This is a genomic window from Heliomarina sp., assembly GCF_052826185.1.
Window position 1 is genome coordinate 391,723 of record NZ_JBRBUI010000054.1, and the last position, 222,482, is coordinate 614,204.

The window sequence follows — 222,482 nt, forward strand, 5'->3', positions numbered from 1 at the left end:
GCTGGTGCGCAACCCGTCGGTCTACCTGATGGATGAACCGCTGAGCTCGCTGGATGCCAAGTTGCGCGCGGATCTGCGCGTCGAGTTGAAGAACATTCAGGCGCATTCCGGTGCGACGCTGCTTTACGTGACGCATGACCAGATCGAGGCGATGACGATGGCGACCCATGTGGGCGTGCTGGATCACGGGCGGCTGGTGCAGTTCGGCACGCCCCGGCAGGTCTACGAAGACCCGGTCAGCATCTACGCCGCAAGCCGTCTGGGGTTGCCGCGCATCAATGTGCTGCCTGCGGATCTCTTTGACCATGCGCCGGACCGGGCTGCCTATATCGGGTTGCGTCCGGAACACATCGCGCAGGGCGAGGGGCAGGAAAGCCATGTGACGCGGGTGGAGCATCTGGGCGATCAGACCCGGCTGCACCTGAAATTCCAGAACCACGATCTGATTACCGTGACGGATGCGCATACGCCGCTGGTTTCCGGCGATGTGGTGCGTATCCAACCGAAGAAACCGCTGTTTTTCGACGCCGATGGCGCAAGGCTCGGGTAAGGGAGCACGACATGACCCATTTCATGAACAAGAAGGAAGATATCGTCACCGAGGCGATTGACGGTGCCATTGCCGCTTCGGGCGGGGCACTGTCCCGGCTGGATGGTTATCCGCATATCCGTGTCGTGGTGCGCAGCGACTGGGACAAGTCCAAGGTGGCACTGGTGTCGGGGGGCGGCTCGGGTCATGAACCGGCCCATGCCGGGTTCGTCGGACAGGGCATGCTGACGGCGGCGGTTTGTGGCGACGTGTTTGCCTCGCCCTCGGTTGATGCGGTGCTGGCGGGAATACTGGCGGTGACGGGGACAGCGGGCTGTCTGCTGATCGTCAAGAATTACACCGGCGACAGGCTGAACTTCGGGCTCGCGGCAGAGCGGGCGCGGGCGTTCGGGTTGAACGTGCGGATGGTCGTGGTGGATGATGACATCGCGCTGCCCGACCTGCCGCAGGCGCGCGGCGTGGCGGGAACGCTTTTCGTGCACAAGGTCGCGGGTGCGGCTGCAGAGCAGGGTGCGTCGCTGGACGAGGTGGCCGAGGCGGCGGAACGGGTGATCGGGGGGATTTATTCCATCGGCATGTCGCTTGATACCTGCACCGTGCCCGGCTCGCCCAAGGAGGGACGTATCCCCGAGGGGATGGCCGAACTTGGGCTGGGTATTCACGGCGAAGCGGGGGTTGAGCATCTGGAATACGAGGGCGCGCGGCAGGCGATGGGGTCGATGGTGGACAAGCTGTCCGCCGTCATGTCCGGCAAGCCCTGTGTTGCGCTGCTGAACAATCTGGGCGCGGTATCGGTGCTCGAGATGTCGGTGCTGGCGGCGGAGTTGCGGCGGTCGGCCATCGGCGAGCGGATCAAATGGCTGGTGGGACCGGCGGCGCTGATGACCTCGCTTGATATGCGCGGGTTTTCCCTGACGGTTTTCGAGGCGGGCGAGAAGGATCTGGCGCTGCTGCGGGCGCCTTGCGGCGTGCGGGCATGGCCGGGCACGGTGGAGCTTGTGCCGGATAATGTGCTGCCTCTGCCAGATGGCCTCGCGCCGATCAAGGCGATGCCCTCGGCCCATGAGCCGACCAAGGCTTTCCTCATCAAATGCTGCCAGGTGCTGATCGAGGCCGAGGACGATCTGAACGCGCTGGATGCGAAATCGGGTGACGGGGATACCGGCTCGACTCTGGCGGGGGCGGCGCGGGCGTTGATCGACGCGCTGGATTCCCTGCCGCTGGCCGATCACACGCAGCTATATCGCGCGATCGAACAGGAATTGAGCCAGACCATGGGCGGTTCATCGGGCGTTTTGCTGGCGATCTTCTTTGCGGCGGTGGGCGATGCGTCGTCATCTGGGATGCCGATGCGCGATGCGCTGATGGCGGGGCTTGAGCGGATGCAGCAGATCGGCGGTGCCCGTCTGGGTGACCGGACGATGATCGACGCGCTGAAGCCGGCGCTGGACGAGTTGGGCAGCGGTATCGGCTGCGCGGCACGGGCAGCGCGGGAAGGAGCGAACCACACCGCCACGATGACCCGGGCCAACGCCGGGCGGGCGTCTTATATCAGCGCCGAGCAGCTTGAGGGCCATGTGGATCCGGGCGCCGAAGCCGTTGCGCGCCTGTTCGAGCGGCTGGCGTCTTAACTCCGGTTAACGCCAGCGGGTGCGGTAAACGGCAAGGGCAATGAGAGCGCCGTAAATCGCCATGCCCGCGCCGATGGCGGCAAAGACACCGCGTACGCCCATGTCGGTCGTGTTCACCAGCAGTACTGCGCCACCGAATGCCACTGTGATCCGGGCGAGGCTGCCGATGACCGGCCAGGCCATGCGGCCTGCGCCCTGGCTTGCGAAATAAAGGGCGAGGCCCAATCCGAAAAAGCTGTAAAACGGTGCGACATAGCCAAAATAGGCACGTCCGGCCGCGAGTGCTTCGGTTTCGGACGGTGACAGGAAGATCCCCAGCCAGAGATCCGGGAACAGTGCGACGACCAGCCCGATCACGCCGACGATAGCTGCGGCAGCAAGGGAGCCGGTCCACGCGACGGCCAGCGCGCGGGGTTTGTTGCCTGCGCCGATGTTTGCGCCGACCATCGCGGTCAGCGCTGCTCCGATGCCAAAGACCACCGGGATCATCAGGAATTCCAACCGCGCGCCAAGGCCATACCCGGCGAGGGCGGCTTCTCCGAAGCGGCCGACCATGCCGACCATGAGAATGATCGTGAGAACGGTCAGGAAGGAGTTGACCGAGGCGATGATGCCGACGCGCAGGATGTCGGAGAAATAGTCTGCTCTCACCCGCGCTGTGCGCAGCGGCAAGCCGGCGTGGCCAGTGAAGATGTAAAGGAGAGCGACAACCGCGCCGATTGCGTAGGAAAGGGTCATGCCGAGGGCGAGGCCGGACATGCCGAGCGCGGGCAGGGGCCCCCAGCCAAGCGCCAGACCGCCGGAAAGGGGAATGGTCGCAAGAGAGACAAGAAGCAGGAGAAGGGAGGGTGTTCCCATGTTGCCGGTACCGCGAATGACGCTGAGCGTCGAATGGCAGAGCCAGAGGGCGATGCAGCCGGGAAAGAAAACGCGGGCATAGTCGAGAGCGGCGGCGATGGCGTCTTTTCCGCCACCGAGAAGGCCAAAGATCGCTGCTCCGAAGAGCCACATGATCAGCGCCGTCATGAGCGCGATGAGGGCTGCGATGATCCACGCGGTGACGGTCAGACCGGCGGCGCGGCTGACCTCACCTGCACCAAGGGCGCGGGCAATCGAGGAAGAGATTGCGCCGCCCATCGAACCGGCCGAGAGCATCTGCGTCAGCATGACGAGCGGGAAGACCAGCGCAAGCCCGGCAAGGGCGGAAACGCCGAGCTGGCTGGCGAAGATGCCTTCGGCAATGCTCATCGCCGCCTGTACGACCATCGCAAGCACGTTGGGCGCAGCAAGCCGCGCGAGCGTCGGGCCGATAGGGTCTTCGAGCAGGCGCCGGGTGCGCAGGGCGCGGGCGGTTTCGGCCAGTTGGGCGCGGCCCGGCGCTGTGCCTTCGGCGGCGTGCTGCATGGTCACGGGATCAGCCCTGCGGTCGGAGCGGGAAGATGAAGCAGGTGGCTGAGCCATGCGCATAGAGCTTGCCATCTTCGATGCCGGTAAGGCGTGCCTCGGCGGTGGCCATCTGCCTGCCGCGATGGATCAGGCGACCTTCGGCTTGCAGTTTGCCCCCGTTCGGTTTGATGGCGCGGGTGTAATTGACCTTGAGCTCGGCGGTGGTGAACCCCAGACCGGCATCCAGCGAGGTGTGCACGGCAACACCGAGCGCAGAATCGAGCAGCGTGGCCGCAAAGCCGCCGTGGACCGAGCCCATTGGGTTCAATAGGAAATCCCCGGGTTCGGCTTCGAATGTGACATAGCCGTAGTCGAGTTCTTTCGGGATAGACATGCCCATGGTGTCGCCGATGGAGGGAGGCGCGCCGATTTCACCGGCCACCATCGCGCGCATGTATTCGAGGCCGGAGAGCCGCATTGCCGAAAGCGAATCGAAGCCGACCTCTGAGTATTCGTAGGTACGTGTTTTGCGTAAGGCCATGGGTTTTCCCTCTGCTTTTCAGGCTCTTCTGGCAGGGCAGGTGTGCCACATATGCCAATTAAGTTCCTTTTTGGAACTGACTCAGGTGTAAGTTCCCTTTTGGAACCTGTCAATATGCGTTAGAAGGACGTATGAAATGGGATGATCTAAGAAGCGAATCTTGCCCCGTGGCGCGCGGGCTGTCGGTGATTGGCGACCGCTGGACGATGCTTGTCCTGCGGGATTGCTTTCTGGGAGTGCGGCGGTTCGAGCAGATGCAGGAGCGTCTGGGCATCACGCGCCATGTGCTGGCGGACCGTTTGCGAAAGCTGGAAGAAGACGGGGTGCTGAGGCGCGAAGCCTATCAGGACCGCCCGTTGCGGCACGAATACCGGCTGACCGAAAAGGGAAAGGCGCTTTACCCTGTGCTGGTGACGCTCATGGCCTGGGCCGAGGAGCATGTGCCGCCCGAGGAAAAGAGTTCAATGACGCTCTTGTCGCGGGATACGGGCGAGGTTCTTGAGCCGGTGCTGACTGATGCGAACACGGGCCAGCGGATCACGCATCGCAACGTGACCGCACGACGAAACACCGAATGATTTGAATGACTTATTTAGTCACACTCGGCTTGCCGTCTATCTCTGCCTTTTGCCATACTTGAAGGCTGTCTTGTGTTTTTGTGGCGTAAAGGACCGCCATCAGGCGACAGCCAGAACTTCGACCTCGACCTTGAATTCGGGACGGGTGAAGCCCGAGACAATCACCAGTGTCGAGCTTGGCAAACGCGCCGCGCCCCCGACGAATTCGTCCCGGGCCCGCATGTAATCCGCCATGAATTGCCTGTCGGTCACATAGGCAGAAATATGGGCGACGTCCGAGTTTGTCATTCCCGCCTCGGCCAGAATGGCACGGATCGATTGAAAGCAGAGAGTTGCCTGATCATAGGCGCTTTGGGGAATGAATCCGTCGGCTTTTATGGCCAATTGGCCGGAGGTGCGGACGATACGTTTTCCGGCAGGGATTTCGGTGCCATGGGAATAGGCGCCGAACGGGGCCGCCAAGGTGGCTGGATTGAGGGCTTTCATGGCGATGATGCTCTCCTGTCGGTATTTGGGGGTTGAATGCTTGGCCGGGTTCTGGAATTTATGGCCTACTCTCTGGCACAGATTTTTCACTAGGGCCACGCAACCTACTTCCTGAGGAGGATGATATGGGCCAGCGTGTGCTGTCTGTACGCCATGGTAATGAACCCAAAGACGATCGTGCGACCGCGTGGCTGACGCGGTCTGGATATTTCGTAGATACCCGGCATCCCTATGCCGGCGACAAGCTTGGCGAGCCGGGAGACGATCTGGCCGCCACGATTATCTACGGCGGACCTTTCAATGTTTACGAAACCGACAGGCATCCGTTCCTGCGCGAAGAATACCGCTGGATCGATGCCTGTATGGCCAAGGGCATCAAGGTGCTTGGCATCTGTCAGGGGGCCCAGATGATTGCGCATCATCTTGGGGCGTGGGCCGGTGCGCCTGCAAACGATGTTTTCGAGTTCGGTTATTACGAGATCAGCCCAACCGAGGCTGGAGCTGGCTTCTTGGACGCGCCGATGACGGTGTGCCAGTCGCATTTCCATACGTTTGACCTGCCATCCGGCGCGGTCCATCTGGCGCGGGGCGAGAATTATGAAAACCAGGCCTATCGATATGGAAAGACCACCTATGGATTTCAGTTTCATCCGGAGGTCACGAAAACAGGTTTCCGGCGCTGGCAGGATCAGAATTCGGACGTTTACGAAAAGCGCGGCGTCCAAAGCAGGGAAGAACAGAACCGCCTGATCGCGCTGCATGATGCGCGGCAGGGCGAATGGTTTGGCAAGTTCCTTCAGGATTTCATCGGTAGAGCGGCATGAGTGTTCAGGGCTATTGGAGCGATTTGCCGTCATCGGCGTTTCGCGCCTTGCCCTCCGACACGATTGCCGTGTTGCCGCTGGGCGCGACGGAACAGCATGGGCCGCATCTGCCGTTATCGGTAGATAGCGATATCATCGGTGCTGTCGCGGCGCGGATGCTGGATTGCCTTGCGCCGGAGCAGTCGGTTCTGGTGCTGCCCTCGTTCACGGTCAGCAAGAGCGACGAACACGATGTCTTTCCCGGTACACTGACCTATTCGGCGGAAACCATGCTGGCGATGCTGCGCGAGATCGGTCGTTCGGTGTCGCGGGCCGGGGTTGAAAGGCTATTGTTCCTGAACGGGCACGGGGGAAACGCCGCCCTGTTGCAGATCGCTCCGCGGGAGCTGCGGCGCACGGAAGAGTTGATCGTGGCGAGCTGTTCATGGGGTGGCTTCGCCGAGTGGGAGACGCATTTCGATCCCGCGGAGTATAGCCTCGATATCCATGCCGGAAATTGCGAGACCTCGATGATGCTGGCCATTCGCCCGGACCGTGTCGACATGACCAAAGCCGGGGATTTTCGCAGCGCTCTGCGGGACTGGGAAAGTGAATTTCCCCGCATCGGTCTGGGCGGCAAACCGGTCAACCCGGGGTGGCTGGCGCAGGATCTGCACACCGAAGGCGCTTGCGGTAATGCCGCGGCGGCAACGGCGGAGAAAGGCGAGGCGCTGCTTGAGAGTGCAGGCCGGAACCTTGCTGATTTCCTTGCGGAATTTGCCCGGTTCGATCATCGGAAGTCGGCGCAATGACGGGTGGGAAAGACGGTCTAGACCGGATCACCGGGGTTCTTGTGCCTGGGTCGCTGGTATCCGATCCGGTGGCGTTTGGCGGTGAGCGCCGGGATGATTGTCTAGCTGGCGATCTTGTCTTGCAGGAGGGACGAGCGGTCAGGCTTCAACCTGCGACGGAACAGGCGGAGCGGATTGTCCTGCCGCGTCTGACCGAGCCGCATGTCCATTTGGACAAATGTCACAGCGTGCATCGGCTTGAGAATGTCGGCGGTAATCTCAAGGCGGCGATCAAGGCGCAGAAAGCCGATATGGCGGGCTGGACGGAAGAGGATCTTCGGGCGCGCGCCGGGCGCGGGATAAGCGAACTGCTGGCATCCGGCTGCGGTGCCGTGCGCACGCATGTGGACTGGACTGACGACGACGACCCTGGTGTCGAACCGCTTGCATGGGCCGTGTTGCATGAGCTGGGCGAGGATGCCGATCTGCTACTTGAATGCGCGGCCCTGACCGACATTGGCGCGCTTGCCGATAGCGGCCCTGCACGGGATTATGCGCGCGCGATTGCACATCGCGGCGGCGTGTTGGGGGCATTCGTCTTCGATCAGCCTGAGCGCGACGAGGGATTGCGCAACGTGTTTCGCGAGGCGGAACGACTTGGGCTGAAGCTCGACTTTCATGTGGACGAAGGGCTGGAGCCGGGACTCGACGGGTTGGAGCGGATTGCGGATGCGGCGCTTGCCGTTGGTTTCGAGGGATCGATCCTGTGCGGACATGCCTGTTCTCTTGCGAATTGTGCCGAAAATGACGTTTCCCGGATCGCCGACAAGCTGGCTGAGGCGGGTATAGCGGTTACAGTTCTGCCGCAGACGAACCTTTACCTGCAGGACAGGGGTCAGGGAACGCCGGATCGGCGCGGGCTAACGCGGCTGCACGAATTGCGGGCGCGGGGGGTTACCGTTGCCCTTGGCGCGGATAACGTGCGCGATGCTTTTTGTCCGGTGGGGCGGCACGATCCGCGCCCCGTGTTGTCGCTGGCCGTGGTAGCGGCGCATCTCGACCCGCCTCTGGGCTCTCACCTGCCGCTGATTACGACGGCTGCCCGGCGGGGGATGGGGTTGCCGGACCTGACAGTCGATGGCGCCGCTGTCGAAGACCTGCTGATCTGCGACGCGAACAACACCAGTGATCTGATATCCGGGGCTGCGTTGCGTCCCTTGTCCGAAACAAGGAGTTCGATGCGATGACAGGTACGTCCGACCAAATCGACTGGGGAAAGATAGCGCAGGCGCTGGCTCCGGTGGAAATTATCGACGAACCGGTTCTGGTCAAAAAGCGGTCTCGGGATTTCTTCTGGTATTCTCCGCTGCTGAACGCCCAGCTTAAGAAATGTTTCGGCGATCTGGTGGCGCGTCCAAAAAACCGCGACGAACTCGCCCATTGCCTTGCTGTGGCCTACGCCAATGACCTGCCCGTGGTCCTGCGCGGCGGCGGGACCGGGAATTATGGTCAGGCGGTGCCCTTGCAGGGCGGGCTGATCGTCGAGACAACGGGTATGAACCGGATTCTGGAGATAGGTGAGGGGTTCGTCCGGGTCGAGGCCGGGGCGCTGATGGCGGAGATCAACCGGGCGTTAAATCCCGAAGGATGGGAAATGGCCATGTTCCCCTCGACTCAGGATATTGCCACGGTCGGCGGTTTCGTCGCGGGAGGCTCAGCTGGGATCGGGTCGATCGCCAACGGAGCGCTGCGGGAAAAGGGTAATATCATCAGTCTCAGCGCGCTGTCCGTCGAGGAAATGCCGCAGGAGCGCGTCTTTGATGCAGAGGACGCTTTGCAGATCCACCATGCCTGGGGGCTGAATGGCGCAATCACCGAGGTCACGCTTCGCACGGTGCCGACACGGAACTGGATCGGCTGCATGGCGACATTTGACAGTTACCGCGATACCTATGCAGCCGGGTACGATCTGGCTGTCACGGCAGAGTTAGGATGCAAGCTGTGTTCGACGGTCGATGCCCGGATTGTTGAGTATTTTCCGCGACTTAAAGGTCATATCCGGGAGGGGAAGCATTTGCTGGTCGCGATGGTCCCAGATGAAGAAGTTGAAGGATTTCGCAGTCTGACCGAAAAGCGAGGGGGACATGTCGATCTTGCGCTCAGTGAAACGGAGCGGGAGGCGAGGTATATCCCGCATGTCTTTGAGTTTTCTTACAATCATACCACGCTGCAGGTGCTGAAAGCCGACCGGTCGGCGACCTATCAGCAGATCGGTGTCAGCGATCCGGCGAATGCGGACGCGATTGCCGCTATCGGAAAGGCGCTGGGCAATGATGTCTGGCAGCATCACGAGTTTGCCAAGGTAGACGGGAGCGTGACCGCTTTTGACCTGCCGATCATCTGGTTTACCGATGAGGAAAGGCTTCGTGAAATCGATGCCACCTATGAAGCGGCCGGGTTTTCGGTTGCGGATGCACATTCTTATCACGTTGAAGGCGGTGGGTTGAAGAACGCGGATTACCGGCACCTTGCATGGAAGAAACGTATGGATCCCAAGGGGTTGCTGAACCCTGGCAAGTCGCGGGTCTGGGAAAGCGTCAAGCATCTGGCACCGGATGAGATCGAGGCGATGGCGGATCGGTCCTGAACGGGAAGGTGTCGTGCTTTGGGACGGGATTAGCCTGAACGATTGCGGCCTGTCGAAGGCCTGATGTCTGCGGCAAAGGAAGATGGATTGCACCGGAATGGGCGCATGAGACGGAGGCGAAATGCTTGAGACAATACTGATTTGCGCCCTGTGTCTTCAGATGATCTGCATGGCGGCCTGGCTGACCATCGGCGTCGTGGAAAACATTATGCACCCGTTTCTGAATGAGACTTTTACCGCGCTGGTTCTGGACATGGAACGGATGCGGGCCGGTTATCCCGAAGCCTATGAGCATGTTGCTTACCGCCGGTTGGCCAGTCGCAGGATGCAGCGCGCGTTTTTTTACGTGGCGATCGTCCTTGAGGCAGTAACGGTCATCTGCCTGTGGGCCGCGGTTGTTGCGCTGGGAGCGTCTGTTGGCGGTTGGCTTTCGGTGGAGCTTGCGCTCGGGCTGGCGTTGATCGGGGCCACGATGTTCAGTTCCCTCTGGGCGGGGTTTCTAATCCTGGGAAACTATTTCTGCTACTGGTTCGGTCATGAGGGCGGACAGAACACGCATTTTCACATGCTGCACTGGGGCATGGCTGCCACCCTCTTGGTGGTCGTATGCATCGCCGTTGTCTCTTGAAGCCGTGAGCAATTCAGAGAGAAAGCGTTTGCGCTAACCGACTTACGGGATGCGCTGAGCAGAGCCAGGGCAGCCTGTGTCATTGTTTGCATCTGCAGAAAGAGAATCGGTACGCGACGTTTTTCCGTTTTCGGTAGGCAGAGGCACCGTGCGGCGGCCCGAGTGCCGATGCTGTTTTGGCGATTTGCAGCCGGAGGTTGTTGTCTGGCTTGGAATTTCTATTCGCCGACAATGGTTTATCGCCCGACGTTATTGTTCATTATTTGTTAACAAAAAACCGCCTGATCGCGAAGCTTTCCTTTACTCAAGGGAAAGATCAACGTATATTGCAACTCATACGGGTGGTGCTCCAACTAGTGGTAAATTGTCCCGGTAAAGTAGGCCCCGGCCGAATATCAAGCTCGGTTCCGAGGTTTCATGTGAGATTTCAAAGTTGCTGGAGAATTGATATGAAGTTTGGTTTATACAGCGGACTGATTGCGGGCACGATGGCATTGGCCGCCGCCCCCGGATATGCCGCAACAGTCATGCTAACGATCGACGAGTTCGACTCAGTGCAGACTGTCAAGGACGTGCCATCGACTAGTTTCGTGAATAATTCCGAGGTTGCTGACGCTGGCGTACTTGGCGGGTATCGTGATTTCGAAGTTATGAATACCGGCGCCACGGGCAACCCCGAGGACGCAACCGAGTTGCGTTCGGAAGCAGGGCTTCTGTCTTTCTCGAACATCGCCGGGGCGTCCGGTTCCGGCTATATCACCTACGACGGCCAGGATGATCCGACAACAGTCAATACGACCGGGCTTGGTGGTATCAACCTCGAGATCGGGACCAATCCGTACTTCGCATTCGATGTCGCCTACTTCGATCGTAACGTGTTCATCGAGATCACCGCTTGGGACATGCTGGGTAACGTCGTTTCGTATTCGGAAACACTGGCTGCCGGTTTCAACCCCAACCTGCCTTTCTCTGATCTGATCGGCGATCCCAATTTCGACTGGACACAGGTCGGTGCGTTGCAGTTCTTCGTGGACTCGAGCAACACCGAGATCAGCGTCGACGGGCAGCTTAACTCGATCAAGGTTGTCGCAGATATGAACGTAATTCCGCTACCGGCATCAGGACTTCTGCTGCTGGGCGGGATCTCCTCCGCCGGGTTTCTCCTGAGGCGGAAACGGAGGAAGAGCAGCTGAGCCCGGAACACTCAGCAGCTTGAAAACCCAAGACGGGGCGCCCAGCGATAGGCGCTCCGTTCTTTTTTTGTGCGGGTCGTTTTGAGATCAGCGGTATCAGGACAGGGCACGCTGGGAGGCCTTTTCGGCGATCTGCTCGGCGCGGCGCGACCATCTTATGTCGACTTCTTTAGCGAATTTGCCGATGTGCCGCGTTTTCAGATGCTGGCCGTACCATTGCGCCGGAGCGGGTTCGAACCCGTGTTCTTCGGCCAAGCGGGCGATGTGGTCAGCGTCTTCCAGCGACAGCTTTGAGCCGATGCTGAAATCCCGGGTTTCCCCTGCCAGCGTCAGCAGCACCGTTTCGCCGAGACAACCCCAGCAGAGATTCTCGGGCAAGGTCTGGAAAGGACCCAGATGAATGTCGAACGGGGGCGCGACCAGTCCCCCGTCGAACACGAGAACATTGTCGCGGCCCGCTTCTGAATTGGCGACATTCGGTGGCCGGGCCACGTCGCAGACCAGCGTTCCAGGTGTCATGTTGGCTGGATCCATGAGCGCCATTTCGGCACTTGTCGCGACAAGCACGATATCAGCTGTTTCAAGCGCAACATCCAGCGGGGTGGTCCAGTCGAGCAACGGTTCCATGCCACGACCGCGCCAGTAGGTCTGCAAGCGTTCGGGCAGGGAGTTACGCTCTTTCAGGCTTTCGCTCTTTTGCTGCGCAGCAAAGGCCCGCAGATCCCGCGCGAGATCACCGGCCATGGGCGAGTGGTCCTTGCAGATCGTTTCGCATAATTCGTCAGCGACCCGTGCCAGCAGGGCAGGCGAGAAGGGGTTGGCGGCATTCCCGACGAGGGTCATGCTGCCCGCCTTGCGCGCCAGCATCAGCGAAGCCAGCCGTCCGATGGCGCCGGAGGCGCCAACGATCACGACATGGGCTTCGTCCAGGGGGATGCCGGTGCAGGCGGCCATACGTTCGATGGCCCTGACCGCAGAGACCGTCGTCAGGGTGTTGCCGCTTGTGATGGGCGTTCCAAGACCAGTAACCAATTCACCGCCTCGGCTGGCAATGGAGGTGAAGGCACCAAGGCCGACGCGGGAGGTGCCTTCGGCTGCGGCTGTCTCGACGGCGGTCTTGATCATCTGGCCTGCCATCTTGCGGCCTTGGCCCCGCATTTCGTTTGGCAGCAAAGGAACAGAGATGATTGTCCCGCGCGCGGTGGCGCCAGTTTTTGAGCGAACCTCAGCCACATGACGGACAAAGCCGGGGCCGAGTTTCTTGACCCAGTCGCACCAGTTTTCGAGTTCCTCCGGGGTGAACCTGCGAAACGTTGGATCCGAGCGAAAGATATCTTCGATCTCGGTATAGTGGATCAGGAACGAGAATGTCCCTGCCTGCTGGGTCACGGGGTTTCCCGCGACCGGTGGCAGATCGGCCTCGGATGTGGATGTAGCGATCTGTTCGACCGGTTTCTGCACGAGGTGCCGGACCAAGCGATAGGCATCTGCCGAAGCGAGAACCTCGCAGAGATCTTCGAGGGCGACCAGTGCGCGGTCGATTTCGGCACGTCCGACGATAAGCGAGGGCTGCAGCCGGATAACCGACGTTTCGTTGAAAAGCGGTGCGGTCAGCAGCTGATGTTGGTTCAGAAGGTAGGAAGAGACTAGCGCCGTGATACCGCCGTTCAGACTGGCAAAGCCCAGAACTGCGGAATGCGAGCTGGTGTCGAATTTTTGAAATTCCAGCCCCATCATGTAGCCCCGCCCGCGTACCTCGCGGATCACGGAGGGAAAACGTCGCTGCAGATCTTCCAGACCTTTGCGGAAGTGGGCGCCGTTATCTGCAACATTGCCGATCAGGTCAATCTCCGGATTCAGGAGATGATCAAGCGTTGCAAGGGCTGCGCGGCAGGCCAGACCGTTTCCGGCAAAGGTCGAGCTGTGCCGCCGTCCGAACCGGTCGTCCCAAGCGGACGGTCGGGCAATACAGGCACCGATGGGCATCATGCCGCCACCCAGCGCCTTGGCGAGCAGCAACATGTCGGGAACTTCCTCGCCGACCGAGCAAGCGAAAAGCGCACCCGTACGTCCCAGCCCGGTCTGGATTTCGTCAAGCACGCTCAGCACACCGTATTCACGGCAAAGCGCGATGGCGGCGTCAATGTAGCCTTTGGGCGGGCAGACGACACCGCCTTCCCCCTGAATGGGTTCGACAATGAAAGCGGCGATCCTGTCATGCGCGGCTTCTAGCAGGCTGCGCAGCGCTTCGATGTCGCCATAAGGAACATAGCAATAGTCGTCGGTCGCGACCGCAAACCCGTCCTGATACAGAGACTTTCCTGTCGCCGAAAGCGCGCCCATCGTCTTGCCGTGAAACCCGTTCTGCGTCGAGAGGATGATCCGGCGTCCGGTCCGGATGCGGGCCAGTTTAATGGCGGCCTCTGCCGTTTCTGCCCCACTATTGGCCAGCGTGACAATCGACAGGTCGCCAGGGGTGATTTCTGCCAGACGATCGGCCAGCTTTTCGGCATGGGGGCTGCGCATCGGCTGGATCATCAGTGGCGTTTCCTCGATCTGCGCCCTGTTGATTTCGGCCCAGATCTCAGGAGGATTGTGACCGAAAGGCAGCGCGCCGTATTGAGAAAGAAAGTCGAGGATCTCGCGGCCTTCAGCATCTCGCAACATCGTGCCCGAACCGCTGGTGATTTCGACATCGAGTGCGAAAAGAGAAAGCAGTTCTCGACGAGACGGGTTCAGGGTAGGAATATTTGCTTGCATGTTTCTTTGCCGGCAGGGTTCGAAATTCCGGTCGGGCCGGAGTCGAAACGGTTACTGGTTTAGCACGAGCGCTGGCGGATTAAGCCAGGCTTGCAAGGATTGCAGGATGAGTGATGAGACGTGAGCGGAATCTCAACCTTTTGTTGAGCAAAAATCGTCGTGTAGCAAGAGCGGTCCCTACGTAAACTTGGGCCTAAGCAGTATCCTGCTAACTTTGTGGACACACTGACGCGGAAGACCGCCAATCAACCTGAACGCGTACGCTGAATAGCTATTATTCTGCCCATATTCAGACAAGTGTTAGCGAAAACGAAAGGAATATCTGGTTGTCGCCATGACGATTGGCGCGACGCGGTTGTTGACGCTCTTCGGCAAGTGGCACTGCTCACACGCAGTCCTTCACGTGTTGCCGTTGTGGCGACAGCGCTACGGACTGACGTGCCATTAAATGGAGGCGGCCGTTGTCTGCTGTTATGGGTGTCAGTGCGTCCCGGTGATCTGAGCGCAGTTCAACGGCAACAATCTTAAAGGCATACTAGGAGTCGCCGGAATGGGCAGATTATGTTTTGAGAATGGTGCCCGGGGGCGGCATCACAGTGAAACGAAATAACAAAGGCTTACGAGACGGTGGGACACTTTTTCATCCCACCATTTGTTGGGGTTTTCTGGCTTCCTGTCCCACCGCGTTACGCCGGTTCCGAAGCACAAGAGATCGGAAAATGTTGATTGCGGCAAGGCACCTTGGAACTTGTTTGCCGACCCTAACACAACGAACGATTTCTACGGATGACCCACTTGTAAAGCATCAAGGTCAGGCTGCCCTTGGAGTACCTACCGATCCGCGTCGTCTGCAGCACGATATGACTGGATCGCACCGACGACTGCTCGGTCCCCTTTGACGACACCGTCTACAAGTTCCTTGAGATAGGCTGACGTCCCTGCTGTTGCGCCAATGTAACCCGCGCGGATCAGATCAAGAAATGGTCCTTGCCGCAAATAGCGCCCCGACAGGCTCTCATAGCTCACACGGATGGCTCCGCGTGGCCCCTTACATGAGGGGTCCTCAAGTACTTTCTCGAAGTGGTCCAATGGCAAGACGATACCCGCATTGCCAAGTGCACCCCCTCGTTTAACAAATTTCAAATAGAAGGCTTCTGGGTTAAGCCGATATTCATAAGAAGAAGCCGGATGTTTTAAGTTAAACTTTCGCATCCGCGCCATCTCGGATTTTAGATTGACATCTGGTCTATAAACCCAATCTGGATTTTTATTCTTCCGCTCATTACGTTCAAGCATCTTGTACTGAACCATCACGATGTTCTGGCGGGTACTGTTGACATAAATCAAATCGACGCCGAAAACCTTTTCAAGGGGCCGACGGTTAGCCGTAAAGATTTCCAGCCTCTCGTTTCCCTTTTGAAAGATTGCCCGGCCGGTGATGTCACTGCCAGCAAGTACATATTCCGGAAATAGGCGGGCGTCATGCTCGACAACTGAATCTTCCATGATATTGACACGCGCGAGCGCTGTGTCTTTCCCGGCTTCAAGCTCAAGACTTACCGCCTGATCGCCTGGCGATAGGCCGAAGGCGCGTAGCGCTGTATGCACGGCGTCTTCCTGTAGTGCATCCATGCCCCGGAAATATTTTGGTGAAGAAAGCGACGCCACAGCGGCACGCATAGCTCCCCGGTTTACTTTGTTTTCGGCGAGCTTATCGACGAGATGAACGCTGAGTTTCGGGGACAGCGCAATGACCGAGTCTTGTGATTTGAGGCGGTCCAAAAGATTCCGCTGGTGTGCTTTGTTCGTTATGAGGGCGAGTATTTCAGACTTTGTTGAGGGGCTGATCTGTGATGCGCGCTTGACCTTGATGCGGGACTCCAGCGTTGTTACCGCGCTGCGCGTGCTGGCAAGTCCAAAATACGCAGCACTACCGTAATTGCCGTTGCCAAGGACAATACAAGCGGTTGGAACGTGAACCTTCGCAAAGAGATCATGTGGGCGTGCGATCGTAAACTCATTGGCGCCTGCCCGAGATTCACCAAGCCGGGACCATTCGTCACTATTGAATTGGAACACGACCAATGGCTTCTTCTGCACCAGACGCCGCAGGTCATCTAGCCACTTATCCTTCTTACGTGTTCCAGTTTTTTTCATTCAGTCTTCCGGGTTCAATACCGCATTGCGCGAAATAATCGTCAGTGATCGTGCGCCTCTCGTTAGCGCAACGTACAGCTCTTTTCTGGATAGGGATGTGGCATCAAGAACGATCGCGTGATCGAATTCCAGTCCCTTGACCAACAAAGTTGTGCCAATGAGTTTGCGCCGCCCGACCGGACGGCCTTTATAGCGAAACTCGCCCTGATAAAGATCAGCGGCTTCGGACAGAGAGAGCTCCGGGTGCAAGGCGTTCTTACCCAGGACACCCAATGCCCGATGAAACAAATCGCTGCGGACGATCGTTACGGCATCGGTTTTCTTGAGTGCTAAGAGGAAACTACGCGCAGCATCGGCATTTGGAGCGGCAAGATAGGCATTCGCCATTCGAGCCGCTTGCGGGTTGCGGGTATTAGCCTGGATATTGACACGCTCGCCACGGCGTGTACCTGCAGGGAGGTTCGCGTCCACGGCGGTCATACATCTCTTGGCAAATGCGATGATTTCCTTGAGGCGGTCTGCTTCTGTCCCTGCGTTCTCAACCTTACGAATGAAGGAGAAAAGGTCTTTCCCCTCGACTTCCTCTATCGATGAGAATCGGCCTCCAAGATTGCGCGACAGCGTATGGCACTTGGCCTTGTACTCTTGGCTACCCTTGTGAATCGCAATGACCTTGTGTGCGCCAGCACAATTAAAATACCGGCATGTGTTGCCCTGCGTTTGAATAAGTCCTTGTGCGTCAGCAGCACCATGGATGTATCTTACGCTGGGCGGACGATCTGCGTTCAGGTCGATCGGCCGCCCGCCCTCAAGGCGGGTCCGGGCATCCCGGAGCCAAGAGCCAAGATCGTTGGCACCCGCTTGTTCCCAACGGTGAGGCACTTCTAGAGCACCAAGCCTTTCAAAATGATCTTCAATGTCGCGCGTCCACTCTATAGAGGCTTGTCCATCGAAGTCGAAAATGCCCTGAAGAGGATCGCCGAGTATGCGGCATGGCAGGTCGCGGGCCAATTTGAGAACGATACCATGTTGGGCAATCGAACAATCCTGGTACTCATCGACATAGAGGCCGCCATAGGATGCGCTAACAATCCTGCGGATGAACCCCTGATCTAGCAGCCGTGCAACGGCCTCGTAGAGTGCGCTCCAACGCGCGTTATCGGCAGGACGTTCTTCCGTCCAGACGGACGTTGCCCGGTAGGACAGTGCCAGCCGCAACGACCAGCTTGCGATCGTATCGATACGATATAGCCGATCACTGACGCCAAGAGCGCGCATCTTGGCGCGTAGCGCATTTACGCCCGCGTAGGTGTGCGTGAGGATCAGTTGCCGTCGGTCACTCCGGGCCGTGGACGCAGCGATCAAATATGTCTTGCCGTATCCTGCTGGCGCAACAACATAGCCGGCGCCTTCATGTGCAGCGAGAACGGCGGACAACTCACACATTTTCGATCCAGCCCCGCAAGCTGGTCAGTTGCCGAACCAAATCGGTTTCACGAATTGCGTCATCGCCCAGATGGCCGGAAATCGCGTCCGCCCATTCTCGAGCGCGACTCTGCCGTTTAAACCATTCACTGGCCTTGGCGGCTTCGCCCAATGCCGTGCGAAGCGCGGGTGAGTCTTGCCAGGCCTCAAAATTACGGTCAAACCCCTGTCCGAACTTGGACTGAACCTGGTTAAGCAAACGCTGGTCGTCGTTCCATAGGCGTCGCACTACTTGGAAGGATGCCATGACAGCGGCCCATGGAAGGTCCGCAAACACGCGTTCTTCAATAGCCCGCGCGTCGTTCCACTTGGTCACTGTGATGCCGACGGCACGAAGCGCTTCCGCATCGGCATCTGAAAATTGCGCGGGCTCATCGGAGTCCGCGAGAACGGCGACATCATAACCGAGCATTATCAAATTCTCGGCAATTTCCTTGATCTTGCTCGCACCATTTGCGTCGAATAAAGCAACGCCCTGATAAGCAAACGAATTCCAGTTTTCGGCCGCGACCCAGTAATCATCCAGTCCGCGCAAGAAGCCGACTTCGGTTGCGCCCTCGCAAACAACGATTTTGGGGGCTAGGAATGCTTCGGCGCCAGAGCGGATTTTGCCCTGAACGGAATCGGCAATTCCCGGCTTGTTGGCAGCCACCACGCTGGTCCGTCCATGATCACAATGGACAATATGAAGGTCATCGACAGTTAACTCGCGCAGCACTACAGGCGAATGCGTGGTCAGGAAGTATTGTCCAGTCGCATCCCCGCGTAGATGCTGCAGCAACCTCGCGATCCGATGAGGTTCCAGCCCAACCTCGACCTCATCGAAGAGGGTGACATGTGGCGATTGGAGCGCCTGTTTTTGAAGCCCCGTCGTGAGCATCCGTTTGGAGCCAAGGCCGAGCCGGCGCAAGGGCATATCACCATCATGAAGGGCAAGGCCTGCCATGCGGACGTTGATTGCATCAGTATCAAGATGCGCCTTGTAAGACACAGCGACATTGACCCCCAATGCCCGGGCGGTCGTCTCTGCAACGCCAGCGACCGCGTCGAAGTCGGTCAAGTCATCCACACGCCGGTCCTCCAGGGCCGCTTTGGCAGCGCGCGCAGCTCCCGCCAGTGAAGACGTAATATTCTCAGTATCGGCGAGTTGGCCAAGGATTGAACCACGTGACCATGTAAGGTGCCTATCCGATGCTGTACCGATCAGGCTGACGGCGACCTTGCCCCTGTCTGTCGCCTTAAACGGCACACCTTCATCGTCGTCGTTCTTGATTACAGACCATGTCGGCTCAAGATCACCGGCTACAGTCAGACGAACCCTCAGTGCATCTTCGAGTCCGTCTCCGGGGTCATCGGTGCGCACAAGTTCTTGAGGATTCCAGCCACAAAGCGAATGACCGTATTTTTCGAGGTCGCGGAATGCGTCGGACAGATCACCCAAGACAGCCTCGATCTTTATCGTATTGTCCGGCGTGCAGAGATGAAAATCGGAATCGTCAAAGGAGAGATTCCATTGTGGATAAAACAGGCGGCGTATCGCTTCCAGAATTGTGGACTTGGTCGAGTCACCTCGGCCGATCAAACACACCATATTGCGATCCGGCGCTGACCAATCCAGTTCGCGTATGCCCCGAAAATTTCTAACTGAAATGTGCCGAATACGCATAAGCTTATCTAAGCCCTCCTTGTGAGAGCCGCAGCCTGCGGATCATAAGAATAGTCTGCGATTGTACCGTTCTTTATTTTCTCCACAGCCTCGTCGATGACGAACAGCGGCACAAGGAACCACTCGCGAGGTACGACTGGCCGTCCAAAGCGATCCATGATCTCGATTTCCAGCCTCGCTGGCTCAAAAATCCGGTGGATCAGGTTCTCCAACTTGGTACGGTTGATGTTATAGAGATCATAGGTTGCGACGATCTCCACATTGGCCATCAGGAATGTCGGCTGAAGCTGCGCCCCAGCGATCCTCTTTTCCACGCTCATGTTGGTAACGCCGATCTTGTGAACCAAGTCGCGGTTCTCTGCGACCATCGGATGGTCTGATTTGCTGCGCAGAACGTAGATCGTACCGCTTGCTTCGTCGCCATCGATCGTTTGATCCGAAAACAGAGGACCTGCAGTCGGCTCGGTGATCCGGCGCCCTGCCTCATCCTTGTTCAGCGCGCGCTGAAGCGAGCGCATCAGCATGTTGCTCTCGGTCCCGTTGTCAAAAATCACGCGCAAACGCGCATCCGTGCGGCCTTGATCCGTGGTGGTAAGTTCGCCCATCTCGGCAACGTAGGCTTTCTGCCCGCCAACGATGAAGAAGCGGCCTTTCTGTATCTCGGCCTTCATCTCGAACGGGCGGGTCTCGCGCAAGCCGGTGTTGAGTTCCTTCTGGACCTGCTCAAAGATCGGCTTGAAGGTCTCGAAATCTTCGCAGCGCTCACGGCTAGCAATCTCTTCAGCGGCCTTCTTCTCCGCACTGGATCGGACATGCTTCAGCTCGGTAAGGGCTGAAGCCTCCGCCTCGATACCCAGTTCGGCCAAGAGTGCATCGTCATCCAGCTCGTCAACGTCCGACGAAGTTGACTGGAACGTCCCTTCTAGCAAGCCTTGATGGTCCATGGGTTTTACGAGGTCACGACACTCAGCCAACTCCCGAATGCGGTCCAAGCGGACTGCATAGAGACGCTCAAAGATGTCACGATCCTCACCATAATGCGGCGGATGGTCATGTTCATCTGTGAAACGCTGGATTTCTTCAAATCCGGCGATGATCCGTTCCTCGCGAGGCGTTCGCGAAGCCTGTTTCTTTGCTTCGACTTCAACCCCTAGCTCTGAAAGGAGCGCATCATCTTCATCGGTGAATTCCTTAACCATTGGCAGCGGCCTCCTGCTTCATGCGGGCAAGGTATGCCACGCCCTCGGCCATCTTCTTTTCCCAGGCATCGGGTGACGTGATCGAAGGCAGTCGGCCTCGTTCTTGTTTGAACTTGACGGCGCGCCGCGCGAGATCACGGGCTTCATCCGGCGTAAGCTGTACCTTTTTGGCGGAGATGACAGCGGCCACTTGCTTCAGGCTATCTTCACTCATGGTCTTGGCGAGGATTGAGTAGGCTTCGCCAAACGGGTTGATGCGGTCGATCAAGTCAATATCGAGTTCGGTCACGCTCAGCGCAAATTTGCGTACGCCATCGATCAGCGCAGTGTTGCCGGTTGTCGTCTCATCGCTGTCATTACCCAAGGCGACTTGCTTTGCCTTCTGGGTGAGGTTCAATGCCGCGATTGCGTGCTGACGAACCGCTTCCTGATCCTCTTCATCCAGCTTGGGGTATTTTTCCTTGATGATCTTACCCATGCGGACCTGTGTCAGCTCTTCAGGCACGAGTTCTTCGTCGAACAAACCGCGTTCGACAGCGGTCTTATCCTGGGCGAAAGTAGCGATCACCTCGTTCAAATCTTCCTGACAGATGCGTTCGGCCTCTTTGCTCTTCGGTTCTGCCAGACCTTTGATCTCAATCTGGAATTGGCCGCTATCCTCGTTGAACCCAACATTGCATTTGTCCGGGTCATATCCGCCTTCCCCATAGTCAAAACCTTCCTGTGGTCCGGTGGCTTTGGATTTCGGCGTGAAATTGAATCGCGGCGCCAGGACCTGCTCCATGAGCAAGCTCGCCGCAATGGCTTTCAGGGTGTCATTGATCGCCTCAGTGACAGCCTCTTCGGATGCGTCCGGTTCGGCAATCAGGTTGGTGAAACGCGCGCGGGTCTTGCCCTTGGCATCACGGGTGGCCCGACCGATGATCTGCACGATCTCGGTCAAACTGGCTCGGTAGCCCACCGTCAGCGCGTGTTCGCACCAAACCCAGTCAAAGCCTTCCTTTGCCATCCCAAGCGCGATGATGATGTCAACGTGATCGCGGTTGTCCTTTTGCGCCGGGTCTTTGAGCGCGGCAGAAACCTTGTCGCGCTTGCTGGCATCGTCATCGACCAGGTCAGCAATCCGTAGCACTCGACCTTCCGGCGTCTTCACCAGTTGGAAGCCAGTGGCCGGATCAGTCCCCTGCCATTCGCCAAGCTCTTCGATGATATGCTCGACTTCCCTGATCTTGTCCTTGGTGCTTTCCCGCGAGTTCACGGACGGGATATGGATAATGGTTTTTTCGTTCGGATCGAGGACGTTCAAGATGTCATCGGAGTAGGCGCCGGTGTAGAAAAAGTACCCAATATCAAGCGTCTTCAGATACTTATAGCCGTTCAGCTGCTCGTAGTAAGTATAGGTGACGGTGTCGAATTTCGCTTCGTCATGCGGCATCAGAACGGCCTCGGCGTCGCCCCGGAAGTACGAACCCGTCATGGCAACGACATGCACCTTCTCGCGTGCCATCAGTTCTGCGAGCTGCGCGCCAAGCTTGTTCTCTGGGTTGGCCGAAACATGGTGGAACTCGTCCACGGCAACCAGGCAATCATCGAAGACCTCGACACCGAACTTTTCCACGGCGTTGCGGAAGGTCGCGTGCGGGCAGACCAACACTTGGTCGTCGCCCTTCAGGAAGGCCCCAACAGACTCCGCCTTGCTGCCCTCTGATCCCGGCGCGTTGCAGAGATTCCATTTCGGCTCGACCCGCCAATCAGCCCAAAAGCCGAACTTGGATAGCGGTTCGTCCGTGAAGCTGGAGCCGATCGACTTCTCCGGCACTGTGATGATCGCCTTGCGAAGCCCTTGATTGTGCAGCTTGTCCAGCGCGATGAACATGAGCGCGCGGCTCTTACCTGAAGCGGGTGGCGACTTGATTAGTAGGTACTGCTCGCCCCGCTTCTCAAACGCGCGCTCCTGCATCGGACGCATGCCGAGTTCGTTCGACTTGGTCGAACTGCCATTCTGAGCGTAGGTGACGGAAACGGAAGGGACGGACTTTTCGCTGCTCATTGTCTTATGCTTTCATTCTTGAATTGGTTTGCGTCAAATCCTTGGATGTCGTCATCTTCGTGTATAGCTCGAAGAGCTTTTCCAGCCGCTCGGTATCATTTCGGAACCGGCGCCCAATGTAGATTCGTTCCAGAACTTCGTCATTTCGGTCATGAGCGGCGCGCAGATCGCCCGGCATCTTTTCGGGATCGTAGAGATCGGCAATAGTTGCAGGGAAATGCGCTTCTCGTGCGAGAAGGATGTCTTCGGCGCAGTGTGTGAGGTCTTCTTTGTTCTTCTCGGTCAGCTTCGGAACGGGAAAGGTATTCCATCCTAGAGTGTTAGAATAGCGGAAATCAGTTTTCATTTTCCCACAGACGGTTGCGATCCAAACCAAATGCAGGCTCGAAGCAATCAGCGCCAAGTTCCAAAGAGGCGCATTGAAGAGAACGAAAGCGAGGTTTGTCACAATGGTTCCCGGCCGCAAATATCCGACCGGCAAGTATTGCCGCGCCTCTGAAGAAACACTTGGGACGATGATTACTGTTTCATGTCCATTTTGGCGAATTTCGCCGAAGCGATGGGGATGGCTGGCGCTCGCAACGGTTGCTGATTTCGAACTCGCAAGGCGCATGGCTTTGACGCGCTCTAAGCGCTCGGAGACCGTTGGTATTCTATGTGCTTCTTCACGGACTCCCTCCTCAATCCAGAGGCAATAGCGGGATATCCCACGAATATACTCTGCCGACCCCAATATCGGGCGAATGAACTTGCTCTGCTGGCTTTCAGACATCCCAAGCGCAGCCACTTCGTCATTCGTGAGAAGTAGGTTTCCTCCATCGGTTGGCTGGTTTCCCTTTGTCATCTCTCCGATCAAGCTTATCGGTTGCGAGCGCTTGGTCACCTCAATATTCGGCGCAGCCACGAGATATCCGTTGATGTTCTCCGCTTCTTTCAGGAGGACTTCATTGTTTTGGTCGAGAGAATATAGCTTCTTCCTTGGATTTGAGGTATTCGAAATCGCTACGATCGCCACAGTTACACCAGCGTTGTGGCTGGCAAGATTCGCCCATTTGAAGCTTGTGTGAGCGAACGAGATTTCATGCCCCGAATCGAAGATCATCGGCCACAAGATCGGAACTTGTTGCCCTTGGCAAATGGAGTTCGTAGAAACAAAGGCAGCGCTACTTTGTGTGTGCATTCCAAAATCTGCCGCCTTCATGAACCAGCCCGCGACATAGTCGAGTGACTTCCAACTGTTGGTGCGATGCGCGAATATTGCTTCGAGATCAGACTTCTGCTCAGCGGACTGCATCACGGAGCCGAGATACGGTGGGTTCCCACAAATATAGGTCTCTCCACCCTCATTCTCGAAGTCGATCTCGGCTTGGTCGAGCGGCGTGCTGAACAGATCATCCCCATGCATCTTCACCCCTGTCCCAGTGGGGGGGCAGATGCTCAGCCAGTCGAGCCTGAGTGCGTTGCCGCAAGTGATCCAGTTGTCCTGATTAAGCGGCAGAACGTCTTTCAATGCCTCTTTCTGACCGCGATAGCTCACGTCGCACTGGTATTCAGCAATAATGAGCGCAAGGCGCGCGATCTCCGCCGGGAAGTCGCGCAGTTCGATGCCCCTGAAGTTGGTAAGGGGGATGCCTGAACGGCGATCGGCTTCCCCGCGCCGCTCGTTGATCTCCGCCTCGATCGCTCGCATTTCCTTATAGGCGATGACAAGGAAGTTGCCCGATCCGCAGGCAGGGTCAAACACCCTGATCTTTGAGATACGATTGCGCAGATTCAGTAGCTTGCGAGCGTTATCTTCGGCCTCTTCAAGCTTCTCGCGCAGATCGTCGAGAAAGAGCGGATTCAGAACCTTCAAGATGTTAGGCACGCTAGTGTAGTGCATGCCGAGTGCGCCCCGCTCCTCATCATCGGCGACGGCCTGGATCATTGAGCCGAAGATGTCGGGATTGATCTTCTTCCAGTCCAGATTGCCGATGTGCAGCAGATAGGAGCGCGCGATCTTGCTGAAATTCGGCACGTCGGTACTGCCCGAGAACAGGCCGCCATTCACGTAGGGGAACGCGTTTGCCCAACGGGCGATACCTGCCGCCTCACGCTCTTCGGGCTTGGTGTTCATCGCGTGGAACAACTCGCCGATGATCTCATGCGTGTTGGAGCTGTCCTTCTCGCTCATCAGTTCGATGGTCGACGTGAACTGATCCGTCTTCGGAAAGATGTCCGTGTCTTCGGCGAAGAAGCAGAAGATCAGGCGCGCCATGAAGTGGTTCATGTCGTGACGACGTTCTGCCGTTCCCCACTCCGGGTTATCCTTGAGTAGCTCAACGTAGAGGCGGTTCAGGCGGCCGGTGGCTTTGATGTCAAAGGCGCTTTCCCGGATTTGCTTGACGGTCGAGATACCGGCAAGCGGCAGGAAGAAGCCGAAGTGATCCGGAAACTCTTTGTAGTCACACGCGATCGGGGCGATGTCGGACGAGAGGTCTTCCGCTTCGAGCGTGACACCGTCGGTCGCCAGGATGAATTTGACGCGATTGCGAGAGTTCTGGGTAGCTGGGCTGTCGCGCAACTCGCGGATGGTTTCAGAGACCCGGCCCTCTTCACAGACCTTGATGTGGATGTTGTTCGTCTGAAGCAGCCCGCCCAAATCTGACTTGTTGGATGCGCCGCTGCGCAGGCGTTTGATGGTCGTGGCCTTATTGCCAAAGGCCTCCAGGAACGCGAACGGGAACTCTTCAGCATCGAACGGCTGTTCGGCCAAGGCGGAAATAGCTTCTTCGATTTCAACTGCGTTCAAGGTTCTACCCCGTTATCGTTTTCTTGTGCGCTGTCTTGCATGACCGCCTGATTAGAGCCACGCTCAGCCACGTAGGCACGCATGAACTCTCGTAACACCTGTGCGGCGGGCTTATCTTCCGCTTGGCACGCTTGGAGAAACTGCTCCCGCAGGTCTCGATCAATGCGTATGCGGAGGCCGACATCCTTCATCGAATGAAAGTGTATCCAATGGATACACGTTATTCCAGAAGTTTTCTGATAGTGTCGCGGATCATCCCAAGGTGGAATTGGTCAATATGTACCGATCCTGCTCAGCATTGGCAGCTCTCGTAGCTTCTCGACGACGCTTGCCGTCGGTTGGGCAAGATTGATCGTTGCAAAGCGCAGCTTGTGACCCTGAAGCTCCGCCGCTTCGTCGATGTCAACGCCGATTGCCGGATAAAGGAGCATCCCCTCTGAGGTCAAAGAGAGCGGATCATCTGCCCGTTCCTGGCTTCTAAGGTATGAATAGGTTTGGTAGATATGCCCGGTCTTGAAGCGCTGTCCTTCGCCGTACTGCGCGCTGGTCAGAATGTTTGTGAACTTCGTATCAATGATGATCCGTCGGTCCTCTTGCTCGTTCTCCAGAATGATGTCTGTGACCATTATGGGCAGATGCGCGCGGATACCAGGCGAGGCTGCGCCGACCGGCCAGTAAATCTGCTTTCCAGGATACACACGCCAACCCTCTTCGCGTGACAGTTCGGCGGCGAAGAAATTGCCGATAGCACGCTCGAAGAGTTTCCTGAACTCGGTATCATCGCGTGATGCTTTGAACAGAGAACGAACGCCTTCCTGCTCTGTGGGCAGGACCAGGTCGAAGACCGCGCGGGCTAGCGAGACCATGAGCCTGTCCTCGGCTTCGTGGCGTCCGATTTGGTCGGTTGCCATTTCGGCGCGCGATGGCATTTGGCCACCAACGCCCGCGCGCCCCAAAGCTCCGGCAAGGGTTCTGGTTCTGTGGGACAGATTCGGATCGGGCAATCGTCCGCCCAGTGATGTCAGGGCAGCCCGAACAAGCCTGTTTCGAGGGGTGTTGATTGTGAGTTCTTCAAACCGGCAGGCGATCTCGCCGCGCCGAAAAAGATCGCGGGATTCTGTTTCCAGAATATCGATGCGCCCTCGCACGCGCTTCAACGTATCGGCGCGTCGCCGGTAGCCAAAGCTGAGATTGCGCCGCAAACGGGTTTCCACCGCATGGCAAAGCAGTCGCGCAATGAGTGACTTGAAGTCTGGTGAGTCTTCAACCTCGGCCTCGAACCGCCCCTGAAAGCGAGCCAGGTCATAAGCGTAGAGAAACAGAAGCCAGACATTGCGTACGGGTATCTTGTCGTACGCGAGCTGCGCTTCATCAGCCTGCCAGATTTTCGCTTGCGATAACGCGCTCATAGGCCTTGTAGCAGCCGCGCTTTGGACGATGCGACCTTGTCCAAATTGTCGAACCAGTATTCTTCAAGAAGGGGCGCGATCTCCGTCTCAACAATGGCACGGAACCATTCTTTGCCGTCAGAAACGGTCTCGCAGGGCGCGGGCGTTACGTAGCTATGGCCTATTTTGAATTGCGACCCGAGAGAACGATCCGACGCGATCTCATCATTAAGTTCAGCCATGAGATGTTGGATTTGTTTTAGGACGGCTTCATCGATACCTGCCTGATCCATGCACCATTGCCGCCAGCTGTCATTCAGTGCCGTTTCCAGCGTGACGAATGCGAAACGCCGCCTGAGCGCCAGATCAACAAGCGCAAGCGATCGGTCAGCGATGTTCATGGTGCCAATCACAAAAAGATTGCGCGGGATGAAGACACGCTCGCCTGCTTCGTTGCGATAGGCAAGCTCGATGGCTTCTTCTTCGCCGCGCTTGTCCTTTTCGAGAAGTGTGAGCATCTCACCGAATATTTGAGCGGGATTGCCGCGATTGATTTCCTCGATAATCACGACATAGGGGCGATCGGGTTCCGCGCGCGCAGCCTCGACTGCTTCAAGGAACACACCATCGATCAAGGAAAGCGCACCATTGCCGTCCGGACGCCAGCCGCGCACGAAATCTTCGTAAGACAGCGACGGGTGGAACTGGATCGACCGCATTCGCTTTCGGATGACCGCGCGGTCCTTGGTTCCAATCAGGGCATAGCCCAGGCGTTTGGCAAGCCATGTCTTGCCCGTTCCCGGCGGCCCCTGCAGTATCAGGTTCTTCTTGCCGGACAAACGAGATAGCGCCGCGCTCAGAGAAGCTTGATCGAGAAAGCAGCCATCGCTCAGGATGTCTTCGACACCATAGGGCGCAATCTCGGCTTCCTCGATGTCGGCGTCGGCCTCTTCTTCTTCCAGCTCGATCTCGGTCAGAGTGGACGCACGGGTTCGGTAGCGTTTGGCCCAGTAAGGTTGCCGCAACCAGAATTCATAGTCTTGCTTGTGATTGCCGAAGGCGAACTGGATCAACCGCCTTGCAAGCTCATCGGAGGCATCGGCCTCGACGATGGTCACGCGGTAGGTGTAGAAGTACCATTCTTTGGCTTCCTCAAGCGGTGTCCAATCGACCTTGACCGTCTTGCCGTCTTTAGTCGCCTCAGTGACAGTGCCGATCGCCTTGATCCGCATACATGACACAGGCTTGTCCTGGTTCTCGAAGGGCAAGCCGTATTTCTTAACGAATGAAGCTTTGATCGCGATGCGGTCGCCAGGTTTCATCCGGGAGACGTGATCGGCGAATTTGTCATCATATCCGTTCTGCCAGATACCTTCATTCAGAAAGCGCTCGGTCTGATCGTCCGTTCCCCCCCACAGGGCGCCAACAAACCAGAAGTGCCGACCAGGATCATCGAAAAGAGTACTTTTGGGTTCATCAGGCAGCGTCGGTGCCGCTTCTTCATCATCGGCAGCCGTATCGCGATACCGCGCATGGACATCCTTGAAGAGGGCGACGGCGCTTTCGTGGTCGAGATAGGTTTCCCGCCCCTCGGCAGTGAGTGACCATAGTCCGCGCTTTTTGCTGTCAATCAGCCCAGCTTTGACAAGGTAGAAACGCGCCCATCCAACCTGGTTTTCGTACTTGGACTGACCGTTCTTGTTGGTTTCGCTCAACTCATCTGGCGTGACATCGGCGAGATCGATCACCTTATCCATTACTTGTCGCGGTTCGGCAGACCCGCCGAAGGTCCGCAATGCATCCAGCACTGGACCGAAGAACTGCACGAATTTTGGGCCGCCTGCGGAAACATCCGTTGTCTCATGCGCTTCGGTGAGTGCCAGATCGTCGGGCGCGTCGGGCGCCCAAGCGAACATGGATTGCTGCTGCTGTTCGACAAAAGCCGCTGGATCATCGACTTCAAAGCCAAATTCCTTGGCCGCTGTAATGAAACCTTCGCGCGCGGTGCCATCAAGTGTGCCGGTCTTGAGGTTGGCTTGATTGACGACGATGGAACTCGGCATCGGCCATTTTCGCTCGGCCGCGATCTGAACAAGATCACCGAGATGGGAGTTCATCTTGTAGCGAACATTTTGCCAGTGCGCGCCGTTAGCTTTGGCGAGGTCGCCATAGCTAATGAACCGATGTTCGCGAGCCGCTGCGAGGATGGCTTTGTAGGTCGTGTTTAGGTCGAGCTTATCAGTCATGGTGCAAGTCTAACGGCCTCATGCAAATTCGTGTAGATGATTCATTGACTTATCCAGAACTGACAAATTCGAAACCATTTGTGCCGAAGAGAAATGCGGGTGGCTAACAATAGTCATCAAACGTATCACCGCCCTCCCAAGGCAGTCCTTGGATCAGTGTGAACTCCTTCTCGGCTCCATCTGGCGTGAAGAACGTGCCGCAGCTCTCATGGACGTACTGACCATCCTCAAATGTGATCTGTGAGAGCGACCATGGCTTGATGGCCTGTTCGCCGTGTTCACCCAGAATGTAGAGCGCCGTGCCGTCTTCGAACATCGCGGCCTTTCCGACTTTTGTTTCTCCAAAAGGTGAGATGACGGCAACCGCATCGGCTGTGAGGCGTTCAAAGTAAGTGGCGAGCGGCGTTGCATCGCGCACGTCCGGACACAGTGGGAACTCTGCCGGCACTTGCCAGTTGCGCTGTACAGCGCCGGGCGTTTTTGAGGCGACAAGTTGCACTGGCGGTTCTTCAGCGGGAGGAATGCCGCGACCGAACACCCAATCGCCCAGAGTACCGCCGCCTGACGGCTGGTCAGAAGATGCCCATTTTAGCATGCGTTTCCGGCTGTACTCGGCCTCTTCTAGTGAAACCGTTCTCATCCACTCGAAATCGCTGGTTAGTGTTCCGTTCTTCGGATCGCGCGGATTAGCAAGAAATTCCTCGATGCTGCCATAGAGGTAGATCACGCGCTTTGCCGAGATCGGGTTCAGTAGGATATTTTCGAGCCTGGTCACCCACCGGAGGTTCTCGGGGCGATTATTGCGACGGTTCGTATCGATGTGATCGACAACATGGCTTTTGCTGGGCTGCTCACCATGAAACGCGGTCGCAACGATGCGATGAACCTTGTGCGAGGAAATGCCCATATAGCCATCACTCGTACTTGGATTTCCAAAGGTCCAAGTTTCATCAAGGGGGCGCCGTCTTTTGCCAGGTCTGGAGCGGCGCAGGACGGCACCATTGTCGCGGACGCAATAGTCTTCGCCGCGATAGGTGCAAGTCGCCTCACTGATGAAGTTGTGGAGTTGCTCGTCTTGCGTCATCAGGAGTCTCCATCACCCTTTATGCCCTTTGTTGTGTTGGATTTGAGAGGCTTTACACGGAAAGCCTTCATACGTATGAAGTCTCGCAGAAACACTCCATTGTTTTCAAACTATTTTTTTTGGTGGTCTATTTTCTTTCGCCCTGCTTCGCCGGAGCCGTCCGTCACCCCTCACTTGCTGATGGGGGTGCGGCGGCGAGGACGCAGCAGGCACCAACGCCCGCCCTGCTTTGCTGGTGAGGCCCAGAACAGCCCTTTGCCTTTACAAAACCCTTCATTGCAGCGCCAAGAGCGTTGAAAAGCAGACTTTCTTAAAGAGGGTTGTGGCGCGCTCTTTAAAAATATGTCATTATAGGCGTCATGGACACCGAAAGATCGCGAAACCTGAAGAAAGTCCTTGAAGCAGTGCCTGCAGGGTATCTGGTCGATGCGGCATGGCTCACTGACCACGGCGTCGCCTATGAGACTTTCCGCGACTACGTCAAGCGCGGCTGGCTAGACCGCGTCCATCGCGGCGTCTTCCGTCGCCCTGCACCCAACGCCTATAAAGCCAACACACTCGACTGGAAGACCTGCCTGCTCTCATTGCAGCACATCATGGGCTACGACGTCCATGTCGGCGGCACGACTGCCCTCGGCCAGCAAGGATACGACCACTATTTGCGCCTTGGCAGCAACGCCCCTGTCTGGGTCTATGGCGATGCCATACCGAACTGGCTCGCCAAACTGCCACTAAACGCACCATTAGAAACCCGCAGCACCTCGCTGTTCGCCGATCCGTCCCTCGGCCTAACCAAGGACGAGACTGACGCCAGCACCACCCTCCCGTGGGACTGGAAACTCAAGATGTCATCCCCAGAGCGGGCGATCATGGAAGCGATGGACGAACTGCCTGACCACGAGAGCTTCCATAACCTCGACATGGTGTTTCAAAGCCTGACCACGCTGCGCCCGCGAACGCTGTCAGCGCTTCTTCATAGCTGCAAGAAAATCAAGGTGAAGCGCCTGTTTTTCGTCTTCGCCGACCGCCACAACCACGCTTGGCGCAAGCGTCTCGATCCGGAGGAATTCAACCTCGGGAGCGGCGACCGCGCTCTTGTCAAAGGCGGCAAGATACACCCGCGCTACCGGATCATGGTGCCGGAAGAATTTGTGAGCACGGAGGCGAGCGATGGCGCGTGACATTTATAAAGCCCAGGTCGCGCTGCTCGTGCGCATACTCCCGTATGTCGCAAAAGAAGAAGTATTCGCACTCAAGGGAGGCACGGCAATCAACTTGTTCTACCGTGATCTGCCGCGCTTGTCGGTCGATATCGACCTGACTTACCTGCCAATCAAAGACCGCGCCGAAAGCCTGACTGAGATCAACGAGTCGTTGGAACGCATCGCCGGTGCAATTGACGCAGGCATCGCTGAAGCGAAGGTTCGCCGCATAGATGGCGGCGGTAAGAATCCGACACGCGTGCAGGTTAGCATGGGGACCGCCACAATCAAGATCGAGACCTCACCTGTAACGCGCGGCGTTGTTCACGAACCTAAGCTGATGGGGGTCACAGAAGCGGTCGAGGATGAATTCGGCTTCGCTGAAATCCAGGTCGTTTCGTTCGAAGACCTCTTCGGCGGCAAGCTTTGCGCGGCCACTGATCGGCAGCATCCGCGCGATCTTTACGATGTGAAACTGCTCTACGAGAACGAAGGCCTCACTGATGCCCTGTTCCGGACCTTTCTTGTCTATGTGGCAAGTGCCAAGCGCCCGGCTCACGAACTGCTGAACCCAAATATGATCGATCTCGACCAACCCTACGCCAAGGAATTCGAGGGGATGACGACAACGGCCGTACCGCTTGCCGATCTGATCGAGATAAGAGAGCGACTGGTAACCGACCTAAATTCGCGCCTTCACGAGGATGCCAAGGCATTCCTACGTGGTCTCTATGAGGGGACGCCTGACTTTTCGCTGATCGGCGCGCCACGCGCTGCAGACCTGCCAGCCGTCCGTTGGAAGCTGCAAAACATCAAAAAATTGAAGTCGGAAAACCAGGCGAAATTCGAAGCCCAAAAGGAAGCACTTGAAGAACTGTTCAAGTAAAGCAGACAAACAGCCATGAACGACGACGAGTCAAAAAAGAAAATCTCCGACAATCCAAGCACTGAAGAGATGAAGAAGCTGCTGCCAGGGTTACAGGCACTCGGTAGTGCATCAGATCTTCTCGGGAGGCTTGGGTTCAAAAGCGATAAACTCGCAGGGTTCAAAGACAAAGTAGACGATATGATGAAGCAGGCGGACATTCTCGATCTGCCTGACCGTTTCAACGCCGCATTCGGCGAGCGCGGGTGGATCGCCGTTGGCGGTGCTATGTCCGTTGATGTCATGAAAGAAGCCTTGAAGCTTCATGGCAACGGAAAGCCCGATGAAGCTGAAGACGTTCTGGTCGAGTGGTTCACCGAGGACCACATCAAACTCTTCGCAATCCTGCGCGCGCGGCGTTTCCACGAGGCGGAGCTTCGGGACGACCAATTGGAAGAAGCCCTGAAGCTGTATCTCGAAGAGCGCTACATGGCGGCGGTTCCGTTGATCCTGATCGCCTGCGATGGGTTTGCATCCGATGTCGCGCCCGTCAGCCCGTTCGAAAAAGATGCCGATCTCAGTTGCTTTGACTCGATCACAGGGCACGACACGTCCCTGCCTGCACTGATCAAGCTGATCACCAAGGGCGTTCGCAAGTCCCGCGATGATGAGATTGAAGTACCTTTGCGGCACGGCATTCTTCACGGCCGATCGCTCGGTTACGCCAATAAAAAAGTCTGTGCGAAAGCCTGGCTGCTGATGATCGCACTCGTGGATTGGGCGATCGACAAGTCATCTGAAGACGAACGGCGGCGGGAGTACGAAGAAAAGCAGAGCCGGACGCTCTCCGATGACCTCCGAAGCCTTGCGAAGACCCGAACTGACAAACAGATTATCGACGCGTTCGAACCATACGAGAAGGCAGGACCGTTCGAAGAGCCTCTGGCACCTGATGGACCGGAGATGGCGGCAACGGAATTTCTGTCGGGCTGGAAAGCCAAAAACTATGGCAAGATGGGAAAGGTCGCCGTCAACCTAGTGAACAAGCCCGCCAACAAGATGGCGGGCGAACTGAGGCTCATGGCCGAGTATGTCGAATTGCTGGACTACGAAATCAGATCAATCCGGTACGCGACAGTGGCAAGATGCGACGTGCGCATCTGGGCGCGAGCACAGACCCTGACCAAGGATGTTGAGGGCGAGTTCATGCTCATGCTCGTGCGGTACAACGCCGAAGGAAATGTCGCGATGCCGGGTGATGATGGTCACTGGACCGTGCAACAAAACTGCATCCACAACATCATGAACGAGAAATTCGCGTAAGGCTCACCGGACAGGCGGAATTGCTCTGAACGGTTTTCGACGTTGGTGACCGCTTTGCGGTGCCCCACGAACTCAATCCCCGCGCCGGTACCCATACCCGCCACGCTCGCGCCCTTGCTTCAGGCCTTTATCTTTCGCGCGCTGCTTCCAGTTCCGCTTCTTCTTTTGACCGTCGTCATCATCATCACCGCCACGATCATCATCGTCGTAGTGATGATCACCGGCCGCCTCGTGATTGAATTCATCCTGGAAGGCGCGTTCTTCAAGAAGACGCAGGTCGGTGCGCAAGAGGTCTGCTGCTTCAGCGGCATCCAATCCTCTCGCTTTTGCTGCAGCACGCAGCTGCTCCTGCCGCATCATCCGCTGCAGCATTTCCTGCTTGAGATCACGCTCAAGCGAAGCGCGCTCGCGCTTTTCGATCTTCTCGATCGACCGCTTGCGACCTGCCAGAGCAACACGTTCGCGCTCATGACGACGCGCAAGGGCCTGCTGTTCCAGACGATGCCGGTCACGCGGATCAAGCCCGACTTTTTCGGTGATGTGGCCGAGCACAGAACGCAGCGCCGGACGCTCTGAAATCAGATCGGCCACCCGCGCGCGCAAGCGGAACAAGAGCCCCCCGCTCTCGGATTTTTGTGCAGCATCGAGCGCGAGCCTTTCATCTTGATGGCGCGTCAGCACCTGCTGTTCGGCCTGCACAAATTCCAGCCTTCGCTCGCGCTGCCGCGCTTCCATGGCGGTGCGTTTCTGATCGATGCTGCGCTTAAAACGCTCATCATCATGCCGACGATCATGCTGCACGTCCTGTTGTTCACGCAGCCGGTCTTCCTGTGCTGCAAGCCGGGCTTTGGCTTGCTCCTGCGCCTGCGCAACATTTGGCAGTGACGCCATGTCGAGATCGGCGAGCCGAGCCTTTATTTCCTTAGCGCGCACGCCTTTGACGTAGCGCGTCAGGCTGTGCACATCGCCGAACTGATCGACGATAACATAAGCGCGGCTATCACCCTTGGCGAGCACATAGCCCTTCTCTTCGAGCGCGTTAACGAATGAGGCTGCACTATCGGCCTGCATGTAAGCGGCCGTGATGTTTTCACGCCGCTGCTCGGGGCTGATGCCGGTCTTCTTGGCGTTGGCCATTTCAGCAAGGCTAGGCTCAAGCTTGTCACCAAGCGCGCGGTTTTTATCCCGCCACTGCTTGAGCCCTTCCGGCAGTTCCTGCCCGAATTTTTCGGCAAGAACGACCGCCATGTCGCAGAGCCGCGCCTTGTAGAACGAGTCCGGGATCGCCTTCATCGACTCCGCATCGATGCGCGACCAGACGACATGGCAATGCTCGCGGCCTTCCTTCTCGTGGAACACAACGGCACGCGGCTGTCCTGCAAACCCCAGTCTGGATTCGATGGCGTCAATCGCCTCGAAATACTGCTCGCGCGTCAGCGCCTCATGGGGGTTGATGGACAGGGAGAAGAGTGGCTTTTGCGCGCGCGTCCCCGATGCGATCAGCTCAATCTCAGCAAAGGCGCCGTGCAGATCATCGGCGATAGTGCCGCGCACTTCGCAGAGCTCGGCACGCTCGTTGTCGTAGCCATTCATGAGATGGGTCGCGAGATCGGAACCGTTCGTCCGGCAGCTGCCTTTGAGGATCATGGTTTCCTCCCTAAGGCAGACATGACAACGGTGCGGAGTTCTGCGAGATCGCGCTGCGCGGCGATGACCGTCTCGGAAAGATGATCGAGATCGCCAGCATCGGCTGCCTGCCGCATGGAGCAGGCGATCGGCCCGAGAGCGGCCAGCAGACGTGCGGCAAGTTCGCGATCAAGGGGCGGTGTGCGTGATGCGCGAATGGGCGCTTGGTCGAGAAGGGCGAAACGGATCACCGCAGACACAGACAGACCGGCAGCATCGGCTTGCTGCTTAACGAGCGAGGCTTCCTGCTCGTTAAAGCGCGCCTTGAGAATGATCTGGCGCTCTCTTTTGTTGCTGCCGCTGCCAGCCATAGCGTATTCCCGTTTCACCTCTCGTAGGCCACCGGGTGCAGGACCGTTTCCTGCTCGTGATCCAACACCGAAATGTTGGTCGATGGAGTTCCAAGAGGAGAGCCGAAGTCTCCCTTTTGGTCGCCGTCCAGGGTGCGAATTTCCCTGGTGCATGGGTTCAGTCCGGATGGGAGAAGCATATCTCCCAAGGTCCGGTCGATGGTTGTAGGAGAGCGAAGTCTCCTGCTCAGGTTTCCAAAGGGCACGAAGGCTCTTCGGTCGTGGTGCAGCAACGAAATGCTGCTGTGGTGTGAACAAGGGGGACGATTCGTCTCTCTTTCGGTCTCACCACACGAGCGGGGGATGGAACGGGGGCGGCTCTTTAGCCCCCTTCCCAAGATGGCGCGGTGGCACCGCGCACATCTTGTATCGCTCTGAAAACGACCTATTCAGCTAATGATAACGGAACAAGATTAGTGATTTCTTAACACCTGCCCGCAAACCAGCGCTGAGCAAGCGATCCCGTTGATATACATTCATTTTTACGCTGAAATTGACGAGCGGACAAGAGTTGGACACGCGCTTTCCGCCGCCAATTGATCGCCTGTACCACGGGCTGAATCGGATCGGTGTGGACAGACGTGCACCAGCACGGACCACGCGCCGATCCTTGCCGATCAGGCAAGCCGGAACGTGCGAAAGCCCTCCGCCGGTCTTGGCAGAGGGCTTCGGCAATATTTGTGCAACTAGAAGAGTGTGAGCTGTTTGCTCGCATCGATATAGCGCTTCCACGCATCACTCTGCGCTTCGTGATCGAGCCAGGCGATGGCAAACGCCACGGGACCGCCGTGATCTTCCACAATCTCGCGATTGGTGAAATGCGAGCGGTAGCCTGTCTCAGCGACAGGTAGCTTTGCCCGCCCGTCAGAAACCAGTTCCAGATGCGCGATGGGGTACGCGGTGGAACTTGTCCACCGCGCCGCCCAACGGACTTCGATGCCGATACCCTGCCATTCGATGCGGAATGTTTGGTAGGTGCTGCTCATGGCGCACCTACCTTCGCAACGCGGTATCGGTCGGTATCGTCTGCTTCAGGGTGCGTTTGATCGGCGGTGATTTCGTCCCAGAGATCATCTAGGAACTCATCCAGAGCCGCCTGGGCTTCCGCATCGGTTGCGAAGGTTTCGTATTCGACCGTTCCATCAAGGTGCTCGATGCGCCAGGTGTTCACCCAGCCATCGCAGATCGTGTATGTTTGCACTTCGTATGTCATGCGACGATCCTCCCGTTTGCGCGGGCAAGATCGGCATAGGCTGACAGGCTGCGATCTGCTGCGAAGTGCCGGTCGCGTTCGACGGGAAGGCCGAAGGCCCCGCGTACGCTTTCGATCTCGCTTATACGCACGCTGCCAAGTTCCGGGCATCCAAATCCGAGATCACAAAGCCCGAAGGCAAGGTCGGGATCGTCGGGATCAAGCTCGGATATCAGCCACGTGCAGTTTGCATCGGGGGTGAAGAGTTTGACGACCGGCATATGGTCAGGTTCATCGGTTCCTTCGAGTTGGGCCGCGCTCGTTGCGCGACCCTGCTCGATCAGCTTCTGAAACTGGCTGTCGAGAATGAGCTTCATCATGGTCAGCCCTCCTTGCCGGGTTTGAAGGATGCGGGAAGGATCACAAGGCGGCCTTCTGTTGCGGCCAACGGCGTGGTCAGGTTGCCCTTGAAGCCCTTGCCGGATTTGGTCGGCCAGAGGCCTGAGAGTTCGGTCCAGTGTGCTTCACCTTCGGGCGTGTCCTGCACGAGCCATGCGCGGAATTTCGGGCGTGAGCCTGTGCTCTTGGACTGATCGTTAGTTTCGGTTTCATTCGTCATTTCAAGTCTCCTTGTTGAATTGGGCCAGCTCCATAGCCAGCCGATGCGGATGCGACCGGCGGATGCGTCGGGGCGGCTGCAACGCTTTGTTGGGGGGACCGGAAACGTCAGTGGACGGGGGAGCCGACAAAGCAAGTTGCGGCCATGAGCCCCGCGCTATCCGCCAGCTTCTCGCTCGGACTGGCGATGCGAGCGGCAACCGATCTTCGGAGACGTGACGAAGCCATGCGAAACAGATCAGCGATTAATCGGCACCGGTGATGCCGAGCCCGCCATGACGATATGCGTTGCAGGCATTGCCACGGCACAGCTGAGAACGGAACATGGCCTCTCCCTTGCCGGTTTCAGCAAGGTAAAATTTGGCTCTATGCTAGCCGCAATCGCCTGCTAGACTGCCGCCATGCGCATCCTGTTTGTCTGCACTGCTAACAAGCTGAGGAGCCCGACTGCAGAAGATGTCTTTCGGGACTACCCAGGCATTGAAGCAATCTCAGCAGGTACGTCTGCAGAAGCACCGCGGCCGCTCACCAAGGAATTGGTCGCATCCGCCGATATGATATTTGCGATGGAAAATCACCACCGCGAACGCATCAGGAAGAAGTTCAAACAGCGCCCGCCAGATAACCGCATCATCACGCTGCACATCCCGGATGAGTATGAGCGCGGTGATCCGGAACTTATCGCACTGCTTGAAGACAAGGTGACGGTACGGCTGCTTGAGGAATAGATGGTTCTACGCGACCAGGGCTAGGTTCCTTACAACCCCAGCAGATACCGCGTCTCGTGAAGAGCGCGACTGTATTGAATGCCAAGTGCGTCAAACTCGGCTGCGATATCTGCGTTAAGCACTCTCGGACTTCCCGAAAGGAACTCGTTGACGTTTGACGAGGCGAATATGATGTCACCGCCATGCCCAAGCGCTCGCAGCTCTCCGGCTACCTCCAGATAGCTTTCGACCACGACACAGTCTTTGGTAGAGTCCTTCCCTTTCCTTGCAGGGGTTCGTGGTTCCATCACGCGGGCAGTCGCGCGCGATAGAATATTGGGAGTGATCGGATTTGTTAAAGACGCGCCCACAATGTCCAACATTACGGCCTCTGCGACCGGAACGCGGGTCAAAAAGTGACCGATTTGGGTTTCGCTGGCGTGTCCGAGCGCTTCGGACCATTTGTCTATCCGAGCGATCTCGTCTCTTAGCTTTCTGAGTGCGGTATTGGTTTCTTCGCGGACTGTCGGAAGATTTTCCTGAAGTTCATTGCGCACCTGCTCGACAATAACACATCCAACGGCGCCACTATCATGCACGGCATTTCGAATTGCTTGGGCGGCAAGCATCGCAGCCCCGTCGACGGTATCCCGCCGTGGTGAACGCAAGAAGTCCATAAGAATGCAAGTATCTGGCAGAAAGACGGGCACATTTGCCTGTGCGATCGCTTCGAGAGAGTCGTAGACCAACGTGCTTACCCTCTCAAGATCGCATCATATGCTCCAAGGAGGGAAATTCCCTGCTCGAATTCTATGGCGAGCTTGTTGGCCGAATTCTCGTCCCAGGCATCGACTTCGACGAGCCATTGCATGAGGATATCAACGGGCAGGTTGTCGCCGTCGCGATGCGCTTCGATCACAAACTCCTCCCACCGTTGACGGTCGTTTGGATGCGAGTTCGTTGTGCTCTTGTTGGCCAACGCGGAAAATCGGCGCAGGGCATCGGCAGCTTCGGCACTCGTCCATGTATCCAGGCCGCGAACATCGTCGGTAAACGTAAGCGCGAGCTGATCTCGAACGGCGGCCGCATCGACGACCTCAGCCACAAAACAAACAAGAAGATCGTTGTAGAGCTTAACCCCCAGCTCGCCAACTTCGGCGGGCACGATGTTGGTAACGGTGTAGAAGTTGCCGCGCTGCCAAAGCGTCAGTGACGCCTTTGGAAGGCTATCGCCGGCATATTCAAAAACGAGGATATCGTCCTGGCGCGCACCAACAGCATACTGTTTGAGGTTGGCTTCCTGCTCTTCATTGTGAACCCACTCTTCAGTCTCGACACCGAGAAGAGACGCGCGGATTGCATCAAGCGGGATTTGTTCCGAACCAATGGTGAGGTCCCGAAAGACCTCGATACCTTCGTGTGCCATGTGCTTTCCTCTCGCCCGCGTGGTAACTTTTACCTCTATCCCTGTCTCACATGCGGACAACATTTCTGCAACAAAATCAGGGCATTTATCCACAAAGCGCTCAGCCACACCCGCGCGAGGGATCGTCACCTACCGGCCAAGACTAACGGCTTGGGGCAGCTATGCTGCCTAGAGCCCGCTCCTGACAAGGACGCGCCCTATTCCTCTTCAGGCTCTTTGATCCGCACCATGCGGATTTCACAATGCGGGTCGAACGGCGGCATCGGACGTGTGGGTTCGCTGCCGCCTTCGTCGTCAGAAAAATGCTGACCATTGCCATACAGTGTGAACGGCGCATCGCTGGCAATGCGAACATTGTAGTAGAACGAGCATTGCGGCTCGCGGATCACGATCAGCAGCCCATCTGCTCCGAACCGCGATGCAATCCCGCGTGAGGGTACGTTCTGCAAATCTTCTGGCCTTGCTCCCTGTTCTGGCTTCGCCATTGAGTTAGCTGCCCAGACATATAGCCCTGCATGATTATGCATCGGCGCCATCCGAAACACCGGATAGGCCGGATCAGGCAGGGTAGTCGTCACCCATATCCTTTTGCCCTCCGCGTTTCCTGCTCCACTGGTTTCATGTTCGGCTGTGATAAGCCCTGTCATTTCACCGTGGTAAATCCCCGCAAACCGCGCGATGTCCTCTTCACTGGGCGCACCCTGCGGCCCCCTTGTTAACTTCGACAAGGCAAGTGCCGCGCTCTCATAGTCTATGAGCTGAAAGTCACCCAGGAAGGCTTCGACCGCCGCAACGAAATCATCGGTGACGCGATTGGCGTTGTTCAGAAAGCGTTCCACGCGCTTGCGCCCGCCATCATAGGTCATCGCATAGCCGGTTCGGTTTACGATGTCATTGGCTAGACCTTGTGGTTTCTTGCTGTGCTTGCGCTGAAACGCGAGGAGGCGCAGCCGCAGCCGCTCATACTGATAGTCCGAATAGATCGACGGCGTATCGCCCATGCTCCGTGTCCAACTTGTGTCCGCGCAATGGGCGCGATGATGTCCTTATTAGGAAACCAGCACATGAACCCGCGTCAATCGACGAAAGGTAAAAAATGTCTGGTAGCATCATCGCATACGCCGCCGCTGGCGTCCTTGGCCTCGGCCTTCTAGGCTGGCGCTTCAAGCAAGACCCCAAGACCTATGGCAGCGCAGGCTGGCTCAAGCCCTGGACTGCCATGCGCGCGAGACTGTTCAAGCGCAAAGGCATTCTGGTCGGCGACTGGACGGGCCTTCTTCCAGTCTACTACGAAGACACCCATGCCATCTCTTTTGGCCCTTCGGGCAGCGGCAAGGGTACGTGTACAATCCTGCCGAACCTGATGCTCCCTGGCTTTGCCTTTGCCATCGACCCTGGCGGTGAAAACACGGCTGTGGCGATCAAATCCTGGCGCAAAGCGGGCTATGAAGTCTGTGTCATCAACCCGTTCGGGATGTTCGAAGACAAGCCTTGGGCGCTACCGCGCCACGGCTTCAATCCGCTCGACATCCTCGATGCCGATAGCGAGACATTCGCCTCCGAAGCGCTGCTGATTGCAGAATTGCTGATCCCGCGCTCGGGCAAGGAAGATGGCAGTTCGCTTTATTTTAAGAACGCGGCAACCAGCTTCCTGCAGGCGGTGCTGATGCACGTCATCAGCACCATGCCAAAAAGCGAGCGTCACCTCGGCACGGTTTATGCTGTGGTCAACGGTGATGCTGAGGAGTGGGAGACGCTGATCAAAGCGATGGTCGCCAATTCCGCTGGCGACGGCTTCGTCTCAAAGACCGCTTCGTCGATGGAGCGCCGCGAAGAACAGGCACCGGCAGAGTTCTCGGCGGTGATGTCCACAGTCCAGCAGGACCTGGTCTGGCTCGGCGATAAGGTCGTACGCGAAAGCCTCAAGCGCAGCGATGTGGATTTCTCGATCCTGAAAGGACGCAACAAGTCCGGCAAACCGCTTAAGGGCGGCGTCATATCTGTTGTCCTGCCGCTTGAGTACAACGAGAGCCACGCGGCCATCCCGCGTCTCGCACTCGGCTGCGCGATCTGGGAGATGCAGCGCGCCCCGCTTGCCCGGAAGAAAGTGCTGTTCCTGATCGATGAGGCTGCAGCGCTTGGCAAAATCACGCGGTTTCCGAACTGGCTTGCCACATTGCGCAAGTACAAGGCCGTGCTGTGGCCAATCTTCCAGAATATCGGCCAGGTCAAAGCGCTCTATGGCGAGCAGTGGCAGACCTTCATCGCAAATTGCGGGCTGCGGCAGTTCATTGGCGTCAGCGACTTGGAGACGGCGGAGTATGTCAGCAAGCTTTTGGGCGAGCAGACAACCCATAGCCGCTCGACCAATGCGCAGGGCCAGGCCAGCTCGTCTGAGACGCGCCGCGCCCTGCTGACGGTGGACGAGATTCTGCATTTTGATGAAACACGTCAGCTCGTGTTCATCCGCAATCTCGAAGCCCAGCCGCTAAAGAAAACGTCTTACTGGGAGCGCCCTGAACTACGGGGCCGGTTTAACCGCAACCCGTACCAGTCGCGCAAGTCGCCTGTCACCCTCGGCGCAGGCCTGAAGGGATTGTGGGGTGATCTCTATCACCTGCTGGTCTGTCTGCTGGCGCCGCATCCGGCGGCAGCTTTCCTGTATCTCGGCCTGCTTGGCGTTGCGATCCACAAGATGATCGGAGTTCTGTCATGACGGCGGGTGATGTGTATCTGACGTATTTCGGTGGCGCAGTCGCACTTGGCGTCATGGGCGGACTTGCCGCCATCGCCTTCGTGCTGGTCACGCGGCTGATCTGCTTCACGTTCATGCTGGTGCTGATATCAGCAGAAATCGTCCTGCTGGAAGTGCTGCCGTCAATCCCAGCTCGCATGATCAACCTGATCAGCGACAGATTCAGCGCAGTCATCGCGGCGCTGAAAGCCCGAACGGCGCGCGGTCTGTCGGCATTCGAAGCTGAACCCGAATGGCAGCGTCGCGGCCGCGAAGAAGCCAGGGAAGATGCCACGATCGCGCGCGTCAATGGCTGGGAGCCTGCCTGCAAACTGCTCGGTCTGCCGGTCGAAGGATTCACCAAAGCGCAGCTCTCCCGCGCCTACCGCAAGGCCATGCGCAAGGCGCATCTCGATCTTGGGGGAAATCCTTCACGCGCCAAAGCCATCAACATCGCCCGCGACCTGATCCGCAAACAGTTGGGCTGGGCATAGATTAATGAAAGGAAATGCAATGGAAAACCAGACACTCACGCCAACCAAAGCCGAAACCTTTGCCCCTCAGCCGCTCGATCAGGCCACAGATCAGCAACTGACCGATCTGATCAAGCAAGCGAGCGCCATCCTTGAAGCCCGCGAGGCTGAACGCACACGCGCGGCCATCGCCAAGATCAAAGAACTCGCAAAGGCTCATGGCCTAGATGTCTCTCTTGAGCCCCGCAACACCAAACGCGGCCGCCGCCAGCGCAGAAAGGAAACTACATGACCGGGTATTTCTACACCATTGATCTCGGGAAGACATACGGCCCCAAGCTCGAACGGCTTGCCGAGCGGGCATCGTATGATGACCGGGAAGAGTTTGCGGCCATGGTATTAGCCCATGCCATCGCGAATTGGGAAGAACATGACCGGCAAGAAAACGAGGCGCTATCACAGCGCCTCGCTCAGCCTTGCTTTTTCGAGGCGGGGCTCATGTGCGATCCGACCGTGCTTGACGAAGACGAAATGCCTTTTTGAGGAAAATGTTAATTCTTAGTATTTTCCTAAGGCTATGTAATCTATAATAAAATGATGTTCATTCGGTTAATAGTAACATTATTTCTCATCGTCGGCTTTTCAAGCGGTGCAAGAGCGCAGTGCGACGGCACGCTAATTGCTGGACTCGTTGGACATTGGAAGCTTGATGAAACCAGCGGTACCTTGGCTGACTCATCCGGTTTCGGCCACAATGGAACCGCAAGTGGGGGAATATCTTATGGCAGCGCGGGCGTCCTAGGAAAAGCTGTCTATTTTGACGGTGACGATGACGAAATCGGAGGAATAGGTTCGCCCACTACGCTGGATGATATTGATTCACAAGGCGACGGGATGACGCTTTCAGCGTGGGTTAATCAGGAAACCTCATCTACTGATAACTATCGAAGAATATTACAAAAGGGCAGCTTCAATGTAAGCAGCGGAGAATGGAGCTGGGGCATAAGTAATTCCAACGGAGTCACATTCAGAAAGGGTTTTGATGGAGGAATTTTATCTATATCAACTCCAGACAATGTTATTACCAACAATGACTGGTATCATGTCTTAGTGACCTGGGACGGAAACGCGGATTCTGGGAGTGTTCGCATATATGTTGATGGCGAAGAGATTGCTTCCAGTTCACAGCAAGCCATTGGCAATAAGCTTTCAGATGCACCAGAGACGCTATTTATAGGTGCTGGGTCAGGACCGAGCACAGGCAGAAGCTTTCACGGTGCTTTAGACGATGTTCGCATCTACAACAGGGTGCTAAACTCCAGCGAGGTCAAGCGCCTCTCTCGCCTGAATGCTGGTGACATTCGTTTCAATGGCAACAGCGCTTCTGTCGAATATTGCGACGGTGTGGACTGGGTGATGGCTGGCACGGGTTCTTTCAGCCCGACAGCAGCAGCTTTCGATGGCACGGATTATCTGACATATGGATCGGAATACATAGGAGTTACAGACGGAACGCAAATATCTGCGAGCTTCTGGACTCGTTTTAATTCTTATCCTACGTCTACTACATATACAATTTTAAGCTCTAACCCTAGCCGCATACGCATATATTATGGTGGTGGCGGCACAGAAACAATGCAGATGCTATTGCAAGACTCATCTAATTCGCATCTGGTAAATATTGGCTGTGGACCTGATCCCCATGAGGTTGGTGTTTGGTATCACCACCTAATAAGTGTGGATGTGGGGACTGGGGTTGCGACGTGTTATGTCGATGGTGCCGACAGCATGCAAACCTTCACGGCTCCAACAAATGGTGCGATAGATTTTACAATTGCAAGCAATTCTGTCGGCGCGAATACCACAGGGTCGTTGCCACTGGATGGACAAATCGCTGATCTCTGGATTGATTTCGGCAATTACATCGATTTTTCCAGCGCCGATCAGCGTGCGAAATTTCGCAGCCCGACAGGCGTGCCGATGTATCTGGGGCCAGACGGTTCCCTGCCAACAGGTTACGCGCCCGATATCTTCCTCAGCGGTGATGTCGAAACCTGGCACATCAACAAAGGCACAGGCGGTGGCTTTGTCGAAAACGGCGAACTGACCTATTTTACTAACGAACCTGGTCACCCTTACAACGATATGCCGATGAACGGTCTGGTTGGATGGTGGAGACTAGATGAAACCAGCGGCACTTCCGTGATAGATTACGCCAGCGCGAATGATGGCACATGGCGCGGTAGCCTCACGGTAAAGCCAACTGGCGGGGTTTTCGGTGGCGCGCAATACTTCGCTCCCCAGTCTTCCAATGAAGTCGATCTTGGGCGCCCAATTGATTTAGATATGTCTGGAAGTAACGCTTTCACAATAGCAGCCTGGGTAAAACCAGAGACATCGGGCGTAGTTTTTTCCAGAGGAGCTGTTCAGAGCTCCGCCAACAATACGGTTTACCTGCTTAGGCGTTACAATCTTGATCCGACGAGGTGGAACTTAGGCGTATCCGATGGAAGTATGATCTGCGATGCCTTTAGTCCCCCCGGGAGTGTGGAACCAGGTGTTTGGCAGTACATAGTAGGAACGTGGGACGGAATTAGCCTGACGATATACAAAGATGGCGTTAATATTGGAGGTCAGAATTGTAGTGCGGGAGCCTTTACCTCGCTTTGGGATGGGGGCGGCACAAACGTCAATAGAGACACGTCGATTGGTGCTGATGCACGCTCTGACAGATACTACTGGAATGGCTCCATAGACGAAGTTGCCGTATATAACCGCGCTCTATCCCAACCTGAAATTCAAGCCATTTATGATGCGGCTTTCTGTGAAAACCCGACCGATCGCATAGGCTCCATCATTTACAATACCGATCAGCTGGTAATGCAGTTTTGTAATGGCAAGGACTGGGTCGCAATGGGACCAGTCGGTGGGACAGGCGGTGGCGGCTGTGTCAACCCTGCGGGCAACGCGGGTGACTTGATGTTCAATGACGTTTTCAATGTACTACAATTCTGTAACTCACAGGATTGGGTTGGTATCGGAAAACAGGTGCCCCCAACTGACGGGCTCATCGCTCACTGGACCCTAGATGAAGCGCTCTCACCCTTCGCAGATACTGCGAATGGTAATACGGCGTCCGAGGTTGGGAGTGTCCAATTAATTGAAACGCGGAACCGCGGCGGCCAGTTGTGCGGGGATACGCTTGGCTACATTTCCGCACCGAGCACTAACGATTACCGCGACTTGCGTGCATTTACATTTGCCGCATGGGTACGCCCCGATTTTGTTGACAACCACCATGGGATAATTGAGATCGTTGACTTGGCGACGCTGAGATTTCCATTTCAGCAGCAGTATATTGGGTTTATTGCAAGCGCTTGGAATGGCGGCATTGGAGCGTGGAACGCAACCAGCTATCCGCTCGATCTAGGCGCATGGACGCACGTTGCTGTAACCTATAACTACAATTCTCCAGTAGGGACGGAACCCAATATCTATATAAATGGTGTTTTGCAAACATCTCTGGGTGTACCATTTTCACCGTCTGGGACCGTCACGCCACCTGCCGATGGCACGTTACACATTTGTGCACGTGACGTATCGGGAATCAGGCGACTTGAAGGTGGGATCGATGACGTCAGAGTTTATGATCGCATTCTTAATCCGTCTGAGATCACCCAGCTCTATCTGGCAACAAGATAGGACAGAGGCCACCTAAGCGGCGACCTCACTCGCATCGTTTTCATCAATCATCGGCTGCAAGCCTTGCAGGAAGTCGACTGCGCGCTGCGCGTGTGCGGCGGCGGCGAAGATAGCGCGCGTGTCATCACGTAGGACTTTCAGCCAACTGCCGATATAGGCGGCGTGATCCTCGCGATCTTCGAGTGTGAGGCCTAGATCGGCACAGAGGAAGGCAGCGCCCAGCTCAGCCACAAGCTCTTCACGGGCATATCCGGCGTCGCCGAACTTTTCGCGCCCAAAATCCCGATCGAGGCGCCTCTTGTGCCGCGTCCAGTGCGTGCATTCATGCGCAAGGGTGGCGTAGTAACTCTCGGCATCGCAGAAGCTCTCGAAGACCGGCATCTGAATGAAGTCTTGCTGCGGGCTGTAATATGCGCTGTTACCGCCGTGGCGGATATCGGCACCGGTATCGGCGAAGAAGGCATCGGCGGCGGCGACCCGCTGATCGGGATTGAACTGCGACTGCGCGGGTGCGTAGTAGTGCGCTGGCAAACCCTCGATCTGTTCGATGTTGAAGACCGTATAGCCCTTCATGAAGGGGATGGTCTGATCGACCTCCTCACCTGTAGCTTCGTCGCGCTCGGTGCGCGTCAGCGTGTTGGCGTAGACGACAGGCGACCCTTTCTCGCCTTTGCGGACATGGCCGCCAAGTTCGTGGGCTTGCTTGAAGGTCATCCAGATCGGAGCGGCGAAGTGGCGTTCCATCGAGGAGGCCCAGAGGCTCAGGACGTTGATACCGCTATAGGGCTGTCCGTTGTGGCGGAGCGGTCGCGAGACGGGTCCAGCGGCGTGAGCGGCGTTCCAGGGCTGCGTCCAGGTTTTGATGCCCTGCTCCAGGGCGGTGATGATCTGATCTGTGATGCGGGTGTAGATGTCTCCACGATTGTTGGGGCGGGTGTTTTCGTCTTTGCGGGTCATGGCTGTTTCCTTCCGTTTGGCGTTTCCTCAAGACGCGTCACGAAAAGGACGGGGGTTTCAGCCGCATGGTCATCGCGCCGTCTTCAGGCGCGTGTACGGCCAACACGGCCACGCCGAAGCGCAGCGTAGGCTGGGTGGTGCGGGCAGGCCGTTGACCAGGAGGCGCCCCCGGCCAAGTATGCGTCAGAGATTGAGGAAGGCCTCTACGGAAGGTGCCATGGCCACAGACGACCAATCCGCCCGTCGTGGAAAATGGATACGGTTCCGCACAGATTGATCGCCGCCCATAGACAGGGCAAAGTATTGAGACCAGCGCACAGAGCCGCCGTGCCGGATGTGGCCAACGGGAACAAATTCAAGCTCCTCAACGGACAGTCACGCTAGAGAAACGGGAAATCAAGCCATGCTAAACAGGAACGCACCGAAAGCTGCCTTGATGGTGACATTTGCGGCCGCGCTTGGCGCTCCGGCACTGGCAGAGACGGACTATCGCGACTTCTACGGCATGACCGAAGATCAGCAGGGCGAGATTATCACAGACGAGGCGGCAAGACTGATCGAAGAAGCTGAGGCGGCCGGCGAACTGTTTCGCAGAGATTGCACCACGGCGCTCTTCTATAGCTCGATATACAATCCGATCCAGGGACGGCTGCCAACGGGCTGGAAGACGCTGTTCGATGTCATCGAATACGAGCGGCGAAGTATGGATACTTATGAGCACGGTCAATCGGTAGAAGATGCCATCCGAGATATTGCGGCGCTATACTGTCCGCCCGAGCCACGATAACTATGCCACAGGATTTGCCACAAATTCGCCACAAGGAACTTTAGTGTGAGAAGTACAGTGGCGGATTTATGCGGGTTACAGCGGATCAGCAATTTGTGGCAAAAGCGGGATTTTTGGTCAATTTCTTTCCAGAATAATCCGCTAAGTCATTGATTTTGTTATGGCGCGCCCTGCAGGATTCGAACCTGCGGCCTTTGGCTCCGGAAGCTGCGGAGAAAACGTTGTTGAGAGCGGGTTAGCGGCCATCTGCCACAGAATTGCCACATGGATTTTGGGAAAGAGTTCCTAAAAGATTGAACTTGCTCTTATCCCTTCGATCTTTCTGATCGATCAGGTGGCCATAGACGTTCAACGTCGTTGTTACGTCTTCATGTCCCATTAGATACTGAATCCGCTTTAAGTTCAAGTTTTGTTCTATCAACATCGATGCAAAGAAATGCCGCAGATCGTACGGTTTGAACTTCGGCTTTTGCACTTTCCTCCCATCGACTGTCTCTTCCACGACGAGCCCAGCTTCAATGCAAGCTGTATAGAACCCGCGCTTGCGCCAATGATCGGGCGTCAGCCATCTTCCTGACTTAGTCGGGAAGGCAAGATCATACTTTCCATCGACTGCGATGTGATCAGCGTAGTGCCGAACCATATCGAAGACATCCGGCGTCAGATCGATGAACCGCCTACCGGCGGGCGTCTTTGTCACTGAGATTCGCGCTTCGCCGCGTTCCAAGGCGCGGTCTACCAATACACCGCCATCTGTGATGTTGCGGCGCGCAAGCGCGACATATTCCTGCGGGCGCATCCCACTGTCTGCTGCAAGATAAAGGATGGGTCGATAGCGTTCCCATGTTCTCGCAGTCTGCCGGTTAGACGAGTTTGCAAGACGGTCAGCAGCAGCTAGCAACGCAGCAATATCGTTAGCGCTCGGGAGCTCAATCGGCTTGTCGTAACGAGAGTCGGACCGGACGCTGACGCCGCTGGCAACATTGCTTGCTATGTGGCCCCGCAACGCCATTTCCTTCACGACGGAATGGAAGGACGACATCACTTTCTTGGCTTGATCTCGTGTATAATCTCGCAAAAGCCAGGACCGAAACTTGACGACATCTGGCGTCTGCAGTTCGTGCAAGTCTTTCTCCCAATCATAAGCCTTCATGATATCGGCTCGGTAGGAATAGATTTTGTGAGTGTATGGCGTTACCGGATCGCGGCCATCGCGACCTTCCTTGAAGCAAATCTCTAGCCATCGTTCGATTGCCTGCGGGACTGTCCTGATGGATGTATCGACCGGTGCGTTAGGGCGCATTCCCAACGTTTCACTAAACGCCCGCGCTTCCTTCATCGTTCGGAACGTCTTGTAAGCGTAGCCTGTCTTAGCTGCGCTATTTGGGTATCTGACTTGGTACGTCGTGCCCTTTTTACCTGTCCTTTTTCTTATATCTGACATTACTCATTACAATTGTTGTTCTTGAAAAGTTCTCCACGCTATCAAATCTTGGAATTATTTTCAGCATCTATTTGCGCCTCACGATAAATTCGCACAAGCGTCCCTTTTTCGATCTTAAGTCGCCCGTCTATCGGATCGACAAAGAATGGCAGTTTCCGCTTGCCATTGGGATCAGGGTCGGCAGCCCGCTTGATCTGGCGCTCGGATAGTTCGATGCCCATCTCGGCCAAAAGTGTTCTTACTTGATCTATACGCAGATAGCATGGCGGCTCCATAATGCCCTCCTTTCTGCATCGCCTACGGCTCGTAGTCCCAACAGGACGGCCGAAAATGACGTGTATGCATACGGTAGATGGGCTTGCCGTCACCGAGATTGCGCACAGAGTGCGGATCACCAAACTCATCGGTGACTTGGACCCTTAGCAGCGGTGCGGTGATGAACTGGACGTTGTGCACGTCCTCCAGAACATGGAGATCGGTTAGGATCGCTTGCCGGAACTCGTCCAACGATATTGTGCCCAATCGGGAGTAATCCACCGTCAGATACGGTGATGGCTTGCCCGGATATTTTCTCGTCATCAAAAGCCCTAAAAAAATCATCTAAATATTCTTTAAGCTTGGCAGTCCGTCCTTAGCATTTCGTTAAATTTATCTTGCATTTTATCTATGCTGCACGCGCGAAATTGGCTCTCCAAGCCATCTTCCGACAACCTTTCATGATCTGAAACAGTCACTTCGCATCTGGGCTACCTGCGCCGATGGTCTGCGCTGATCTCTTTTCTGTATGGCGTCCCGCTTGTCTGCCTCCGCTCGACCTGCCGTCCACGGGACCTTCTTCCTGCCGATGATGATGTGGGGGAACGGCGAAAGGTCCCGGTGGTCGGGGTCAACTAAGACAGACAAGGAGATTACCATGTCAAAGATATTTACAGCCGCAGCCCTGGACGGACGCAGCATCCCAGAACTTCGCACGTTGTTCCGCAAGGCTCACGAAGAGATGGTCGCAAGCGAAGCCGGAAGCGTGGATCGCTGCAACGCGATCGCCAGCATCGAGAATATCAGCCGCGCCATCGCGGAACGGTCGGCGAACACGCCCACAATCTAAAGCTCATCCCTCGCCCGATCTTGGGTGAGGGATTTTGTTGCTCCGTCACCGAATCTCGAATATGTTCTTATAATGTTCTCTCCTGACGATATAGACAAGGTAGCTTATTTTGGGCATTGGGCTGATGGCACTTCCCATCAGCGGCTCATCCGCGATGCCGTATCAACACTTAGCGATGCCGTATTCCGGTGCGCGAATGAAGACGCGCGCAGTGAAGAAGTCTGCCAGGCGCTCCGTTTTCTGGAGAGGCACATGACCCGGCCGGAACACTGCACGCGGTTCAGACACAACCTCGAAATCCGCGATCCAGTCTTGCGCGCTATAGCAGCACGCGAAACTCTTGCAGCGCTCATCAGAACACTCTCACCAAACTGACGAGGCTTACCTTGTCCAGCTTGTGTCCGCGCGCCAAGGCAGGTCTTGCTCCATATTCCGGGGCAAGATGGCCAAATGCAAAAACATACTTCCCCTTTCTCTGGCGCCGCGCGGCCTCTCCCGTGTGGAGGCCGCCGCCTATGTTGGCGTATCGCCCTCGCTCTTTGACATTCTAGTGAACGATGGCCGGATGCCGCCACCAAAGCGGATCAACAGCCGAACAGTTTGGGACAGGATAAGGCTTGACCGGGCCTTCGAGCTGATTCCTGATGGAGAGACCGTTCAAGACAACCCATGGGATGATTGATGCAATAGAGGGCATAGAGCGATGCCGACATTCAGAATGAGAGATGGCACAGGCAGTTTTCGCCTGAAACACGTGGTCGAAGACACTGACCGCCATGGGAATGTGCGCGTTTACCTGCGCAAGCCCGGTCAGCCGAAGGTAAGACTTAAGAGCCAGCCCGGCACGCAGGAATTTCTGGATGAGTATCGTAGGGCTCTTCATGACGCGCCGGACAGGCCCCAAGCGCCTGCGCTCGACCGGCGCGGCAACAAAGGCACGTTCAGATGGCTCTGCGAGCAATACTTCGCCTCCGCTGAATTCAGGCGCCTGGCACCGCGCACGCAATATGTCCGCCGCCGCATTCTCGATGGCGTCTGCGAGAAGAACGGCAAGAACCCCTACGCGCTGCTCGAAGCACGCCATGTGCGCAAGATGCGCGATGACAGGGCAGACACGCCGGAAGCTGCCAACGGCGTTGTCAAAGCCCTGCGGCAAATCTTCAACTTCGCGGTCGAGTACGAGTTCGCCGACCGCAATCCAGCGCGCGATGTCCCTTATATCCGCTCGGCGAGCGATGGCTTTCATTCCTGGACGATGGAAGAAGTTGCGCAGTTTGAGCAACATCATGCGCTTGGCTCGAAGGCACGGCTCGCGCTTGCGCTGCTGCTCTACACCGGGCAGCGGCGGTCGGACGTTGTGCGGCTCGGTCCCCAACACATCAAGGATGGCTGGCTCACTCTCACGCAGCAAAAGAACCGTAGCCGAAAACCCGTTACGCTATCGATCCCCGTCCTGCCGGAGCTTGAAGCTGTGATCGATGCGACACCGACAGGCAATCTCGCCTTTCTGGTGACGGCATTTGGCAAGCCCTTCACTTCGAATGGCTTCGGCAACTGGTTCCGCAAGCAGTGCGACGCCGCAGGGCTCAAGCACTGCTCTGCGCATGGTCTTCGCAAGGCCGGTGCGGCGCTTGCGGCAGAGAACGGCGCCACCGAGCGTCAGCTAATGGCAATCTTCGGCTGGAGCACGATGAAAGAAGCCTCGCGCTATACTCGTGCTGCACGCCAGAAGGTGCTGGCGGCATCCGGCATGAAGCATCTGTCTCGCGACAAGGGTTGAAACCTGCCGAAGCGGCTTTCGACCGCTTCGGCGGGATCACTACCACCACGAGTCATAGAAGACGGTGTAGCCGTTCTTGACCCTCTCGCGGGCCTTGGCGACGAAGGCAAGATCGTCTTCGGTTTCCGTGCCATCGGAGGCACCGAAGAAGAAGCCGCAGGTCTCTGGCAAGCCAGCCCCTTTGATATCAGCTTCCAGGCGATCCAGATCGGCCTCTGTCAGTGCCACGCAGACGCAGTTGAAACTGTCAGCACTGCCACCTTTGTCGAAGTAGAGCTGTTCCATCCAGCCGTGAAGGTTCGGATGCTTGCGCCAGTAGTGCAGTTCGGTGGGCCGCTCTGGCTTGAAATCCACATCGCTGTCAAAATGCTCGTCAGTCACCATTGCATACATATCAAGTCCCATTGTCTTTTCCTTTCTCTCTTGGGTTGGCGTCCTTGATGGACGCGCCCCGGAAAGACGGCGGGAAAAGCGGAGGCTTCATGTTCAACACGGTCCGCCTTGGCGGATGGTGCGGGCCGGACATTGAAGGCCACGCGACCGCTGGCAAGGTCGCGGACGACTACCTCAAGGGCGATCACCAAGAGAGTGAAAAGCGATGGCAGTGAAAATGAGGAGGATGGCTGACGGCCAAGACGAGGGTGTCTTCAAGCACAGAGCGCGAACAAAAACGTCCCACTTTTGCCCATGCCGGACGGTGGTGGGACAAATTCGGCTTCTAAAGCGATGATTTCACTGCATCTAAGGTGATGAGTGGTGCCCGGGGGCGGAATCGAACCACCGACACGAGGATTTTCAATCCACTGCTCTACCCCTGAGCTACCCGGGCACCGGGAAAGGATGAACCTTTCGGGTTTCGGCGTTCTAGGGCTATGTGAGGTGGGTGTCCAGAGGCTTTTTTGATGTTTTGGATTAATGTGGTCCGTGCTTGGCGCGTTCCGCTTCTTCCAGAGCTTTCTCGACGTCTTCGGGCTCTTCGGACGGGATCGCGTAAGAGCCGGAAAGCCATTTTCCCAGATCTCGATCTGCGCAACGGCGCGAGCAGAAAGGGCGGTATTTGGGATCGGTCTCTTCGGCGCAGAATGGGCAAGTCATGTGGAAACCTCGTGAAATGGAAGGCGACCGCGTTTGCGTTGCAGTTCGTAATGTCCAAGAGGGGTCCAGCCTGCAAGCACCGTATCCTCGGAGTCGGTCTTGAAGGCAGCACGCAGGGCGGTCTCAAAGCTGCGTCGGTCCTTTTTGGGCATCGGTGCAAGATCGAGGGTGATCTGGCCGCCCAGCCCCCTGAGACGCAGCGCACGGGGCAGGGCGCGGGCACAGGCCATGTTGGCCTTTAGGCCGGCGGCCAGCGATGTGTCTGACCCTGTGTTCACATCGACGGAAACAAGCGCCCGTGTAGGTTCGATGTACAAATGGCCGCCACCGGAAAGCGGTTCATATGCCTGACCAATCGCTTCCAGGTCGTCCACGATACCCAGTTCCTCAAACCCGCCTGGCTCGCTCAGAACCTCGGCGTGATCGCTCCATTCCCGCCATGCGAGCGTGTGGGCGCCGTCGCCCTCGACCAATGTTTCGACCTCGTCCCCGTCATCCGAGAGCACCTGCGTCGCCAATGCGGACATGGCTTGGATATCTTCGGCTATTTCTTCTGGTTCGCCGCCGTCGCAGGCGGATCGAAGGATAAGGCCGTGGTCGCTGTCGGGCATCACGTCATGCGCGATCTCAAGCAGCGCATTCCGCGTATCTTCATCCCGGATGGAACGGGAAATGTTAATGCCCGGCGCATCCGGCGTTACGATCGCATAGCGGCTTTTAAACAATAGCTTGCTGGTGACAGGAATGGCTTTGCCCGGTTCGGCATAACCGGTCACCTGGACGAGCAACATGCTTCCGGGAGAAAGGCCTTTTATTTGCCTGAGGAAAGCCGGGCCGTCGGGCGTTGTCACAAACATTCCGCCCTGACCTTTGACCGGGCGGTCGGCGCGCGCGCGGTAGATCGTGCCGGGTGCAGGCTGGTCGCTGTCGATCAAAAAATCCTCGAGCTTGCCATCTACGATGAGCGCGGCGGCATCGCGGCCTTTCCATTCATCAAGTATGATCGTCCGACCCTTCATGAACTTTCCCCGTAGAGCGGATAGCCTGCAGCTTGCAACAGGTTCGCCGTCTCGGAAAGAGGCAGGCCGACGATGCCGGTAAAAGAACCTGAAATCCATGGAATGAAAGCACCTGCTGGTCCCTGAATACCATAACCGCCCGCCTTGCCCTGCCAGTCATTGCTATCAAGATAGCGGGTCAGTTCGGGGTCCGACAAGCGCTTCATCTTGACCTGACTGGTCACGTTCTTTTGCCAGAATCTGTCGTTCTTTCGCAGGGTGACCGACGTGATGACCTGATGCCGTCGACCCGAAAGGGTGCGCAGAAAGCTCTCGGCTTCCGAGCGGTTTTCGGGTTTGCCCAGGATGCGGCGACCGAGCGCGACGGTGGTATCAGCGCAAAGCACGATGTCATCGGGTTCGGCAGAAATTGCCTTAGCTTTCTGGGATGAAATCCGTGCACAATAGGTACACGGTTTCTCTGCCTTTAGCGGTGTTTCATCGATATCCGGCGGTCGCACCGCATCGGGGGTTATCCCGAGCTGAGCCAACAGGTCCAGCCGCCGGGGGCTGCCGGATCCGAGAATAAAAGCCACGGATGCGGCGTTACTTGAAGCGGTAGTTGATCCGACCCTTGGTCAGATCGTAGGGCGTCATTTCGACTTGAACCTTGTCGCCAGCCAGAACACGGATGCGGTTCTTGCGCATCTTGCCTGCCGTATGTGCGATGATTTCATGGCCATTCTCAAGTTCGACCCGAAACGTCGCATTGGGCAGGAGTTCCTTCACGACGCCGGGGAATTCGAGAGTGTCTTCCTTGGCCATGTTGTCTCCATTGCAATGGTGTCCGCCAAGTTGCGGACCGTGCGCTTAAATGATCCTCTTCGGGCCTTTTTTCAAGGCGCAATCAACCCAATTCCACAAAAGTTACCGATTTCGTACGGTCATCCTGCTCATCCCAGTGGCTGCGATTGCGCACGATCCCGTCCTTTCGGACATGTGCGACGGCGGCAGGGTCGAACTCGGCATAGGTCCAGCCTGGCTCATTCAGCTTGCCTTCGGCCAAGACGCCGGTTTCCGGAAAGCCGGTATCCGGCGGACCGAACACGCCGCCCGCCCCGTGTCCGTTGTCAACAGCCTCGGACCATTCGGCACGGCCCACGATGGACGACATTGCCGACACACACTGATTTTCCAGCGCCCGCGCCATCGCACCGATGCGCACCCGCCAATAGCCGGCGAGCGTTTCAGTGCAAGAGGGCACGAGGATGAGATCGGCATCCGAGACGGCGCGGCTCAAAAGCGGGTACTCGCTGTCGTAACAGATAAGGACGGCGATCTTGCCCAACGATGTATTAAACAGTTTCAATGGGTTGGCGGGTGCGATGTCCCACGGATCCCGTTCGAACATCGTCATGATCTGCTTGTCCTGAAAGTCGACCTCGCCGCTGGGCGAGTAGAAGTAAGCGCGATTGACTGGACGACCGGAGGCCTGTTCCACTGGGCCGGACGCGCCCAGAATATAGACTCCGTGCTTCGCCGCGAGATTCTTGTGCAGCGCCTGCACGTCTTCCATGCGTTCGGACACGGCGAAGAGCGATTTTTCGAGATCGGCCGCGATGTCTGCGCCCGCAAGAGTCGCCAGTTCCATGGCAGCGTATTCCGGAAAAACCAATAAATCGGCGCCATTGTCTGCAGCCTCGGCCACCCAGGACGAAAGCTTGTCTTCGTATTGCGACCAGTTTTCGAAGAAGTCGAGCGGGTAGGCAGAAGTTGCGATTTTCATTGGGGTGTCCTGTGCGGTGTGGCCTATTCTGGGCAAATCAGAGGTCGGATTTCAACCAGAACTGCATTTGTTTCCTGGTTTCTTCGGTTTCGCCCACGTCCTTCCACGCGAATGAGGCGACGGCGCCGGGCAAAGGTTTGTACCCGCGGGATTTCCAGAACGGATCCAGCGGTGCATAGGCAACTGGTCGGGCAGGGTGATCTTGCGGGCGGATCACGGCGCAAAATGCACTTTGCTTGAAACCATAGTTGAGGGCATGGGATTCGCGCAGGTCAAAGAACCGGTGTCCGATCCCCTGACCGCGATAAGCGGGAAGCAAAATCGATTCGGCGCAATAGAAGACCTTGGATATATCGATCCCGGTGCCTTCAAAGGCTGCGCCGAATTCTTTGGCATGATCGGATAGGGGTGTGCCTGTCGCCGCACCAACCAACTTGTCGCCGTCAAAAGCCCCTACAACCGCTGCCCGGTCGGATGACCGGTAGGCTTCGAGATAATTCCGCTCGTACGCGAGGTCGCCATCGTAAAGATAGGGCCAGTTGCGGAAAACGCTGATCCGCAAAGTAGCGACCGCGTCGAGTGCTGCGTCGAGGTCAGAACCAGTGAGAAGCCGGGTTTCGATCACGAGACCTGAGCGACCCAGTCGGCGAGGTTGTAGTAGGTTGTGACACGGGCGATCTTTCCGTCGCGTAGATCAAAAAAGGATCCTGCGGGCAGGCGATAGGTTTGGCCCTTGGCTTCGGGCAGTCCGCTGTCGGTTTGCAGGTATGTGCCGTTTACGATGTATTCAGCCGCTGCACGCGTGCCTTCGGCGCCATCGAAAACCACCATATCCGTCAGGTTTTCCTTGTAGCAGCGGCTCATGTGGTCGCAGAACTCAGAAAATTTTTCCTTGCCGGTGCGGATATTGCCTTCGTTCACGTGGTGAGCCACGTCATCTGTCAGGCAGTCCAGCATCGTGGCCGTATCGCCAGCATTAAAAGCGTCGAAGTAGCGTTGAACGATATGCATATGTCGGCCCCTGGTGTTGAATGTTTCGACGCGCAGGAAGACCCGCCAAATGCGAAAATGCAAGCCTTCTCTGGCAAGTCTACTGCACCTGCGTCGGCTCTCCCCAATGCGCTTTCAATCGTGCGATGATCTGATCGCGGGTCTTGCGGTAGCTGTTCAAACGGTCGGCGCGAAATTCACCCTGACCGGTTGGATCATGTATCGGCCAATGCTCGACTTCGACGTGAAAGCAGCGTGTCAGCTCGATAGCCCGCGCATAGCTGGCGTCGGATAGGGCGACCACAAGATCGAAACTGCTGAGGTCATCGCCAAGTCGCTCCATTTCGTCGAAAGAACGTGAGCGGTGACGGGACAGTTCGACATTCAGTTCCTGGCAGACGGCAATCGCGAACCCGTCGATTTCCAGATCATTTCTGACTCCGACCGATTGGACATAGGTCGACATCCCGTAGAATTTTTTGGTGATGGCCTCGGCCATCGGTGACCGTACTGCGTTGTGATCGCAGCAGAACAGGATCGATTGCGGGAGCGGTTGGATCAAATCATCCCCCGAAATGCAGCACGCAGATCAGAGTGAACAACCGGCGGGCGGTGTCTTCATCGACAGAGACCTTGCCTTCCAGCCGTTCACGAAGCACCCGACTGCCTTCGTTGTGAATGCCCCGGCGTGCCATGTCGATGGTCTCTATCTGGCTTGGGGGAAGGGTTTTGACCGCGTTGAAATAGCTTTCGCAGATCTGGAAGTAATCTTTCACCACTTGCCGGAAGGGTCCAAGTGACAGATGAAATTCCGCCGCTTTCTGATCCTCGGGCGTTTCGACATCAAAAACCAGACGTTTTTCCCGGATTGCCAGATTCAGCTTATAAGGGCCGGGAGGAACATCCCGCCCCTCACGAGAGGGCAGGATAAACTGGTTGTCTTCGAGCAGATCGAAAATGGCGACCTTGCGCTCCTGCTCGATTTCCGGAGTCGGAGGCGGCAGGCCCGCGTCGTCCAAGTTGATCTCTGCAATACGTGACATGACTGACATCTCGCTAACTTTACCGTCAAAAGGAGTAGCGCAGTCGCCGCATTGCGGCAATGGGCAGAGATCCCAGCGTCCGGTTCTATCAGTCGTTCAGCTTGTCCAGCCTTGTCCTCACCGACAAGCCATGTGCCTGGAGGCTTTCGGAAATCGCGAGCCGTTCGGCAGAAGGCCCTATCGCCCGCAGGGCGGCCGGGGTCATCTGGGCGATGGTCGTCCGTTTCAGGAAATCCATCACGGAAAGGCCCGAGGAGAAACGTGCGGACCTTGCCGTGGGCAGGACATGGTTGGGACCGCCGACGTAATCTCCGATCGCTTCGGGTGTCCATTGACCAAGAAACAGTGCGCCCGCATGTACGGTCTTTTCCGACAGGGTATGAGGATCTGCCACGCAGAGTTCGAGGTGTTCAGGTGCGATACTGTTGGAAAGCTCTACTGCCTCGTCGAGATCTCGGACGGTGATCACCGCGCCGAAATCGCGCCAACTTGCAGAAGCAACCGAACGCCTTTCCAGTGTTTCGAGCCGTTTGTCTACGGCTGCGGCAACGGCATTTGCAAACTCCGGAGAATCGGTGATCAGAATCGATTGTGCGCTTTCGTCATGCTCGGCCTGGCTCAGCAGGTCCAGAGCGATCCAGTCCGGGTCGTTATCCTTGTCCGCGATCACCAGAATTTCGGAAGGTCCGGCAATCATGTCTATGCCGACTTTGCCGAAAACGCGCCGTTTTGCGGCGGCGACATAGGCGTTGCCCGGACCGGTAATCTTGTCCACCGGGGCAATGGTCTCGGTTCCATAGGCAAGCGCGGCAATCGCCTGTGCACCCCCAATGCGATAGATTTCATCCACGCCAGCCAACCGCGCGGCAAGCAGGACGAGAGGGTTCAGAACGCCATCGGGACTGGGTACCACAATTGCCAGCCGTTCGACGCCAGCGACCTTTGCTGGAATCGCGTTCATCAGGACGGAAGACGGGTAAGAGGCAATGCCACCGGGGACATAAAGACCGGCTGCCGAGACGGCAGACCAACGCCAGCCGAGCGTCGCGCCTTCGGGATCCGTCCAGCTTTCACTCGATGGCATTTGGCGAACGTGATAGGCGCGAATGCGATCCGCGGCGAGTTCAAGGGCGTCCCGTTCTTCCTCCGAGACTTCGGCAATCGCCTGATCCACGGTGTCCGCGTTGATGGCCAGCGTCTCGGGTGTCAGCTGAAGGCGGTCGAATTTGGCCGTCAGCTCTATCAATGCCGCATCGCCCCGGCCGCGAATGTCAGCGATGATCTTTGCCACGACCTCGTCCACATCCGGGCTGTCTTCTCTCTTTGCAGACAGAAGCGCATCGAATTGTGCGGCAAAATCAGCAGATTTCGTATCGAGAAAGACTGGCATTGGCGTTCCTTTTTCTCGCTCATACTAGGGTCGGGAGCGTGTCTCAAGCACAAGGCGTGTTCGAGGAACTCAGGTTCGCAATTGTCGACGACACTTTCGGTTCAAGTATAGAAAATGCTTCCGGCACCATCCCTTGGAATTTGCCGGTCTGATCACGGATCCAGACCGGTGAACCTTGCCTAAGCACGCATTGATACGGGCTCAATCCCCGTGGTCGGGCACCATTCCGGACGGGGCCCGGTACGGGCGGGTGACATCCTTCAGGCGCACTTCCAGCGTTTCGACCTGGATCTCGATTGCGCCATCGCCTGCCAGCGTCAGAAGCACCGATCCGCCTTCGTCATCACCGGGCTCATAGGAAATGTCGAGCAGCGAGAGAATGATATCCTTGTCAGTTCGATCAATACCCTGAGCGGAAACCTTAAGTGCGTTTTCAATGGAAAGCACAGACTGAACGCGTTCAACAGGGCGATTCCTAAGCGACGCACGCTCGCGGTCCTCCCAGCGGAACCGGTTCAGCAACAAGGCAAAGCGCCGCTCTTTGCGCCGCCAGGACATCTCGGTAACCGGAATGACGGCATCCTGGGCGAGTGCGGAGATCACCTTGAGATCCTCGGCGTCCATCGCGCCGAGGTTCAGAGGCAGTTCCCGGCCTTCTTCAAAGGTGGCGTCGTTGCTCATTGGTCCGAAACACGTTCGATGTTCGCACCTACGCCCTTCAGCTTGCCGACAACATGTTCATAGCCCCGATCAAGGTGATAAACCCGGCTGACCTTGGTGGCTCCTTCGGCGGCGAGACCGGCCAGAATCAGCGAAACGCTTGCACGCAGGTCGGTGGCCATGACTGGGGCTCCCTTGAGTTTTTTTACGCCGGTCACAGTGGCAGTGCCGCCCTGCACGTCGATCTGAGCACCCATGCGGGTGAGTTCGGGCGCGTGCATGAACCGGTTTTCAAAGATCTTTTCTTCCAGAACGCTGACGCCGTCGGCTGTACAAAGCAACGCCATCATCTGCGCCTGCAGGTCCGTCGGAAAGCCCGGATAGGGTTCAGTCGCGACGTCGACTGCTTTGATGTGATCGCTGCGTCGCTTGACCATCAGCCCGTTATCCGTTTCTTGAACATCCACGCCCGCCTCGTCGAGCTTGTCGCAGAATGCGCCGACGAGATCGCGACGTCCACCCAGCAGTTCAACCTCGCCGCCGCAGATCGCGGGGGCGAGCATATAAGTGCCCAGTTCGATTCGGTCGGTAACGACAGGATGCGTCGCGCCGCGTAGCTTATCGACGCCCTGCACCGTGATGGTGTCAGTTCCTTCGCCTTCGATCTGGGCGCCCATCTTGCGGAGGCAGTGAGCGAGATCGACAATTTCAGGTTCGCGAGCGGCGCGTTTGATAACTGTAGTTCCTTTGGCCAGTGTCGCAGCCATCAGAATGTTCTCCGTCGCCCCAACCGAAACAAACGGGAATTCGACGATACCGCCCTTGAGCCCGCCGGGCGCCTTGGCGTGCACATAGCCGTCGCGGAGCTCCATTTCTGCGCCAAGCGCTTCCATCGCCCGGAGATGCAGATCGACCGGGCGGGCACCAATCGCGCAGCCGCCTGGCAATGAAACGATGGCATGCCCATCTCGGGCCAGCATTGGTCCAAGAACCAGAATCGAAGCCCGCATTTTACGAACGATGTCGTAATCCGCAGTGTGATTCCCGATTGCATGGCTCGAGAGCGCGAGGACCTTGCCGTCCTGAAGGGACGACACCTCGGCGCCAAGCGACGTCAGCAGCGCGGTCATGGTGCGAATGTCACTCAGACGTGGCGCATTCGTCAGGGTCAGCGGCTCATCGCTTAGCAGAGTCGCTGGCATGAGGGTCAAGCAGGCATTTTTGGCACCTGCGATCGGTATCTGGCCGATAAGTGGGCCGTTACCCGTCACAAAAATTGTATCCATTCGCCTCAATCCTTCTCTGTTACGCCCGGTTCGCCATTTTCCTCGTCCCGTGACTGCGTTCTTGCTTTGGCTTGTTTCTTGCGTCGAGCCAAGTTTGCCTTCAGCGCAGCCTTAAGGCGATCTTCGCGGCATGATGCCGCGTTCCGGTCGGGAGAGGGGGGTGATTTTCTTGCCATGAACCTTCTCTATCCCAGCAATAAAAAAGCGTCCAGATTGCCCTTGCACCACGCGCGGTTTGCGTCTAATCAGCCGCCCACGGCGCTGCTGTAGCTCAGAGGTAGAGCACTCCCTTGGTAAGGGAGAGGTCGAGAGTTCAATTCTCTCCAGCAGCACCATTTTTCCAAATTTTTAGCGAATATGAAGCTCCGGTCGCCTTGCACTATGAGGCGGCGTTCCTTTGTTGCCTTGAACGACGATTGAAATGTACGCATGCGCCCGTTTGCCTCGCTGTCCGAATGGCCTTGGTGATGCTGTAAGATGTTAAACTTAGCTTTGCCTCTATCACACAGAGTGATCTTCGGGCAGGCCTTACTGGGGGGGCAACATCTGCTTCCATTCGCACCGCATCGCGCGCAAAAATTTGAAAGCAGACATATAGCCCTGGATAGAGCTTTCGTTCGGCGCGCCAAATACTGATGGAAAAGTTGCGCAGATGGCGGACATTGCACCAAGTAACGCGGCGCCTAGCCTAAAAGTCGTAACCCGGCCCAGAGCATGCGTAACTGGGCTGACCTGAACTGAGGTCGACCTCCGGGTTGGATAACAGAACATTTGAGCGCGAGCCGTCTTGCAAGGGCTGGAAGCAGAAGTTGAACAGGTTGGTGTCTGGGAAACTGGAGACACCTAAGATGGCATGCGCACAGAACTCCGCACATTTAGAATCCAACCGATCGCCAGCGTCTCTGGATTTCTGGTGTTTTGAAGTTTAAGGAAAATGGAGGCGAGTACCGGAATCGAACCGGTGTACACGGATTTGCAATCCGCAAATATTATTGAAAACACTCGATAATTTTGTAGAATTTGCCGCCGCATTACCGCGGTTTTGTCGCCGGCGACCTCGTTGGCGTGAAATCTTGTAGAATCCAACTCCTGCTTCCTTGGCTTCGCTCAGACAAAGATGGTGTGATATCGAGCGTGTCGGAAGCGTTCCGCGATCGCTCCTGCCGGTGGCGACGGTCTTGCTCAAAGCGGGGTTGGCGTAGACACTACAAACAAGACCGCCCCCACGGTCCGATCGGATACAACGTCCCGATTGCCGTGCATTATCCCGATGGCGCAACCAGCCCATCATCGTGAGACTGCCAGGAAAATCCAGATTCCGGCGGTCCAAGGTAGGGGATCAGGGCAACCGTTGTGGTCCTCGAATTCCCGATGGCTGAAGTATGGGGAGGTTTGCATTGAATATGTAATGTTGTATCCCCTTGTGAACGCTCATTAGTTTCAAGGCTTTCCAAAATGCAAATCCTTACGTTCCGGGTCACGAACTACCGCTCCATCCAAGACAGCGGCGAGATTTCAGCCTCCCGGATCACGGCTCTACTGGGGCGGAACGAAAGCGGCAAATCGAACCTTCTGCGGGCCCTGACCCATTTGAACCCCGTCGGCGGCATGCAGCCCCTGAACGACGTGAAGGACTTCCCTCGCAATCGCCGACTGGAGGAATGCAGCGAAAACACCCCTGTTGTCGTCACGACCTGGGCGCTGGATGAACATGAGCAGGCCCAGGTCTCCAAGATCTGGCCTCGTGCGCGGCCAGATGAACCCATCGCGATCACGCGCTTCTACGGCGCGAAGCGCACCATATTCATCTCACGCGATGATCTGTCTTTTGACACGGAAGTCATCGAGAAAGCCGTGGAGAGGATCGGCGCCAGCGTCAAAGCGGCGGCATCCAGGGTCGAGGAAGCCGCAGTAAAATCGGCCCTCGAGACGGCCGCCGAGACATTCAAGGCCGCCGCAGCGTCCCAGGAGCATGCTCAAGACTGGGCAACCGCAGCAATCGCCGCAATCGACACGCTCCGGACGGAACTGGCCAAGGCCGATGAGGATCTCACCGACAAGCAGGAAGAGGTTCTGACGGGCCTGCAGAAGGACGCTCAGGCGATCGCCGGAGACGAAAAGGCACATGCCGCAGCTCAGGACTGGCTGATGGAGCAGCTGCCCCTGTTCGTCTATTTCGACGACTATCCGGAAATTCCTGGGCACCAGAACATTCCCGCGTATCTCAAGCGCAAGGCCGAGGGCACTCTGGAGACCGCTGACGAGAATTTCGAGAAGCTCTGCAAGGTGGCCGGACTCAACCCGACCAAGCTTCAGGAGCTGCAGAAGTCGGACACGGAACAGCGGAACCAGCTCGCGAACCGGGCGAGCGCCGTGGTGTCCGCAGAGCTACAGAAGCGCTGGACCGATCGGAAGGTAAAGGTTCGCTTTAATCCGGATGGCGACGATTTCCAAACCTTCGTGTCGGATACCGCTCATACCTTCGACGTGGACGTGAACTTGAATGAACGCAGTCGCGGATTCCAGTGGTTCTTCAGCTTCTATACCGCCTTCGCGGCTGACACTGACAAAGGCGACAAGGACACAGCGATCTTGCTGCTCGACGAGCCAGGGCTTTACCTGCATGCCAAGTCCCAGGGCGACCTGCTCACCCACCTGGAAGACGATTTCGAGAACCAGATACTCTATACCACGCATTCCCCCTTCATGGTGCCGACCAGGCATCTTGACTGGGTACGGACGGTCAACATCGCCGAGGCCGATGGAACCACGGTCACCAACAACCCATCCGGCGACCGAAGAACCCTGTTCCCGCTCCAAGCGGCCCTCGGCTACGATCTGGCGCAGAACCTCTTCCTTGGCGGTAGCAACCTGATCGTCGAGGGCGTGACCGATTTCTGGATACTGTCGTCCGTGTCGGAGTACCTGGCCTCCCAAGGCCGGCAAGGTCTCGATGAGAGCCTGACGATCACGCCTGCTGGCGGCGCCCAGAAGATCCCCTACATGGCGGCGCTGCTTGCGTCGGAGAACCTGAACGTGCTGGTTCTGCTCGACCACGAGAAGGACGCGATCTCGACCCGAGAAGATCTCCTGAAAACGAAGGTCCTCCGGGAGAACAACATCCTTTCGATCGCTGATGCCTTCGAGGAGGACGCGCGCCCCAAGGATGCCGACATCGAGGACCTGCTTGACGCCGCGATCTACGAGAAGCTGGTCCGTGACAGCCATGCTCGCGAGATCGGGAAGAAGAAGCTCACTTTGAACGACCGCATCCCGAGGCTTGCCAAGCGCATGGAGCAGGCTCTCAACAGTGTCGATGTGGAGTTCATCAAGACCCGCCCCGCGCGCCGATTTCTCGAAAAGATGGGGCAGACACCTGAAGATGTTCTGACGCCTGACGCCATAGACCGGTTCGAGCGCCTGTTTCGAGCTGTCAACGAGAAGCTCGCGCGTCACTTGGTGCGCGACGCTAAGCCCTTCCATTGAGCCTGTGGTGTCAGGCCAACACTCTTCTTCGCTACAGATCGCTCGCCCATGAGATACCTTAGCATAAGACGTGAGATCGAAGGCAGCCTACCAACTGTGGCGGAGCTCCTTCGTCAGAAGGGCGAGAACGACGCTCTCCGCGCCATGAGCCAGGCGGATATCGAGATCGCCGAGGTCGGCTACGACAACTGGAATGGCGGCACCGAGCTCTGGACTATCTTCCTTCGTGTCCCTGTGAGTGTTTTCGTGTCGATCGAAGGCCGCCGGGGCGAGATCGCCGAGCTCATCTCGAAGAACCTCGAACTCGTCACAGGAAAGGACAACGGATACTGGGTGAGCGCGGAGATCTCGCCGATGCGCGCGCCGCCCCCGGGGCGGCGTCTTCCAGACGGGATGATCGCCGAACGGACACGCGCTGCCATCCTTGACGAGATGCGCGCCAGGCAGACCGCCTGGCACGGGGCTCTGGATGAGATCGCATTTCTCAGCCGCATCTTCGATCTAACCTCACTGCCCTCTCATGACAGCCGGTTCCAGAACGCCGAGCAGGACATCTGGCAGCACTGCATCAACAACTTCGACTGGTCACAGGACTGGATCTACAGCGACCCGCGCTTCCGTCTCTATGCCACCGACCAGGCCATCTTCCTGAAGTTCATCTGTGAAGTTCTTCATCCCATCGTCCGGAAAGACGACGCGGAGCAGGACGCGCTCGCCCGGGCGTTCAACGGTCACCTGCGGACTGACGGGTGGGAACTCGTCGAGGACGCCATCATCGATGGCCGGCCGGCCTATGTGCCGCAACGCAAGGTTCACGCCCTGGGTGGATCGGTCCAGCGCATCAAAGCCGTGGCGGCCACTCTGAACTCGGATACGCTCTACGAAGACCTCCGGCGCCTCGAGCGCATCGGCGACAGCGAGCCTGGCGAAGCGATCGCCTTGGCCAAGGAAATCGTGGAGAGCTGCTGTAAGCTGATCCTCGATGATCGGAAGGTTTCCTATCCTGATAAGGCTGAGATCCCCGAGCTGCTGAAGCTCCTCCGCAAGGAGATCAAGATCATGCCGGACGGGATCAATGAGAACGCAAAGGGCGCGAATGAAATCAGGGGTATCCTGACAAGCTTGGGGAACATCGCGCACTCCCTCGCCCCGCTGCGCAATGCCTATGGAAAGGGTCATGGCCGCGGTCGCGATTTCAAGGGCCTTCAGCCACGTCATGCTCGCCTCGCGATTGGGGCCGCCAGCACATTTGTTGATTTCGTCCTGGATCGTCATCTTTCCCAGGTTTCTGGCGAGACCGCCGACAGAACATTGGGAGAGGGAGACCAATGAACCAGCTCTCGGTTGAACGGGCGGTCGTCGTCGATGCGCGGCGTCCGGAACAGCAGGAAGGCCCGACAGATGAAGCGTGATCCGGATCTCGAGCGTAACATCCTGCTGGCCATCGAGGCCTACGACGGCGAGTCCCGTCCGGGCTACGCCGATCTCTCCGGCCTTGATGCTGCTAAGATACAAGTCGACTATCAGGTGCGTCTCCTTGATGAAGCCGGGTTGATCTCAGCGATTGACGCGAAGACGATGAAGGCGCGTTTCGCGATGTTACCGATCCGGCTGACCATGGCTGGACACGAGTATCTCGACACCATCCGCGACGAGGAAATCTGGCGCCGCACCAAGGAGGGTGCCCGGGCCGTCGGGAGCTTCAGCCTCGAGGCGCTTGGAGCGCTGGCCAAAGGCCTGGTGCGAGAGAAGATCCGAAAGCACACCGGGGTCGAGGTCGATCTGTGATGGCTGCCGTTCCACGCTTCGCCTTCACTCCGCGCCAAAGAAGGGCGCGCGCGATTGCCAAGGACTTGAAGGCACTCGACGAAGCCCTGACGGCCGTGATCGGGAGCATCCTCCAGGAATCGAACCGCACCGCCGGCACGATAGTCGGAGTCGCGACCTCGAAGCTTGTCGCCGCCGGCGTGATGGCAGGGACCTTCGGCGGTATTGCCGCCTTCGGAGTCGCGAGCACCGGCACGGCGATCGCAACCCTGTCTGGGGCGGCCGCCACAACGGCAACGCTCTACTGGATCGGCTCCAGCGTCGGTATGGGTGTTGCCGCAGGAAGCTTCATAATGACGGGCGGCGCGATTGCTGCCGGCATCCCGGCCGCCATCCTCGTGCGCAGGCGCGTGTTCGGACGTCGCAGGACCGGCAAGAGCCTGAGCGCCCAGGAACAGGCGGCGCTCTATGCCGCCCTGCGCCTCGCTGCGCCCGTGCATGCAACGCGATCCAAGGCGGTGCCGCTCGCCCCCATCGAGATGCGTCTCTTCGCCCGGCAAGGCCTGCTGCCACTCGCATCGACGCTCTACGCGCTCTACGCCAAAGATACACAAACCGATGGAGACGATACATGCGCAGCGCACTCGGGGTCTTTGGCCTACTGGCCGCGGCGGCGACTGCGGCGCGCCCTTCTGCGGCTCGAAAGCATCGCCGGGAAATGGGCCAAAGCATGAGCCGGCGTAGCGCCGCCGTGGTGCTCGCGGTCACATTCCAGCGCCTCATCGACGATCCGGATCGGGAGTGGAGGGTGGAGGAGGCGCTCGTCCTGGACGCTCTTCGCCGGTCCCGGAACGATCTTGCCGAGGCAAGCGAAGCGGATCTCGCGGCTTATCTGGTCGGCCTCGAGCCCGAACAGCTGCGCGGCGTCGTCTCGAACGTGAAAGGCATCTACCATGAACTGCTTTTCGAAGCGGCGGAGAATGCGGATGGCGACATCGTTCTGGCGCAGCTTCCTGTGGCAACGAACCACCCGGGATCGGACGTGGAGTTTACCATCGACGGCGAGGTCATCGGGGCGGTGCAACTCAAGGCCGTGGCCTCGCCCGAACGCGTCTACGAGCACCTGACGCGATACCCCGGCATCGACATCGTTGCCACCGAGGAGGTCGCCGCCATGATTCCGGGCGTTTCGAGCAGTGGATACAGCAATGCAGAACTCGAATCGGAAGTGCTCGCTGCATTCGACACGCTGCCTGGCGAGAGCGTTGCCCAGGAGATGGTAGAGGCTGCGGGCGCCTCCGCCCTTGTCGGCGCGGCCTTCGCGGCTCGGAGGGCGCTCCAGGCCGGGCGCGTGGAGCCGCGCGCCCTCAGGGCCGCCATGGGCGATGTCGGGGTCGGCCTGACGACGGCCCTGGCTCTCGACGCATTGCTTGGCGGGGCATAGGCTCAACGGTTCCGATCCCGGACTGAGGGAGGGGGTTGTCGCCTGAACTGACCGGGCCAGAGACGCAGATCAGAATTTCCGAGAAGCGCTGCAGGGAACCAGTTCCCTGCGATGAGAGAGCTCAGATACCCACCCGAACCCGTCACACCCGCACTTGCGGGCATGTCCACCGCCGACTATGTCCGGCTCCTTCATCCGATGGACTCCTACGGTAAAGTGACGATTGGCAGGATCGACGCTCGGGAAAAGGCCGAGTTTCGGACTTACCAGCCGTCGACCGCGCCCTTTTCCGCGGAGGTCATGCTCGACGAGAGCGCCTACATCACGCTCAATCGCTTCAACGGCCCTCGGTCGTCGAAGAAGGTGGCGGAACTGAACGCCCTGTACCTTGATCTCGACGTTTGGCGCCTGCAGGACAATGGCATTTCCTATCCTTCTGGATGGGCGCAGAAGCTGGCAACCAGACTCGAACAGGCCGACCTACCTCAGCCCTCGTTGCTGCTGGCGACTGGCCGCGGACTTGCTGCGATCTGGCTGATCCGACCGCTGCCCAAGGCGGCCCTGGCGCGATGGAGTTCCGCCATGAAGACATTGATCCAGTTGTTCACCGGGTTGGGTGCTGACAGCGCCTGTTCTGACTGTCCCCGTATATTCCGACTGCCCGGCACGGTGAACCTGAAAGCGCGGAGGGTGGTCGAAATTATCGGGGGAACTGGTCAGCGATACGATTTCGAGGGCTTCGCTGATCGCATCTATATAGCCGCTGGGAAGCCCACCCGGGCGGAACTTGAGGCGCGGATAAAGAAGGCCTCAGATCGGCCGGCTCCGCCGAGGAATGGGGGCCTGTCGCCGCGCCAGCGCTTTGCTTTGATCGAGCAGGATCTGTTGCGGCTTCTCGAGCACTGGGGTGGTTCGGTGCCCGAAGGCCATCGCAATATATGGCTGCACCTCATGGCGACCTGCCTTACCCATACAATACCGGACGGCGATCTGGGGACTCGGGTCGAGGAAATCGCCCGGCGGGCCACGCCGGGGTTGCCGGAGGGCGAGATTGCACGCCTGGTCCGGGCCGCCGAAGCCAGGGCGCAGGAGGCAAGTTCGTCCTGTCCGCTCCTCGATGGGCGTCTGCATTACAGGGGGCAGACCGTTGCGACCCAGCTCGACATCTCTGACGACCTCGCCCGGACCCTCGGCTTGCGTCAGGTCTATTCCGACACCGAGCGCGCGCGGAGAAAGGCCGAAAAGGAAAAGCGGCGGCGCCAGGAAGTCGGCGCTGTGACGCGCAAGGAATATCTCGACCGGAACGCGGACAGCCGCGAAAAGCCATGGCTTGCCGTCGGCATGTCGCGGGCGACGTGGTACCGAAAGGGCAAGCCGCGTCCAGTGGACGCAGCGGGCGACGAGGATTCATCGGACGACGAAGACGATCCCTCAGTGAGACAGGTCCGTGTCCGCTACACGGGGGGAACCCAGGCCGCAGGCCAAGGCTGTGAGCTCGTCTCACGGCCACAGGCCCCGATTCACCCCCGCCGCGCGCAGCGCCCGCCGCGCCCGGCGAGCGCCCGACGCAGCCGAAGATCGTGGTGGAACATGATCGAGGAAGGAGAGGCTGCGGCCGTGACCAGATGCCCACCGGTAGGATCGCGCCCGGGACGCAGGTAGTTGCAATGACTGGCCTTTCAAACCAGTCTGTTGAAAATGGGGGTGTCCGCAAACCGTGTTGGTGTGCTTCGTGATTTCGTAGAAAGGCCTATATCACTCCGCTTTTCCAGCGGAGGATGCCCTTGCTACACCACGACTTTCGCCGTTTTCTCGATTCCCTCGACGGTCTGAGCCCGGCCCAGATTGAGGACGCCCAAACGAAGATCCAGGATCTCCGACGGAAGACGGAAGCAATCTCGGAGATCGAGGCACGGACAATTCAAGATCACAAGTGCCCCTTCTGTGGTGATGAGCGCCGGCAGAAGTGGGGCCGCACGCGGACCAAGGTCCAGCGCTACCTCTGCACCGGCTGCCAGAAGACCTATTCGGGCCGAACCGGCAGCGCCATCGGCCACATCCATCGCCCAGACCTGTTCATGGCGGCGCTGCGGGACATGCTGGGCACCTCCGCACCGCAGTCGGTGCGCAAACTCGCGAGACGGCTCGGGCTCAACAAACACACGGTCTGGCGCTGGCGAATGCTGGTGTTTTCAATCATCGAACGCAGTGGCTCCTCGGCGAATTTTTCCGGGATCATTGAGGCTGACGAAACCTACCAGCGAGAGTCTCGAAAAGGTTCTCGCGAATGGGTCAGGCACTTCGCAGATCCGATGAAGGTCGCACCGCCGCCCCGCCCCAGGTGGGAGGGCATCTCCTCGGTCGTGATGGCACGGCTGCTCGGCGTGAACCAGAAGACCGCATGGAAGTTGGGGCACGCCATCAGGGAAATGATGGACGACCGGAACGCCGAGCTGCTGCCGCTGGAGGACATCGTCGAGGTCGACGAGGCGTATGTCGGAGGAGCATCGAAATCCCTCTCAGGAGCCTACCATCCCAGGGGTAAGGGCACCGCAAAACCGATGATCTTTGTAGCCGCCTCACGAGACGGGCAGGTAGATCAACGCGGTCGGCATCAGGAACCGGGCCGGTCGTGATCGGAGAGGCACTCTTCGTGGTCGCGTAACACCTCAAGAATGCGGCAGTTGGCAACTCGGTCGGACCTGCACTCGCTGATCATTCGTTGCAATTCCATCCGGAGCGCCTCAAGCCGAGAGATGCGCGCCTCCACCTCGCGGAGCTGTTTCTGAGCGACCGCATCGACCTGCGCACAGGACCTTTCTGGGCTGTCAGATAGGTCCAGAAGCTCTCGTATCGCCTCCAATGAGAAGCCGAGTTGTCGAGAGTGCCGGATAAAGGCGAGCCGGTCGAGTTCCAGTGTCCCGTAGCGACGCTGGCCGCCTTCGCTCCGCCCGGGCTCGGGCATCAAACCTATCTGTTCGTAATAGCGGATCGTCTGCACGTTGGTGCCGGTCCTCCTTGCCAGCGTCCCAATGGACAACATAATCGTCTCCTTCCGTCGTTAGCGTCGCGTCCCCGAGGCCAAAGATACGTAAAACCTCTTCGCGCGGCTTGAACCTACAGTTGCTGTAGGTCCTATATCGAGTTCCGATCGAAGAATCACGACGGAGAAACATCATGGCAGACGGGAGCGCAGGACAACGCGAATGGCGCGTCACAGGCATGGATTGCGGGTCATGCGCCGCAAAGGTGCGCGGAGCGGTTGAGCGCCTGCCTGGCGTCGAGGGTGTCGATGTCGCCCTGATGGCCGAGCGGTTGCGACTGACGCTCGATGAGACACAGACATCGCCCGAGTGCATCGAGAAGGCGGTGCGAGGCGTCGGCTTCGGTATCTCGCCCAAGGGCGCACGGCCAGAGAAGCCCAAGGGCGGCTTTGTCCTGCCGGATGGAGCATTTCCGGATGCGCCGGAGGCCGTGGAAATCGACCGCGAGCCGGAGGAGATCACTGGGCCCGACGATGATGCACCGACCTCCTGGTTGAAGACTTCCAAGGGTCGCCTTGTGCTCGGAACCGGCGTACTGCTCGCGGCAGCTTGGGCGTCACGGCTTGTCCTGCCGGCTGAGATCGCGCATTGGGCGTTCGTCCTGGCGACACTGGTCGGGATCGCGCCCGTGGCACGGCGCGCCTTCGCCATGACGCGGGCCGGCATGCCTTTCACCATCGAGATGCTGATGACTATCGCCGCTGGCGGCGCGCTGATAATCGGTGAGCCGGAAGAGGCGGCGCTCGTCGTCTTCCTCTTCGCCGTGGGCGAACTCCTGGAAGGCGTCTCGGCGGGCAAGGCGCGCGACAGCATCCGGGCGCTCTCGAAGCTCGTGCCGAAGACGGCGCGGCTCGAGGTCGGCGGCAAGACACGTGAGGTCGCGGCCGAGAAGCTCCAGATCGGCCAGGTCGTGCAGGTCCGCCCCGGCGACCGCGTGCCCTGCGACGGCGAGGTGATCGAAGGCACCTCTGGCGTCGACGAGAGCCCGGTCACTGGCGAAAGCGTCCCGAGCCTCAAGGAACCGGGCGCGGAGGTCTTCGCCGGGTCGATCAACGCCGAGGCGCTTTTGCGCGTGCGGGTGTTGAGGTCGGCCGAGGACAACACCATCGCCCGCATCGTCCGCCTCGTGGAAGAAGCCGAGAGCGCCCGCGCGCCCACCGAGCGCTTCATCGACCGGTTCAGCCGGGTTTACATGCCCGCCGTGGTCGGAGCAGCTGTTCTCGTCGCCGTCGTCCCTCCTCTTGCCTTTGGCCTGGGTTGGGAAGAATGGATCTACCGCGCGCTGGCGCTGCTGCTGATCGGCTGCCCCTGCGCGCTGGTAATCTCTGTGCCGGCCTCGATCACTTCGGCGCTCTCCACGGGGGCGCGCAACGGCCTGCTGATGAAGGGCGGCGCAGTGATCGAGGCGGCGGCCCGCACGACCCATGTCGCCTTCGACAAGACCGGGACGCTCACGCATGGCAGGCCCCGCGTGACGGACGTAGCGCTGCTGAGCGGGAGCGAGGATGACCTTCTGGCCCTTGCGGCCGGCGTCGAGAGCGGCGCGAGCCACCCTCTGGGACAGGCGATCTGCGCGGAGGCCGAGCGGCGGGGCGTGGGTGCGGCGGCAGCCAAGGGGGGCCGCGCGCTCCCCGGCAAGGGGGCTGAGGCCTCCATCGACGACGTGACGGTCTGCGTCGGCTCTCCGCGGCTGGCGGAGGAGCGCGGCGCGCTCGCGGACGACCTGCGGAGCAGCGTGGCGGCGCTGGAAGCCGACGGCAAGACCGTGGTCATCGTGTTGCGCGATGACGTGCCCCAAGGCCTCATCGCGCTGCGGGACGAGCCGCGCGCCGATGCGGCGAATGCGGTTGCGCAGTTGCGGGGCCTCGGCATCTCTTCGGTCATGCTGACCGGGGACAACCCGCGCACGGCGCAGGCTATCGCAGACGGGCTCGGGCTCGAGCATCGCTCGGAGCTAATGCCGGAAGACAAGGTGACGGCGATCCGCGACCTGACGGCGGACGCACGGGTGATGATGATCGGCGACGGGATCAACGACGCGCCCGCGCTCGCCGCCGCGCATGTCGGCGTTGCCATGGGCTCGGGCACCGATGTCGCGCTCGAGACGGCCGACGCGGCGATCCTGCGCAACCGCGTGACCGATGTGGTAGGCATGGTCCGTCTCTCCCGCGCCACCATTTCAAACATCCACCAGAACATCGCGATCGCGCTCGGGCTCAAGGCTATCTTCCTGGTGACAACCGTGCTCGGGATCACCGGCCTCTGGATCGCGATCCTCGCGGATACCGGCGCCACGGTGCTCGTCACGATGAACGCTCTCCGGCTGCTGTTCTTCCGGCCCCACGGGCACACCTGAACCTGCGGGGCACGTCGGTCTGACCGCTGAGACACGCCCCGATCACGCAGCCTCAACGATCTGAAAAGGAGACACTGATGATACTCACTCGCCGCGCCATGATGGCTTCCGCCGCGTGCTTCGCCGCGACAGCGCCAACCGCCGGACTGGCCCAGCGCTCCCCCGCGATCCACGTCCTGAAAGATCCGAATTGCGGCTGCTGCACCGCCTGGATCGAGCTCCTGAAGGAGGATGGCTTCAAAGTCACCACCGAGCGTAGCTTCGGGACCCTCCTGATCCGGCATAAGCTCGAAAACGGCATCCCCCAGAGCATGACCTCCTGTCACACCGGCGAGGTCGAGGGCTACATGATTGAGGGACATGTGCCGACGACCGACATCCGAAGGCTCCTCTCAGAGCGCCCCGATGCCATCGGTCTCGCCGTTCCCGGCATGCCTTACGGGTCACCGGGCATGGGTCCAGAGGATGAGCGGGAAGCCTACGATGTGTTCCTGATCCATAAGGATGGCACCACGGGTAACTTCTCAAGCTACGCTGTTGCCTGAGGGCTTTAGGATCGCCGTGAGGTCACTGCACAGGGAATGTCAGCAAATCGTGTTGGCCGCCTTCGTTCTGCCGAAAATAGCCAATATTGCCTCTCCCTTTGTGCCGGAGATGCTGTATGCGCCACGCCACGCCTACCCAACTGCTTGATATTCTTCTGAAATCCATTTCCGAACTGCCGCCCGCGCAGATCTTGAGAGCGGAGGCGGCCCTTGCGACCGCGCGACGGAGAGCGGAGGCCGTCGTCGAGATCGACGAGGTTGGCCAGGCGCGGGCCTGTCCCCATTGCGGCTCCGACGATCGGGTTTCCTGGGGTTCTACACGCGCCGGTGCGCGGCGCTGGCGGTGCCAGGTTTGCTCGCGGACCTGGACGGGGCGGACCAACACGCCACTCGCCCATATTCATCGCCTCGGCCTCTTCATCGAAGCCCTCCGCAACATGCTCAACCCGGGGGACAATCCGCTCTCCTGCCGGAAGCTGGGAGCCCGCCTCGGGGTCTCTCGCGACACAGTCTGGCGCTGGCGGATGATCGTATTCAACCAGTTGCTGAAGGTCGAGCCGAACGCCCTCTCTGGGATCATCGAAACCGACGAGACTTTCCAGAGGGAAAGCCGGAAGGGATCGCGTGAGTGGGTTCGGCATGCTCAAGATCCAACTCTGTTTCCGCAGCCGCCCAGAAAGCGGTGGCATGAGTATGGACGCAAGGGTCCACCGCAGTCCATCGTGCGCCAGTGGCTGCGCCCGCTACTCGGCGTCGTCGATCGAACCGGGCTGGCCAGCTTCCAGCACATCAGAGACAACAAGCAGCCGACAATCGAGGCGGCGCTCATGCCGCAGGTGGCGCCGGACGCGATGGTCCTGTTCGATGGCGCGCCGCAGTATGAGGCCATCGCGCGAACCCGAGGGTTCTCCTACACGGTTCTGGTCTCAGGCCGCCGCTGGAAATCCACCCCGAAAGCCTACCACCTGAATACGGTGAATAGCCTCCACGCCGAGTGGAAGGGCGAGTTCCGCAAGAAGTGGCGGGGTCCCGCGAGCAAGTATCTCGACGGCTATGCCCGATGGATGGTCGCACGTCGGCATGGCGATCCGCTGACGATCTTCCGGGCACTTCTCGCGGACGTCTGATCCCGGTTCCCCCTCCAAACATCGCGGTCAGTCGCCGGGGAGCTTGCGGCTCCGGAAGAGGTCGCTCCTCGAAGGGGTCACTGCTTCAGGAGCAGCGTGCCGAGGGCGATGCCGGCGGCAATCCAGATGGCGACGATGACCACCGCTCCTACAACGCTTCGTGGCCGATCGCGGATACCGTCGGCGCGCTCCCTGAATTCGACCATCAATCCTTGTGGGATCAAACGCACAGCGAGCATGAGGCCAAGCGGAACGATCAACAGATCATCCAGGTATCCGACGACAGGGATGAAATCTGGGATCAAGTCGATCGGACTCACCGCATAGGCGGCAACCGCTCCTGCGACCAGCTTAGCCATGAGCGGCGTTCTGGGATCGCGCGCAGCGATCCACACCGCGACCACCTCGCGCTTCAGATCCGCTGCCCACCGTTTGATCCCATCAATCCAGCTCATGCTATACGAGTCTCGCAGATACGGGCGATCGAGAAGCACCCGGGCAAACGCTCCGAATGCATACCCTGACACGGCATCCAACGCCACCCCGACGGGGGCGCCGCAACTTCACAACACGATTTGCTGACATTCCCACTGCACATATCTCACACCGCGCACTCGCAGCGAAAGTAAGGAAAGTCGCCTTGATGACATTCAGGACAAAGGGAATGGTAGCTAAAGTCGCTGCTTTCTTTGGTGGATATCAGCAGCTGCACGGGCAGGTTGCTGCCACCGGTGCGGATCTGGCCAATCTCGCAACCCGCGGTCCGATCATCGGCGGCTGATAGACAAGCCGCCGATTTTTCGTCCTCAGGTTTTTTGCCTACGTGGAAAAGTACCATTTCTTCTGCACCGCCCCGCCGGGGTGGTAGCGCCAGGTAACGGTATTACCGGCGCTTACCATTACCAATATAGGAGGCCGGAAATGGCCCAGAAGAACAGCGCGTCACTTGAGAAACAGGTCAGGGGCGGGGTCAAGAAGCTCACCGAAGAGGGCAAGCCGATCACCAATCTTACGGTCCGCGAAGCGATCGGTGGCGGATCTTTTCGGGACATTGGCCCGATGCTGAAATCGATCAAGGCCGAGATTGCGGCGCAGCAACAGGCAGCGCGGCAAGCGCCCGATATGCCGGAGGATTTTCACGACGCGGCATCCGCGATGTGGAACACCGCCTGGTCGCTCGCCGATGAGATCGCGGCATCTGAGCGGCGCGCGCATGCCGTCGAGAGCGACAAGCTGAAGGCGGAGGTTCAGGAAGCGCTCGAGAACTGCGGTCAGGTTGAGGATGAGCGCGACGAAGCCGAGGCGCGGGCCCGGGAAGCCGCGGAGCAGGTTCAGGCTCTCACCGAGAACCTGCGCAAGGCCGAGCTCGAGATCGCGGGGCTGAACGGTCAGCTTGCCGCGCGCGACGATGCCGAAGCCCGCGCCGACAAAGCGGCAGCTAAGGCCCAGACTTTGGAAGAGGCACTGCGCAAGGCCGAGCTGGAGATCGCCGCACTCAGCGGGCGGCTCGCGGAGCGCGACGACGACATCGTGCATCGGACCAAGGGGGCGAAAGCCCAACCTGTCTCGCTGGCGTCGTCCTCTGAAGAGCCCGGCCAGCGCGACATGTTTGCCGACGCAGACGGGAAGGATAACCCCGAGAAAGCGGTCAATGCGACGGCAGGCTGATATCGTGTGATCGACGATCGACCTCACGAATTCCGACGTCATGTAAACGAAGGCGCCCGCATCCAGCCGATGCGGGCGCCTTTCTTGTTTCTGATCAGAGCGATGATAGCTGCCTGCCAGGGCGCCGGCGCGCAGGGTGCTCAGTCAAGCTTGGGCAGGCCGAGGAAGGCTCGGTCCTTCGGATTGCGGATGCGGGCATGCAGCCGCGCCAGGCTCTGCGCCCGCTTCTCCTCGCTCAGATTCTGCACGGCTGCAAGAAAAGCCGCGCCGTAGAGGATCTTGCGGCGAGTATCGTCAGCGCGCTGCTGCCTGGTCTCCTTGGCCTTCAGGTCGCGCTGGCGCTGGCGCAGCTGCTCCATCCTCTGCTCGAGCTTCTCGATCTCGTCGCTGTATTTTGCCATTGGTGATCCTCCATTGCGGCTTCCATGAGGGACTTGGGTCCCGCCGGGGGAATCCGCGCGCATACGGTCGGATCGACTGCGATGGACGGTGAGCGTTGGGTGCCTACCCAAGCCTGGAAAAGGCGAAGGGCGCGATTACGCAAACCGGGGGTTTGCTGCGCGCCTGCCGCGGGCTTTTTTTTGCGCGAAAGTCCCGGCCGGGCACAATCTACCGATCATGCTACACCGTGCCTGCAACTTCTCGATCAGCATCAAGGGCCGCTCGAATTGCGCGTCGCTCCTCGGCGCCGTCGCATATCGCATCGGGGGATCTCTCTTCGACCACCGCCTCGGTCTGCGCAAGTCCTACCGGTCAAAGCGCGACGTCGTCAGTGTCGAGATGATCCGCGGCGGTGGCGATATCGAAGGATTCTGGAATTTGGTCGACGCTTCCGAGACCCGCATCAACGCCCGGGTCGCGCGCGAATTTCTCATTTCGCTTCCCGCCGAGCTACCGCTCGACACTCAGCGCGGGCTCGTGCGCGGCTTTTGCCTCTGGCTTCATGACCAGTACCGGATCTCATCCTTGGCAGCGATCCATCACCCGCATGCGGATGGGGCTGACCGCGAGATCCTGCGTGACCTGATCCCGCAGACCGAGGGCCGAATCCCGCCGAAATGTGCCCGGGGAGACGGACGTGGTGATCCTCGCAATCACCATGTCCACATCCTGTGCCCGACCCGAGAATACCTGCCCGACGAGGGCCGCTTCGGCAAGAAGCTGCGGCATCTCGACGACAAGGTGACCGGACCGGAAATAGTCCAGGCCTGCCGCGACGAATGGCAGAAGCGCGTGAATGTCGCGCTCGCACGGCATGGCGTCAAGCAGAGGGTCGATCTCCGCAGCTATGAGAAGATGGTCGCCGCCGGCGATGCGCCGGATGGACTTGTGCCGCAACGCAAGCTCGGACCGAAAAACACGGCGCGCGGGCGCCGGTTCGAGATCGAACGCGGTCACGATGTCTCCTTCATGGGCAGAGAGCGCAAGCAGACCCAGGACCACAATGCTGTGGTCTGGTCCTGCTGGATGAAGGTCCGAGCTCTCGAGCGGGAACGGTCCCGCGTTCTCGCCACAGAGATCGCCGCGGCGCGCGAGGCCGCGCGACGGGCCGAGGCTGCAACCGCAAGAGCGAAGATCAAAGCTGCCCGGAGCGAGGCGGATGCCGCCGAGGCCATCGCAAGCGCCCCGCATCTCGACTGCCTCGACCCGCTGTCCCAGGCGATCGCCTGGGCCAACAGCGGCGCCAGCGCGCCCACCGGCGGGGAGTTCGACAAGTTCGTGGATCTGGAGGACGACAGTTCGGTCGCCGCTTCCGGCGCCCTGACGCCTCCCTCCGAGCCTGTGAAGGCCACCATCCGGCACAAGGCGCGGGGTCGCCGGCGACAGCGTCAAGAGATGCGATCCTGAGGCCTGGTAGAGCGTGACGTCGTCCTCCTTCGGCTTCCGCGCTGTTCTCCTTGGTGAGATCAGCGCGGAAGCCGAAGGAGGACGGAGGAAAAGGGAAGGCATTTGACTGGCGCAGATTGCCAGCCCCCTCGATGGAGCCCCACATGTATCACGATCCCAACGGCCCGCGTCTGCGGTCCGCTCATGTCCCGCACACCGCCTGTCCAATCGCGTCTCTGTTCGCCGCCAGCGGCGAAGGTCTCGCAAATGCGGCCGGTCTGCTCGCCGGCAAGGACGGTGCCCGCCTGGTCAGCCGCCTCCAGGAGGCAATCTCGCGCGGCGCGACCGAGGCCAGGTCGACCCGGCGCGATCTCTTCGATCTGCTCGACATCCTCGCTCTCGAGAATGTCGACGACGGCACACGCCCGGAGGCCGCGTATTTCGCCGGTATCGATCCCGCAGATCCGGTTGTCGAGGAGATCTGCCTCCTGACCGATCAGCTTCGCGAGGCCCTCGTCATGGCGGACCTGGAACGCCCGCCTGCCTCGCGACTCCGGCCCGCCGCGTAATTCCGCGCGACGGACCACGCCGCCATCAGCTTCTCCTGCGGTGGCGGTGCTTGACGGTGCCAGAGAATGAGATCGCGGCACGGGCCGCGGCCTGGTCACCCAGGAGACGATCATGACCTTGATCGACATTCATGCCGAAGGGGGCACTCGGCTGGCCGATGCGGCCAGCTTCCATGCGGCCGACTTCATCCGGGAGCACGGCCTTGGCCTCTACGACCTTTTCGAGATTCTCGACGATCCGGTCGGGCAGGAAGCGACGCTCGGTCTCGTCCGCGAGAGCGACAAGGGCCTGCCTGACGGCCGCATTATTGCGGGCGACATGAGAACAGTCCGGTCGGTCCTCGAAGGGATTCCGCATCTTAGCCTCGATCGGCTCGCGGCCGAGGGAAAGGCGTCTTTCGATATCTACAACGCCATCCGCTGGTACGGTGCACGGGTCTCAGATCTCTGCGCGCGTCTCGGCTGAGAACTCCGCCGAAAACCCCTCAAAAACAGACCGGTAAATGTCTCTCCGAGCGCCTCAAGCCTCGGAGGGCGTCCGGCTGATCTCCGGCGTTTCAGGGAGATACCGAACCGTATTCCCGGATGCAATTTTTTCGGGAGGCCTGGTCCGATGTTCTCCTCGTGAACAGAGAAACACGAGAAAAATGACTTATCACTTCGATCCCCAGGCCGTGCAGCTTCGCGCTGCGCCCAGCAATCCGATCCTCCCGATCCAGCTGATTTCCGGCGACGATCTCGCAACCCTGCTGCTGTATTCCGGCACGACCTCGGCCTTCCGCACGTGGTGTACGGACCTCGGCATCACACCCGTGCCCGGCCGTCGGGACATTTACGACCCGGTGCTGGTTCGTCAGCGTCTCGACGAGGCGCAGCGGCTGAATACGCCCGCAAATCTCGATCAGCCGACCTCGCTGGTTGAGCAGCGGAGGCAGCGCCGTGGAGAATAAGATTCTGAAGAATGTGCACCGGGTCACGAAGACCCTGAAGGACGGCACCGCCCGCGAGTATCACTATTGCTTCCGTGGCGGGCCGCGCTTCTGGTCGAGCACGGACAAGATCAAGAAAGGTTCGAAGGCCTATGAATCCCGCTATGAGGAGGTGCTGCGCTCCGTCCAGTCGCTGGCGCTGAAAGGGAAATCGGACAAGAACAGTACCCGCGCGAAGGTCGCAGAGTATCGAGAAAGCGCAGCATATCAGAAGCTCGCTCCGCGCACGAAAGCGGATTACGAGAAGTACCTCAGGCCCTTCGAGGAAGAGTTCGGCAGCGATCCGATCAAGATGTTCGAGGAAGTCGCTGCGGTCGCCGAGATCAACAATTTCAAGAAGAACTGGGCGCATTCGCCCAGGCAATATGACTACGCCACCGCTGTCGTCACACGCTTCCTGAACTGGTGTAAAAAGACGGACATGAGCATCCGGTTCCATCATCATATTCAGACTGAATATCTCTACGAGTCTGATCGCGCTGGGCTCATCTGGAGTCCCGAGGAAATCCAGGCGTTGCTCCACGTGGCCACCGATCTCGAACGCCGGATCGTGCTCGCGGCGCGCGGGGGTATTACGCCGCAGGATCTCGGGCTTCTTACGCGCGCGCATGTTGAGAAGACCCCGAAGGGTCGGCGCTTGTCTTTCCGCCGGACGAAAACGGGCAAGCCCTTCAATATTCCTCTGACACCTGACCTCGCGGAACTGGTTGATACCATGGCTGTGGGGCAGGAGCGACTTCTGCTGTCGCTGACAGGACGTCCGCTCAGGCCCGAGCGAGCCTCGGGGATTATCAGGAACCTGAAACACAGGGCGAACGCAGAGAATCGCGGTTCCGTTCGTGAGGAACTGCACCTCTACGACATGAGGGGCACTGCCGCGACCACGCTCATTCGCGCCGACTGCTCCTTGCGTGAAGTAGCGACTTACATGGGGTGGGGGCTCCGGCACGCTTCGAACATTATCGAGGAGTACGTCCGCTTGGTGCCGGAAGAAAGTGATCGCGTCGCGGAAAAGCTCCGCCTGTTCTGGAAGCGCGAGGCTGAGGCTTCGAAATCTTCCGAGTAGCGGCAATCCGATAGAGAGCCATGAAATCACGCCGTCGGGGCATTCCCGGCGGCGTCATCGATTCCGGTGAGTCGATCGGTGCTTCCATGATCGCGGCCAATGGACACGAGTTCGAAACTGTAAACCCAGCTTGTAAACCGGAGTAAACTGGAGTGGCTTCTTGGGAGAAGGGCGCTCGAGGGCCCATATTTTATTGGAGGCGAGTACCGGAATCGAACCGGTGTGGACGGATTTGCAATCCGCTGCGTCACCACTCCGCCAACTCGCCAAGGCCCTTAGAACAAGGGACTTTGTGGTGTGGGGCCTGATATCGTCTTATTTTGGTCGGCACAAGCCGAAAGATTTCCTGTTTATGGATTTCGATGCATCGGGCATTCAGAAACACCACCGGCATATCAAAAACATAATTGGTGTTGCTCTGTTGAAAACGACCGCTTCAGGCCTCGTTGCCAAATCTTGTGTCCGCGCGAGAGGAGCTGAGAAGGCCCGCGCAAAACGCGCCATTTCATCACAAGACAGGGGGCCTGGTTTAGCGACGCTTGAAACAGCTTTCAGACTTGGTCGGACCAATGGCCTTCTGAAGCAATAAACACTGCTTCCTCGCTTAGCCGCCCTGCCGTTCATGACTTGGAAATCCGGGGTGTGTACTCCAAGCCTCGGATGACGCCTTTTGCTCAAGCAGACCGTTGCCGAAAGGGGGGGGATGTGGCAATACCGGCCCAAGGCCACAAACGTGAGATCCGAAATGACAGATTTTTCCGCCCGCCGCAGGATCATGGTCGACACGCAGGTCCGTCCTTCGGATGTCACCAAGTTCCCGATCATAGAAGCCATGCTGGCCGTTCCCCGGGAGCAGTTCGTACCCGATGCATTGCGTGAAGCGGCTTATGCGGGCGATAACATAGAACTCGGCGACGGGCGCGTCGTTCTCGAGGCGCGTACACTCGCAAAAATGCTCGATGCCTTGGACGTGCGCGGCGACGAGCTTGTGCTCGATGTCGGTTGCGCCCTTGGCTATTCTTCTGCGGTTATCGCGCGTATGGCCCAGGCTGTCGTGGCGCTGGAAGAAGACGAAGAAATGGCCAGCGAAGCACAGGATCAACTGGTCAACGTCGGAGCGGACAACGTGGTGCTGCAGGTAGGCACGCTCGCCGAAGGTGCCGCGGAACATGGCCCCTATGATGCGATCATCGTGCAGGGCGGCGTCGGTGAATTACCGGTCGCGCTCACGGATCAACTCAAGGAAGGCGGGCGTATCATCTGTCTTTTCATGGACGAAGCACTTGGCGCGGTCCGCATTGGTTACAAAACGAGCGCTGGCATGTCTTGGCGGTTTGAATTCAACGCTGGGGCACCGGTGCTTCCGGGATTTCAGAAACAAAGGGCATTTGCATTGTAGTCCCCGTCTTTACGCGAAAACCGGCGCAGTAAATGACGTCGGAGCGGGCGAGGGACCAACATAAAAAGAGGCAGGTGAGAAATGAGGCTCTCAATGAAACGCAACTTTCTTAAGAAAAGCATTGCGCGCGGTCTCTCCGTTGCCAGTGTCATCGTGGCAACTTCCGTCGGCGCTCAGGCTGATAACTTGGCAGACGCGCTGGTCGGTGCCTACAACACAAGCGGTTTGCTTGAACAGAACCGAGCGCTGCTGCGCGCGGCCGATGAAGACGTCGCTCTGGCGACGGCAACGCTTCGTCCGGTCCTGAACTTTATCATGTCGGCTCAGCGCAATGACACGAACAGCGGTAGCAATATCGTGCCGCGCACTTTCAGTCGCCGAGATACGTTGACCGCACAGATCTCGGCAACTTGGCTGCTCTATGACAGTGGCGGCCGACAGATGTCACGTGCGGCTGCCAAAGAAACGGTTCTGGCCACCCGGCAGCAATTGCTTTCCGTTGAACAGTCCGTGCTTTTGCGTGCTGTTAGCGCTTACGTGAATATCCTCCTACAGGCGGAGAACGTAGAGCTTCGTCAGAACAACCTGCGCCTGCTGCAAGAGGAATTGCGGGCCGCTCAGGACCGTTTTGATGTTGGTGAAGTGACGCGGACCGACGTGGCGCTTGCGGAGTCGCAGGTCGCAGCCGCTCGCAGCAACCTTTCGACGGCACAAGGCGGGCTGGTCAGTGCCCGGGCTGAATATCTAAGCGCAGTCGGCTCCGAGCCGGGCACTCTTGCGGGCCAGCCGCGCATGCCGCCTCTCCCTGCCTCGATTGAACAGGCTCAGGCCGTGGCCATGCGGACGCACCCGGACATTCTCGCGGCTCAGCATCAGGTTGCTGCAGCCGAGCTTGCCATCAAGGCCGCACAATCGGATCTGGGTCCGAGCGTCAACGCCGGTGCCGACTTTAGCTACACCGATGATCTTGGGTCCGGCGCCTATAGTGAGGATACGAGCCTTACCCTGACGCTTAACCAGCCGATCTATCGCGGTGGGTCGCTGCTCGCGAGTGTGCGTCGCGCGATGGCGACTCGCGATGCGTCGCGGGGCAACCTTTTGAACGTCCAGCGTCAGGTTCTTCTGGCAGTGAACGATGCCTTTGTCCGTCTCCGTGTGGCGCGGGCAAGCCTGTCTGCGACTGCGGAACAGGTTCGTGCAGCTCAGGTGGCCTTTGACGGCATCCGTGAGGAAGCAACGCTCGGCGCGCGGACGACACTTGATGTTCTGTCGGCAGAACAGGAACTGCTTGATGCGGCAACTGCGCGGATATCCGCGCGCTCCGAAGAATCGGTGGCCGCTTATCAGCTCCTTGCTGCGCAGGGGCTTCTGACGGCCGAACGTATGCAGCTTGGCGTGCAGATTTATGATCCGACGCTGTACTACAACCTCGCCAAGGATGCGCCTTCCACGCTGAGCAAACAGTCAAAAGATCTCGATCGCGTTCTCAAAGCGCTGGGGCGCAATTAAGCAGCGTTGCTTCTGGTTGTCTGACGCGACAGCCAGAGCTACACTCATACCGAGGCAGGAGATAAAAAATGTCTGAACCGGTAGCGAATGCAGAGATCGAGGATGTTCTGTCCTCAATTCGACGATTGGTCACGGATGAAGGGCGCGGACAAAGGTCCGGCGATGCACAGGCGAAAAAGAAACCCGCAAGCAAGCTGGTTCTGACGCCTGCGCTGCGCGTTCCCGCGTCACAGCTCTCGGGTGAGAAGGCGGAGGAGCGCACCGGGGAACCGCGAACGCATGTTGCAGATATAGAAGAAGCCGGATCGCCTGAAAATCGCACCAGGGCAAGGGTTGATCCGTTTTCGAATCCACCTTGGTCAAATCCGGAAAACACCCTGCACAACGCGGCAGAGGGGTTAGCTGCGAATGCCGAACAGCCCGCTGACGGAGAGCATGCGAACAAGCCTTCGCCTCACCGGGAAATCAGTCCTTTAGCGACTTCGCCAGAGCCCGCGAAAAGCGAGCACGTGGCGCGCGCCGCGAGCCTTAGCGCAAAGATCCAAGCCTTGGAATCTGCGATTGCACAGACGCAAGATCAATGGGAGCCGGACGGCTCGCAGGGAGATGATTACGCGGGAGTTCCGACACGATCGATGAAGTGGCGCGACGCCAATGAACAGACGAATGGCAAGGAAGCGGCGATGGCGAATGAACCTGTGAAAGAGCAAGTCACCGCCACGCCTCCTCAGGCAGCGGGCCACGAGCAACAGGAAAACGACGTCGCCGACGTGTTTTCTGACGAAGGCTTCATCGACGAAGAAGCACTGCGGGACCTGGTTGCCGACATCGTTCGCAAGGAACTGCAAGGGCCTCTGGGCGAACGGATTACACGCAACGTGCGCAAACTCGTGCGTCGTGAAATCCAGCGTGCCTTGACCACGCAGCAGTTCGACTAGAACCTCGGCTCGCTCGCCAGGGCGAGCATCGCGTCGATATCCAGATATCTTTCGAGGTGATCGGCCAGCGCGTCCAGCGTTGCCTCGACTTCGGACTCGTATTGCGCGACCGAACGGTGCCCAAGGCGGTTCAGAAAGCTTTTCCGGAATGCATCGGAACTGAAAATACCGTGCATGTAGCAACCCATGACGCGTCCGTCTTTGGATGCTGCGCCCTCCGGCTGGCCGTCGATCTCGAGCCATGCACGGGTGCAGTCTGGCCCTTCTGTGCGTCCCATGTGGATTTCGTAGCCAGAAACTCTCTCCCCACCGGGGCGCGCAATGCCGCTCCGTTCTATGACCTTCTTGTCGCCGGACATTGTCGTTTCGACGTCCAATAGTCCCAGGCCAGACGCTGCGCCGGGCAGGCCGTCGACGCCGCCCGGATCGGATATCCGGGTCCCAAGCATCTGATACCCGCCGCAAAGCCCCAGTACATGCCCGCCCCGGCGCAGGTGAGCTTTAAGGTCGATGTCCCAGCCCTGTGCCCGGAAGAACGCAAGATCACCAAGCGTCGTCTTACTGCCCGGTATGAGGACCAGATCGGCGTCGCCGGGCAAGGGGAGTCCCGGTTGAACGATCTCGACCGAAACGTCCGGCTCAGAGGCAAGCGGATCGAGGTCATCGAAATTCGCCATGCGGGGCAACTTTGGCACCACGATTTTGCAGGCACCGCCGGTGTGCGATGCGATATCCAGCATGTCTTCTGCTGGAAGCCGCCACGCATCTTCAAACCAGGGAACAACACCCATGGACGGCCAGCCTGTCAGAGAAGCGATCGCATCTCGCCCAGCGTCGAAAAGAGACAGGTCGCCACGAAACCGGTTCACGGCGAATGCTTGAACGTGTGCCGCATCCTCGGTGTCGAGAACAGCCTTCGTCCCGACAATCTGTGCGATCACGCCGCCCCGGTCTATGTCGCCGACCAGAACCACGGGAATATGGGCCGCCCGGGCAAAGCCCATATTGGCGATATCGCCTTTTCTCAGGTTGATCTCCGCCGGGCTGCCTGCGCCTTCGACAAGGACCAGATCCACCTTATCAGCCAGTCGCCGAAAGCTTTTCAGCACGGCTGGCAACAACCCGGTGCGGTCGCGTTGATACGCTTTTGCTTCGGTGCGGCCGACCCGCTTACCCTGCAGCACGATCTGGGCCCCGGTGTCAGTTTCAGGTTTGAGAAGCACCGGGTTCATATCCGTATGCGGAACCCTGCGCGCCGCGCGCGCCTGAAGCGCCTGTGCGCGCCCGATCTCGCCACCGTCGGCGGTTACAGCGGCGTTGTTGGACATATTCTGAGGCTTGAATGGCGCGACGCTTAGCCCGCGCCTTACGCAAGCGCGGGCCAGCCCGGCCACCAGCATCGACTTGCCGACATTGCTGCCGGTGCCCTGAATCATCAACGCGCGCGCCATGGTCCGGTCCTGTTGAGCTCCGTTTCCCGTCAGTCCTGATACAGCGATAACGCTACAGGCAGACACAAAAAAAGCGCGCCCATCCGGCGCGCCCTTTTTGAGTCATACGTCTGGATCAGGCTGCTTCTGCCTGCTCCGCGGCATGACGACGCTCGCTCTCTTCGCGCGACAGCGCAACAGAGGTACGGACGCCACGTCCAACAAAATCCATCAGACCCAGCACAACCCGCTCATTGGGGTCGATACCGGCGCAGGACAGTACTTCGCGGCCATCCCGCGAACGTGCCCAGCGAGCGATTTGTTCGGGACCATTGCCGTATTTCTTGTCATCGGCGATGGCATCATCCAGAGCAGCCAACACGACGGCTGCGAAAAGTTTACGTGCACGATTGCCTTGCTCGTTGTTAAAGGCAGTGCCGTCAACGAAATCTTTCATCTCGTTTCCCTTGTTTTTTTTGCTCTTGTTAATTTCGGCGCGAAGCCCCTTATGACGGAACAGAACCGATTCGGATACCGCAAATACTCATGCCTGCCATGCGCTGTCTGCATGGCTTTGCCTTGCGTAACGCGAGATATCGTTGTCTTGTCAGGTCCGTCCCCCCGAGATATAGGAGCGCAACTTCCATCATCAACCTGTTTGAAGGTTTTGTAATGCCCAAGATCAACGGAAATGAAATTCGTCCTGGAAACGTTCTCGAGCATAACGATGCGCTCTGGACGGCGGTTAAAGTGGACCACGTCAAACCCGGGAAGGGTGGCGCGTTCGCACAGGTCGAACTGCGCAACATCCGCAACGGTTCGAAGCTGAACGAACGCTTTCGCAGTGCGGACAAGGTCGAGCGTGTGCGGCTCGAGCAAAAAGATCAGCAGTTCCTCTATGAATCCGACGGTATGCTGGTCTTCATGAACACAGAGACCTACGAACAGGTTGAATTGCCTGCGGAAATTCTCGGTGATCGGCGTCCGTTCCTGCAGGATGGCATGACCATTGTCGTCGAATTCCACGAAGAAGAGGCGCTCAACGCCACCTTGCCGCAAAAGGTGGTCTGCAAGGTTGTCGAAACCGAGCCGGTGGTCAAAGGCCAGACTGCGGCGAACTCTTTCAAACCTGCCGTGCTGGACAATGGCGTAAAGGTCATGGTGCCTCCCTTCGTCGGTCAGGACGAAGACATCGTGGTTAACACCGAAACCATGGAATACACAGAACGCGCGTGACGTTTTGTCTCACGCGCGTCTGAAGGTTCTACAGCGATCAGGTTGAGCGAAGCAGCGTCTTGTTCGACCCGATCGCTTCGGCGATACGCGTGTAATGCAGCTTCTTGCCGGTGTCATCATCCGGAGTCCGCAGGAGAAGTGTCTCGGTGTTCTGCAAAATCGCTTCGGCCTGCTGGTTCACGCTTGCCTGGGACTCGGCGCGGACCGCCGTAAGAGGACGGGTGGTCGCCTGCGGGGAAGACCCACCGGTGGAAACGTTTTGTCTGGGCTTGCTGCTGTCGCGGTTTCTGCGCGCCAGATTGGCCATATCCTGTGAGGTCTGGTTCAGGACATCCTTGATTTCCTCGTAATCCGTATCTTCGGGAATATCCGCTGCCATTTTGCCGATCCGCTCGGCAAGACAATCCACCCGATACGCCGAATCGAGCGCGCCACAAAATTTGCTTGCTGCGCTAAGCGATCCCACGATCACATCCGTGAACCGGCTTGAGCCGAACCCGCCAGCCGGAACAACAAAAGTTACCACGCCTCCGACAGGAGCCTGTGCGTGAACCAGAGTGGGAAGGGGCAGGACAATAGCGCCCGCAGCCATCAATGTAATTGAAAAGCGGCTGAATGGTTTCATGAGGAATCTCCCTAAAACATGATTGAAGCGTAACTGGCGTGACCCTGACAGCGCCAGACGTTTCCGGCTCGGGAAGAATGTAGATGGATTCCTGCCCCTACGTCAAAGAATTGCAGGCTTTGCCCCATTCTTGCGAGACGCCGTTGAAAAACCTCTTCCTCTGCGTCAACATCGGCGAATGAAAAGCGATTTGTTCAGCTTGAAGTTTACCTCTCAGGGGTGAGAATATGAAACTACACTTGATTATCTTTTGCGCGGCGGCGATGGCGGCCTTTTCACTGGCTCCGGCCAGGGCTCAGGTCGTGGAGGCGGCGACCGCCGAAGCGCGCGCTCGACTTGCCTGTGGCAGCGGAACACTTGTGTCGGCGCAATACATTGGCGGTGGCCAGTTGCAGGTCACCTGCTCGCAGCAGAGCTCCCAAAGTCAGACACAGCAAGCCACGACGGCGGAAACGGCTCTTGCCGGGACCGGACTTACAGCGCCCGTCGCTGTTGGCGTGCTGGCAGGCTTGACGGTTATTGGCATTGTGTCCGGGTCAGATGATGACGCTGTGGGGACAGGCACGACCACAACAACAAGGACCGGACAACTCTTCGCACGCTAACTGCTTACGAAACTGAGATTTTCGCGTCGCCTGCGTTCATTTCGTCCGTGACGCGATCAAATCTCAGATAAGCGATGGCCTTGTCGCCGGCTTGCGTGAAAAGCGTTCCGACCGATTTTCCATTTGCCGTGATTTCGCTGCCGATTGGCGCATCTCCTGAAATGCGGACTTGCTTTAAACCCTTGCGCAACTCGGTCTTGTGCTTCATCCGCGCTGTGACTTCCTGTCCGACATAACAGCCCTTGCGGAAATCCACTCCGTTCAGATCCTGAAGCCTCGCTTCGAGGATGAACGTATCCGGAGTCAATTCGACGCCGCTCGCCGGGATGCAATGTTCGACCCGGATTGCATCCCAGTCCGAACCGTCATCGCTTTCCTCTCCCTCACGATAGGCGCGCCAACCCAGTGCAGGGTGCCGGGGATCGGTCAACGCGTCATCCGGCATTTCGCCAGTGCCACGCGCAACTGACAGCGTCGTCGGTTCAAAGCTGACCTTCGAGCGCAGTTTGTACATCGTCAAACGCCGGATGATGTCATCTGCCTGCTCTTCTGCAAGGTCCAGCAGCACGTCATCGTCCTGCTTTTTCAAGAAAAAGTCTCCAAGGTATTTGCCTTGCGGAGTCAGCAGCGCGGCATAGACCAGACCCGCATCGATCTTGGTGACGTCGTTCGTTACCAAACCCTGGAGGAAATCGATTGTTTCCGGCCCGCTAAGCCTAATTACACGGCGAGTCGCCATAAAACTGCTCCTTGTGTCTTTGGGAATGTCATATAGGTATAGACACGGAATTAAACAGGGGAAGCCTTTTGACTGCGCACATCAGCGTCCTGATTCCAACTTTGAACGCGGAAAAGACTCTTCCCATCAGCCTTCAGGCGTTGATGGAAGGGCTGACGGCGGGGTTGATCCGAGAACTCATCATCAGTGATGGCGGTTCGACGGATGCGACCTGCCGTATCGCCGATGATGTCGGGGCGACGCTTGTCACGGGGCCAGCATCGCGTGGCGGTCAGCTGAAAAGGGGCGCAGACATCGCCAAAGGCCGTTGGCTACTTGTTCTCCATGCGGATACGGAGCTTGAAAAAGGCTGGTCGCGTGAGGTTTCCGATTACCTCGAAGTTGAAGACTCGCCAGCCTATTTCAAGCTGGCTTTTCGAGCGCGCGGGATGATGCCTAAATGGGTGGCAGGCTGGGCCAATCTCAGGTCTGCATTGTTCGGCTTGCCCTATGGCGATCAGGGCCTGCTGATTTCGATAGACGAATACAGGCGCGCTGGCGGGTATCCCGATCAACCGCTTATGGAAGACGTCGCTCTGGTTCGTGCTCTGAATCGGCGCCCCGTCGGCCTGCCGGTGCTGGCGACAACTGCGGCGGACCGTTACCGCCGCAATGGCTGGATGCGGCGCGGAGCCCGCAATATCTGGATGCTCAGCCGTTACCTTGCCGGCGCCGACCCCGAGGTGCTGGCGCAAGCTTACAGGCGCTGATTATCCGAACAGGACCCGCCCAAGACGGCGGAGGATCGATGGTGGTCGATCCTCGTTGTTCGGCGCCCGGGCCCGAAGCGCTGCTGTGCCGATCGGATCTATGATCGTTTTTCCATCTTGAAACTGCAGGCGGTAGAGATCCGCATAGGTGCCACCGCGCGCCAGCAATTCGTCATGGGTGCCTTCGTCAATGACCTGACCGCGATCCATCACGATGATCTTGTCGGCGTTTCGGATCGTAGAGAGCCGATGCGCGATGACCAGTGTCGTTCGGCCTCCGGCCAGCTTGTCCAACGCACTCTGCACCACTTTTTCGGACTGTGCATCCAGCGCACTGGTTGCTTCGTCCAGCAGCAGGATCGGCGTGTCACGCAGCAAGGCGCGCGCGATGACGACCCGCTGCCGCTGCCCACCAGAAAGGGCAGAGCCGCGCGGCCCCACTTCGGTTTCCAGACCATTCGGCAGTTTGGGCAGGAAGTCGGAAACATGCGCCGCGTCGAGGACCTTCTTCAGTTCTTCGTCGCTGACGTCGGTTCGGCCAAGCAATATGTTTTCCCGAAGCGTTTCGTCGAAAAGCAGCGCCTCTTGGCTGACAACCGAGAACAACCCGCGAAGATCTTCCATGCGCATCCGGCGCACCTCTGCATCCCCGATCTTCACGGAGCCGCTTTGCGGATCGACAAGACGTGTCAGCAAATTGAAAATGGTGGATTTGCCTGCACCTGAGGCGCCGACAAGCGCCGTGGTCTTGCCGGCCTCGGCTTTCAGCGACAGATCCCGAAGCACCGGGGCATCGCCATAGCTGAGCGACACGTGCTCAAGATTGATCGGTGGCAATCCTTTTGGCGGATCGACCGGATCCGTCGGTTCCTGCACAAGGATCGGCGCGTCCATCAGTTCTTTCAGTCGTTCCAGCGCTGCCGCGGCGGCCTGCCAGACACCGCTTACGGCGGCCAGACGTCGCATCGGGTCAAACGCAAGGCCAATCGCGGTGAAAAAGCTCATGAATTCACCGACGGTCTTGTCGCCTTCGATGATTTCGGCACCGCCATAAAGCAGCACGCCCATGAAACCGACGCCGGCCATTATATCGACCATAGCGGTAATCACGGCAGTACCGAAAGACGCGCGGATTTCCGAGCGAACGAAAGTATCCGTATGCCTTTTGAAACGACCGGCCTGATATCCCTCAAGCGAGTTCAGCTTGATCGGCACGATGCCGTGGAAAATCTCGTCCAGACGCGTCGCAAGGGCCGCACCAAGGTCGCGCGCCTGCGACGACTTTTTACGCACATATCGTTGTGCGACGCCGATGGGCAGCATGAGCAAAGGCAGCCCGACCAGCATGACGGCCGTCCAGCGCCAGTCGATATTGACCGCGACACCGATCAGGATAACCAGTGAAATTGCGTCGCGTCCGGCACCGGTAACGATTGCCTTCCAGACTTCGTTCACCGCGGTCACATCCGATTGCACCCGCTGGATCAGGAAACCTGGCGGATGCGTCTGGTGAAAGGATGTGTCCTGACGGATCAGGCGCTTGACGAGATCAAGCCGCAGCGCTGCGGCCGTCAGCTGGGAAATACGTGTCAACAGAACTTTCTGGCACATGCCGGAAAGGCCGCGCATACAGAAGATCAAAAGAAACGTCACGCTGACCCAGCCAAGCGCCGACGTATTTCCCGCGACGAAGACAAGGTCGAACATCGGCTTCATCATGTAACTGACCGCACCGACCATGCTGCCTTCGATCAGCATGAAAATGATGGCGAGCGAGAGCATCGGAATATGATGACGAAGATAGCCACGCCAGAGCCAGCCCATAAGCTCACGTGCAGATTTGTGTGGACGGCTCATTCGTGCGCTTTCGGATCTTTGGAAGTCATCGATATGTCCTTACGTGTAGCGGGCCGTTTACGTGTCGCTGGTTCTTGGTGCAAGTCCGCAGCTTTGCCGCATTGACGCCGGACCGGGGCTGACTAGGGTGGGGCGAAATCGATTACGGACTTTACCATGAACAAAGAATCCTCGCTGGCGCAAGGGCGCGAGTACCTGGCAATACCGGGCCCGTCCGTTATTCCGGATGTAGTTCTACAGGCGATGCACAGGCCCGCACCGAACATCTATGCCGGTGCGCTCGTCGAAATGACCCATTCGATCGTGCCCGATCTAAAGCGCGTCGCGCGCACCGAGCATTACGTTGCGATGTATATCTCCAATGGTCACGGCGCGTGGGAAGCGGCGCTGTCGAATGTGCTTTCGCCCGGCGAAACCGTTTACGTGCCGTCGACAGGACGTTTCGGCCTAGGCTGGGCCGACATGGCGCGTGGTCTGGGGATCGAGACCCGCGTACAGGATTTTGGCAAGGCGGGCCCCTTCGATCTTGAAAAAGTCCGCGAGACGCTTTCCGCAGACAAGGGCCATGAGATCAAGGCGGTGATGGCGACGCATGTGGATACGTCCAGCTCTGTTCGCAACGATATTGCCGGTCTTCGCCGCATCCTCGACGAAATTGGGCATCCGGCATTGCTCATGGTGGACTGCATCGCTTCGCTTGGCTGCGACCCGTTCGAAATGGACGAATGGGGCGTCGATGTCATGGTGGCAGGATGCCAGAAAGGTCTGATGGTTCCTCCGGGCATGAGCTTTGTCTTCTTCAACGACAAGGCCGATGAGGTGCGGACACAAATGCCGCGCGTGAGCCGGTACTGGGATTGGACGCCCCGCGCCAAGCCAAAGGAATTCTACCAGCATTTCGGTGGGACTGCCCCTACGCATCATCTCTATGGCTTGCGAGCCGCGCTCGATCTCATCCACGAAGAGGGGGTCGAAAAAGTCTGGGAACGCCACGAGAGGCTGGCCCGGGCGATCTGGGCGGCGTGTGACGCATGGTCAAGCGAAGGGCCGTTGCGCCTGAACATCACAGATCCTGGCCTCCGCAGCCATGCGGTTACGGCGCTTCAACTGGGGGCTCCGCACGGCACCGCCTTGCGCGACTGGCTGTCTTCGCAGGTCGGCCTGACACTTGGTATCGGGCTTGGCATGGCGGAACCCGGCGATCCGGCATGGCACGGTTTCTTCCGCCTCGGCCATATGGGACATATCAACGGTCAGATGATCATGGGCCTGCTGGGCGGAATCGAGGCAGGCATGTGCGCGCTTGACATACCGCACGGTTCGGGCGCGCTTGGCGCGGCGGCCGCGGTAATTGCCGGCCGGTAAGCTACGGGCCGAGGGGGTCAGTCATCTCCCTCGGCAAAACGACTGATTGCCTCATTCATTCCGAGTCCCAGAAGAACGACTGGAACAAGTCCCCAGATTGCCCAGAGTGCTGTGAATATCCACATCAGGTTCAACCCAAGCATGGCGATGGCTGCAGTCGAAAAGTCGGGGGCGGTGCCTAATTCGTGGTCGTACATGATGACTCCGGCGCTGTTCGCGGCAGAGACTAGAGACGGGGTGATAATATTCGACTAAATCTAACGCGCGGCTTCTTCAATTTCCCTGCTTTCCCGCGCGGCCTTTAATGCCTCTGGAAGAGCCTGCGCAAAAGCATCCAGATCGACCGGCCGACCGCAGCTGACCCGGATGCAGCGATTTTGCGGCGCTGCAAAAGGCATGCGAACAAAGATGCCGCGAGAAACCAGCTCATTTAGTACCGCGCGGGCAAACTCACCGTCCCTGCCACAGTCCACAGCGACGAAATTGGTCGCAGACGGCAACGCGGTCAATCCGTTGCGCCGGGCGATATCGCTTATGCGATCCCTTGCAGCCGAAACCTCGCTTTTCACATGGGCGAGCCAATCCTTGTCCTGAATTGCGGCCAAGGCTCCTACCTGCGCGCTGCGGTTCATGCCAAAGTGGTTTCGGACCTTGTCAAACGCGGCGATCAATTCCGGTGCCGCCAGAGCATAACCGACCCGCGCACCGGCCATCCCGTAAATCTTGGAAAATGTGCGCATGCGAATAAGTCGCGGATCGTCCGCGTCAGCCGGAAGGCTTGTCCCGTCCGGTGCGCATTCGACATAGGCCTCGTCGACGATCATCAGACAGCCTTCGGGCAGCGTATCCAGCGCCTTGTGAAGCTCCTGACCGGAGTGCCAGGTGCCCATCGGATTGTCGGGATTGGCGATATAAACCAGCTTGGCGCCAAGCTCAGCGGCCTTTGCGATGAGGGCCGAGGGATCTTCGCGATCGTCGCGGTAGGGGACCTTGTGAAGCGTGCCGCCATATCCGGTGACATGGTAATTGAATGTCGGATAGGCCCCGTCCGATGTAACAACATGGTCGCCCGGCTCGACGACGAGCCGGACAAGGTAGCCGAGCAGACCATCGATACCTTCGCCAACGATGACGTTTTCAGGTCGGACGTTGTTTTCCTCTGCTATCGCGGCGCGCAGATCGAAGCTTAGGGAATCTCCGTATTTCCAGATATCTGCATCCGCGTCCTGCATGGCCGAGATCGCCTTGGGCGAGGGGCCAAAGACGTTTTCGTTGGCACCGATCCTGGCGATGAAAGAAGCGCCTCTTTCGCGTTCATGAGTTTCCGGCCCGACAAAGGGGACGGAAGCAGGCAGCGAAGCGACGAGAGGTGTGTAACGCGGATATGTCATGCCAGCACATAATCCGATGGCGTGGCGCTCGGCAAGATATCTGTTCAGCGGTTCGGTCGTGTGAGCACGTAAATTGCGCCAATTCCCATGAGAACACCCTGCGCTGCAAGAGCCATGGGAGATAGACCCAGAAGGGCACTCGCAATGAATGTCGCGGCCATGACGGTGCAGGAGAAAATCTTGACCTTGGGCGGGATGGCTCCGGTTGCCTCCCAATCCTCGATCGAAGCGCCAAATCGGGGATGCGACGTGATCCATGCGCGCAACCTTGGCGAACCCTTGCCAAAACAGAAAGCCGCAAGCAGTACCAACGGTGTTGTTGGCAGGATCGGTAGAAACGCCCCTATGATCCCGACGGCCAACGCGATCAGTCCTGCGGCGGTCCAGAGGTGCCGAACGTGCCGCGAATGATGAGCGTTGCTTTGGACAGGATCCATCTGTGTCACGTTCGTTCTCTTTCTCGAGGCTGAAACCTAATGCGCCGGATTGAATTGTAAACGCTGGCTCTCGGCCCGGGTTGTGCCGCAGGGTTTTTCTGGCGTCCCGGATCGGCAAAGGGCAGGGTGCCTGGGATTGCCATTCAAGGGAGGCCAGCATGGCACGGGTATCCGTAAATTATGAAGATCACATTGCCAAAGTCACGCTGACGCGCGGTGACAAGATGAATGCACTCGATCCTGACATGATGGAAGCGATTGTCGCCGCAGGGCAGGAGGTTGCCCAGTCGGACGCCCGGGCCGTTGTCTTGTCCGGAGAAGGCAAGAGTTTCTGCGCCGGGCTGGACATGGCAAGTTTTGGCACGCTGGGGCAGGGCGATGTCGAAGGCAGGCTCATGGAACGCAGCCACCACGACGCGAACCTGTTTCAGGAAGTCGCCCTGATCTGGCGCCGTGTGCCCGTGCCGGTGATTGCCGCGTTGCAGGGCGCGGCATACGGGGGCGGGATGCAGCTTGCGCTTGGGGCCGATATCCGCATCGCAGCACCGGACGCCAAACTTGCGATCATGGAGATGAAATGGGGCCTCGTGCCCGATATGGGCGGCATGGTGCTTTTGCCGGAGCTGGTCCGCTCCGATGTGCTGCGCCAGCTGACCTATACGGCGGCGCCGGTCGGTGCCGAGCAGGCCGAACGCTGGGGGCTGGTCACGTCTCTCTCGGACGACCCGCTTGCGGCCGCAAACGATCTGGCGGCAGAAATCGCAAGCAAGAGCCCGAGTGCCATTCGTGGGGCGAAACGGCTGATCGAGCTTTGTGAAAGCCAGGACCGGAAAGAGGTTCTGCTGGCAGAATCCGCCGAACAGGCCAAGCTCATCGGCAAGCCGGAGCAAATGGAAGTCATCGCGGCCCAGATGCAGCGGCGCAAACCGGTGTTCGGTTAAATATTCAAGTTCTTATCGATTCGATTGAGTTCCCCGCCCTGCGCCTGCTGCAAGGCGGGGATTTCCGTATTTTGGACGAGAAGAAGATCAGGCGATTTCCTTGAGGCGATCAAGCGCCTCTTTCAGTTTGCTTTCTTCTTCTTCCCGCGCGGCAAGGTTGTTACGCGTTTCTTCTACCACATCTGCGGGCGCGGAGGCCGCGAATTTAGGGTTATTCAACCGCCCGCGAAGCCCGCCGAGTTCCTTGGCGAGCTTACCCAGCGATTTCTCCAGACGCGCTTTTTCCGCTTCGACATCGATGACGTCGGCCAGCGGCAGACCGAAGCTGCCGCCTGTCACGGCCAGCGCCACGGTGCCTTTCGGGAAGGCGTCGACCTCGCTGAGCGATTCGAGGCGTGCGAAGCGTTTGATCAGGGCCTCGTTGGTCTGGTAGGCGGCACGCGCTTCGGCTGTGAACCCCTTGACGACGAGCGGGACATGCGCCCCGGCGGGAACGTTCATCTGGGCGCGCGCCGAACGGATGGCGCTGATCAGGCGGATCACCCAGTTGAGTTCTTCGTCCGCGCTCTGGTCCACCAATTCCGCCGCCGTGTAGGTCGGCCAGTCAGCATGAATCAGTTTCGACGGGCGCGGCTTTTGTTCCCAGAGCTCTTCGGTGATGAACGGCATGATCGGATGCAACAGGATGAGACACTGGTCGAGTGCCCAGGCATAGGTCGCCTTTGTTTCGGCAATCGCCTCTGTATCTTCACCGTCGAAGACGGGTTTCGTGAATTCGAGGTACCAGTCACAGAAGGTACCCCACACGAAACTGTAGAGCGCGTTGGCCGCGTCATTGAAACGGAACTGTGCCAGCGCTGTATCTACTTCTTCGCGGGTTTTGGCGATCTCACCCCTGATCCAACGGTTGAGCGGAAGGGAGGCCGCCGGCGGATGGTCTGCATGAGGAACCTCGAAGACACCTCTGAACTGGCCGTAAGAGGCGGCGTTCCAGAGCTTGGTGCCAAAGTTCCGGTACCCGGCGATGCGTTGGGTCGACAGCTTGAGATCGCGTCCCATCGCTGCCATCGCCGTGAGGGTGAAGCGGACGGCGTCGGCGCCGTATTCGTCGATGAGTTCGAGCGGGTCGAGCACGTTGCCGAGGCTCTTCGACATTTTCTTGCCCTTCTCGTCACGCACCAGCGCGTGCACATAGACCGTGTCGAAGGGTTTCTGGCCGACAACGGCATATTGCATCATCATCATACGGGCGACCCAGAAGAAGATGATATCAAAGCCGGTGATCAGCGTGCTGGTCGGGAAGTACTTCTGCAGCTCGGGCGTGTTTTCCGGCCATCCCAGGGTGCCGATCGGCCAGAGGCCGGACGAGAACCACGTGTCGAGTACATCGGGGTCGCGCCAGACAGGATATGTGAGTTTCGTCGGGTCCTGTGTTTCGGCATATTCCGCGAGGCTGGAGGCGAGGGCGTGTTTGGCTGTTTCGCGGTCTTCGACCTCGATCACGCGCGCATGGTTCAGCGGCGTCGGCAGGCCCGAGAGGACATCGGCGAACTGATTGCTGACAGCTTCGAAATCCGGCCCGCAATGAAAGCGGTCTGTGGCGTCGCCGAGATCCTGATCGGACATCAGGCGGCCCAGTTCGACCGGATCGAGGGCGCCGTCGCCCTCGTCATCGCGGAAATTGTTGTTTTCCAGGTCGAAGCCGTACCAGACGGGGATCTGGTGGCCCCACCAGAGCTGGCGCGAGATGCACCAGGGCTCGATGTTTTCGAGCCAGTGGAAATAGACCTTTTCGTCGCGTTCCGGCAGGATTTTAACGTCGCCATTCCGAACCGCATCCAGGGCAGGGCCGACGATCTTGTCGGTTTCGACAAACCACTGATCGGTCAGCATCGGTTCGATGACAACCTTCGAGCGGTCGCCAAAGGGCTGCATGATCGGCTTGTTGTCGACGAAAGGCTCCATAACCGGCGTGTCCATCGGATCGAAGGCCTCGGCGGGATCGGGCTGTTCCACCGGGACCATGACGGCGAGGCCTTCTGCGGTGATCTGCTCGACAACCAGCTTGCGTGCCTCGAAGCGGTCAAGGCCGCGGAACTCGTCCGGCACGAGGTTGAGCGTGTCAATTTCAGCTTCGCTGAATGCCGCGCCTTCGGCGATCTCTTGTGCACGGGAAGCTGTCTCGGCGTAGGGGGCGCCGTCGCTTCGCATACGCGCGCGCGTGTCCATCAAACGGTAGCAAGGAATATTGCCGCGCTTGGCAACCGCGTAGTCATTGAAATCATGCGCGCCCGTAATTTTCACCGCGCCGGAGCCAAAGGTCGGATCGGGGTATTCGTCGGTGATGATCGGGATCAACCGGCGGTGTTCCTTGGGCCCGACGGGGATTTCGCACAAATGTCCGACAATCGGTGCATATCTGGCGTCTTGGGGGTGTACGGCGACTGCCCCGTCTCCGAGCATGGTTTCGGGGCGGGTCGTCGCGATTGAAATGTAATCGCGTTCCTCCTCGAAGGTCACGTTGCCGTCTTCGTCTTTTTCGACGTAGGTGTAAGTCTTGCCGTCGGCGAGCGGGTACTTGAAGTGCCACATATGGCCGGCCACTTCGATGTTCTCGACTTCGAGATCCGAGATGGCGGTTTCGAAATGAGGATCCCAGTTGACCAGACGCTTGCCGCGATAGATCAGGCCCTTTTCATACATGTCGACAAAGACCTTGATGACGGCATCATGGAAATTGCCGTCTTCTCCCTCCGGGGCCTGAGGCGCACCGGACATGGTGAAGGCTTCGCGCGACCAATCACAGGATGCGCCGAGGCGTTTGAGCTGACCGATGATGGTGCCGCGCGATTTGATCTTTTGCTGCCAGACCCGCTCAAGGAATTTCTCACGGCCCATTTCGGTGCGTGAGGGTTCCTGATTGGCTGCCATCTCGCGTTCGGTGACCATCTGGGTCGCGATCCCGGCGTGGTCTGTTCCCGGCTGCCAGAGAACATCAAAGCCCTGCATACGTTTCCAGCGGATCAGGATATCCTGCAGAGTGTTGTTGAACGCATGGCCCATGTGCAGTGAGCCGGTGACGTTCGGCGGTGGGATCATGATGGAATAGGTGCTTGCGCCGGGCTTGGCATTTGCTCCGGCTGTAAAGCATCCGGCCTCTTCCCAAGCCTGATAGAGCCGGCTTTCCGCCTCGGCTGCATTAAAGGTGTTCTCCATGGCCATCGTCGCGATCCTTGCAAGTTGCGCGCTTCATCTAGCGAAGCATGGCGCAAAGGGAAAGGCCACAGCCGCCTATGGGCAGTGAGTTTCTCATGGCACAGACGCCAACACTGAGCCAGATTGTCGAAAAGCCAGTAAGGTTAAGTCGGAAGGAGCAGCGACATGGCGATAAGGTCAGCGTGGAAATGCAAGAGCGACGGGACTGCCGTTGTGCTGGAGGTAGAAGGAAAAACAGCAGAAGATTTGATGCAGGGAGACGGGTTCGTCTGGATCCATCTCGAACGTCCGGCCGCAGACGGAACTGACTGGCTGAGCCATTCCGATCTCTCCTCCACCGTGTGTGAGGCGCTCGATGCACAGGAAACACGGCCGCGTTCGGTGGTCTATGGAAACGGTATCCTCATCAATCTGCGCGGGGTGAATCTTGCTGAAGGGGCTGATCCCGAAGATATGGTTTCTCTCCGGATATGGGTGACCAAACAGCTGGTCGTCACGGTTCAAAGGCGGCCGCTGCGTGCGGTCGATGACGTTCTGGATTCGGTCTCACGTCAGGTCGGGCCTCGGGACAGTGGTGAATTGGTCGCCCGTCTGGCTTTGCGGCTGGCGGACAGGGCCGAGCCCATCGTGGCCGAATTGAATGAAAGTATAGATGATCTCGAAACTGAACTCGAAGATCTGGATCGCCTGCCATCGCGGGCCGATCTGGCCGAAGTCCGCCGCGTCTCGATCATGCTGCGCAGGTATATGTTTCCGCAGCGAGATGCGCTCAGTACCTTTGCAATAGAGGATATGGACTGGCTGACGGCATTGGCCCGGGAACGCATGCGCGAAGCGACGGAACGTGTGACGCGACTTTCGGAGGAGCTGGACGCCATACGTGACCGCGCCGAAGTCGTGCAGGATCAGATCATGGACATGCGGGCAGAAGCCAGCAACAGGCAGATGCTCGTGCTGTCGGTCGTCGCTGCCATCTTTCTGCCTCTCGGGCTGATCACCGGATTGCTGGGAATCAACGTCGGCGGCATGCCGGGCTCCAATGACCCGAACGCGTTCTGGGCTGTCTGCATCATGCTGGTTGTGATTACGGCAGGTGAAATTTGGCTTTTCCGTTGGATGGGCCTGCTACGCTCATGAGGTTTCAGCTTGTGCAATGCGCGCTTTGGCCACGTCGGAATCAGTCAGAGGTTTCCTGAGACCGTCGCAGATCACGTCCGGGTCGTATGCCGTTCGTGAGAACACTTCGCGTACCATCGGTGCAAAAAATGAAAGGGGCAGGCTCTCGTAGTTCGGGTCAAAGCTGGATTGATCCCAACGTTCGCAGAATTCTACGCAATCATCAAAATATTGCGCCCCGGCGTGCAGATCTCTCTTGTTCTGGTTCCCGCCAACGTGATGACCGTAATAGATCATCTGGAAGTCGGCGTGGGTCTGAACGCACCAGACGCATTGAGCGCGCAGGAACGGGCGCAAGATCGCGGCAGCGTATTCGTCGTGATTGTAGGGGGCATAGATATCCCCGATGTCGTGCAACAGCGCGGCCACCACCCAGTCGGTATCTGCGCCATCGCGCCATGCACGGGTAGCAGATTGCAGCGAGTGTTCGAGACGGGTGACCTGATAGCCAGACAGGCCTTTGTCGAGCTCCGTCATCGCCTCGAGAAGCCGGTCAGCTGTTCCACTCGCATATTCGGTCTCGTGTTTCGTGAGAAAGGCATAGTCGTCAGGCGTGCCGTCCTTCATCGCGGTGAAACTGACCTTGTCCATTCTCTGCACCTCGTTTGCGTGATTTCGGGCATGCTACGGCCTTTTTCCAGAGGAAGCCGCAGCATTATGCCGAGCAGAGAGTACTGAAAGGGCAGTGTCAATTGCAGAGCAAGAAAGCCTCTGGAAACACGGGATGCAAGGCTGGACATTGCCAAGTCTGAGGTTAGTCTCCGGGCAAACGCGAAGGATGGATTTCATGGAAAAATTCGGAAAGAGCCAATCGATAAAACGGTTCGAGGATACCCGTCTGCTGACTGGGCACGGCCGCTATGTTGATGATATCGTTCCCGAGGGGGCGCTCTTTACCTATGTGTTCCGCAGCCCGGTGGCGCATGCAGAAATCACTTCGCTGGACGTGTCCGATGCCCGTGAGGCGGATGGTGTACACATGGTGCTGACTGTCGACGACCTTGAAGCGGCAGGTGTCGATATTTCGATCTGGGGGATCGTGATTGAAAACCGTGACGGAACCAAGGCCGCGGCCCCTATGCGGCCGATGTTGGCCAAGGGACGGGTCCGGCATGTAGGTGAGCCGGTCGCCGTGGTGATCGCCGAAACCTACGATCAGGCGCGCGATGCTGCCGAGATGATCATGTTCGAATACGAAGAGCTTCCTGTAAAGCTGGACATCAAGGCGGGCGGGCCAACTGTTCACGAGGAAGCGCCTGACAACATGGCCTATGACTTTGGGCTGGGCAATGAAGAGGCGACCGACGCGGCCTTTAAGGCCGCGGCGAGGACGGTCAGCCTTGAGATAGACGATAATCGCGTAATCGTAAATTCAATGGAGCCGCGTGGTTGCTACGCGGAATGGGATGGCACACAGCTGCACCTCGCATTCGGAGGGCAGGGCGTCTGGGGTATGAAATCGCAGCTCGCCAAGGCGTTTGGAATGGATGAAGCATCGGTGCGTATTACCAACCCCGATGTTGGTGGCGGTTTCGGGATGAAGGCGCCCCCTTATCCTGAGTATTATGCTGTGGCGCATGCTGCTCGCACCTTGAAGCGGCCGGTCCGCTGGATGAGCGACCGTACCGAAGCGATGCTGAGCGATCATGCTGGCCGCGATCTTGTATCGCTTGCGGAATTGGCGTTCGACGAAAACAATCGGATCACGGCATACAGGGTGACCACACGGGCCAATATGGGGGCCTACAACTCCAATTTCGGCCAGATTATCCAGTCGAACCTTTTCGCGCGGGTCCTGATGGGAACCTACGACGTTCAGACCACGTGGATGCAAACGCAGGCATTCTATACGAACACAACGCAGGTCGACGCGTATCGCGGCGCTGGACGCCCAGAAGCGATTTACGTGCTTGAACGCGTCATGGATCGCGCTGCCCGCGAGCTTGAAATTGATCCACTGGAACTGCGCCGCATCAACTTTATCGCGCCCGACAAGTTTCCGTACAAATCCGCGACCGGCGAAAATTATGACGTGGGTGAATTCGCACGCGTCATGGCGCGCGGCGCTGAGGAAGCGGACTGGGACGGTTTCGCGAAACGGCGCGAGACGGATGAGGCCAAGGGCCTGCTGCGTGGTCGCGGCCTGAGCTATTACATCGAAAGCATTCTCGGCGATCCTTCGGAAGGCGCAAAGGTCGAATTCCAAGAGGACGGCACCGTTTCGATCTATGTCGGGACGCAGAGCAACGGGCAGGGACACGAAACTGTCTATGCCACTTTCCTTTCCAACCAGACCGGCATTCCTGTCGACATGATCCAGGTGGTGCAGGGCGATTCCGATCTGATCGCACAGGGCGGGGGTACGGGCGGGTCACGCTCGGTCACGACGCAAACCAATGCAACCCTCGCGACGGTTGCCACGATGGTCGAAGCCTTTACGCCCTATCTCGCCGAGAAGATGGGTGTCGATGAGACGGACATCACCTTTCACGAAGATGGCTTTTCCGCCCCGGGCTCGAACCTGCGCCCCACGATGATGGAAGCGGCAGAGATGGCCCGGAGTGATGGGCGCACAGAACTGCTGACGCACGAAGCGCGCGCGACCTTGCCGGGACGTTCCTATCCCAATGGCGTGCATATCGCCGAGGTCGTCATTGATCCTGAGACCGGCGAAACAAAAGTTGATCGGTACACTGTCGTCGATGATTTCGGAAACCTGATTAACCCGATGTTGGCTGAAGGTCAGGTACACGGGGGTGTTGTGCAGGGGATCGGGCAGGCGCTGATCGAACGTGTCGTATATGATGAGGACGGACAGCTTTTGACGGCGACCTTCATGGACTACGGCATGCCGCGGGCGGACAATTCGCCGATGATCTCTTTCACCCCGGAGCCGGTTCCGTCCACCGCCAACCCGATGGGTATGAAAGGCTGTGGCGAAGCGGGGACGGTCGGCGCTATGGCGGCAGTGTCCAACGCCGTGCAGGATGCCGTCTGGGACCGGGGCGTGAAGCAGGTGGATATGCCCTTCACGCCGCTACGAGTATGGGGAATGTTGAGGGATGGCCCTATCGCGGCTGAGTAAACGGCTATTCGGATGGTTGTGGCGCGCCGAAAGGCACGCGCAGTCACCGGAGATATTTACCCGTGGTCCGCGGATACATGTGATTATACTTGACGGTACGCTTTCCACGCTGGAACGGGGGCATGAAACTCATGCTGGCGTGACCTACCGTCTTTGCCGTGAAATCGGGGGAAACGTCTCGGTTTACTACGAGGCCGGCGTACAGTGGCACAGTTGGCGAGGTACGCTGGACGTCTCGATGGGGCGGGGGATCAACCGGCAGATCAGGCGGGCCTATGGGTATCTCGCTTCGAGGTATCGGCCCGGCGACAAAATCTTTCTCTTCGGGTATTCACGGGGCGCTTATGCTGTCCGCTCGCTCGCCGGTGTCATTGATCGGATTGGCTTGCTCAAAGCGGAGCACGCGACAGTTCGCAATATCCGAACGGCCTATCGGCACTATCAGGTAACCCCTGACAGCGACAGCGCGTCGATATTTTCGGCGAAGTTCTGTCATGAACACCTGCCCATCGAAATGGTCGGCGTCTGGGACACTGTGAAAGCGCTGGGCATGCGGCTGCCTTTCGTCTGGAAAGGGTCCGAATTGCGTCATGCGTTTCACAACCATGAACTGAGCCGAGCGGTGCAGAACGGCTTCCACGCGATCGCATTGAATGAAACGCGAGAGGTCTTCACGCCGGTCATGTGGGAAACACCCGATCACTGGGAAGGGCGTCTTGAGCAAGTGTGGTTCAGGGGCTCACATGGCGATGTGGGCGGGCAGCTTGGCGGCTTTGAGGCGGCGCGTCCCCTCGCAAATATTTCTCTGATCTGGATGCTGGAACGGGCCGAGGAATGTGGCCTGCCAATGCCTGATGGCTGGAGGTTACGGTTTTACACCGATCCAGCTGCACCATCGGTCGGCACGTGGCGCGGCTGGGGTAAGATCTTCTTGCTCCGCAAGAACCGTATTGTCGGGATGGATCTGTCAGAGCGGATACATGAAACGGTCAAACCTGCGGACATTGCAGGGCTGGATACCGGATCCGCGCATCTCATGAACGCAAATCCGGCTGAATAGGAACGGCTTTCGCTCTACTTGCCGCTCAGCCTCATGACAATGCAGGTGGTAGAGCCTGTCGCGTAAAGTTTTCCGTCCGAAACTCCTCGGATTTCACCATGGGCGATACCGGTCGAGCGGCCGACATGATCGGTGATGCCGACGCAATCCACCAGCGTGCCCAGGGGAATCGGGCGAATGATATTCACCTTGTATTCCAGTGTCGTGTAGGTCGACCCTTGCGGGATCCGGGTCATGACGGCACATGCCATCGCGCTGTCGAGAATCGTTCCGTACCAACCACCATGCACGGTTCCGAGAGGATTGGTCATGCTAAATTCGGGCGACCCCTGAAACACGACACGGCCATCTACGACGGAAGTCAGTGTAAAGTTCAGCAATCTTGCGATAGGTGCACCGGCGAATTCGCCCTCTTGAATGCGTTTCATGAATTCAAGACCAGAAACGCCGAGGGCTTCCTCGGCGCTTGGCAGTTCTTCAAGCTTCTCGGCTATCTTCATGTTCGTTCTCCCGCTTGACTGAACGCTAGCAGGAGAACCTTTGTGCGCAACACTTACGCGACGTTTTCAAGTACGACTTTCGGTGTCACGCCAATCGCATGGCAAACGTCACGGGTCAGTTCCGGACGGTTCAGCGTATAGAAGTGCAGCGAATCGACGCCTTCTGCGAGAAGTTCGCTGCACAGTTCTGTGCAAAGCGCCGTGGCAAGAAGATCTTCGCGACCGTCGCGGAGGGCGGTTTCGAACGCGGCCTCTACCCATTCTGGAATTACGGTGCCGCAAGCCCGAGCGAATTTCGACGCGCCTTTCCAGTTTTCGATCGGCAGGATGCCCGGAACGATAGGCTTGTCGATTCCTGCTTTGACACATGCGTCACGGAAGCGAAGGAAAGTCTCCGCCTCGAAGAAGAACTGGGTCAGAGCTTCATCAGCGCCTGCGTCGAGCTTGGCTTTCAGCCAGTCGATGTCCGCCTGCTGATCAGCCGCTTCGGGGTGCTTGTCAGGATAAGCGCCGACGCGGATGGTGAACTTGTTCCGTGCCGAAAGCGCCTCGATCAGTTCGACCGAATTGGCAAAACCACCCGGATGAATTTTGAATGCGCCGGTGCCTTTCGGCGGATCACCGCGAAGAGCGACGATTTCGCTGACACCTGCCTCCGCGAACCCATCCGCAATGGCAAGCGTTTCTTCCTTGGTGGCGTTGACGCATGTGAGGTGCGCGGCGACATTGAGACCCGAGGATTTATGCAGCGTGCCAACGGCTTCGCGTGTGAGATCACGAGTGGTGCCGCCTGCGCCATACGTGACTGACACGAAACGAGGATCCAGCGGAGCAAGGGTCTGAACCGTGTCCCACAGCCGGAACGAAGCCGCCAATGTCTGCGGCGGAAAAAATTCGAAAGAAACAGTCGGAGCGGTCATCATCAATCCTCTTGGTTTCGACTCTTGTCGCATATAGTGCAATGTGAGACAATTTCATAATTCTCAACTACAACATGAGTTCCATAGCAGTATGCATTTAGAGTTTCGCCATCTGCGCACGATCCAAGCCATCCACGAAGCGGGGGGGCTCGCCCGTGCCGCTGACAAGCTGAACATCACGCAAAGCGCGTTGAGCCATCAGATTAAAGGTTTGGAGGAACAGGCGGGCGTGGAGCTCTTCGTGCGGCGTTCAAAGCCGATGACCCTGTCCGCCGCCGGGTTCAGGTTGTTGCGACTTGCAGAGCAGGTCCTGCCTCAGGTCGAAGCAACATTGGCAGAGTTCGGTAACCTGAGAAGCGGCAAAACCGGCCGTTTGCATATCGCAATCGAGTGCCATGCCTGTTTCGAATGGCTCTTTCCTGTGCTTGAAGGGTTCCGCAAAGAGTGGATGGATGTGGACGTCGATATCCGTCCGGGTCTGGCATTCGATGCGCTGCCGGCGTTGATGAAGGAAGATGTCGATCTGGTGGTCTCTTCCGACCCGGAAGACCTGCCCGGTATCGAGTTCATCGAATTGTTTGATTATGCGCCGGTCTTTGTGGCGTCGTCACAACATCCGCTGGCCTCCAAACCCTATGTCGAAGCGGCGGATTTCCGGGGCCAAACGCTGATCACCTATCCGGTCGAGCGTTCGCGGCTGGACGTGTTCAGCCAATTGCTGATCCCGGCAAAAGTTGAACCCGCCGCCATACGTCAGGTCGAATTGACGGCAGTAATACTCCTCCTTGTGGCCTCCAATCGCGGCGTGTCCGTTCTTCCTGACTGGGTGGTACGCGAGGTAAAGTATTCTTCTGACTATGTTACGCGCCCATTGACAGATAAAGGAATTAAACGGCGTTTGTATGCCGCGGTGCGCAGCGAGGATCGTGAAAAGCCTTTCATGCGCATGTTGATTGATCTGGCTCGCGTAGAGGCGCGGAAACTACAAGAGGCGTAAAGAATGCGTGTAATAATTCTGGGTGTGGGCGCCGTCGGCGGAACGATGGCGGCAGCTTTGGCCATGGCCGGACAAGAGGTCATCGGAATTGCCCGGGGCGCGCAGCTTGACGCAATTCGTGCAAATGGTCTGACCTTGCATGGGGTCGACGGGGTGCATCATACAGAATTTGAATGCGTAGGCAGTCCGTCTGAAATCGATTTCCGACCCGACGATGCGATTGTTCTTACGGTCAAGGGTCAGCATACCGAGGCCGCTCTTGCCCAGCTGGTCGAGGCGGGCGTGACAACTCAGCCTATATTCTGTGCGCAGAACGGGGTGGAGAACGAGCGCCGCGCCTTGAGACTCTTCCCCAACGTCCACGGCATTACCGTTATGCTACCGGCTGATTACATGAAACCCGGCGAAGTGGCCGTCTTTGGCGCACCGAAATACGCGATCTTTGACGTCGGCCGCTTTCCGGGTGGAGTGGACAACGCGGACGAAAATTTGTGTGAGACGCTGAACAAGGCCAACTTTGTTGCGTTTCCAAGTGCAGAAGTAATGGCAAGCAAGTACGGAAAGCTGTTGATGAACCTCGCCAATATATCCGGCGCCGCTCTGGGTGAGGTCGAAGAGGCCAAGATTGTGCGTCAGGCTTTGCAGGCCGAAGGCGAGCGCGTTCTGACTGCTGCAGGCATCAGCTGGATGGATGTCGGGGGCAATGATCCGCGGCGTAAAGGCACTTTGCAGATCGAGCATGTTCCTGGAATCGACCGGGTCGGAAGTTCCACAACGCAAAGCCTTGCACGCGGTGCCGGGTCAGTCGAAACTGATTTCCTGAACGGTGAGATTGCCATGCTCGGAAGAATGTACGGCGTTCCAACACCGTTGAACGACTGGTTCTGTCAGCTGGCGAGCCGCATGGTGCGGGACGGCATCGCGCCGGGTTCGCTGGATGCCAGCGCTGTTCTCACAGAATTGGATCTTTGAGGCGGCGCCCGGCGAGGGGCGCCGCCATCAGGGCCGGTTAGGCAACCTTTACGATTTGCTTGCCCATGTTCCCGCCCTTCAGCATCGACATGAAGGCGGCAGGCGCATTTTCCAGACCTTCCGCGATGTCTTCCACATAGGCGAACTCGCCACTTGATACTTTCGGGCCAATTTCCGCAAGGAAATCAGGCATGCGGTTGAAATGGTTAGAAATGATAAAGCCGTTGACCGACAGGAACTTGACCAGAATGTTTCGCCACAGACCCGGTGCGGAAATTTCCGCGTCACTTGCGCCCGACCCAAGCCCGCCGGCGTTGTACCAGCTGATCATGCCACAGATCGGGATGCGTCCGTGTGGGTTCATCAGGGGGATGACAGCGGCGAGTACCTTGCCCCCGACGTTTTCAAAATAGACATCAATGCCTTGCGGGCAGGCGTCGCCCAATGCTTTGCGAAGATCCGAGGCAGTCTCGTACTCACGGTGGTCAAGGCAGGCATCGAACCCGAATTTTTTGACCGCCAGCTTGCATTTTTCCGCACCTCCAGCGATTCCGACGGTTCGCATGCCATGCATCTTGGCAACCTGACCGACCATCGATCCGACAGGACCCGTGGCCGCCGCCACTACGAGCGTCTGACCTTTCTGGGGGCGACCGAGTTCGGTCATGCCATACCAGCCGGTCAGACCGGGCATGCCCAGAACGCCAAGCGATGTCGTGATCGGCCCGTGCGAGGGATCGATCGTGCGAAGCTGGTTGGCGGGCAGGCAGCCGTGCGTCGCCCAGCCGAACATGCCAAAGGCGAAATCTCCGGGTTTGAACCTGTCGCTCTTTGAAGCGATGACCTCGCCGACGCCGCCTGCTTCCATGGTGCCTCCGATCGGCACGGGTGCGGCATAGGATTTGGCATCGTCCATCCGGCCCCTCATATAGGGATCAAGCGACATATAATGAACCTTGACCAGCACCTCACCGTCTTCGGGTTCTGGCATCTGCTTCGCTTCGTAGCGAAAGTTTTCCGGCTGCGGTGCGCCGTCTGGTCGACTGGCCAGAGCGATATGATGCATTTGATCGGACATGGTGTTTTCCTCCTCATTACCTTTGCGCGTGACGGTGAAGGTTGTCCGGTGAGTTTGCAAGGTGAGATCTGGGCCAAACCCGGGTACTGCTGGGACTTGGCAAGCGGACAACAGGCGCGTATACGCGCGCCCTGATCTCAAAAGGAATCCGAAAATGGTAGGCAGTGCCAATCTGAACATCATGATCAAGGCCGCGCGCAAAGCGGGACGGTCACTGGTCAAGGACTTCCGCGAAGTTGAAAACCTCCAGGTTTCGATGAAGGGTGCAGGCGATTTCGTAAGCCGTGCCGACATCGCGGCTGAGGAAATTCTCAAGCAGGAGTTGATGGGCGCACGTCCGACCTACGGGTGGCTCGGAGAAGAAGGTGGCGGTGAAGACGGGCAGGATCCGACGCGCCGCTGGATCGTTGACCCGCTGGATGGAACAACGAATTTCCTCCACGGTCTTCCACATTGGGCGATTTCGATCGGTCTTGAACACAAGGGACAGATCGTCGCCGGGGTGGTTTTCGATGCAGCTAAAGACGAAATGTTCTTCGCCGAAAAAGGCGCGGGGGCGTGGATGAATGATACGCGACTGCGCGTGTCCGGACGTTCACGTATGATAGAAAGCATCTTTGCAACGGGTATTCCCTTCGCAGGTCGGGCAGATCTGCCTGAAACACTGCAGGATCTCGCGCGCCTGATGCCGGCATGTGCGGGCGTTCGGCGCTGGGGGGCGGCATCGCTCGATCTCGCTTATGTCGCGGCGGGCCGCTACGATGGATATTGGGAGCGGCGCCTGAAGCCCTGGGATCTCGCTGCCGGCTTGATCATCGTCCGCGAGGCTGGTGGCTTTGCCCATGCCATAGATGAGAATGGCGACGTGGTCGAAGACGGCAATGTTATCGCGGCCAACGAAGCTATTTTCGATTCATTTGCCAAGGTTATCCGTAGCTAAGAGCTGCGATCCGAAGGATGATTGACTCCATCGACCCATGCGATGGGTTCGAAGTCGCGCGGGTTGACCCCGTCGATGCATCCGAGATTGATACCCGTTTCCGCAGGGTCTGAGCGACGCTGGTGATGCGTGTAAATTCCGCAGGTCTTGCAGAACCAGTGCTGCGCGGTCTTGGTCCCAAAGCTGTACAGCGTCAGGTTGTCCTGGCCTTTCAGGATATGCACGGTGTCGGTGAGAGCCGTTACCGCCGCCGCACCGCGCCTGCGGCAAAAACTGCAGTCGCATCGATTATGTGCTGCGATCCCATCTGGCAGGGTGGCCTCGATCAGAACGGCACCGCAGTGGCAGCCGGCCCGTATCGTCTGTGCTTCATTGCTCATTTGCGCGGTACTCTTGGTATGCTTGACCGGACAAGCCGGTATTGCGGGTGTGGGTGAGGAGGATGCCCGTGCGTCCTGTTCCAGAACCCAATGCCGCCGAGACGGATCAAAAGGGGCAATGCAAGAATGGCGCCGATGATGAAGCCACCTGTATGCGCCCAATAAGCGACACCGCCTGCATCGGGATCGGAACCGATACTGCCGAATAATTGCATGCCAAACCACAGGCCAAGCATCAGCCACGCGGGTACGGGCAGGATCTTGAAGAAGATGATGAATATGATGAGGATATCGACCTTGGCCTTTGGGAACAGCAGAAGATAGCCGCCCATCACACCCGCAATCGCGCCAGATGCGCCAACCGTTGGCACGGTGGATTGCGGCTCCATTAGAATGTGGATGAGCCCCGCACCCAGACCGCACACGAGGTAGAAGCCGAGGAAGGTCAGATGTCCCATCTCGTCCTCGAAATTGTCGCCAAAGATCCAAAGGAACAGCATGTTTCCGGCAAGGTGCATGAAGCCAGCGTGGAGAAAGAGCGAGCTGACCAATGTCAGATAGCCTTCGCCGGCCGAAACACGGGCGGGAACGATTGCCCAGTTGCCGTAGAATTCCCAAAGCGCGCCCTCGTCTGTCTGAACGCCGAGAAAGGCAAGAAATACGAATAGATTGGCCGCAAGGAGCGCATAGGTAACATAGGGCGTTCGCCCCGACGGATTATGGTCACGGATGGGAAACATGCCTGCCACGCTGAGACGAAATTCAAACCGGGTCAAGCGCCATCTAAGCGAAGCTTGCAGCAACAATCTCTCGTGCCGCGAACTGGAAACTTAGGGAAATCGTATCGCGCGCCTGGACATTTACTTGCCGTAAATCTGGGGGGTTGATAACAAGGCCAGACCACGGCTGCGGGCGTGATGGAATGGTAGACATACCAGACTTAAAATCTGTTGGGCCTTGTGCCCGTGTGGGTTCGAGTCCCACCGCCCGCACCACTAACGTCGATAGAAACAGGGTGTCCGGTCTCTTGCTTTCGAGGCGAGCTGAACGCTGATCAATGATTTGGTTCCAGATTGGCAGCCATACTGCCTGCTTGGTCCAGGGAAAGCCCAAATTTCCCGCGGATTGTTTCTTTGATGGCTCATTCGGCAACAAATTCTACCATTGATTTCGCAAAGGGTGGTTCCGGGGCCGAGGCACACATAAAAGCGGTTCGATAAGTATACGCTCTTTGCTTCCGAAGGTCCCGATATGAAGGCTGTTTCAACGTTTTTCCTGGCCGCCACCTTGGCTTGCGAACTGATCTTTCCAAAGGCTGCAGTGGCTGAAACTGGAACTTCCCAGCTTTCCGAGGGTAGCTATGCCCAGCACGAACTTCCAGCCGGGCGGCGATACCTTGGCTATGGGCGGTTGTTCACGAACGACCTCTTCGGCGACAGGAAGGACCGGTGGCGCACCGGGTCACTCACCAGTTCTCGCGTCTGGGGTTATCATTGGGACGGCACGCTGCCCGACAGGCTTGGGGAGTTACTGGAACTGCGTCTGCAGGGGCAGATCATAACGCCTTCGCGCCTGACTAGATACGTTCCCTCAGATCGCCGATATGCGACGGCCATCAGCCTTGGCCTGCACAGCCACGCGCAATGGCGCGGTCTGGAGGTTTCGATGGGCGCTGACATCGTGGTGATCGGTGACCAGACTGGGTTGTCATCGTTCCAACGGGAACTTCATGAACTGGTCGGAGCGGATTTGCCGGCAGCGGGCATCCTCGCCAACCAGATCGGCAACACAATCCGCCCGACTTTCGTTGCTGAATTCGGGCAGGACATACTGCTCGAAAATTCCAATCTGCGACCCTTTGCTGAGGTGCGGGCAGGGGATGAAACCCTTGTTCGTATCGGCGCTGATCTGACCTTTGGCGGTGGGGGAGGCGAATTGCTTGTTCGAGAATCCGTAACCGGGCAACGATACCGGGTTCTCTTTAATGAAGAACCGCGTTGGAATTTCATTCTTGGCGGCGACGTGGCCTATGTGGAAAACAGCGTATACCTGCCGGACAATATCGGCGTCGATCTGAAGAACAACAGGTATCGGCTTCGCGCGGGGGTCAACTGGCAGGGCGCTACGAGTTCAGTGTTCTATGGCCTGACGTATCTCTCCGAGGAGTTTGAAAACCAGCCTGAAGGACAACTTGTCGGATCAGTCCGTCTGAAGTTCGAATTCTAGATCGATATCTGCTTTCCGATACAACAGCCTTTCCCGGCGCTCCCGCTGCTGTTAGAATCACTAAAAAAGAAGAGCAGTGCTGGATTAGGCTATGAACGCGGGCTTTTGCGGCTTGTACGTCATTTCATGGGCGCAGACCGAGATCGATGGCGTCTCCAACGCTCCGGCGTTGGCTTTGCACGTTGGTGCAGGCTGGCAATGGCGTGGAGATGCATTGCGGGTTGATGGTCCGACGAGTGTCCTGCTGCTTGACGAGCCTATCGGTGAAAAGGCGTTGCGGAAAAGAGCTGCGCAAAAGATTTCCCGTCAATTTGGCATCAAGACGGTCGAGGACTGTATCAAAGAGGGCAGGGCAGATCGATCGGATTCAGATTTTACCGTGACGGACGGGCGGCAAAGCTACGAAGTTCGGATCATTGAGAGCGATGATCAAAACCGGCTGTTCTTGATGTTCGAGGATGAGTTGCCGCCCCAGGGCAAACAACTTTGGATCGCTCGGATCGCTTGGAAACCTCAGCCGATAGGAAAAAACAGGCAAATTATGGGTTTGGTCTGTTTTACGCTGGGTACACATATTCTCACCGAACGGGGCCTGCAGCGAGTCGAATTTTTGCGTCCGGGCGACAAGGTTCAGACCAAGGATAGCGGCCTGCAAGAAATTTTATGGTTGGGGTCGCGTCGGCTATCACCAACTCGGCTCGCCTTGAATCCTGCTATGCGACCCGTCCGAATAGCGCGGGGCGCTTTCGGGCCAAGGGGACCATTTCAGGACTTGGTCGTTTCGCCCGAGCACCACATGCTGCAGAGTGGAAACGCCGCGCAGGCCCTTTTCCACGAACCTGAACTTCTGGTCCCCGCAGGGACCTTGGTGGACGGTCATTTCGTCCGCCGTGAACCACTCCGTGGTCAGGTTATGTACTTTCACCTGCTTTTGCCCCGGCACGAGGTTATCTGGGCCAACGGCATGGAGACCGAGAGTTTTTTGCCGGAAGCAGCGGATTTGGACGCTTTGCACTATTCGCAGAAGCAGGCACTTTTCGAGTGTATGCCGACGCTGGAAAGCATGGCCGGATCCTATGGAATGAGTGCGCGGCGACGTCTGACAGGTTCGGAGACCGCGATTTTGCGACACGCCGCTGCCTGACGGCGGAAAGCAGGAATGAATGCGAATGGCTTACCGCAGTAATTTCCAGTTCTAGGAGATTTCCGCGTTGACACGCTGATCTTCATGTCTATAAGCGCCCTCTCATTGGTGTTGGTGGCTCTCGCAAGAGAATGCCTGTCAGGTTTCGACCAAAGGACAACGCCCTTCATGGCTCATTTGAGCGTCAAACCGAAGGAGATCAGCCGTGACTAAACGAACGTCTGCCAAGTACAAAATTGACCGCCGCATGGGCGAAAACATCTGGGGCCGCCCGAAGTCGCCGGTTAACCGCCGCGAATATGGCCCGGGTCAGCACGGTCAGCGCCGCAAGGGCAAACTGTCGGATTTCGGTATCCAGCTGCGTGCCAAGCAGAAACTCAAGGGCTACTACGGCGACCTGACTGAGAAGCAGTTCCGCCGCATCTACGCCGAAGCAGAACGTGTAAAAGGCGACACCGGTGAAAACCTCATCGGTCTGCTCGAGCGCCGTCTCGATGCGATTGTCTACCGCGCCAAGTTCGTGCCGACCGTCTTCGCTGCACGCCAGTTCGTGAACCACGGCCACGTCCGCGTGAACGGCCAAAAGGTCAACATTCCGTCCTACCGTGTCAAAGAGGGCGACGTGATCGAAGTCCGCGATCGCTCCAAGCAGCTCGCCATGGTTCTCGAAGCGGTTCAGCTTCCCGAGCGCGATGTGCCTGACTATCTGGACGTGGACACCTCCAAACTTACGGCGACTTTCGTTCGTACCCCGTCGCTAGGTGATGTGCCCTATCCGGTAATGATGGAGCCGAACCTCGTCGTCGAATTTTACGCCAAGAACTAAGTTCCGGCCTGAAAATTTGAAAAGCCGCGCTTTCGCGCGGCTTTTTTTGTTTGCGCAGTAAGAGAATTCATTTTTCTTTTTAAAATTCTTTCAGATTTTCTTGGTGGAAATTTCTGATCCAACCGCATGGCTGGACGCATTCTGATACCGCGTTATGGTATTTGGATGTCACACGGATTGCAGGCCAATGCCGTTCTACCATGACCTGAAAACCTACGATGCCGACGATCAATATCCGGATAAGCAGTCCTGGATTGCGAGCCGGCTGCTTGCGTTACGCCACGATCTGAAAGAGGCAATCCTTGATCGGAGGCGCCCCAATTCCTTGATCATTGGTTCTTGGAACATTCGCGCCTTTGACGACGGAATTCCGCGGCTGGATGAAAGCTACCATTATCTTGCCGAGATCATCGCGGCTTTCGACATCTGTGCGATACAAGAGGTCAAGTCGGACCTGGGTCCATTGAAAAGGTTGCTTCGCCTGCTGGGACCGAACTGGTCCTATTTCGTGTCAGACGTTTCAACCCATCGTGGTGGAAACAATGAACGCATGGCGTTCGTCTACAATCAGGACAAGGTTATTTTTCGTCATTTGATCGGTGAAATAGTCTTGGACAATGTCGATCTTGTCGCCGGTAACCAGATAGCGCGTTCGCCCTTCTTTGCAGCATTCCAAGCGGATTGGTTCCGTTTCTGTCTTTGCTCCGCGCATATCATCTATGGAAAAGGTGCAGGCGCGCGAGAAACAAGGTCGCAGGAGATCAGAGCAATTACGCGGATGCTGGTGGAAAAGGCGAAGAAAGAGGACCAAGTCTACATTCTCGTTGGCGACATGAACATCGAAAGCCTTGACGGTCCGATCATGCAGGCGCTTCGCGATAGCGAAATGGTCATCCCGAGTTTTCCGCCGACGAACTTATCGGGTGACAAGCATTACGATCAGATCGCTTTCACAGATAAAGGCATGGCCGAACGTAAAACAAGACTATTGCGTGCCGGCGCTTTTGATTGGCGCCGGGCAGTCTTTGGACCGTATCCCGCCCATGGTGTTGCAGACCTTGGTATCGGAAATGACCTCGTTTCCCGTGTCTCCGATGCCGTCAATACCGCGCATTACGAAGGCCAGAACCTACGTCAGCGTGCCGCAGTTGGCAGGCCGCCCTATGCCGACTTCAGACGCATGTATCGAACCTGGATGACCTATGAGATGTCCGATCACCTTCCGGTATGGATCGAAATCGAAATAGACTATTCGGATGAATATCTTGCGCGATTTTTGTAACGCACGGGCATCTCGGACTCATTTTGCACTGGCTTTGCACCCCTGCCGGTTCTAGAACGCCTCGGAAAATTGGGGAATGTCGATGGCTCAGATAGAACCACAACCGGGCATATTGGATATCGCGTTGTACGAAGGCGGGGCAGCACACGTCCCGGGAGTAGCCAATGTCATCAAGCTTTCATCGAATGAAAACCCCTTTGGCCCAAGCCCCCATGCGATAGAGGCCGCGAAAAACGCGGCCTTGCAGATGCACCGCTACCCGTCCACCGATCATGCGGAGTTGCGGCAGGCCATCGGTGAAATGCATGGTCTTGATCCCGAAAAGATCATTTGCGGTGTGGGCAGCGATGAAATCCTTTCGTTTCTTTGCCAGGCATATGCCGGTCCGGGAGATGAGGTCATCCACACGGAACACGGGTTTGCGCTGTACAAGATCGGCGCCCACGCCGTGGGTGCTACGCCCGTCGAGGTGCCCGAGCGTGACCGCGTGACGGACGTGGACGCAATCCTGTCCGCATGTAATGAACGCACCCGGCTGGTCTTCATCGCGAACCCGAACAATCCGACAGGCACGATGATTGGCGAGGCCGAGGTGGCCCGTCTTGCCGAAGGCCTTCCGCCCAAGGCGATGCTGGTGCTCGACGGCGCTTACGCGGAATACGTGGAAGGTTTCGATGCAGGCAGAGCACTGATCGATGTGCGCGACAACGTCTTCATGACGCGCACCTTCTCAAAGCTCTACGGACTTGGCGGGATGCGTGTCGGCTGGGGCTATGGGCCGAAAGCCATCGTGGATGTGCTGAACCGTATCCGGGGGCCGTTCAACTTGTCGAATATCTCGATTGCCGCCGCCATTGCATCGGTGCGCGATGTGGCGTTTGTTACCCAATGCCGTGCCGAAAACACGCGGATGCGAGCGTGGATGGCAGAAGCGCTGGCCGAGATCGGTGTCGCATCGGACACCTCCTGTGCAAATTTCATACTTGCCCGGTTTTCGGATGCGGCAGAGGCCGAGGCGTGCGACGCGTTTTTGCAGTCCGAAGGTCTGATCGTTCGCAAGACCGGGGGCTACAAACTTCCCCACGCGCTTCGTATGACAGTCGGAGATGAAATCGCCTGTCGACGTCTGGTTGCGGCTGTGCGGACATTCAAGGGGCGGGCGACGTGACGGGACCTATTTACGAACGCGTCGCACTGATAGGACTGGGACTGATTGCATCGTCTATCTACTGGGCGATCAAGCGTAACCCGGGACTTGCTGGCGAGGTGACCGGATATGCCCGGTCGCAGGAAACCCGGGACACTGCCAAACGTATCGGTCTATGCGACAGGGTTTGCGAGACGGCGGTCGAGGCGGTGGAGGATGCGGATCTTGTGATCCTCTGCGTCCCGGTCGGCGTCATGGGGCAGGTAACGATGGAGATATCGGAACACCTCAAACCCGGCTGTACGGTATCGGATGTGGGGTCGGTTAAACGCGACGTAATAAGCAATGTATTGCCTCACCTGCCGCAGAACGTGGCCTTCGTCCCAGCGCATCCGCTCGCTGGGACTGAACATTCGGGGCCAGAATCCGGGTTTGCAGAACTGTTCGACAACCGCTGGTGTCTGCTTGTTCCGGTTGAAGGAACCGCCCGGGAAACCGTGGCAAAGCTTCGTCAGTTCTGGGAAGGACTGGGGGCTAATGTCGAGGAGATGGACGCAGATCACCATGATCTTGTCCTTGCTGTTACCAGTCATACGCCGCACCTGATTGCCTACACAATGGTTGGCGTTGCCGACGACTTGCGACGCGTGACAGATAGCGAAGTCGTGAAATACTCGGCGGCCGGTTTTCGTGATTTCACGCGCATCGCGGCCAGTGATCCGACGATGTGGCGTGATGTGTTCCTGACGAACCGCGACGCGACACTCGAAATTCTCGGTCGGTTTACCGAAGAGCTTTTTGCCCTGCAAAGAGCGATCCGGAAAGGCGATGGCGATCATCTCCATGCCTATTTCACGCGGACCCGAGCCATACGGCGCGGCATCATCGATGCCGGGCAGGATACGGACGCACCAGATTTCGGTCGCAGCCAGAAGGCAAGGAAATGAGGAGGCTCGCTGGCATTCTACTGATTGCCAGCATCTCTCTGCCGGTGATGGCAGATACGCCCGAAACTTCTCTTCGCCCCGTTGCACGGACCGAACGCGCAAAGCTTGCCGGCGCGACCGTTCTGGTCGACACCGACGCCGGTATCTCCGAGGTCGTGCGTATGCGGCCGCCGGTCCGGCCTCTTTCGGAACAGGAACAGGAAATGATCGACCTCTCCGAACGCGTTGCGTTCGTTAGCCCAGAGCAATCGATGCGTCCTTGGGCGCGGCCCCCCCGCGTCGAGCAAAAGGCGATGGCCCAGCGAAGATTGCGACGTCAGGGAGCGGTCTGTGGAGATATCGAACTTCAGGGCGATGAGGTCGGCCGGGTCCCCGGCCGGATCAAGGGCTGCGGCGTCAAAAATGCGGTCCGTCTGCGTTCCGTGTCCGGCGTCAAGCTTAGCCAAGCCGCCTTGATCAATTGCAAAACCGCCAGTGCGCTCAAGAACTGGGTCGACAAAGGCGTTCAGCCCGCATTTGCGAAAAAGGGGCCGGTTGTTGAACTGCGCGTCGCGGCGCATTATGCCTGCCGTCCAAGAAACAACCAACGCGGTGCCAAGATCTCTGAACATGGGCGAGGAAATGCAATCGACATTTCCGGCTTCGTCATGCAAAGCGGGGAAGTCGTCACCGTGATAGAGGACTGGACGGGCAAGGGGCCTCTTAACGCGTCTCACCGTGCGGCATGCGGGACTTTCAAAACGGTGTTGGGACCGCGATCCGACCGGTTTCATCAAGACCATTTCCACCTCGATATGGCAAATCATCGCGGTGGCGCCTATTGCCGCTAGGATAGTCGGCGTCGAGCGTGGCGCAGAGAAAATTACAGGTATGATCGAATGACGATGTGGGTATTTGGGTACGGTTCCCTGTTATGGAACCCCGGGTTCAACGTGGCCAGCCGGGTGCTGGCGCGTCTCGATGGGTATGCCCGTTCTTTCTGTATGCACTCGATACACCACCGTGGCACCGAGGAAGCGCCCGGTCTGGTTCTGGCTCTGGACGAGGTTGAAGGGGCGGAATGCCGGGGCGTCGCCTTTGCGGTCGCCGAAGGGGAAGAAGAGCAGACCCTGGCGTACTTGCGCGAGCGTGAACTGATATCTTCGGCGTATATCGAAAAGGTGCTCGAGCTTGATCTGGATGACGGGCGGCGGGTCGAAGCGCTCGTCTATGTGATAGATCCGGCCCATGTGCAATACTGCGGGGGTATGCCGCTTGAGGAACAGGCTCAAATAATCGCCCATGCGGTTGGCGGACGGGGCCCGAATGCCGAATATCTGTTCAATACGACGGACCATCTTGCCGAGCTTGGTCTACCTGACGGCGATCTGGAATGGCTGACTGACCGCGTTCGGTTTATCCTCTCATAAACGCTTGGCTTTTCCGGCTTTTCTTCTTTAGGTTGGCGGTGAGCAGAACACCTGTCAGGAGCTGAGCGCATGGCGCAGCCAGACACGAAACAACGGCCGCAATTCTCGCAGCCTTTTCAGCAGATCATGTTCATGGTCATTGCTTTGGGCTTGGCCGTTTCCGGGGCGGTGCTGGCATTGCCAAGTGTGCTGCCTGTCTTTCTGGCCAATCTCTATCTGAACGGGTTTATCGCGCTCGTCTTCCTGTTTGGTATCCTCGCTTGTTTCTGGCAGGTTTTTCAATTGATGGTCTCGGTTCGCTGGATTGAACAATTCGCATCCGGTCTGTCCGCAGACAGTAACCATCCCCCCCGGCTGCTGGCACCGCTTGCGTCTTTGCTTAGATCGCGCGGCGCCCGGATGCAGCTTTCGTCCTCCTCCACGCAATCGATCCTCGAATCCGTTGCGACACGGATCGATGAAGCGCGCGAAATCACCCGCTATATTGCGAGCCTTTTGATTTTCCTCGGGCTTCTGGGAACTTTCTACGGTCTGGCAACCACCGTGCCCGCCGTCGTCGACACCATTCGCAGCCTTGCACCACAAGAGGGTGAGGAAGGTATCGCGGTCTTCAACCGTCTGATGACCGGGCTGGAGGCGCAGTTGGGCGGCATGGGCGTTGCATTCTCGTCTTCTCTGCTCGGGCTTGCCGGTTCGCTTGTCGTCGGTCTGCTGGAACTCTTTGCCGGTCACGGACAAAACAGGTTTTATCGCGAGTTGGAAGAATGGCTGTCCTCCATCACCCGCGTCGGTTTCGCCTCTGGCGAGGAAGGCAGTAATGAAACGGCTGCCTTGTCCGGTATCCTCGACCAGATGGGCGAGCAGATGGAAAGTCTCCATCAGATGTTCGCAGAATCCGAGGCGAGCCGCTCAAACGTTGATAGCAAGCTTGGCTCGCTCGCAGATGCACTTGGTCAGATGGTTGACCGCATCGATCAGACAGAAAGCATTACAGGCGCGCTCGAACGGGTCGCGACGGGTCAGGAGGCGCTTGTCGATCTGATGCGCGAGCACGGCCCTTCCGAGGGTATCGACGCCGAGAGTCGGATGCGCCTGCGCTCGATCGATGTTCAGATGCTACGGATCCTCGAGGAAATTTCGGCCGGGCGACAAGAGAGCATGGCCGAGCTGCGCAAGGATATCGATCACCTCATCAAAGCGCTTACGGTGCCACAGCGTCCGGCACGGAGAAGCGCGGGCAGGGGAGAGGAATAGCGCATGGCCCTGTCACGTCGCACAGGCAACCGCTTTCAGGGATCGATCTGGCCGGGCTTTGTGGATGCGATGACCGGTCTTCTGCTGGTGATGATGTTCCTGCTCACCATTTTTATGGTGGTGCAGTTCGTTCTGCGTGAGACGATCTCGGGTCAGGAGACCGAACTCAATTCGCTGTCTGATGAAATCGAGGCTTTGGCCGGTGCGCTGGGGCTTGAAGAACGCAAGTCGAGCCAGTTGGAAGCACGTATGGGGGCGCTGAACGCGACTTTGGGTGAAACGCAGTCCGATCTTGAAAATGCCCAGGCACAGCTCGCGCGGCAGAATTCGCTGATTTCAGCGCTGACGGCAGAGCGCGATCGACAGGATACGCTTCTGGAAGCCGCGCGGTCAGAGATTACCTCTTTCGAGGCCCGGGTGGCCGCTTTGATTGCGGCACGGGACGATGCCCTGGGCACGGTTGAAGAGCTGGAAACGCAGCGTGCCGATCTGCAATCGCAACGAGAGGAACTGCTTTCAGAACAGGATGCTTTGAATGCCGCCTTGGCCCAAAGCAGAAGCGAGATTGACGAACAGTCAGAAGCTGCCCGGCTTGCCGCAGCCCGGCGTGAAGCGCTTGAAGCCTTGGTGGCGGATCTACGTGCCGAGAACGCAGATAGTGAAACCCAAGCCGCAGCATTGAATGACCGGGTTGCCGAACTTGAAACCGAGTTGAGTGAAGAAGAACAGGCCCGATTGGCCGAAGCGGCGGCTGCGCAAGCCCTGCGAGAAAGGCTTGAAAACGCCGATAGCGAACTGACCGCCATGACGCTCTCTTTGGAAAAACAGCGACAGGAAGCTGAAGACACCTTGACCCTTCTTGCGGCTGCAAGGGCGGCGAGGGATGAGCTGGATGGCGAATTGGCGGCGGCCCTTGCTCAAGTGGAAACAGAGGCTCAGGAAAAGGATGCCCTGACTGAGCGGTTGTCGCAGCTCGTCGCCCGTCTGGAGGTCACCCAAAAACAAGGCAGAGAGGCAGAGCAGACATTACAGTCGGAACTGGATCGGACTCAGGCCGAGCTCTCCGCAGCAAGAGCGGAATTACAAGAGCAAGAGAATACCCGGGCATCTATCGAGGACCGCTTGGACGCGGCGCTGAAGCGGTTGGAGCAGGCCGAATTGGCCGTCAGCGACAGGGATGAGCTTCAGGCTCGATTAATGACAGCTTTGGCCGCGCGTGAGGCGGCGGCCGAAGATGCCTCGGAAGAGTTGAGCAAAGCAGAACAACGCGCCCGTCTGCTGGCTCAGGCGCGTGAGACGCTTTCGGAGGAAAAGGAAAAATCCGCGGCAGCGCAAAGGGAAACTGCGCTGTTGAACCAACAGGTAGCGGCGTTGCGGGACCAACTTGGGCAACTACGTGCGTTGCTGGACGACTACGAGGACCGGGATGCGGCGACCCAAGTGCAGATTCAGAACCTTGGTACGGATCTGAACGCCGCTCTCGCCCGCGCGGCATCCGAAGAGCGCAAGCGCAGATTGCTCGAAGAGGCGGAGCGCAAACGGCTGCAGGAGGAACGGGAGCAACTGGCGCTAGAAGCCGAGGCGCTGAAATCACAGGCCAAGGATCTGGAACTCTACCGCTCCGAGTTTTTTGGCCGACTGCGCGATCTTCTCGGCAATCGTGACGGTGTGCGGATCGAGGGGGATCGCTTCGTGTTTTCGTCAGAGGTTCTTTTCCCTCTGGGCTCGGCGGAATTGTCCGATGAAGGCAAAAGCGAAGTCGCCAAGGTTGCCAGAATCCTGCGCGAAGTGGCAGACAGCATACCCTCTGAGCTCGACTGGGTGATCCGCGTGGACGGGCACACTGATGACATACCTTTGCTCGGCGCAGGAAAGTATGCCGATAACTGGGAGCTAAGTCAGGGCAGGGCTCTTTCCGTGGTCAAATACATGGTGAACGCGCTGGGTATTCCGCCCGGTCGCCTGTCCGCAAATGGCTTTGGTGAATACCAGCCGATCAATCCTGCTTCCACACCCGAGGCGAGGGCTCAGAACCGGCGGATCGAATTGAAGCTTACCGAAAAGTAAGGATTTTGATCTTCCCCCAGTCAGCCGATCTTGGCGCTGCCTCTGCAACACTTGCCGGATTAGATAAGAAAAGCCGCCCCAATTTTGTTGGGGCGGCTTCTGTTTCTTCGACTAGCCGAGTGTCGGTCAGTCCGCAGTCAGCAACGGCGGCTTGTTGCCCGACAGGCGTGGATTGTCCGGTCCATCAATGCGCAATTCGATTTCGCCGTTCTTCACGCCAACCTTGACGACACCACCCTTGGCCAGCTTTCCAAAGAGCAGTTCTTCGGCTAGAGGCTTCTTGATGTTTTCTTGGATGACGCGCCCCAACGGGCGGGCACCCATTTTGTCGTCATAGCCTTTATCGGCCAGCCATTCCGCGGCTGCCTTGGTCAGTTCAATGGACACGTTGCGATCCATCAGCTGCGCTTCAAGCTGCAGTACGAATTTCTCGACAACTTGCAGAATGACCGATTTCGGTAGAGGTGCGAAAGAGATCACTGCGTCGAGACGGTTCCGGAACTCGGGCGTGAAGGTGCGCTCGATTGCTGCCGTATCCTCGCCCTCGCGGCGATCGCGGCCGAAGCCGATGGCCGACTTGGCGAGTTCCGCAGCGCCGGCGTTGGACGTCATGATGAGCACCACGTTGCGGAAATCGACGGTACGCCCATTGTGGTCGGTAAGCTTGCCGTGGTCCATCACCTGCAGCAGGATGTTGTAGACATCCGGATGCGCCTTCTCGATCTCATCAAGGAGGAGAACGCAGTGCGGATGCTGATCCACGCCATCGGTCAACATACCCCCCTGATCGAAGCCCACGTAGCCTGGAGGCGCGCCGATCAGCCGCGAAACCGCATGCTTCTCCATATACTCGGACATATCGAAACGCAGCAATTCCACACCGAGCGTGTCCGCCAACTGATTGGCCACCTCGGTTTTACCAACACCGGTGGGTCCGGCGAAAAGGTAATTCCCGATGGGTTTTTCAGGTTCACGCAGACCCGCACGGGCCAGCTTGATCGCACTTGAAAGCGCCTCAATGGCCTTGTCCTGACCAAATACGACCCGCTTGAGCGACGCTTCAAGATCCTTGAGAACTTCGGCGTCGTCTTTGGAGACGTTCTTGGGTGGAATACGCGCAATCTTGGCAACGACGGCTTCGATCTCTTTGGTTCCGATCGTCTTGCGACGTTTAGATTCCGCGACAAGATGCTGAGCGGCCCCCGCTTCATCGATGACATCGATGGCGCTGTCAGGCAGCTTGCGGTCGTTTATATAGCGCGAGGCAAGCTCCACCGCAGTCTTCACCGCATCTGCAGTGTATTTGACGCTGTGATGCTCTTCAAAGTAAGGCTTCAACCCTTTCAGGATCTTCACCGCATCTTCGACCGTCGGTTCGTTCACGTCGATTTTTTGGAAACGGCGGGAAAGAGCGCGGTCTTTTTCAAAATGCTGGCGGAATTCCTTGTAAGTGGTCGACCCCATCGTCCGCAGCTTACCGCCCTGCAACGCAGGCTTGAGAAGGTTCGAGGCGTCCATTGCACCGCCCGAGGTCGCGCCCGCACCGATCACCGTGTGGATCTCGTCAATGAAGAGAACCGCGTCCGGATGGTCTTCCAACTCGCTGACAACGGCTTTCAGACGTTCCTCAAAGTCACCGCGATACCGCGTACCCGCGAGCAGCGCGCCCATGTCGAGCGAATAGATTGTGGTTTTCGATAGCACTTCGGGTGTTTCGCCAGCGACGATCTTGCGGGCCAGACCTTCGGCGATGGCTGTCTTGCCTACACCGGGATCTCCCACGAGAAGCGGGTTGTTCTTGCGCCGACGGCATAGAACCTGAATGCAGCGTTCCACCTCTGCATCCCGCCCGATCAGCGGATCGATATCGCCCTCGCGCGACTTGGCGTTGAGATCGACACAATACTTGCCGAGTGCACTTTCCTTCTGCTCCCCTTCGGTGACACCCTGAGGTGCCTCTTCCGGTTCTGAAGAGCCTGAAACCGGGCGGCTTTCGCCATAGGCCGGGTCCTTGGCCACACCGTGCGCAATGAAGTTCACCGCGTCATAGCGTGTCATATCCTGCTCCTGCAGGAAAAAGGCAGCGTTGCTTTCGCGTTCCGCGAAAATCGCGACAAGCACGTTGGCACCTGTCACCTCCGTCCGGCCAGAAGACTGGACGTGGATGGCGGCGCGTTGAATGACCCTTTGGAATGCGGCCGTGGGGACCGCTTCGGAGCCGTCAATGTCAGTCACGAGATTGGAAAGATCATCGTCGATGAACTCAACCAGTGTCCCGCGTAATTCTGACATATCGACGCTACATGCTTTCATCACCTTGGTCGCATCGGGTTCGTCCAGCAGGGCGAGGAGCAGATGCTCAAGGGTGGCGAATTCATGGCGACGCTCATTCGCCAGCGCAAGCGCTGCATGAATGGCGTGTTCCAGTGTGCTCGAGAATGAAGGCACGGCGCGTGCTCCTCTTATTTGGGCCGGGGCGAGAGCATCAGGGGAAGCCGTCGCATTCCAACCATGTCTTGATAGTGTTAGAGTTTGGTTGATCGTAGCGCAGCTTCAAGGCTTTTCTTTCATTTTACAGTCACAATTGATTTTATCGTGACACAGTCGCGCGGATTTTCGGCATCAGAAATTGTCTTTCCGGGTTCGAATTTCAGCGAAAACAGTCTCGGGTTCTGCGCCTTCGAGGCCCAGTTGGCGAGCAACATCCGCATTGCCTGCGCGCAGAAACGGATTTGTTGCCAATTCGAGAGAAAGAAGTGACGGGACAGTTGGTTCATTGCGCGATCTTGCTTCGGCGATCGCGGCCATACGAGATTTAAGATCAGGATTGTCCGGTTCAATGGTCTTGGCGAATTTTCCGTTGGCCGCGGTATATTCATGGCCAGAGTAAACGACCGTTTCCGGGGGAAGTGCCGCCAGTTTGGACAGGGAATGCCACATCTGAGGCATCGTTCCCTCGAACACCCGGCCGCATCCCAGCGCCATAAGGCTGTCTGCCGTGAATACTGCGTCGCTCTGGGGGAAGTAAAAGGCAACGTGGCCGACCGTGTGACCGGACACATCCATGACGTATCCGGTTTCTCCAGCGACCTCGATTTTATCTTCGTCTTCAACCTGTTTGTCGAGCGGAGGCAGGCGATGAGCGTCGGCTGCGGCGCCAATGACCTGCGCATCGTGTTCGGCCAAAAGACCGGGCAGGCCCTCGACATGATCCGGATGGTGGTGGGTCAGCAGGATCGTTCCCAGCGACCAGCCCTTTTCCTTCAGTACGGCAAGGATCGGTTCAGCCTCGGGCGCGTCCACAAGGAATGTTTCGCCTGTCTCTGCGTTATGTGCGAGAAAAGCGTAATTATCGGTTCGACATGGGATGGTGAGGATGTCAAGAGGCATGGCGTGTCCCTCCATTTCATTGTTACACTACGCTGATTGTAATTCAGATTGACCGATTGGACAGGCGACTACAATGCATCTGGATGTCCAGGACCTTCGGAATTTTTACTATCGCAGTACGCTTGGGCGCGCGGCGCAGGCTTCGATACGCAACCAGCTATGTGCACTCTGGCCTGAGGCAAAAGGACAGACCGTCGCCGGCTTTGGATTTGCTCTGCCGCTGTTACGGCCGTATCTGGCGGATGCACGCCGTGTCGTCGCGTTGATGCCGGCGCCGCAGGGCGTCATGCCGTGGCCCGCCAATATGCCCAACGTGGCTGTGCTGAGTGAAGAAACCCTCTGGCCATTGGAAACCGGGCGGGTTGATCGCCTCGTGGTCATGCACGGCTTGGAAACTTCCGAGCGTCCCTCAGCCTTGCTTCAGGAATGCTGGCGCGTCCTTGGTCCCGGAGGCAAGGCCATTTTTATTGTGCCGAACCGGGCTGGATTATGGTCACGCTCTGACAGAACGCCGTTCGGATACGGGCGTCCCTACACGCTGGGGCAGCTTGAAAGCCAGTTGGAGCAGCATGATTTCCTGCCCGAACGGCACAGCGCGGCGCTTTACCAGCTGCCATCGACTCGTCGGTTCTGGTTGAAGTCCGCGCCGTTGTTCGAAAAGGTCGGCGCACGGATGCCCACCGTCATGGCTGGAGGGGCCTTTCTCGTCGAGGTCAGCAAACGGGTCGCGCCGCCAAGCGGAACGGTAACAAAGGAATGGTCGCGCAACCCGATACCGGCACTCAGCCCCAAGCCGGAAACATCGCCGGTTTAAGCTGAAACTGGCAAGCAGCGGCAAAGCCCGACAAGCGTCGAAAAAGACCCAGAACGGTTGCGCCTTTCAGACAGGAATCGCACCTGATCACGAAAATTCTGGCTTTTTTGTAACATCCATAATGCCTTAATCGCAGGCGATTTCGTTAAGTCCTTCAAAACAAAAGATTAACGTTCCCGTGCATCATCACGATACTGTATTGCGGGCGAAAGACCGCTCTGTTACATCCACGCTGATTTCGATGCCCCGCGCTTTCACGGGGCTTTCTAACGCGCCCGGAGGTCGCCATGCTGGCAGCCAATCGGGTCTTAATATCGGAAGGGTGGACGTGTCCGAACCAGCTTCGATTTCCACTGGTATAGCTGAACGCTATGCCACAGCGATTTTTGAGATCGCGCAAGAGAACGGTAACCTTGATGGGCTCGAGACGAGCGTCGGCGATCTGAGCGCCGCTCTGAACGACAGCGCGGATTTGAGCGCCATGATCAAGTCACCATTGATTTCCCGCGGCGAACAGCGCAACGCGATCAGTGCACTGGCCAAGAAAATGGACCTCGCTCCGGTTCTTCAGAACGCGCTGGCTCTGATGGCGGACAAACGCCGTCTCTTCGTTGTGCCTCAGCTTCTGTCCGTGCTGCGCGAACAGCTTGCCGATCAACGCGGCGAGGTCGTCGCAGAGGTGACCAGCGCCAAGGCTCTGACCAAGGAACAGACCGAAAAATTGTCGAAATCGCTCAGTGCGAATGTCGGCAAGACCGTTACTATCAATGCGACCGTCGATGAAAGCCTCATCGGTGGTCTGATCGTTAAAGTGGGTTCGAAGATGATCGATACGTCGATCCGCTCGAAGCTCAACTCCCTCCAGAATTCAATGAAAGAGGTCGGATAAATGGGTATCCAAGCAGCAGAGATTTCTGCGATCCTGAAGGACCAGATCAAGAACTTCGGTCAGGAGGCCGAAGTCGCCGAGGTTGGGCGCGTGCTCAGCGTCGGTGACGGGATTGCCCGTGTATATGGTCTGGACAACGTGCAGGCCGGTGAAATGGTCGAATTCCCCGGCGGCATCATGGGGATGGCGCTGAACCTTGAATCCGACAACGTCGGTGTTGTGATCTTCGGTTCCGACCGGGACATCAAGGAAGGCGACGTCGTAAAGCGCACGAATGACATCGTGAGCGTGCCGATCGGTGACGAACTGCTGGGTCGCGTTGTCGATGGCCTTGGTAACCCCGTTGACGGCAAAGGCCCGATCAACACCGACAAAACCGGTGTGGCCGACGTCAAGGCGCCGGGCATCATCCCACGTAAGTCGGTACATGAACCGATGGCAACCGGCCTCAAGTCGGTCGACGCGATGATCCCGATCGGCCGTGGCCAGCGAGAGCTGATTATTGGTGACCGTCAGACCGGTAAAACCGCCGTGGCTCTGGACACCATCCTGAACCAGAAATCCTACAACGACGCCGCCGGCGACGACGAGAGCAAAAAGCTTTACTGCATCTACGTTGCGATCGGTCAGAAGCGTTCGACCGTCGCGCAGCTGGTGAAGCGTCTCGAAGAGACCGGCGCTATCGAATACACCATCGTCGTGGCTGCAACCGCGTCCGAACCGGCACCGATGCAGTTTCTTGCACCTTACGCCGCGACCGCGATGGCCGAATACTTCCGTGACAACGGCCGTCACGCGCTGATCGTGTACGATGACCTTTCCAAGCAGGCCGTGGCTTATCGCCAGATGTCGCTGCTGCTGCGTCGTCCGCCGGGACGTGAAGCTTACCCGGGTGACGTTTTCTACCTCCACTCCCGCCTGCTTGAGCGTTCGGCCAAACTGAACGAAGACAACGGCGCCGGATCGCTGACGGCTCTGCCGATCATCGAAACGCAGGGTGGTGACGTTTCGGCCTTTATTCCGACCAACGTGATTTCGATCACCGACGGCCAGATCTTCCTTGAAACCGACCTGTTCTTCCAGGGCATCCGTCCTGCCGTGAACACCGGTCTGTCGGTTTCGCGTGTGGGTTCGTCCGCTCAGACCAACTCGATGAAGTCGGTTGCCGGTCCGGTGAAACTGGAACTCGCTCAGTACCGCGAAATGGCGGCCTTTGCGCAGTTCGGCTCCGACCTCGACGCCGCGACCCAGCGTCTGCTGAACCGTGGTGCCCGTCTGACCGAGCTGATGAAGCAGCCGCAGTATTCGCCGCTGACCAACGCGGAAATCGTCTGCGTCATCTACGCCGGTACGCACGGCTACCTCGACAAGCTGCCCGTCTCTGACGTGGGTCGCTTTGAAAAGGGCCTGCTGGCGCATCTGCGTGGCAAGCGTTCGGACATTCTTGACTGGATCACCAACGAAGATCCCAAGATCAAGGGCGACGCCGAAGACAAACTCAAAGCAGCGCTTGACGAATTCGCCGCTGACTTCGCTTAAGGAGAGATAGGGCAATGCCAAATCTCAAGGACCTTAAAAACCGGATCGAGTCGGTCAAATCGACCCGCAAGATCACCAAGGCGATGCAGATGGTCGCGGCAGCAAAATTGCGCCGCGCCCAGGAAGCTGCCGAAGACTCGCGTCCCTATGCCGAACGGTTCAACGCCGTGATGGCACAGCTCGCGGCGTCGGTTGGCAAAAGCGACAGCGCGCCGAAGTTGCTGGCCGGTACGGGCAGCGACCAGGTGCAGTTGCTGGTGGTGTTGACAGCCGAACGGGGCCTCTGCGGGGGCTTCAACGGCAACATCGCGCGTCTCGCAAAGAACCATGCGCTCAAGCTCAAGGGCGAAGGCAAGACGGTCAAGATCCTCACGGTCGGCAAGAAAGGCCGTGACGTGCTCAAGCGCGACTTCGCGGACGATTTCATCGGCCATGTCGATCTGAGCAATGTCAAACGCCTTGGTTACACCGACGCACAAAAAATCGCGCAGGACATCCTGTCGCGCTTTGATGCAGGTGAGTTCGACGTGGCGACGCTGTTCTTTTCGAAATTCGTTAACGTGGTAAGCCAGGTGCCGACGGCACAGCAGATCATTCCTGCAGAATTCGAAGAAGATGAAAAGGCGGACTCGGCAAGCACGGTTTACGACTATGAACCGGGCGAAGAGGAAATCCTCGCCGACCTGCTGCCGCGTGGTGTGGCCACCCAGATCTTCAGCGCGTTGCTGGAAAACGGGGCTGGCGAGCAGGGCGCACGGATGAGCGCGATGGACAACGCGACCCGCAACGCGGGCGAAATGATCGACAAACTGACCATCGAATACAACCGTTCGCGTCAGGCTGTCATCACCAACGAGCTGATTGAAATCATTTCCGGCGCGGAAGCGCTGTAAGAGAACCGGAGACAAACATGGCTACTGCAACAGGCAAAGTCACTCAGGTCATCGGCGCTGTGGTCGACGTACAGTTCGACGATGCGCTGCCTGAGATTCTGAACGCACTGAACACCGAGAACAACGGCAAGAAGCTGGTGCTCGAAGTGGCTCAGCACCTTGGTGAAAACACTGTCCGTACCATCGCGATGGACGCGACCGAAGGTCTGGTTCGCGGCGCTGTCGTGACCGACACTGGCGCGCCGATCTCGGTGCCGGTCGGTAACGCGACTCTCGGCCGCATCATGAACGTGGTCGGCGAGCCGATCGACGAAAAAGGTCCGGTCAACGCGACCGAAACACGTCCGATCCACGCCGAAGCACCTGAATTCGCCGCTCAGTCGACCGAGTCGGAAATTCTCGTTACCGGCATCAAGGTCGTCGACCTTCTCGCGCCGTACTCCAAGGGTGGTAAGATCGGCCTCTTCGGCGGTGCCGGTGTGGGCAAGACCGTTCTCATCATGGAACTGATCAACAACATCGCAAAGGTGCACTCGGGTTACTCCGTGTTCGCCGGTGTTGGTGAACGGACCCGTGAAGGTAACGACCTTTACCACGAGATGATCGAATCCAACGTGATCAAGCCCGACAACCTCGAAGAATCGCAGGTTGCTCTGGTTTACGGTCAGATGAACGAACCTCCGGGAGCGCGTGCGCGTGTTGCTTTGACCGGCCTGACGCTGGCCGAGCAGTTCCGCGACCAGTCCGGGACTGACGTTCTGTTCTTCGTCGACAACATCTTCCGCTTTACGCAGGCGGGTTCCGAGGTGTCGGCGCTTCTGGGTCGTATTCCTTCCGCCGTGGGTTACCAGCCGACGCTGGCCACCGATATGGGCGCGCTTCAGGAACGTATTACGTCGACCAAAGCTGGCTCGATCACCTCGGTGCAGGCGATTTACGTGCCTGCGGACGACTTGACCGACCCCGCGCCGGCAACTTCGTTTGCGCACCTTGACGCGACCACGGTTCTCAACCGTGCGATCTCGGAAAAAGGCATCTACCCGGCGGTTGACCCGCTCGACTCCTCGTCGCGTCTGCTTGACCCGGCCATCGTTGGGGAAGAGCACTACAAGGTCGCAACCGACGTGCAGCAGCTGCTTCAGCGCTACAAATCGCTTCAGGACATCATCGCCATTCTCGGCATGGACGAACTGAGCGAAGAGGACAAGCTGACCGTGGCCCGTGCCCGTAAGCTCGAGCGTTTCCTCAGCCAGCCCTTCGACGTGGCGCAGGTCTTCACCGGTTCGCCGGGCGTGCAGGTGCCGCTGGAAGAAACCATCTCGTCGTTCAAGGCGGTTGTGGCCGGTGAATACGATCACCTTCCCGAAGCGGCCTTCCTCATGGTCGGTGGCATCGAAGAAGTGAAAGCCAAAGCCGAACGCATGGCCGCTGACGCGGCTTAAAGGAGCCACTGATGGCAGACACAATGCAATTTGACCTCGTGTCCCCGGAACGGCGCCTTGCGTCGTTTCAGGCCCGCGAGGTTCTGATCCCCGGTGCGGACGGCGACATGACGGCAATGCCCGGTCATAGCCCCGTCATCGCCACGCTGCGTCCCGGTGTTCTGCGGGTCGACGGTCCGGAAGGCACGTCGGAATACATCGTCACTGGCGGCTTTGCGGAGATCAACTCCGAAGGCCTGTCGGTTCTGGCCGAGCAGGCGATCCCGATGACCGAGGTCACGCGTGAGCATATCGACGAACTGATCGAAGATGCTCGTGCCAAGCACGAAGAGGCCAAGTCGACGTTCAAGAACGAACCGGGTCCTGTAGATGACGCGGCCAAGCTATTGTCCGACATGGTTGCCCTTGGCGATCACATCGCCATCGGCAAGGGCGGCGGTCCGGCTCCGGCCTGACGTCGTCTGACACGATTGATATTTGGAAACCGGCCCCATCGCGGGCCGGTTTTCTTTTGCGGGAATGGCAAGTTCGGGCAGCTACGCGGTGAAAGAAAAAGGGCGCCCCGCAAAACGGAGCGCCCAATGAATTTCCCGATACACCCGGTTTCTCAGTCCATCGTGTACAGCGATTCATAGATCGGCGAGAGCGTCGAATCCTCAAAGAGCGAGGATACCGATGTGCCGTTCCAGATGTTCAGGATGGCTTGCGCGAATACCGGTGCGGTGGGCACGATACGGATATTCGGTGCGGCCAGTACCGCGTCTGTCGGACGGATCGTATCGGTCAGAACCAGCGATTTCATGACCGAGTTGGTAATCCGTTCGACCGCAGGGCCGCTCATCACGCCATGCGTGATATAAGAGTGCACCTCCTTGGCGCCGTTCTCCATCAGGATCTCTGCCGCTTTGCAGAGCGTGCCCGCCGTGTCGCAGATGTCGTCAACGATCAGACATATCTTGTCCTTAACGTTCCCGATCACGGTCATTTCCGCGACTTCACCGGCTTTTTCCCGCCGCTTGTCGACGATGGCCAGCGGTGCATTTACACGTTTGGCAAGCTCGCGCGCGCGGGCCACGCCGCCCACGTCGGGCGATACCACCATCAACTCGTCCATCTGACCTTTGAAATTGGTTCGGATATCCAGCGCAAAAACCGGCGAGCCATAAAGGTTGTCAACGGGGATGTCGAAGAAGCCCTGGATCTGGGCCGCATGCAGATCCATTGTCAGGATCCGTTCGATGCCGGTGCCGACCATCATGTTGGCCACAAGCTTGGCCGTGATCGGCGTACGCGCCTTGGTACGGCGGTCCTGACGAGCGTAACCGAAATAGGGCAGGACAGCCGTAACCCGTGCCGCCGACGACCGGCGTAGCGCATCGGCCATCACCAGCAATTCCATCAGGTTGTCATTGGCCGGATTGGACGTGGGCTGGATGATGAACATATCCTCGCCCCGAACGTTTTCGAACACTTCGACAAAAATCTCGCCGTCGTTGAAACGTTCCACGCGGGCATCGACCAACCCGGTTTGAATGCCGCGATGCATTGTCATGCGACGCGCAATGGCTTGTGCCAACGGCTGGTTGGCATTCCCAGAGATCAGCTTGGGTTCGATCATATGAGGCATTGAGATTGGTTTCCCGGAGCAGCGAGAGAGATATGTAACAGATTCGTGGTGTTGACACCGCTTAGCATGGCCTTACCGTCGCGCAAAGCTAGCCGCGGGAGAAAAAGCAAATGGCCCAGATCGACTACTTCTTTGCAACCTTGTCACCCTTTGCATATCTCGCGGGCACCCGGCTCGAACAGATAGCAGCCCGGCACGAGGCGACCGTCGTCTACAAGCCGTTCGACATCATCTCGCTTTTCTCCCGGACCGGCACGGCTCTCCCCAAGGATCGCCCCGTCGCGCGTCAGGAATACCGGATGCAGGAACTCAAGCGGCAGGCCAAGCATCTCCAGATGAAGATGAACTTTAAGCCCGCCCATTTCCCGACCAACGCCGCGCCGTCTTCGTATGCGATCATCGCGGCGCAGGCCGAAGGGGGCGGGGATGTCGGTGTTCTGTCCCACGCGGTCCTGCGCGCCTGCTGGGCCGAGGACAAGGACATCGCCGATGATGCGGTCATTCGCGCCTGCTTAGAGGAAGCCGGATTCGACCCGGCAATCGCCGATCGGGGCTTGCTGCAAGGGGCGGAGACCTATGCCGCCAATCTCGAAGAAGCGATCAGCCGTGGTGTGTTCGGTTCGCCCTTCTACATTACCGAGGATGATGAACGGTTCTGGGGGCAGGATCGGCTCGACGCGCTCGATACGCATCTAGAGGAAGCTTCGGCGTGAACATGGCTTTGTCCATACCTCAACCTCTTGAAATCCGCAAACTCGGGAACGGTAAGCGCAAGGTTCTGGCGCTGCATTGTACGCTTGCCCATTCCGGGGCCTGGAAGGGTCTCGTAGCCGAGATGGACAGCGAGATAGAAGTCACCGCCACCGATATGTTCAACCACGGACTCAGCCCTGACTGGGACGGGCAGGGGGACTTTCAGGATCGCATGGCGCGGGCTGCTGTCGCGACCTTGACGGAACCCGTGGATGTCATCGGCCATTCCTTTGGCGCGTCCATCGCGATGCGCGTCGCTGTTCTGTTCCCGGAACTCGTGCGCAGCCTGACGATGATAGAATCCGTCTACTTCGCCATCGTAAAGAAGGATCGGCCAGAACTCGTCGAGGCAAGCATGCGGTCCTCCGCGCCCTTCTATAACGCGATGGAGGCCGGAGACGTCGAGCTTGGCGCCCGATTATTCAACGGCGGCTGGGGCGGCGGTGTCGGTGAAAGCTGGGAGGAAATGCCAGAACACAGACGGGCGGCCATGATCCGGGGCGCGCAGATCGTTCCTGCGTGCAGCCCCGCCTTGCTGGACGATATCCACAATCTTCTGGAACCGGGGAAACTGCAATCGCTGAACCTGCCCGTCTTGTTGATGCGGGGCGGCAATACGGCGGACATCATCGCCGCCGTGAATGATGGATTCGCCGAGTATTTACCGGATGCCCGGAACGTCGTGGTCGAAGGTGCTGGACATATGCTGCCGATCAGCCATCCGGCAGAGACGGCTGATCACCTGCGTCAGCTGTTTACAGAGGTCCCGGCCTGATCATCAGCCTTTGAGTATCTCGATGAAGCGGTCCGTGTTCTCATCGCTCGCGGACCAGTCGCAGACAAGCCGCGCTGTCAGTATCTCTTCGGGATCGGCCCCCTGCAATTCGCCATCCCACATGTTGTAGAGCGCCCCGGCCTCGTGCAACCGTTGATGCGCGGCTCGGGAAAAGCGGGGGAAGATCATGTTGGCGGTTCCGCCCCAAGAAATCTCTGCACCGGCAGTCACGAGTTTCTCCCGCAGCCTTGCACAGGCATCGTTGGACTTCCGCCCGAGGCTTAGCCACAGGTCGTCCGTCAGATAGGCCGCCATCTGCGCCGACAGGTACCGGTGCTTTGAAAACAGCTGCGCGCCCCTTTTCCGGCGTAGCTCGAACTCCCAGGCCTTGTCGGGGTTGAAAAGAATGACCGCTTCGACGCCCATGCAGCCGTTTTTCGTCCCACCAAAGGACACCGCGTCCACGCCCGCTTTCCACGTCATTTCCGCCGGTGAGCAATTCAGCGCGACCAGCGCATTCGCGAACCGTGCGCCGTCAAGGTGAACCGGCACACCAAAGGATTTTGCGACCTCGGCAAGTTCCTGAATTTCGGACAAAGAATAAACGCCGCCGCGTTCTGTGATCTGGGTGATTGAAACAGGGCCGCGCTGCGGGCCGTGAACGCCCCGTGTCTGCTCTCCGGCAATTGTCTCGCGCAGAGATTCCGCCGTCATCTTGTCGCCGCCCGGAACAAGCGTCAGCTTTGCGCCACCGGTGTAGAACTCGGGCGCGTTGCATTCGTCCTCGTGGATATGGGCAAGGGGCGAGCAAAAAATCGTCTCAAAGGGCTGCGTCAGCGTCGCCAGCGCCAGCGAGTTTGCCGCCGTGCCGGTTGCGACAAGGTAAACCGCAGCCTCGGGCGCCTCGAATATATCTCGGATCTTGTCGCGCACCTCATCCATCAACGGATCATTACCATAGGGCAGGGCGTAACCGGCATTGGCTGTCGCCAGTTTCTCCATGATGGCGGGATGGACCGGACCGGCATTGTCAGAGGCGAAAAACATCAGGTGGGCTCCTCGATCAGGTAGTCGTCCCACTCTTCTTCGGGGACTTCGAATTCAGGTACTGTCATGCCCCGCACGGACACGCCTGCATGATGCACAGACTCGGCCCGGCCAGAGATAAGGGGGTGCCAGTCATATAGCTCGCGCCCTTCATAGATAAGCCGATAGGCGCAGGTCTGCGGCATCCAGTAAAGATGGTCCTGGATGTTGTCGGGCTTCAGCACGATGCATTCGGGAACGAACTGGTGGCGAATGGGGTACTGGCTGCAACGGCAGGTGCTGTCGTCAAGCAGACGGCAGGCAATCCGTGTCAGGTCGATCTCGCCCGTGTCCTCATCTTCCAGCTTGTTCAGACAGCATTTACCACAGCCATCGCAAAGAGCTTCCCACTCTTGCTGCGACATCTCCGCCATCGATTTCTTTTCCCAGAACCGTTTGGCCAGTCCGCGACGGGGGATCGGATCTTTCATAGGCTTTCCAGAACCTTCCGGGCTTTTTCGCAATCGGCATCCATCTGCGCGATCAGGCTTTCCAGCCCTTCAAATTTTATCTCGGGGCGCAGGAATTCCACCAGCCCGACCGACAGGGTGCTGCCGTACAGGTCGCCTTTGAAATCAAAGATAAAGGTCTCAAGGTTCGCGCGGTTCTCGCCGAACATCGGTCGCACGCCAAGGCTTGCCGCGCCGTGGTAGCTGCCCTTGTGCTGACCGTCGAGCACATCCACGAGTACCGCGTAAACGCCGAAGGCAGGCGGATGGAGGCCGTCAATCGACATGTTCGCTGTAGGATATCCCAGCTCGCGTCCCCGCTTTTCCCCGTCGATGACTTTGCCTTCGATCCGGTGCCAATGGCCAAGCATGGCTGCGGCATCACCCGGCCGCGCTTCACTTAGCGCCGTGCGGATCGCGGTCGATGATATGGTCGTGTCATTCTCTTCAAGCAACGGGGCGATCGTAACGCCGAACCCGAACTGTTCGCCAAATGCCTGCAGTTCCTCGGCGCCGCCGCTGCGTTCCTTGCCAAACCGGAAGTCCGCACCAACCACCACATGGGCCAACCCAAGCCCGTCTGAGATGACGTCCCGGGCGAATTCCTCCGGCGTCAGCGCGACCATCTCTGCGTCAAAAGCCAGCTCATAGAGGATATCCACCCCGATCTTTTCCAGTCGGTGCCGCCGTGCGTCGCGGCTCATCAGGCGAAAGGGCGGGCTGTCGGGGGCAAAGAATTCCCGAGGATGCGGCTCGAACGTCAGTACCCCGGTCGGCGCCGTCGCGTCTGCCTGCTCGGCAAGCCTGATGACAGAGCGGTGCCCAAGATGGACGCCGTCAAAATTCCCGATGGCCACGCTTGCGCCGCGATCGGCAGGGGCAACATTCTGATAGGTCTGGATGATCCGCATGGTCGCTGCGTAGCGTCGAAGCGGGGCTTGTTCAAGCGCAACCCGCGCAGGCGAACCGCGCGACGTCGTGAACTGTGAAATACGCGCAAAGCCTGCGCGCTTTCAGTTGCCTTTGTTGGGCAGTCGCCGGGGTCAGTCGAACTTGCGGCTCGGCGCGAGTACCGTCGCTTCTCCGGCCAGAACCTTCTTGCCGTCCACCGCGCAGTGACAGTCGAGTTGAACGCGCCGCTTCGCAAGATCTATGCCGATCACTTTGACCTCGGCATAGACCATGTCGCCGGGGCGAACGGGACCCAGGAACTTGAGCGTCTGGCCCATGTAGACCGTGCCATGACCGGGCAGCTGTTCTCCGATCACCGCAGAGATCAGACCGGCGGTGAGCATGCCATGCGCTATCCGGCCCTCAAAAATCGTGTCGCGGGCGTAATCGTCGTCCAGATGTACCGGATTCCGGTCGGTCGAGACCTGAGCGAACATCTCGATATCTTCGTCAGTCACGACTTTCCGCAGATGGCGCGTCATGCCCATCTCGATATCTTCGATGCAGATCGTTCCGCGCGGCAGGTTATCCAGCATGATTTCAGCTCCGGCAATCGACTCGGTAATAAATTTACGGAATTTAATTCAACCGTGCAACTTAATTACTTCGCGACTGCAGAAAAGCAAGCCTTTTCCTCAGCGCAGATGCCCGATTGCAAAGGTAGGATTGGCCATTTCCTTATTCAGGTAGGCGTCCAGCGCATCAGGATCGGGCTGGCCATTCGTTTTGGTTTCCTTGGCGGCCAATCCGCCCGAGATAAAGAGGCTGTCGATGTCCTCGCCCATCGCGCCTGCGATATCGGTGTGAACCCCATCGCCAATGGCAAGGATCGAGCCATCGGAAACATGCTTGCCGATCTCGGCCAGACGCCGCCGCGCCAGATCGTAGATCGGCGGGTGCGGCTTGCCGAAATACAGGCTCTCGCCGCCCATCTCAGTGTACAGCCTGGCAAGCGCACCCGCGCACCATTCCCGGACATCACCGCGATCAACCACAATATCGGGGTTGGCACAAAGCAGTTTCAGCCCCTTCTGCTTGGCCCAGAGGAATTCGGGACGATTGTCCGCCGGATCAGCCATCGGGTCGAAAGGCCCGCAGCAGACGATACCTTCGGCATCTTCCAGTTCGACCCGCTGGATGTTCACCGGGTTCTCGATCACCTTCATCGGCTTGAAAAAATCGTCGTCCCGTTCGGGTTCGCCCATGAACCAGACCTTTTCGCCCACCACGCCCTGGAACATGGCGGCGCGGGCACTGTCACCCGAAGAGGCGATGGTATCCCACGCATCCTCGGGCACGCCGAAACCCGCGATCTGCGGTGCGATCCCGGCGCGCGGCTTGGGGGAGTTCGTCACGAGAACGACGCAGCCGCCCTTGCGCCGATATTCCTGAAGCGCCGCGCAGGCATCGGGAAGCGCCCTGACGCCATCATGCACGCATCCCCAGAGATCGACGAACAAGGCATCGTAGCGATCGGAAACCTCTGACAGCGAATTGATGATCTGGGTCATGGGCGGGCCTCAAACTGTTTTAATTCAAATGCTGCCTACACCTTTAGACAGCGCTGCGCGAACGAAAAAGGCGCCCCGACTTCCGGGGCGCCCGATGGCTTTTCCGCGATGCGCACTTCGCACCCGGTATGTCGCAAGCAGCGATCAGACCGCGAGGTTGGGGATGATCTGCTTCTTGCGGCTCATGATGCCTGGCAGAACCACGGTGTCGCCGCTGACCGACGCGCCAAAGCTCTTTTCCGCGACCGTCTTGACCAGATCGTTGGGGACAAGCAGTGTGGCTTCCTCGTTCAGGATGTCGACAACGAACAGCAGGACCTGATCGGCACCGTCTTCTTCGGCTACACCGGTCATCGCGGACATAAGCGCATCCTTGCGGTCCAGAACCATCTGGGGTGCGGTGGTTTCAAGAACCGAAACACGGAACTGCTTGCCGCCGACTTCGTATTCTTTGCTGTCCATGCGAAGCAGTTCAGCTTCGGAAAATGCCGAAACGTCGGATTTTGCCGCGAACATTTCGCCAGCATATTCAGAAACGTCGACTCCCAGTTCCTTGGCCAGTTTTTCGGCGACCGCGCGGTCATGCGGCGTCGTGGTGGGCGAGCGGAATTCGAGCGTATCCGACAGGATGCAGGTCAGCATCGCGCCCTTGATCTGCTCGGGCATCTTGGTCAGGTCATCGCCGATCAGGTCGTGCATGATCGTCGCGGTGCACGCGAGCGGACGGACGGTGATGTCGATGGGACCCTTGGTTTCGAGGCCGCCGACCAGCTTGTGGTGGTCGATGATGGCCTGAATGTCGGCGTCATTGATATTGTCGGGCAGCTCGGCCGGGTTGTTCGTGTCGACGATCACGACCGGGGCACCGACTTCGACGCCATCTATAATCGCTGGCTTTTCCAGCCCCCAGCGTTCCAGCATGAAAGCCGCTTCGGTGTTGGGCTCTCCGAGGAGAACGGGCGTGGCGGCGGTGCCTTCGATTTCAGACAGGTACCAGGCCCAGATGATGGGCGAGCCGGTGCTGTCGGTATCGGGGGATTTGTGGCCAAATACCTGAATGCTCATGGTCAATATCCTTGGTGCGTCCTGTGATTTGCGCGCCTTATAGGCGGGAGGATCGGGCTTGTCACCCGTGACATTTGCCCGTGCGCTGCGCCAGGTTAACACGACTTGGCATCCGCCGCGTCGGCATTGTTCTGCTGATCCCGGTTGTACAGAGTTTCGGGCTGATTATCTCGCTACCGTCACGGGCTGATCCTGCGTCGAACAGGCTAGGGTCACGCTCGTGCAGACAGCGCAGGGGAGGGGGGTGTCCTCCTTTCCCTTGGTTGACAGGGAAGCTTGGCAATGAAAGGCATCCGGACGTCAAAAATTTTCCCCGCGAATCCTGTTGACAGAAAAGACGGCGCTCCCTAGCTATGCGTCGTTATCACTCGACTTAGGTGAGTGCTAACGGCTGCCTCTTACGGGGGGCCTGTAGAAACAAACTTTGAGCTTAAGGAGCTGCAAAGATGGCATTCAAACCACTTCATGACCGTGTTCTGGTGCGTCGCGTTGAAGGCGAAGAGAAAACCAAGGGCGGCCTGATCATCCCCGATAGCGCAAAAGAAAAGCCCAGCGAAGGCGAAGTTGTCGCATGCGGCGACGGCGCGCGTAAGGATAGCGGTGAGCTGATCGAAATGGCCGTGAAAGCGGGCGACAAGATCCTGTTCGGCAAATGGTCGGGCACCGAGGTTACTGTCGACGGCGAAGAGCTGCTGATCATGAAAGAGAGCGATATTCTTGGCGTGATCACCGACTCGGCAGCAGCTGCTGCAGCCTGAACACCCCGGGTTTTCACGAATCCCAATCAAGATTTTTAGGAGATACAAGATATGGCTGCTAAGGACGTCAAATTTGACACCGATGCCCGCAATCGCATGCTCAAGGGTGTGAACATCCTTGCTGACGCGGTAAAAGTAACTCTCGGCCCAAAAGGCCGTAACGTGGTTCTCGATAAATCCTTCGGCGCACCGCGCATCACCAAAGACGGTGTTTCGGTTGCCAAGGAAATCGAACTGGAAGACAAGTTCGAAAACATGGGCGCCCAGATGGTGAAGGAAGTTGCTTCCCGCACCAACGACGAAGCAGGCGACGGCACCACCACCGCCACCGTGCTGGCTCAGGCCATCGTCAAGGAAGGCATGAAGTCGGTCGCAGCGGGCATGAACCCGATGGACCTCAAGCGCGGCATCGACCTTGCCACCAGCAAAGTCGTCGACGCGATCAAAGCCGCCGCTCGTGACGTGTCCGACAGCGCTGAAGTCGCTCAGGTCGGCACCATTTCTGCCAACGGCGAAGCCGAAATCGGCCAGCAGATTGCTGACGCGATGCAGAAAGTCGGCAACGAAGGCGTGATCACCGTCGAAGAGAACAAAGGTCTGGAAACCGAGACCGACGTCGTCGAAGGTATGCAGTTCGACCGTGGCTACCTGTCGCCCTATTTTGTCACCAATGCTGACAAGATGACCGTCGAACTCGAAGACTGCATGATCCTGCTGCACGAGAAGAAACTCTCCTCGCTCCAGCCGATGGTTCCGCTGCTCGAGTCCGTGATTCAGTCGCAGAAACCTCTGCTGATCATCGCAGAAGACGTCGAAGGCGAAGCGCTGGCAACTCTCGTTGTCAACAAGCTGCGCGGCGGCCTGAAGATTGCTGCTGTCAAGGCACCGGGCTTTGGCGATCGCCGCAAGGCCATGCTGCAGGATCTCGCGATCCTGACCGGTGGTCAGGTCATCTCCGAAGACCTCGGCATGAAGCTGGAAAACGTCACCGTGGACATGCTGGGTTCGGCCAAGAAAGTGTCGATCACCAAGGATGAAACCACCGTTGTCGACGGCGCAGGCGAGAAGGCCGAGATCGAAGCACGCGTTGCCCAGATCCGTAACCAGATCGAAGAAACCACGTCCGACTACGACCGTGAAAAGCTTCAGGAACGTGTTGCCAAGCTGGCAGGCGGCGTTGCCGTTATCCGCGTCGGGGGCATGACCGAAGTCGAAGTGAAAGAGCGTAAGGACCGTGTCGATGACGCGCTGAACGCTACCCGCGCTGCTGTTCAGGAAGGTATCGTCGTCGGTGGCGGTGTTGCCCTGATCCAGGGTGCAAAAGCTCTCGATGGTCTGACCGGTGCGAACAACGACCAGAACGTCGGTATCTCGATCGTACGCAAGGCGCTCGAAGCCCCGCTGCGTCAGATCGCCGAGAACGCCGGTGTGGACGGTTCGGTTGTTGCGGGTAAGATCCGTGAATCCGATGACCTGAAGTTCGGCTTTAACGCTCAGACCGAAGAATATGGCGACATGTTCAAGTTCGGCGTTATCGACCCGGCCAAAGTGGTTCGTACCGCACTTCAGGATGCTGCTTCGATCGCTGGTCTGCTGATCACCACCGAAGCCATGGTTGCCGACAAGCCCGCCAAGGAAGGCGCGTCCGCTGGCGGCGGCATGCCCGACATGGGCGGCATGGGCGGCATGATGTAATAATCGAAACCGACAGGTTTCGATGGGTTAGCCCATCAGTATCCGAAAGGGGCGCCAAACCAGGCGCCCCTTTCTCATTGCGAGCGACAAGAAATTTCAAATTTCTTGGAAAAATTCTTGTAAGAATTTTGTCCACCGAGGAACGTGCCACCTCAGACATCGCGGAGACCATCTTGATTACATCTCCAGATTACATGCGTGAATTGCGCCGTGGAGAAGAGGGGCAGGTGGATGACCTGCTCGCCCTCGCTTTCGAAGGGCAGGACGAAGTCCGCCTTGTCCACCGCCTGCGAAAGGATCGCGCGATTGCCGGTGAAATGGTTATCAGCGCCGACAACCGGATTGTTGCCTATGCCGGTCTGTCGCAGATGATGCGGCCCAAGGGCTGGCTCTGCCTTGCCCCCGTCGCTGTCCACCCCGACTGGCAGGGCCGCCGCATAGGTGGCCGCATGGTCGGCATGATCACCGAATGGGCCCGCCTGAGCAAAAAGACCGTCGTCGTCCTTGGCGAACCCGGTTTCTACTCCCGCTACGGATTTTCCTTGGAACGCGCGGCGCAGCTGACTTCACCCTATCCGGTAAACCATACGCTACTGGCTGGCCCCGGCGAAACGGCCCCTGAGGAAACGCTTGTCTATCCAAAGGCGTTCGGCTGATCGTCGCACCATGAACGTCGATGGTACTTGCGGAAACTGCAAGAATTGGGCCACGTGCGAGCATGCGCTTCTACATTCTCATCAGTCTAACGATGGTCGCCTTCGCAGCGAATTCGCTGCTCAACCGCATCGCGGTCGATTACGGCTATATCGATCCGGAGAGCTTTGCGGTCATCCGGGTCGCGTCGGGCGCGTTCATGCTGATCGCCCTTGCCCGGATCAAAGGCGCAAATCTGACGTGGCTCGAGCCACGCCGCGGACTTGGGGCACTGGCGCTCGCCCTCTACATGATCGGCTTTTCGACTGCCTATCTTACACTTCCAGCCGGGCTTGGCGCATTGATCCTCTTCGGTGTGGTCCAGATTTCGATCTTCGTGATTGCCGCGTTCCTCAAGGCAGCCCCAACCCTCAGGCAAATAGTCGGTGCGGTCATCGCCTTTGGCGGGCTCGTCGTGATCGTGAACCCGTCTGCCACCGTGTCGGTCGATCTGCAGGGCGCGGGGCTGATGGCGCTGGCCGGGCTTGGCTGGGCCGTCTACACGATCACCGGCCGGTATGAACCGGACGCCCTTGCCGGAACGGCGGCCAATTTCGTCCTTGCCCTGCCACTGACGCTTGCGGTGCCTTTCCTTACAGATGCACCGCACGACATAAGTGCGACTGGTCTCCTGCTTGCTGTCCTGTCCGGTGCGTTCGCCTCGGGCCTTGGCTACGCGCTCTGGTATAGCCTTCTGCCGAAACTAGCGCCCTCGACGGCGGCAATTCTGATGCTGAGCGTGCCGGTCCTCGCGCTGGCCGGTGGCGTCCTGCTCCTCGGCGAAGTGCTTCACCTTCGCTACCTCGGCGGCGCCGTGCTGGTCCTCGGCGGGCTTACGCTGTCGTTTCTCAGACCCCGAGTATGAAACAACGCGGCAAGCTCACCCCTTTTCACGCACGGATTTTGAGCCTATCCCGCCCCTATGCGTTTCGTCCTTGCCATATGTCTCTTCCTGCTGCCAATGCCCGCTCTCGCTCAATGCGTCGTGCTTCTGCATGGTCTCGCGCGGACTGACGCTTCCTTTACGGTCATGCGCGAAGTGATGGAGGCGCAGGGCTATCTCGTGATCCATCCGGAATACCCCTCGACCGTAGATCCGATCGCGACGTTGGCCGAACATACCATTCCCAATGCTCTTGCCGGTTGCGGTGATCGCGAAGTGCATTTCGTATCGCATTCCATGGGCGGCATACTCATTCGATATTGGTTTCAGAACCACCGTCCCGCCAGGCTCGGGCGCGTCGTCATGCTCGGGCCGCCCAACCAGGGCAGCGAACTGGTGGATGAACTCGGCGAATGGGAGGTCTTCGGCATGCTGAACGGACCCGCCGGGCTGCAACTCGGCACTGGACCTGACAGTCTGCCTCAAAAGCTGCCCCCGGTCGATTTTCCTCTCGGCGTGATCGCCGGAACCTACACGCTTAACCCGATCTTTTCCCACATCATTCCCGGACCGGATGACGGTAAGGTCTCCGTCGCCTCGACTTTCGTCAAAGGCATGTCCGACCACCTGATCCTGCCAGTCACTCATACCTTCATGATGAATAATCCAAGGGTGATTGCCGAAACCCTTCAATTCCTGGAAACCGGTCGCTTCCAGCGTGACCTCGGCTGGTCCGAAGCGACCCTGGATCTTGTGCAGAACAGCTGCCTGCGCCTTGCGGGCTGCGTCGATCAGGCAGGCGAGCCGAGCAAATGAACGTCCTTTCGCTTGACCTCGAGGGGGCTCTCGTCCTGACACCCGAAGATGGGATGCAAAAAAGCCGACTGTCTTGCGCCGACGGGATCATCCGGAACGACCGGGCAGGGCGTCGCATCGATCTGCAAGGCTATCTGGTTTTGCCCGGCATCGTCGATCCGCACGGAGACGGATTCGAACGCCATCTCGCGCCGAGACGCGGTGCGATGCCGGATATGACCGAAGGCGTCGTCGCCGCCGAGGCCGAGTTCGCGGCCAATGGACTGACAACTGCGGTTCTTGCTCAATTCTATAGCTGGGAAGGCGGGCTGCGCAGTCCGGAGTATGCGGCAAAGGTCTTTGCGGCAATCAGGTCCGCCAAATCGCAGGTGATGACGGACCTCATGGCGCAGCTTAGGTTCGAAACCCATATGCTCGACGATTACGCCGATCTGCCGGGCAAACTGGCGAATTGGGGTGTTTCCTATCTCGTTTTCAACGACCACCTTCCCCATGATCGGCTGGCGGCCGGACGAAAGCCGCCTCGTCTTACCGGACAGGCGCTCAAGGCTGGGCGCAATCCAGAAGCGCATCTGGACCTGATGTTAGAGCTGCATAGCCGCGCCGCCGAGGTGCCCGCCGCATTAGGGGAGTTGACCAGCAAGTTGTCTGCAAGCGCGATCAAGATGGGCAGCCATGACGACCAAACCGCAGGGCAACGTGCCGAATGGCGTCGACGGGGCGTCTCCATCGCCGAATTTCCCGAAACGCTCGAAGCCGCCGAAGCCGCGATAGACAATGGCGATCCGGTTATCATGGGCGCCCCCAATGTCGTGCGGGGCAATTCCCACAACGGCAACATCAGCGCGACCGACCTGATCGCCAAGGGGCTCTGCACGGCGCTGGCGTCCGACTACCATTATCCCTCCTTGCGGCGCGCGGTTTTCAAACTGGTCGCACAGGGTATCTGCGACCTGCCGTCTGCATGGTCGCTGGTCTCCGGCAATCCGGCTCGCCTGCTCGGATTGACCGACCGCGGTGAGCTGCAGCCCGGCATGCGTGCCGATCTTGTCATCCTCGATGCCGAAACCAAACGCATTGCGGCAACCATCGCGGGCGGTCGCTTCAGCTACATGTCCGGTGATATCGCCGCCCGTTTCTTAGGGTGATCCGACCTTCTTTGGGTCTCAAAATATCCCCGCCGGAGGCCTGGTGCCGCCGGAACGGTGGCACCATTTTGAGTTCTAGCTCATCTCTGGCCGAAGGTCGCGATTATCCTGCTGGCCCGAGAATCCGGTTGACATGACCCATCTTGCGGCCCGGCTTGACCTCTGACTTGCCATAAAGATGCAGCGCGGTCGCCGGATCCCGGCTCAGCGCTTCGACCCGGTCAAGGTCGGCGCCGATGAGGTTTTCCATTTCGACGTCGAGCTGCCGCTTGCCGTCACCCAGCGGCCATCCCGCCACCGCGCGGATGTGCTGTTCGAACTGATCCACCATGCAACCGTTTTGGGTCCAGTGCCCGGAATTATGCACGCGCGGTGCGATCTCGTTCACGACAAGACCGGTATTTGTGACAAAAAGCTCGACGCCTATGACGCCCACATAATCCAGCGCATTCAGAATGTTGGCGGCGATCAGCACCGCATCCGTGCGCTGCGAGGGCGACAGCGTCGCGGGCACCCGGGTCGTGTGAAGGATGCCGTCGCGATGCACATTTTCGCCCGGGTCGAAACAGGCGACTTCACCGTTGGCGCCACGTGCGGCGATCACCGACACCTCACGTTGGAAATCCACGAACCCTTCTAGGATCGCGGGCGCGCCGGCCATCTCCGCAAGCGCCGCTTCGGCATCCCCGGGCGCATTCAGCCGCGCCTGTCCCTTTCCGTCATAGCCAAAGCGACGGGATTTCAGGATGGCCGGGGTGCCTATTTCGGTAATTGCATTTTCAAGGCTGGCCAGATCGGTGATATCTGCGAAAGGCGCCGTTTTCAGCCCGAGCCCCTGCAGATAGGTCTTTTCGGTCAACCGGTCCTGGCTGACCCGAAGCGCCTCGCGCCCGGGCCGGATGACGCGTTGCTCTTCAAGGATATCCAGCGCTTCGGTCGGAATGTTCTCGAATTCGTAGGTGATGACGTCAACAGAGTCCGCAAACCTCTGCAGCGCCTCGGCGTCATCGTACCCGGCCGTGGTCAGCCTCGCCGCGACCTGTGCTGCGGGCGGGTTCGCGCCCGGCTCGTAGATGTGGCAGGCAAACCCAAGCCGCGAGGCCGCCACCGAAAGCATGCGCCCGAGCTGGCCGCCACCGAGAATACCGATTGTTGCGCCTTGCGGCAGGGGATCAGTCATCCTGGGGCTCCTCCGGAATAGATGCGGAAAGGTTCGCGCGCCATTGATCCAGCCGCTCCGCTACATCGCTGTCCTGCAGGGCGAGGATTCCTGCCGCCATCAGGCCCGCATTCGCGGCCCCGGCCGCACCGATCGCCATCGTCGCGACGGGAAAGCCGCGCGGCATCTGCAGGATCGAGTAAAGCGAGTCGACGCCGGACAAGGCGCGCGTCTGGACGGGAACGCCGATGACCGGGACGCGGGTCTTTGACGCCATCATCCCCGGCAGATGCGCCGCACCCCCTGCACCGGCGATGATCACCTGCAATCCACGGTCGACGGCTGTCTTGCCATACTCCCAAAGCCGGTCGGGCGTGCGATGGGCAGATACGATCTTTTTCTCGTAACTGATGTCCAGCGCGTCAAGAATATCGGCGGCCTCCTTCATGGTGGCCCAGTCCGACTGGCTGCCCATGATGATCCCGACATGGATGTCCTGCATGATCTCACCCCGTTTCAAAGGAAGCGGCACTATAGCCATTGGCGTGTCACAGGCAATGTCGCTTCACTGGATAAACAAGGGCAAAACCGCGCATTCTCCGCAATAGTTAACTCAATTCCATGGGGCAGGGGCATCCACGAACCAGGTCGCCCCGCCCGGCGCCTCGCCGAATTGCAGCCAGAGGTTCAGGGCAGGGCGGTCGGAAGTGCGCAAAGCATGCGCTTCCTCGCTTTCGTGAAACACGAGATTGCCGGGTGTCACGCGAAATGCGTCGTCAGCCCTTTGATGCCAGAAAAGCGCGCTACTGTCGGTGACGGGCAGATACACTTCCTGCGCAAGATGCGTGTGGGCGGGATAGGCCGTACCAGCGGCTGTCAGGTTGCATCCGATGACCAGTGTATTCGACGCATAAAGCACCGCATGTCCGAACCGGTCCTTCAAGACGGGGTGAGACGGATAATCCGCGACCCAGCCCAGCCGGTCCAGAAGTGAGGACAGCGGCCGTGCGAAGCGGGGATGTGCGGCTGGATCGGCGCAAAGCGCTATGACATCCGGAAATGCATCGCAGACCGGTGCGCGCGACGACATGGTCGTTGCCTCCGACCAGTCTGCTCCGGCAATTTCCGGCACCAATCCGGAAAACGGCGAGAATTTCAGTATGTCGCAAAGACCGGTTCGGATTGCATCCAGATCATCAATACAAGCCTTCAAGGTGCGGGTCCCGCTACCCTGCCATCAGGCGATAATATCAGGGGTCAGCCTGTCATCGATACGTGCTATGATATCCTTCAGCCGCAGCTTCTGCTTCTTGAGCCGTTGCATGGTAAGCTGATCGCCAGTACCTTTTTCGGCCAGCGCATGAATAGCCTCGTCGAGATCGCGGTGCTGGCGTCTGAACACTTCAAGTTCGACACGCAACACTTCATCTGTTTTCATCGACAGATCGATAGGTGCATTCATAAAAGGCGACTCGCGGCTGCTAGCAGGGTTTTATTGTAACCCTTAGGGATGTTTTCGCCTAGACCTTGTGAACACAACGAATTGTCCCCATATTCACCTTGCGCGGTTGCCAAAAAGGGACCGTGTTCTCGTGTCGCTTTCGTGCAAAAGGGCCGAATAACGTGTCGAAACTAACTCTTGCCTCTTACCCGCATCTGCTGGGATTCGAGCAGCTGGAACGCCTTCTGGAACGTACTGCAAAGTCCGGCAACGAAGGGTATCCGCCGTTCAATATCGAACAGAATTCCGATCATTCCTACCGCATTACCCTGGCCGTGGCCGGGTTTGCCGAGGAAGAACTCGCCATCACTGTCGAAGACAGGCAATTGGTCATCCGAGGTCGTCAGCGCGACGACAGCGAAGGCCGCGTCTTTCTCCACCGGGGAATAGCCGCGCGTCAGTTTCAGCGGACCTTTGTGCTTGCCGAAGGCGTTGAGGTGGGAGAAGCCGTCATGGAAAACGGGCTGCTTCACGTCGATCTGACCCGGGCCATCCCGGATACCGTGGTTCAGACGATCAACATAAGGAAAGGGTGAGAAATGGATACCAACGTAGAATTCAAGGGTGACGGTCCCCGGATCGTTTACGTGAAACCGGTATTCGTTGCGGATCTGCCCAAGGAAGTCCGTGACGAAGCAGGAGAGCTGGAACAGCTTTATGCGGTACACGATCAGGACGGTGCGCAGCTTGCGCTCGTGTCCGACCGTAAACTCGCGTTTTCCCTTGCACGCCAGCACGATCTGGCACCTGTAAACGTCCACTAAGTCACGGCGTTTGCCTCATACGAACGCGGCAGGCCAGTTTAGCGGCCTGCCAATTGCCGCGCAAAAGCGGCCCTCTCCTGTCAGATCAGCACGATGTCATCGGCGAGCGTCGTGATGTCGATGAGCCCGCCGAAAACGATCTCCACGTTGCCGAAATCAAGCGCTGCGTCGCCCCCGACACGGCGCGAAAACTCCGCGACGATCTCGGCACCTGACGTTGCCCCCCCGACCAGCTCCTGATCAAGCAACAGCCTGTCTTTTCCGGCGGAGAAATCCGTAATCGTGTCCCGCCCGGCATCTTCAAAGCTGAAACGAAAGCGATCGCGCCCGGCCTGACCCGACAGGATATCGTCGCCCGCTCCCCCGATTAGGACGTCCCGACCCTTGCCGCCGGAAAGCGTATCGTTGTCCTCCCCGCCGATCAGCCTGTCGCGCCCCCGGTTCCCGATCAAGCTGTCATTGCCGTTGCCGCCCTTGAGCTTGTCCGCGCCACTGCCGCCGAACAACCAGTCCTTGCCGCGATTCCCTAACAAAGTATCCTCGTACTGTGTGCCATGGATGCGGTCGCGCCCTGCTGCGCCCCGGGTCACCGCCCCGGCAAAAGGCGCGTAGAGCATGTCATCGCCGCTTGTGCCTTTAACTCTTCCAACGGGCAGGCTGGCCGCGCTATAAATCGTGCCGCCCGCCTCAAGTTGCGCAACTGTTTGATTGCCGCCGGTTACGGGATCCAGCCGGTACAATGTCTCACCGGAAAACCCGTAGAGTCCATCGTCGAAATAAAGCGCATACAGGTCCGCGATGCCATGCGGCACATCACTGACGACCTCTCCCGCCGCCAGATCATAGGTCAGCATTGTTCCCTTTGTGGTGGCAAGAAACAGGCTGTCCCCGTTAACCACGATATCGCCCTCGGCATATACAGCTTGGGGAAGATTGATTGAATCGACCGTCCGAAAGGTGGCCGAGTCGAAAACATCTATGCTGCCGACACTCTCTGACCCGACATAAAGCATGCCATCAGGGTCGGATCCCAGCGCGTTCGCGTCCGCAAAAAGGTCAGTCAATCGCGTGGCCGACCCGTCGAGCAGGCTGATCTGATATAGTCCGCCCTCGGCGATCCCAAAAAGCCCGCCGTTTGCGGCCAGCGTCATGTCAAGGAACACCGGCAAGCCTTTACTCCGGTGAACGTGGCTCAGTTCGCCGTCCTCAAGCAGGAAAAGACCGCCGCTGCTGCCCGCGACATAGGCCCGCCCGGTGACTGCGGGAGCCGTCTCACCGCTGCGCGGGTTCATATAGGTCGCGAGAAAGGCCTCCGGGTCGAAATACCGGAGAGGTCCCGACGCGGTGCTCACATCCACATAGGCGACACCATCCGTGCCGACGCCTTTATAAGCGGTCGGATCATAAGTTACCGAGCCCTGCAAGACACCAAGCGTATGACCGGCCGCCACGGCAAAATGCAGATGATCCGAGGCGTAATCGAACAATCTGCCGATCTGCGCGCCGTAAGAGATCGGGCCGACGTCGGCGCTCCCGTCGATATGACCGTAGACCGCAGAAAACGGCGTCCCGTCCGCCATCGTGTAATAGACGACCAGCGCATCGCCATAGCCGCCGTAATCCGTGGCCTGATAGGCGATCACCCCGTCGGCTATCGAATAGACTTCCTGTCCGGCGTCGTCTCCCACGGCACCCCAGTTGTAATCTGTCGCGAGGTGATACCGTCCCGCGCGGTTGTCGAGAAACCCCGAGGCACTGAACCACTCGGCAAAGGGCGTATCTGCATCGCCCAAGGGATCCCTGATGTGAAACGCCAAGATTACGTCCTATGATGATCTGACGGCGGGATGCTGACCCTTTCCACGGCGGGCGGTCAAGCACCCGAACCCCGATGCATCACGCCTGTTACCGCTTGAACCCATTCGGGTTTCTTGCGAAGCCCGAATAAAGAGATCAGGAGGAATGGCATTCATGGCAAGTTTCGAATTCGATTGGGTCGATGCCTTCACCGACCGCGCCTTTGGCGGCAACGGATGCGCCGTGGTTCTGAACGGCGCCGGATTGGATGATCGGACCTGCATGGATTTCGTGCGGGAAACCTCGCTGGTGGAATGCACCTTTACCGGACCCTCGAAAATCGCCGATATCCGCGTCCGCTATTTTCTTGCCTCCCGGGAAATTCCCTTTGCAGGCCACCCGACCATCGCCACCGTCGCCGCGCTGCAATCTCGCGGTCTGATCAGCGGGGATACTATCCGGCTGGAGACCGGCGCGGGGATCATTCCGGTTTCCCTACGTGACGGGCTGATCGAAATGACCCAGGTCGCTCCCCAGTTCGGAGACCACGTTGCCGCCGAAACCGTGGCAGGTATCATCGGCCTTGACCCCGAGGACATCATCGCGCCGCCGCGCATGGTCTCAACTGGCCTGCCATTCTGTATCACCGTGTTGCGCGATCACGACGCCCTGCGCCGCGCAAAGCTCGACCCCGAGAGGCTCGGCAAGGTAACGGCGTCGATGGGCTACGCCTCCAACGACATGGCCGAGCCATTCCTCGTCACTTTAAGCGGCGCCACGAAGGAGGGCGATACCTTCTCCCGCCTCCTGCTCGCCCCGCCAAGCCCGCCCGAAGATCCGTTCACCGGATCCGCGACCGGGGCAATGGCGGCCTATCTCTGGCATAACGGCCTGATGGAGAAAGACAGTTTCATCGCCGAGCAGGGACACTGGATGGGACGCCCGGGCCAGGCCCGCGTGGGCCGCTGTGGGCCGCCGCAGAACATGACCGGCATTAGCGTCGCGGGAAAAGGCTATGTCCTGATGCGCGGCACGGTCGATCTGCCGGATCAACCGGCGTGAACATGGAAAACGCGCCCGCCATCGCGGTGCTGCCCTACGCCCATCGTCAAGGCCGTGAGCTGGCGGCCACGTCGGTTTCGGACCTGATCTGGCCGCTCGGATGTCCGGATCGTCTGGCAGGCAAGACCGTGGCGGATCTGACAAGCCGCGATCACCTCATCCTCTTCCCCCGCACCGTCACTCATTTCCAGCCCCGTCTCGGGATTTCAGCGCAGGTGTCGCTGGTGATGGGCGAACCCGCCGTCATCCACGCCAAGCATATCGCATTGCTCAGGTTCAGCTATCGCCGCTTCTACCGGATCCTGACCTTCAACCAAAACCTGCTCGACCGGCTGCCGAACGCGCTGCTGTTTCCCTATGGCACCACATGGGTCCCGGACTGGCGCGAGGTGGCCTGTACCAAGAGCAGGATGCTCTCGCTCATCGCCTCGGCCAAGCGCGACTCGACCGGCCACAAGCTGCGCCACGAGATCGTCGCTGCGGTCCGAAACAAAGGCATCGATATGGATGTGATGGGCGGCGGGTATGACCCGTTTGACCGGAAATCCGACGGTCTCGCTCCGTACCGTTATTCTGTGGTCATCGAAAACGTCCAAGAACGCAATTATTTCTCGGAGAAACTCATCGACGCACTGCTCTGCGATACGGTGCCGATTTACTGGGGCTGCCCCAACCTCGGCAATTTCATCGATACAGGCCCGATCATCGAATGCGCAAACAGCAACGACATCATGCGCGCGATCAGCAACGCCAGCGAGACGGATTTTCAGCAGCGCCTGCCGGCGATCCGCAAGCTCAAACCGGAGCTGGAAAAGTTCTGCGACTTTGAAACACGCGCCGCCAAGGCCATTCAAAACACGCTGACATCCGACGAGGCCTGAGAACAGGCAGGAAAACCAGGCTCTCAAACGGCCAGCGTCCGGCAAAATACGGTGCCGCCTTCGACACCGCCCCGGCTTCTTTGGGTATTAAAATATCCCCGCGGGAGGCATCGCGCCCCCAGAGGTGGCGCGATTGGACAGGGCTTTCCGCGTCAGACCGCGATGAGGCCCATGTTCTCGAGCTTCAGCAGCACCTGATGCGCGCAGTTGTCCACGTCGGTGCCTTCGGTTTCGACGCGGAGTTCCGGGTTTTCCGGCACGTCATAAGGGTCAGAAATCCCGGTGAATTCCTTGATCTTGCCCTCGCGGGCCAGCTTGTAGAGCCCCTTGCGGTCACGGCGCTCGCATTCCTCGATCGAGGTCGCCACGTGCACTTCCACAAAGGCGCCAAAGGATTCCACATCCTCGCGAACGGCCCGGCGGGTCGTCGCATAGGGGGCGATCGGCGCGCAGATCGCGATGCCACCGTTCTTGGTGATCTCTGACGCAACATAGCCGATCCGGCGAATGTTCAGGTCGCGGTGCTCTTTCGAGAAACCAAGTTCCGAAGACAGGTTCTTGCGCACGATATCGCCATCGAGAAGCGTGACCGGACGGCCACCCATCTCCATCAGCTTGACCATCAGCGCGTTCGCGATGGTGGATTTGCCTGAACCCGAAAAGCCGGTGAAGAAGACGGTAAAGCCCTGCTTGGAGCGCGGCGGCTTGGTGCGGCGCAGCTCGTTCACCACCTCGGGGAAGGAGAACCATTCCGGAATCTCCAGACCTTCGGCCAGACGGCGGCGCAGCTCGGTGCCCGAGATGTTCAGGATCGTGACATTGTCCTTGTCTTCGATCTCGTCCATCGGCTCGTATTGAGCGCGTTCCTGCACCCAGACCATATGTTTGAAATCGACCATCTCGACGCCGATCTCGTCCTGATGCTTGCGGAACAGATCCTGCGCATCATAGGGGCCATAGAAATCCTCGCCTGCCGAATTCTTGCCCGGGCCCGCGTGGTCGCGACCGACGATGAAATGGGTGCAGCCGTGATTCTTGCGGATCAGCCCGTGCCAGACCGCTTCGCGCGGACCTGCCATGCGCATGGCGAGGTTCAGCAGGGACATGCTGGTGGTGGCCGCCGGATACTTGTCGAGCACGGCCTCATAGCAGCGCACGCGGGTAAAGTGATCGACGTCACCGGGTTTGGTCATGCCGACAACCGGGTGGATCAGCAGGTTGGCCTGCGCTTCCTTGGCGGCGCGGAAGGTCAGTTCCTGGTGCGCACGGTGCAGGGGGTTGCGGGTCTGGAAAGCAACGATGCGGCGCCAGCCGAGCTTGCGGAAATAGGCGCGCAGCTCGTTCGGCGTGTCGCGGCGGGCGCGGAAATCGTAATGGATCGGCTGCTGGATGCCGGTGACCGGGCCACCCAGATAGATCTTGCCCGCCTGGTTATGGAGGTAGTTCACGGCAGGGTGGGCGCTGTCATCGGCACCGAAAACCTTTTCCGCCTCGCGCGCCTTGTCGGGCGCCCAGCGGTCGGTGACGGTCATGGTCGCAAGGATCACGCCTTCCTGGTCGCGCAGCGCGATGTCTTCACCGATTTCCAGCGTCTCGGCAAATTTCTCCGACACGTCGAGGTTGATCGGCATCGGCCACAGCGTGCCGTCGGCAAGGCGCATGTCTTCGACGACGCCATTGTAATCTTCTTCGGTCAAAAAACCTTTGAGCGGGTTAAATCCGCCGTTCATAAGCAATTCGAGATCGCAGATCTGGCGCGGGGTAAGATCAAGACTTTTCAACTCACCCGCTTCAACCTTAAGTTTCTGCGCGGAGTCGTATGAAACATATAGCTCGGGGATAGGAGCTAGATTGCTAAGCATGGTCATGTGGAAACTTTCGCTTTTGCGTCTACGGGCTGGCCGCTAATATACGGTCGCGCAGCGCATAGCCTCAGTCAGCAGCCAAAGTCTAGGGCCGCCAGAGGATTTTGTCGCTAATGAGGAAATTGAGTAAATTTTGGCTTAATTGGTCGGGGTGAGGGCGCTTTGCAAATGCGATGCGCGCGTCACGGCAAGGGACGGGACCGGCTGGTTTACTCCGCGCAGCGCCAGTTTGACCATGTCCAGATGTTCCGTTTCGATCCCGGCACTGGTCAGGACCGGAGCTGAAACAAGTACTTCGACACCCAGTTCCTTGGTCATGGCTTCCAGCCTGCTGGCCGCGTTGACCGTTTCTCCGATGATCGTGCGCGGCGCATTTCCGGCTGCCCCGATCTCCCCCAGAACGACCTCGCCAAGATGCAGACCGATGCCGATCCGCACCTCTGGCGCGCCTTCCTCGGCCAGCGTCCGGTTAAACTCTTCAAGGGCTTCGCCGATGCGGGTCGTTGCCGCCAGTGCCGCCTGCGCCGAGCTTGCTTCATCCGGCGTTTCGAACAGTGCAAGCAGCCCGTCGCCAAGGTATTTGTCCACGACGCCGCCATTTGCGGTGATCGCGGGGACAATGGCATCAAAAAATCGGTTGAGCAGGAACACCACGTCATAAGGCAGCTGCCCCGTGGTCCGGGCCGTAAACCCCCGAATGTCAAGGAAGAGGATCGCCATGCGCCGTTCCTGCCCCTGGCTCGCATGGGCGCGGCGGCGTCTGCCGTCTGGGCGAAAAACGCGATAAACGGTAAGCGGCGCCTTGGGCCGGATCTGGCAGGCCAGCCGCATACCCGGCGCGGCGCCGACGGCGGCAAGGCTGCGTTTTTCCGCTTCGCTGGGCGGTTCCAGATCGTCCGCCCCGTCCTCCACCAGAACACGGCAGGTGGTGCAGCGGCCACGTCCACCGCAAAGCGAGGTATGGGCTACTCCGTTGGCGCGCGACATCTCAAGCAGGGTCGGCCCCTTTGGCGACACGATTTCCGGCCCGTTGACATAGCTGATCCGCACCGATTTGCGCCGCCGCAGCAACTTGCGCACAAGGTAGGTGCCCGCCGCCGCCGCGAGCAGGACCCAGAAGATCACGGTGATGATATTCTCAATTCGCAGCAGCGCGGCCATTGCATCGGAATCGGGCCAGTTGGTACGCGCGATCACCTCGGCACGTGTTTCTGGATCGGCAATGCGCGCGACTGCGCGCCGCCCCTCGGTGAGGAAGCCGACCAGCGCAAAGCCGGGGATGAGAACGGAAAGCGATGTCAGCACCGGACGCAATCGTCGCCACCACAGCTCTGCGCGGAGCCAGAAATTCAATCCGATACAGGCATGCACCCAGACGATCAGCAGCAAGAGCGACTGCAGCCATGCGTCGGTTGAACCAAAGATCAGCGTTACCAGATAGGCGAAGTCGTCGTTCACCTCGAACAGTTCATGCGCGAAACGGGTATATACAATATGCGCGATCAGCAGGATCGGGATGAGCAGGCCAAGCGCGATCTGCAGGGCTTCCCATAGCGGCATGCGCAGCGTGCTGCGCCGCGCCAGCTTGTAAAGCGCAAGCCCGGCATGTGTGAGCAGCGCGCCGTAAATCAGGATCGTTCCAGGCCAGCTTCGGGTGATGACCTGCCGCCAGTCCTGCGCGCGTTCCATCAGCTCGGATGAGAAGAGGCCAAGCCCGATGTTCAGAAAGTGGAACAAGGCATAGGTAAAGAGCACAAGCCCCGACGCCATGCGCAGCCGCGTTGCCAGAGTGCCTTGCCAGCGGCTTTTCAAATGGGGGCTCCGTTCAAGTTTAGCCCGGACCTTGGTCCGGGCCGTCTTGTTCGTCAAGCGGGGGGCGGCGCTTATTCGGCGACCGGTGCGCCATAGCCCAATGGCTCGGTCATGTCCTTGCCTTCGGTATCGCCCTGTGCAGCCAGAAACCGTTCGGCATCCAGCGCCGCCATGCAGCCCATGCCCGCGCTGGTCACGGCCTGACGATAGACATGGTCGGTCAGATCGCCTGCGGCAAAGACACCCGGCACCGAGGTTTCGGTGCTGCCGGGGTTGGTTTTGACATAGCCACCGTGATGCAGCTCCAACTGGCCCTGCACCAGTTCCGAGGCGGGGGCGTGGCCGATCGCGACAAAGACGCCCTTGGTCGGAATCTCGGTGATCTCGCCGGTCTTTACATGTTTCACTTTCACCGCTTCGACGCCAAGCGGGCTGTCGGTGCCCACGACCTCTTCGAGCTGGTGGAACCACAGCGGTTCGATCTTGGGATTCTTGGCCAGACGGTCCTGCAGGATCTTTTCCGCACGCAGTTCGTCGCGGCGGTGGATCAGCGTCACCTTCGAGGCGAAGTTGGTCAGGAACAGCGCCTCTTCGACGGCCGTGTTGCCGCCGCCGATCACCACGATTTCCTGACCGCGATAAAAGAACCCGTCACAGGTCGCACAGGCGGACACGCCAAAGCCCTTGAATTTGTCCTCGGAGGGCAGGCCAAGCCACTTGGCCCGCGCACCGGTGGCAAGGATCACCGCGTCGGCGGTATAGGTCGTGCCGCTGTCGCCGGTGGCGGTGAAGGGGCGTTTCGACAGATCCAGATCGGTGATGATATCGCCGATGATCTCGCAGCCCATCGCCTTGGCATGGGCCTCCATCCGGACCATCAGGTCGGGGCCCTGAACCTCGGTATCGCCGGGCCAGTTTTCGACCTCGGTCGTGGTGGTCAGCTGACCGCCCGGCTCGATGCCCTGCACAAGGATGGGCGACAGCATGGCCCGCGAGGCATAGACGCCCGCCGTATAGCCGGCCGGTCCGGACCCGATGATAAGAACTTTGGTATGACGCGACGTTGCCATGGGAACCCCCGAAAAATGCGATGAGCCGCAAAAGTCAGCCCGGTTCATTGCGATATAACGACGGGGGCTGCGCGCTTAAACCCCCAATTCCGCGAGGTCGATTTGTTCAACGGTTCGGCAAAATTTCGGAATTGGCTGATATAATTTCAATCAGACGAAATATTATTGCGCCCAATTGGGACGCTGCTATAACAAATGCAAATTCAGGAGCGCCGAATGGTCACGACAAGACTTGACCCGATTGATCGCAAAATACTCTCCGAGTTGCAAGACGACGGACGAATGACCAACGTGGAACTTGCCAGACGCGTCGGTATCTCTGCGCCGCCGTGCCTGCGTCGTGTGCGCACGCTTGAAGAATCCGGGCTGATCGGTGGCTATCATGCCGATGTGAACGCCCGCGAACTGGGATTCGAGGTGCAGGTCTTTGCGATGGTCGGGCTCGACAGCCAGGCCGAATCCGAACTCTCCGCTTTCGAGGCGCGCTGCCGCAAGTGGCCGCTTGTCCGGGAATGCCACATGCTGAACGGCGAAGTCGATTTCATCCTGAAATGCGTGGCGCCGGATCTTTCCAGCTTTCAAAGCTTTCTGACCGGCGAGCTGCTGACCACGGCCAACGTGGCAAGCGTCAAGACATCGCTGGTAATCCGCGTGGCCAAGGACGAGCCGGGCGTTCCCTTTGATGTGCTAGAGGAACGGCTCAACCGCGACGCCTGAAAACGAAGACAGCCGCCCAAGGGGCGGCTGCATCGATGTACCTAAAGCTTGCTTTCAGGCGATCATCGCTCCCGAGCCGTGCAGATCCTCGTCCGAGCGCTCGAATGCGAGCGGCCCGAAATCCCCGAAATGTTCGATATGCGGGAACAGGTTGAAGAAGATGCTGCGCATCTGCTGGCTGGTGGAGCGCGCCGCGCCGGTGCCGGGATGGTAAGTTTCGAACTCCAGACCGCCAATACGGATGGTGCAGTGACGCTTTACACAGAGGTGGAACAGTTCAACCGGCGTAGGGGGCGCGGTTTCGATCGCGCTCATCCCGTCAACGAATTCCTGTGCCAGGGTCAGCTTGTGGCTGCTATCATGGGCGTTGCGAAGGTGCGGCGGCGTGTAAAGGACGCGGGCGGCGCTGCCGACCACGACATCGGATAGCGGGCGCTGCATGCCAAAGGCATCCGCCATAAAGCGGGTCAGGCGCATGTTGCGTCCCTGCGGGCCGGGGCGTCCGGGCACCAGCGTCGTGCTGCCTTTCCAGAGCAGTTTCTGAACCGAGCCTTCGGCCGAAATGATCTCGTCGCCGGGTAGCAGATCCTCGACCGCGATATGGCCGGAAACGGTGGGGATCAGCGCACCGCGCGAAAAGGCGCAAAAAGCGTCTTCGAACAGGGGCAGGGCAGGGGCGATGTGGCGCGCTTCGGTAAACGACCCATCCGGCAAGAGCGAGGTGACTTCGTAGCGGCGAAGCTGCTGACGAGGTTTATCGCGAAGGTCGGCCGGATTGTTCATATCGGGAGAGGCGGTCTGCACAGCACGATGCGCCGCCAGGGAAAGCGATGTGGGGAGAGTCATTTGTTCCGGCCCTTTTCTTTTGGGTCAGATCTGCGCCGGCCCCCACCGACAACGACAAATCGACGTATTAACGTATTGATCTGCTACACAGGTTAAATGGCGGTATTTCGCTTAATTTGTCAAAGACTGATTGTTATTGGTGTCTGTGCGCAAACAATACCCGAGGTCACTTTCGTTATTGTCCCCACGGGCTTTTCAATCCCGCCACATTTGCGATGAATTAATCGGCAATCTTTCGCTGGTTGTGTTTGGACAAGCGAATCTCTTGGACCATCGTCAGCGAAAGCGGCCCCTGAAAAAACGATACCCGCCCTGTCAAAAACTGACAGGACGGGCATCTAAGCCAGCCGGATAGTTTGGGGCATCGTCCGGTTGGTTGGGCGTATTTCGTGAGTTCGTCAGGCAGAGCGTTGTTTCGACGTCTCCACCTTGGCGCGACGGGCGATCATGGCAGCGCGGTTTGACCCGCGTGACCAGGGCAGGGAGGTTTCCGAATTGCGCGCTGCTGCGACAACGGATTTGATGAAACGGTTATTGTTTTTCATTCTGTCTCTCCTCGTTTGTCGCGGCGCATCCGTTCGCGTTCTCTGTTGTCCGGTGCGTCTTGGTTAATCTCGCTTCTGTTTGAGGCAGAGATATGGCGGCTTTTGGGAGAATCCGGAAATTTTCTTAGCTGGCGAAAGTCGGGGTCAGCCCGATGCAAGCGCACTGGAATCGTTGAGAGATTCAATTCAGCGGAAATCAGGACATTCCGAGGGGGCACGAGATTGGCGAGAGTCCCCGTGAGGCTTTGCCACAATTGCGACGAATCCCCCGCGGGGGAATCGCATCAAAGCCGGATGACCGAGATCAGCCGCCCGTAATCGGCTTCGCTACGATGGGTGCTGCGCCGGTAGGAATAGAACCTGTCCGCGTCGGAGTAGGTGCAGTGCCGGGTCCATTCCGCGTGGCCTATTCCCGCGCTGCGCAAGCGGTGCAGCCCGTAGGCGGGCAGGTCGAACATCATTCTGTCGCCTTCACCACCCGCGAAGAAACGGGAATTCTGCGGGTCTTCGGCCATGAAATCGTCAAGGAATTCCGGCCCGACCTCATAGGCCCGCTGGCTGATCGACGGGCCGATCACGGCGTTGATGTCTTCGCGATTCGCGCCAAGGCTTTCCATCGCGTCCAGCGTCGCCTCTAGCACCCCGTCAAGCGCCCCGCGCCATCCGGCATGGGCCGCGCCGATCACGCCGGCCTCATGGTCGGCAAAGAGTACGGGCTGGCAATCCGCCGTCAGAACGGCAAGCGCAACGCCGGGCGTGGCGCTGACCATCGCATCTGCGCGCGGTATTTCATCGAGTGGGCCGGTGACCGTTATCACATCCGCCGTATGCGCCTGATGGACGCCGACCAGATAGTCAGAAGAAACGCCCATGGCGTCGGCCACCCGATGCCGGTTGATGCTCACGATATCGGTCTGGTCCGAGGAGCCGTTGCCGCAGTTCAGCCCCGAGAATATCCCCGAAGACGCGCCGCCCTTGCGCGTAAAGAAGCCGTGGCGCAACGGCGCCAGCGGCTCGGCGGTGAGAATTTCCAGAGTCATACGGTAAGTCCCGGCGGCGGTGGCGCGGTAACGGGAAACAATCCCATCACTTTGAACAGGTTTCCCATTTCTACAGGGTGCGTCAACCGGCGATGTGCGGCGGTGATCTCGGACAGCGCCTTGTCGCCCGCCCCGCGCGCCAATGCCTCGGCGCGCTGCGTAATTCCCAACCGTTCGAGGAAGACGCCCTGCGGAGCGAGACGGCTGTGAGCGCACCCCGCTGCGCGGGCGGCCAGCGCGATGGTCTCGAAATCCACATGGGCGGTCAGATCCGCATCTCCGGGCGTATCCAGAATGGGGCGCGGTTCGTGATCTTTCAGCGCCTGCACCGTGTCGCCCAGCGAATGCCAGTCGCCGTAATCCACGATCAGCGCGGCCCCGCCATGCGCGGCGATGCGGCTGGCAATCGCCTCGGTCACCGATGTCGCCGCCGGAGAGAATTCCACGATATCGCCGGGCTTTGTATCCTCAAGCCGGTGATCCAGCACCGGTTGCGCCGCCGCCCCGGCCAGTCCGAGCGTCAGCTGGTCGCCGTCCAGCCCGACCCGGCACTCTCTCCAGCCTTCCTCGGCCCTATGAAACTGGCGCAGGGGCAAGGCGTCGTAAAACTCGTTCGCGATCAGAAACAGCGGCGCCTCGGGCAGCTCTGCCACGGAATCTATCCAGGCGGGATCGTAGCTGGCCAGACGCTCGCCTTGCGCCTGTCGCAGGACTGGCGAGGCCTCGACCAGCACAAGTCGCAGGGCGGCCGCAAATCCCGGCACTTTCGACGCGGCGCGCAGCGCGTCCTGCATCAGCGTCCCGCGACCGGGCCCCAGTTCCGCGAGGGTAAAGGGCGTGGGGCAGCCCTGATTCATCCACGCCTGCGCCAGCGACAGCCCGATCAACTCACCGAACATCTGGCTGATCTCGGGCGCGGTGGTGAAATCGCCCGCTGCACCCAAAGGGTCGCGCGTGACGTAATACCCATAGGTCGGATGCAGCAGGCAGTCGGCCATGTAATCGGCGATGCTGATCGGCCCATCGCTGCGGATCCGGGCGGTGATGATGTCGCGGAGGCTCATCGCGCAGGCCTTTTGGCCCGCAGCGCAAAATAAAGCCCCAGCGCGATCATCGGCAGAGAGAGGATCTGCCCCATCGTCAGCCCATATCCGCCGATATGCCAGGCGAGTCCCAGCGGATTACCCGGTGAGACGAATTGCGCGTCAGGCTGGCGAAAGAATTCGACGATGAAACGCGCCAGCCCATAACCGGCAAAGAACACGCCCATGACCAGACCGGGGCGGTGGAACGCCCCCCGGCGATAGGCAATCCAGAGCAGAACGGCGCCCAGCAGCAAGCCTTCGAGTGCCGCTTCGTAGAGCTGCGAGGGGTGGCGGGCGCATAATTCGGCAACCTGTCCGCAGTCTTGCGCGGCCACCCCTGGAAAGGCGACGCCCCAGGGCAGGTTGGTCGGTCGGCCCCAAAGCTCGGCATTGATGAAATTGGCCAGCCGCCCCAGCAGCAGACCCGGCGGCACTGCATGGGCGATCAGGTCTGCCGCGCTCAGGCGGTCGATCTTGTGGCGCGCGGTGAAGAGCCACGCAGCGATCAGAACCCCGATCATGCCACCGTGAAAGGACATGCCGCCTTGCCAGACCCGCAGGATTTCACCCGGATTGGAAAGGTAATAGCCGGGTTGGTAAAAAAGCACGAAGCCAAGCCGCCCGCCAAGGATGATGCCCAGCACCAGATAGAACAACATGTCCTCGATCTGTTTCGGGGTCATCGGGGGCGTTTCGCCCGGCCAGAGAGAGGGCCGTCGCACAGCCCGTACCGCCAGCCCCCAGGCGATGAGGATGCCGACAATATAGGCCAGAGCGTACCAGCGCAGGGCAAGCTCAAAGCCGCCAATCGTAACGGACAGCAGGTCGGGGGAAATTTCGGGAAATTCGATCAGGGCTTTCATGCGCGTCTCTTGCCTTTGCTCCTCGGGGCAAGTCAACCTTGCCGCGACGGGTTCGAAGGCCCATATAGGCGTTAACAACCCGGAGATGACAGATGCAGACCCGTAACAAGATTTTCGACGATATCTCGCAACTCATGACCAATGCGATGGGCGTGGCGCAAGGCGCGCGGGATGAAGCTGAGACAGCGATGAAAGGCATGATGGATCGCTGGCTGGCGGATCGCAACTTTGTGACCCGCGAGGAATTCGACGCCGTCCGCGCGATGGCCCAGAAGGCGCGCGAGGAAAACGATGCGCTCTCGGCCCGGATCGCAGCGCTGGAAGCCAAGATCAAGAACTGAGACGCACCGATTCCATGACGAAGCCCGGCTTACCGTCGGGTCAAAATGTCATTGGCATATCCGCGCGGTCCGGCTCGAGGCCTGCCCAGCCGAGATATTGAGCGTTTTCCCGACATGTCCACAACTTATTGCAGTAATCCCCAAAATAGGGGGTTGCCAGAATGTGCGTTGCCGCCCACCATATCTAGTACGGGCACGGGGGGTCGCCCCGGTCCGTAGAGCAGCTACCTAGCGTTTGTAGGTTCAAAAACTACGCCGCTAGAGATCATGAGGTGGCACCATGGCCCTTTCCGAACAGTACCTGGAAGAAGACATTCACCCCATCGACATTGTCGAGCATCTGGCAGAACACCACGACTGGGATTTCGATCGCATCGGGGATGACCAGATCGCCATGGCGGTCGAAGGCCAGTGGCGAACCTATTCGATTACCCTTGCATGGTCGGGTTTCGACGAGACCCTGCGGATGGTCTGCACCTTTGAAATGGAACCGCCCGAGGAAAAGGTCCAGCCGCTCTACGAGCTTTTGAACCACATGAACGATGCGTGCTGGGCGGGCGCTTTTACCTACTGGGCGGAGCAGAAACTAATGGTCTACCGCTATGGGCTTGTCCTCAGCGGCGGCCAGATGGCCAGCCCCGAACAGATCGACACGCTGATCAACACGGCCGTTGCCGCGTCGGAACGCTATTACCCCGCGATCCAGCTGATGGTCTGGGGAGACCGCACCGCGAAAGAGGCGATGCAGGTCGCCATTGCAGAGGCTTACGGCCGCGCGTAAACCTTTCGCCGGAAACGGCAACAGGAAGGCGTGCAAATGGATATGTCGGAAATTGCAGCGCGGGGGCTCGTGCTCCTGGGCTGCGGCAAGATGGGTTCGGCGATGCTGGCCGGCTGGCTCAAGCAGGGGCTTCCCGCCCCCTCCGTCTGGGTTCTAGACCCCAACCCCTCCGATTGGGTCAAGGCACAGGGGGTGCATGTGAATGCCGATCTGCCGGAGGATCCCGCCATTGTCCTTGTGGCCGTCAAACCCCAGATGATGGGCGAGGCGCTGCCTTCGATGAAGGCCCTTGGCAACGGCACGACCCTCTTTGTCTCCGTCGCAGCGGGCACGCCGCTCTCGTCCTTTGAGGCGGCCCTTGGAGAGAACACGCCGATCATCCGCGCCATGCCAAACACACCAGCCGCCGTCGGACGCGGCATCACCGCGATCATCGGCAATGACAAGACGGATGCGACATCGCTCGACCTTGCCGAAGGTCTGCTGAGCGCGGTTGGTCAGGTCGTCCGGCTTGAAAGCGAAAGCCAGATGGATGCGGTGACAGGGGTCAGCGGTTCCGGCCCCGCCTATGTCTTTCACCTGATCGAAACGCTGGCCGCCGCGGCCGAGGCGCAGGGCCTGTCCCCCGATCTCGCGCTGCAATTGGCCCGCGCCACCGTCGCCGGGGCCGGCGCCCTCGCCGAAGATGCCGAGGAAACCCCTGCTCAGCTGCGCGTAAATGTCACCAGCCCCAACGGAACGACACAGGCTGCGCTCGAAGTCCTGATGGATGAACAGACCGGTTTCCCTCCATTGCTGAAAAAAGCGGTTGCGGCAGCCGCCGACAGGTCCAAGGAGCTTTCCCGTGGCTGAAATAGATTTCGATGACTTCCTGAAGTTGGACGTGCGCGTCGGCACGATCACCCGCGCCGAACCCTATCCCGAAGCACGTAAACCGGCGATTAAGCTATGGGTCGACTTCGGCGGCGAAATAGGCGAGCGCAAGTCCTCCGCCCAGATCACCGCGCATTACGACCCCGCGGGATTGATCGGCAAACAGGTCCTGGCCGTGGTGAACTTCCCGCCGCGCCAGATCGGCCGCTTCATGTCCGAAGTGCTGGTCCTCGGCCTTCCGGACGAAGATGGCGAAGTCGTTCTCATCGGTCCCGATCAGAATGTGCCAATGGGCGGCCGCCTGCACTGAACGCCAGCCTTGCATGTGTTGAGATGTTCCGCTTTCCGTATTTGAAGACGAGAAGAAGATAAGGATACTCTTCTACTTCTTCTCGTTAAAAAATACGGAAAGCGCCGAGATATCAGCTTGTATGACGACCGCGTTCTGCGGTGTCGCCGACGGCTTCGCGCCAGTGCCGCCTGCATAGGGAGACGTAGGTTTCGTTGCCGCCGATCTGGACCTGAGCGCCTTCGAGGATGGCCCCTCCATTTTCGTCCTGGCGGATGACCATCGTCGCTTTGCGCCCGCATTTGCAGATCGTGCGGACTTCTCTCATTTCGTCGGCAAGCGCCAGGAGGGTGGCGGAGCCGGGGAAGAGCTCTCCTTTGAAGTCCACCCTCAGCCCATAGGCCAGAACCGGCAGTTTCAGGTCATCGACCACGCGGGCGAGTTGCCAGACCTGCGCGGGTTCGAGAAACTGGGCCTCGTCCACGAAGATACAGGCGACCGGGCCGGTTTCGAGGCGTTTTGAGATCCGCTCGAACAGGTCATCGCCCGGCGAGAAAAGGTCTGCCTCCTGTGCGATTCCAATGCGCGACGCGATCTTTCCGGCGCCAGCGCGGTCGTCGATGCGGGCCGTCAGCAGGTAGGTTTCCATGCCGCTTTCGCGGTAGTTGTGAGATGCCTGCAGCAGTATCGTCGATTTGCCAGCATTCATCGTTGAATAGTTGAAAAACAGTTTCGCCACGGGACGTTCTCTTCAGGCGAAATTAACCGTGGCGCTCTAGAAGCACCGAGCCCACGGAATAGCCGGCGCCGAAAGAGCAGATCAGGCCCAGATCGCCTTCGGCGAAATCCTCGGAATTCTTGGCAAAGGCGATGATCGATCCGGCGGAGGAGGTATTGGCGTAATCCTGAAGGATATTGGGTTGTTCTCCGGGGGCGGGTTCGCGTCCCAGAACCTTGCGGCCGATGAAATCGTTCATGGACTTGTTGGCCTGATGCAGCCAGAGCCGTTTCAACTGGTCCGGCTCGACATGTTCCTCCCCGAGGTGGGACATGATGTGCTGGCTGACCATGGGCACAACTTCCTTGAAGACTTTCCGGCCGTTCTGCATGAACTGCATGTCCCGGCGGTCGGCCACGCCATCAGGGCGCGAGCGGCGCAGGAAGCCGTTGTTATTGCGAATGTTATTGGAGAACTCCGTGGCGCAGCGGGTCGAGCGGATTTCGAAATAGCCGCCCTTGGCTTCGTCGGCGGGTTCTATGATCGTCGCGGTGGCCACATCGCCAAAGATGAAGTGGCAGTCGCGATCGCGCCATTCCAGATGGCCCGAGCAGATTTCCGGATTGACCACCAGCGCCCGGTGGGCCGAGCCCGCGCGGACCATGTCGGCGGCGGCCTGAATGCCGAAAGTCGCCGAGGAACAGGCCACGTTCATGTCGAAGGCAAAGCCGCCCGCGCCGATAAGGCTTTGAATTTCAACCGCTACCGCCGGATAAGCGCGTTCCATGTTCGAGGCGGCGCAGATCACCAGATCGATGTCTTCGCCCTTGCGACCGGCCATCGCCAGCGCCTTTTGCGCCGCGTCCAGCGCCATTTCCGCCATCAGCGAGGGTTCGTCGTCGCTGCGTTGACGTAGCGCGGGATACATGCGGGTCGGGTCGAGAATGCCCGATTTATCAACCACATAGCGCTGTTCGATCCCCGAGGCCTTGACGATGAATTCCTCGGAAGAGGGGGCTTTTGCCTCCAGCGTGCCTGCGGCAATTTCATCCGCGTGTTCGGCATTGTAACGCTCGGCATAGGCGTTGAAAGCGGTGACCAGTTCCGCGTTGGTAATGACCTGTTCGGGTGTAAAGACACCGGTTCCGGTTATCGCGGGGATGTGGGGCACCAGAGCTTTCCTTTGTTTGTGTCTGACAAAACTATATCGGGGGCAGGCCGCTCGCAAGGGTTGAGCGGTGGACCGTCCGCCCTGTTAACCGGGAAGGCTGGGAAGGGTAAAGACCTGCAAAGGTTAACGCAGCGGCCGGTAGTGACGCGCGGTTTCTGGCCTGTGCAGCAGCGATGCACAGCCCGTGCACAAGCCGTACACCCCCTGTACACCGCCGCAGTGCAGCAAATGCCAGTGTCGCGTCAGACGAAGGGGACGAGCGGCACCACGTTGATGCAGGCGGAAAGGGCCGTCAGGGCAAGAAGGGCGATTGCGATACGCATTGGGACTGCTCCGGTCAATTGGTGTCGGCCACTTTTGCGGCGCTTGTCTTTTACCAGTTCTGGTTGGCCGAAATTGTAGAAAGCTGTCGGTGACGGGGTCAATCAAATCTTGCGGACGCGGCCGGGCAGGGCGCTTTTGGCGAGATATATATCCGGGGCGTTGGAAATTTGCGACAGGTCTGACACGGCATCCGGTTATGCCCGGATGCAAAACGGCCCGCCCGAAGGCAGGCCGCGATCTCGTTACCCCTGAAGCGCCTTGACGCCCACGTCCCCTTCGGCCTGCGCCTTGATCGCCTGAGCGGCGGCATGGGCACCGGCGGCGGTGGTGAAATAGGGGATCTTGTCATAAAGCGCGACGGAACGGATGCCCTTGGAATCCTCGACCGCCTGGGTGCCTTCGGTGGTGTTCATGACGAGGTGGATGCCCCCGTCCTTCATCATGTCGACCACGTCGGGGCGGCCTTCGTAGACCTTGTTTACGGCGGTGCAGGGCACGCCATGCCCGTCGAGCCAGGCCTTGGTGCCGCGCGTGGCGACGATGTCAAAGCCAAGTGACACAAGGGTTTGCGCCGCATCCAGCATCTGGGCAGTCTTGTCAATGTCGCGGATCGAGAGAAAGGCGCGGCCTTCACGCGGGAGCGGGTTGCCCGCGCCCATCTGCGCCTTGAGGAAGGCGCGGGGGAAGGAGCGGTCCCAGCCCATGACTTCGCCGGTGGAGCGCATTTCCGGCCCCAAGATGGTGTCGACACCGGGGAAACGGGCGAACGGCAGCACCGCCTCTTTCACGGAGAACCACGGCATGTCGGGGTCGGCCAGCGTCATCGGATCACCCAGCGGCAGTACGTCATCGTAATCGGCATCGGTGTCATAGGGCGCGCGCATCGGGAAGTTCGAGAGCGGCTCGCCCGCCATGACACGGGCGGCAATCGAGGCGATGGCGCTGTCGGTGGCCTTGGCGACGAACGGCACGGTGCGCGACGCGCGCGGGTTGACCTCGATCAGGAAGATCTCGTCTTCGCCTTTTTCGTTGGCCTTGACGGCGAACTGCACGTTCATCAGCCCGACGACGTTCAGCCCGTGGGCCAGCGCCTCGGTCTGTTTCTTGATCTCGTCGATGATCTCTTTCGAGAGCGAGTAGGGCGGCAGGGAGCAGGCGCTGTCGCCCGAGTGCACGCCGGCCTCTTCGATATGCTGCATGATGCCGGCCATATGGACCTGCTTGCCGTCGCAGAGCGCGTCTACGTCGAGTTCAATCGCACCGGAGAGATAACTGTCGAGCAGTACGGGGCTGTCGCCGGACACCACCACCGCGTCGCGAATGTAGCGTTTGAGCTGGTCCATGTCGCGCACGATTTCCATCGCGCGGCCGCCCAGAACGTAAGACGGGCGGATCACCAGCGGAAAGCCGATTTCATCCGCGATTTCAAGCGCCTGCGTGTCGGTCGAGGCGATGCCGTTCTTGGGCTGGCGCAGCCCGAGGCGGTTGACGAGGTCCTGGAACCGCTCACGGTCCTCGGCAAGGTCGATGGCGTCGGGGGTGGTGCCAAGGATCGGGATGCCTTCGGCTTCGAGCGCATTGGCGAGTTTCAGCGGGGTCTGACCGCCGAACTGGACGATGACGCCGTGCAGCGTGCCGTTGGTCTGTTCGACCCGCAGAATCTCCATCACGTGCTCAAAGGTCAGCGGTTCGAAATAGAGCCGGTCGGAGGTGTCGTAATCGGTCGACACCGTTTCCGGGTTGCAGTTGACCATGATGGTTTCATAGCCCGCGTCGGTGAGGGCGAAACAGGCGTGGCAGCAGCAGTAGTCGAATTCGATACCCTGGCCGATACGGTTCGGGCCGCCGCCGAGGATCACGACCTTTTTGCGGTCGGAGGGGCGGGCTTCGCATTCGACCTCGCCATAGACCGGGGTTTCATAGGTCGAGTACATATAGGGGGTCTGCGCCTCGAACTCGGCGGCGCAGGTGTCGATCCGCTTGAAAACCGCGTTGACGTCGAGATTGCGGCGGGCGCGGCGCACGTTGTCTTCGTCGCGGCCGGTAAGCTTGCCAAGACGGGCATCGGTAAAGCCCATCATCTTGACCGCGCGCAGGCCTTCGCTGGTGGTGGGCAGGCCGTTCTTGCGCAGGTCGGCCTCGGTTTCGACGATTTCGCGGATCCGGGCAAGGAACCACGGGTCGAACATGGTGACGCCGTGGATGTCGATATCGCTCATGCCGTGGCGCATGGCCTGCGCAATGGTGCGCATCCGGTCCGGGGTCTGCTGGCTGATCGCCTTGACCAGCGCGGCCTTGTTATCTGCGGAATCCTCAGGCTGGGAGGCGTCGAACCCGGCGATTTCGATCTCGTCGAAACCGGTCAGGCCGGATTCCATCGAGGCGAGCGCCTTTTGCAGCGATTCGTGGATGGTGCGGCCGATGGCCATGGCCTCGCCCACGGATTTCATCGCGGTGGTGAGTTCGGGCTTGGAGCCGGGGAATTTTTCAAACGCGAATTTCGGGATCTTGGTGACCACGTAGTCGATGGTCGGCTCGAAGGAGGCCGGGGTGACCTTGGTGATGTCATTGTCGAGCTCGTCCAGCGTGTAGCCGACGGCGAGCTTGGCCGCGATCTTGGCGATGGGGAAGCCGGTGGCCTTGGAGGCCAGCGCCGAGGAGCGGGAGACACGCGGGTTCATCTCGATCACGACCATGCGGCCGTCTTCAGGGTTGATCGCCCATTGCACGTTGGAACCGCCGGTTTCGACGCCGATTTCGCGCAGCACGGCAATCGAGCCGTTGCGCATGATCTGGTATTCCTTGTCGGTCAGCGTCAGCGCCGGGGCGACGGTGATCGAATCGCCCGTGTGCACGCCCATCGGATCGACGTTCTCGATGGAGCAGACGATGATCGCGTTATCGGCAGTGTCGCGCACCACCTCCATTTCGAACTCTTTCCAGCCTAGAAGGGATTCATCGACGAGGATCTGGCCCATCGGTGAGGCGTCCATGCCCGAGCGGCAGTAGTGTTCGTAATCGTCGCGGTTGTAGGCAACGCCGCCACCGGTGCCGCCAAGGGTAAAGGCAGGGCGGATGATCGCGGGCAGGCCCACATGCTCGAGCGCCTCGAGCGCGAGCTGCACACCGGCGTTGAGGTCTTTCTTGCCATTGGCGCCGGTTGGGGCGGTGACGATGGTTGCCTTGGGGTTTTCGATGCCGAGCCGGTCCATCGCTTCGCGGAACAGCGCGCGATCTTCGGCCATTTCAATGGCTTCGCGCTTGGCGCCGATCATTTCGACGCCGAATTTTTCCAGCACACCCATCTCTTCGAGGGCCAGCGAAGTGTTCAGGCCGGTCTGCCCGCCCATAGTCGGCAGGAGCGCGTCGGGGCGTTCCTTTTCGATGATCTTGGCCACGACCTCGGGGGTGATCGGTTCGATATAGGTGGCGTCGGCCAGGCCCGGATCGGTCATGATCGTCGCGGGGTTGGAGTTCACGAGGATGACCCGGTAGCCTTCCTCGCGCAGGGCCTTGCAGGCCTGGGCGCCGGAATAGTCGAACTCGCAGGCCTGTCCGATGATGATGGGGCCGGCGCCGATGATCATGATGGATTTGATATCGGTTCTTTTTGGCATGTCACGGCCCCTCTTGAATTGCGATGCGGGGAGCGCGGCTGGCAGGCGCGCCCAAATTGTCCTGCGTTATAGGCATGGAGCAAGCAGGTGCAAGGGGGCGTTTGCGCCTCTTTTGCGGCGTGGCGCCTGCGGAGGGCGGGGGCAAAAGTTTTCATGCCTCCGGCGGGGATATTTTAAGACCCAAAGAAGGGGCAAGGCGCTCTGCCGGGGGCGTCTGGGCTTATTCCGCGGCCTGACGTCTTGGGCCGTGATCGTGGTAAAGATAGTCGCGGGTGATCGGGACCGCGTCGCGCCGGTGGGTCAGCTGGAACTGGAATACTGCCTGTTTCTGTTCCTCGAAGGCGAGGAAGCAGACCGTCAGGTAGTAACGCCACATGCGGATGAAGCGGTCGTCATGGGTTTCGCGCACCTTGTCGATATTGGCATCGAAGCGCTGCAGCCAGTGCCGCAGGGTTATCGCGTAATGAAGGCGCAGCACTTCGAGGTCGGTATTCCAGAGGCCGGATTTCTCGATTGGCGGGGCGAGCTCTGACAGGGAGGGGACATAGCCGCCGGGGAAGATGTACTTGGTGATCCATTCGGATTCCGCCATTGGCGGGCCGCTGCGCCCGATGGTGTGGATCAGGGCGATGCCGTCGGGGGAGAGAAGGTCGCTGACCTTGTCGAAATATTCGGCGTAATGGGGCAGGCCCACGTGTTCGAGCATGCCGACCGATACGATCCGGTCGAAGGGTTCGTTGATTTCGCGGTAGTCGATCAGCCGAAAGTCGATGACATCGGAGAGGCCCTGTTTGGCGGCGCGTTCGCGGGCGAGGGCGAGTTGTTCGCTGGAGAGCGTGACCCCGGTTACCCGGGCGCCGTAGTCGCGGGCGAGGGTGATGGCCATGCCGCCCCAGCCGCAGCCGATGTCGAGCACACGCATGCCCGGTTCGATTTGCAGTTTCTGCGCGATATGGGTCTTTTTCGCGATCTGCGCTTCTTCGAGCGACATCGCGGGATCGGTGAAATAGGCGCAGCTGTATTGCATGTCCTCGTCGAGGAAGAGCCGGTAGAAATCGTTGGATAGGTCGTAATGGTGAGAGACGTTGGAGCGGGCCAGTTCCGGGGTGTTGCGCTGGATCCAGCGCCCGAGCGCGAAGCGGGTGCGGTCGGCGAATTGCACCCAGGGCGGCAGGACATTGGTATAGGCATTGCGCAAAACCAGTTTGATCAGCCCTTCGATGTCGTTGTTTTCGATGGTGAGGCGTTCATCCATGTAAGCCTCGCCGAGAGCGAGATCGGGATGGGTGCAGAGGCCCTTGAACAGCGCCTTGTCTTGTATGTGGATGGCGGCGGTAAGGGTGCCACCGGGGCCGAAGGTCCGTGTCCGTCCGTCTGGATAGGTGACGCGTAGTTCTCCGCTCTGGATCAGCCGCGACACCATTTTTTCAAAAATGGTTTGCCACATCTCATTCACCCGAGAAAGGTTTTGTTAACACTTTTATCAAGCGCGGTCAGAAGAATAGCTCTCGAACGGCATATTCCAAACATTTTTTTGATAAATGCCGGGATTCTCGGGGGGCCTTGACTTCCGGTGGCTGTCGGGCTGTATCGGCGCGACCCGCCAAACGCCCTTGAAGGATTGAGTAATGCACGCATATCGCAGCCATACCTGCGCCGACCTGACTGCCCAAAATGTGGGCGAAACCGTTCGCCTGTCGGGCTGGGTGCACCGGGTCCGCGACCACGGGGGCATTCTTTTCATCGACCTGCGCGACCATTACGGCGTGACCCAGGTGCTGTGCGATCCCGACAGCGCGGCCTTTGCCGAGGTGGAAAAGGTGCGCTCGGAATGGTGTATCCGCATCGATGGGGAGGTGAAGGCGCGTGATCCGGAACTGGTGAACCCCAAGCTGCCGACCGGCGAGATCGAGGTGTTCATTCGCGACATCGAGGTGCTGGGCGCGTCGAAAGAGCTGCCGCTGATCGTGTTCGGGGATCAGGAATATCCCGAGGAAACCCGTCTGCGCTATCGTTACCTCGACCTGCGCCGCGAGGCGATGCAGCGCAACATGACCCTGCGTTCCGACGTGGTGGCGAGCATTCGCAAGCGCATGTGGGATCGCAAGTTCCGCGAATACCAGACGCCGATCATCACCGCCTCGTCGCCCGAGGGCGCGCGCGACTTTCTTGTGCCGAGCCGTCTGCACCCGGGCAAGTTCTACGCGCTGCCGCAGGCGCCGCAGCAATTCAAGCAGCTGATCATGGTGTCGGGCTTTGACAAGTATTTCCAGATCGCGCCTTGTTTCCGCGATGAGGACCCGCGCGCCGATCGCTCGCCCACCGATTTCTACCAGCTCGATATGGAGATGTCCTTTGTCGAGCAGCAGGATGTGTTCGACACGATCTCGCCGGTGATCGCGGGCGTGTTCGAGGAATTCGGCGGCGGCAAGAAGGTCGATGCGCCGGGGGAATGGCCGCAGATTTCCTATCGCGATGCGGCGCTCTGGTATGGCACCGACAAGCCCGATCTGCGCAACCCGATCAAGATGCAGGTGGTCTCCGAGCATTTTGCCGGGTCCGGTTTTGCGATTTTTGCCAAGCTGTTGGAGCAGGAAGGTACCGAGATCCGCGCTATCCCTGCGCCGACGGGCGGGTCGCGCAAGTTCTGCGACCGGATGAACGCATTTGCCCAGAAAGAGGGCCTGCCGGGGATGGGCTATATCTTTTGGCGGGATCAGGGCGATGGTATGGAGGCAGCCGGGCCGCTCGCCAAGAACATCGGCCCCGAGCGGACCGAGGCGATCCGCCAGCAGCTGGGCCTTGGCGTCGGCGATGCGGCCTTCTTCCTTGGCGGCAAACCGGCGGCGTTCCAGACTGTCGCAGGCAAGGCGCGCACCGTCATCGGCGAGGAACTGGGCCTGACCGACATGGACCGTTTTGCTTTTGCGTGGATCGTCGATTTTCCGATTTACGAGAAGGACGAGGAAACCGGCAAGATCGACTTTGAGCATAACCCGTTCTCCATGCCGCAGGGCGGGATGGCGGCGCTGGAAGGCGATCCGCTTGAGGTGCTGGGGTACCAGTATGACCTCGCCTGCAACGGGTACGAACTGGTGTCGGGCGCGATCCGTAACCACCGCCCGGAGATCATGTTCAAGGCGTTTGAGATTGCTGGTTACGGTAAGGAAGAGGTCGAGAAACGCTTTGGCGGCATGGTCAACGCGTTCCAGTATGGCGCACCGCCGCACGGGGGCTGTGCCGCCGGAATCGACCGGATCGTAATGCTGCTGGCGGATGAGGCGAATATTCGCGAGGTCATCATGTTCCCGATGAATCAGCGGGCCGAAGACCTGATGATGAACGCGCCGTCGGATCCCACAAGCGACCAGCTCATGGAGCTGGGGTTGCGGGTTATTCCGAAGGAATAACAACGGTTTGAGCTAAGAAAAAGGCCGTGGCGGGGTAGGTTCCGCCACGGCCTTTTTGCGTCTCTCAGGCTTTCGCCTGTCAGTCTTCGAGACTGTCTTCGCGTTTCTTGGCGATCAGTTTGACCTCTTCGGCCTTGCGGGCCTCGAACCGGTCGCCAAAGCCTTTCAGGTCGGATTCATCGATGACTTCGCGGGCGCGCGAGAACACCTCGTCTTCTTCCTCGTCTATGTGGTGTTCGTAATCGTGGCGCAGTTTCTTAAACTTTTGCAGCCAGCCGCCAAGGCTCATGTCCATTTCGTTCAGCTCTTCCATGATATCGTCCAGCTGCTGGTGTTCGTGGACGGAATGGCGGGCCGCGTCCTGACCCCATGTCTTGGAAATCAGCTTGGAATAGAATGTTTCCTCTTCGGCGGCGGCATGACTTTTGACATCGCGGTAGAATTCATCCCAGGCGTCGCGGCGGTCGTTGCTGTCGCCGGAGGTATGTTCGATCCGGTCGAGAAGCTTGCGGTGATTGTCGTGATCTGCCTTGATGGCGCTGTAAATGTCGGTCATCTGGGTGCTCCCTTTAAATGTGCGAAGGAAACGCGGCGAGGGGCCTTCGGGTTTCGCGAAAAATTGCCGCGCTCGCGACGGATTTCCGGCTCTTGTGCGTTATATCCGTGAGAGCGGTGGAACATCGCGACGAACTGCCGACAGGTCCCGAGTCTTTGGGACACGTGCCAAGGGGTTAGAAACATGGGTTTTTCCGCACAGCTTGCCGAAGTGCGATTTGGCTATGGCATGTCGCCGGTGGTCGCGCCGCCTGCTTCGCCCGAAGCTATGCTGACCGCGCTTGCGGCGCCGGACGAAATGGCCACGCGGTTTCCCATCGACAGCTTTGACCGGTTCAGCGCCTGGGTGGTCGAGACACGCAAACTGCGCAAGGCGTTCCAGAAAACCAAGGATCAGGAAAAACGCGAGGCCTATCGCGCCGCGCGCCGCGCGCAGAACGAGGTTGGCATGGAATGGGCAATGCGGGCGATGCTGCGTTGCACCCATACACAAAGCGGATTTCGCGAGCGGCTTGTTGCCTTCTGGGCCGATCATTTCACCGCGAAGGGCAAGATCGGGCTGCTGCGCACGGCGACCGCGCCCTATATCGAGGATGCGATCAGGCCCAATGTAACCGCCACCTTTGGCGATATGCTGAGCGCCGTGGTGACGCATCCGCTGATGCTGCATTTCCTTGATCAGAACCGCTCTACCGGGCCGAATAGCAAGGCGGTAAATCGCAATGACCGGCTGGACGGGTTGAACGAGAACCTCGCCCGCGAGGTGATGGAGTTGCATACGCTGGGGGTTGGCGGGCCGTACAGTCAGGATGACGTGCGCCAACTGGCCGAACTGTTTACCGGCCTGACCTTTGGATTTGGCGAGGGATTCCGGTTTCGACGGGGTTTTGCCGAGCCCGGGGCGGAGCAGATCATGGGGAAGAGTTACGGCGGCGATCCGGCGCGGCTTGAACCGGTGCTTGAGGCGCTGCACGACCTTGCGGTGCATCCGGTGACCGCGCGCCATATCGCGTCGAAACTGGCGGTGCATTTCGTGTCGGATACGCCGGACGAAAGTCTGGTGACGCATGTGACCGAGCGCTACGTCGCGAGCGGGGGTGACCTGATGGCGGTCTATGGCGCGCTGCTGGAACACCCCGCCGCATGGGACACGCCGCGCGGCAATGTCAAACCGCCGGTGGACTTCATCGCCTCGGGCTGGCGGGCGCTGGCGGTCGATCCTGACCATGTGGCGCGGCTGCGGCGGCGCGATATGCGCCGCACGCTGGTCAACCCGCTCCGCGACATGGGTCAGCCTTGGCAGGATCCGAACGGGCCGGATGGCTGGCCAGAGCAGGACGAGGCGTGGATCACTCCGCAGGGCGTGGCGATGCGGCTACGCTGGGCGGTGAGCGCGCCGCAGGTGCTTTGCCCGGATCTGCCCGAGCCGATGGGGTTCGTCGCCTCGACCCTTGGCGATTTCGCCGATGAACACGTGCAATTTGCCGCGCGCGCCGCAGAGAGCCAGTCCGACGCGATCGGGATGGTGCTGGCCGCGCCCGCCTTCCAGAGACGATAGGAGACACGAGATGACCAAGGCCCTTTCCCGCCGCGCTTTTCTTGCCCGGTCGTCGCTGATTGGCTGTTCGATTGCGGCCTCGCCCCTGCTTACGCCGATGAGCTTTGCCGCCGCGCCGTGGGACACGCGGCTGGTGGTGATCATCCTGCGCGGTGCGATGGACGGTCTGGACGTGGTGCGCCCCTATGGCGCACCGGAATATGCAGAGTTGCGCGGGGAACTGGGCGGAGAAGCGCCCGACCTTGACGGATTCTTTGCGCTGCATCCGGCGCTGGACCGGTTGATGCCGCTTTGGACCAAGGGGCAGCTTGGATTTGTGCACGCGGTTTCAACGCCTTATCGCGACAAGCGAAGCCATTTCGACGGTCAAGATCTGCTCGAGGCGGGGACCGATGCGTTGAACGGTTCGCGCGATGGCTGGCTCAACCGCATGCTGGGCGAGGTGGGCGGCGTTGAGGCGCGCACCGCTTTTGCCATCGGTCACGGCGAGATGAAGGTGCTGAACGGGCCGGCGCCCGTTGCCGACTGGTCGCCCGATGCCAACCTTGTTTTGAGTCCGCAGGCGCTGCGGCTGGCGCAGATGGTGATGCAGGACGATCCGGCCTTTCACGCGGCGCTGAACGAGGCGCTGATGCTGTCGGACATGGATGAGGAACCCGGCCCGCTGAGCGTGACGGTGGACGAGGACGAACCGATGGCGCCGCCGCCGACGCCGCCCTCGAAAGCGCATCTGAAGGTGGCCGAGTTTACCGCAGATCAGCTGCGCGGCGATACAAGGATCGCCTCCTTTTCGATCAACGGCTGGGACACGCATAACAACCAGAGCCGCGCAATCCAGCCCGCGCTGGGTCGGCTGGCGGATACGATCCTTGCCTTGCAGGCGGGGGTGGGTGAGGCGGTCTGGCAAAAGACCGCCGTGGTTGCGATGACGGAATTTGGGCGCACCGCGCGGCTGAATGGTACCGGCGGCACCGACCACGGCACCGGCGGCGCGATGATCATGGCGGGCGGGGCCATTCGCGGCGGTCGCGTTTACGGGGACTGGCCCGGGTTGGACGAGGCGAGCCTTTTCGAGCGGCGCGACCTGATGCCCACGCAGGATGTGCGCGCGCCTGCGGCCTGGATTTTGCGCGGCATGGCGGGGCTGGATCAGGCCACGCTTGAAAGGGTCGTGTTTCCGGGGTTGCAAATGGGCGGCGACCCGGGTCTTTTATTATGATTCCAAGGCTTTGCCTTGCTTGCGGAAGGTCATAGAGTGGACAGATGAGCAATCTCAGCGTTTCCCGCCCCGTCGGTCTGCCCGTGCCGGACTGGACCCCGCCACCCCGTCCCGAAGGTGCAGTTCTAGTGGGGCGTTATGCCCGCCTTGAGCCCCTGAGTGCCGAGGATCACGCGGCGCTTTTGTTTGCCGCCTATGATGGCGAGGACTGGCTGTGGGATTACATGCCGGTCGGGCCGTTTTCCTCGGCCTCGATGTACCATCGCTGGGTCAAGGAAGCGACGGCGGATCCGGGGCTGTGTTTCTACGCGATCAAGGATCTGGAGACCGGGCAGTACGGTGGCGTTGCGTCGTACCTCCGGATTGATCCGGCAGCCGGTTCGATCGAGGTCGGCAATATCAATTATGCACCGCGCCTGCAGCGGACCCGCGCAGCGACCGAGGCGATGGCGCTGATGATGCGCTGGGCCTTTGAGGCCGGCTATCGGCGGTATGAATGGAAATGCAACGCGCTGAACATGCCGTCTCGGGCAGCGGCTCAGCGGCTCGGGTTCAGTTATGAGGGCGTTTTCCGTCAGGCGCTGGTGGTTAAGGGGCGCAACCGAGACACCGCGTGGTTCGCGACAATCGATCAGGAATGGCCCGCACTGTCTGCCGCTTATGCCGAATGGCTGTCCCCGGATAATTTCGATGCCGAGGGCCGCCAGATCCAACGGCTGAGCGATCTGACCCGCAAGATTCGGTTCTCGGACGACCCGGCACTGCTCGATCAGGGATTGCCACCTGAGGTCTGATTTATCCCCCCGACGAGATGTCCGAAAGCGGTTTGAGTACAAGATTTTGTTAGGCGACCCTGATGTTTCAATCGGTAGGGTCGAGGATGATCGTGCTAAGGGTAGCGATGCCGCTTTCTTCTCGGTGTTTGCGTATTTCGCGGGAAGCTTTGCGGGCTTGCACGTAAAGGGCGACGAGCATGGCGAAGAGGGCGATCAGAAATGTCTCGATCATGTCAAATGGCCTTTCTCTGTTGCAGTCTTTCGTTGACCAGCCCGGCGATCAGAGCGGTTGCGGGGCCGACAGGCGTGCCATCACGGCGTGATTTCGCAAGGTTGTCGGCGGCCTCGGCCAGCGGCGTGTCATCGACGCTGCGGGCGATGCCGCCAATGAACTGCGCAAGATAATCGAGTGTTCCGCCCTCGGTATCCGCGCTCAGGACATCGGCCACATGGGCCAGATCGTCCTGAAGTGCGATCGGATCCGGTTCTACGACAACCTCGCTGACGGGGTGCAGGGTGAACGGACGTCGCTCGGGCGGCAGGCGCCCGATGATCACCGACTGGAACACCGCAAGAGAAGTGATTGGCTTGGCAAGGAAATCATCCGCCCCGGCCGCCATCGCGGCCTGTTCGGCGTTGTCATCGCCGGAGGTTGCCAGCAGGATACCGACGCGCGGCGCGGCGCGGTTCAGTTCCGAGATAAGTTCAAGCCCGGACCCATCGGGCAGACCAAGATCGACGATCACCGCCGAGGGGCGATAGACCTGAAGATGGCGCCGAGCGGATTTCAGGCAATCGGCGCGACGGATGCGCGCCCCGCTGCGCAGGCACAAAAGACGCATGGTTTCGCTGGCGTAACGGCTGTCTTCCACCACCAGGATCGTCAGGCCCAGCAACGGACGGCTGGCAGTCGGCATGGTGTGGGGCTGCTGAAGCGGATCCGAATCGGCCATGACAAAGTTCCTTTCGATTGCCTGGCTCTAGGCTAGGGACCGGTGGCTAACGCGAGGTTAACAGGCGGCTTTCCCCGGGCGGCGGGCTGCGACAATGCTGGGCTTGCTCTTGGCGGGGAGGAGCCTCATAACCGGCGGGATATCTATTGAGGGAGGTGCCGATGATCGGCCGACTTAACCATGTTGCCATTGCCGTGCCGGATCTCGAGGCCGCCTCGGCCCAGTATCGCGATGCGCTTGGCGCCAAGGTCGGTGCGCCTCAGGACGAACCGGATCATGGCGTGACGGTGGTTTTCATCGAGCTGCCCAATACCAAAATCGAATTGCTTTATCCGCTGGGCGATGACAGTCCGATCAGGGCGTTTCTGGAAAAGAACCCTGCGGGTGGCATGCATCACGTCTGCTACGAGGTCGATGACATCATCGCGGCGCGCGACCACCTCAAGGAAACCGGCGCACGGGTGCTGGGCAATGGTGAGCCCAAAATTGGCGCGCATGGCAAACCGGTGCTGTTCCTGCACCCCAAGGATTTCAACGGCTGTCTTGTCGAACTCGAACAGGTCTGAGCCGTCGCTGAAAGGAGCCTGACATGGGCGTTACATCGGCCATCGTGCTGTTCATCGTCATCTGGTTCATGACGTTTTTCGTGGCCATTCCCATCCGCGTGAAAACGCAGGGAGATCTTGGCCAGATCGTGCCCGGCACCCATGCCGGGGCCCCGGAGTCGCATCACCTGCGCAAGAAGGCATTCTATACGACTGCGGTTGCCTTCGTGCTCTGGGTCATCATATCCGGGATCATCCTGTCGAACTGGATCACGCTGGAAGACTTCGACTGGTTCTATCGCGCGCTGCCGCGATAAGAGGTGTTCGGAACCGGGTGCCGCGGCTGGATTTATGCATGCTCGGTTGATTGAAAAAGGCCACAGGCTGATGCCTGTGGCCTTTTCTTACAGCGGCGAGCTCTGCGTCGGGCTTTGCGCCCGTTCGGTGCGAGCTTCCGCGGTTAAGTTCGAAAATCGAAATAATACCGTCGATAGTAAGGGATTTCTTAACGGTCTTTGTTGAGCATGTGAAAGAGATGGGTGAAGGTCGCGGCACCCAGAACCGGCACCAAGAGGTTCACGACGGGCACCGTCAGTGGAACTGTCATCAATACGCCAGCAAGGAAAACGGCGCTGCCGTACTGCTTGCGCATGCGGGTCGCCTCTTTGCGGCCGATGCGGCGGATCGCGACCAGTGTGAAGTATTCGCGCCCGAGCAGGTACCCATTCAGCGCGTAAAACACGAAGGGCGCAAAGGGCGCGAGAACGGCTGTGACCAGAAAGATGAGATAGACGACCAGACCAAGGAGGTTCGCGACAATCAGGACACCAAGAAAGGCGACCGAGTCGCTCAGCGCCTCGGCAAAGGGGACGTTGCGGGCCTCGGGTAGCTGGGGATAGTGCCGGTCTTCGACCGCCTGCGCGATCTCGTCGAGAAAAAAGGAGGTGATGGCCGAGGCCACCGGCACCATCAGGAAGATTGACAGGAACAGCATCACCAGGATCGAGGTGGCGCTGAAGAGGTTGTCGACCCATTGCACCTCGCCAATCCAGGGCAGGGTCATACCATCGCCGAAGTAGGTCTGTACCAGCCACAGCAACCCGACCGTTGCCGCGACCAGCAGCGCCAGGGTCAGCAGAAGGCCCAGCATCAGTACCTTGCGGAACGGTCGGTCGCCGATTTGCGCGATGGCGAGAAAAAACGCCTGAAGGATCAAGACGAAACCCAGGTGGTTTTGGCGGCGAGATCGGGGCGCGGACGGTCCGGCGGCGCCGCGGATTCAGTGCCGATATGGATGAAACCGGCGATTTTCTCATGCGGCGCAAGTCCCAGCGCGGCGCTGCAGAATGCCGTGTCGTGGCTGATGCTGCCCGAGAGCCAGTTCGCCCCCCAGCCCGCGGCAAGCGCGGCGTTCAGAAGCGCAAGGCAAACGGCTCCGGCGGAATATGTCTGTTCGATCACAGGGATTTTCGCCGTTTCATCAGGGCAGGCGACAACCGCCACCGCCAGATGCCCCTGATCGAACTGGGTCCGGGCCTTGGCCACATCGGCATCGGCGAACCCAAGCGCTTTTGCATGTTCCTCGGCCTGATCCGCGAGCCGGGGCATCGCGCCTTCTTCGATAACGATAAAACGCCAGGGTTCCAGCTTGCCGTGATCGGGACTGCGGGCAGCAGCCGTCAGCAGAGGTTCAAGAGCGGTCTCGTCGGGCACCGGGGTTGTCAGAGTCTTGGCCGGGCGAGAGCGCCGGTGCAGCAGAAATTCAAGCGCGGCGGGATTGGGAGTCGGCATATGTTAATCTTTCTTACATTCTGCGGATATGTTGGCTCGAACCTGTAGCTATGCAAGAGAGAGGTCTATGTTTTTCGAGGAAAATCCGCAAGCGTGGCTAGGATCGGGATTTTTTCAGCTTCTCAACCCAGTTGTATATCGGGTGGGATTCCGGTTTTAATCAGCAGGGTAGGTTGCGCAGTTGACGTGAGGCGATAAATGGCCCGGGCAAAATCCAGAGACCTACCGGATCTGGCGCACCTTGCGGTCGAAGGGGCGGAATTTGCCGTGCGCGTCACACCCGGCGCGGCGAGAAACGCGGTTGTCGAACGCGATGGCGTGTTGCGTATCACGGTCACGGCGGCACCGGAGAACGGCAAGGCAAACACGGCCGTGACCCAATTGCTGGCCCGCGCGCTGGGTGTCGCGCCAAGTGCGCTAACCTTGTTGCGAGGGGAAACGTCGCGCGAAAAGCTGTTCCGCTACGGTGTGGAGGCGTTGCGTCGCAGACGATAGACGCCCTCGGGCATGTCGAGCGCGGCGGCAAGATCACGCAATTGTTCCGGCGAAAGCGTTATTTTCATCATCTGGTTGGTGCGCGCGTCAAATTGCTCGATCGTGATGCATTCGGCAAAACTGTTGATGACCACGTCCTCTTGCAGGGGCGCGGGCGCTTCGTCGACAAGCGTGATCACAGTGGCGTCGAATTCGTGTTCAATGCTAAACATGAGCTTGAGATTGGCGCTGTTGCTGAGGCATTGCAAGGGCGATTCACCGCAGATCCGGGCACTGGAAGGCGGCGTCGACTGTGCTAGGGTCATTCGGGAAATACTGAAGAAAGGAGCGCCGATGCGCTGGGGTCGGGTACTGATCGGTTTATGTGCAGCCTTGGGTCTTTCGGGGTGCGACATGCCGACCGTGTCAAGCGGCGCCACCTCTGGCGCCTCGGTCGTGCCCGGGTTTTCCCCGGAACTTGTTCAGGCCAACTTTTTTTATGTTGTCAGCGCGGTAGAGCCGATAGCTGAACAGGAATGTCGCAATCGTACAACGGGAATGAACTGCGATTTCCTGATTGCCGTGGATGCCCGTCGCAACGCGCAGCCGAATGCGTTCCAAAGCCTCGACCGGGAGGGACGCCCGGTCATCACCTTTACCGCCTCTCTGATTGAAAGTGTCGGGAGCGTGGATGAACTGGCCTTTGTGATGAGCCACGAGGCCGCGCATCACATCCGCAACCACCTTGCGCGGCAGCAGCGCAATGCCGAAGCGGGCGCTGTCGTGTTTGCGGGGCTTGCAACGCTCACCGGCGGCAGCGCGCTGGACGTGGAAAACGCCCAGCGGCTTGGTGCCGCGGTCGGGGCGCGCAGCTATTCCAAGGAATTCGAACTGGAAGCGGATGAGCTGGGCACGGTGATCGCCTACCGCGCGGGATTCAACCCTTTGATCGGGGCGGGATTCTTCGCCCAGATTCCGGACCCGGGCGACCGTTTTCTTGGCTCGCACCCGCCGAATGCAGATCGACTGGACACGGTGCGCCGGACCATGTCGCGGTTGACCTCGGGCTGAGGCTTATTTGACATCGATCAAGGCGATGCCCCCTTATCGCGGGCAGAGTGGCCGGGCAGATTCAAGGAATCGGAGACCCGGATGCAAGATCCTGAAAAGCTTAAGAAGCACGCGGTTCTAATGGACCGGATGGCCGAGACGGTCGGCGTGGACATGCAGCAAGAGATCCTGGACGGCGGCCGTTTGACCGTTAGTGAGCTTGGCGACGCGGTGCTGCGCTGTTGTGAATGCTCGGATCCGGGCTTTTGCGGAAGCTGGCTGGACGCGCAGAAAACCGGCGCCATGCAGACGCCAAGCTTTTGCCGGAACAGCGAAATGATGGCCCGGCTGCGCGTGGAATAAGCTTTCTATTCCAGTAAATTGCCGGGCGTTGCTTATGCTGGATCAGCTGGCGAGACGTCCCCAGAGATCGTAATCGCTGGCCTCATCCACGGTGACCGTAACAAGATCGCCCGGCTTCAGGTTTTCGAAGCCTTCGTCAATAAAGAGGTTGCCGTCGATCTCGGGCGCATCGGCCCAGCTCCGGCAGGTGGCGGCTTCGTCGTCGATTTCATCGACGATCACCTGTAACTGCTGGCCGACCTTGGCCTGCAGCTTAGCTTCGGAAATGGCCTGCGCCTTTTCCATGAAGCGGTCCCACCGCTCTTGTTTGACCTCTTCGGGCACGTGATCGGGCAGGTCGTTAGACCGCGCCCCGTCGACATTTTCGTATTTGAAGCATCCGACCCGGTCGAGACGGGCTTCGTCCATCCAGTCGAGCAGCGTCCGGAATTCGGATTCGGTTTCGCCCGGGTAGCCGACGATGAAGGTCGAGCGCAGGGTAATGTCGGGGCAGATGTCGCGCCAAGCGGCGATTTCGTCGAGCGTTTTCGACCCGGCGGCAGGGCGGGCCATGCGTTTCAGCACATCCGGGTGCGCATGCTGGAAAGGAATATCGAGATAGGGCAGCAGCCCGTTCGACGGGTCGGCCATCAGCGGGATCAGATCGCGCACATGCGGGTAGGGATAGACGTAATGCAGCCGCACCCAAGCGCCGAGTTGCCCCAGTTCGCGGGAGAGGTCGAGGATATGGCTGCGCACCTCGCCGTCTTTCCACGGGTTCGTGTCGTACTTGCGATCAAGCCCGTAGGCGCTGGTGTCCTGACTGATCACCAGAAGCTCGCGGACGCCGCTTTCGACCAGTTTCTCTGCCTCGCGCAGCACCGCATGGGCGGGTCGCGACATCAGCCGGCCGCGCATGTCCGGAATGATACAGAACTTGCACTTGTGGTTGCAACCTTCTGAAATCTTTAAATAAGAATAGTGTCTAGGTGTGAGGGAGACGCCCGAGGCCGGAAGCAGATCGACAAAGGGGTTCGGATCGGGAGGCACGGCGGAATGCACCGCGTCGAGCACCTGTTCGTATTGATGCGGGCCAGTCACGGCGAGCACCTTGGGGTGGGTCCCGGTGATGTATTCCGGCTCGGCCCCGAGGCAGCCGGTCACGATGACCCGGCCGTTTTCGGTCAGCGCCTCACCGATGGCTTCGAGACTTTCGGCCTTGGCGCTGTCGAGAAATCCGCAGGTGTTTACGATTACTGCATCGGCGCCGCTGTAATCTGGCGAGATACCATAGCCTTCGGCCCGCAGCCGCGTGAGGATGCGTTCGCTGTCGACCAGCGCCTTGGGGCAGCCAAGCGAGACCATGCCAATGGTGGGCTGGCCGGGACGGGGCGCATCGCCGATGCGCGCGCGGGGCGCGAGATCGGGGCGCAGTTCAGGAGGGTTCGTGCTCATGTGCGCTCCTATAGGGCCGGCGCGAGAAAGGTGCAAAGGCTTTGCGCAAACGGCCAAGGCGGATATGCTGGGGAAAACGGCAGGCGGAGCAGGCGAATGCGGTGGATTTTCAGGCTGATCGGCGCGGTGTTGCTGGCGCTGGTGACGTTGGGTGCCGGGCTGTTTCTTTTGCCGCAGGAACGTATCGCGGAAATTGCGGCTGAACAGATTCGCAACCAGACTGGGCGAGAGGTGACCATTGGCGGCGGTGTGCGCCTGTCTCTCTGGCCGACACTGGGGGTGAAAACGGGGCCGGTTACAGTTGCAAATGCCGACTGGGCCGATGCCGAGCCGATGCTGCGTGCCGAGGCACTTTCGGTGGGGCTGTCGGCGCGCGATCTTCTGCGCGGGCGGATCCGGGTCAGCGAAGTGGTGGCAGAACAGCCGGACCTGCGGCTGCAGCAAAGCGCAGACGGTGTCGGCAACTGGGAGTTCACAGAAACCGACGCTGTCGCGGACGGCGGTGAAACCTCCGGAGAAGCACCGGGCGGGTCTTCGCCCGTCATGCTTGAACGGCTCAAACTAAGCGATGCGCGGTTGCTGTACCGGCGCGAGGGCGGCGGAGAATTTGCCCTGTCGGATGTCGATCTGACGCTGGACTGGCCCGAACCGAGCGGCGTCGCCCATATTGATCTGGCGATGTCCCCAGCGGGCGAGCGCATCAAGGTGGCGGCACAAGTTGCGAATTTCCAAGACTTTCTTTCCAGCGATGTCGCGCCGCTGACGCTCGAGGTGGCGACCTCGGGCGGTACGGCGAGCTTTGTCGGTCGGGCGAGGCTGAACGGCGAAGCCTCGGGGCGGGTGACGATGGATGCAGATGATATCGTCAAGATGCAGCGGGCGCTGGGGCTTGGGCAGGGCTTCTGGCCCGAGCGCATGGGACGCGGTGTGGAGCTGGTGACCGAGGCGACCTATACGCTGGATCAGCGGCTTTCGTTACGCGACCTGTCCGTGCTGCTGGATCGGAACCGGGTGAACGGCGCGGCCGATCTGTACCTTGCCGATACTGTCAAACTTACCGCGCGGCTGAATGCCGATGCGCTTGATTTCACGCCGGTTTCCGCAAAAGGCGGCGGGGGCGCCGGGTCGGGCTCGACAAGGCTTGGCTGGTCGAGCACACCGATCGATGCAAGCGGGCTGGGCCTTGTGAACGCGTCGGTCACGCTCGATGCGAAAAGCGTCCGGGTTGCGGGCACCCAATTGGGCGCGGTGCAGGCGCTGTTCACGCTGGTCGACTCCCGTGCGGTGCTGGACCTTGCGCGGGTCGAAGCCTTTGACGGAGAGATCACCGGGCAGCTGGTGGCCAACAACCGGACAGGGCTTTCGGTTGGAGGAGCTTTGCAGGCCAAGGGTATCGAGATGCAGCGGCTCTTGTCGGATATGGCCGATATCAATCGATTTTCCGGCAAGGCGGATATGAAGCTTACCTTTCTGGGCGTGGGACAGAGTGCGGATATGATCATGCGATCGCTTTCGGGATCGGGGCGGATTGGCATGACAGCGGGGGAAATCGCGGGCATCGACCTTGAGGCGCTGATGGATTCGGGCGAGCAGAATGGCGGCACCACGGTTTTCGAGACGTTGAAAGCCAGTTTCGATATCACGGGCGGCGTGCTGAGCAATGACGACCTTGCCGTCGAGCTCAAGAATTTCCGCGCTGACGGCACCGGCGTGATCGGGCTGGGGGAAAGGGATATCGATTACGTCATCACGCCCGTGGCGCTGCGGGCGCGGGGTGGCGAGGGGCTGGCTATCCCCGTGCGCATCAGCGGCCCATGGGCGCGGCCAAGGGTGCAGCCCGACCTTGAAGCGGTGCTGAAGGCGAATGCGGATGTGAAACTGGATGCGCTGGAGGAACGCGCCAAGGAGAAGATCCGCGCCAAGCTGAGCGGGGCGCCTGGCGATACGCGCGATGTCGAAGAGCTTCTCAAGGACAAGATCGAGGAGGAAGCCAAGAAAGGCTTTCTCAAGCTGTTGGGCGGCGATTGACGCCGCCCGGAATGCTTCAGATTTTCTGGTCGTAATCGCCGACGGAAGGTTCGGTACGGATCACCGCATCGATATCGGCAAAGATCGCGCGCATCTCTTCGTCGCTTTCGCTGCTTTCACAAACGACGACAAGGTTCGGCGTGTTGGAGGAGGCACGCACCAGCCCCCACGACCCGTTATCAAGGATCACACGGGCACCGTTGACGGTGACGACTTCCTTGATGTCGCGCCCGGCGACTTGTTCACCGGCTTCGGCCTTGGCGACAAGCTTTTCGACAAGCCGTTCCAGAACCTCGTATTTCTCCGTATCGGCGCAGTAGGGAGACATGGTGGGCGTGGAATAGGTGACCGGCAGAGCCTTGCGCAGGTCGGACATTTTCATGTCAGGGTTGCGGTCCATCAGCTTGCAGATTTCGACCGCGACACGCATCCCGTCGTCATAGCCGCGCCCGATGGGTTCAGCGAGGAAGTAATGGCCGGATTTCTCGAAACCCGCCAGCGCGCCAAGTTCGTGGACACGGCGTTTCATATGGCTGTGACCGGTCTTCCAGTAATCGGCTTTGACGCCATTGGCCTGCAGCTCGGGGTCGGCGGCAAAAAGCCCGGTGGATTTCACGTCCGCCACAAAGGTCGAGTTCGGATAGATTTTCGAGAGGTCGCGAGCCATGATGACGCCGACCTTGTCCGCGAAAATCTCTTCGCCCTCGTCATCGACCACACCGCAGCGGTCGCCGTCCCCGTCAAACCCAAGCGCGAAATCGGCGCCGGAGTTCTTTACCGAAGCCGACATGTCATGGAGCATTTCCATCGCTTCGGGGTTCGGGTTGTAGTTCGGAAAGGTGTAGTCGAGCGTATTGTGGCTCTCGACGACTTCGACGCCGAGACGTTCGAAAAGCGCCGGGGCATAGGCGGCGGCGGTGCCGTTACCTGTGGCGCATACGACCTTGAGTTTGCGGGACATCTTGAAGTCGCCGACGAGGTCGTCCATGTACGCGTCCCAGACGCCATCGACGAATTCGTACTTGCCGCCATCGCGCGGTTCGCCCTTGCCGTTGAGGACAATATCCTTGAGTTCACCCATTTCATCGGGTCCGTGGGTGAGGGGCATGGCAAAGCCCATCTTGACCCCGGTCCAGCCGTTCGGGTTGTGCGAGGCGGTGACCATCGCAACACCCGGCACGCCAAGGTGGAACGAGCTGAAATAGGCCATTGGCGTGATGCAGGGGCCAATGTCCTTGACGGTGATCCCGGCCTGCATCAGCCCAAGGATCAGCGCGTTCTTGATGGTCAGCGAATAGTCGCGATAGTCGTTGCCTACGGCGATGACGGGTTCGACCCCGCACTTGTGCATCTGTGTGCCGATCCCGAGGCCAAGCGCCGTCATGCCGGGCAGGTTGATTTCATCCGGGTATTTCCAGCGCGCGTCATATTCGCGGAAGCCGGTCGGCGTGATCATCGGATCGCGCAGGAATTCCCAGGTGTTGGGCGTAACTGTAGAAGCAGGTTTGGTCATGAAATTCTCTTTTGTCAGAGCGTTAGGGGGGTCGCTTTGGCAATGGCGTCAAAGGCCATCAGCGTTTCGATCAGATCTGGCATCTGGTCGAGATAGATCATGTTGGGCCCGTCGCTTGGCGCGTTGTCCGGGTCCTCATGCGTTTCGATGAATACAGCGCCGACGCCGATGGCCACGGCCGCGCGGGCCATGACGGGCGCGAATTCGCGCTGTCCGCCGGTCGATCCGCCCTTGCCGCCGGGCTGCTGTACCGAATGGGTCGCGTCCATCACCACCGGATAACCGGTTTCCGCCATCTGTGGCAGCGAGCGCATGTCGGCGACCAGCGTGTTATAGCCAAAGGACACTCCGCGTTCAGTCAGCAGGATGCGTTCATTCCCTGTGCTTTCAATCTTGTCGACGACGTTCTTCATGTCCCAGGGCGCGAGGAACTGGCCCTTTTTGACGTTGATCGCGGCACCGGTCTTGCCGGCGGCCAGCAGCATGTCGGTCTGGCGACAGAGAAAGGCGGGGATCTGGATGATATCCACGGCTTCGGCGGCTTCGGCGCATTGTGCCTCGGTGTGGACGTCGGTCAGGACCGGGACGCCGAAGGTTTTGCGGATATCAGAGAGGATGGACAGACCCTGTTCCATGCCAAGCCCGCGTTTGCCCGAAAGCGACGTGCGGTTGGCCTTGTCGTAAGACGCCTTGAAAACATACTGGGCGCCAAACTTGTCGCAGGCCTCTTTCATACGGCCTGCGATCATCTGCGCGTGATCGCTGCTTTCTAGCTGGCAGGGGCCCGCAATAATGGTCAGCGGGCGGTCATTGCCGATTGTGAGGTCGGCGACCTGGACATGTTTCATATGCTACGACGTAACCTGTTCACGGAGGATTGAGGCGGTTAGTGAGAACATAAGATAAATGCCTGAAAAGACCAGAAAGGCCAAGATGGTATTCTCGAAGCGGCGCGGATAGCTGGCCTCCTGGCTGGCGACGGGCAGTACCGAGGTGGTGAGATAGCGCACCTGCCGATTGGCCTCCATCCGGGTCTGTTCGACCTGCTGGAGCGCGGATTGCAGCATCAGGTCGCGGGTTGCGAGATCGGCCTGGGCCATCTGGATGCGCACCGACATCTGCGCCAGCGAATTTTCGCCCTTGGAGGCATCGATCATCTTTTCGTTCAGATCGTCCAGCAGGTTTTGAATTCGGTCGATATCGCCCTGCACCCCGTCCACGCGGGCCTGGTTGGGACGTTCGTTATCCATCAGCGCGGCGAGTTGCAGCTCTTTTTCCTGCAGCTGGATTTCCATGTTGTTGATCTGGGAGCGCAGCCCGGCGATCACGCCTTCGGGATCGAGGATCGCGCCGCGTTGCTGTAGCTGTACCAGTGCCTCCTGCGCGTTGCGCCGTTCGGCCTGCGCTACTTCGAAACCCTGCATGGCGTCACGCATCTGGTCAGCGCGCTTCTGTTGGGACAGATTGTTAATGCGTTGTTCCGCATAGGAAATCAGGTGGTCCGAGTAATCGCGCGCGATTTCGGGGTCGGCGGCGACGACCTCCATCCGGATGATGCCCTCGGTCGGGTCATAGCCGATTTTCACGTTCTTCTTGTAGACGGCATAGGCCTCTTCATTGGTCGGATCATCGGTCAGGCGCTGGATCGGGTCGATCCAGTCCTGCGAGAAATGCGATTTGAAACCGACGTCCTGATCTAGCCGCAGCATCGCGTCCTTGGATTGCAGGTAGGACTGGGTCGCGATGGAATCCTGGCTGGTGGCGAATTGCGTGCCGGTCAGCAGGCCGCCAAGCCCGCTGCCGCCGAGGTTATCGGCCTGAAGGATCAGGAATTCCGACTTGGTCGCGTACATGGGGGTTGCGACCACGTAGAAATAATAGCCAGCGATGGCCGTGGGCAGCATCACGAAGAAGGCCAGCCGGGTCATCAGCAGCATCAGCTTGCGGCGACGGCGCCGCATGATATCGCGTTGAATCTGCGTGATTTCCCGCTCGCGCCGCTCCGCCGGGCTCATCTCGGTCGAGGCGGGCGACAGGGGGGTGCTGGTGCGCGGCAATTCCCGGCCGGGCTGTTTGCGCTGGGCCGGGACATTGTCGAAAGCATCCGGCGCGCCGCCTTCATGCTGGGCGGCACCGCCCTTGGGCACAACCAGTTCCAGCGTATTCGAGGCCGCGAAGGGGTCGATGCCCTTTTCGCGCAGCAGCCGTACAGCTTCGAAATCCGAGGTCGCGGGAAGCTTGTGCTTTTGTGCGACGCGGCGCGCCATGCGCAACTGCCGTCCGGTCAGGCCTTCGCGTTTGATCGTTTCGATATCAGTGGCGTCGCTGGTCGGTACCGCGGGGCTTTCAGCCCCGGATGCGGGTTTGTCTTCTGCCTGTTTTTCGGGTGTCGCCTGATCCGTGGTCGTCGCGGCATCGTCCTGCGGGGCCTGTTCACGCCGTTTCGCTGCACGTTCGCGCGCGGTCATGCGAGGCGGCATGGCACCGGGTTCAGGTTCTGGCATCTCAACGGCTTTGGGGCCGGGCAAGGGCCGAGCGACCGCGGCCTGCGGCGCGGGTTCTTCGGTGAGCGTCCGCTTGATGCGGAATTTTCTAGCCTTGGGTTTCGTAGTCATAGAGCAGCTTCGCTTCTTCCAAGGTTTCGAACATATGCAACTGGCCGTTCATCAAAACGGCGGCCGATTTGGCGAATTTTTCAAGCGTAGCAGCCTGATGAGAGACGATGATGATGGTTGTCGTTGCAAGCCGTTCCTGCAGGATCGCGCCCGCCTTCTTGTTGAATTCGACGTCGGTGGTGCCGGGCATGCCCTCATCGATGAGGTAGATGTCAAATTCAAGCGCCAGCATCAGCGCGAATGTGAACCGCGCCCGCATCCCGGCCGAATAGGTGCCCAGCGGCTGGTCGAAATATTCGCCAAGGTTGCAGAGCCAGCGGCAGTAGGATTCCACGTAATCGGGATCAAGCCCGTAGAGCTTGGCGATATAGCGGCAATTTTCCATCGCCGAAACCTTGGGCACGACGCCGCCCATGAAGCCCAGCGGGAAGGAGATGTTGCACATCCGGCGGACTTCGCCCTCATCAGGTTTTTCGAGGCCGGCCATGATGTTAATAAGGGTGGTCTTGCCTGTGCCATTGGGCGCGAGAATGCCCAGCGAACGGCCGAGTTCGACCCGGAACGAGACCCGGTCGAGGATCACCTTGCGCTGTGTCCCCGTCCAGAAAGATTTGCTGACATTCACGAATTCTAGCATATTCGTCGTCTGATGCCGCCTTCTTGCCCGATACGTTGGGTGGTTGGGTCCACCGTGCCTGTCCAAAACCGGTTAACAACCCGTATCAGACGTTTCTTAATAGGTCATATACTGCAGCTATGTAGCGAAACTGGCAACATTATGGCCAAAGAGAGTGTGACTGTTTTCCTGCCTGCGTGCCCCTGTTTCCGGGGCTTATGTTGCCAGCCTGTTTATCACCCTAAATTGTCTTGGCGAAGGCCATGGGATTGATCCGGAGGCAAGCGTGGCACAGATACATCGTTCATGACGATGAATGAACCTGATACGCGCCCCGGCGAGGGGCTGCGCGATGACATCCGCGCCTGCCGGATCTGTGCCGCGCGATTTGCTGCGACGAAAACCGCGCATGCGCCGCGTCCGGTGGTGTGGTTTCGTCCGGGCGCGCGGATCCTGATCGCGGGGCAGGCGCCGGGAGCGCGGGTGCACGCCTCGGGCCGTCCGTTCAGCGATGCTTCGGGCGACCGGCTGCGCCACTGGCTGGGGCTGGATGACGAGACCTTTTATGACCGGGACCGGGTTGCCATCGTGCCGATGGCGTTCTGCTTTCCTGGCTATGACGCAAAGGGCGCGGACCTGCCGCCGCCACCTGTTTGCTCCGCCACCTGGCATCGGTCGGTGATGGCACAGCTTGCCTCGGTCAAGCTGACGGTACTGGTGGGCGGCTACGCGCATAAGTGGCATATGGGGCGGCAAAAGAGCGTGACGGCGACCGTGGCGGGCTGGCGCGACCATGCACCGTCGGTCTTTCCCTTGCCTCATCCGTCATGGCGCAATACCGGATGGTTGAAGAAAAACCCGTGGTTCGAGGCGGAGCTGCTGCCGGTTCTGCGCGACAGGGTGAGAAAGGTTATGGAATGAGCGAAACGACTCCGCTGGATCAGGCCCATGCAGCGATGGAAGCGGCGCCCGAGGATGGCGCGGCGCGGATGCGGTTTTACGAACGGCTCGCGGATGGTGAGCTGTTCCTGATGCTAAGTGCCGAGCCGAAGGGCGATGATGTAAGCCCCGAGATATTCGAGCTGGAAGAGGGGATCTTCGTGCTCGCCTTTGATCGCGAATCCCGGCTGGCCGATTTCGCCGGACGGCCCGCGCCCTATGTGGGGCTGTCGGGGCGTACCCTTGCGGGGATGCTGGCGGCACAAGGGCTGGGGCTTGGCGTCAACCTCGAGGTCGCGCCATCGTCGATCCTGATCCCGCCCTCTGGCGTTGCGTGGCTTGCCGAGACGACGGCGAATATCCCCTCAGAGGTCGAGGCGAAAATTGCCGAGGTGAGCGCGCCTAAAGGCCTGCCTGAAAGCCTGATTTCGGCGCTGGATACCAAGCTGGCGACGGCGATGGGATTGGCGCGCACTGCCTACTTGGTTGGAGTGACGTATGAAACAGGCGGGCAGGGGCATATGCTGGCCTTTGTCGATGCGGCGGACTGGGGCCGGGATGCGCTGGCACGCGCCACGGGCGAGGCGCTGACATTCTCGGGCATCGAGGCGGGCGAGCTGGACGTCGGGTTCTTTACCTCGGATGAGCCGATGGCCGAGGCGCTTTCGCGCGCCGGGCTGCGATTTGACCTGCCCGAAGCGGTTCAGCCCGAGGTCAGCCGGATCGCGCCGGGAAGCGACCCGGACAAACCACCAATCTTGCGCTGAGGCGGGGCTCGGCTAGACTGCGGCCATGACACGGGACGAATTCAACGCCTATTGCTCAGCGTTTCCGGCGAGCACCCATGTTGTGCAGTGGGGCGATGCGGATGTGTGGAAAGTCGGCGGCAAGGTCTTTGCCATCTGCGGCTGGAATGACGGTGCGGCGGCGTTTACTTTCAAGGTCACCGATATGGCCTTTGAGATCCTGCCGGATATGGAGGGCATCCGGCCCGCGCCCTACATGGCGTCGCGCGGTCTGAAATGGGTGCAGCACTATGCCAGCCCGGGCCTGTCGGATAGCGAGCTAAAAGAGCATATCGCCTTGTCTTTTGACATGGTTGTTTCAGGGCTTAGCAAAAAGAAGCGCGCAGATCTGGGTCTTTTGAAACAAAAGCAGCCCTCCTGATCACGAAAGACAATTTGGCGTAACAGCTTCGCGAGCCACGGTACGCAAAGCCCGGATTTGCCGTAATCTGCGGGCCTATGCACCTTGTGCGACACGCTAGATGGCCGAAAGGATATGTCATGAAACGGTCCTTGTTACCGCTGTTTGCCGCGAGTTTCCTGTTTACCGCGCCTGCCTTAGCGGGCGAACAATTCGTTGATTCCACCGGCTTCGCCGTGTCGGGCTTTGACGTGGTCGCCTATCGCGATCTTGAACAAAGCCCGGTCGGGACACCGCAACCCGATCCGGTGCCGGGGCGCGCGGATATCACCGCCGAATACAATGGAGCCGTCTTTGCCTTCAGCAGCGAAGAAAACCGCGACACGTTCATGGAAAACCCTGCCTATTTCGCGCCGGCCTATGACGGGCATTGCGCATACGGGGTGTCAAAGGGCGGCAAGGTGCCCGGCAACCCGACGCTCTGGCGGGTGGTGGATGACAAGCTTTACCTGAATATCACAGATGTGGTCGTCGGCTTCTGGGAAGAGGATATTCCCGGCAATATCAATATCGCCGAGGGCAACTGGCCAGAGATCGAACCGATTGCCGCCTCGGAAAGCCCGATCCCGAATTATTCCTCGTCCGCGCCGGTCAAGTAGAAACCGGCGCGACGGGGATCAGAGCGCGCGCCAGCCGATGTCGCGGCGAAAGAACCCTTCGGGCCAGTCGATGGCATCGGCCATCGCATAGGCGCGGTCGCGCGCTTCGGCCAGCGTCCTGCCGCGGGCGGTGACATTTAAGACCCGCCCGCCACTGGCGGTTATATGGCCATCGGTTTCGGAAGTGCCGGCGTGAAAGCACATTTCGCTGCTGGTTTCAGGCAGATCCTCCAGCCCGTTGATCCGGCTGCCTTTTTTGTAAGATCCGGGATAGCCCTTGGCGGCCATGACGACTGTCATCGCATGATCGTCGGCCCAGTTCACCCGCATCTTTCCAAGGCGGGATTCGGCGGCGGCGTGCATCAGGTCCATCGCCTGCGCGCCGAGGCGCATCATCAGCACCTGACATTCCGGATCGCCGAAACGCACGTTGTATTCGACCAGCCGGGGCTGGCCGTCCTTGATCATCAGCCCGACATAGAGAACGCCCTGATAGGGCATTTCACGCTTGGACATTTCCGCCATCGTCGGGCGTACGATTTCATCGAGCGCCTTTCGCGTGATTTCGTCGGTCATCACGGGGGCGGGGGAATAGGCGCCCATGCCGCCCGTGTTGGGGCCCGTATCGCCTTCGCCCACACGCTTGTGGTCCTGAGCGGTGCCGATGGGCAGCACATCTGTTCCGTCGCAGAGCACGAAAAAGGAGGCCTCTTCGCCCTCCATGAACTCTTCTATGACAACCTCGGCCCCGGCTGAGCCGAACTCACCGCCGAACATGTCGTCGATGGCGGCAAGGGCTTCGTCCTCGGTCATGGCGACGATGACGCCTTTGCCTGCCGCAAGACCGTCGGCCTTGACGACAATCGGCGCGCCCTGTTCGCGGATATAGGCGCGGGCGGCTTCGGCATCGGTGAAATGCGCGTAATCGGCGGTGGGGGCCTTGGCGGCGGCGCAGATTTCCTTGGTGAAATTCTTGCTGGCCTCTAGCTGGGCGGCGGCGGCCGAGGGACCGAAGACAAGGATATTCGCATCCCGCAGCGTGTCGGCGACGCCAGCCGCAAGCGGGGCTTCGGGGCCGACGATGACGAAATCGATGCTGTTCTCCAGCGCGAATTCCACAACGGTCGGCCCGTCGAGGATATTGAGCTTGGCGCAGGCAGCGATAGCGGCGATGCCCGCATTGCCGGGGGCAACGATCAGCTTGTCGCATTTCGGGTTCTGCATGACCGCCCAGGCAAGGCTGTGTTCACGCCCGCCGCTGCCCAAGATCAGAATGTTCATCCGCTATCCCCTTGCTGCGGTGCTGTCACAAATCGCCGTCTGCATAGGGGGACGGCGGGCAATAGGCAAGAAGACGCGAGGGGAACTCGTCCAAAGGAACTCTGCCTTTCGGCTCGCGTTGGGTGGCCAGAAACAGAGAATAAGGAGTCATCAAATGGCACGTCTCAGTGAAAAGAAAATTGCAATCCTTGCCACGCACGGATTCGAACAGTCCGAACTTGAAAAGCCGCTGGAAGCGCTGCGCGACGCAGGCGCAGACGTCCATGTGGTTTCGCTGGAAGGCGGAGAGATCAAAGGTTGGGATGGCGATGACTGGGGACGTCCGGTTGCGGTAGACAAGTTGCTATCGGATGTCTCAGCCAACGACTACGACGCGCTGGTGTTGCCCGGAGGCCAGATCAATCCGGACCTGCTTCGTGTTGAGAAGAACGCGATCGAATTCATCCGGTCCTTCTGGGACAGCGGCAAAGCCATCGGTGCAATCTGCCACGCGCCTTGGTTGCTGGCAGAAGCGGAAATCGTGAAGGGGCGCAAGGTTACGTCCTACAAGTCGATCGAAACCGACATTCGCAATGCGGGTGGTCTGTGGGAAGACAGCGAGGTCGTGACCGACATGGGGCTGGTGACAAGCCGTAACCCTGACGACCTCCCCGCGTTCTGCAACAAGCTGATCGAGGAAATCGCGGAAGGTCGCCACGAAAAACGCGCGGCCTGACCTTTTACTAACGCACGACATGGGGCAATACTTGCCCCATGTCCGATCTGATAGACGATCCCGCCCCGGGACAGAATACACCCGAATACACCGTGTCGGAGATATCCGGCGCGGTTAAACGTACTCTGGAAGACGAATTTGGCCGTATCCGCGTCAAGGGAGAGGTCGGGCGCGTGTTCAAGGCGCGCTCTGGGCATCTTTACTATGACGTCAAGGATGACCGCAGCGTCCTGGCCTGCACTACGTGGAAGGGGCAGATCGCGAATCTTTCGGTGGTGCCGGAAGAGGGGCTGGAGGTCGTTGTTACCGGGCGGCTGACCGCATTCGGCGCCCAATCCAAGTACAACATGAACGTGGACGAGGTGGCCGTCGCTGGACAGGGCGCGTTGATGGCGCTTTTGGAGAAGCGCAAGAAACAGCTTGCGGCAGAGGGGCTCTTTGAAGCGTCGCGAAAGCGGCCCTTGCCGTACCTGCCTGAAATCATTGGTGTTATTACCTCGCCCTCTGGGGCGGTGATCCGTGACATTCTGCATCGACTGCGCGACCGTTTTCCGCGCAAGGTGTTGATCTGGCCAGTCGCCGTGCAGGGCGCGGCTTGCGCGCCCGAGGTGACGCGGGCCATCGAAGGGTTCAATCGCCTGACGCCCGGCGGCGCTTTGCCGCGACCCGACTTGCTGATCGTGGCGCGGGGTGGCGGCTCGGTCGAGGATCTTTGGGGATTCAACGAGGAAGTCGTCGCGCGGGCGGCGGCGGCGTCGGAGATTCCGCTGATTTCTGCCGTGGGGCACGAAACCGATACGACGCTGATCGATTTCGTTTCTGACCGTCGCGCACCGACGCCGACGGCGGCGGCCGAACTGGCCGTGCCGGTTCGGGTCGAACTGCTGGCCTGGGTTGAAGGGCAGGGCGCGCGGCTGACACGGGCGGGCAATGGCGCGGTGACCCTGCGGCGTCAGCGGCTGGCCGATCTGAGCCGGGCTTTGCCACGGGGCGACAGCCTGCTGGCCTCGGCGCGGCAACGCTATGACCGGATCGCCGATCAGCTGCCGGTCGCGCTCATCAAGGGCGTTCAGGCGCATCGGGTACATCTGTCGGACGTTTCAGGCAGCCTGAGACCATCGATTCTGACGCGGATGATCGCGCAGGAACGGCGTGGCGTTCAGCAGTGGTCGGCGCGGCTGGTTCCCGCGTTGGACCGGGCGGTGGCGCAGCGGCGCACCGGGTTCGAATCGCGCGCGGCGCGTCTGCGGCCGCGCGAGCTGACCGCAAAGATTACCCAGCGAAAACAGGATATTGGCGGCTTGTCGAAGCGGTTGTCCGCAATCGGGCGCAACCAGATTTCCGCGCTGGATATCCGGTTGAAAACAGCAGATCGGATGCTGGCCACGCTGGGATATGAGGCGACGCTGGAGCGGGGCTATGCGGTGATCCGCGCCGAGGGAGAGGTCGTGACCCGCAAGGCCGAGGCCGAAGGGGCGGCAACGCTTGAGATTCAATTCGCCGATGGCCGGATGATGGTGGGCGGCAAGCCCGCGCGAAAGGCGTCGAAAACGGCACCCGAACCGGATCAGGGCAGCCTGTTCTGATCTATTGATCGGAGCTTAAGCTAGACGCCGACGTCAGGACCGTAGCAGATCATCTCTTCGCCGACGTCCTGCGCCTCGTAGAGTTCGGTGGAGGCATTGTTATTCTCGAATTGGGCGATCAGACCGCCCGTGCCCTTGCGAAAGGTCCAGCACTGCGGATCACCCGGTCGGTCTTCGTAGACGAAACAGATCTGGCCAGCTTGTTCGTACCAAGATCCGTATTTGCATTCACCGTCCAGAAAGGACCAGACCACGCGGCGGTCATCGAGATAACGCTCGACCCCGTAGGCCTCACCGCCATTGCCGTAGAACAGGGTTTTGCCCTTGGTGTAGTTTTCAAACGCCTCTGCGCTCATCGCGGATTGAGCGGCCAGCGGCTGGGCGAGGAAAGCGGTCAGAATCAGCGATAGTCGTAGCATGGGCAAACTCTGCCACAGGGTCGCGCGTTTCGCTACCAATGGTTGACACAGGGTTAACGCCGGCTGGACGATCGGCGCCAAACCGGGCAACGCGCGGGTCCATGAGGCGTTTCCAGAGCGGCGGGAGAGTCGCGATTAGCGCCATGACCGGAAAGGTCGAGGGCAGCATCGGCATTTCATCCGGGTTCAGACGAAGAGCGGTAAAGCGGCGCGTGGGGGCCACGTGATGGTCCGAATGGCGCGGCGCGTTTAGCATCATCGCGGCGGAATACCACGGGGCGGCGTTCCATGAATGGCGCGGAGAAACCGGCTCGAGCCGCCCATTGGCAAGGGTTTTGCGGCGCAGCCCGTAATGCTGGACGTAATCCGACAGCATAAGCTGCATCTGCGCAAATGTCGTGAGGGTGAGAAGGGCGATCAGGCCCGGCCATCCGGCGATGAGCAGGCCGGCAAGCACAGTCGCCGCGCCGCCGAGTGTGTAAACCAGATAGGGGTGCACGCCCCTCGCGCGTCCTTGCCGCAGGCGGTTTTCGGCGCGAAGCCCGGCGCGGAATGACCCAATGACGGAGCGAGGCCAGAAACGATGGAACCCTTCGCCGGGGCGTGCCGAATTCGGATCGCGGTCGCTGGCGACAAAGGGGTGATGCACCCGCAGATGAGCCGAGACGTGATGGCCGAAGAGCAGCGAGGTGAAGATCGCGGTGCCAAGGTGGCGAAGCTCGCGCTGCGGGGCATGGATCAGCTCATGCCCGGTGGCATTCGAAATCTGACCGAGAAACAGGCCGATGCCGAACCAGAGAGCGACAGTGGCGGCTGGGCTGCCCCTACCATCGGCCAAGGCATGAAAGCCCAGCCCGAGCAGCAGGAAATGCGCCGCAGTCAGAACAATGCAAAGCCGGTTGCCATGCGCCAGCACGGGGGCATCGTCGCGTGGCAGGGCAGGAAGTCGGGTCAGCCGGTCAAAGGCAAAGACGACAAGAGTCATGGAGGCGAGCCCGAGCCAGATCCAGACCCCACCCGCTATGCAGCCGAGACCAAGCAGGACCGCAGGTGTCAGGCTGGCCATCGCGTAACGGATCATTAATTTCCCTTCCCGTAGAACGCGACTTTACGCTAGGGCGACATGGGCCGCGATTTTCGCTTTGATACGGGTCAAAGGCTCAGGTCTGGTATCAGATGCGCGACGCCATGCATCATATGGGAAAGCTCAAGGCAACGCAAAGTCGCTCTGCCCTGTCGCTTTTGATCGAATGACGTGGTGCGGGTGGGATATAGATTGCTTAAGAATTGAACAGGGAAGCCGGCGAAATGCAGGATCGGGAAGCAAAGGGTGTCTGGAAATCCGGTAAGGGCAAGGGGCGGCATACGCCCAAGGGCCGGCAGCTCGAGGATACAGCCTGGGAAGAGGTTCGCGCGCTGCTGGGGGAACGACCGCACCGTCGCGACCTGCTGATCGAGTTCCTGCACCTGATACAGGACGAATACGGGCATCTGTCTGCCGCGCATCTGCGGGCGCTGGCCGAGGAGATGCGGATCTCTATGGCCGAGGTTTACGAGGTGGCCACGTTCTACGCGCATTTCGACGTGGTGAAAGAGGGCGAAACGCCGCCGCCCGCGCTGACCATCCGGGTCTGCGATTCGCTGTCTTGCGAGTTGGTGGGATCGCAGGCGTTGAAACAGGCGCTTGAAACCGGGCTCGACCCGGCGGAGATCCGGGTGCTGCGCGCGCCCTGCATGGGCCGGTGCGAAACCGCGCCGGTGCTGGAAATCGGCCATAACCACATCACCCATGCGACCGTCGAAAAGACCATGCAGGCGATCGAGGAGGGCGATACCCACACCCACATCCCCGATTACGAGGGGTTCGAGGCCTATCGCGCGGATGGCGGATATGAGACGCTGCTTGATCTGCGCGAAAACGGCGACTGGGAAGGGGTGCAGCAGCTGATCCTCGATTCAGGTCTGCGGGGTCTGGGCGGCGCGGGCTTTCCGAGCGGCAAAAAGTGGGGCTTTGTTCGGGCCAATGCCGGGCCGCGCTATCTTGCCGTGAACGGTGACGAAGGCGAGCCGGGGACGTTCAAGGACCGCTACTACCTTGAACGCAGGCCGCATGCCTTTCTCGAGGGGATGCTGATCGCCGGATGGGCGGTCGAGGCGGAAACCTGTTTCATATACATGCGGGACGAATACCCCGGAATCCTCGAAATTCTGCGCCGGGAAATCCGCGCGCTCGAGGACGCGGGGATCGTCGCGCAGGGGTATATCGATCTGCGGCGCGGGGCCGGGGCCTATATCTGCGGCGAAGAAAGCGCGATGATCGAATCCATTGAAGGCAAACGGGGAATCCCGCGTCACCGGCCGCCCTTCGTGGCGCAGGTCGGGGTCTTTGACCGGCCGACCTTGGTGCATAATGTCGAAACGCTTTACTGGGTGAACCGGGTCTGCCGAGAGGGGCACGGCCTGCTCAGCAAGATGGAATTCAACGACCGCAAGGGATTACGCAGCTTCTCCGTCTCGGGCCGCGTCAACCAGCCGGGCGTGCACCTGCTGCCTGCGGGGGCGACCATTTCGGACGTGCTCGAAGCGGCAGGCGGTATGCTCGACGGGCATGAGTTCAAGGCATACCAGCCGGGCGGGCCGTCTTCCGGATTGTTGCCCGCCTCGCTGAACGACGTGCCGCTCGATTTCGACATGTTGCAGGAACATGGCACCTTTATCGGATCGGCGGCGGTGGTGATCCTGTCGGACAAGGACAGCATGCGCGACGCGGCGCTGAACATGCTGCGCTTTTTCGAGGATGAGAGCTGTGGCCAGTGTACGCCCTGTCGGGTGGGCTGCGAAAAGGCGGTGAAGCTTATGCAGGCGGATCACTGGGATCAGCCGCTGCTTGATGAGCTTTGTACGGCGATGGCGGATGCGAGCATCTGCGGGCTGGGGCAGGCGGCACCGAACCCGATCCGCAGCGTGATCCGGCATTTTCCCGAAGAAGTCTGAGGCGCTGTTGGCGCTATCTGATCATCCGCTCTTCCATCCGGCGTGGTGCTGGACTACGTCATGGGGGCAATTGCGGAGTAGATCATGGCATTTTTCACCAAGCTGAAAGATCGCTTGTTCAAATCCTCTTCCAAGCTGGAGCAGGGTCTGGACGCGATCGTGGAAGATGGCGGCGAAGCCGAAGAGGTTGCAGCGGTGACGCGCGCGGCCGATCCGAAACCCGACACGCCGCCAACCCTGGATCCGACACCCGAGCCGGAACCGACCCCCATTCCGGACCCGACCCCGGATCCCGACCCGGCGCCGATCCCCGATCCGACGCCGGAGCCGACCCCGATCCCCGAGCGCGAGCCGGACCCCGAACCGGACGTGCCGCGGCCGACGCCACGTCCCGATCCGAAACCGGATCTGCCGTCGCCGACACCTTCGCCGACCGAGGTCCCGTCACCATCGCCCAGCGAAGTGCCGGATAATCCCGAGCCGGGCCCGATCTCTCCGCCGAGCGAAGCGCCGATGCCAAGCGATCCGCAGCCCTCGATCTCGCCCGACCGGCTGGACATGGGCGCGCCTGAACCCGCACGGGGCGGAGGGCTGCTGGGCCGGTTGCTGGGCCGCAGCGCGCCCAAGACGGTGGTGCGCCGGGTGCTGGATGACGACATGCTGGAACAGCTCGAAGAGCTGCTGATCAGTGCCGACATGGGCGTGGACACCGCGCTACGGGTTACCGCGAACATGGCCGAGGGTCGCTTTGGGCGGAAACTTTCGGTCGACGAGATCAAGCAGTTTCTCGCCACCGAAATCGCGCGGGTGATGGAGCCGGTCGCGCGGCCCCTGCCGATCTATTCGAAACGGCCGCAGGTCGTGCTGGTCGTCGGGGTGAACGGGTCGGGCAAGACCACGACCATCGGCAAGCTGGCAAGTCAGTTTCGTGCCGCTGGCAAGAAGGTGGTGATCGCGGCGGGTGATACCTTCCGGGCGGCGGCGGTGGAGCAGTTGCAGGTTTGGGGCGACCGGGCCGGGGTGCCGGTGCTGACCGCGCCGGAAGGGTCGGATCCGGCAAGTCTTGCCTTTGACGCGATGACCAAGGCGCAGGAAGACGGGGCCGATCTGTTGTTGATTGACACCGCAGGGCGGTTGCAAAACCGCGCCGACCTTATGGAAGAGCTTGCCAAGATCGTTCGCGTGATCCGCAAAAAGGATGAAACCGCGCCGCATAATACCCTGCTCGTGCTTGATGCGACGACGGGCCAGAACGCGCTGAGCCAGGTCGAGACCTTTCGCAAGATTTCCGACGTGTCCGGGCTGGTGATGACCAAGCTGGACGGGACGGCCAAGGGCGGCGTCCTCGTCGCGCTGGCCGACAAGTTCGGTCTTCCGATCCATGCCATTGGCGTGGGCGAGCAGATCGACGATCTCGCTCCCTTCGACCCCGATGAATTTGCCGCCGCGCTGACAGGGATGGATAGCGCCGCGTGAAAATCTCCCTTTCCGAAGACCGGCGTCGGGGCCATCAATGCGTGCCCATGCCCTTTTCCAGCCAGCGCAGACCGATCAGAACCGCAGTGACCAGAAGGGTCGCGAGCGCGGCCAGCGGTGCTTGTCCGGCACCGCAGGCAAGACCGATGGCCCCGGCCAGCCACATCGAGGCCCCGGTCGTCAGGTTCCTCACCTTGTCGCCCGAGGTAAAGATCACGCCCGCGGCGAGAAAGGCGACTCCGGCGGTGACGGCCTCGATCAGTCGCAGGGGGTCGATCTGCACTTCATTGCCGACGCCAAAGGGAAGGCTGCCAAGGTGTTGTGAGACGAGGATAAACAGGCAGGCGGCGATCGAGACGAGCATATGGGTGCGCAGACCGGCAGGTTTACGACGCCATTCCCGCTCCATGCCGATCACGGCGCCAAGCACCAACGCGGCAAGCATGCGCGTCAGGGCCACAACCAGCGGCACTTCGGAGAAGGTGTTGGTAAGTTCGTCTACAATCGTGTCCCACATGAATTTTTACCTCGTCTGCGATTGTCACAAAACTGACACATCCTATCACAGGTTCCCGGTGGGCGTGCAATGAGCGACTGGCTGGTTTCGCTTGAAGGCACCACGGCTGGCCATCAGCTTGCATTGTTCCTTGCCTTGCTCGCCGCGTTTCTTCACGCGGTCTTTGGCGCGCTGCAAAAGGGGCGGTACGATCCGTGGCTGTCGCGCGGGGCGATCGATATCTTCTATTGCCTGATGTCTATCCCGTTCGTGCTTTTCGTCGTGCCGTGGCCCGAGGCGCATATGTGGCCGATCTTTGCCGGGGCTTTTGTCATCCACCTGTTCTATAAGCTCCTGCAGGCGCAGGCCTATACCAAGGGCGCTTACACAGTGGTCTACCCGGTGGTGCGCGGCATGGGGCCACTGTTCACCGTCATCGGGGCCTATTTCATTTTCGGCGAGATCTTTGCGCCGATGCAGTGGGTTGGTGTGGGGGTATTGCTGGCAGGGATCTTTGGTCTTGCCCTTTATAACCTGATCTTCCTTGTCTCGGAGCGCGACACGCTCTGGGCGGCGCTGGGGCTGGCGGTCATGACCGGGCTCTTCGTGGCGCTTTATACCACCTACGACGCCTACGGCATCCGCGCGACGGCTGATCCGTTCACCTTCCTGTTCTGGTTTTTCATGCTCGACGGTCTGGTGATGCCGATCATCGGCTTTGTACGCTGGCGGCGCATGGATGCCCCGCCCAATCCAGGCCCGCTCTTGCTGCGTGGCTTTTTCGGTGGCATCGTCGCCTATTTCAGTTTCGGGTCGATCATGCTGGCCACCCGGCTGGACAAGGTGGGCGAAGCGGCGGTACTGCGCGAGACATCCACCGTTTTTGCCGCGTTGATCGGCTGGCTGGTGCTGAAGGAAACCGTGGGGCCGCGCCGGATCGCGCTGATGTCCCTGATCGCCATTGGCGCGGTCATCGTAGAAATGGGAGGCTGAGAGCCCGAATGGCGAAGCAGAAGAAAGAGATCAACATCTGGTTGAAACAGGTGCTGGAACTGGGGCCGCCGATCCTGTTTTTCCTGATCTACCTGCGCATCAAGGAAGACGTGTTTATCTTTGGTGGCACGGAATATTCCGGGTTCATCGTCGCCACGCTGGTCTTTGTGCCGATCCTGCTGATCGCGATGGGTATCCTGTGGCAACTGACCGGCGAACTCAGCCGGATGCAGATTTTCACCGCCTTCATGGTCATCTTCTTTGGCGGGCTGACCGCGTGGTTCAACGACGAACGGTTCTTCAAGATGAAGACGTCCATCGTCTATGGCGTATTCGCCGTTCTGCTGGGCATCGGTTTGATGCGCGGACGATCTTATCTGGAATACGTGATGGGCGACATGATCCCCATGCGCGAAGCAGGCTGGATGCAGCTTACCCGGCGGCTCTGCATCTGTTTCGCGCTGCTCGCCATCGCGAATGAACTTGTGTGGAGAAACCTGTCCACCGATCTCTGGGTCAAGATCGAGACCTTCGGTTTCCCCATCATCCTGTTCCTGTTCCTCTGGGCGCAGATCGTCGCGCTTCAGGCGCATATGATCGACGAGGATGACAAGGCGTAGACGCCTTGCCGGTCATTTCTTGAAGAGGAGTTCCTGCGCGGATTTGTCGGGCAGTTGCTTGCGCAGATCGGCATGCAGGTCGCGCCCGCGCTGAACGCCTGGGCGGGCGCTGACCGTGTCGAGCCAGCGCGCCATGTTCGGCTTGTCCTCGATGGTCTGTTCCTGCCGCTTGTAAAGATGCGCCCAAGGCCAGATCGCCATATCCGCGATGGTAAAGTCCGGCCCGGCGACAAATTCGTTCTCTGCCAACTGTTTGTCCAGAACGCCGTAAAGCCGCGCGACCTCGCTGCGATAGCGGCCCTGTGCATAGGGCAGCACCTGCGGTGGGTCCATGTCGGGGGCGTATTGCAGGAAGTGATGCGCCTGTCCGGCCATCGGACCCAGACCACCCATCTGCCACATCAGCCACTGGTCCACGGCAATCCGGTCCCGTTCACTCGTGCCGCAGAACTTGCCGGTCTTGCGCGCGAGATATTGCAGGATCGCTCCGGATTCAAAAATCGAGATCGGCGCACCGTCCGGCCCGTCGGGATCGATGATGGCGGGCATGCGGTTGTTCGGCGAAATCTTCAGGAACTCCGGTTTGAACTGGTCGCCTTTCTGGATGTTCACCAGATGCGTGTCATAGGCCAGCTCCATCTCCTCGAGCGCGATGGAAACCTTCCAGCCATTTGGTGTCGGCCAGAAATACAGATCGATTGTCATGTCTCATCCCCGTTCTAATCGGGCGCGATCATGACGCTTTCTGCGGCGCAAGCAAGGGCAGGGCAATGGCCGGGGGCGCAACAAGGCGTGACCAGCGGCGAGCGGTCGCCTCCGGAACGGCCTGTTGCACGCGTTGCAGCGGCCAGCGGGCCGGGTTGCGCATCAGATCGTTGTAAAAGCGCAGCGTGCCCGCGCGGGTATAGGTCGACCAGTGGCAGATGCGCCGTTCCGGGTTGCCCAGCGGCGCGCCGAGACGGTGCAGATTGCCCAGCGTTTCGGTGCAATCCAGTTGCAACGTTACCGCGTTCGGGGCGTCGAGACCGAGCCCGATGGCGCGGTCGCCTGGAACGGGAGGCGCGACCAGCCGTTCGAAGAGGAAATCGAAGGTGTCGTTTTCGCGGCTGGTGATGTTGAAGAACTCGGTGGTCTGCCCGGCCGCCGTTTCCAGCGCCGAGTGTGCGGTTTCGCGATAGCTGGCCCCGGTCAGTGACACGATGCGCTGAATAGCATTGGCTGGCAGGTGGTAGAGTGCCTGCAGCGCGACTTCGGTACCCATCGAATGCGCGAGCAGGTGGACCGGGCGGTCTGGGCTCTGACGACGCAGGTCATTCAGCAGTTGCGCAAGCGCCCGGCCTGCCTCGATGGCGCGGCGGCGGGCGCTCCAGAGCGGGCCGCGCGCGTCCCAGCCAAAGGCTATGCCCAGACCTTCGTTCGCGTGGCCGGTGCCGAAGCCGAGCTGTCGGGGCCAGCTGGGCGAGTGCCAGGGTCGGTCGCGCGGATGCATCGCCATGAGGTGAAGGTGGGGGCAGTGATCCGGCATTCCGGGGCGATACTTGTAGCCGTGGATCATCACGATGACCGGTTCATCACGGGTGACCTCGGAATTGACCTCGGCGAGGCGGCGGTAGAGGGGCTGGGTCCCGCAGTGCAGGCGCGGCTCGCTCCCCTTCGCATTGATCCTGATCAGCGGCATCGCGCACCTCATACCAGATGTTGTGGCTGCTATCTGGCCGATGCGTATGACGTCGGGATGAAGCTATGGTTACGGCACCGTGACGATGTGGATTGGTGCCTTGACTTTCCGTCGCTGTGACAAGTAAAGGACACGCATGCTTCGTGGCGATTTGTTACCGGATTGCGGGCCACGTTAAATATTCCGCTAAAAGGTCAGGATGAAAGGCCCCTTTCGCTTGACCGCGTCTGGGGTTTTTTTGTGCCCGAAGAAGGGCCGGAGGTCGAAATGAGCGAGAACTGGAACAACCGAACGAAAGCCGTCCACGGGGGCGTGCGCCGCAGCCAGTATGGCGAAATGAGCGAAGCCATTTTCCTGACACAGGGCTTTGCCTATGACAGTGCCGAAGCCGCCGAGGCACGGTTTATCAAGACGGGGGATGACGAATTCATCTATGCCCGTTACGGCAACCCGACGGTGCGCATGTTCGAGGAACGGATCGCGCTGCTTGAAGGGGCGGAAGATGCCTTTGCCACCGCTTCCGGCATGGCGGCTGTTTCCGGCGCCCTGACCTCGATGCTGAAGGCCGGGGATCACGTGGTTTCGGCCCGTGCGCTGTTTGGATCCTGCCTTTACATTCTCGAAGAGGTTCTGGGCCGTTACGGGGTCGAGGTGACCTTTGTCGATGGCACCGATCTTGACCAATGGCGCGACGCGATCCGCCCCGACACCAAGGCCGTGTTCTTTGAATCCGTGTCGAACCCGACGCTCGAAGTCATCGATATCTCGGCGGTAGCCAAGCTGGCCCATGCGGTCGGTGCGCTGGTGCTTGTCGATAACGTCTTTGCCACGCCGGTCTTTTCCAAGGCGATTTCGCAGGGGGCGGATGTGGTCGTCTATTCCGCCACCAAGCATATCGATGGGCAGGGCCGGGCGTTGGGCGGGGTGATCCTTGGCACGCGCGAGTTCATCCGCAAGACGGTCGAGCCCTACATGAAGCACACCGGCGGTTCGATGAGCCCGTTCACCGCGTGGATCATGCTCAAGGGGCTTGAGACCATGAGCCTGCGTGTCAAGGCGCAGTCCCAGTCGGCGCAGACGATTGCCGAGGCGCTGGAGGGTGAGGCCGCGCTTGAGCGGGTGCTTTACCCTGGTCTCAAGGGCCATCCGCAGCATGACCTTGCCCAGAGCCAGATGGGACAGGGCGGTACCGTCATTTCCTTTGAACTGAAAGGGGGTCAGGAAGCAGCGTTCGCCTTCCTGAACGCTCTGGAAATCGTGCTGATCTCGAACAACCTCGGCGATTCCAAATCGATCGTGACCCATCCGGCAACCACGACGCACCAGCGGCTTCCGGCAGATCAGAAGGAACTGCTGGGGATCACCCCCGGGCTGATCCGGTTCTCGGTAGGGATCGAGGATACGGAGGACCTGCTGGCCGATATCCGGCAGGCGCTCGCTGCCGCCTCGGCGGGCTAAGTCTTTCCCGGGGCGGCCATTCGCGCAAAAGTTTGGCCGTCCCGTGATACTTATCTGGTACAATGATTGAAAGTTTTTGCGCCCGGCGCTGATCCGGGGATGGTTGCGAAGCGTACTGAGTATATATTGGTAATCTGCATCTGCCGTACTTAGGTTTGGCTCGACTGCAAAGGGGACGCTGATGAACATCCACATGCCGACGACGATCGAGGGTACGCCAGATCACGATGACGCAGCCGCGGCTCTGGATGTCCTGCGCGCCTGGGCATCCAAGGCGACCTATGCAGAGCTGGTCAATCTCGACCCCGCACTTGCGCGTGCGCTGGGCCGCCAGTCGAATATCGAATACCCGGTTCTGTCGCGCCAGTACCCCGAGGCATTCACCGTCGATGCCGCCTACAAGGCGTCGCTGCCGGATTTGCAGAATGGCCCGTCAAGCCTGATCCGGGGCGCACGTCAGCAGATTCAGCACGTCGGTATTTCCAATTTCCGGCTGCCGATCCGCTTTCATACCCGTGACAACGGCGATCTGACGTTGGAAACCTCGGTCACCGGCACCGTCAGCCTTGAGGCTGACAAGAAGGGCATCAACATGAGCCGCATCATGCGCAGCTTTTATGCCCATGCCGACCGGACCTTCAGCTTTGGCGTGATCGAGGCGGCGCTGGATGATTACAAATCCGACCTCGAAAGCTTTGATGCGCGCATCCAGATGCGGTTTTCCTTCCCGATGAAGGTGGACAGTCTGCGTTCCGGCCTGTCGGGCTATCAGTATTACGACATCGCGCTGGAACTTGTCGAAACCGACGGCGTGCGTCAGAAGATCATGCACCTTGATTATGTTTATTCCTCGACCTGTCCCTGTTCGCTCGAACTGTCGGAACATGCACGTGCGACGCGCGGCCAGCTGGCGACGCCGCATTCGCAACGCTCGGTCGCGCGGATTTCCGTGGCGCTGGAACCCGATGGGCAATGCCTCTGGTTCGAGGACCTGATCGACGCCTGCCGTCGCGCGGTGCCGACGGAAACGCAGGTGATGGTCAAGCGCGAGGATGAACAGGCCTTTGCCGAGCTGAACGCGGCCAATCCGATCTTTGTCGAAGACGCGGCGCGGCTGTTCTGCGAACAGTTGCTGGCCGATGCCCGGATCGGAGATTTCCGTATCGTGGCGAGTCATCAGGAAAGCCTGCACAGCCATGACGCGGTGTCGGTCCTGATCGAAGGCGACACGTTCGATGCACGCAACTTTGATCCAAAGCTGTTTTCGACCCTGATACATGTAGGGTGACAACCGCCAGAGAGGGGCCATGTCCGAGCATATTATCGATGGTCATTGCCTCTGCGGACATTGCCGGTTCGAGCTGACGGGGCCGCATCTCTGGGTTGGCCATTGTCATTGCGAAAGCTGTCGCCGGGCGACGGCCTCGCCATTTACCACGTGGGTCGGCCACAAGAACGGCAAGTGGCGCTGGACCGGGGATGAGCCGGTCACCTACGAAAGCAGTCCGGGCGCCGAGCGGGGTTTCTGCGGCACCTGCGGGACGCCGCTGTTCTATCGGACGGAGCGCTACCCGGGTGAAACCCATTTTTACGCCGCGCTGCTGCGGGCGGGGGCGGATGTGCAACCTACGGACCATTATCACTCAGCGGAACAGGTGCCGTGGATCGAACTTTCCGACCGGCTGCCACGGCACTAGACGGAACACCCGCGTGTCGCGTCGATTAGGTGACAGGAGGCCGGCGCGCGATGCGGTCGCGCTTGACAGCGCGCATGCGCCAAGCCAAGCCTTCGCTCATGTTTGACCTGCGCCCTGTCGGCTATGTAATCGGCCTTTTAGTCGCCATTCTGGGCTTGACGATGTTCTTGCCAATGCTGATCGATCTGGCGCGCGGCGATGAGCACTGGCTTGTCTTTCTCGAAGCCGGGCTGGTCACGATCCTGATCGGCGGACTTGTCGCCCTGTGCTGCGCCAATGGTGTGCAGGAAGGGCTGACGATCCAGCAGACCTTCCTGCTGACCACCGGGGTCTGGGTGGCGCTGCCGATCTTTGGATCGCTGCCGCTAATGATCGGCGCGACCGAGCTGAGTTTCACCGACGCTTATTTCGAGGCGATGTCCGGCATGACTACCACCGGATCGACTGTCATCACCGGCCTCGATTTCCTGCCGCATGGCCTGCTGCTCTGGCGCGGTATCCTGCAATGGCTGGGTGGTATCGGTATCATCGTGGTCGCCATGGTGTTCCTGCCCGAACTGCGGGTCGGGGGCATGCAGATTTTCCGCACCGAAGCCTTTGAAACCATGGGCAAGATCCTGCCCCGCGCGACCGAGATCGCAAAGCAGATCTCGGTCATCTACATTGCGCTGACGATGGCCTGCATGCTGTGCTACGCGGCGCTTGGCATGTCCGCATTCGACGCGACCGTGCACGCGCTGACGACGATCTCCACCGGCGGATTTTCCAATTACGACGCGTCTTTCGGCACCTTCTCGGGGCATATGGAATACATCGCGTCAATCTTCATGATCCTGGCGGCCCTGCCGTTCGTGCGCTATGTGCAACTTATCAACGGGCATCCGCTGAGCATCTGGCAAGACGTGCAGGTGCGCGGTTTTCTCTGGACCATTCTTGTTCTGGTCGTGATCTCTACGGTCGTGCTGACGACGATCTTTCCGCACCATTGGGAACAGTCCATGCGCGAGGCGCTGTTCAACATCACCTCGATTATATCGGGCACCGGCTATGCGAGCGTCGATTACATGGGCTGGGGTCCGTTCATGATCTCGCTGTTCTTCTTTATCGGGTTGATCGGCGGCTGCGCGGGCTCGACCGCCTGTTCCGTAAAGATCTTCCGCTACCAGTTGCTGTTCGCCTCGATCAAGGTCCAGCTACAGCGGATCCGGACGCCCCATGGGGTCTTTGTCCCGCGCTATGCGGGCCGGCCCATTGATCAGGAAACATTGAACTCGGTGATCTCGTTCTTTGTTTTCTTTGTGGTAACGCTTGGACTTGTATCCTGGGGTCTGGCGCTGACCGGGCTTGACATGATCACCGCCGTATCCGGTGCGGCGACCGCCATCGCAAATATCGGACCGGGCCTGGGCGACAGGATCGGTCCGGCGGGCAATTTTGCAGGATTGAATGATACCGCCAAGTGGATCCTTGCCATCGCCATGCTGGTCGGACGGCTAGAAATCATGGCGGTATACGTAATCTTCACCGTGCCATTCTGGCGAGCGTGAAAGTATTTCAGTAGGCGTCCTTATAGATCGACTGGACCAGGTGCGTCTTGCACTTGGAATGGGCGGTGTTGATGATCAGGTACCATACGGTTTCACCCGGACGGCCCGCGCGCGAATATTCGCAATTGTCGGGCGAGGTCCACCACTGGCCCTTGTAATCGGCGGGCGGTAGTAGGTGCGAAGACGCGATTTTCATCTTTTTCGACGAGGCACGGCCGAACTTTTGGGATAGATCGGCAGAAGCGGGCAGAGCGGTCATCGCGACGATCGAAACGGCGGCAGCGAAAATCTTTAACATGCAAATTCTCCCGGTACGCGGCCCAACCCCCATTGGTCCACGCAATCGTTTGAGTGGTGACAGAAACCGGAAAGCCTGCTCGGAACAGACTTTTCCATGGCTATAAACATGCCGACAAATTCGGGCATAATTGTGCTAAAAGCGGGGCCTTGTCTTGGGAAAGCCAAGGCGCAAGGGGAAGGAAGGTTAATGCAGCGGTTAATGGACACCCCTCTGGGCCGTATCGCCATCGTAAGCGAGGAGGGCGCGATTACTGCGCTGAACTGGGTCGATGCCCAGGAAACCTTGCAGGAACAAGGCGATACGCCGGAACTGATCGCGGCCCAAGAACAGTTGGACGCTTATTTCAACGGGGATCTGCGTGCCTTCGATCTGCCGGTCCGCATCGCGGGCTCCGACTTCCAAAAGGCGGTCTGCGCCGAGATCGCAGCCATCCCCTTTGGCGAGACCCGACAATATGGCGAAATCGCCAAGAACCTTGGCATGCCGGCGCAGGCGGTTGGGCAGGCCTGCGGCGGCAACCCAGTGCCGATCATCATCCCCTGTCACCGCGTGCTCTCGGCTCGGGGCTTAGGCGGATTTTCGGCTCGTGGCGGTATCGAAACCAAGGTGAGCCTGTTGCGTCACGAAGGCGCCGCCGGATTGCTGATCTGACACATATGTCGATATGCGGGTATCTGTTTACAGGCTGTTAACCTTGTCACCGTAGGCAGCCTGAAGGCAGATAAAAAAGGGGCTGTTATGGGGACAGTTAATACCCGCCTGGGTGTCAAGATGGCACTTCGAAAGCGTTTGATCGATGAGATCAGCAAGGATCTCATCATTTCGATTTCCTTCTACGGCAACTATTTGAACGACGTCTTCCTCGGGGCAAGGCCGGATGGCAGGGCGAAATTACATCCTCACCTTCTGGAAGGTCCGGTTCAGAGTCACCAGAAACGCTTTGATGCGATGCGAAGGTTGGATTTCTCGATGACCGACCGGGTCAGGCCCGGCGCGGTGTGCCGGATCGGCAAACGCTATTGCGTCGTCGCGGTGACGGTGCCCATGTTCAATTTTGACGGCACCCGATACGCCGGGATTTCCGAGCATAGCAGGATGTACCAGTGCATGAAGTCGCTGCGGGCCGGGGACAGCTTTGAATACGCGGGAAAACGGCACACCATTGCCGATGTCTTCTGACCCGGGTCAGGCCGGATTGCGTTCGGGGATGATCATCTGTGCGATGCCTGCGAAGAGCAGGTAGACGCTGGTCACGATAAGACCCCAGTGCGCCCAGCTTTCCGGGTGAAAGTCGACCCATGCCGCCCATCCGGCGAAAAAGGTCCATGCCAACGCCATCGGCAGGCTGATCGCCCGCCAGCGCTGGGTGCGAACGGGATGGATGAATTTCAACGGCAGGAACATGGTGATGGCCAGTATCGTAACCAGCGCGAGAATGATCCAGAAATTCGGCTGAAGCGCAAAGACGGTCAGGACCATCATGTTCCAGCAGCCGGGAAAGCCCGAGAAAGAGTTGTCCTTTGTTTTCATGCGTGTATCTGCAAAATACATTGCGCTTGCAAAGGTGATGACGATGATCGCGAACCAGCCTGTCCAGCCATCCATCAACCCGGATTTGAACAGCGCAAAGGCGGGAATGAAGACATAGGTGAGGTAGTCGATGATCAGGTCGAGCAATACGCCGTCGAACTCGGGCGCGTTGTGCTTGACGTGATACTTGCGGGCCAGCGGGCCGTCGATTCCGTCCACGAAAAAGGCAACGACCAGCCAGAGGAACATCAGGTCCCACTTCAGATCGACCGCAGCCAGCATGGCCAGCATGGCAAAAACGGCGCCTGTGGCGGTAAAGAGATGGACGAGCGTTGCTTTGACTTTATCAGACATGGCGCGACTTTTGCAGGAAGCGAAACGCGGATGCAAAGAGAAATCCGGGGATAAGGGGCGCAGTCCGCCGATTGTTTCCGACGGCTGGTTTAAGCGGCACAGTGTAGCGCTGCCCCATATCGCGTTTCATGCCCGCGGGTGGGACTTGTCATAAACTTCCATGAGCCTTGCGGTATCGACGCTGGTATAGGCCTGTGTCGTTGAAAGCGAGGCGTGGCCAAGCAATTCCTGTATCGCCCGCAGATCGCCCCCGGCGGTCAGCAGATGGGTCGCAAAGGAATGACGCAGCGCATGGGGCGTCGCGGTGGCGGGCAGACCAAGCTGCATGCGTGCCCGCGCCATGACACCCTGTATCATCCTTGGGGAAAGGGCCTTGCCGCGCACGCCGCGAAACAGGGGAGCCTCCGCGCTCAGATCAAAGGGGCAGAGTTGGCGGTAATGCTCGACCGCTGCGCGCGCGGCAGGGATTACCGGCACCAGCCGTTCCTTGCAGCCCTTACCGATGATCCGAAGTGTAGGCGGCAGCGGCGCATCGGCGCCGGTCAGCCCCAAAGCCTCGGAAATACGCAGACCGCAGCCATAAAGAATGGTGACCACGGCCGTGTCGCGTGCGCCGACCCACGGAGTCTGCGATTGGACCTCGACCGTATCAAGCATGGCGCGCGCCGCGTCTTCGGCCAAGGGACGGGGAAGTTTCTTTTGAAACTTGGGGGCGCGGGTCGACAGGACGGCGGTTGGTTCGAACCCTTCGCGCTCGGCCAGCCAGCGGTAAAAGCTTTTGACTGCCGAGAGTTTGCGCGCCAGCGAGCGGGCGCCGATCCCTCCGGCGCGGGTCTGGGCCATCCATGCCCGCATCTCCGACGTGGTGATCCCGGCCAGCGCGCCAAGGCCCTGAGGCTCTCCGCGATGGGTCGTCATAAAGGCGAGGAATTCGCCAAGGTCACCCTGATAGGCGGTGATCGTGTTCTGCGACGCCCCGGCCAGCGCACGCTGGTTATCGATCCAGCGGGACAGGGCGTCCCGGCAGGCTGGTGAGATCAGGCTCACAGCAACCAGTGATGCATGGAGCGCTCGAACACGCCCGCAAAGAATGACAGCAGGTCCGAGCCCTGCTGCGGCGAGAACTGGTGCGGATCCTCGGCGCCAAAGACCAGCAGGCCGGGCAGTCGATCGGGTCCGAAATCGAGCTTCATGCAGGCCTCAGAACCGATCCAGTCGGCAGCCGAGCCGAAAATACGATCCGATCCATGCTGGATCTGGCGCAGCGTCACGCGGCGCGACGTGCCACGTCGCCCTTGCAGCAGGTAGTCGTCAATGAACCCGGGCTCGGCCACGGTTAGTACCGAGTGCAGCCGTTTCACCACGGGATCGTCGTCGCCCTCTGCCGTTTCCAGAACCAGCGTGACCTTGTCGACCTGCAGGATATCGGCGACTTCGCCGCCCAGATCGCGCAGGAAGATTTCGAAATCGGACGGCTCGAGCAGCCGCAAAATGGCCCGGTGAATCTGGTTCATCCCGGCGAGATTTTCATAGGCCGCGGCGATCACCGAGCGATGCGTGTCTTCGAGCCGGTCGAGACGTTCCTCGAGCCGTTCCATAGCGATGCCACGCAGATCGACGATATTTTCGCCCATTGCCTTTTCATTGGCTGCGATCAGGGCCCGCATGACCGCGCGGTCGTCGAGGATGGTTTCAGGGTCCGCGATAATCTTGTCGCGCAGGGAATCATCTATTGCCGGGCTGCTGCTCATGGGGCCTCTGCTTTGTTCTTGTACGGAAGTCGCGCGCCTGCAGCGCATTCTGTTTTGTTTGTTTGTTTGTTTCCGTTTTCGGATCAGTATCCGGCAATTTGCACGCGGGTCAACTTTTGATCCGGGGCAGGCCATAATCTGCCGCCCGCGCTGTTGCATTAATTCCAACGGGTGCGATCAAATGGCGTCTGGAGCAGCGCGGCGAATTGCTGTTTCACGGTGTCGGCAAAGTCCGAAACCTGCAAGGTAATCCGATGATTAACTGGATCATCCCCCTGACGAGCCTCGCCACGGCGGCCGTTCTGGCCGTGCCGCGTCTGTCGCGCGCCGAGACATGGCGGGCGATGACCACGCCGCTTGCCTCGATCATCGGTAGCGGTTTTCTGGTGTTGGGGCCGCTACTGAACGCAATCTATGGCGCTTGGGCGCCCGCGATCATGGCGCTCTTGTGCCTGGTGGCCTACCTGATTGGCGCGGCTGTGCGCTATAATATCGCCGACCGGCAGGACGGGCGTGGCCGGGCCGAGATCGCGGTCGATCACCTGTCGTCCTGGGCACTGGCTTTCGCCTATTTCATCGCGGTCGCCTATTACCTGAACCTTTTCGGCGCCTTCGCAGTGGACCTGACGCCCTGGCATGACGAATTTCACGCGCGGCTTGTCACGAGCGCGATCTTCATCGTCATTCTTGTCGTGGGGCTGACGCGCGGCTTTTCGGCGCTGGAACGGATGGAGCAGGTGTCGGTCGGGATCAAGCTCTCGATCATTGCAGGGATGCTGGTCGGGCTTGGCATCTACTTTGGCGAGCAGAGCGCGGCCGGGGCCCTGGTGCTGAACCCGGTGACGGTGGGGCCGTGGCAGGCGATCACGCTGGGATTTGGTCTTATCGTGACCGTGCAGGGCTTTGAAACGTCACGATACCTTGGGCGCAGCTATTCTCCGGAAGTGAGGATCAGATCGATGCGCTGGGCGCAGATTGCCTCGAGCGCTATCTACCTCGTCTATATCGGGCTGGCGAGCTATGTGTTCGGACATCAGGATATCGACCTGGACGAGGCCGCCATCATTTCCATGACGGCCGTGGTGGCACCGGTCCTGCCGATCATGCTGGTCGGTGCGGCGCTGAGCGCCCAGTTCAGTGCAGCGATTGCCGATACCGGCGGGGCAGGCGGACTAGTGGCGGAACTGACCGGCGACCGACTCAAACCCGGGCATGCCTATGCGCTTTTGGTTACGACCGGATTGGCGCTGACCTGGAGCTTTGATGTTTTCGAGATCATCAGCCATGCGTCGCGGGCTTTCGCGCTCTATTACGCGTTGCAGGCGGCGGTTGCCGCGATCGCGGCGTCCCGCGCGGGCGAACGCTGGCATCAACTGGGCTTTGGTCTACTGTCGGCTTTCGCGCTGGCGATGGCCGTGCTGGGCACGCCGGTCGAGTAAAACCGACGTGCCGCCTTTTTGGGCCCGGGCAGGGGCGCTGCCCCGTCGCGCTCTGCGCGACTCCCCGGGATTATTTTTGACCCAAAGAAGGGTTAGAGGATTTTCTGCCCGGTCTTTTCCCAGTCTTTCAGGAAGGCGTCGAGCCCCTTGTCGGTGAGGACGTGGTTGGCCATGGCCTTGATCACGGCGGGCGGGGCGGTGGCCACGTCGGCGCCGATCTTGGCGCAATCGCTCATGTGATTGGCGCTGCGGATCGAGGCGGCGAGGATGTTGGTTTCGAACCCGTAATTGTCATAGATCGTGCGGATGTCGGCGATCAGGTCGAGCCCGTCAAGGTTGATGTCGTCGAGACGTCCGATGAAGGGCGAGATGAAGGTCGCGCCCGCCTTGGCGGCCAGCAGCGCCTGGTTGGCTGAGAAACAGAGCGTCACGTTGACCATGCGGCCTTCGTCCGAAAGGGTTTTGCAGGCCTTGAGCCCGGCCCATGTCAGCGGCACCTTGATCGCGATGTTATCGGCGATTTTCGCCAGTTCGCGGCCTTCGTTGATCATTCCCTCGGCGTCCAGCGCGACGGTTTCGGCGGAAACAGGACCATCGACGAGGTCACAGATTTCCTTGGTGACTTCCTTGATGTCGCGACCGGATTTCATGATCAGCGAGGGGTTGGTGGTGACCCCGTCGACCATGCCGAGGTCGTGCAGTTCCTTGATGGCGTCGATTTCGGCGGTGTCTACGAAGAATCTCATGACTTGCGTCCTTTGATGGGTTGGCCTTGGCTTTGCTAGGGTTTACCTCATGAGATGCGTGCCGGGAACCCCTGACGCCAGAGAAATGTTAGCGCAAAACCGACAGGCGGAGGTAGGAGCGGAACGGGTGGCCGAACAGGCGTTTTTCGACAAGGGCGATTTGATCGGGGTGCTGACCACGCAGCCGCTGGACCGGGTGCTGGACTATCGCGCGCCCGAGGGCGGGTGCTTTCTTGGTGCCTTTGTCGAAGTGCCGCTGGGGCCGCGCAAGGTTCTGGGCGTGGTCTGGGGGCCGGGGCGCGGAGATTATGACCTGTCGAAGATCCGCTCGGCCTTTCGGGTGCTGGATGCCGCGCCGATGCGCGAGGAAATGCGCGTGTTCCTGCGCCGGGCCGCTGATTACACGCTGACACCGATGCCAGCCATGTTGCGGCTGGCGACGCGGGCGCCGGGGCTGGGCGATCCGCCGTCGATGCGCAAGGTCTATCGGTTGGGCAGCGGAGAGCCGGACCGGATGACCGATGCCCGCACCCGGGTGATCGAGGTATTGCGCGACTATGGCGGTCTGGCCTTTACGCTCAAGGAACTGGGGGAGATGGCGGGGGTGACCACCTCGGTCGTCAAAGGGCTGGTCAAGTCCGGCGCGGTGTTCGAAGAGGACAGCCCGCGCGATCTGCCCTTTCCGCGGCTCGATTCCGAACTGCCGGGCAAGGAGCTGACCGGAGACCAGCTTGCGGCGGCGGCATTCCTGCGCACGGCGATCCGCTCGGGGCGCTACGGGACGACGCTGCTCAAGGGGGTGACCGGGTCGGGCAAGACAGAGGTTTACCTCGAAGCGGTGGCAGAGGCCTTGCAGCAGGGGCGGCAGGCGCTGGTGCTTTTGCCCGAGATCGCGCTGACGGCGGAATTCCTGACTCGGGTCGAGGCGCGGTTCGGCGCGTGCCCGGCCGAGTGGCATTCCGGCGTCACGATGACCGAGCGGCGGCGCATCTGGAAGATGGTCGGGCAGGGGGACGCGCAGCTGGTAGTGGGGGCGCGGTCCTCGCTGTTTTTGCCGTTCCAGAACCTCGGGCTGATCATCGTCGATGAGGAACATGACAGTTCCTACAAGCAGGAAGACGGGGTTTTGTACAATGCCCGTGACATGGCGGTGCTGCGGGCGTCTATTCTTGGGGCGCAGGTGGTGCTGGCAAGCGCAACGCCCAGTCTTGAGACTTGGGCCAATGCCGAGGCCGGGAAATACGCGCGGGTCGATCTGACCGCGCGGTTTGGCGATGCGGTGATGCCGGACATGCATGCCATCGACATGCGCGCCGAGACACTGGAACGGGGGCGCTGGATTTCGCCGACCCTGCGGCGCGAGATCGTCAAGCGGCGCGAGGCCGGGGAGCAGTCGCTCTTGTTCATCAACCGGCGCGGCTATGCGCCGATCACGCTTTGCCGGGCCTGCGGGCAGCAGGTTTCCTGCGCGCATTGTGATGCAAAGATGGTCGAACACCGGTTCCTTCAGCGGCTCATGTGCCACCAGTGCGGAGAGACGACGCCAATTCCCACGGTCTGCCCGCATTGCCAGGCCGAGGACAAACTGACGCCGGTAGGGCCGGGGGTCGAACGGCTCGCCGAAGAGGCGGTGGCGCTGTTCCCCGAGGCGCGGGTGGCGACGCTGAGCTCGGACATGTTCGGCTCGACCCGGGCGCTGAAGGCCGAGATCGAGAGTATCGCGGCGGGCGACGCGGACATCATTATCGGCACGCAACTTGTTGCGAAGGGGCACAATTTCCCCCTTTTGACCTTGGTGGGGGTGATCGATGCGGACCTTGGTCTGCAGGGGTCCGACCTGCGCGCCGCCGAACGGACCTTTCAGCTTATGCGGCAGGTGGCCGGGCGGGCCGGGCGGTCGACCCGCAAGGGCGAGGCGCTGCTTCAGACCTATCAGCCTGAACATCCGGTGATCCGGTCGATCCTTGCCGGGGATGAGGCGGGGTTCTGGAAAGCGGAGGCGCGCGAACGTGAGGCGGCGGGGGTGCCGCCCTTTGGCCGCATGGCCGGGATCATCCTGTCGGGTAGCGAGGTGGCGCAGGTGTTCGATCTCGGCAACGCGCTGGCGCGCAATGACGGGCCGTTGCGGCAGGTCGGGGCGCAGGTGTTCGGACCGGCGCCCGCGCCGATTGCGCGGGTCCGGGGACGGCACCGGGTGCGGTTGTTGGTTAAGGCGGCCAAGGGCGTGGCCCTGCAAGAGGCCATCGCCCGCTGGATCGCGCCCTACAAGCTCAAGGGCGATCTGCGTCTCGCCGTGGATATCGATCCGCAGAGCTTTTACTAAGCCCGCGCAAAGCGGCATTTACCGGCGCAGGTTGTATTATTGGGGGCATTGTTAAATATTCTCGCCAAGACCGGGGAACGGGCGTATGTCAGTCTTCATGACTCGTTTCGTTCGCCTTGCCGATGCGGATCAGTTGCCGGTCTGGCGCCGACCTGTATCCCTTCTCTTTCTTACCGCCCTGTCGATGCCGGTTGCGTTCTACGCTTGGTATGCGCTGCTCAATAACTTTGTCATTGAAGCGGCACAATTTGACGGGGCAGATATCGGCCTCTTGCATACGGTGCGGGAAATTCCCGGCTTTCTTGCCATCGGCGTCATCGCGATCATCATTTTCGTGCGCGAACAGGTGCTGGGGCTGATTTCCCTTTGTATGCTTGGCGTTGCCACCGCCTTTACCGCGTGGTTCCCAAGCCTTGGCGGGCTGCTCTTTCTGACGCTGCTCAGCTCGATCGGGTTTCACTATTACGAAACGGTGAACCAGTCGCTGCAGCTGCAATGGCTGCCCAAAGAGCGCGCGCCGCAGGTGCTGGGCTGGCTGATGGGCGCGGCCTCGGCGACTACACTTGTCGTGTTCATTCTTATTGTCATCATGTGGGAACCGCTGAACCTCAGCTATAACGTGGTTTTCATGACCGCGGGCGGGGTGACGGCGGCTGCGGCGCTTTTTGCGCTTTTCGCCTATCCGCAATTCGAGGCCCCGCATCCGCAGCTCAAGACGATGGTGCTGCGCCGTCGCTACTGGCTTTATTATGCGCTGCAGTTCATGTCGGGCGCGCGGCGGCAGATCTTTATGGTCTTCGCCGGTTTCATGATGGTCGAACGCTTTGGTTTCGAGGTGCATGAACTGACCTCGCTCTACCTCATCAACCTTGTCATCAACATGGTCGTCGCGCCGTTCTTGGGTCGTGCCGTCGGTTACTTTGGCGAAAGACGTGTCCTGATCTGCGAATATGTCGGTCTGGCGCTGGTATTCACGCTTTACGGCGGCGTGTACTGGTTTGGCTGGGGCGTCATACTGGCAGCGACGCTGTATGTGATCGACCATATCCTGTTTGGCCTTGCGCTTGCGCTTAAGACCTATTTCCAGAAGATCGCCGATCCGGGAGATATCGCGCCGACGGCAGCGGTGGCCTTTACCATCAACCATATCGCGGCGGTGTTCCTACCTGTGTTGCTGGGCCTCTTGTGGGTCGTGTCGCCCTCGGCGGTGTTCGCCCTCGCGGCAGCGATGGCATTGGTTTCGCTTGGCTTGGCGCTGATGATTCCGCGCCATCCCGAACCGGGGCATGAAACGATCTTTAGCCGCATGTTGACGGCGGAACCCGCGGAATAGAGGGATGGCCCCGCGACCCGATCAGCAAAACGTCGTCACAAAGGGGCGTTTCCTGACCGGGTCGACAATGGGCCACGTGGCGCGGATGACGCTGACCGGCGCTTTTGGCATTACCTTTGTCTTCATCGTGGACGCGGCCAACCTGTTCTGGATTTCCCAGCTTGGCGACCCGCGTCTGGTCGCCGCCATCGGGTTTGCTTTTGCGATCCAGTTCTTTTCCGTGTCGGTCGGCATTGGACTCATGATCGCTGCCATCGCGCTTATCTCGCGGGCCATTGGCGAAGATGACATGGACCGAGCGCGCCGCACGACGACAAGCGCGGCCTTTCTTGCCTGTCTTGTGCAAAGCCTGACCGCCGCGCTGATCATCCTGTTCCGGCATGAACTACTCGCCTATTCCGGCGCGACC

220 protein-coding genes, 4 tRNA genes, 2 pseudogenes and 1 riboswitch (2 of these 227 only partly in view) are annotated in these 222,482 nt (G+C 59.3%); of the genes and pseudogenes, 119 read left to right on the forward strand and 107 right to left on the reverse strand.

The window, feature by feature from the left end; genetic code table 11:
• Both ACU0FH_RS20075 and ACU0FH_RS20080 read left to right on the forward strand, forming a co-directional pair.
• Positions 1-550, forward strand: partial view of an ABC transporter ATP-binding protein gene (locus ACU0FH_RS20075; RefSeq protein WP_446196500.1) — the 3' portion only. 446 nt of this gene lie to the left of the window's left edge; the window shows 550 of its 996 coding nt (coding positions 447-996); its start codon lies beyond the left edge, outside the window; its stop codon occupies positions 548-550.
• 11 nt (positions 551-561) lie between these two features.
• Positions 562-2,181 carry a dihydroxyacetone kinase subunit DhaK gene (locus tag ACU0FH_RS20080; RefSeq protein ID WP_446196501.1) on the forward strand — a complete coding sequence of 540 codons (1,620 nt, stop codon included), beginning with the start codon at positions 562-564 and terminating at the stop codon, positions 2,179-2,181.
• A 6-nt stretch (positions 2,182-2,187) separates the two neighbouring features.
• Here the strand turns inward: ACU0FH_RS20080 and ACU0FH_RS20085 are convergent, their stop codons facing one another.
• Both ACU0FH_RS20085 and ACU0FH_RS20090 read right to left on the reverse strand, forming a co-directional pair.
• Positions 2,188-3,585 (reverse strand): MATE family efflux transporter, encoded by a 1,398-nt coding sequence (locus tag ACU0FH_RS20085; RefSeq protein ID WP_446196995.1) that lies wholly within the window; start codon positions 3,583-3,585, stop codon positions 2,188-2,190.
• 10 nt (positions 3,586-3,595) lie between these two features.
• Positions 3,596-4,108 (reverse strand): PaaI family thioesterase, encoded by a 513-nt coding sequence (locus ACU0FH_RS20090; protein ID WP_446196502.1) that lies wholly within the window; start codon positions 4,106-4,108, stop codon positions 3,596-3,598.
• 131 nt (positions 4,109-4,239) lie between these two features.
• Between ACU0FH_RS20090 and ACU0FH_RS20095 the strand changes: the two genes are divergently transcribed.
• On the forward strand, positions 4,240-4,686 hold the full coding sequence (locus ACU0FH_RS20095; RefSeq protein ID WP_446196503.1) for a winged helix-turn-helix transcriptional regulator: 447 nt from the start codon (positions 4,240-4,242) through the stop codon (positions 4,684-4,686).
• Positions 4,687-4,785: 99 nt separating this feature from the next.
• On the opposite strand, the gene ACU0FH_RS20100 is transcribed toward ACU0FH_RS20095, so the two are convergent.
• Positions 4,786-5,172, reverse strand: coding sequence for a RidA family protein (locus tag ACU0FH_RS20100; RefSeq protein ID WP_446196504.1), 387 nt, complete (start codon positions 5,170-5,172; stop codon positions 4,786-4,788).
• A 125-nt stretch (positions 5,173-5,297) separates the two neighbouring features.
• Between ACU0FH_RS20100 and ACU0FH_RS20105 the strand changes: the two genes are divergently transcribed.
• From ACU0FH_RS20105 to ACU0FH_RS20130, 6 genes are all read left to right on the forward strand, one after another.
• On the forward strand, positions 5,298-5,996 hold the full coding sequence (locus ACU0FH_RS20105; protein WP_446196505.1) for a glutamine amidotransferase-related protein: 699 nt from the start codon (positions 5,298-5,300) through the stop codon (positions 5,994-5,996).
• Complete coding sequence (locus ACU0FH_RS20110; RefSeq protein WP_446196506.1) at positions 5,993-6,787, forward strand: creatininase family protein; 795 nt, start codon at positions 5,993-5,995, stop codon at positions 6,785-6,787. The genes ACU0FH_RS20105 and ACU0FH_RS20110 overlap by 4 nt, the downstream gene beginning before the upstream one ends.
• Positions 6,784-8,013 (forward strand): amidohydrolase family protein, encoded by a 1,230-nt coding sequence (locus ACU0FH_RS20115; protein ID WP_446196507.1) that lies wholly within the window; start codon positions 6,784-6,786, stop codon positions 8,011-8,013. The genes ACU0FH_RS20110 and ACU0FH_RS20115 overlap by 4 nt, the downstream gene beginning before the upstream one ends.
• Positions 8,010-9,413 carry an FAD-binding oxidoreductase gene (locus ACU0FH_RS20120; protein WP_446196508.1) on the forward strand — a complete coding sequence of 468 codons (1,404 nt, stop codon included), beginning with the start codon at positions 8,010-8,012 and terminating at the stop codon, positions 9,411-9,413. The genes ACU0FH_RS20115 and ACU0FH_RS20120 overlap by 4 nt, the downstream gene beginning before the upstream one ends.
• Positions 9,414-9,534: 121 nt before the next feature.
• On the forward strand, positions 9,535-10,041 hold the full coding sequence (locus ACU0FH_RS20125) for a DUF2165 family protein (RefSeq protein WP_446196509.1): 507 nt from the start codon (positions 9,535-9,537) through the stop codon (positions 10,039-10,041).
• Positions 10,042-10,490: 449 nt separating this feature from the next.
• A complete protein-coding gene (locus ACU0FH_RS20130; protein WP_446196510.1) occupies positions 10,491-11,234 on the forward strand; it encodes a VPLPA-CTERM sorting domain-containing protein in 744 nt (247 codons plus the stop codon).
• A gap of 96 nt (positions 11,235-11,330) precedes the next feature.
• Here ACU0FH_RS20130 and ACU0FH_RS20135 read toward each other — a convergent pair whose 3' ends face one another.
• The 10 genes from ACU0FH_RS20135 to ACU0FH_RS20180 form a co-directional block, all read right to left on the reverse strand.
• Positions 11,331-13,994, reverse strand: coding sequence for an aminotransferase class III-fold pyridoxal phosphate-dependent enzyme (locus tag ACU0FH_RS20135; protein ID WP_446196511.1), 2,664 nt, complete (start codon positions 13,992-13,994; stop codon positions 11,331-11,333).
• A gap of 831 nt (positions 13,995-14,825) precedes the next feature.
• Positions 14,826-16,151 carry a hypothetical protein gene (locus ACU0FH_RS20140; protein ID WP_446196512.1) on the reverse strand — a complete coding sequence of 442 codons (1,326 nt, stop codon included), beginning with the start codon at positions 16,149-16,151 and terminating at the stop codon, positions 14,826-14,828.
• Positions 16,152-17,597: a hypothetical protein gene (locus ACU0FH_RS20145; protein ID WP_446196513.1), complete on the reverse strand. Its 1,446-nt coding sequence runs from the start codon at positions 17,595-17,597 to the stop codon at positions 16,152-16,154.
• Positions 17,590-19,227 (reverse strand): ATP-dependent nuclease, encoded by a 1,638-nt coding sequence (locus ACU0FH_RS20150; RefSeq protein ID WP_446196514.1) that lies wholly within the window; start codon positions 19,225-19,227, stop codon positions 17,590-17,592. Before ACU0FH_RS20150 ends, ACU0FH_RS20145 begins: the two co-directional genes overlap by 8 nt.
• An 83-nt stretch (positions 19,228-19,310) precedes the next feature.
• Positions 19,311-20,501 carry a GIY-YIG nuclease family protein gene (locus tag ACU0FH_RS20155; RefSeq protein WP_446196515.1) on the reverse strand — a complete coding sequence of 397 codons (1,191 nt, stop codon included), beginning with the start codon at positions 20,499-20,501 and terminating at the stop codon, positions 19,311-19,313.
• Positions 20,494-22,551, reverse strand: a complete 2,058-nt coding sequence (locus tag ACU0FH_RS20160) for a DEAD/DEAH box helicase (protein WP_446196516.1) — start codon at positions 22,549-22,551, stop codon at positions 20,494-20,496. The genes ACU0FH_RS20155 and ACU0FH_RS20160 overlap by 8 nt, the downstream gene beginning before the upstream one ends.
• A 4-nt stretch (positions 22,552-22,555) precedes the next feature.
• Entirely contained in the window at positions 22,556-25,342 is a 2,787-nt protein-coding gene (locus ACU0FH_RS20165; RefSeq protein ID WP_446196517.1) for a class I SAM-dependent DNA methyltransferase, read from the reverse strand.
• Positions 25,343-25,614: 272 nt separating this feature from the next.
• The gene (mcrC, locus tag ACU0FH_RS20170) at positions 25,615-26,751 is read right to left on the reverse strand and encodes a 5-methylcytosine-specific restriction endonuclease system specificity protein McrC (RefSeq protein ID WP_446196518.1); all 1,137 of its coding nucleotides are present in this window, start codon (positions 26,749-26,751) and stop codon (positions 25,615-25,617) included.
• Positions 26,748-28,976 (reverse strand): AAA family ATPase, encoded by a 2,229-nt coding sequence (locus ACU0FH_RS20175; protein ID WP_446196519.1) that lies wholly within the window; start codon positions 28,974-28,976, stop codon positions 26,748-26,750. The genes mcrC and ACU0FH_RS20175 overlap by 4 nt, the downstream gene beginning before the upstream one ends.
• A gap of 103 nt (positions 28,977-29,079) precedes the next feature.
• Positions 29,080-30,060, reverse strand: coding sequence for an HNH endonuclease signature motif containing protein (locus tag ACU0FH_RS20180; RefSeq protein ID WP_446196520.1), 981 nt, complete (start codon positions 30,058-30,060; stop codon positions 29,080-29,082).
• Positions 30,061-30,419: 359 nt separating this feature from the next.
• On the opposite strand from ACU0FH_RS20180, the gene ACU0FH_RS20185 reads away from it, so the two are divergent.
• Genes ACU0FH_RS20185 through ACU0FH_RS20195 form a run of 3 tightly spaced genes read left to right on the forward strand, consistent with a single transcriptional unit; the run spans position 30,420 to position 33,450 of the window.
• Positions 30,420-31,241 carry a type IV toxin-antitoxin system AbiEi family antitoxin domain-containing protein gene (locus tag ACU0FH_RS20185; protein WP_446196521.1) on the forward strand — a complete coding sequence of 274 codons (822 nt, stop codon included), beginning with the start codon at positions 30,420-30,422 and terminating at the stop codon, positions 31,239-31,241.
• Positions 31,231-32,148 (forward strand): nucleotidyl transferase AbiEii/AbiGii toxin family protein, encoded by a 918-nt coding sequence (locus tag ACU0FH_RS20190; protein WP_446196522.1) that lies wholly within the window; start codon positions 31,231-31,233, stop codon positions 32,146-32,148. The genes ACU0FH_RS20185 and ACU0FH_RS20190 overlap by 11 nt, the downstream gene beginning before the upstream one ends.
• Positions 32,149-32,163: 15 nt before the next feature.
• Positions 32,164-33,450, forward strand: a complete 1,287-nt coding sequence (locus ACU0FH_RS20195) for a hypothetical protein (RefSeq protein ID WP_446196523.1) — start codon at positions 32,164-32,166, stop codon at positions 33,448-33,450.
• Between the two features lie 72 nt (positions 33,451-33,522).
• On the opposite strand, the gene ACU0FH_RS20200 is transcribed toward ACU0FH_RS20195, so the two are convergent.
• The 6 genes from ACU0FH_RS20200 to ACU0FH_RS20225 all read right to left on the reverse strand — a co-directional run bounded on the left by ACU0FH_RS20200 (position 33,523) and on the right by ACU0FH_RS20225 (position 37,297).
• Entirely contained in the window at positions 33,523-35,097 is a 1,575-nt protein-coding gene (locus tag ACU0FH_RS20200) for a relaxase/mobilization nuclease domain-containing protein (RefSeq protein ID WP_446196524.1), read from the reverse strand.
• The gene (locus tag ACU0FH_RS20205; protein ID WP_446196525.1) at positions 35,094-35,447 is read right to left on the reverse strand and encodes a plasmid mobilization protein; all 354 of its coding nucleotides are present in this window, start codon (positions 35,445-35,447) and stop codon (positions 35,094-35,096) included. The genes ACU0FH_RS20200 and ACU0FH_RS20205 overlap by 4 nt, the downstream gene beginning before the upstream one ends.
• 725 nt (positions 35,448-36,172) lie before the next feature.
• A complete protein-coding gene (locus ACU0FH_RS20210; RefSeq protein ID WP_446196526.1) occupies positions 36,173-36,472 on the reverse strand; it encodes a hypothetical protein in 300 nt (99 codons plus the stop codon).
• Positions 36,469-36,699, reverse strand: a complete 231-nt coding sequence (locus ACU0FH_RS20215) for a hypothetical protein (protein WP_446196527.1) — start codon at positions 36,697-36,699, stop codon at positions 36,469-36,471. The genes ACU0FH_RS20210 and ACU0FH_RS20215 overlap by 4 nt, the downstream gene beginning before the upstream one ends.
• Positions 36,696-37,058 carry a DUF2958 domain-containing protein gene (locus tag ACU0FH_RS20220; protein WP_446196528.1) on the reverse strand — a complete coding sequence of 121 codons (363 nt, stop codon included), beginning with the start codon at positions 37,056-37,058 and terminating at the stop codon, positions 36,696-36,698. The genes ACU0FH_RS20215 and ACU0FH_RS20220 overlap by 4 nt, the downstream gene beginning before the upstream one ends.
• Positions 37,059-37,060: 2 nt before the next feature.
• Positions 37,061-37,297: a hypothetical protein gene (locus ACU0FH_RS20225; protein WP_065331850.1), complete on the reverse strand. Its 237-nt coding sequence runs from the start codon at positions 37,295-37,297 to the stop codon at positions 37,061-37,063.
• A 400-nt stretch (positions 37,298-37,697) separates the two neighbouring features.
• Here ACU0FH_RS20225 and ACU0FH_RS20230 point away from each other — a divergent pair, with 400 nt between their 5' ends.
• Complete coding sequence (locus ACU0FH_RS20230) at positions 37,698-38,024, forward strand: low molecular weight protein tyrosine phosphatase family protein (RefSeq protein ID WP_446196529.1); 327 nt, start codon at positions 37,698-37,700, stop codon at positions 38,022-38,024.
• Positions 38,025-38,053: 29 nt separating this feature from the next.
• Here the strand turns inward: ACU0FH_RS20230 and ACU0FH_RS20235 are convergent, their stop codons facing one another.
• The 3 genes from ACU0FH_RS20235 to ACU0FH_RS20245 form a co-directional block, all read right to left on the reverse strand.
• Positions 38,054-38,752 (reverse strand): PIN domain-containing protein, encoded by a 699-nt coding sequence (locus ACU0FH_RS20235; RefSeq protein WP_446196530.1) that lies wholly within the window; start codon positions 38,750-38,752, stop codon positions 38,054-38,056.
• Positions 38,753-38,757: 5 nt separating this feature from the next.
• The gene (locus ACU0FH_RS20240) at positions 38,758-39,429 is read right to left on the reverse strand and encodes a hypothetical protein (RefSeq protein ID WP_446196531.1); all 672 of its coding nucleotides are present in this window, start codon (positions 39,427-39,429) and stop codon (positions 38,758-38,760) included.
• Positions 39,430-39,626: 197 nt separating this feature from the next.
• Positions 39,627-40,430 carry a hypothetical protein gene (locus tag ACU0FH_RS20245; protein ID WP_446196532.1) on the reverse strand — a complete coding sequence of 268 codons (804 nt, stop codon included), beginning with the start codon at positions 40,428-40,430 and terminating at the stop codon, positions 39,627-39,629.
• A gap of 95 nt (positions 40,431-40,525) precedes the next feature.
• Between ACU0FH_RS20245 and ACU0FH_RS20250 the strand changes: the two genes are divergently transcribed.
• From ACU0FH_RS20250 to ACU0FH_RS20270, 5 genes are read left to right on the forward strand one after another with little or no spacing between them, the layout of a single operon-like run.
• On the forward strand, positions 40,526-42,145 hold the full coding sequence (locus tag ACU0FH_RS20250) for a type IV secretory system conjugative DNA transfer family protein (protein WP_446196533.1): 1,620 nt from the start codon (positions 40,526-40,528) through the stop codon (positions 42,143-42,145).
• Positions 42,142-42,657 carry a hypothetical protein gene (locus ACU0FH_RS20255; protein WP_446196534.1) on the forward strand — a complete coding sequence of 172 codons (516 nt, stop codon included), beginning with the start codon at positions 42,142-42,144 and terminating at the stop codon, positions 42,655-42,657. Before ACU0FH_RS20250 ends, ACU0FH_RS20255 begins: the two co-directional genes overlap by 4 nt.
• Positions 42,658-42,676: 19 nt before the next feature.
• Positions 42,677-42,928, forward strand: a complete 252-nt coding sequence (locus ACU0FH_RS20260) for a hypothetical protein (RefSeq protein WP_446196535.1) — start codon at positions 42,677-42,679, stop codon at positions 42,926-42,928.
• Positions 42,925-43,179, forward strand: coding sequence for a hypothetical protein (locus tag ACU0FH_RS20265; protein WP_446196536.1), 255 nt, complete (start codon positions 42,925-42,927; stop codon positions 43,177-43,179). Before ACU0FH_RS20260 ends, ACU0FH_RS20265 begins: the two co-directional genes overlap by 4 nt.
• Before the next feature lie 51 nt (positions 43,180-43,230).
• A complete protein-coding gene (locus tag ACU0FH_RS20270; RefSeq protein WP_446196537.1) occupies positions 43,231-46,338 on the forward strand; it encodes a LamG domain-containing protein in 3,108 nt (1,035 codons plus the stop codon).
• 12 nt (positions 46,339-46,350) lie between these two features.
• On the opposite strand, the gene ACU0FH_RS20275 is transcribed toward ACU0FH_RS20270, so the two are convergent.
• Positions 46,351-47,295 (reverse strand): ArdC family protein, encoded by a 945-nt coding sequence (locus ACU0FH_RS20275; RefSeq protein WP_446196538.1) that lies wholly within the window; start codon positions 47,293-47,295, stop codon positions 46,351-46,353.
• 403 nt (positions 47,296-47,698) lie between these two features.
• Here ACU0FH_RS20275 and ACU0FH_RS20280 point away from each other — a divergent pair, with 403 nt between their 5' ends.
• Positions 47,699-48,082: a hypothetical protein gene (locus ACU0FH_RS20280; RefSeq protein WP_446196539.1), complete on the forward strand. Its 384-nt coding sequence runs from the start codon at positions 47,699-47,701 to the stop codon at positions 48,080-48,082.
• 235 nt (positions 48,083-48,317) lie between these two features.
• Here the strand turns inward: ACU0FH_RS20280 and ACU0FH_RS20285 are convergent, their stop codons facing one another.
• The 3 genes from ACU0FH_RS20285 to ACU0FH_RS20295 all read right to left on the reverse strand — a co-directional run bounded on the left by ACU0FH_RS20285 (position 48,318) and on the right by ACU0FH_RS20295 (position 50,126).
• Positions 48,318-49,421, reverse strand: a complete 1,104-nt coding sequence (locus ACU0FH_RS20285; RefSeq protein ID WP_446196540.1) for a tyrosine-type recombinase/integrase — start codon at positions 49,419-49,421, stop codon at positions 48,318-48,320.
• 146 nt (positions 49,422-49,567) lie between these two features.
• On the reverse strand, positions 49,568-49,801 hold the full coding sequence (locus ACU0FH_RS20290) for a hypothetical protein (protein ID WP_258290164.1): 234 nt from the start codon (positions 49,799-49,801) through the stop codon (positions 49,568-49,570).
• 22 nt (positions 49,802-49,823) lie between these two features.
• The gene (locus tag ACU0FH_RS20295; protein WP_065331838.1) at positions 49,824-50,126 is read right to left on the reverse strand and encodes a hypothetical protein; all 303 of its coding nucleotides are present in this window, start codon (positions 50,124-50,126) and stop codon (positions 49,824-49,826) included.
• 313 nt (positions 50,127-50,439) lie between these two features.
• Here ACU0FH_RS20295 and ACU0FH_RS20300 point away from each other — a divergent pair, with 313 nt between their 5' ends.
• Both ACU0FH_RS20300 and ACU0FH_RS20305 read left to right on the forward strand, forming a co-directional pair.
• Positions 50,440-50,631 carry a hypothetical protein gene (locus tag ACU0FH_RS20300; RefSeq protein ID WP_446196541.1) on the forward strand — a complete coding sequence of 64 codons (192 nt, stop codon included), beginning with the start codon at positions 50,440-50,442 and terminating at the stop codon, positions 50,629-50,631.
• Positions 50,632-51,385: 754 nt separating this feature from the next.
• Complete coding sequence (locus ACU0FH_RS20305) at positions 51,386-52,411, forward strand: tyrosine-type recombinase/integrase (RefSeq protein ID WP_446196542.1); 1,026 nt, start codon at positions 51,386-51,388, stop codon at positions 52,409-52,411.
• 39 nt (positions 52,412-52,450) lie between these two features.
• On the opposite strand, the gene ACU0FH_RS20310 is transcribed toward ACU0FH_RS20305, so the two are convergent.
• Positions 52,451-52,816: a phosphoglycerate kinase gene (locus tag ACU0FH_RS20310; protein ID WP_446196543.1), complete on the reverse strand. Its 366-nt coding sequence runs from the start codon at positions 52,814-52,816 to the stop codon at positions 52,451-52,453.
• 77 nt (positions 52,817-52,893) lie between these two features.
• Here ACU0FH_RS20310 and ACU0FH_RS20315 point away from each other — a divergent pair, with 77 nt between their 5' ends.
• Complete coding sequence (locus ACU0FH_RS20315; protein WP_446196544.1) at positions 52,894-53,019, forward strand: hypothetical protein; 126 nt, start codon at positions 52,894-52,896, stop codon at positions 53,017-53,019.
• Between the two features lie 146 nt (positions 53,020-53,165).
• On the opposite strand, the gene ACU0FH_RS20320 is transcribed toward ACU0FH_RS20315, so the two are convergent.
• From ACU0FH_RS20320 to murA, 13 genes are all read right to left on the reverse strand, one after another.
• Positions 53,166-53,240 (reverse strand) — tRNA-Phe (locus tag ACU0FH_RS20320).
• An 83-nt stretch (positions 53,241-53,323) separates the two neighbouring features.
• Positions 53,324-53,506, reverse strand: a complete 183-nt coding sequence (locus ACU0FH_RS20325; protein WP_446196545.1) for a DNA gyrase inhibitor YacG — start codon at positions 53,504-53,506, stop codon at positions 53,324-53,326.
• Positions 53,503-54,525 carry a ribonuclease E/G gene (locus ACU0FH_RS20330; RefSeq protein WP_446196546.1) on the reverse strand — a complete coding sequence of 341 codons (1,023 nt, stop codon included), beginning with the start codon at positions 54,523-54,525 and terminating at the stop codon, positions 53,503-53,505. The genes ACU0FH_RS20325 and ACU0FH_RS20330 overlap by 4 nt, the downstream gene beginning before the upstream one ends.
• The gene (locus ACU0FH_RS20335) at positions 54,522-55,100 is read right to left on the reverse strand and encodes a Maf family protein (protein ID WP_446196547.1); all 579 of its coding nucleotides are present in this window, start codon (positions 55,098-55,100) and stop codon (positions 54,522-54,524) included. Before ACU0FH_RS20335 ends, ACU0FH_RS20330 begins: the two co-directional genes overlap by 4 nt.
• Positions 55,101-55,110: 10 nt before the next feature.
• A complete protein-coding gene (gene infA / locus ACU0FH_RS20340) occupies positions 55,111-55,329 on the reverse strand; it encodes a translation initiation factor IF-1 (protein ID WP_005978431.1) in 219 nt (72 codons plus the stop codon).
• An 82-nt stretch (positions 55,330-55,411) separates the two neighbouring features.
• The gene (locus ACU0FH_RS20345; protein WP_446196548.1) at positions 55,412-56,290 is read right to left on the reverse strand and encodes a carbon-nitrogen hydrolase family protein; all 879 of its coding nucleotides are present in this window, start codon (positions 56,288-56,290) and stop codon (positions 55,412-55,414) included.
• 37 nt (positions 56,291-56,327) lie between these two features.
• The gene (locus tag ACU0FH_RS20350; protein ID WP_446196996.1) at positions 56,328-56,912 is read right to left on the reverse strand and encodes a GNAT family N-acetyltransferase; all 585 of its coding nucleotides are present in this window, start codon (positions 56,910-56,912) and stop codon (positions 56,328-56,330) included.
• Positions 56,912-57,301, reverse strand: a complete 390-nt coding sequence (locus ACU0FH_RS20355) for a ketosteroid isomerase-related protein (RefSeq protein WP_088633918.1) — start codon at positions 57,299-57,301, stop codon at positions 56,912-56,914. Before ACU0FH_RS20355 ends, ACU0FH_RS20350 begins: the two co-directional genes overlap by 1 nt.
• Positions 57,302-57,380: 79 nt before the next feature.
• Complete coding sequence (locus ACU0FH_RS20360) at positions 57,381-57,839, reverse strand: arsenate reductase/protein-tyrosine-phosphatase family protein (protein WP_238370216.1); 459 nt, start codon at positions 57,837-57,839, stop codon at positions 57,381-57,383.
• Positions 57,840-57,843: 4 nt separating this feature from the next.
• Entirely contained in the window at positions 57,844-58,323 is a 480-nt protein-coding gene (locus ACU0FH_RS20365; RefSeq protein WP_238369963.1) for a UPF0262 family protein, read from the reverse strand.
• Between the two features lie 88 nt (positions 58,324-58,411).
• Complete coding sequence (gene hisD, locus ACU0FH_RS20370; RefSeq protein ID WP_446196549.1) at positions 58,412-59,713, reverse strand: histidinol dehydrogenase; 1,302 nt, start codon at positions 59,711-59,713, stop codon at positions 58,412-58,414.
• A 201-nt stretch (positions 59,714-59,914) separates the two neighbouring features.
• Positions 59,915-60,394 carry a DUF2948 family protein gene (locus tag ACU0FH_RS20375; protein WP_446196550.1) on the reverse strand — a complete coding sequence of 160 codons (480 nt, stop codon included), beginning with the start codon at positions 60,392-60,394 and terminating at the stop codon, positions 59,915-59,917.
• The gene (murA, locus tag ACU0FH_RS20380; RefSeq protein ID WP_446196551.1) at positions 60,391-61,659 is read right to left on the reverse strand and encodes a UDP-N-acetylglucosamine 1-carboxyvinyltransferase; all 1,269 of its coding nucleotides are present in this window, start codon (positions 61,657-61,659) and stop codon (positions 60,391-60,393) included. The genes ACU0FH_RS20375 and murA overlap by 4 nt, the downstream gene beginning before the upstream one ends.
• A 260-nt stretch (positions 61,660-61,919) precedes the next feature.
• Between murA and ACU0FH_RS20385 the strand changes: the two genes are divergently transcribed.
• The 9 genes and pseudogenes from ACU0FH_RS20385 to ACU0FH_RS20425 form a co-directional block, all read left to right on the forward strand.
• A tRNA-Thr gene (locus ACU0FH_RS20385) sits at positions 61,920-61,994 on the forward strand.
• A gap of 1,120 nt (positions 61,995-63,114) precedes the next feature.
• Entirely contained in the window at positions 63,115-65,145 is a 2,031-nt protein-coding gene (locus ACU0FH_RS20390; RefSeq protein ID WP_446196552.1) for an AAA family ATPase, read from the forward strand.
• Between the two features lie 96 nt (positions 65,146-65,241).
• Positions 65,242-66,477 carry an abortive infection family protein gene (locus ACU0FH_RS20395; protein ID WP_446196553.1) on the forward strand — a complete coding sequence of 412 codons (1,236 nt, stop codon included), beginning with the start codon at positions 65,242-65,244 and terminating at the stop codon, positions 66,475-66,477.
• Between the two features lie 69 nt (positions 66,478-66,546).
• On the forward strand, positions 66,547-66,933 hold the full coding sequence (locus ACU0FH_RS20400; protein ID WP_446196554.1) for a DUF2513 domain-containing protein: 387 nt from the start codon (positions 66,547-66,549) through the stop codon (positions 66,931-66,933).
• On the forward strand, positions 66,933-67,646 hold the full coding sequence (locus ACU0FH_RS20405; RefSeq protein WP_446196555.1) for a hypothetical protein: 714 nt from the start codon (positions 66,933-66,935) through the stop codon (positions 67,644-67,646). The genes ACU0FH_RS20400 and ACU0FH_RS20405 overlap by 1 nt, the downstream gene beginning before the upstream one ends.
• A complete protein-coding gene (locus ACU0FH_RS20410; RefSeq protein WP_446196556.1) occupies positions 67,643-68,356 on the forward strand; it encodes a hypothetical protein in 714 nt (237 codons plus the stop codon). Before ACU0FH_RS20405 ends, ACU0FH_RS20410 begins: the two co-directional genes overlap by 4 nt.
• 111 nt (positions 68,357-68,467) lie before the next feature.
• The gene (locus ACU0FH_RS20415) at positions 68,468-70,018 is read left to right on the forward strand and encodes a hypothetical protein (RefSeq protein WP_446196557.1); all 1,551 of its coding nucleotides are present in this window, start codon (positions 68,468-68,470) and stop codon (positions 70,016-70,018) included.
• A 116-nt stretch (positions 70,019-70,134) separates the two neighbouring features.
• Positions 70,135-70,374 (forward strand): annotated as a pseudogene (locus ACU0FH_RS20420) (transposase-like zinc-binding domain-containing protein); the annotation flags it as partial.
• A 327-nt stretch (positions 70,375-70,701) separates the two neighbouring features.
• A pseudogene (locus ACU0FH_RS20425) lies at positions 70,702-70,950 on the forward strand (IS1595 family transposase); the annotation flags it as partial.
• Between the two features lie 20 nt (positions 70,951-70,970).
• On the opposite strand, the gene ACU0FH_RS20430 reads toward ACU0FH_RS20425, so the two are convergent.
• Entirely contained in the window at positions 70,971-71,399 is a 429-nt protein-coding gene (locus ACU0FH_RS20430) for a MerR family transcriptional regulator (protein ID WP_386375959.1), read from the reverse strand.
• Positions 71,400-71,533: 134 nt separating this feature from the next.
• On the opposite strand from ACU0FH_RS20430, the gene ACU0FH_RS20435 reads away from it, so the two are divergent.
• The 3 genes from ACU0FH_RS20435 to ACU0FH_RS20445 all read left to right on the forward strand — a co-directional run bounded on the left by ACU0FH_RS20435 (position 71,534) and on the right by ACU0FH_RS20445 (position 75,428).
• Positions 71,534-73,756, forward strand: a complete 2,223-nt coding sequence (locus tag ACU0FH_RS20435) for a heavy metal translocating P-type ATPase (RefSeq protein WP_446196558.1) — start codon at positions 71,534-71,536, stop codon at positions 73,754-73,756.
• Between the two features lie 77 nt (positions 73,757-73,833).
• Complete coding sequence (locus ACU0FH_RS20440; protein ID WP_446196559.1) at positions 73,834-74,301, forward strand: DUF411 domain-containing protein; 468 nt, start codon at positions 73,834-73,836, stop codon at positions 74,299-74,301.
• A 116-nt stretch (positions 74,302-74,417) separates the two neighbouring features.
• Positions 74,418-75,428, forward strand: a complete 1,011-nt coding sequence (locus ACU0FH_RS20445) for an IS1595 family transposase (RefSeq protein WP_446196560.1) — start codon at positions 74,418-74,420, stop codon at positions 75,426-75,428.
• Positions 75,429-75,505: 77 nt separating this feature from the next.
• Here ACU0FH_RS20445 and ACU0FH_RS20450 read toward each other — a convergent pair whose 3' ends face one another.
• Positions 75,506-75,883 (reverse strand): YkvA family protein, encoded by a 378-nt coding sequence (locus ACU0FH_RS20450; RefSeq protein ID WP_446196561.1) that lies wholly within the window; start codon positions 75,881-75,883, stop codon positions 75,506-75,508.
• 466 nt (positions 75,884-76,349) lie between these two features.
• Between ACU0FH_RS20450 and ACU0FH_RS20455 the strand changes: the two genes are divergently transcribed.
• Positions 76,350-77,096 (forward strand): DNA-binding protein, encoded by a 747-nt coding sequence (locus ACU0FH_RS20455; protein ID WP_446196562.1) that lies wholly within the window; start codon positions 76,350-76,352, stop codon positions 77,094-77,096.
• A 140-nt stretch (positions 77,097-77,236) separates the two neighbouring features.
• Here the strand turns inward: ACU0FH_RS20455 and ACU0FH_RS20460 are convergent, their stop codons facing one another.
• Positions 77,237-77,497, reverse strand: a complete 261-nt coding sequence (locus ACU0FH_RS20460; protein ID WP_446196563.1) for a hypothetical protein — start codon at positions 77,495-77,497, stop codon at positions 77,237-77,239.
• Positions 77,498-77,714: 217 nt separating this feature from the next.
• On the opposite strand from ACU0FH_RS20460, the gene ACU0FH_RS20465 reads away from it, so the two are divergent.
• The 5 genes from ACU0FH_RS20465 (at position 77,715) to ACU0FH_RS20485 (ending at position 81,547) form a co-directional block, all read left to right on the forward strand.
• Complete coding sequence (locus ACU0FH_RS20465; protein WP_446196564.1) at positions 77,715-78,944, forward strand: MobA/MobL family protein; 1,230 nt, start codon at positions 77,715-77,717, stop codon at positions 78,942-78,944.
• A gap of 143 nt (positions 78,945-79,087) precedes the next feature.
• Positions 79,088-79,492, forward strand: coding sequence for a hypothetical protein (locus ACU0FH_RS20470; protein WP_446196565.1), 405 nt, complete (start codon positions 79,088-79,090; stop codon positions 79,490-79,492).
• A 112-nt stretch (positions 79,493-79,604) separates the two neighbouring features.
• Complete coding sequence (locus tag ACU0FH_RS20475; RefSeq protein ID WP_446196566.1) at positions 79,605-79,958, forward strand: hypothetical protein; 354 nt, start codon at positions 79,605-79,607, stop codon at positions 79,956-79,958.
• A 181-nt stretch (positions 79,959-80,139) separates the two neighbouring features.
• Positions 80,140-80,442 carry a hypothetical protein gene (locus tag ACU0FH_RS20480; protein ID WP_446196567.1) on the forward strand — a complete coding sequence of 101 codons (303 nt, stop codon included), beginning with the start codon at positions 80,140-80,142 and terminating at the stop codon, positions 80,440-80,442.
• Entirely contained in the window at positions 80,432-81,547 is a 1,116-nt protein-coding gene (locus ACU0FH_RS20485; protein WP_446196568.1) for a tyrosine-type recombinase/integrase, read from the forward strand. The genes ACU0FH_RS20480 and ACU0FH_RS20485 overlap by 11 nt, the downstream gene beginning before the upstream one ends.
• A 194-nt stretch (positions 81,548-81,741) precedes the next feature.
• Here ACU0FH_RS20485 and ACU0FH_RS20490 read toward each other — a convergent pair.
• Positions 81,742-81,815: transfer RNA gene (locus ACU0FH_RS20490), tRNA-Cys, on the reverse strand.
• Between the two features lie 27 nt (positions 81,816-81,842).
• Here ACU0FH_RS20490 and ACU0FH_RS20495 point away from each other — a divergent pair.
• From ACU0FH_RS20495 to ACU0FH_RS20510, 4 genes are all read left to right on the forward strand, one after another.
• Positions 81,843-82,136 carry a hypothetical protein gene (locus tag ACU0FH_RS20495; protein WP_446196569.1) on the forward strand — a complete coding sequence of 98 codons (294 nt, stop codon included), beginning with the start codon at positions 81,843-81,845 and terminating at the stop codon, positions 82,134-82,136.
• Between the two features lie 156 nt (positions 82,137-82,292).
• Complete coding sequence (locus ACU0FH_RS20500; RefSeq protein ID WP_238369967.1) at positions 82,293-82,946, forward strand: protein-L-isoaspartate O-methyltransferase family protein; 654 nt, start codon at positions 82,293-82,295, stop codon at positions 82,944-82,946.
• Between the two features lie 93 nt (positions 82,947-83,039).
• Positions 83,040-84,455 carry a TolC family outer membrane protein gene (locus tag ACU0FH_RS20505; protein ID WP_446196570.1) on the forward strand — a complete coding sequence of 472 codons (1,416 nt, stop codon included), beginning with the start codon at positions 83,040-83,042 and terminating at the stop codon, positions 84,453-84,455.
• A gap of 68 nt (positions 84,456-84,523) precedes the next feature.
• On the forward strand, positions 84,524-85,393 hold the full coding sequence (locus ACU0FH_RS20510) for a hypothetical protein (protein WP_446196571.1): 870 nt from the start codon (positions 84,524-84,526) through the stop codon (positions 85,391-85,393).
• Here the strand turns inward: ACU0FH_RS20510 and ACU0FH_RS20515 are convergent.
• The gene (locus ACU0FH_RS20515; RefSeq protein WP_446196572.1) at positions 85,390-86,844 is read right to left on the reverse strand and encodes a cobyric acid synthase; all 1,455 of its coding nucleotides are present in this window, start codon (positions 86,842-86,844) and stop codon (positions 85,390-85,392) included. The genes ACU0FH_RS20510 and ACU0FH_RS20515 overlap by 4 nt on opposite strands.
• A 115-nt stretch (positions 86,845-86,959) precedes the next feature.
• The gene (locus ACU0FH_RS20520) at positions 86,960-87,280 is read right to left on the reverse strand and encodes a DUF6280 family protein (RefSeq protein WP_088634872.1); all 321 of its coding nucleotides are present in this window, start codon (positions 87,278-87,280) and stop codon (positions 86,960-86,962) included.
• A gap of 215 nt (positions 87,281-87,495) precedes the next feature.
• On the opposite strand from ACU0FH_RS20520, the gene efp reads away from it, so the two are divergent.
• Positions 87,496-88,059: an elongation factor P gene (gene efp, locus ACU0FH_RS20525; RefSeq protein ID WP_446196573.1), complete on the forward strand. Its 564-nt coding sequence runs from the start codon at positions 87,496-87,498 to the stop codon at positions 88,057-88,059.
• A gap of 37 nt (positions 88,060-88,096) precedes the next feature.
• Here the strand turns inward: efp and ACU0FH_RS20530 are convergent, their stop codons facing one another.
• Positions 88,097-88,684, reverse strand: coding sequence for a hypothetical protein (locus tag ACU0FH_RS20530; RefSeq protein ID WP_446196574.1), 588 nt, complete (start codon positions 88,682-88,684; stop codon positions 88,097-88,099).
• Between the two features lie 227 nt (positions 88,685-88,911).
• On the opposite strand from ACU0FH_RS20530, the gene ACU0FH_RS20535 reads away from it, so the two are divergent.
• Entirely contained in the window at positions 88,912-89,289 is a 378-nt protein-coding gene (locus ACU0FH_RS20535; RefSeq protein ID WP_446196575.1) for a hypothetical protein, read from the forward strand.
• Positions 89,290-89,293: 4 nt separating this feature from the next.
• Here ACU0FH_RS20535 and ygfZ read toward each other — a convergent pair whose 3' ends face one another.
• Entirely contained in the window at positions 89,294-90,028 is a 735-nt protein-coding gene (gene ygfZ / locus ACU0FH_RS20540) for a CAF17-like 4Fe-4S cluster assembly/insertion protein YgfZ (protein WP_446196576.1), read from the reverse strand.
• A gap of 68 nt (positions 90,029-90,096) precedes the next feature.
• On the opposite strand from ygfZ, the gene ACU0FH_RS20545 reads away from it, so the two are divergent.
• Positions 90,097-90,777: a TIGR04283 family arsenosugar biosynthesis glycosyltransferase gene (locus tag ACU0FH_RS20545; RefSeq protein ID WP_446196577.1), complete on the forward strand. Its 681-nt coding sequence runs from the start codon at positions 90,097-90,099 to the stop codon at positions 90,775-90,777.
• On the opposite strand, the gene ACU0FH_RS20550 is transcribed toward ACU0FH_RS20545, so the two are convergent.
• A complete protein-coding gene (locus tag ACU0FH_RS20550; protein WP_446196578.1) occupies positions 90,778-92,634 on the reverse strand; it encodes an ABC transporter ATP-binding protein in 1,857 nt (618 codons plus the stop codon).
• 156 nt (positions 92,635-92,790) lie between these two features.
• Here ACU0FH_RS20550 and ACU0FH_RS20555 point away from each other — a divergent pair, with 156 nt between their 5' ends.
• On the forward strand, positions 92,791-93,999 hold the full coding sequence (locus tag ACU0FH_RS20555; protein ID WP_446196579.1) for a pyridoxal-phosphate-dependent aminotransferase family protein: 1,209 nt from the start codon (positions 92,791-92,793) through the stop codon (positions 93,997-93,999).
• A 17-nt stretch (positions 94,000-94,016) separates the two neighbouring features.
• Here ACU0FH_RS20555 and ACU0FH_RS20560 read toward each other — a convergent pair whose 3' ends face one another.
• From ACU0FH_RS20560 to ACU0FH_RS20570, 3 genes are read right to left on the reverse strand one after another with little or no spacing between them, the layout of a single operon-like run.
• Entirely contained in the window at positions 94,017-94,196 is a 180-nt protein-coding gene (locus ACU0FH_RS20560) for a histidinol phosphate aminotransferase (protein WP_446196580.1), read from the reverse strand.
• A 60-nt stretch (positions 94,197-94,256) separates the two neighbouring features.
• On the reverse strand, positions 94,257-95,390 hold the full coding sequence (locus ACU0FH_RS20565; protein WP_446196581.1) for a pyridoxal phosphate-dependent aminotransferase: 1,134 nt from the start codon (positions 95,388-95,390) through the stop codon (positions 94,257-94,259).
• Positions 95,391-95,434: 44 nt separating this feature from the next.
• On the reverse strand, positions 95,435-95,827 hold the full coding sequence (locus ACU0FH_RS20570) for a YbaN family protein (protein WP_446196997.1): 393 nt from the start codon (positions 95,825-95,827) through the stop codon (positions 95,435-95,437).
• 158 nt (positions 95,828-95,985) lie between these two features.
• Between ACU0FH_RS20570 and ACU0FH_RS20575 the strand changes: the two genes are divergently transcribed.
• Positions 95,986-96,768: a crotonase/enoyl-CoA hydratase family protein gene (locus ACU0FH_RS20575; protein ID WP_446196582.1), complete on the forward strand. Its 783-nt coding sequence runs from the start codon at positions 95,986-95,988 to the stop codon at positions 96,766-96,768.
• 87 nt (positions 96,769-96,855) lie between these two features.
• Here the strand turns inward: ACU0FH_RS20575 and ACU0FH_RS20580 are convergent, their stop codons facing one another.
• Positions 96,856-99,990, reverse strand: a complete 3,135-nt coding sequence (locus ACU0FH_RS20580; RefSeq protein WP_446196583.1) for a valine--tRNA ligase — start codon at positions 99,988-99,990, stop codon at positions 96,856-96,858.
• 159 nt (positions 99,991-100,149) lie between these two features.
• Here ACU0FH_RS20580 and ACU0FH_RS20585 point away from each other — a divergent pair, with 159 nt between their 5' ends.
• Positions 100,150-101,121, forward strand: a complete 972-nt coding sequence (locus ACU0FH_RS20585) for a zinc transporter ZntB (protein ID WP_446196584.1) — start codon at positions 100,150-100,152, stop codon at positions 101,119-101,121.
• Here the strand turns inward: ACU0FH_RS20585 and ACU0FH_RS20590 are convergent.
• On the reverse strand, positions 101,116-101,751 hold the full coding sequence (locus tag ACU0FH_RS20590) for an HD domain-containing protein (RefSeq protein ID WP_446196585.1): 636 nt from the start codon (positions 101,749-101,751) through the stop codon (positions 101,116-101,118). The two genes, ACU0FH_RS20585 and ACU0FH_RS20590, sit on opposite strands and share 6 nt — an antisense overlap.
• Positions 101,752-101,947: 196 nt before the next feature.
• On the opposite strand from ACU0FH_RS20590, the gene ACU0FH_RS20595 reads away from it, so the two are divergent.
• Together ACU0FH_RS20595 and ACU0FH_RS20600 are read left to right on the forward strand one after the other, a co-directional pair.
• Positions 101,948-104,245 (forward strand): xanthine dehydrogenase family protein molybdopterin-binding subunit, encoded by a 2,298-nt coding sequence (locus ACU0FH_RS20595; protein ID WP_446196586.1) that lies wholly within the window; start codon positions 101,948-101,950, stop codon positions 104,243-104,245.
• Complete coding sequence (locus tag ACU0FH_RS20600; protein WP_446196587.1) at positions 104,223-105,305, forward strand: DUF2235 domain-containing protein; 1,083 nt, start codon at positions 104,223-104,225, stop codon at positions 105,303-105,305. Before ACU0FH_RS20595 ends, ACU0FH_RS20600 begins: the two co-directional genes overlap by 23 nt.
• A 14-nt stretch (positions 105,306-105,319) precedes the next feature.
• Here ACU0FH_RS20600 and ACU0FH_RS20605 read toward each other — a convergent pair whose 3' ends face one another.
• Both ACU0FH_RS20605 and metF read right to left on the reverse strand, forming a co-directional pair.
• On the reverse strand, positions 105,320-105,805 hold the full coding sequence (locus tag ACU0FH_RS20605; RefSeq protein ID WP_446196588.1) for a PaaI family thioesterase: 486 nt from the start codon (positions 105,803-105,805) through the stop codon (positions 105,320-105,322).
• Between the two features lie 53 nt (positions 105,806-105,858).
• Complete coding sequence (gene metF, locus ACU0FH_RS20610; protein WP_238369987.1) at positions 105,859-106,725, reverse strand: methylenetetrahydrofolate reductase [NAD(P)H]; 867 nt, start codon at positions 106,723-106,725, stop codon at positions 105,859-105,861.
• A 91-nt stretch (positions 106,726-106,816) separates the two neighbouring features.
• On the opposite strand from metF, the gene ACU0FH_RS20615 reads away from it, so the two are divergent.
• Both ACU0FH_RS20615 and ACU0FH_RS20620 read left to right on the forward strand, forming a co-directional pair.
• The gene (locus tag ACU0FH_RS20615; protein WP_238369988.1) at positions 106,817-107,722 is read left to right on the forward strand and encodes a LysR family transcriptional regulator; all 906 of its coding nucleotides are present in this window, start codon (positions 106,817-106,819) and stop codon (positions 107,720-107,722) included.
• 3 nt (positions 107,723-107,725) lie between these two features.
• A complete protein-coding gene (locus ACU0FH_RS20620) occupies positions 107,726-108,694 on the forward strand; it encodes a ketopantoate reductase family protein (RefSeq protein ID WP_446196589.1) in 969 nt (322 codons plus the stop codon).
• 37 nt (positions 108,695-108,731) lie between these two features.
• Here the strand turns inward: ACU0FH_RS20620 and ACU0FH_RS20625 are convergent, their stop codons facing one another.
• Positions 108,732-109,772 (reverse strand): NADP-dependent oxidoreductase, encoded by a 1,041-nt coding sequence (locus ACU0FH_RS20625; protein ID WP_446196590.1) that lies wholly within the window; start codon positions 109,770-109,772, stop codon positions 108,732-108,734.
• A gap of 154 nt (positions 109,773-109,926) precedes the next feature.
• Here ACU0FH_RS20625 and ACU0FH_RS20630 point away from each other — a divergent pair, with 154 nt between their 5' ends.
• Positions 109,927-110,712 (forward strand): inositol monophosphatase family protein, encoded by a 786-nt coding sequence (locus ACU0FH_RS20630; protein ID WP_446196591.1) that lies wholly within the window; start codon positions 109,927-109,929, stop codon positions 110,710-110,712.
• On the opposite strand, the gene ACU0FH_RS20635 is transcribed toward ACU0FH_RS20630, so the two are convergent.
• The gene (locus ACU0FH_RS20635) at positions 110,709-111,092 is read right to left on the reverse strand and encodes a GFA family protein (protein ID WP_446196592.1); all 384 of its coding nucleotides are present in this window, start codon (positions 111,090-111,092) and stop codon (positions 110,709-110,711) included. The genes ACU0FH_RS20630 and ACU0FH_RS20635 overlap by 4 nt on opposite strands.
• Positions 111,089-111,832 carry a rhomboid family intramembrane serine protease gene (locus tag ACU0FH_RS20640; protein ID WP_446196593.1) on the reverse strand — a complete coding sequence of 248 codons (744 nt, stop codon included), beginning with the start codon at positions 111,830-111,832 and terminating at the stop codon, positions 111,089-111,091. Before ACU0FH_RS20640 ends, ACU0FH_RS20635 begins: the two co-directional genes overlap by 4 nt.
• 168 nt (positions 111,833-112,000) lie before the next feature.
• Between ACU0FH_RS20640 and ACU0FH_RS20645 the strand changes: the two genes are divergently transcribed.
• The 11 genes from ACU0FH_RS20645 to ACU0FH_RS20695 all read left to right on the forward strand — a co-directional run bounded on the left by ACU0FH_RS20645 (position 112,001) and on the right by ACU0FH_RS20695 (position 123,394).
• Positions 112,001-112,087 (forward strand) — tRNA-Leu (locus ACU0FH_RS20645).
• Between the two features lie 256 nt (positions 112,088-112,343).
• Entirely contained in the window at positions 112,344-113,318 is a 975-nt protein-coding gene (locus ACU0FH_RS20650; protein ID WP_446196594.1) for a lipid A-modifier LpxR family protein, read from the forward strand.
• Between the two features lie 91 nt (positions 113,319-113,409).
• A complete protein-coding gene (locus ACU0FH_RS20655) occupies positions 113,410-114,462 on the forward strand; it encodes a Hint domain-containing protein (RefSeq protein ID WP_446196595.1) in 1,053 nt (350 codons plus the stop codon).
• Positions 114,463-114,667: 205 nt separating this feature from the next.
• Positions 114,668-115,288, forward strand: a complete 621-nt coding sequence (gene rpsD, locus ACU0FH_RS20660; RefSeq protein ID WP_088634850.1) for a 30S ribosomal protein S4 — start codon at positions 114,668-114,670, stop codon at positions 115,286-115,288.
• Between the two features lie 187 nt (positions 115,289-115,475).
• Positions 115,476-116,570: an endonuclease/exonuclease/phosphatase family protein gene (locus ACU0FH_RS20665; RefSeq protein WP_446196596.1), complete on the forward strand. Its 1,095-nt coding sequence runs from the start codon at positions 115,476-115,478 to the stop codon at positions 116,568-116,570.
• Between the two features lie 82 nt (positions 116,571-116,652).
• A complete protein-coding gene (hisC, locus tag ACU0FH_RS20670; protein WP_446196597.1) occupies positions 116,653-117,738 on the forward strand; it encodes a histidinol-phosphate transaminase in 1,086 nt (361 codons plus the stop codon).
• The gene (locus ACU0FH_RS20675; RefSeq protein WP_446196598.1) at positions 117,735-118,664 is read left to right on the forward strand and encodes a prephenate/arogenate dehydrogenase family protein; all 930 of its coding nucleotides are present in this window, start codon (positions 117,735-117,737) and stop codon (positions 118,662-118,664) included. Before hisC ends, ACU0FH_RS20675 begins: the two co-directional genes overlap by 4 nt.
• Positions 118,661-119,494: an extensin-like domain-containing protein gene (locus tag ACU0FH_RS20680; protein ID WP_446196599.1), complete on the forward strand. Its 834-nt coding sequence runs from the start codon at positions 118,661-118,663 to the stop codon at positions 119,492-119,494. Before ACU0FH_RS20675 ends, ACU0FH_RS20680 begins: the two co-directional genes overlap by 4 nt.
• A 48-nt stretch (positions 119,495-119,542) precedes the next feature.
• Positions 119,543-120,073, forward strand: a complete 531-nt coding sequence (locus ACU0FH_RS20685; RefSeq protein ID WP_446196600.1) for a gamma-glutamylcyclotransferase — start codon at positions 119,543-119,545, stop codon at positions 120,071-120,073.
• Positions 120,074-120,142: 69 nt separating this feature from the next.
• Positions 120,143-121,327, forward strand: a complete 1,185-nt coding sequence (locus ACU0FH_RS20690) for a biopolymer transporter ExbB (RefSeq protein WP_446196601.1) — start codon at positions 120,143-120,145, stop codon at positions 121,325-121,327.
• Positions 121,328-121,330: 3 nt separating this feature from the next.
• Positions 121,331-123,394 carry a peptidoglycan -binding protein gene (locus ACU0FH_RS20695; RefSeq protein WP_446196602.1) on the forward strand — a complete coding sequence of 688 codons (2,064 nt, stop codon included), beginning with the start codon at positions 121,331-121,333 and terminating at the stop codon, positions 123,392-123,394.
• A gap of 126 nt (positions 123,395-123,520) precedes the next feature.
• Here ACU0FH_RS20695 and clpA read toward each other — a convergent pair whose 3' ends face one another.
• Together clpA and gloB are read right to left on the reverse strand one after the other, a co-directional pair.
• The gene (gene clpA, locus ACU0FH_RS20700) at positions 123,521-125,842 is read right to left on the reverse strand and encodes an ATP-dependent Clp protease ATP-binding subunit ClpA (RefSeq protein ID WP_446196603.1); all 2,322 of its coding nucleotides are present in this window, start codon (positions 125,840-125,842) and stop codon (positions 123,521-123,523) included.
• Between the two features lie 174 nt (positions 125,843-126,016).
• Positions 126,017-126,784 (reverse strand): hydroxyacylglutathione hydrolase, encoded by a 768-nt coding sequence (gene gloB, locus ACU0FH_RS20705; RefSeq protein ID WP_446196604.1) that lies wholly within the window; start codon positions 126,782-126,784, stop codon positions 126,017-126,019.
• Between the two features lie 73 nt (positions 126,785-126,857).
• On the opposite strand from gloB, the gene ACU0FH_RS20710 reads away from it, so the two are divergent.
• From ACU0FH_RS20710 to ACU0FH_RS20735, 6 genes are all read left to right on the forward strand, one after another.
• Positions 126,858-127,598 (forward strand): class I SAM-dependent methyltransferase, encoded by a 741-nt coding sequence (locus tag ACU0FH_RS20710; RefSeq protein ID WP_238370005.1) that lies wholly within the window; start codon positions 126,858-126,860, stop codon positions 127,596-127,598.
• A gap of 328 nt (positions 127,599-127,926) precedes the next feature.
• Positions 127,927-128,487, forward strand: a complete 561-nt coding sequence (locus ACU0FH_RS20715) for a F0F1 ATP synthase subunit delta (RefSeq protein ID WP_446196605.1) — start codon at positions 127,927-127,929, stop codon at positions 128,485-128,487.
• Positions 128,488-130,026 carry a F0F1 ATP synthase subunit alpha gene (gene atpA / locus ACU0FH_RS20720; RefSeq protein ID WP_446196606.1) on the forward strand — a complete coding sequence of 513 codons (1,539 nt, stop codon included), beginning with the start codon at positions 128,488-128,490 and terminating at the stop codon, positions 130,024-130,026.
• A 14-nt stretch (positions 130,027-130,040) separates the two neighbouring features.
• Complete coding sequence (locus ACU0FH_RS20725) at positions 130,041-130,919, forward strand: F0F1 ATP synthase subunit gamma (RefSeq protein ID WP_446196607.1); 879 nt, start codon at positions 130,041-130,043, stop codon at positions 130,917-130,919.
• Between the two features lie 17 nt (positions 130,920-130,936).
• Positions 130,937-132,361: a F0F1 ATP synthase subunit beta gene (atpD, locus tag ACU0FH_RS20730; protein ID WP_238370009.1), complete on the forward strand. Its 1,425-nt coding sequence runs from the start codon at positions 130,937-130,939 to the stop codon at positions 132,359-132,361.
• An 11-nt stretch (positions 132,362-132,372) separates the two neighbouring features.
• The gene (locus tag ACU0FH_RS20735; RefSeq protein WP_446196608.1) at positions 132,373-132,816 is read left to right on the forward strand and encodes a F0F1 ATP synthase subunit epsilon; all 444 of its coding nucleotides are present in this window, start codon (positions 132,373-132,375) and stop codon (positions 132,814-132,816) included.
• Between the two features lie 152 nt (positions 132,817-132,968).
• On the opposite strand, the gene ACU0FH_RS20740 is transcribed toward ACU0FH_RS20735, so the two are convergent.
• Complete coding sequence (locus ACU0FH_RS20740; RefSeq protein WP_238370011.1) at positions 132,969-133,988, reverse strand: ribose-phosphate pyrophosphokinase; 1,020 nt, start codon at positions 133,986-133,988, stop codon at positions 132,969-132,971.
• Between the two features lie 110 nt (positions 133,989-134,098).
• Between ACU0FH_RS20740 and ACU0FH_RS20745 the strand changes: the two genes are divergently transcribed.
• A complete protein-coding gene (locus tag ACU0FH_RS20745) occupies positions 134,099-134,701 on the forward strand; it encodes a DsbA family protein (protein WP_446196609.1) in 603 nt (200 codons plus the stop codon).
• A gap of 2 nt (positions 134,702-134,703) precedes the next feature.
• Positions 134,704-135,516 carry an alpha/beta fold hydrolase gene (locus ACU0FH_RS20750; protein ID WP_446196610.1) on the forward strand — a complete coding sequence of 271 codons (813 nt, stop codon included), beginning with the start codon at positions 134,704-134,706 and terminating at the stop codon, positions 135,514-135,516.
• Between the two features lie 3 nt (positions 135,517-135,519).
• Here ACU0FH_RS20750 and ACU0FH_RS20755 read toward each other — a convergent pair whose 3' ends face one another.
• The 6 genes from ACU0FH_RS20755 to ACU0FH_RS20780 all read right to left on the reverse strand — a co-directional run bounded on the left by ACU0FH_RS20755 (position 135,520) and on the right by ACU0FH_RS20780 (position 140,578).
• A complete protein-coding gene (locus ACU0FH_RS20755; protein WP_446196611.1) occupies positions 135,520-136,563 on the reverse strand; it encodes a threonine aldolase family protein in 1,044 nt (347 codons plus the stop codon).
• On the reverse strand, positions 136,563-137,033 hold the full coding sequence (locus ACU0FH_RS20760; RefSeq protein WP_446196612.1) for a YcgN family cysteine cluster protein: 471 nt from the start codon (positions 137,031-137,033) through the stop codon (positions 136,563-136,565). The genes ACU0FH_RS20755 and ACU0FH_RS20760 overlap by 1 nt, the downstream gene beginning before the upstream one ends.
• Positions 137,030-137,962 carry a bifunctional riboflavin kinase/FAD synthetase gene (locus ACU0FH_RS20765; RefSeq protein ID WP_446196613.1) on the reverse strand — a complete coding sequence of 311 codons (933 nt, stop codon included), beginning with the start codon at positions 137,960-137,962 and terminating at the stop codon, positions 137,030-137,032. The genes ACU0FH_RS20760 and ACU0FH_RS20765 overlap by 4 nt, the downstream gene beginning before the upstream one ends.
• 132 nt (positions 137,963-138,094) lie before the next feature.
• Complete coding sequence (locus ACU0FH_RS20770) at positions 138,095-138,538, reverse strand: MaoC family dehydratase (protein WP_446196614.1); 444 nt, start codon at positions 138,536-138,538, stop codon at positions 138,095-138,097.
• 99 nt (positions 138,539-138,637) lie between these two features.
• Positions 138,638-139,513 carry a TIGR01459 family HAD-type hydrolase gene (locus ACU0FH_RS20775; protein ID WP_446196615.1) on the reverse strand — a complete coding sequence of 292 codons (876 nt, stop codon included), beginning with the start codon at positions 139,511-139,513 and terminating at the stop codon, positions 138,638-138,640.
• A 144-nt stretch (positions 139,514-139,657) separates the two neighbouring features.
• Positions 139,658-140,578, reverse strand: a complete 921-nt coding sequence (locus tag ACU0FH_RS20780; protein WP_446196616.1) for a manganese-dependent inorganic pyrophosphatase — start codon at positions 140,576-140,578, stop codon at positions 139,658-139,660.
• A 446-nt stretch (positions 140,579-141,024) separates the two neighbouring features.
• On the opposite strand from ACU0FH_RS20780, the gene ACU0FH_RS20785 reads away from it, so the two are divergent.
• The 6 genes from ACU0FH_RS20785 to ACU0FH_RS20810 all read left to right on the forward strand — a co-directional run bounded on the left by ACU0FH_RS20785 (position 141,025) and on the right by ACU0FH_RS20810 (position 146,571).
• A complete protein-coding gene (locus ACU0FH_RS20785) occupies positions 141,025-141,336 on the forward strand; it encodes a co-chaperone GroES (protein ID WP_238370020.1) in 312 nt (103 codons plus the stop codon).
• Positions 141,337-141,387: 51 nt separating this feature from the next.
• Positions 141,388-143,031: a chaperonin GroEL gene (gene groL / locus ACU0FH_RS20790; RefSeq protein WP_238370021.1), complete on the forward strand. Its 1,644-nt coding sequence runs from the start codon at positions 141,388-141,390 to the stop codon at positions 143,029-143,031.
• 173 nt (positions 143,032-143,204) lie between these two features.
• A complete protein-coding gene (locus tag ACU0FH_RS20795; protein ID WP_446196617.1) occupies positions 143,205-143,687 on the forward strand; it encodes a GNAT family N-acetyltransferase in 483 nt (160 codons plus the stop codon).
• 62 nt (positions 143,688-143,749) lie between these two features.
• Positions 143,750-144,589 (forward strand): DMT family transporter, encoded by an 840-nt coding sequence (locus ACU0FH_RS20800; protein WP_446196618.1) that lies wholly within the window; start codon positions 143,750-143,752, stop codon positions 144,587-144,589.
• A 57-nt stretch (positions 144,590-144,646) separates the two neighbouring features.
• Positions 144,647-145,423: an esterase/lipase family protein gene (locus ACU0FH_RS20805; protein WP_446196619.1), complete on the forward strand. Its 777-nt coding sequence runs from the start codon at positions 144,647-144,649 to the stop codon at positions 145,421-145,423.
• Positions 145,420-146,571 carry an alpha-D-ribose 1-methylphosphonate 5-triphosphate diphosphatase gene (locus ACU0FH_RS20810; RefSeq protein WP_446196620.1) on the forward strand — a complete coding sequence of 384 codons (1,152 nt, stop codon included), beginning with the start codon at positions 145,420-145,422 and terminating at the stop codon, positions 146,569-146,571. The genes ACU0FH_RS20805 and ACU0FH_RS20810 overlap by 4 nt, the downstream gene beginning before the upstream one ends.
• Before the next feature lie 103 nt (positions 146,572-146,674).
• On the opposite strand, the gene ACU0FH_RS20815 is transcribed toward ACU0FH_RS20810, so the two are convergent.
• The 4 genes from ACU0FH_RS20815 to ACU0FH_RS20830 all read right to left on the reverse strand — a co-directional run bounded on the left by ACU0FH_RS20815 (position 146,675) and on the right by ACU0FH_RS20830 (position 149,192).
• Entirely contained in the window at positions 146,675-147,751 is a 1,077-nt protein-coding gene (locus ACU0FH_RS20815) for a 5-(carboxyamino)imidazole ribonucleotide synthase (protein WP_446196621.1), read from the reverse strand.
• Positions 147,744-148,232, reverse strand: a complete 489-nt coding sequence (gene purE, locus ACU0FH_RS20820) for a 5-(carboxyamino)imidazole ribonucleotide mutase (RefSeq protein WP_446196622.1) — start codon at positions 148,230-148,232, stop codon at positions 147,744-147,746. Before purE ends, ACU0FH_RS20815 begins: the two co-directional genes overlap by 8 nt.
• Before the next feature lie 111 nt (positions 148,233-148,343).
• Positions 148,344-148,943, reverse strand: coding sequence for a dimethylsulfonioproprionate lyase family protein (locus tag ACU0FH_RS20825; protein WP_446196623.1), 600 nt, complete (start codon positions 148,941-148,943; stop codon positions 148,344-148,346).
• A 24-nt stretch (positions 148,944-148,967) separates the two neighbouring features.
• Positions 148,968-149,192, reverse strand: coding sequence for a YdcH family protein (locus ACU0FH_RS20830; protein ID WP_088634819.1), 225 nt, complete (start codon positions 149,190-149,192; stop codon positions 148,968-148,970).
• 161 nt (positions 149,193-149,353) lie between these two features.
• On the opposite strand from ACU0FH_RS20830, the gene ACU0FH_RS20835 reads away from it, so the two are divergent.
• Both ACU0FH_RS20835 and ACU0FH_RS20840 read left to right on the forward strand, forming a co-directional pair.
• Positions 149,354-149,767 (forward strand): Hsp20 family protein, encoded by a 414-nt coding sequence (locus ACU0FH_RS20835; RefSeq protein ID WP_088634818.1) that lies wholly within the window; start codon positions 149,354-149,356, stop codon positions 149,765-149,767.
• Between the two features lie 3 nt (positions 149,768-149,770).
• Positions 149,771-149,995: a DUF1150 family protein gene (locus ACU0FH_RS20840; RefSeq protein ID WP_088634817.1), complete on the forward strand. Its 225-nt coding sequence runs from the start codon at positions 149,771-149,773 to the stop codon at positions 149,993-149,995.
• Between the two features lie 80 nt (positions 149,996-150,075).
• Here ACU0FH_RS20840 and ACU0FH_RS20845 read toward each other — a convergent pair whose 3' ends face one another.
• The gene (locus ACU0FH_RS20845) at positions 150,076-151,812 is read right to left on the reverse strand and encodes a hypothetical protein (RefSeq protein ID WP_446196624.1); all 1,737 of its coding nucleotides are present in this window, start codon (positions 151,810-151,812) and stop codon (positions 150,076-150,078) included.
• A gap of 154 nt (positions 151,813-151,966) precedes the next feature.
• On the opposite strand from ACU0FH_RS20845, the gene ACU0FH_RS20850 reads away from it, so the two are divergent.
• Entirely contained in the window at positions 151,967-152,854 is an 888-nt protein-coding gene (locus ACU0FH_RS20850) for a PhzF family phenazine biosynthesis protein (RefSeq protein ID WP_446196625.1), read from the forward strand.
• A gap of 2 nt (positions 152,855-152,856) precedes the next feature.
• On the forward strand, positions 152,857-153,735 hold the full coding sequence (locus ACU0FH_RS20855; RefSeq protein ID WP_446196998.1) for a glycosyltransferase family 10 domain-containing protein: 879 nt from the start codon (positions 152,857-152,859) through the stop codon (positions 153,733-153,735).
• 152 nt (positions 153,736-153,887) lie between these two features.
• On the opposite strand, the gene ACU0FH_RS20860 is transcribed toward ACU0FH_RS20855, so the two are convergent.
• The 3 genes from ACU0FH_RS20860 to trxB form a co-directional block, all read right to left on the reverse strand.
• Positions 153,888-155,603, reverse strand: a complete 1,716-nt coding sequence (locus tag ACU0FH_RS20860; RefSeq protein WP_446196626.1) for a bifunctional sulfate adenylyltransferase/adenylylsulfate kinase — start codon at positions 155,601-155,603, stop codon at positions 153,888-153,890.
• Positions 155,604-155,738: 135 nt separating this feature from the next.
• Positions 155,739-157,370: an adenylate/guanylate cyclase domain-containing protein gene (locus tag ACU0FH_RS20865; RefSeq protein WP_446196999.1), complete on the reverse strand. Its 1,632-nt coding sequence runs from the start codon at positions 157,368-157,370 to the stop codon at positions 155,739-155,741.
• Positions 157,371-157,483: 113 nt separating this feature from the next.
• On the reverse strand, positions 157,484-158,482 hold the full coding sequence (gene trxB, locus ACU0FH_RS20870; protein WP_446196627.1) for a thioredoxin-disulfide reductase: 999 nt from the start codon (positions 158,480-158,482) through the stop codon (positions 157,484-157,486).
• A gap of 216 nt (positions 158,483-158,698) precedes the next feature.
• Here trxB and ACU0FH_RS20875 point away from each other — a divergent pair, with 216 nt between their 5' ends.
• Positions 158,699-159,199: an Lrp/AsnC family transcriptional regulator gene (locus ACU0FH_RS20875; RefSeq protein ID WP_088634812.1), complete on the forward strand. Its 501-nt coding sequence runs from the start codon at positions 158,699-158,701 to the stop codon at positions 159,197-159,199.
• Between the two features lie 54 nt (positions 159,200-159,253).
• On the opposite strand, the gene ACU0FH_RS20880 is transcribed toward ACU0FH_RS20875, so the two are convergent.
• The 5 genes from ACU0FH_RS20880 to lgt all read right to left on the reverse strand — a co-directional run bounded on the left by ACU0FH_RS20880 (position 159,254) and on the right by lgt (position 163,578).
• Positions 159,254-160,045 carry a Hint domain-containing protein gene (locus tag ACU0FH_RS20880; protein WP_446196628.1) on the reverse strand — a complete coding sequence of 264 codons (792 nt, stop codon included), beginning with the start codon at positions 160,043-160,045 and terminating at the stop codon, positions 159,254-159,256.
• A gap of 398 nt (positions 160,046-160,443) precedes the next feature.
• On the reverse strand, positions 160,444-160,590 hold the full coding sequence (locus tag ACU0FH_RS20885; protein WP_238370034.1) for a hypothetical protein: 147 nt from the start codon (positions 160,588-160,590) through the stop codon (positions 160,444-160,446).
• Positions 160,591-160,874: 284 nt separating this feature from the next.
• Entirely contained in the window at positions 160,875-161,630 is a 756-nt protein-coding gene (pgeF, locus tag ACU0FH_RS20890; protein ID WP_446196629.1) for a peptidoglycan editing factor PgeF, read from the reverse strand.
• Positions 161,627-162,694 (reverse strand): class I SAM-dependent methyltransferase, encoded by a 1,068-nt coding sequence (locus ACU0FH_RS20895; RefSeq protein WP_446196630.1) that lies wholly within the window; start codon positions 162,692-162,694, stop codon positions 161,627-161,629. The genes pgeF and ACU0FH_RS20895 overlap by 4 nt, the downstream gene beginning before the upstream one ends.
• Positions 162,691-163,578: a prolipoprotein diacylglyceryl transferase gene (gene lgt / locus ACU0FH_RS20900; protein WP_446196631.1), complete on the reverse strand. Its 888-nt coding sequence runs from the start codon at positions 163,576-163,578 to the stop codon at positions 162,691-162,693. Before lgt ends, ACU0FH_RS20895 begins: the two co-directional genes overlap by 4 nt.
• Positions 163,579-163,670: 92 nt before the next feature.
• Here lgt and ACU0FH_RS20905 point away from each other — a divergent pair, with 92 nt between their 5' ends.
• From ACU0FH_RS20905 to ACU0FH_RS20920, 4 genes are all read left to right on the forward strand, one after another.
• A complete protein-coding gene (locus tag ACU0FH_RS20905; protein WP_238370038.1) occupies positions 163,671-163,919 on the forward strand; it encodes an accessory factor UbiK family protein in 249 nt (82 codons plus the stop codon).
• 280 nt (positions 163,920-164,199) lie between these two features.
• On the forward strand, positions 164,200-164,700 hold the full coding sequence (locus ACU0FH_RS20910; protein ID WP_446196632.1) for a YbjN domain-containing protein: 501 nt from the start codon (positions 164,200-164,202) through the stop codon (positions 164,698-164,700).
• Between the two features lie 36 nt (positions 164,701-164,736).
• Complete coding sequence (proC, locus tag ACU0FH_RS20915; protein ID WP_446196633.1) at positions 164,737-165,552, forward strand: pyrroline-5-carboxylate reductase; 816 nt, start codon at positions 164,737-164,739, stop codon at positions 165,550-165,552.
• Complete coding sequence (locus ACU0FH_RS20920) at positions 165,545-165,883, forward strand: tRNA-binding protein (protein WP_446196634.1); 339 nt, start codon at positions 165,545-165,547, stop codon at positions 165,881-165,883. Before proC ends, ACU0FH_RS20920 begins: the two co-directional genes overlap by 8 nt.
• 112 nt (positions 165,884-165,995) lie before the next feature.
• Here the strand turns inward: ACU0FH_RS20920 and ACU0FH_RS20925 are convergent, their stop codons facing one another.
• The 4 genes from ACU0FH_RS20925 to ACU0FH_RS20940 form a co-directional block, all read right to left on the reverse strand.
• On the reverse strand, positions 165,996-166,601 hold the full coding sequence (locus tag ACU0FH_RS20925) for a thymidine kinase (protein WP_446196635.1): 606 nt from the start codon (positions 166,599-166,601) through the stop codon (positions 165,996-165,998).
• Between the two features lie 22 nt (positions 166,602-166,623).
• Entirely contained in the window at positions 166,624-167,751 is a 1,128-nt protein-coding gene (locus ACU0FH_RS20930; RefSeq protein ID WP_446196636.1) for a beta-ketoacyl-ACP synthase III, read from the reverse strand.
• Positions 167,752-168,317: 566 nt separating this feature from the next.
• Positions 168,318-171,692 (reverse strand): carbamoyl-phosphate synthase large subunit, encoded by a 3,375-nt coding sequence (gene carB / locus ACU0FH_RS20935; protein ID WP_446196637.1) that lies wholly within the window; start codon positions 171,690-171,692, stop codon positions 168,318-168,320.
• Between the two features lie 220 nt (positions 171,693-171,912).
• Entirely contained in the window at positions 171,913-173,139 is a 1,227-nt protein-coding gene (locus tag ACU0FH_RS20940; RefSeq protein ID WP_446196638.1) for a class I SAM-dependent methyltransferase, read from the reverse strand.
• A 181-nt stretch (positions 173,140-173,320) separates the two neighbouring features.
• On the opposite strand from ACU0FH_RS20940, the gene aspS reads away from it, so the two are divergent.
• Entirely contained in the window at positions 173,321-175,102 is a 1,782-nt protein-coding gene (aspS, locus tag ACU0FH_RS20945) for an aspartate--tRNA ligase (protein ID WP_446196639.1), read from the forward strand.
• Positions 175,103-175,181: 79 nt separating this feature from the next.
• Here aspS and ACU0FH_RS20950 read toward each other — a convergent pair whose 3' ends face one another.
• Entirely contained in the window at positions 175,182-175,658 is a 477-nt protein-coding gene (locus ACU0FH_RS20950) for a hemerythrin domain-containing protein (protein ID WP_238370047.1), read from the reverse strand.
• Positions 175,659-175,841: 183 nt separating this feature from the next.
• Between ACU0FH_RS20950 and ACU0FH_RS20955 the strand changes: the two genes are divergently transcribed.
• The 3 genes from ACU0FH_RS20955 to ACU0FH_RS20965 are packed head-to-tail and all read left to right on the forward strand — an operon-like array spanning position 175,842 to position 179,228.
• A complete protein-coding gene (locus tag ACU0FH_RS20955; protein WP_446196640.1) occupies positions 175,842-177,215 on the forward strand; it encodes a DUF1800 domain-containing protein in 1,374 nt (457 codons plus the stop codon).
• 10 nt (positions 177,216-177,225) lie between these two features.
• On the forward strand, positions 177,226-178,434 hold the full coding sequence (locus tag ACU0FH_RS20960; protein ID WP_446196641.1) for a DUF1501 domain-containing protein: 1,209 nt from the start codon (positions 177,226-177,228) through the stop codon (positions 178,432-178,434).
• 44 nt (positions 178,435-178,478) lie between these two features.
• Entirely contained in the window at positions 178,479-179,228 is a 750-nt protein-coding gene (locus ACU0FH_RS20965) for a GNAT family N-acetyltransferase (RefSeq protein ID WP_446196642.1), read from the forward strand.
• A 67-nt stretch (positions 179,229-179,295) separates the two neighbouring features.
• Here the strand turns inward: ACU0FH_RS20965 and ACU0FH_RS20970 are convergent, their stop codons facing one another.
• Together ACU0FH_RS20970 and ACU0FH_RS20975 are read right to left on the reverse strand one after the other, a co-directional pair.
• On the reverse strand, positions 179,296-179,442 hold the full coding sequence (locus tag ACU0FH_RS20970; protein ID WP_446196643.1) for a hypothetical protein: 147 nt from the start codon (positions 179,440-179,442) through the stop codon (positions 179,296-179,298).
• Between the two features lies 1 nt (position 179,443).
• Positions 179,444-180,163 (reverse strand): response regulator, encoded by a 720-nt coding sequence (locus tag ACU0FH_RS20975; RefSeq protein ID WP_238370052.1) that lies wholly within the window; start codon positions 180,161-180,163, stop codon positions 179,444-179,446.
• 161 nt (positions 180,164-180,324) lie between these two features.
• Between ACU0FH_RS20975 and mce the strand changes: the two genes are divergently transcribed.
• Complete coding sequence (gene mce, locus ACU0FH_RS20980) at positions 180,325-180,729, forward strand: methylmalonyl-CoA epimerase (RefSeq protein WP_446196644.1); 405 nt, start codon at positions 180,325-180,327, stop codon at positions 180,727-180,729.
• Positions 180,730-180,752: 23 nt separating this feature from the next.
• Positions 180,753-181,025 carry a DUF1467 family protein gene (locus ACU0FH_RS20985; RefSeq protein ID WP_446196645.1) on the forward strand — a complete coding sequence of 91 codons (273 nt, stop codon included), beginning with the start codon at positions 180,753-180,755 and terminating at the stop codon, positions 181,023-181,025.
• Positions 181,026-181,213: 188 nt separating this feature from the next.
• Here the strand turns inward: ACU0FH_RS20985 and ACU0FH_RS20990 are convergent, their stop codons facing one another.
• Both ACU0FH_RS20990 and ACU0FH_RS20995 read right to left on the reverse strand, forming a co-directional pair.
• Positions 181,214-181,924 (reverse strand): EI24 domain-containing protein, encoded by a 711-nt coding sequence (locus tag ACU0FH_RS20990; protein WP_446196646.1) that lies wholly within the window; start codon positions 181,922-181,924, stop codon positions 181,214-181,216.
• On the reverse strand, positions 181,921-182,499 hold the full coding sequence (locus tag ACU0FH_RS20995) for a nitroreductase family protein (RefSeq protein ID WP_446196647.1): 579 nt from the start codon (positions 182,497-182,499) through the stop codon (positions 181,921-181,923). The genes ACU0FH_RS20990 and ACU0FH_RS20995 overlap by 4 nt, the downstream gene beginning before the upstream one ends.
• Positions 182,500-182,697: 198 nt before the next feature.
• Here ACU0FH_RS20995 and ACU0FH_RS21000 point away from each other — a divergent pair, with 198 nt between their 5' ends.
• Complete coding sequence (locus ACU0FH_RS21000) at positions 182,698-182,994, forward strand: DUF167 domain-containing protein (protein WP_446196648.1); 297 nt, start codon at positions 182,698-182,700, stop codon at positions 182,992-182,994.
• On the opposite strand, the gene ACU0FH_RS21005 is transcribed toward ACU0FH_RS21000, so the two are convergent.
• Complete coding sequence (locus ACU0FH_RS21005) at positions 182,961-183,206, reverse strand: hypothetical protein (RefSeq protein ID WP_446197000.1); 246 nt, start codon at positions 183,204-183,206, stop codon at positions 182,961-182,963. The genes ACU0FH_RS21000 and ACU0FH_RS21005 overlap by 34 nt on opposite strands.
• Positions 183,207-183,327: 121 nt before the next feature.
• On the opposite strand from ACU0FH_RS21005, the gene ACU0FH_RS21010 reads away from it, so the two are divergent.
• Both ACU0FH_RS21010 and ACU0FH_RS21015 read left to right on the forward strand, forming a co-directional pair.
• Entirely contained in the window at positions 183,328-184,044 is a 717-nt protein-coding gene (locus tag ACU0FH_RS21010; protein ID WP_446196649.1) for a M48 family metallopeptidase, read from the forward strand.
• A gap of 81 nt (positions 184,045-184,125) precedes the next feature.
• Entirely contained in the window at positions 184,126-184,386 is a 261-nt protein-coding gene (locus ACU0FH_RS21015) for a DUF6455 family protein (RefSeq protein ID WP_446196650.1), read from the forward strand.
• Between the two features lie 42 nt (positions 184,387-184,428).
• Here ACU0FH_RS21015 and rimO read toward each other — a convergent pair whose 3' ends face one another.
• Positions 184,429-185,820, reverse strand: coding sequence for a 30S ribosomal protein S12 methylthiotransferase RimO (rimO, locus tag ACU0FH_RS21020; protein WP_446196651.1), 1,392 nt, complete (start codon positions 185,818-185,820; stop codon positions 184,429-184,431).
• 96 nt (positions 185,821-185,916) lie between these two features.
• Between rimO and ACU0FH_RS21025 the strand changes: the two genes are divergently transcribed.
• Positions 185,917-187,848, forward strand: a complete 1,932-nt coding sequence (locus ACU0FH_RS21025) for an AsmA family protein (RefSeq protein WP_446196652.1) — start codon at positions 185,917-185,919, stop codon at positions 187,846-187,848.
• 16 nt (positions 187,849-187,864) lie between these two features.
• Here ACU0FH_RS21025 and ACU0FH_RS21030 read toward each other — a convergent pair whose 3' ends face one another.
• From ACU0FH_RS21030 to ACU0FH_RS21045, 4 genes are read right to left on the reverse strand one after another with little or no spacing between them, the layout of a single operon-like run.
• Positions 187,865-189,361, reverse strand: coding sequence for a phosphomannomutase/phosphoglucomutase (locus tag ACU0FH_RS21030; RefSeq protein WP_446196653.1), 1,497 nt, complete (start codon positions 189,359-189,361; stop codon positions 187,865-187,867).
• A 14-nt stretch (positions 189,362-189,375) separates the two neighbouring features.
• Positions 189,376-190,209, reverse strand: coding sequence for a 3-deoxy-8-phosphooctulonate synthase (kdsA, locus tag ACU0FH_RS21035; RefSeq protein ID WP_446196654.1), 834 nt, complete (start codon positions 190,207-190,209; stop codon positions 189,376-189,378).
• A 3-nt stretch (positions 190,210-190,212) separates the two neighbouring features.
• Positions 190,213-191,976 (reverse strand): capsule biosynthesis protein, encoded by a 1,764-nt coding sequence (locus tag ACU0FH_RS21040; protein ID WP_446196655.1) that lies wholly within the window; start codon positions 191,974-191,976, stop codon positions 190,213-190,215.
• On the reverse strand, positions 191,954-192,613 hold the full coding sequence (locus ACU0FH_RS21045) for an ABC transporter ATP-binding protein (protein ID WP_446196656.1): 660 nt from the start codon (positions 192,611-192,613) through the stop codon (positions 191,954-191,956). The genes ACU0FH_RS21040 and ACU0FH_RS21045 overlap by 23 nt, the downstream gene beginning before the upstream one ends.
• 291 nt (positions 192,614-192,904) lie before the next feature.
• Between ACU0FH_RS21045 and ACU0FH_RS21050 the strand changes: the two genes are divergently transcribed.
• The 4 genes from ACU0FH_RS21050 (at position 192,905) to ACU0FH_RS21065 (ending at position 195,336) form a co-directional block, all read left to right on the forward strand.
• A complete protein-coding gene (locus ACU0FH_RS21050; protein ID WP_446197001.1) occupies positions 192,905-193,513 on the forward strand; it encodes a uracil-DNA glycosylase family protein in 609 nt (202 codons plus the stop codon).
• Entirely contained in the window at positions 193,510-194,298 is a 789-nt protein-coding gene (locus ACU0FH_RS21055) for an SseB family protein (RefSeq protein WP_446196657.1), read from the forward strand. Before ACU0FH_RS21050 ends, ACU0FH_RS21055 begins: the two co-directional genes overlap by 4 nt.
• Positions 194,299-194,323: 25 nt before the next feature.
• Positions 194,324-194,698 carry an MmcQ/YjbR family DNA-binding protein gene (locus ACU0FH_RS21060; RefSeq protein WP_446196658.1) on the forward strand — a complete coding sequence of 125 codons (375 nt, stop codon included), beginning with the start codon at positions 194,324-194,326 and terminating at the stop codon, positions 194,696-194,698.
• A gap of 119 nt (positions 194,699-194,817) precedes the next feature.
• Positions 194,818-195,336: a YHS domain-containing (seleno)protein gene (locus ACU0FH_RS21065; RefSeq protein ID WP_446196659.1), complete on the forward strand. Its 519-nt coding sequence runs from the start codon at positions 194,818-194,820 to the stop codon at positions 195,334-195,336.
• Between the two features lie 18 nt (positions 195,337-195,354).
• Here the strand turns inward: ACU0FH_RS21065 and purD are convergent, their stop codons facing one another.
• Entirely contained in the window at positions 195,355-196,617 is a 1,263-nt protein-coding gene (purD, locus tag ACU0FH_RS21070) for a phosphoribosylamine--glycine ligase (RefSeq protein WP_446196660.1), read from the reverse strand.
• 154 nt (positions 196,618-196,771) lie between these two features.
• Between purD and ACU0FH_RS21075 the strand changes: the two genes are divergently transcribed.
• Together ACU0FH_RS21075 and xseA are read left to right on the forward strand one after the other, a co-directional pair.
• Positions 196,772-197,332 carry a type 1 glutamine amidotransferase domain-containing protein gene (locus tag ACU0FH_RS21075; protein ID WP_446196661.1) on the forward strand — a complete coding sequence of 187 codons (561 nt, stop codon included), beginning with the start codon at positions 196,772-196,774 and terminating at the stop codon, positions 197,330-197,332.
• A 38-nt stretch (positions 197,333-197,370) separates the two neighbouring features.
• The gene (gene xseA, locus ACU0FH_RS21080) at positions 197,371-198,918 is read left to right on the forward strand and encodes an exodeoxyribonuclease VII large subunit (protein WP_446196662.1); all 1,548 of its coding nucleotides are present in this window, start codon (positions 197,371-197,373) and stop codon (positions 198,916-198,918) included.
• A 20-nt stretch (positions 198,919-198,938) separates the two neighbouring features.
• Here the strand turns inward: xseA and ACU0FH_RS21085 are convergent, their stop codons facing one another.
• Together ACU0FH_RS21085 and ACU0FH_RS21090 are read right to left on the reverse strand one after the other, a co-directional pair.
• On the reverse strand, positions 198,939-199,337 hold the full coding sequence (locus ACU0FH_RS21085; RefSeq protein ID WP_446196663.1) for a hypothetical protein: 399 nt from the start codon (positions 199,335-199,337) through the stop codon (positions 198,939-198,941).
• Positions 199,255-200,418: an alkane 1-monooxygenase gene (locus ACU0FH_RS21090; protein WP_446196664.1), complete on the reverse strand. Its 1,164-nt coding sequence runs from the start codon at positions 200,416-200,418 to the stop codon at positions 199,255-199,257. The genes ACU0FH_RS21085 and ACU0FH_RS21090 overlap by 83 nt, the downstream gene beginning before the upstream one ends.
• Positions 200,419-200,645: 227 nt before the next feature.
• Between ACU0FH_RS21090 and ACU0FH_RS21095 the strand changes: the two genes are divergently transcribed.
• Positions 200,646-202,331 carry an NAD(P)H-dependent oxidoreductase subunit E gene (locus ACU0FH_RS21095; RefSeq protein ID WP_446196665.1) on the forward strand — a complete coding sequence of 562 codons (1,686 nt, stop codon included), beginning with the start codon at positions 200,646-200,648 and terminating at the stop codon, positions 202,329-202,331.
• An 84-nt stretch (positions 202,332-202,415) separates the two neighbouring features.
• On the forward strand, positions 202,416-203,807 hold the full coding sequence (gene ftsY / locus ACU0FH_RS21100) for a signal recognition particle-docking protein FtsY (RefSeq protein WP_446196666.1): 1,392 nt from the start codon (positions 202,416-202,418) through the stop codon (positions 203,805-203,807).
• A gap of 34 nt (positions 203,808-203,841) precedes the next feature.
• On the opposite strand, the gene ACU0FH_RS21105 is transcribed toward ftsY, so the two are convergent.
• Positions 203,842-204,324, reverse strand: coding sequence for an MgtC/SapB family protein (locus ACU0FH_RS21105; RefSeq protein ID WP_446196667.1), 483 nt, complete (start codon positions 204,322-204,324; stop codon positions 203,842-203,844).
• Between the two features lie 69 nt (positions 204,325-204,393).
• On the opposite strand from ACU0FH_RS21105, the gene ACU0FH_RS21110 reads away from it, so the two are divergent.
• Positions 204,394-205,296 carry an EamA family transporter gene (locus ACU0FH_RS21110; protein ID WP_446196668.1) on the forward strand — a complete coding sequence of 301 codons (903 nt, stop codon included), beginning with the start codon at positions 204,394-204,396 and terminating at the stop codon, positions 205,294-205,296.
• Positions 205,297-205,304: 8 nt separating this feature from the next.
• Positions 205,305-205,916 (forward strand): inner membrane-spanning protein YciB, encoded by a 612-nt coding sequence (locus ACU0FH_RS21115; RefSeq protein ID WP_446196669.1) that lies wholly within the window; start codon positions 205,305-205,307, stop codon positions 205,914-205,916.
• Between the two features lie 12 nt (positions 205,917-205,928).
• Here the strand turns inward: ACU0FH_RS21115 and ACU0FH_RS21120 are convergent, their stop codons facing one another.
• Together ACU0FH_RS21120 and ACU0FH_RS21125 are read right to left on the reverse strand one after the other, a co-directional pair.
• Complete coding sequence (locus ACU0FH_RS21120) at positions 205,929-206,621, reverse strand: glutathione S-transferase N-terminal domain-containing protein (RefSeq protein ID WP_446196670.1); 693 nt, start codon at positions 206,619-206,621, stop codon at positions 205,929-205,931.
• A 28-nt stretch (positions 206,622-206,649) separates the two neighbouring features.
• Positions 206,650-207,594, reverse strand: coding sequence for an alpha/beta fold hydrolase (locus ACU0FH_RS21125; RefSeq protein WP_446196671.1), 945 nt, complete (start codon positions 207,592-207,594; stop codon positions 206,650-206,652).
• 133 nt (positions 207,595-207,727) lie between these two features.
• Positions 207,728-207,804, forward strand: a riboswitch (SAM riboswitch).
• Positions 207,805-207,861: 57 nt separating this feature from the next.
• Between ACU0FH_RS21125 and metZ the strand changes: the two genes are divergently transcribed.
• The 4 genes from metZ (at position 207,862) to ACU0FH_RS21145 (ending at position 212,296) form a co-directional block, all read left to right on the forward strand.
• Positions 207,862-209,052, forward strand: a complete 1,191-nt coding sequence (gene metZ, locus ACU0FH_RS21130) for an O-succinylhomoserine sulfhydrylase (protein WP_446196672.1) — start codon at positions 207,862-207,864, stop codon at positions 209,050-209,052.
• Between the two features lie 181 nt (positions 209,053-209,233).
• Positions 209,234-210,340: a GTP cyclohydrolase FolE2 gene (folE2, locus tag ACU0FH_RS21135; RefSeq protein WP_446196673.1), complete on the forward strand. Its 1,107-nt coding sequence runs from the start codon at positions 209,234-209,236 to the stop codon at positions 210,338-210,340.
• A gap of 19 nt (positions 210,341-210,359) precedes the next feature.
• Positions 210,360-210,749 (forward strand): GFA family protein, encoded by a 390-nt coding sequence (locus ACU0FH_RS21140; RefSeq protein WP_446196674.1) that lies wholly within the window; start codon positions 210,360-210,362, stop codon positions 210,747-210,749.
• A gap of 98 nt (positions 210,750-210,847) precedes the next feature.
• The gene (locus ACU0FH_RS21145; protein ID WP_446196675.1) at positions 210,848-212,296 is read left to right on the forward strand and encodes a TrkH family potassium uptake protein; all 1,449 of its coding nucleotides are present in this window, start codon (positions 210,848-210,850) and stop codon (positions 212,294-212,296) included.
• 7 nt (positions 212,297-212,303) lie between these two features.
• Here ACU0FH_RS21145 and ACU0FH_RS21150 read toward each other — a convergent pair whose 3' ends face one another.
• On the reverse strand, positions 212,304-212,594 hold the full coding sequence (locus tag ACU0FH_RS21150) for a hypothetical protein (protein ID WP_446196676.1): 291 nt from the start codon (positions 212,592-212,594) through the stop codon (positions 212,304-212,306).
• A gap of 189 nt (positions 212,595-212,783) precedes the next feature.
• Here ACU0FH_RS21150 and ACU0FH_RS21155 point away from each other — a divergent pair, with 189 nt between their 5' ends.
• Both ACU0FH_RS21155 and ACU0FH_RS21160 read left to right on the forward strand, forming a co-directional pair.
• Complete coding sequence (locus ACU0FH_RS21155; protein WP_446196677.1) at positions 212,784-213,248, forward strand: methylated-DNA--[protein]-cysteine S-methyltransferase; 465 nt, start codon at positions 212,784-212,786, stop codon at positions 213,246-213,248.
• A gap of 120 nt (positions 213,249-213,368) precedes the next feature.
• Positions 213,369-213,776 carry a hypothetical protein gene (locus ACU0FH_RS21160; RefSeq protein ID WP_446196678.1) on the forward strand — a complete coding sequence of 136 codons (408 nt, stop codon included), beginning with the start codon at positions 213,369-213,371 and terminating at the stop codon, positions 213,774-213,776.
• Between the two features lie 6 nt (positions 213,777-213,782).
• On the opposite strand, the gene ACU0FH_RS21165 is transcribed toward ACU0FH_RS21160, so the two are convergent.
• The 3 genes from ACU0FH_RS21165 to ACU0FH_RS21175 form a co-directional block, all read right to left on the reverse strand.
• Positions 213,783-214,481, reverse strand: coding sequence for a CDP-alcohol phosphatidyltransferase family protein (locus ACU0FH_RS21165; RefSeq protein ID WP_238370088.1), 699 nt, complete (start codon positions 214,479-214,481; stop codon positions 213,783-213,785).
• Between the two features lie 126 nt (positions 214,482-214,607).
• Positions 214,608-215,528, reverse strand: a complete 921-nt coding sequence (locus ACU0FH_RS21170; RefSeq protein ID WP_446196679.1) for a tyrosine recombinase XerC — start codon at positions 215,526-215,528, stop codon at positions 214,608-214,610.
• Positions 215,525-216,232, reverse strand: coding sequence for a DUF484 family protein (locus tag ACU0FH_RS21175; protein ID WP_446196680.1), 708 nt, complete (start codon positions 216,230-216,232; stop codon positions 215,525-215,527). Before ACU0FH_RS21175 ends, ACU0FH_RS21170 begins: the two co-directional genes overlap by 4 nt.
• Before the next feature lie 254 nt (positions 216,233-216,486).
• On the opposite strand from ACU0FH_RS21175, the gene ACU0FH_RS21180 reads away from it, so the two are divergent.
• Positions 216,487-217,671 carry a hypothetical protein gene (locus ACU0FH_RS21180; protein ID WP_446196681.1) on the forward strand — a complete coding sequence of 395 codons (1,185 nt, stop codon included), beginning with the start codon at positions 216,487-216,489 and terminating at the stop codon, positions 217,669-217,671.
• Between the two features lie 92 nt (positions 217,672-217,763).
• Here the strand turns inward: ACU0FH_RS21180 and fsa are convergent, their stop codons facing one another.
• The gene (gene fsa / locus ACU0FH_RS21185) at positions 217,764-218,417 is read right to left on the reverse strand and encodes a fructose-6-phosphate aldolase (protein WP_238370092.1); all 654 of its coding nucleotides are present in this window, start codon (positions 218,415-218,417) and stop codon (positions 217,764-217,766) included.
• 85 nt (positions 218,418-218,502) lie between these two features.
• Between fsa and ACU0FH_RS21190 the strand changes: the two genes are divergently transcribed.
• From ACU0FH_RS21190 to ACU0FH_RS21200, 3 genes are all read left to right on the forward strand, one after another.
• Positions 218,503-220,740, forward strand: coding sequence for a primosomal protein N' (locus ACU0FH_RS21190; protein WP_446196682.1), 2,238 nt, complete (start codon positions 218,503-218,505; stop codon positions 220,738-220,740).
• Positions 220,741-220,837: 97 nt separating this feature from the next.
• Positions 220,838-222,073 (forward strand): MFS transporter, encoded by a 1,236-nt coding sequence (locus ACU0FH_RS21195; RefSeq protein WP_446197002.1) that lies wholly within the window; start codon positions 220,838-220,840, stop codon positions 222,071-222,073.
• A gap of 4 nt (positions 222,074-222,077) precedes the next feature.
• Positions 222,078-222,482, forward strand: partial view of an MATE family efflux transporter gene (locus ACU0FH_RS21200; RefSeq protein WP_446196683.1) — the 5' portion only. 1,017 nt of this gene lie beyond the right edge of the window; the window shows 405 of its 1,422 coding nt (coding positions 1-405); its start codon is at positions 222,078-222,080; the stop codon falls past the right edge of the window.

Excerpts from the sequence above, each read along its gene's own strand:
- ACU0FH_RS20080 (WP_446196501.1), top strand. The coding sequence starts at position 562 with ATGACCCATTTCATGAACAAGAAGGAAGATATCGTCACCGAGGCGATT.
- ACU0FH_RS20085 (WP_446196995.1), bottom strand. The coding sequence starts at position 3,585 with ATGCAGCACGCCGCCGAAGGCACAGCGCCGGGCCGCGCCCAACTGGCC.
- ACU0FH_RS20090 (WP_446196502.1), bottom strand. The coding sequence starts at position 4,108 with ATGGCCTTACGCAAAACACGTACCTACGAATACTCAGAGGTCGGCTTC.
- ACU0FH_RS20095 (WP_446196503.1), top strand. The coding sequence starts at position 4,240 with ATGAAATGGGATGATCTAAGAAGCGAATCTTGCCCCGTGGCGCGCGGG.
- ACU0FH_RS20100 (WP_446196504.1), bottom strand. The coding sequence starts at position 5,172 with ATGAAAGCCCTCAATCCAGCCACCTTGGCGGCCCCGTTCGGCGCCTAT.
- ACU0FH_RS20105 (WP_446196505.1), top strand. The coding sequence starts at position 5,298 with ATGGGCCAGCGTGTGCTGTCTGTACGCCATGGTAATGAACCCAAAGAC.
- ACU0FH_RS20110 (WP_446196506.1), top strand. The coding sequence starts at position 5,993 with ATGAGTGTTCAGGGCTATTGGAGCGATTTGCCGTCATCGGCGTTTCGC.
- ACU0FH_RS20115 (WP_446196507.1), top strand. The coding sequence starts at position 6,784 with ATGACGGGTGGGAAAGACGGTCTAGACCGGATCACCGGGGTTCTTGTG.
- ACU0FH_RS20120 (WP_446196508.1), top strand. The coding sequence starts at position 8,010 with ATGACAGGTACGTCCGACCAAATCGACTGGGGAAAGATAGCGCAGGCG.
- ACU0FH_RS20125 (WP_446196509.1), top strand. The coding sequence starts at position 9,535 with ATGCTTGAGACAATACTGATTTGCGCCCTGTGTCTTCAGATGATCTGC.
- ACU0FH_RS20130 (WP_446196510.1), top strand. The coding sequence starts at position 10,491 with ATGAAGTTTGGTTTATACAGCGGACTGATTGCGGGCACGATGGCATTG.
- ACU0FH_RS20135 (WP_446196511.1), bottom strand. The coding sequence starts at position 13,994 with ATGCAAGCAAATATTCCTACCCTGAACCCGTCTCGTCGAGAACTGCTT.
- ACU0FH_RS20140 (WP_446196512.1), bottom strand. The coding sequence starts at position 16,151 with ATGAAAAAAACTGGAACACGTAAGAAGGATAAGTGGCTAGATGACCTG.
- ACU0FH_RS20145 (WP_446196513.1), bottom strand. The coding sequence starts at position 17,597 with ATGTGTGAGTTGTCCGCCGTTCTCGCTGCACATGAAGGCGCCGGCTAT.
- ACU0FH_RS20150 (WP_446196514.1), bottom strand. The coding sequence starts at position 19,227 with ATGGTGTGTTTGATCGGCCGAGGTGACTCGACCAAGTCCACAATTCTG.
- ACU0FH_RS20155 (WP_446196515.1), bottom strand. The coding sequence starts at position 20,501 with ATGGTTAAGGAATTCACCGATGAAGATGATGCGCTCCTTTCAGAGCTA.
- ACU0FH_RS20160 (WP_446196516.1), bottom strand. The coding sequence starts at position 22,551 with ATGAGCAGCGAAAAGTCCGTCCCTTCCGTTTCCGTCACCTACGCTCAG.
- mcrC (WP_446196518.1), bottom strand. The coding sequence starts at position 26,751 with ATGAGCGCGTTATCGCAAGCGAAAATCTGGCAGGCTGATGAAGCGCAG.
- ACU0FH_RS20175 (WP_446196519.1), bottom strand. The coding sequence starts at position 28,976 with ATGACTGATAAGCTCGACCTAAACACGACCTACAAAGCCATCCTCGCA.
- ACU0FH_RS20180 (WP_446196520.1), bottom strand. The coding sequence starts at position 30,060 with ATGACGCAAGACGAGCAACTCCACAACTTCATCAGTGAGGCGACTTGC.
- ACU0FH_RS20185 (WP_446196521.1), top strand. The coding sequence starts at position 30,420 with ATGGACACCGAAAGATCGCGAAACCTGAAGAAAGTCCTTGAAGCAGTG.
- ACU0FH_RS20190 (WP_446196522.1), top strand. The coding sequence starts at position 31,231 with ATGGCGCGTGACATTTATAAAGCCCAGGTCGCGCTGCTCGTGCGCATA.
- ACU0FH_RS20195 (WP_446196523.1), top strand. The coding sequence starts at position 32,164 with ATGAACGACGACGAGTCAAAAAAGAAAATCTCCGACAATCCAAGCACT.
- ACU0FH_RS20200 (WP_446196524.1), bottom strand. The coding sequence starts at position 35,097 with ATGATCCTCAAAGGCAGCTGCCGGACGAACGGTTCCGATCTCGCGACC.
- ACU0FH_RS20205 (WP_446196525.1), bottom strand. The coding sequence starts at position 35,447 with ATGGCTGGCAGCGGCAGCAACAAAAGAGAGCGCCAGATCATTCTCAAG.
- ACU0FH_RS20210 (WP_446196526.1), bottom strand. The coding sequence starts at position 36,472 with ATGAGCAGCACCTACCAAACATTCCGCATCGAATGGCAGGGTATCGGC.
- ACU0FH_RS20215 (WP_446196527.1), bottom strand. The coding sequence starts at position 36,699 with ATGACATACGAAGTGCAAACATACACGATCTGCGATGGCTGGGTGAAC.
- ACU0FH_RS20220 (WP_446196528.1), bottom strand. The coding sequence starts at position 37,058 with ATGATGAAGCTCATTCTCGACAGCCAGTTTCAGAAGCTGATCGAGCAG.
- ACU0FH_RS20225 (WP_065331850.1), bottom strand. The coding sequence starts at position 37,297 with ATGACGAATGAAACCGAAACTAACGATCAGTCCAAGAGCACAGGCTCA.
- ACU0FH_RS20230 (WP_446196529.1), top strand. The coding sequence starts at position 37,698 with ATGCGCATCCTGTTTGTCTGCACTGCTAACAAGCTGAGGAGCCCGACT.
- ACU0FH_RS20240 (WP_446196531.1), bottom strand. The coding sequence starts at position 39,429 with ATGGCACACGAAGGTATCGAGGTCTTTCGGGACCTCACCATTGGTTCG.
- ACU0FH_RS20245 (WP_446196532.1), bottom strand. The coding sequence starts at position 40,430 with ATGGGCGATACGCCGTCGATCTATTCGGACTATCAGTATGAGCGGCTG.
- ACU0FH_RS20250 (WP_446196533.1), top strand. The coding sequence starts at position 40,526 with ATGTCTGGTAGCATCATCGCATACGCCGCCGCTGGCGTCCTTGGCCTC.
- ACU0FH_RS20255 (WP_446196534.1), top strand. The coding sequence starts at position 42,142 with ATGACGGCGGGTGATGTGTATCTGACGTATTTCGGTGGCGCAGTCGCA.
- ACU0FH_RS20260 (WP_446196535.1), top strand. The coding sequence starts at position 42,677 with ATGGAAAACCAGACACTCACGCCAACCAAAGCCGAAACCTTTGCCCCT.
- ACU0FH_RS20265 (WP_446196536.1), top strand. The coding sequence starts at position 42,925 with ATGACCGGGTATTTCTACACCATTGATCTCGGGAAGACATACGGCCCC.
- ACU0FH_RS20270 (WP_446196537.1), top strand. The coding sequence starts at position 43,231 with ATGATGTTCATTCGGTTAATAGTAACATTATTTCTCATCGTCGGCTTT.
- ACU0FH_RS20275 (WP_446196538.1), bottom strand. The coding sequence starts at position 47,295 with ATGACCCGCAAAGACGAAAACACCCGCCCCAACAATCGTGGAGACATC.
- ACU0FH_RS20280 (WP_446196539.1), top strand. The coding sequence starts at position 47,699 with ATGCTAAACAGGAACGCACCGAAAGCTGCCTTGATGGTGACATTTGCG.
- ACU0FH_RS20285 (WP_446196540.1), bottom strand. The coding sequence starts at position 49,421 with ATGAAGGAAGCGCGGGCGTTTAGTGAAACGTTGGGAATGCGCCCTAAC.
- ACU0FH_RS20290 (WP_258290164.1), bottom strand. The coding sequence starts at position 49,801 with ATGGAGCCGCCATGCTATCTGCGTATAGATCAAGTAAGAACACTTTTG.
- ACU0FH_RS20295 (WP_065331838.1), bottom strand. The coding sequence starts at position 50,126 with ATGATTTTTTTAGGGCTTTTGATGACGAGAAAATATCCGGGCAAGCCA.
- ACU0FH_RS20300 (WP_446196541.1), top strand. The coding sequence starts at position 50,440 with ATGTCAAAGATATTTACAGCCGCAGCCCTGGACGGACGCAGCATCCCA.
- ACU0FH_RS20310 (WP_446196543.1), bottom strand. The coding sequence starts at position 52,816 with ATGGGACTTGATATGTATGCAATGGTGACTGACGAGCATTTTGACAGC.
- ACU0FH_RS20315 (WP_446196544.1), top strand. The coding sequence starts at position 52,894 with ATGTTCAACACGGTCCGCCTTGGCGGATGGTGCGGGCCGGACATTGAA.
- ACU0FH_RS20325 (WP_446196545.1), bottom strand. The coding sequence starts at position 53,506 with ATGACTTGCCCATTCTGCGCCGAAGAGACCGATCCCAAATACCGCCCT.
- ACU0FH_RS20330 (WP_446196546.1), bottom strand. The coding sequence starts at position 54,525 with ATGAAGGGTCGGACGATCATACTTGATGAATGGAAAGGCCGCGATGCC.
- infA (WP_005978431.1), bottom strand. The coding sequence starts at position 55,329 with ATGGCCAAGGAAGACACTCTCGAATTCCCCGGCGTCGTGAAGGAACTC.
- ACU0FH_RS20345 (WP_446196548.1), bottom strand. The coding sequence starts at position 56,290 with ATGAAAATCGCAACTTCTGCCTACCCGCTCGACTTCTTCGAAAACTGG.
- ACU0FH_RS20355 (WP_088633918.1), bottom strand. The coding sequence starts at position 57,301 with ATGCATATCGTTCAACGCTACTTCGACGCTTTTAATGCTGGCGATACG.
- ACU0FH_RS20365 (WP_238369963.1), bottom strand. The coding sequence starts at position 58,323 with ATGTCACGTATTGCAGAGATCAACTTGGACGACGCGGGCCTGCCGCCT.
- hisD (WP_446196549.1), bottom strand. The coding sequence starts at position 59,713 with ATGCCAGTCTTTCTCGATACGAAATCTGCTGATTTTGCCGCACAATTC.
- ACU0FH_RS20375 (WP_446196550.1), bottom strand. The coding sequence starts at position 60,394 with ATGAGCAACGACGCCACCTTTGAAGAAGGCCGGGAACTGCCTCTGAAC.
- murA (WP_446196551.1), bottom strand. The coding sequence starts at position 61,659 with ATGGATACAATTTTTGTGACGGGTAACGGCCCACTTATCGGCCAGATA.
- ACU0FH_RS20390 (WP_446196552.1), top strand. The coding sequence starts at position 63,115 with ATGCAAATCCTTACGTTCCGGGTCACGAACTACCGCTCCATCCAAGAC.
- ACU0FH_RS20400 (WP_446196554.1), top strand. The coding sequence starts at position 66,547 with ATGAAGCGTGATCCGGATCTCGAGCGTAACATCCTGCTGGCCATCGAG.
- ACU0FH_RS20405 (WP_446196555.1), top strand. The coding sequence starts at position 66,933 with ATGGCTGCCGTTCCACGCTTCGCCTTCACTCCGCGCCAAAGAAGGGCG.
- ACU0FH_RS20410 (WP_446196556.1), top strand. The coding sequence starts at position 67,643 with ATGAGCCGGCGTAGCGCCGCCGTGGTGCTCGCGGTCACATTCCAGCGC.
- ACU0FH_RS20415 (WP_446196557.1), top strand. The coding sequence starts at position 68,468 with ATGAGAGAGCTCAGATACCCACCCGAACCCGTCACACCCGCACTTGCG.
- ACU0FH_RS20430 (WP_386375959.1), bottom strand. The coding sequence starts at position 71,399 with ATGTTGTCCATTGGGACGCTGGCAAGGAGGACCGGCACCAACGTGCAG.
- ACU0FH_RS20435 (WP_446196558.1), top strand. The coding sequence starts at position 71,534 with ATGGCAGACGGGAGCGCAGGACAACGCGAATGGCGCGTCACAGGCATG.
- ACU0FH_RS20440 (WP_446196559.1), top strand. The coding sequence starts at position 73,834 with ATGATACTCACTCGCCGCGCCATGATGGCTTCCGCCGCGTGCTTCGCC.
- ACU0FH_RS20445 (WP_446196560.1), top strand. The coding sequence starts at position 74,418 with ATGCGCCACGCCACGCCTACCCAACTGCTTGATATTCTTCTGAAATCC.
- ACU0FH_RS20450 (WP_446196561.1), bottom strand. The coding sequence starts at position 75,883 with ATGAGCTGGATTGATGGGATCAAACGGTGGGCAGCGGATCTGAAGCGC.
- ACU0FH_RS20455 (WP_446196562.1), top strand. The coding sequence starts at position 76,350 with ATGGCCCAGAAGAACAGCGCGTCACTTGAGAAACAGGTCAGGGGCGGG.
- ACU0FH_RS20460 (WP_446196563.1), bottom strand. The coding sequence starts at position 77,497 with ATGGCAAAATACAGCGACGAGATCGAGAAGCTCGAGCAGAGGATGGAG.
- ACU0FH_RS20465 (WP_446196564.1), top strand. The coding sequence starts at position 77,715 with ATGCTACACCGTGCCTGCAACTTCTCGATCAGCATCAAGGGCCGCTCG.
- ACU0FH_RS20470 (WP_446196565.1), top strand. The coding sequence starts at position 79,088 with ATGTATCACGATCCCAACGGCCCGCGTCTGCGGTCCGCTCATGTCCCG.
- ACU0FH_RS20475 (WP_446196566.1), top strand. The coding sequence starts at position 79,605 with ATGACCTTGATCGACATTCATGCCGAAGGGGGCACTCGGCTGGCCGAT.
- ACU0FH_RS20480 (WP_446196567.1), top strand. The coding sequence starts at position 80,140 with ATGACTTATCACTTCGATCCCCAGGCCGTGCAGCTTCGCGCTGCGCCC.
- ACU0FH_RS20500 (WP_238369967.1), top strand. The coding sequence starts at position 82,293 with ATGACAGATTTTTCCGCCCGCCGCAGGATCATGGTCGACACGCAGGTC.
- ACU0FH_RS20505 (WP_446196570.1), top strand. The coding sequence starts at position 83,040 with ATGAAACGCAACTTTCTTAAGAAAAGCATTGCGCGCGGTCTCTCCGTT.
- ACU0FH_RS20510 (WP_446196571.1), top strand. The coding sequence starts at position 84,524 with ATGTCTGAACCGGTAGCGAATGCAGAGATCGAGGATGTTCTGTCCTCA.
- ACU0FH_RS20515 (WP_446196572.1), bottom strand. The coding sequence starts at position 86,844 with ATGGCGCGCGCGTTGATGATTCAGGGCACCGGCAGCAATGTCGGCAAG.
- ACU0FH_RS20520 (WP_088634872.1), bottom strand. The coding sequence starts at position 87,280 with ATGAAAGATTTCGTTGACGGCACTGCCTTTAACAACGAGCAAGGCAAT.
- efp (WP_446196573.1), top strand. The coding sequence starts at position 87,496 with ATGCCCAAGATCAACGGAAATGAAATTCGTCCTGGAAACGTTCTCGAG.
- ACU0FH_RS20530 (WP_446196574.1), bottom strand. The coding sequence starts at position 88,684 with ATGAAACCATTCAGCCGCTTTTCAATTACATTGATGGCTGCGGGCGCT.
- ACU0FH_RS20535 (WP_446196575.1), top strand. The coding sequence starts at position 88,912 with ATGAAACTACACTTGATTATCTTTTGCGCGGCGGCGATGGCGGCCTTT.
- ygfZ (WP_446196576.1), bottom strand. The coding sequence starts at position 90,028 with ATGGCGACTCGCCGTGTAATTAGGCTTAGCGGGCCGGAAACAATCGAT.
- ACU0FH_RS20550 (WP_446196578.1), bottom strand. The coding sequence starts at position 92,634 with ATGAGCCGTCCACACAAATCTGCACGTGAGCTTATGGGCTGGCTCTGG.
- ACU0FH_RS20555 (WP_446196579.1), top strand. The coding sequence starts at position 92,791 with ATGAACAAAGAATCCTCGCTGGCGCAAGGGCGCGAGTACCTGGCAATA.
- ACU0FH_RS20560 (WP_446196580.1), bottom strand. The coding sequence starts at position 94,196 with ATGTACGACCACGAATTAGGCACCGCCCCCGACTTTTCGACTGCAGCC.
- ACU0FH_RS20565 (WP_446196581.1), bottom strand. The coding sequence starts at position 95,390 with ATGACATATCCGCGTTACACACCTCTCGTCGCTTCGCTGCCTGCTTCC.
- ACU0FH_RS20570 (WP_446196997.1), bottom strand. The coding sequence starts at position 95,827 with ATGGATCCTGTCCAAAGCAACGCTCATCATTCGCGGCACGTTCGGCAC.
- ACU0FH_RS20575 (WP_446196582.1), top strand. The coding sequence starts at position 95,986 with ATGGCACGGGTATCCGTAAATTATGAAGATCACATTGCCAAAGTCACG.
- ACU0FH_RS20580 (WP_446196583.1), bottom strand. The coding sequence starts at position 99,990 with ATGGCCATGGAGAACACCTTTAATGCAGCCGAGGCGGAAAGCCGGCTC.
- ACU0FH_RS20585 (WP_446196584.1), top strand. The coding sequence starts at position 100,150 with ATGGCGATAAGGTCAGCGTGGAAATGCAAGAGCGACGGGACTGCCGTT.
- ACU0FH_RS20590 (WP_446196585.1), bottom strand. The coding sequence starts at position 101,751 with ATGGACAAGGTCAGTTTCACCGCGATGAAGGACGGCACGCCTGACGAC.
- ACU0FH_RS20595 (WP_446196586.1), top strand. The coding sequence starts at position 101,948 with ATGGAAAAATTCGGAAAGAGCCAATCGATAAAACGGTTCGAGGATACC.
- ACU0FH_RS20600 (WP_446196587.1), top strand. The coding sequence starts at position 104,223 with ATGGCCCTATCGCGGCTGAGTAAACGGCTATTCGGATGGTTGTGGCGC.
- ACU0FH_RS20605 (WP_446196588.1), bottom strand. The coding sequence starts at position 105,805 with ATGAAGATAGCCGAGAAGCTTGAAGAACTGCCAAGCGCCGAGGAAGCC.
- metF (WP_238369987.1), bottom strand. The coding sequence starts at position 106,725 with ATGACCGCTCCGACTGTTTCTTTCGAATTTTTTCCGCCGCAGACATTG.
- ACU0FH_RS20615 (WP_238369988.1), top strand. The coding sequence starts at position 106,817 with ATGCATTTAGAGTTTCGCCATCTGCGCACGATCCAAGCCATCCACGAA.
- ACU0FH_RS20620 (WP_446196589.1), top strand. The coding sequence starts at position 107,726 with ATGCGTGTAATAATTCTGGGTGTGGGCGCCGTCGGCGGAACGATGGCG.
- ACU0FH_RS20625 (WP_446196590.1), bottom strand. The coding sequence starts at position 109,772 with ATGTCCGATCAAATGCATCATATCGCTCTGGCCAGTCGACCAGACGGC.
- ACU0FH_RS20630 (WP_446196591.1), top strand. The coding sequence starts at position 109,927 with ATGGTAGGCAGTGCCAATCTGAACATCATGATCAAGGCCGCGCGCAAA.
- ACU0FH_RS20635 (WP_446196592.1), bottom strand. The coding sequence starts at position 111,092 with ATGAGCAATGAAGCACAGACGATACGGGCCGGCTGCCACTGCGGTGCC.
- ACU0FH_RS20640 (WP_446196593.1), bottom strand. The coding sequence starts at position 111,832 with ATGTTTCCCATCCGTGACCATAATCCGTCGGGGCGAACGCCCTATGTT.
- ACU0FH_RS20650 (WP_446196594.1), top strand. The coding sequence starts at position 112,344 with ATGAAGGCTGTTTCAACGTTTTTCCTGGCCGCCACCTTGGCTTGCGAA.
- ACU0FH_RS20655 (WP_446196595.1), top strand. The coding sequence starts at position 113,410 with ATGAACGCGGGCTTTTGCGGCTTGTACGTCATTTCATGGGCGCAGACC.
- ACU0FH_RS20665 (WP_446196596.1), top strand. The coding sequence starts at position 115,476 with ATGCCGTTCTACCATGACCTGAAAACCTACGATGCCGACGATCAATAT.
- hisC (WP_446196597.1), top strand. The coding sequence starts at position 116,653 with ATGGCTCAGATAGAACCACAACCGGGCATATTGGATATCGCGTTGTAC.
- ACU0FH_RS20680 (WP_446196599.1), top strand. The coding sequence starts at position 118,661 with ATGAGGAGGCTCGCTGGCATTCTACTGATTGCCAGCATCTCTCTGCCG.
- ACU0FH_RS20685 (WP_446196600.1), top strand. The coding sequence starts at position 119,543 with ATGACGATGTGGGTATTTGGGTACGGTTCCCTGTTATGGAACCCCGGG.
- ACU0FH_RS20690 (WP_446196601.1), top strand. The coding sequence starts at position 120,143 with ATGGCGCAGCCAGACACGAAACAACGGCCGCAATTCTCGCAGCCTTTT.
- ACU0FH_RS20695 (WP_446196602.1), top strand. The coding sequence starts at position 121,331 with ATGGCCCTGTCACGTCGCACAGGCAACCGCTTTCAGGGATCGATCTGG.
- gloB (WP_446196604.1), bottom strand. The coding sequence starts at position 126,784 with ATGCCTCTTGACATCCTCACCATCCCATGTCGAACCGATAATTACGCT.
- ACU0FH_RS20710 (WP_238370005.1), top strand. The coding sequence starts at position 126,858 with ATGCATCTGGATGTCCAGGACCTTCGGAATTTTTACTATCGCAGTACG.
- atpA (WP_446196606.1), top strand. The coding sequence starts at position 128,488 with ATGGGTATCCAAGCAGCAGAGATTTCTGCGATCCTGAAGGACCAGATC.
- ACU0FH_RS20725 (WP_446196607.1), top strand. The coding sequence starts at position 130,041 with ATGCCAAATCTCAAGGACCTTAAAAACCGGATCGAGTCGGTCAAATCG.
- atpD (WP_238370009.1), top strand. The coding sequence starts at position 130,937 with ATGGCTACTGCAACAGGCAAAGTCACTCAGGTCATCGGCGCTGTGGTC.
- ACU0FH_RS20735 (WP_446196608.1), top strand. The coding sequence starts at position 132,373 with ATGGCAGACACAATGCAATTTGACCTCGTGTCCCCGGAACGGCGCCTT.
- ACU0FH_RS20740 (WP_238370011.1), bottom strand. The coding sequence starts at position 133,988 with ATGCCTCATATGATCGAACCCAAGCTGATCTCTGGGAATGCCAACCAG.
- ACU0FH_RS20745 (WP_446196609.1), top strand. The coding sequence starts at position 134,099 with ATGGCCCAGATCGACTACTTCTTTGCAACCTTGTCACCCTTTGCATAT.
- ACU0FH_RS20750 (WP_446196610.1), top strand. The coding sequence starts at position 134,704 with ATGGCTTTGTCCATACCTCAACCTCTTGAAATCCGCAAACTCGGGAAC.
- ACU0FH_RS20755 (WP_446196611.1), bottom strand. The coding sequence starts at position 136,563 with ATGTTTTTCGCCTCTGACAATGCCGGTCCGGTCCATCCCGCCATCATG.
- ACU0FH_RS20760 (WP_446196612.1), bottom strand. The coding sequence starts at position 137,033 with ATGAAAGATCCGATCCCCCGTCGCGGACTGGCCAAACGGTTCTGGGAA.
- ACU0FH_RS20765 (WP_446196613.1), bottom strand. The coding sequence starts at position 137,962 with ATGCGGATCATCCAGACCTATCAGAATGTTGCCCCTGCCGATCGCGGC.
- ACU0FH_RS20770 (WP_446196614.1), bottom strand. The coding sequence starts at position 138,538 with ATGCTGGATAACCTGCCGCGCGGAACGATCTGCATCGAAGATATCGAG.
- ACU0FH_RS20775 (WP_446196615.1), bottom strand. The coding sequence starts at position 139,513 with ATGACCCAGATCATCAATTCGCTGTCAGAGGTTTCCGATCGCTACGAT.
- ACU0FH_RS20780 (WP_446196616.1), bottom strand. The coding sequence starts at position 140,578 with ATGAGCATTCAGGTATTTGGCCACAAATCCCCCGATACCGACAGCACC.
- ACU0FH_RS20785 (WP_238370020.1), top strand. The coding sequence starts at position 141,025 with ATGGCATTCAAACCACTTCATGACCGTGTTCTGGTGCGTCGCGTTGAA.
- groL (WP_238370021.1), top strand. The coding sequence starts at position 141,388 with ATGGCTGCTAAGGACGTCAAATTTGACACCGATGCCCGCAATCGCATG.
- ACU0FH_RS20800 (WP_446196618.1), top strand. The coding sequence starts at position 143,750 with ATGCGCTTCTACATTCTCATCAGTCTAACGATGGTCGCCTTCGCAGCG.
- ACU0FH_RS20805 (WP_446196619.1), top strand. The coding sequence starts at position 144,647 with ATGCGTTTCGTCCTTGCCATATGTCTCTTCCTGCTGCCAATGCCCGCT.
- ACU0FH_RS20810 (WP_446196620.1), top strand. The coding sequence starts at position 145,420 with ATGAACGTCCTTTCGCTTGACCTCGAGGGGGCTCTCGTCCTGACACCC.
- ACU0FH_RS20815 (WP_446196621.1), bottom strand. The coding sequence starts at position 147,751 with ATGACTGATCCCCTGCCGCAAGGCGCAACAATCGGTATTCTCGGTGGC.
- purE (WP_446196622.1), bottom strand. The coding sequence starts at position 148,232 with ATGCAGGACATCCATGTCGGGATCATCATGGGCAGCCAGTCGGACTGG.
- ACU0FH_RS20830 (WP_088634819.1), bottom strand. The coding sequence starts at position 149,192 with ATGAATGCACCTATCGATCTGTCGATGAAAACAGATGAAGTGTTGCGT.
- ACU0FH_RS20840 (WP_088634817.1), top strand. The coding sequence starts at position 149,771 with ATGGATACCAACGTAGAATTCAAGGGTGACGGTCCCCGGATCGTTTAC.
- ACU0FH_RS20850 (WP_446196625.1), top strand. The coding sequence starts at position 151,967 with ATGGCAAGTTTCGAATTCGATTGGGTCGATGCCTTCACCGACCGCGCC.
- ACU0FH_RS20855 (WP_446196998.1), top strand. The coding sequence starts at position 152,857 with ATGGAAAACGCGCCCGCCATCGCGGTGCTGCCCTACGCCCATCGTCAA.
- ACU0FH_RS20860 (WP_446196626.1), bottom strand. The coding sequence starts at position 155,603 with ATGACCATGCTTAGCAATCTAGCTCCTATCCCCGAGCTATATGTTTCA.
- ACU0FH_RS20865 (WP_446196999.1), bottom strand. The coding sequence starts at position 157,370 with ATGGCGTCGGGGCTTGTGCTCTTTACCTATGCCTTGTTCCACTTTCTG.
- trxB (WP_446196627.1), bottom strand. The coding sequence starts at position 158,482 with ATGGCAACGTCGCGTCATACCAAAGTTCTTATCATCGGGTCCGGACCG.
- ACU0FH_RS20875 (WP_088634812.1), top strand. The coding sequence starts at position 158,699 with ATGGTCACGACAAGACTTGACCCGATTGATCGCAAAATACTCTCCGAG.
- ACU0FH_RS20880 (WP_446196628.1), bottom strand. The coding sequence starts at position 160,045 with ATGACTCTCCCCACATCGCTTTCCCTGGCGGCGCATCGTGCTGTGCAG.
- ACU0FH_RS20885 (WP_238370034.1), bottom strand. The coding sequence starts at position 160,590 with ATGAAAAACAATAACCGTTTCATCAAATCCGTTGTCGCAGCAGCGCGC.
- pgeF (WP_446196629.1), bottom strand. The coding sequence starts at position 161,630 with ATGACTCTGGAAATTCTCACCGCCGAGCCGCTGGCGCCGTTGCGCCAC.
- ACU0FH_RS20895 (WP_446196630.1), bottom strand. The coding sequence starts at position 162,694 with ATGAGCCTCCGCGACATCATCACCGCCCGGATCCGCAGCGATGGGCCG.
- lgt (WP_446196631.1), bottom strand. The coding sequence starts at position 163,578 with ATGAAAGCCCTGATCGAATTTCCCGAAATTTCCCCCGACCTGCTGTCC.
- ACU0FH_RS20905 (WP_238370038.1), top strand. The coding sequence starts at position 163,671 with ATGCAGACCCGTAACAAGATTTTCGACGATATCTCGCAACTCATGACC.
- ACU0FH_RS20910 (WP_446196632.1), top strand. The coding sequence starts at position 164,200 with ATGGCCCTTTCCGAACAGTACCTGGAAGAAGACATTCACCCCATCGAC.
- proC (WP_446196633.1), top strand. The coding sequence starts at position 164,737 with ATGGATATGTCGGAAATTGCAGCGCGGGGGCTCGTGCTCCTGGGCTGC.
- carB (WP_446196637.1), bottom strand. The coding sequence starts at position 171,692 with ATGCCAAAAAGAACCGATATCAAATCCATCATGATCATCGGCGCCGGC.
- ACU0FH_RS20940 (WP_446196638.1), bottom strand. The coding sequence starts at position 173,139 with ATGTGGCAAACCATTTTTGAAAAAATGGTGTCGCGGCTGATCCAGAGC.
- aspS (WP_446196639.1), top strand. The coding sequence starts at position 173,321 with ATGCACGCATATCGCAGCCATACCTGCGCCGACCTGACTGCCCAAAAT.
- ACU0FH_RS20950 (WP_238370047.1), bottom strand. The coding sequence starts at position 175,658 with ATGACCGACATTTACAGCGCCATCAAGGCAGATCACGACAATCACCGC.
- ACU0FH_RS20955 (WP_446196640.1), top strand. The coding sequence starts at position 175,842 with ATGGGTTTTTCCGCACAGCTTGCCGAAGTGCGATTTGGCTATGGCATG.
- ACU0FH_RS20960 (WP_446196641.1), top strand. The coding sequence starts at position 177,226 with ATGACCAAGGCCCTTTCCCGCCGCGCTTTTCTTGCCCGGTCGTCGCTG.
- ACU0FH_RS20965 (WP_446196642.1), top strand. The coding sequence starts at position 178,479 with ATGAGCAATCTCAGCGTTTCCCGCCCCGTCGGTCTGCCCGTGCCGGAC.
- ACU0FH_RS20970 (WP_446196643.1), bottom strand. The coding sequence starts at position 179,442 with ATGATCGAGACATTTCTGATCGCCCTCTTCGCCATGCTCGTCGCCCTT.
- ACU0FH_RS20975 (WP_238370052.1), bottom strand. The coding sequence starts at position 180,163 with ATGGCCGATTCGGATCCGCTTCAGCAGCCCCACACCATGCCGACTGCC.
- mce (WP_446196644.1), top strand. The coding sequence starts at position 180,325 with ATGATCGGCCGACTTAACCATGTTGCCATTGCCGTGCCGGATCTCGAG.
- ACU0FH_RS20985 (WP_446196645.1), top strand. The coding sequence starts at position 180,753 with ATGGGCGTTACATCGGCCATCGTGCTGTTCATCGTCATCTGGTTCATG.
- ACU0FH_RS20995 (WP_446196647.1), bottom strand. The coding sequence starts at position 182,499 with ATGCCGACTCCCAATCCCGCCGCGCTTGAATTTCTGCTGCACCGGCGC.
- ACU0FH_RS21000 (WP_446196648.1), top strand. The coding sequence starts at position 182,698 with ATGGCCCGGGCAAAATCCAGAGACCTACCGGATCTGGCGCACCTTGCG.
- ACU0FH_RS21005 (WP_446197000.1), bottom strand. The coding sequence starts at position 183,206 with ATGTTTAGCATTGAACACGAATTCGACGCCACTGTGATCACGCTTGTC.
- ACU0FH_RS21010 (WP_446196649.1), top strand. The coding sequence starts at position 183,328 with ATGCGCTGGGGTCGGGTACTGATCGGTTTATGTGCAGCCTTGGGTCTT.
- ACU0FH_RS21015 (WP_446196650.1), top strand. The coding sequence starts at position 184,126 with ATGCAAGATCCTGAAAAGCTTAAGAAGCACGCGGTTCTAATGGACCGG.
- rimO (WP_446196651.1), bottom strand. The coding sequence starts at position 185,820 with ATGAGCACGAACCCTCCTGAACTGCGCCCCGATCTCGCGCCCCGCGCG.
- ACU0FH_RS21025 (WP_446196652.1), top strand. The coding sequence starts at position 185,917 with ATGCGGTGGATTTTCAGGCTGATCGGCGCGGTGTTGCTGGCGCTGGTG.
- ACU0FH_RS21030 (WP_446196653.1), bottom strand. The coding sequence starts at position 189,361 with ATGACCAAACCTGCTTCTACAGTTACGCCCAACACCTGGGAATTCCTG.
- kdsA (WP_446196654.1), bottom strand. The coding sequence starts at position 190,209 with ATGAAACATGTCCAGGTCGCCGACCTCACAATCGGCAATGACCGCCCG.
- ACU0FH_RS21040 (WP_446196655.1), bottom strand. The coding sequence starts at position 191,976 with ATGACTACGAAACCCAAGGCTAGAAAATTCCGCATCAAGCGGACGCTC.
- ACU0FH_RS21045 (WP_446196656.1), bottom strand. The coding sequence starts at position 192,613 with ATGCTAGAATTCGTGAATGTCAGCAAATCTTTCTGGACGGGGACACAG.
- ACU0FH_RS21050 (WP_446197001.1), top strand. The coding sequence starts at position 192,905 with ATGAATGAACCTGATACGCGCCCCGGCGAGGGGCTGCGCGATGACATC.
- ACU0FH_RS21055 (WP_446196657.1), top strand. The coding sequence starts at position 193,510 with ATGAGCGAAACGACTCCGCTGGATCAGGCCCATGCAGCGATGGAAGCG.
- ACU0FH_RS21060 (WP_446196658.1), top strand. The coding sequence starts at position 194,324 with ATGACACGGGACGAATTCAACGCCTATTGCTCAGCGTTTCCGGCGAGC.
- ACU0FH_RS21065 (WP_446196659.1), top strand. The coding sequence starts at position 194,818 with ATGAAACGGTCCTTGTTACCGCTGTTTGCCGCGAGTTTCCTGTTTACC.
- purD (WP_446196660.1), bottom strand. The coding sequence starts at position 196,617 with ATGAACATTCTGATCTTGGGCAGCGGCGGGCGTGAACACAGCCTTGCC.
- ACU0FH_RS21075 (WP_446196661.1), top strand. The coding sequence starts at position 196,772 with ATGGCACGTCTCAGTGAAAAGAAAATTGCAATCCTTGCCACGCACGGA.
- xseA (WP_446196662.1), top strand. The coding sequence starts at position 197,371 with ATGTCCGATCTGATAGACGATCCCGCCCCGGGACAGAATACACCCGAA.
- ACU0FH_RS21085 (WP_446196663.1), bottom strand. The coding sequence starts at position 199,337 with ATGCTACGACTATCGCTGATTCTGACCGCTTTCCTCGCCCAGCCGCTG.
- ACU0FH_RS21090 (WP_446196664.1), bottom strand. The coding sequence starts at position 200,418 with ATGATCCGTTACGCGATGGCCAGCCTGACACCTGCGGTCCTGCTTGGT.
- ACU0FH_RS21095 (WP_446196665.1), top strand. The coding sequence starts at position 200,646 with ATGCAGGATCGGGAAGCAAAGGGTGTCTGGAAATCCGGTAAGGGCAAG.
- ftsY (WP_446196666.1), top strand. The coding sequence starts at position 202,416 with ATGGCATTTTTCACCAAGCTGAAAGATCGCTTGTTCAAATCCTCTTCC.
- ACU0FH_RS21105 (WP_446196667.1), bottom strand. The coding sequence starts at position 204,324 with ATGTGGGACACGATTGTAGACGAACTTACCAACACCTTCTCCGAAGTG.
- ACU0FH_RS21110 (WP_446196668.1), top strand. The coding sequence starts at position 204,394 with ATGAGCGACTGGCTGGTTTCGCTTGAAGGCACCACGGCTGGCCATCAG.
- ACU0FH_RS21115 (WP_446196669.1), top strand. The coding sequence starts at position 205,305 with ATGGCGAAGCAGAAGAAAGAGATCAACATCTGGTTGAAACAGGTGCTG.
- ACU0FH_RS21120 (WP_446196670.1), bottom strand. The coding sequence starts at position 206,621 with ATGACAATCGATCTGTATTTCTGGCCGACACCAAATGGCTGGAAGGTT.
- ACU0FH_RS21125 (WP_446196671.1), bottom strand. The coding sequence starts at position 207,594 with ATGCCGCTGATCAGGATCAATGCGAAGGGGAGCGAGCCGCGCCTGCAC.
- metZ (WP_446196672.1), top strand. The coding sequence starts at position 207,862 with ATGAGCGAGAACTGGAACAACCGAACGAAAGCCGTCCACGGGGGCGTG.
- folE2 (WP_446196673.1), top strand. The coding sequence starts at position 209,234 with ATGAACATCCACATGCCGACGACGATCGAGGGTACGCCAGATCACGAT.
- ACU0FH_RS21140 (WP_446196674.1), top strand. The coding sequence starts at position 210,360 with ATGTCCGAGCATATTATCGATGGTCATTGCCTCTGCGGACATTGCCGG.
- ACU0FH_RS21145 (WP_446196675.1), top strand. The coding sequence starts at position 210,848 with ATGTTTGACCTGCGCCCTGTCGGCTATGTAATCGGCCTTTTAGTCGCC.
- ACU0FH_RS21150 (WP_446196676.1), bottom strand. The coding sequence starts at position 212,594 with ATGTTAAAGATTTTCGCTGCCGCCGTTTCGATCGTCGCGATGACCGCT.
- ACU0FH_RS21155 (WP_446196677.1), top strand. The coding sequence starts at position 212,784 with ATGCAGCGGTTAATGGACACCCCTCTGGGCCGTATCGCCATCGTAAGC.
- ACU0FH_RS21160 (WP_446196678.1), top strand. The coding sequence starts at position 213,369 with ATGGCACTTCGAAAGCGTTTGATCGATGAGATCAGCAAGGATCTCATC.
- ACU0FH_RS21165 (WP_238370088.1), bottom strand. The coding sequence starts at position 214,481 with ATGTCTGATAAAGTCAAAGCAACGCTCGTCCATCTCTTTACCGCCACA.
- ACU0FH_RS21175 (WP_446196680.1), bottom strand. The coding sequence starts at position 216,232 with ATGAGCAGCAGCCCGGCAATAGATGATTCCCTGCGCGACAAGATTATC.
- ACU0FH_RS21180 (WP_446196681.1), top strand. The coding sequence starts at position 216,487 with ATGATTAACTGGATCATCCCCCTGACGAGCCTCGCCACGGCGGCCGTT.
- fsa (WP_238370092.1), bottom strand. The coding sequence starts at position 218,417 with ATGAGATTCTTCGTAGACACCGCCGAAATCGACGCCATCAAGGAACTG.
- ACU0FH_RS21190 (WP_446196682.1), top strand. The coding sequence starts at position 218,503 with ATGTTAGCGCAAAACCGACAGGCGGAGGTAGGAGCGGAACGGGTGGCC.
- ACU0FH_RS21195 (WP_446197002.1), top strand. The coding sequence starts at position 220,838 with ATGACTCGTTTCGTTCGCCTTGCCGATGCGGATCAGTTGCCGGTCTGG.